Here is a 230,686-nt window from a genome sequence, read left to right as displayed (position 1 = left end):
GGAAGGAATTGTGTTGGAGCGGCTTTTCTGTGTTCCAATAGTAACAAGGGGGGATTAGATAATGTCGAGATTTGAGCAGCAGTATTCGGAGTGGCTGGCAAACAACCTGGAGCGGGAGAACAACCACAGGCGACAAGAGTTACTTAGCAAGGGTCTGGGTCACGGTACGGTGGAGTTTCTGCGGTCAGTATGGTTTCCGGCTGTAGGTAATCTGGAGCATTTGTACCCGGAATGGGAGGTCCGCGATTTCAATAACGGATATCGTTACCTTGACCTGGCCTACCGGCCCGGAGGCGCCAAGGGAGGCATTGAAATTCAGGGGTATGGGCCTCATGCAAGGGATCTAGATGTAAGGCGGTTTAAGGATTTATGCCGGCGGCACTGCCTGCTTGCACTGGACGGTTGGTCTTTCCTGCCGATTGCTTACCCCTCCATTGTAGAGGAACCGCAGCAATGCCAGCAGCTGGTGCTCGCTTTCGTCGGCAAATTCACTGCAACCGATGTTCCTGCCTCCTTAACTTGGCTTGAAGCGGAAGCCTTGCGTTACGCCCGCCGTCTGCTGCGTCCCTTCACTCCGATGGAGCTGAGAGAACATTTGAAAGTAACCATTAAGCATGCCCGCAGAATCCTGCATCAGCTCGTAGATCGGCAGCTTCTGGATATTGTCAGCGGTACACAACGCAGCCGAACATATCAGCTGCGAGTATAAAGGGTTACGGTCTGAATAATATGAAAAGGTGTGCCGCGGCGGGCCGGGATACGGTGCATAGATCAGCCGTGCGGGCAGTGGCACGCAAGTTGCGGACCGAGGAGCCTCTATTTTGCCAAATCACTGCTATTTTTGCTTCTTACGGACTGAGGAGCCTCTATTTGCTCCAAATGCCCTTGCAGATGCATCATTTGGGAGCAATAGAGGCTATACAGTCCGCAAGAACCGCAGCTGCGGCCAAAATAAGCAAATAGAGGCTATACGGTCCGTAAGTCAACCACGATCTGCCGTGGCACGCAAGTTGCGGACTGAGGAGCCCCTATTTGCTCCAAATGCCCTTGCAGATGCATCATTTGGGAGCAATAGAGGCTATACAGTCCGCAAGAACCGCAGCTGTGGCCAAAATAAGCAAATAGAGGCTATACGGTCCGTAAGTCAGCCACGATCTGCCGTGGCACGCAAGTTGCGGACCGAGGAGCCTCTATTTTGCCAAATCACTGCTGTTTTTGCTTCTTACGGACTGAGGAGCCTCTATTTGCTCCAAATGCTCTTGCTGATGCGCCATTTGGGAGCAATAGAGGCTATACAGTCCCCAAGAACCGCAGCTGCGGCCAAAATAAGCAAATAGCGGCTATACGGTCCAATAGCAAATACGAACTGGGCTGGAGCAGACGAATATACTAGCAACCGCCTGGATGGATCAGGGTCCACATTCAGGCGCTGACGTGCTTGCTGGAACATCTGTGTTACATTACATATCGCACTTTAACCCACAGTTCCACCTGTGCTTTCTCATATATCCCCGCCTACAAATCTAAGACAGGCACTTCCCCATCCAGCCAGTTTAACTGGCTGTCCAGCATAAATTGGATCGACCAGTGTTTATCTGAGCTGTTCCACTCGTTAAAGCCCATCACATTATGGTATAGCGCTTCAACCGCAGCGGGAGTTTTTAACTCAATCACCTGATCCAGCAGGTGCATCAATCCATCAGGCTTGTGCTCCACTTGCTCCAGTTCTTTCAGAAACCATTTATACGAGGGGAACAGCCTTTCGTTATAGGCCAAGATCAATCTTCCGGCAAAAAAAACATAATTCGTCAGGCTGTAATCCACCAGCAACCGATTATCCCTTTTCAAGCCTTCATAGTAATACCATTTCCAGGTCTCGAATTGGGCGTAGAATTGGTTCAGGTTGCTTAATTTCTTCTCTACAGGATAGCTGGCCGCCTTCAGGATCAGCTTGTCCAGCCCTTCTACCTTTGAGTAGGACAGGAACGCGTCCTTGAAGGCAAATCTGGCTGGTTCACTGCCATATTCCGCAACCTTATGTATGTAGTCTATACTTATGCTTTTTCCATCTACATAGCCGCCTTCATAGGAACACGACTCAGTCTCAAAAAAACCAAGATCCATCTCCGCATGCGCCCGCTCATAGGCTTCCTCCGACAGCACCAGCATTATGTCAAGATCCGAAGCCTCATTGGCGTAACCATGAGCGATTGAACCCCCGATGATCACACCGAGGACCTCCTCCCTGGCCTTCAGCTTCACGGTAATGGAATCAATGGCGGCTTGATGATGTTTGTACACTTCCGAACACCCCTTATTATTTTAATTTTGCCAATAGTTAATATATTTATTAATTAATAAATAATTATATTAATCTATATTCCTGCAAATCATAACATAATCTGGGAGACCAGAAAACTGTCTCATCAAGTAGAAACGGCATCGCCGTCCTCTGAGAGAGGTATGGCCTATGGTTAGATAGGTAATTTTGCTGCCTTTAGGATTGCTGATACAGCGTGGCCGTGATCCGGTCCTTCGCACAGCTGAACATATAATAAATACCTTCACCGTATTCCTCCAGTTGACCCCAGTCCAGTTGAGCAATGAAGGACATGGTGTGTGAGCAGCAAGGACATACCGGATACTCAGCATCCTGAACCCAGGACGGATGTCCCCCGATTTGTGAAACGATCGGATCAATCCCCCACACCGCCGAATGATAAGTGTTGCGTGGGCTTTCCGCTGTACTGAGCAAAGGACCGGCCGCCAGATAGTCCTGGCCATAGTCGTCCAAATTAATATCCGGCAGATAGTCCGGCCGCTGGTTATGCTTGCTCCAAAAGGGCGTTCCTGCAGGATCAACCTCCATATAAATGACACTGTAGCTTCCGCAGATCACACAGGTATCGACGGCCAGCCGCTCCCCATCCCAAGCTATTTCCTTCAGGGCCGGGTGGCCCTTCTGCAGTTCAACCAGTGTAGTCAGCTGGCCACCGCACCAGGGGCACTGCTGATGGCTTACCGTCACAAAAGCTTCAGATGCTTGATCCCCGGCCTCCAGTGGCGCATCCATCCGCTCCATGGCATAATTCTTCCGGGCAAACAGATCTCTCCGTTCGCCTGCTGCGGTAAGCTCCCACCCGGCTTCCTGTGCATAGCGCTCTGGCGTGACATACAGCTCTTGCGCCCATTCCGGTGCTGCTCGCCGCCATTCCAGGAACTGCTGAACTACGGCCTCGTCACCGATCCAGGCCAAGGCCAGCAGCAGGGGATTACGGTTGCCGCTGTGAATCTCCACCTTCTCCAGCAGCAGATTGCGAATAGAAGGTGGAGCATCCTTGAACAGAATAGCCGGATTGTAGACATTCTGCTCCATAAGCTCCAGCCAGCAGTTGTCCAGCAGTTTGCCGGAGTAGCATACCAGTGAGGCAAGAATTTCGGTGGCAGTATCCTCATCCCCTGCTTCCAGCAGCTCCAGCGCATAAGCCTGCATGCGCTCGGCCTCTTCCAAGGATAACGCTGTATACAGCTGCTCACGGTTCAGAGGATAGGGAACATATTCAATCAGCGGATCGTACCTGCGGGAAGTATGCATAATGCGAAGCACCTCTACAGGGTCGGTAATCTCTTCATATAAATCCACTTCCTTGCGGTTTTGCTCAATAAAAATCCGCTGCTCCTCGCGCTGCTGCTCCTGATGGCAGGGCATACAGTACCCGCCTGTTTTGGCAGCGGTTGCCGGCAGAATCGTCGCGCTGCAGCCCGGTGTTTGACACTCAATCCGTTCTGTCATCTTCATCCTCCTTGGGTTCTCTCTCTGAATATACGATAGATATATATGTAACTACTATTACTATAATTGTTCGGCGAAGCGGATAGCAAACACCTTGACAATAATCTGCCAGCAGCTATAATTTGAGTGTATACTCAATAATTGATAGGGGTTATTTTAAGATGAAGGAGGCATACAATCGTTTGTCAAGACAAGAGACCAAGGACATTAAGAAGCGGCAGATTCTTGCTGGCGCATTGAAGATTTTCTCACAAAAAGGGTTCCATGCAGCTTCCACCAAAGAAATTGCGGCTGAAAGCGGCGTTGCCGAAGGGCTGATCTTCTACTATTTCGGGGATAAACGCAAGCTACTGCTGGAAATCGTCAGACAATTCACCTTCTTGCAGCAATTGCAGGCAGATGCCGGAGCGGCTCAGAGCATGGGGTTGTCACTGGAAGAGACTCTGGTCGAGTATGGACTGAACTACCTGCACTTCCTGCAGGAGAATATCGATTATCTCATGCTGATCTGGTCGCCGGAGCTGGTCCGCGATGAAGCGGTCTCCCAGGAGGTAAGACAGCTGATCGAACGCATAGGGATAACGGGCGCGCAATGGTTCAAGCCTGCCATGGCAGAACGAACGTGGAATGAAGCCGCCTTTCGGGTAGCTCTAACAACTCTGCACTCCTCTCTACTGGTGTATTACATGATGAATGCTCGTTTTGGAGCAGAAACGCTTGGATTTAAGGACGAAAGTTATGTCAGACAACTGGCAAGGCTGCTTCTGCAAGGTCTGGAGAACAGCAGCATAGATGCTTCAGCGCAATAAGACTGTGCTCAGCCATAACTGGTGATTTTATGAGGACAGTTGTTTTTTAACTAAATGTTGAGTGAGTGCTCAATTAATAACATCAGCAACTAGTCTGCTGCTTCCTGAAATGAGAGGAGAACTATATGCATGTTATCTTATATTGATGGGCTTGTACGACTGGAGGCCTTGATTTGGCTGCTGCCGGTTGCCTTTTTCATTCATGACGGTGAAGAGATTGGAACCATGGAGCGTTGGCTGCGCAAGGCCAAAGAGAATCCGCGGATTACCTTTGAGAACCGCTTGCTGAACCCTGACAAGAATATCACCATCCAATTCACAGTGGCGGTCCTGCTGCTGGGACTAGTACTCACGGTTGTGGCTGCCTTGACGGCAGAACGCTTTCAGACAGACGGCCAGTTGAATCTGCTGTTCATCGGCATCGTAGCTGTAATGCTCGGTGATGGGGTGAAGCATCTCGGCATCTCACTGGCGCTTCGCAGTTATTCCGCTGGTGTGGCCACAGCCTTGTTCATTGAGATTCCTTATGGAGCTTATGCCCTCTACCGCTTCTGGGACGCCGGATTGGCGGGTCCAGTCACCATTCTCAAAAGCACTGCCTTGGTGCTCCCGCTCGTGCTCAGCCTCGTGTGGCTTGGACTTACCTTGGGCAGCCGGATCACACCCTACCGCAGACACGCCTAATTAGGGCCAACGCAGATCACAGCCAGCAGCTAGCATCTAGCTTCGAACACCTAGCACCTAGCACTTAGCACTTAGCACTTAGCATCTAGCCTCCAGCACCTAGCACCTAGCACCTAGCACCTAGCACCTGGAAGCCACACCCAGCGGCTCCATCAATAACTCAGCAATAGTAGGACATAATTCCCATCAACAGAAATGTAACTGTATTTGGTACAGCTATATTAGCGATTTAGACAGGTTAGGAAGAGTTAACTGTATCTCGTACATTTATTTCTCCCTATTTAGCCATTCAGCAGCGTTTTGGCCAAATTTAATTGTACCGAATACAGTTAAAATCGTTTTTGGCCCATTTTCGCCTGAAATAAATGTACACAATACAGTTAGCAGGTGGCTGAGGGCTTTTCGTTTCCTCCACGCAAACAGAAACGGCTTCGCCGTCCTCTGCAAGAGGCGGCATCCGTTTCTGCGAGAAATAGAAGGATTGATTGATTGATTGATTGATTGATTGATTGATTGATAGCATGAACCTATAAATATATTCACAAAAAAACGGCATCTCTGCCGTTTCCACATGTCTATTCGTGAATCCCCATGCTTAAGGTTTCGCCACCAGCTCAGAAACCAGCTTCTCCGCCCCATCCAGTATTGAATAGCTGTAGCCCCAGAACTGGTTGAAGTCGATCACATAGATCGCCTTGTTCTTAATGGCATTCAGACTCTGCAGCGAAGAGTCGGCGTAGAAGCTCTTCAGGCTCTGCTCCGGGTCCGTCCCTCCGGTGTAATGGGAGAGCAGCAGCACATCCGGGTTGGTAGCAATCAGCTGCTCCTTGCTGATCTCGCCGGTCACATCACCGAAGCTGTTCTTCAGACCGAGCAGACTCAGCACATCACCTGCAAAGGTATCGATGTTGCCGCTGTAAATGGCGATAGCCCCTTTCCCGCCATCCGAAATATAGGCGAAGGTTCTCTCGCCGCTGGCTGCCGTGCTGTCTTTAAGAGCCTGCGCACGTGCTTTTAATTCCTCTATGTAGGCTGCGGCTTTCTCCTGCACATCGAAGATTTGTCCAAGCTGCTCAATGTCGGTGTACAGGCTCTGAACGGTAGCTCCTTTGACACTTGTATTCTGCACAAACGTCTTAATTCCCAGCTCATTTAAGCCAGTGGTTGTTCCCACACCCCAGTCTGCGTCAGCATACAGGTCACTGCGGCCCATCACAAGATCGGGACCTGCCCCCACCACCAGCTCTTTACTGGCATATTCCTTGGAAATAACGGGAATCTTCTTGAATTCTTCGGCCACAGCCGGATCTCCGCCGCCATAGAGCGCAGCAACGCCTACCATTTTGTCGGTCAATCCCAGCTTAATCAGCAGTTCAGCCGCGCCTTGGGTATTCGCTACGACCTTCTCAGGAGCTTTGTCGAAGGTTTGCGGATGGGCCGTTGGCGTGGCGCCTTCCCCGGTAATGCTGAAGTTCTCAATCGTCAGCGGATATACCGTCTTACTGCTCGTGGCAGCTTTCTCTGTACCGGTGTTATTGCTATTGCCTGCCGGCTCCGGACTTGCAGCCGTATTCGAATTTTGTGTATTTGCAGCACAACCAGCCATAATGACTGCCATCAGCAGAACCGCTAACAATGGCATACTTCTTTTGAGATACTTGATCATTCCTATTTGCCCCTTTTCGTCTATAATCATCGGTTTGTCCTATCCGGCCCAGCTTTTGTCGTTGTCTAAGCAAGATACTATCGTAGAATATAGAATTTTAAATAAATTGTCAATGAGAATTATTATCATTGCAATGATAATAATTTTCATTTATATTTTATACATTACATACATACCTGCCAAGTAGAAACGGCTTCGCTGTCCTTTTAGGGACGACAACCGTTTCTGCGAGAAATAGAAGGATACAGGAGCAGGTGGAACTTATACTTTCTTACTATTTTTAAAAAGGAGATCATTCATACTCATGCAGACGAACAAACTCGAGCTTGCCCCGCCAAAAGAATCCGTGATCCATAGCCGCTTCGGCTTCACTGCTGTTATAGGAGTGCTGCTGATCCTTGTCTTGTTCTCGGTTGGCGCAGCCGTTTCATTCGGACAGGTCGAGATCCCCTTAACTCAGTCCTACCGGATTCTGCTTCATCAGATCACAGGCATAACCATTGGAGATGTCCAGGACCTTACCTCCGGCTCGTTCGTCGATATTATCTGGAAAATCCGTTTCCCGCGCGTGCTGATGGCCATGTTTATCGGCGCTGGGCTTACGCTGTGCGGAACGATTATGCAGGCTGCGGTGCAGAATCCGCTGGCTGATCCCTATATCCTCGGTATTTCATCAGGCGCAACGCTTGGGGCAACCTTCGCTATCCTGATCGGCTTTGGCTCGATGGGCCTGCTGGGCCAGACGGGCGTGGCCTTCTGGGCTTTTGCTGGCGCGCTGGGCGCTTCGCTGCTGGTGCTTGTCCTTGCCGGTGTGGGCGGCAGAATGACCTCCGTCAAGCTGGTGCTCGCAGGGATGGTCATTAATGCGCTCTGTACCGCTTTTGCCAATTTCATTGTGTATTTCGCCAATAATGCGGAAGGCATCAAGACTGTAACCTTCTGGTCGATGGGCAGCCTGGCCGCATCCAGCTGGAATAAGCTGCCGCTGATTGCGGTTGTTGTGCTGCTTGCCTGTTTCTATTTCCTGCTGCAATCCCGGGTATTAAACACCATGCTGCTTGGTGACGAAGCCGCGGTTACCCTGGGGATTCAACTCGGTCTATACCGACGGCTCTATATGCTCGTTACCGCACTGATTACCGGTGTGATGGTGGCCAGTTGCGGCATGATCGGCTTCGTCGGACTGATTATCCCCCATCTGGTAAGAGGACTCGTCGGCTCCGACCATCGCAGGCTGCTGCCCGCATCCGTCTTGTTCGGTGCGCTCTTCCTGATCTGGACCGATGTGATCGCCCGCACCATCGTGCCCAGCGTAGAGCTGCCGATCGGCATCATTACAGCTCTGATTGGCGCACCCATGTTCATGTACATGCTGGTCAAAAAAGGCTACGCGTTTGGAGGCAAATAAAATGGAGCTTAACGTCGAACATCTATCTGTTTCTTTTTCAAATATCGATATTGTGAAGGATGTATCAGTTCAGGTTAAAAAGAAACAATTCGTCGGCCTGATCGGACCTAACGGCTGCGGCAAGTCCACGCTGCTCAAAAGCATCTATAAAGTGATTAAACCACGCCAGGGTGACGTGTTCCTGTCCGAGCTGGACGTAATCAAATCCAGTCCCAAAAAAGTTGCCCAAAAGCTGGGAGTCGTCGGCCAATTTAATGAGCTTAGCTTTGACTTCACGGTACGTGAAATGGTGATGATGGGCAGAACCCCGCATAAGGGACTGCTGGAAACCGACTCACAGGCCGACTACAGCATCGTGGATGCCGCCCTGGGCAAGGTCAATCTGGAAGCCTATGCGGCCCGCAGTTATAATTCATTATCCGGCGGCGAGAAGCAACGTGTAATCCTGGCCCGGGTGCTGGCGCAGCAGCCGGAGTTTATGATTCTGGATGAGCCTACTAACCATTTGGACATCAAATACCAGCTGCAAATTCTGAATATTGTCAAAAAACTGGACATCGGCATTCTTGCCGCCCTCCATGATCTGGCGCTCGCGGCGGAATATTGCGACTATCTGTATATCATGAACAAGGGCCGGGTTGTGGCTAGTGGTAAGCCGGAAGAAATCCTGACCAAACAACTAATCGGGGAAGTCTTCGACGTGGAGTGTGAAACCTATCGCAATCCTGTGACCGGCGGACTGGGCATTGCTTATCTGCAGACGAGGTAGCCGGACCGCTGATTCTGCCACGGGTGGGATTGGCATAGTCATAATTACAAGTGGAGGAGATCCCTATCAAAATTAACGAAACTATGACAGCAAGCCGGGCAACTCCCGTCTTCACCGGTCAGCCGGTGTCCAGAGAGAGTCTGTTATCTATCCTTAATGTGGCCGTGTGGGCACCTAACCATCATCTTCGGGAGCCTTGGCAGTTTGTCTATGTAGACGGAGCTGCTACGGAGGAGTACGTGCAGGGAATGACGAGATGGAGAAGTGGACAGCCAGGCGCAGAATCGCCGGACGGTGCGGGGCTGCCCCCTGCCCCTGCCTACCTCATCGTCACCGTCAAGATCAGCGACAAGCCAAAGGTTATGCAAGAGGATGAGGCTGCGGTCTGGTGTCTGATCCAGAATCTGAAGCTGCTGGCAGAGGAGCAGGACATTGGCATCCGCCCGGAGCCTTCACTCGATTGGAATGCGGAGGGCTTCACTGCCTGGGCGGGAACGGCAGCCGGTGAACGGATTGTAGCAGTGCTTGGAATAGGACAGTGCAGCCGGAGAGCTGCAGCTTCTTCCCAAGCCGCCCGGACCATCCGCGAGCGGAGAACCGTGCGCAGCTTCACGGAGCAGCCCGTCGAGGCCGCTGTAGTGCAGCGTTTGCTGCGTGACAGTCTGCCGGAAGCCAGTCTGCGTCAAGGCTGGCGGTTTATCGAGGCCGGCAGTCATGAGGAACGCAGCCGGATGACCGACCTGATGATGGCATCCATCAAGGATATGCTTACCTATAAGCTGATGCCCGGCAAGGTGAAGAATATTTTCTGGAAAAGAACCTATTCTATTCCCTTCAATCTTGTGGCAGTGCTGGACAGAGAGCGGCCGCCCCTGGAGTGGAGCGCCGAGTTTGGGGCCATGTGCAGCACATTGCAGAATTTCCAGCTGGCCGCCTGGGAAGAAGGCATCGGCATGACCTGGTCATCGTCAGATATTCTGGACAATGTTGATTTCTGTGCCGGGATGGGCCTGAAGCCCAGCGAGAAGATCGTAGCGATTCTGCACATGGGATACACCGCCAAAGTACCCAAAGGCAAACCGCGTACGCCAGCCGAGCATAAGCTTCGTTTCTGGTAACACATGAGGACGCTTGGCAATCCACAGGAAAGGCTGTGAAACCACAGCATGAAGGATGTAGAGTGGTGCACTAGAGCTTTCCGAGAAATTAGATGCGCTTTCGCACTTATTTACTCGAAAACGGAAAAAATCCACAATTTAGATGCTTTATCGCACTTAAATCGGTGGCTGAACTGATGATAGGGCGATCCAGAAGGTAAATCTGTGCGGCTCATATCCTGCGATGGTCTAAGCAGTAAACCTCGCATCCACCTATTCACTCACCCGACACGCCTAGTCTACTCTACAGTCTCACTCACACCCTCTAGCTTCTCACATTTCCTCACTCCCACCACTCCCTCTGCGCACGACCAAGCGTCCGGCTCACAGCCGGACGCTTGGTCTGCGTTATGCTCCCGCATAACGTCACCGTTTTTAGTTGGTTTTTGACAAAAGATAGAGGAAGTAAGGCGTCACCAATATGGTAATCACAATGCCTGTAGGCACATCGGCCCCGAAGCTGATCGACCGGGTGAGCGTATCGGCCACCACAATAATCAATGCCCCTACCAGCGCCGTGGCAGGCAGCAGCAGCTTATGGTTCGATCCGACCAGCCTGCGGGCAATATGCGGACTAATCATCCCTACGAAGAAGAAATTGCCGCCAAGCGCCACACTGCCTGAAGCCAGCGCAACCGCCGCCAGAGCCAGCCCGAGGAACTCACGTTTGATGGCTACGCCAAGCCCGGAAGCCGTCTGGTTCCCCAGATTCAACGTATTGAGCGTACGCGACTTATAGAACACATACAACCCGATAAGCACGACCCAGGGCAGCAGCACCATAATATATTTCCACTCATCCCCCCACAGATTGCCGGCCTGCCAACGCAGTGCGAAGTCATATTTCTTCTCTTCCAGCTTAAGCGTGAGCATCAGGGACAAGGCTCCATACCCGCTGCTCATGGCAACACCCGTCAGGATGAGATTGGTAGGCGAAATTTCCCTTCCCCGTCTGTAAGCTACCAGAAAGATCAGAATGGCCGAAGACAGGCCGCCCACAAAAGCAAGCAGCGGAAGCAGCAGCGGAGATACCCCGCCACTGCCCGCAAAACTCGAAATGTAGAATAGTACAAACAACCCGGCCCCAGAGCTTGTCCCGAGGGAGCCCGGACTGGCCAGTTCGTTTTTGAGCAGACTCTGCATAATACAGCCGGAAATCGACAACCCGAACCCGACCAGGACAGCCAGCACAATACGCGGCAGGCGCAGCTCATAGACAATAAGATTCTGCTTAGCTGTCCCCCCTCCAGTAACCACACGGAAGACCTCTGCCGGTGACAGATTCATTTTGCCCACATTCATGCTGATGACCGCCACCGCAATCAACAGTACAGTCAGCACAGCGATGATGCCAAGCGACTTCACCGTCATGAGACGGTTTACAAAGGTCCGGTTCACATGAACTCCCTCCTTTGCTTGCGGACCAGATAGAGGAAATAAGGAACCCCTATGACCGCAAAAATAATGCCCAGCGGAGTCTCATGCGGCCGGTTGATCAATCGTCCCACAATATCGGCAGCCACCAGAATGACCGCCCCATAGAGCGCCGACGCCGGGATGATATACCGATAATCGACCCCGACCATGTAACGCACAATATGCGGTACGATCAGCCCGACGAACCCGACAGGACCCACAACAATTACTGAGAGTCCGGTCAGCAGCAGCACGATCAGGGTTGAGGAGATTTTGACCAGACGTGTGCGCAGCCCCAGTCCTGCCGCCAGCTCATCGCCGAAGCTCAGTATCGTTATCGAAGGAGAAATGGCTAGACTCCAGACCACACCGAGCACAAACAGCGGCAAAATATACAGAAGCTCATCCCATTTCGCACTTGCAGTACCTCCGGCTGTCCAGTAATCGAGCGCCTGCCCGATTTTGAATTTGATCGCCACAAAGGTGCTGAACGCACCAAACAGCATGGAAATGGAGAACCCCGCCAGTATGAGGCGCTGGGGAGTCATCCCGTTTTTGCCCAGAGAGGCCATATAATATGTAATCCCGGTAGCTAAAGCTGCTCCCAGACAAGAGAAGAGCATCGTATCCGCATATGTCCTTCCTGGCAGATAAGCCATGCACAGGGCAATGGCCAAGGTGGACCCAGAGCTGATTCCGATCAACCCCGAGTCTGCAAGCGGATTGCGGGTTGTCCCTTGCATGACTGAGCCGCAGACGGCGAGGCTGCAGCCGACCAGTATATCGGCAACCGTCCGCGGGAGACGAAAGGTACGGATGATCTGATGCTCGGTAAGTGCCGGATCAAACTGGAACACCGCCCCCCAGGCAAGCTTCAGATTCATCTGCGCAGCCCCGAAGGAGATGGAGGCCGCAACCGCTAGCACCAGTAAGACTAAGCCCGCCATCATGAACACGGCGAAGTTCTGCATTCCTTTTTTAGTAGGTTCCCGTTGAGTAGACATCTGTTACACCGATAATTTCAAGTTCTGCATGGCTCACTTCACCTGTTCCAGCAACCGGCCAATAATGTAATCAAGCTGTGCTGTCATACTGGCAACATCGGAGTAATAGAACAGCCCGGAGTATTCACCAGGGATTTCAACAATATGGCCAGCCTGCACTGCCGGGATGCTGTTCCAAATTTCAGTTTTGGCATATTCAGACTCTTTGTCCTCCTGCAGAAACCAGAGCACATAATCGCCGAAGTATTCCGAAGCCACCTCATAGGACAACGAACCGCGGCCTTCACCCGAACTTGTGACCAGCTGCTCCATCTTCTCGGGTTTCTTCAGCCCCAGATATTCGTAGAGCAATGTACCCCCGCGTGAACCTGTCTCATAGTAGATTCCGTACGAGTCACGGCCCCAGTCCTCGAAGATGCTGAAGGTTTTATCTTTAAATATATCTGCTCCCAGCTGCTCCTTGGCTTCAGCCAGTTTCTGCTCAAAAGTAGCAATGGCCGCCTGGGCCTCGGCTTCATGGCCTGTAGCTTCGCCTAGAATCGCCAACCGTTCCGTCGTATTGACATCGCCTTCTGGGATGACGAGTACCGGTGCGATTTTGGACAGCTTCTCGAAATCCTGCGGATCATAGGTAATAATCAGATCGGGATCATAGGTTAGAATATCTTCAGCTTCCCAATTCTCAATCTTCGGGATACCCGCAAATTGATCGAAGAATGGCATCGTTTCCTGCGACCAGGCATTGAGCGCTACCGGCTTGATCCCCAAGGTGAACACATCACCGATGTACCAGTTGACAACCACCCGCTGCGGATTAACCGGTACTTCCAGATCACCCATAGCCGTTTTGATAATGCGCGTCCCGGTCTCCGCTGGCTCTGGCGTACTGGTTGCTGCAGGCTTGGCAGTAGATTCGGCAGTTGGTTCAGCAGCCTGAGCCTGATTGGCAGTGTTGGAGGAGGTGTTTTGGGTTCCACCGCCACAGCCGGATACAACGATTACCATTACAAACAATATGCTTAACAAGATGTACAGCTTTTGGTTTCTTGCATGCTTCATTTTACTAATCCCCTTTTTGATAATGATTATCAATATCATTTAAAAGTCTAAGGCGATTGTTGTTTTTTGTCAATAGCCTGGCGTTGAATGCTGGCCTCTCCATTGTGCTTTTTTGTAGAAAAGTGAATGTCTATCTAGAGTAAAGGGCTGAATTTAATCAACCTTTTACTCTAGGCGTGCCTCTGGGCACGCGGAAAAGAAAAAACGGCATTTCTGCCGTTTCTGTGGTTACCTATGTACATTCTCCTGTTGCCGGACTGACGCGCCACCCCGCTGCTGATCGCCTGCCAATATGCCTGCACGTTGGTTGGTTGGTTGGTTGGTTGGTTGGTTGGTTCGCTAGCCCGGGTTCATTGGTTCATTCGCCCGTTGATTCATTGGTTCATCCGTTCATTGTGTCATCCGTTCATTGGTTCGTCGGTCGGTGGTTCGTTCATACGTTCCTTTGTTCGTTCGTTGCGTGCCTGGCTAGCCGCCGCTTAACGCGGCGACCTCGGCGGTGATCTCGTCGCCGCCGAGCGCACGCCATTCGGCAACAAAGGTGTCAAAGGCGCTGAGCGGCGCATCCCCCACAATAATGTTGAGGAACGTCTCCCGCTCCAGCTTCTGCAGCTCCGGCCACTTGCTCTGCATCAGCGGGGTTGTGCCATAAAAAACGCTGCGTACCCGCTCAATCGCCGTTGAAGTCAATACAGCTACGCCGTACTTATAGGCATTGACCGCCTTCCAGCCCTCCAGGTTCTTCTTCGGCTGCTCCTCTTCCGCAATCCAATGATCGTAGATCAGGCGGGTGTCGGGGTCCAGTGTGTCTTTGTCGATTTTGTCGTGCAAGGCCTGCTGGATGTCGGCATAATGCTTCTCAATGGCATCAGAATAGTCAATTAGCAGATCGAACGGGTAATAGGCACGCGGCTGAATTCCGGTCTCGGCGGCAAAATCGTCCATTTTGTCCACCTCCGCAAGATTGGGGTCCTGCCTTCTCTCCAGACGGGTGAAGGCATTCAGCAGCTTGACCACTGCTTCCGGATGTTCATAACCCTTGCGCACTACGAGATAACGGTCGGTCACCGGAGCCATATGGGTCACAAATTTACCCGAATCATCCAGCGGGGCCGCATAGGCTCTCCACTCCGCCTTGGTATCCAGCGCCACCGCCTCGGACAAAGGATAATAAGGCATCCACCACGGGCCGAAGAACATCCCGGACTTGCCGGCAATAATCGGCTCCTGAGTCTCTTTGTAGAGCGCAAACTCCGGGTCCAGCAGACCCTGGCGGTACCAGTCGGCCAGCTTGCCTAACGCTTGCTTGGTTTCCGGCGTGATCGAGCCGTACATCACGTTGCCTGAGCTGTCTGTGATCCAGTTCGTAGGGAAGGCATGATATGCACTGAACACTGCATCCAGTCCAGCCACATGCGGCTTGGTGCCATACACAATATTCCGGTAGCCGCTGAGTCCCAGCGTATCCCGTTTGCCATTGCCGTCAGGGTCCAGCTCTATAAAAGCCTTGGCGATGCGCTCAATATCCGCATACGTCTGCGGCGGCGGCAGCTCCAGCTTCTCCAGCCAATCCTGGCGCAGCCAGAGCAGGGCAGGCGAGTCCGCATGAATCGCCACGTTGGGCAATGCATACAATCTGCCGTTGCGGGTTGCATCGCCAAGGGCTTCACCGTTGGTAGAGTCATAGATGTCCTTGACCAACTCGGAGGCATACCCCTCGTAAATATCGGTCAGATCCTCAATCATCCGGTTGTCAATCAGCTTGCCGAGCTGCTCCCGGTTCACCACCAGCGCATCCGGGAGGTCATTGCTGTCAATGGCGAGCTGGGCCTTCTGAAAAAAAACCTCCTCCCCCTTGGCCTCCCAGGAATGGATCACCCTAACCCCGGTGATGCTCTCCAGATAGCGGGTAATGGGGTTGTTATCATTGCTGTCGCCCGTATTAAGCCTGGAATCCGGCACTTTGAAGCCGATGCGCAGCTCGATGGGTTCGGCATACCTGCTGTATGCCGGGCTGGCAGCTTCACCGCCTTCCGGTTCTGCCTTTCCAGAGCCGTCACCCGCAGAACCGCTGTCCCGACAGGCGGCAAGCAGCAGGAGCAGCAGTGCCGCCAGGATGAACCTTGGCCACTTCGTCATGGGCGTCTTCCTTCCATGCGGAATTCACTCGGCAGTCGTCCGACGCGCTCGCGGAACAATCGGCTGAAATAACGGTCATCCTCGAAGCCCGACCTGGACGCGACCTCGCAGACTGGCAGCGCAGTCTCCAACAGCAGCTGCTTCGCCAGCTCGAGGCGCATGCTGCGTAGGCTCTCGCCAAAAGTCTCACCCGCGAAACGAGCGAAGCATTGGCTGAAATATCCCCGGCTCATATTGATCTTCGCCGCAACATCGCGCTGATTGATTTTGTCACCGGCATGTTGTCTCATGTAACGTCTGGCACGGATCAGGCAGAGCATCACCTCTTTGCTCAATCCCAGCTCGATCATCCTCCGTCCCACATGATCGGAGAACTGCCGCAGCCAGCTGTGCCACTGGCACCAGCTCTGATTTCCGCTGATAGCCTCCTCCAGCCTGGCCTGCTCCTCGGCGTTCAGCAGCAAGCCGCTCCAGCTCTTGAGCAGCCCATACCCAAACACCGGAAACCGCTCCCAGCGCGGCTTCAGCTGGACAATGGCGCGGGTCAAGCGTTCCCATTCCCTCTCATCCATCGTCCACTTCAGATTCTGCGCTTCTTCCAGCAGCTCTTCCAGCGCCGAAGCCTCCTGCGCCGGCTCAGCGGCAGGAGCTTGTACAAGCTCTTCATAGCTGAGCTGCGTCAGTCCAGTTTTGCCTGCCTGGTAGAAGATCAGCTGCCGCAGCTTCGCCGTGAACAGCTGCTCCAATTCCTGCAAGCGCTGATTCCGCAGTCCGCTGACCAGTGCGGTCAGCCAGTTGCCAGACAGCCGGGTTCGCAGCTCCCGTTCACCCTCCTCTTCGGAGAAGCGCTGGAGCAGCGGCGACATCCACATGTCCTGGAAGGAGATCAGCGGATTATTCCTGACCATGGTCAGCCGGAGCAGCTCCTCCTCCGTGCCGCCGCCGTCCACTGGAAGATAGAGCAAGGCTTTGTCAGCCGCCATCACTTTACTCTCTTCGCGGTGAAGCGAAGCGCGGGTATGATCCTCCCACTGAATGCGGTCCACCAGCCGCCGGATCGTCTCGTCCGCATTCTCCATCTCCAGCAGCGTCTTGACGATATAATCGACAGCTCCCAGCCGCAGCGCTTCCTGCACATAATCAAATTCATGGTGACAGGTCAGCACAACACAACGTGTACCCTGGAACCGTTGCCTTACCTGGCGGATCAGCTCGAAGCCCGACATCCCGGGCATCGTCAGATCGACAAACAGCAGATCCACCTCCTGCTGCCGGAGCAGCTCCAGCGCAGCCTTGCCGTCTCCGGCTTCGCCGACGATGACCACCCCGAAGGAGGGCCAATCGATCAGGGAGATGAAGCCTTTGCGCACAAGACGTTCATCATCGACCACTACGGCTTTAATCATCGAATTCCTCCTTGCTTTTGAACGGAATGATAATGGAAACGGTGGTCCCTTCTCCCGGCAAGCTGTGGATCTGCAGCGTCATCTGCTCCCCGTAGTAGGTCCGCAGCATCCGGGTTACATAAGCGAAGCCGATGCCAAGCCCCCGCTGCTTCGCATTATCATCCGAGAGCAGCTCCGCAAGGCTGGCCGGGTCCATTCCGGCACCGTTGTCACGCACCACCAGCAGAACACGATTCCCTCCGTCAGCGGTAATCAAGACCTCCACCTTCCCCTGATCGCTGAGCCCATGATAGATGGAATTCTCCACCAGCGGCTGCAGCAGAAAGCGTGGAACAGCCGCAGCCAGCACCTCCTCCTCCGCCTGCACAAGGAATTCAAATTCATAGTCATAGCGGATGCGCTGCAGCTCCATATAGTTGCGGATGGCTTCAATCTCCTCGCTGATCGTGACGATAATACTCTGCTTGCCCAAATTGTAATGAAGCACCTTCACCAACAGCGTCACCAGCTTGTCGATCTCCTTCTGGCCGTTCAGGCGGGCCAGCCACTGCACAGTATTCAGCGTATTGTGCAGGAAATGCGGGTTGATCTGGCTGAGCAGCTTCTCGATCTCGAATTGGCTCTTCTGCTTCTCATTGCGGGCTACCGCCACAATCAGCTCATTGACCTGTTCCTTCATCTGCTGGAAATTGCTGAGTACGAAATCAAACTCCTCGACCCGGGTGAAGGACACGGGGGTCGTTACATTCTCAGCCATACGGATAATCTCAAGATTCAGCTTGCGCAGCGGCCCATAAACTCTGCGCCAGATCAGATACGCCAGCACTCCCGCAAGCAGCAGGGTTAATAAAGACAGCAGCAGCATCGTGTATAACCAGGAGTTGATCTCACTGTTAAAGACCGATTTCTTGACTACAGCGACAAGCTTCCAGCCCTGCGGACTCTCATAACGGAACAGGTGATAGCCATCAAGCTGCTCATGGACAATACCGGAACGCTCCCCCGCCGCACGGGTGATTCCCGCAGGCAGTCTGCCGTCAATCTCGTAGGTCTGATCCCCCTGCTGGTTCACCAGCAGATGGTTCACCTGCATCCCATAGGCCTCTTGATTAAAAATCCGGCTCAGCTGGCTATAATTCGTCTCCAGATAAATATACAGCCGGTGAGTTCCGTCCACCCGGACAATCCGCCGTTCCGAGAACACCAGATTGTCGCCCACGGCATACATCGTGCTATGCGGACCATAATAATCGGCACCGTTATAACGCATAAAGGCAGGCAGCCGCCCGATGTCGAAATCCCTGCGTGTACTCATATTGGTAAACAGCACCGGGTCCTCGCTGCCCGGCATAATATAGGCGGTGAGGCCAATGTAAGGGTTGGTGAAATTGACCAGATTAATCTTCTCATTAATTGAATTCATAATCTGCGATTTGCGGTAGATCTGCTTGGCCTGCAGAAACGCAGACATCTCCTCCACAATCTGCCCATCGAGCGCAAACTGCTTGGAAGCGAAATCCATATTCTCAATCGTGTTCTCCAGACTGGAGCCTTCCTGTCGCAGGCTAGCCAGGATGCCGTTACCGATTTTGCCGGTCAGAATGGAATAAATCGAGGTATACGACAACACCCCCACCAGCAGCAGCGGCAGCAGCGTTCCAATCAGCAGATAGATTACCAGGGTTCTGCGCAAGGAAGTGGTTGCCGAAGCCGAATGGACGAACGGTATTTTGATCATCTGCAGCCGTCCTCCCCACCAGATGAAAGCGCTCTACTCTATGCTAAAAGAATACCAGACATCACCCGGATTGAATATAAGCAGAAAACGCTTCACCTTACATTCAGAGACGGCAATTTCTGCGAGAAATAGAAGGATAAAGGTTCAGGTGAAACTTATACTTGCTTATATTTTGAATAAAGGCAGGACAGCCTACTCGCTGCCCTGCCCTGCCTTATTGAACTCTCTACTCCGATTTACTTCACGCTTTTGCGGGCCTCGAACAGCTCTTCGGCCTTCTTAACGGAGAATTCCATCACCTCGGCATAACCAAGACCATTCACCTTGTCATGCAGCTCTTTGTTCAGCTTGTCATATTCGGCCTGATTCTTGGCGAATACCATTTTCCACGAGATTTGCTGGATCACCGTACCGATTTGTTTGTTCTTCTGCTCCAGCGTCTTATCCATTGTCAGCGGCTCTTTGCCTGTGAAGCCCTGAGGGGCAACAGCCAGCAGATTGTTCTTCTCAAAATATTCCTTCGGTGTCAGCACGCCCATCTTCGCTCTCCAGTCACTATCGAGCTTAGAGGGATTGCGCTGCAGGGTCGTCGTCCACAAGTTGTGGTCATACGGCTCTTTGTTGTCGGGATTCACCATCGCCGGCACAACGAAGGAGAAGTTCATCTGGTTGGAGCCATAGTAGTAGTCCCCGCCGCCATATTCCGCTGGAACCTGGGTATTCTGCTGATCGGTGTAAGCCTTCCAGCCGAAATCGGTTACCACAGGCTTGCCGCTGCTGTCCATCTCCCAGGTCAGACCCTCCGGTCCGTTCGGAACCGCGGTTCCGCTGCCCGCCGAGATCATCGCGCCCTCCGGGGTATACATCCAGTTGATCAGCTCCATAATCCGCGCCGGTTCCTTGGCCTTCGCCCCAATGGCGATAATGCCGTTTCCGCCATAGACGTTGAAGCCGGTGGAATACATCAGCTCATCCTTGAACGGAACCAGAGCGAATCCCTTGCCTTCTGCGGTTTTTTCCGGTGTATTATAGTTGGCTGCGCCCAGCCATGGGAACCAGGAGAACAGGACTCTTCCGTCCTTGTATTTGGCAACCACATCATCGAACTTCTGCGTCAGGGAATCAGGGTCCAGCAGTCCCATCTGGTTCGCTTCATAATACAGTTTCAGGGACTTCATGTACCAGCTGTCCTCCGACAGGAAATCATAATACTTCTCCTCATCTGCCTTCACATAGACGGCAGTATCGGCAATTTCGTCATAGCCAAGCATGTTGGCGAACTGCTTCGCCAGTGTCATTTTGTAGTTGCCATCCCAGTCGGACCAGAGCGAGAAGGCATAGGTTTTTTTGCCGTTCTCATTCTTCGGCTCCAGCTCCTGCATCTGCTTCAGCACTGGCAGGTAATCCTCAATCGTCTTAATTTCAGGTGCACCTGCCTGCTGGTAGAGATCCCAGCGCAGATCCGGGCCCCAGGTCATATCCTTACCTTCGGAGGGGCCGCTTGGATTGGTAGCGACATTGTTTCCGATCCCGTAGACCGACGCTCCGCCGCCAAAAGCCACCTTTGCCTTCTCCACTGCCTTCGGGAAGGTTGCGTTAATATCCTTGCCATATTGCTCAAGCAATCCATCCTGGGTCCAGTCCAGCAGCAGCTTGCCTTTAATGGCATTCGGATAATGGTTCTTGTCGTCACCGAAGATGATGATGTCTCCCATATCCCCTGAAGCCATCAGCGCCGAGATCTTCGTATCGCCGCCCGTCAGGTTGGACGCTACAATCTCCAGCTCCATATTGAATTTATCCTTGATAATCTTGGCGAACCAGCCTGTCTGCGGTCCGGCATAATTGGCTGTTGTGGAGAAGACCGTCAGCTTCAGCGGCTTGGAGTGGTCCAGTGTACCGTCATCCGGTGCCGACGTTTCCGCAACCGGGCTGCTGGCCTCAGCCGAAGGCTTGCTTGTTTGCGCTGTGGACTCCGGTGCCGATGAATTATTTCCTCCACCGCATGCTGCAAGCACGAACACCAGCATTGCGGATAAGAGCAGAAGCAGCGTTGATCTTAGTTTCATTGCTATATCCCTCCCTTTAAATGGCCTTGCCTATAGTTCAACTCCGCCAGATGCAGAGTGTAACCCGGGGGTTGCCCTGTGCCGGTCAGCCCTTGCCTGCTGCCGTTTCATCAGCCTTTTACCGCCCCAATCATAATGCCCTTGACGAAATAACGCTGAAAGAACGGATACACAATCAGAATCGGCAGCACTACAATCATCGTAACGGTCATCCGCACCGAAGTCGGTGTCTGCATATTCTGGATGCTTGCCGCCATATCGGGAGAATTACGGATCAGCGCGGCCAGTGAGCTGGATTCATTCAGATAACGCCATAACAGAAATTGCAGCGTGTAATACCGGGTATCCGTCATCAGAAATGCGGTATCAATGAAGGAATTCCACTGGTTGACCGCCGAAAAAATCGTAATCGTAGCCAGAATCGGCACGGTCAGCGGCACAATGATACTCCAGAACACCCGCAGATACCCTGCGCCATCCATGCTTGCCGACTCCTCCAGTGAGGGCGGAATGGCCTCGACAAAGGTTTTGACGAGAATGATATTGAACGGAGTAATGATGGAAGGCAGAATATAAGCCAGATAATTATTGGTCAGATGCAGATTGTGCATCGTAATGTACCAGGGAATCAGACCGGCGCTGAAATACATCGTCACCACCACGCTGCGGTACCAGATTTTGCGGCCCCACATTTCTTTTTTGGTGAAGAGATAGCCGAGAAAAGCGGATGCGCCAACCGTCAGCAGGGTGCCCGCCACTGTCCGGTATACAGACACTAGAGCAGCATGGCTTAAGCCGCTGATGCTGAGCACCTTGGCATAGTTATCGAAATGGATGCCGCGCGGATAATATTTGATATACCCTCCGGCACTTAGATCATTGGCGCTGATCGTGTTGATGAACAGATAATAGAACGGGTAGATACAGCTCAGGGTAAACAGTCCGAAGAGCAGGTAGATGATACCCTGAAACATGGCTTCACCAGGCTTTAATGCTCGCATTTTCAAGTGGGATCACCTCTGCTTATATGATGGATTCGTCACGCACAACCTTGGACAATGTATTGGCCGCGAACAGCAACAGCACACTTACGACCGATTTCAGCATACTGACAGCTGTAGCAAACGGGAAATTGTTGGCGAACGCGATATTGTACACATACAGGTCCAGCACTTCAATCGAGTCCTTGTTCATCGCATTCTGGAAGGCAAAATACTGCTCCATTCCGTTGTTGACCAGATTGCCGATCGAGAGCAGCAGCAGAACAAAAAAGGTGGGGATAAGACCGGGCACGGTGATGTGCCAGATTTTGCGGAACCGGCTGGCGCCGTCTACTTCCGCTGCTTCGTACAGCTCCTGGTCAATGCCGGCAATCGCCGCCAGATACAGAATTGCCCCCCAGCCCAGTGATTTCCACCAGTACCAGGCTATCATCGTAATCCAGACATTGGAGCTGGACGCGAGGAAATTATGACCTTCTTCCACAAATCCCAGCTGCACCAGAATGCTGGTAATCACTCCGTTATCCACAGAGAACAAGGAGAAGGCGAGCGCGTAGACCAGAATCCAGCTGATGAAGTTCGGGATCGTGGTCAAGGTCTGCACCAGCTTGCGGTACCAGCCGGAGCGGATCTCGGACAACAGGATGGCGAAGATAACCGGAAATACGGAGGTTATCAGCCCCAGCGAGCTCATGGCGAGTGTATTCTTCAGCACACGCAGCACCTCGGCGGTCTGCGTGGGATTGGACACCATCGTCCGGAACCATTTCAGCCCGACATAAGGTGTATCCGCCAGCGGAATGCCGGGAATGAAATCATAGAAGGCATACAGCCAGCCGCTGATCGGCAGATAATAGAACACAAAGGTCACCACAAGAAACGGCAAAGCCATCAGGAACAGCTTGTATTTGTTCTGCAGCTTCTTGCGGGAGGATCGAACCGGTTCGGCGCCGCGAAGCAGTTCGCCAGAAGGTACCCCCATAGCGGAATCTCCTTTACACTGTTATTGTTTACGCTTTCATCCTATCAGAAGCTGAAGCGCCTCCGATAGGGAGGATCGGTCTTCGTACCGGGAGGATCGTCCGCTGCTGGTGAACCGGATTCGCACGCCAGCGGACCAAATTCTACGTTGAACAAGAAGAAACGGCTTCGCCGTCCACTGCAAGAGGCGGCATCCGTTTCTGCGAGAAATAGAAGGATAAATTATAGCGTGCAACATATAAATTCTTATATTTCAAGAAGAACCGGCTTCGCCACCGAACTTCAGATAACCCACGTCCTAGCGGACCGCATAGCTCCTATTTCCTCATTCCTGCGATGGTTTGGAGTCTAGCGGACCTCATAGCCTCTATATTGGAAAAACAGGCCCTAACTAGTGGGTTTTTGCCTGAATAGAGGCTCCTGAGTCCGTTAGTAGTCTGAAAGTTAAGCGTTGGTTACTGGCGACGGCCTTCATTTGTTATTCTTAGCCTCCTTGTCGCGCGGTGTGGTATGACAGGCTCGGACGAGTAGCACTTGGTGAGAACACTCCGCAAACGGAACGTTGTTCCAATCGCTGTGCTCTCCAGATTTTTTTCATTCCCCTTGGCGGTGAAAATCCGGAGACCAAGGCGACCGCTACCGCTTTTCCACAATCATGTGCTAAAGCAAGGCGGAGTGGACCAAAAACGCAAAGCCGCGATTCTCCAATAACGGGAGGATCGCGGCTTTGTTAACTTTTTACGGTTTCTATTAACTTTTTACGGTTTCTAGAATGAAGAAGAACTGTCCCTGTCGTAGAAAATCTACTTATGGGACAGCCCCTTCCGGTGACCCTTCCTTCTCTTGCCTAGCGTTCCCTCGTATCTCCGCTCATGTCTCCGAGCGGTAGGATTTGCCCCATTCCGGGCTTAAGCCGAAGGAATGGCGGAAATTATAGATCAGCGGGTTCCAGAACGCAGGGTTAATATGGTGCTCCCCGAGCACAAGCTCCTGATGGACGTGGACCCTAACGGTCTGCGTCTCGACGATGGCAAAATGCGGTGCATGCTCCGGAATGCGGATATGCTTGACCTGGGCCTCAATCTGGAGGGGACATTCCGTAATCCTTGCAGGCTGCACAAGCTGCGAGGGGGTACTTGTGAACCCGGCGCAGGCAAACTTATCCGGCACGTACAGAAATCCGGCTGGAGCGCTGGGCGCTGCTGTTCTGCACTGCTTGCTAGAGCGGGGCTGGGTTGCCAGACAGCAGCAGACACGCGCGGTGACCGTTACACCCGCAGGACGAGCGGGCCTTGCTGCCGCCTTTCCGTCGTCTTTTCCGTCATTCTGTGAATGAACCGTAATCGGTAATAGTAAGCTTCACTTCAAAGGTCACTGGAATCGTACTGAACATTTCGTCCCAGTGATCTTTTACTTTCTTCCACTTTTGAGGTTCCTCAATGCTGAGCCGCTGACCGAACCCGGCAACGTCTACTTTATAGGTGGTCTTCATCTTCAGCATCGTCCGATTGATCATTTCGGTCAATCGCTGCTTGAAATGCTTCTCAAATTCCTTCAAATAGGCCTCATCCAGCTTGCGGTGCTGATTGTTCCATTTCTCAATGAGGCGGCCGGTCGACTCTATTTTGACGTGAAACGATAACTCATCGTCTGCGCTCTCCTTCACAGTGATCTTACTCTCAGCGGATTTGATCTCATAGGTAATCACCTCATCGGCCTCATCATATGCTTTGATCGTACCACTCTTGATCTCTCCTTTAATCCAGTTAATACTCTCCACGTCCCCCTGGTCCAGGTTGCCGATGAATTGGCCAGTCTCGCCCTTTATAATACCCGCTCCCGAGAACTCCACCTCGCTCTCCGATTCCACAATATTCTGCAGGATAAAGCTTTGTTTAGAATGCATCAGCGCATCCAGCTTCGACAGATTGACTCCTTCCATGAGCTTGTTGGTTCGAAATCTGTTCCCGATCATATCCCTCAGCCGAAACGAAGGAATCTCGTCCGGATGAGTCGTCGTCAAGGTCTTGGCTGCGTTTCCTTCACTGAGGAACACCATGCAGCTGGGACGGATGTCATTGTCACGGAGCACAAAGTCCATCAACTGCCGCATATTCTCCTGCGCTGCCAGTTGCTCGGAAACCACAATCACCTTCAGGTGATGGCCAATAATCGGACGATCCCGGCGGATTGAGAACTGGCGAAAGATTTCCAGCAATGAATCTCCCGTTTCGGAAATATTGAAAAAACGCTGCTGTTGCTGCTGCTTGTCTTTGGTCTTAGTGTTCCCGATGATTTTTTCTGGTACGATCTGCAACGTCGCAGTCAGTGTATTCCGCTTCTTGTAGCTTCCTCCACGCTCCTCAAGCTCCTTCTCCACAAGGCTCGGTTTCCCTTGGTCAAGCGCCATGCCCGTGTACAAGCTGAGATCCTCGATCTCCCTGCTGCTCCAGCAAGCAGGCAGACTGACCAGAAGCGCCGCAGCCAACAGCAGCTTGGCCAAACCACGCTTATACATTCTGCTTCATTCCTTTCTTGCGGATGATCAGCACCACGGACAGCAGCACCGGTAGCAGCAGGAAGATCACAACCCCCATATTCCCAATGAATTCACCCATGCTAAACACATCATTAATCTGCTTGGGAAGCATGGTGGAGATGAAGATTACTGGCATTAAGGCGAACATAACCGGATGGATCTTCAGATGAAATATTTGGGAAATACCTAATGAAGCATTAAAGAAAAAACTGCAGAAGTTGCAGAACATCTGCATCAGCCAAATGACCAGCAGCGGAACTTCGAAACGTTCGAAGAAGAATCCCGATACTTCAAAGCTGCGCACCAAATCAATGGTAGGCCAGGTGCTGGTGATTACCGAATCGATAGACAATCCGCCTACCACCGCCACTACCGTCACCAGGTACAGGATCAGCGGAACGCCAAATCCCAGCAGCATGCCTTTGACAGCCTGCTGCGGATGCTGCATAAAGGCTACCAGGGTCATAATGACTTCAACGCCGGTAAAGAGCAGGATGATGGATTTCGTGCCTCTGATTACCGGCAGTATTCCGTCACTTAGTACGGGACGCAAATTCTGGAGATCGAACAACCTCGCACTGAGAATATAACAAATCACCAGAATGAGGATACTGATCGGAAACACAATCTGAAATACACGCGCAATGGAATTGATTCCTCCATAAACCAGGTAGGCTCCAACCCAGATGAAAGGGATCACAATCGCCCAGATGGGTGTCCCTTCCAGCAGGTAGAACAAAGTCACCTCCGCCAGCACACGAATTTCAAATCCGGCGATAATGATGAAATAGAGAATCAGAAGTGAACTCAGGAACCCGCCCGGAATCGTGCCTACAATCCGCTTCGAATACTGATAGACGGTTTTGCCGGGAAATTGCTGGCTCAGCTTCACCATCAGCAGAATTACAAACACCATAAATGCCCCGCCCAGCACAACGGACATCCAGGCATCAGGAGTCTTCACAGCCTCCACCACAATTCTTGGCAGCGTCAGGATTCCTGCTCCAAGTACGGTATTCGTTAGAAATATCGCCGCTTGTGAGGTAGTAATTTTATCATCCGTGCGTCTGAACACTTACCCACCCCTCTCTTTTTGCCGCAGCTAGGATCTGCGCTTTTTTTTCTGTGTTTTCATCATTTCAGGCCTGCGCTTCATGATTGACAAAGGCGCACGGAGCAACAGATCCTTCCAGTCGCTTAAGCGGAAAGGAGATACAGGTGTCACATAGGGCACGCCGAAGCTTCGCAGCTTGGTTAGATGGCTGCAGATTAACAGGAAGAAGAGAATGGTTCCGAACATTCCCAATACAGCAGCAAATAACATTCCGGCAAACCGCAGGATACGAAGTGTTATTCCCGCACTGTACATTGGAATGGAGAAGGAAGAGATGGCGGTAACCGCGACAACAATAACCAGAAACGGACTGACAATCCCCGCTTGCACCGCGGCATCACCAATAATCAAACCTCCGACAATGCCCATCGCCGGACCAATCGGCTTCGGCAGACGAATCCCGGCTTCACGCAGAATCTCAATCGAGATCTCAAGAATCAGCACCTCAAATAAGGAAGGAAACGGAACCCCCTGGCGGGTCTCGATAATGGAGATGGCCAGTTGGGTGGGAATCAATCCCGGATGGAACGAGATGAATGAGATATACAGCGACGGAGCCAACAGAGCCAGGAAAGCGGCGCAGAAGCGCAGCAGTCGCTGCAGCGTTCCCGGAAGCCAGCGCTCATAATAATCCTCGGGAGACTGCAGCAGCATGCTGAAGGTTACCGGTACAATCAGCGCAAACGGTGTGCCGTCCAGCAGAATCGCGATTCTTCCTTCCAGCAGGGCGCAGATTACACGGTCCGGCCGCTCGGTATTCTGAGCCTGCTGAAACGGACTTAAGTAATTATCTTCGATCAGTTGCTCTACATAACCGGATTCCACGATGAAATCCATATCGATTTTGGAGACCCGTGTGATTACCTCCTGCAGGAGATCGGGATTGACGATATTATTCAAATAGGCGACTACCAGATTCCGCTTGATCTCGTTGCCGACCACAAACTGCTTCATTTCCATATTCTTGTTCAGACCCTGCCGCCGCAGCAGCGATGTATTCTCACTCAGCACTTCTGTAAACCCGATCCGCGGTCCCCGCAGCAGAGCTTCCGAGGTCGGCTCGGCAACGGAGCGGACCGTGCCGTGCGGAAATCCAACCAGAAGCACTTCGGTCATACCTTCCACCAGCAGCGCGGTATAACCAAACAGCACATGCTCCTGCAGCTCATCCAGGTCTTTGGCTTCACTCAGCTGGGCAAGCGCAAGCATATTTTCCTTGATATAGCTATATTGGTCCTTGCCCTCCGGCTCTTTGTTCTCGAACATCAGGATCTGCATCACCTGCTGGTTGATCAGCTCTTCATTCTGCATTCCCTCCACATAAATCAGCGAAGCCCGGGCCTCCAGCCCTTTTACGATAAATTCACGAATATGTACATCACTGTTCTGGCCCACAGTAGAGCGGACTGACTGCAGATCTGCATCATAGTGGCCTGTAAAGGATAATGGAGCCGCAGACTGCTGTTCCGGTTGCTTGTTCTGCCCCTGCTCAATGGGGGAATCCATCCGCGGCGTGCCTGGCTCGGCAGTCCTGCCGCTTCCTACATAGGCATACACAGACCTGTATACATAGTAGAAGCCTATCGGAAACAGCAAGGTAACGGCTGCCAGCATAAAGGTTGTCCAGTCCGGAATAAAAGCGACAATACGTGACCACATCCTAATCATCTCCCAACTAGTTGATTAGCAGCACCGGGCAACCTGACGTTTATCCTCCGCTCTAAATGGAAACACTGACTTCAGCCCCGTGAAAGGAGAAGGATACTTTATGAAAATATTATTTCTCTATATCCTGCTCGCCCTGCTGGTTCTGCTCATGATTGTTTCCGTAGACCTGCTGTCAGGAATGAGCATCGCCGGCTCCCTTCAATCCATTACGTCCGCGTTCGCAACGACAACCCTTCAGGAATCGATTATCATGGTGGCTTTTCTGCTGCTGCCCCTGTGCAGTGTGCTGTTCGCTTCTTATAGGAAGAAGAAGCGGCAGCGCAGCGACAGCAAGCGCAAATCATGAACCTACACCCGGCCGAATCTTCTCCGGATGGAGTGAACCAGGAAGAGCAGGATAGGTACTGCAGCACATAAATAGGGCAATATGTATTTCAGGAACACTTTTCCCTCATCTATATGAATGGGGTAATTCCCCGCACTGATAAATGAACTGAAGAGGACAACCACTCCTACGGGAATTGCTAACTGGCGGCTGTCCGACACTTTGAACAGATCGGCAGTGATGGCCATGGCGGCATAGCAATACACTGCCATTTTGAAGAACACGCCAATAATCAGGGTTAGTATTACCAAGGCATCCAGCCGCTGAATGAAATTGGCTAAATTCACCAAAGTTATTGTTGTGAAGATTGGAAATGTTGTCCGGCTGTATATATTTTCTCCAAGAACTGCTATTTCAATCGCATGTGTGAAACTTAGCAGCAGTCCGCTTAAACCAAGTGCAATCAGCCCTGCCGGGCGGGCCGTCACCGATTTGTTCAAGTGGGGCAGAATCGTCGTGAAGCACACGAGTTCGCCAAACGGAAAGATCCAGATATCAGGATATGCAGACGACAGCGCGGCCACCCAGTCCTTTCCATGCAGGGGAAAAAGATTGTCAAATTTCACAAGGCCTGCGGCGATTACGACGAAACAGCAAATTACCCCACAACAAAGATTACAAGCACATAAATTTCCGCAGTTCGGCCGAATACCTCTATGCCTTGATAAAGGATATACATGACGGCAACAACCATCATCGCATTGATGATGAATACCGGAGTCTGGTCATAGGAGGAGGCGCGCAGCAGATCCCCCGCTTCCCTCAGGTTCCTTGAGCCATTGAACATCAGCACCGGGATAAACAGCAAACTCAGCGGCCAGCCAAGGGTTCTGCCCAGAATCCGCTGGGTGTATCCGCTGATAATCAGTTTGGGATATTGGTGATACAGGTAGGTATACACCCAATACAGCAGCATTCCCCCTGGCAGGGCGATCAAGATGGAGATCCAGATCGCATGTCCGCTCTGCAGCCCGATCGGCACGATCAGGGCTGTCCCCAGTTCGAACAGCACGATCAACGCGAACAGCTGATTGGCACTGATCACCTCTTTTCTCAACAAGTATTCTCCTCCTTTCGCTGCGTGCCTTCGTTAGTTGGGATTGATCATGTAGGGCTTCATTCTCATGCCTGTACTGCGAATATAGGCCTTCACCTGAACATCCAGCTCTCCTTCGGCAAATTGTTGTCCCCAATCCTGCTTCACGGTCTTCCAGGCTGCCGGATTCGTCCGTTCCAGTTCGTTCCCGAAGTTAAAAATATCGCTCTTCAGCTTCTGCGCCGTCCGCAGAGCCCCCATGACTTCGGCTTTGGTCTGCTTGGCCAGCTCCTGCTCCAATTTAAGAATCTCCTCCCTGCTGCTCAGATCAACATAGCTTTTGGTCTCATTCACCGTTCCTTCCTCAGCGATATAGATATGAAAGACAGGCTTGCCTTGATGGATCCCGACCTTAATATTCGTCTTGGAGTGATTGATATTCACCGCTATGGACTTCTGCACTTCCCCTGAATCTATATTGATGTTGGTTTCTTTCATCTTATCCAGAACCCACATCGTCCCCCTGGCCTGTGGACCCTCCAGCCAATCCTGCAACCGTCCGTCTTTGAAGATAGCGAGCCCGCTCATTACAACCAGCGTCTTTACCTCAGACTCTTCAAGATTGCTTTTCTTGCGGCCTTCAACAGGATTCCCTTTAATCCCCACTCCGCTGATTACCAGATCGCCCGCTCCGGTAATGCCCCGGATCAGCTCAAACACATCCACATCGATGTTCTCACCCCATAATCTGGAGGTGTTCTTGGCCTTCTTAAGCAGCCCTACTGCCGGAATGGACATGGTGGGCATCAATATCTTGATCACAGCGGCGGCATCCGTATCTCTGCAGATCAGCACACCGGTGCCGAGCCTCAGCTCATGTGATCTTTCGAAAATATCAAAAATCTCGCCAAGCCCCTCCCTCGCCAGCGACTCGCCAATCACCACCAACTGGGTATGGGCAAAAAACAGCTGTCTGGAAGCTTTTCTGGAGGTTTTGCGCAAGGCTCCGAACAACGTACTGTCCGTGGAAGAATAGCTGATAATTGTGGGCTGTCCCATACCAGCCCCCATGCTGGCTGATGTCGATACGGGGTTCACGATCTGAAAGGTAACCTGGTACTCTTGCGAATCCGGGACCCGATCAATGGCAATTCCGGTGACGATGGACAGATCATTCAGCTCTCTGCTGTTCCAGCAGCCGGTCAACAGTGATGCCGAACACAGACAGATAAGGATAGACTTCATCCACTTCAGCTTCATTGTCGATCTCCCCTAGAGTCCCCCTCGGTTTCAAGGCGTATTTTATTCTTTTGGCTGACCAGGCGCGGCCGTTTCCTCATCCGATTCAAAGGCACACGCAATAGGGTATCCTTCTGATTCTCAGCAATAAACGGTCCGAAGGGAGACATAAATGGAAAACCAAGCGATCTCAAACTGCACATATGGGCAATCAGGATAAACATAAATATGGTGATTCCGTAGAGCCCCATAAAAGCGGCAATAAACATGATGATGAACCGGAGAACGCGTACAGAAAGCGCCATATTAAAGGCAGGAGTGGTAAAGCTGGAAATACCCGTCAGCGAAACAACGATGACCATCGCTGGAGAGACGATCCCCGCTTGGACCGCTGCCTGTCCCAGCACCAAACCGCCGATGATCGATACAGTCTGACCAATCGGGGAAGGCATGCGGATACCGGCCTCGCGGATAATCTCAAAGGTAAGCTCCATAATGACCGCCTCAATAAAGGTTGGAAAAGGAACACCTTCCCGTTGGGAGGCCAGATTGATTAAAAGGGAGGTTGGAATCATTTCCTGATGAAAGGTAAGGGTAGCCACAAACACAGCCGGTCCAAATAAGGAGATCATCAGGCATATCAGCCGTAGGATTCGAATCAGGGTCGAGATATCAAACCGCTGGTAGTAATCCTCAACCGCATGAAAAAACATAAAAAATGTCGTAGGCGCGATTAGCACAAACGGTGTTCCGTCCACAAATATGGCTATTCTGCCCTCCAGCAGATTGCCTGCCACACTATCAGGGCGTTCTGTATTAAATAAGGTGGGCAGCGGAGAATACACATTCTCCTCAATCAGCTGCTCAATGTAGCCTGATTCCAGAATGGCATCTACGTGTATCGCCTGCAGCTTCTTGCGTAATTCTGCGAGAATATCCTCATTTACGATACCATGCATATACATAATCGAAACTTCGGTTTGGGTAACATCGCCAATCTTCATGCTCTCCACCCACAGATTCGGGCTTTTGATCTTGCGGCGCACCAGCGACAGGTTGGTTCCGAGTGATTCTGTGAAGCTCTCCTTCGGTCCACGAATGGAGACCTGTGTAGTAGCTTCTGTTACTGTGCGGACCTCACCCCCGCTTGTATTGCTGCTTAAGGCCTCGCTGATGCCGTCCACCAGAATGACCGTACTTCCGGACAGCAGCGCCTCAAATAAATGGTTCCATTCTTTAAGACAGTTCTTCTCGCCTACACCTCTCGTCTTGTGCTTCATCAAGTCGAACATAGCCTCGACGGAGGAAGGCTGTGTATCCGGGAAGCGCTCAAAGACCATCATATCCTTCAGAAAGTCCTCAACCAGTTCTTGTTCAACCAGCCCTTCCATGAACACCGCGGCGATTTCCGCCTGAATTGACAGCGGCGTGAATTTGCGGACTATGATATCTGGGCTGTGCCCGAGCGAATCGGTAAGCTTAGCCAGATTGTCTGCTAGATTTTTAGATTTGAGGGGGTCTGATTCAGTTCTCGCCGTAGGCATCATCTACACCTCCATGACGATACTATTTGCTGGAAGACCTCTTTTTATACAACTTCTGGAACCGGGCTTAGCTGAAACTCTGATTGGGGGCTACATGGCGGGGACAGGCATCAAGTAGAAACGGCTTCGCCGTCCTTTTAGGGACGGTAACCGTTTCTGCGAGAAATAGAAGGATAAAGGATATTGTGAAACATATAGTTTCTCTAGAGTAAAGGACTGGCCTGACCAGCCCCTCCTCATCAAACCGTACGTGAGGTTTTCCCTCATACGGCTTTCCGATGTTCGTCATTCATGGGCATGCAGCCTATTGACTTTGGCCTCATGACCTAGTTTCCCCTTAGAGTTATTGAGCATTTTCTTGCGTGTCGTTAGCCTTTTGGCATTCACGAACTCGTACCTCTTGGTCAAACATGAACAAAGCAGGGCCCCTTCCCTCCCTAAGGTTATGTTGTCCTTAGGTTCTTCGGTACTATGAGCCCCTCGGACTCCCTTCCTGCAGACGGTTCACTTCGCCTTTTGGGCTTATAGAGCGTCTATTTACGGTTTCTAAAAAAAAAAAATAATCCCGTGCAGGGGAGGGTCTCCCCAGTTCACTGCGCTATCTTTCAACCCATGCCGTTCCCTATACGCCGGAAGGTTCTTCACTGTGGTTCCAAGTTCTATACAGTTTCCTTGGCCTTCGTCTAAATACACGAGACTCGGCTCCTTCTTTTCCCCTTTGCAGGGCCTTTTTGACGACGCGGCAGGATTCACTTGGTGTTGCGGCCTGGGTCGTTGCTCGCCCTATCTCTGACAGGTACTTTTGTCGATGCGCTTTTACACACAGATTTCGCCATGCGCAAGCATCCTAGCTACAAAGGTGGCTTGGCCCCTCCTTGGGTTGGACTTTCACCAACTAGATAACGCGTGCCTCTGGGCACGCTATATTTAGAAAAAGACCCTCGGAGGATTCCGAGGGCCTGCACTGAATAGCTAGAGTCTTAGTTACTACTTAGGACCCCATAGGAAAGGAGCATCAAATTTTGATCGCCACATCAGTCCAATCACGGAATTAGTTGCGAAACTGCATCTAATTCACCAATTTTTCCCGTTTTGAAGCAAATAAGTGCCATAATGCACTTAATTTCCGATTCTGAGCGCTGAACAAGCAATTTACTCGTAATTAGTTGCATATTCGCACTTATTTACCTTCTAACAGCCGTTTGCGTTGAAATTAAGTGCGTTTTCGCATCTAATTTCTTTGAAAGGATCTAGTGCAGCATTCACATCCTCAAAGGGACCTAAGCAGTAACGAGTCTTAACTTTATTCCATTCCGTGTTCCTTGCGGATGTTGTACAAGCCTTGAAGCAGCAGCTCCACCGGATCACGGTTCAGCTGCAAATGCGTATACAACAGGTGCAGCGGGATTGCACAGACATTATTGCCTGCAGTGATTGCCGGGAACCCGGCTTCGAATACCGGTCCGAACTGCTCATTCCAGGCCAGACCTGCATGGATTTGCTCAGGAGCAAATTCTTCGGTAATCTCCGCGATGCATTTGGGAACCAATACATTGTCGATTATGGCTTTGGCTTCATCTTCACTTCCAGCCGGCTGTGGAAGAGCTTTGCCGCCCTCCGTCTTCATCAGATCAACGAAGAATGAAGCCATCCATACCGATGGATTGTTGCCGGACTGGAACCTTGCGATCAGCTCGCGCAGAAAAAACCCGCAGGAATAGACCTCACCGGCATCATTCTTAACATGAAAAACAAACACCGGGCCATAAGCATCCAGCTTCACCAGCTGTCCTTCCACTTCCTTGAAGTGCATCTTCAGAGCTACAAGGCCGTTGTGGTGAACCGCCTTAAGCAGCTCATTCAGATTCTCCTCGGACATCGGCTCCTGGGCATTGTCCGCTTCCCCCGGATGGACTGCTTCTTCCTTATTGTCTACTTCCGGATTGGTTGTCTTATTATTCATATTCATATTCACCCCGTTTCCTATCATACCATCTAGCGCCGGGAACTGAAAATGCAATAGATAACATTGCTGCAGGACACTCTAACTTGATCAGAGGTATTGTGGCAGCCGAAGTCTGACGCAAGCCCCTCCGGCCAGGTTGTCCAGCAGCTCCAGCGAGCCGCCGAGACGTCCGGCCAGTTCTCTGGCAATGTAGAGACCAAGACCGGAATGACCGCCTTTCCCTCCTCTGGCCTCATCTCCCCGGTAGAACTTCTGAAAGGCTTTATCCTTGTCCTTGGGGCTGAAGCCTGTGCCTGTATCACAGATGTCAAACACAACGTCTCCGTTCTCCTCCTGTTTAACAGACAGAGTGACCGTACCTCCTGCCGGGGTATGCTCCAGGCTGTTGGAAACCACATTATCCAGAATACGCTCCAGTTTCTCCACATCGGTATCGAGTGTCAGGCTGTCATCGGCCGTAAGTACAAGTTCCAGTGTGCTGCCCTGCTGCCTTGCCTGAAGCTGGTAGACACCTGCTTTGTGGCTAAGAAATTCATGCAACGGAACCGGCAGCAGCTTAGGGGCAGCACCGGACCGCTCCAGTTCAGAGGTATATAACATTTGATGCACCAGCTTCGTGCTCTGGTCGGCACTGTCCTTGATCACTCCAAGATATCGCTCCCGCTTGGCCTGGTCCACCTCCGAGAATTCCATCAGCGCTTCACAGTAACCCCGGATAATAGCCAGTGGAGCCTTCAGATCATGGGCTAGAGACTCTACCATTTCCATCCGTTCCTGCTCCATCCGCCACTGCGCCGAGAGCGAGCGGCCCAGCTCACCCTTCATTTCGCTAAAAGCGGCGCATAAGCGGCCCAGCTCATTATCGGCCACATAAGGAATGTCGAAGTCCAGATCCTTGGCTTGGATCTTGCGCGAAGCGTCCATCAGCAGCTGTAAGGGCTGGTTGATATTGCGCGTGAATCTGCGGGAGAAGATCCATGTAAACAGGGCGATATATAGAAACGGGGAGATGATCGCCCCCGCGAAGATCAAGGTAAGCCACCAGTTGCCGGAGTCTTTCACGAAGCTGGTCTTCAGCCGGTAGGACAGCTGAACCGCTCCGGCAATCACGCCGTCTTCCGTAATGACCGGAACCGTGCGGATATAACGACCCTGCTGGCCGGTGGTGGTATTCAACAACTTATACAGCTCCGTTCTATCCACGGTCCAGCTGTCATTCATCGTGCCGTATACGGTCCCGCCTTCACGGTCCAGCACCCGGTACAGAATCTCTTGCAGCGGGATATGCTCTTCCAGCCGCTGCTGCCCCTGCGGGTCAAGCAGCGCCGTATTCTCCCTAGTAATCCATGCTTCTATCACCGGGAGCTGCTTCTCGTAATGGTTGGCCGGATACACCAGCTTATTGTCGATCCTGGCGAACAGCTGTGCAGCGATGAAATAAGTAAGCACTGTTGCTGCCGCGCTGGTTGCGATAATTAAAATAAAGGTAAACATGAACTGTGTTTTTAATGATCTTTTGTTCATTAACCGCTCTCCTTGCTTACTGCTCCGTCCATTTGTAGCCGATACCCCAGACCGTGGAGATGTATTCCCCTGCCGGATCGGCGGCGGCCAGCTTGGCGCGGATCTTCTTGATATGCTCCACAACCGTAGAAGCGTCCCCTTCGGCGTCGTAGCCCCAGATCTTCTCATACATATGCTCCCGCGAAAAAACCTGACCGCCGTGCAGCGCCAGCAGCTCTACGATATCGTATTCCCGCCGGGTCAGCGCCAGCGGCTCGCCGTTGATTCTGACCAGCCGTTCCTGCAGGCTCAGACTAAGTCTGCCATAATGCAGCTTGGAACTGTTGCCTTCCCTACTAGCCTGCCGGGTCCGTGCCTCCCGCCGCAGATTGGCCTCTATTCTGGCCATCAGCTCACGTAGTCCGAACGGCTTCAGGACATAATCGTCTCCGCCCAGCGTAAGCCCTCTGATCTTGTCGGCCTCCGATTGTCTGGCGCTCAGGAAGATAATCGGACAGCTCACCCAGTCGCGGATGGTGCGGCAGACCTCGAAGCCGTTCAGACCCGGCATCATAATATCCAGAATCACAAGCTCCGGTTCAGCCGCCGCCAGCAGCACCCCCTCGTTGCCGTCATACGCAGCCAGAACCTCATGCCCATTGGCGGTCAATTCTTCACTGAGCAGCTGCACCAGCGCCTGCTCATCGTCTATAATCAGAATCCGGCTCACCTTCGCCCTCCTGTTCCTGCCTTATTCATAGCTGACACGTCCTTCCCATCTGCTGAACCATAGTATACTACAGACCGTTGCCAGCAGAAATAAACCGGCAGCAGGAATGAGTCCTTGCAGGCTGTACCGCAGCAGCCAGCTCTCAGGCAGTCCATCCGGCAGGGCACCGGCCATCCGCACAGACGGCAGCCAAGCCAGTCTGGCCGGCCAGGCCCAGGGAAGGTAAGGCCATATCTTGTCGCCGATGGAAGTCGTGCCGATAATCGCCGCGACCAGTAATCCGGCACCCCCGGCACCCACCGATGCGCCAAGCCCATAGGCAAACGCCAGATAGATATGAAGCGAAGCTAACAAAAACGAGCCTGCCAGCGCCAGTACGCCGCTGAGGATGAAGGCTCCGGTCCCGATCTGGTCCAGCTGCAGCACAAGCTTCATGCCCAGCAGTAGAACCACCAAAGAACCAAACAGAATAGCAGCCATCAGGCAGAGCAACAGAAGCAGCTTGCTCAGATAAATCTGCGCTCTGGGTGCCGCTTGTCCAAGCCAGCCGTTGAAATGTCCGGCCTGCTCTTCCTGCGCGGCCAGAAGTCCACCCAGCAGGCCAGCAGCGACCGGCAGCAGAATGCATCCGGCCTGGTAGTAAGCCTCATGTATCCGCACAGGCAAATCTGCAGTCCGTGCGGAACCGGAATAATACGCTAACAATGCAAGGGGAAACAACAGCAGAGCAGCGAACGTTACTGATCTAACCGCTGTCCGTTTGGTCTTTAACCAGTCGCTGAACAATAATCGCAGCAGCTGCATCGCTATTTCACCTCTCTTCGGGAGAACCAGATTCCGCCAAGCCAGGCAGTCGCACCGCAGAACAGCAGGGAAAGCAAGATTCCAGTAGGAATGACGGTGTGAGAGAGCAGCGGATCACCGGACTGAAGCGAGACCCCGTTGGGATGGACCCCGATCACGGGGCACATTAGCCGCAACGGCCAGCTCCAGGGCACCAGCATCCAATAGGGGCCCGGCGCTGCCAGCACGCCGGCGAACAATCCGGTCAGTCCTGCGCCAATGGAAGCAGCCATGCCTTTCCAGGCCGCGATGAACAGCTGCAGCGGGATGAAGCCTAAGGAGGCCAGCCAGATCAGCAGACTGGCATAGCTGATCTTCCAGACCGGCAGCTGCCCATCCGTGATCAGCAGCCCTGCCAGAAGTACCGTTATGATCAATCCGAGCGAGGAGAGCAGCAGATAATAAGCCAGCACCGCTATTTTGCCCAGCCATAGCTGCAGAGGATGCACCTCACGGGTGAGCAGTGCACGGTAATTCCCGGCTTTGCGCTCGCGCTGTTCGGACAGTGCGCAGAGCAACGCAGTGCCTAGCGGCACAAAAATAAACGGCCACCAGTTAAACACCATGGTCAGAAGCAGTTGTCCGGGAATACTCTGCCCCTCCGGCAGGTACAACAAGGCAACAAGAGCAAACACAACAAAAAACAGCGGCCCGATAAACACCAGTTTCTGCGCGAAGCTGCGTTTGTATTTCATATGCTCCGCTTGGACAAGGTTAAGCATGGGAATCCCCCTCTGCTCCCCGGTTCTCAGCAACCACCTTCATGAACAGGGCCTCCAGATCTTCATCCGGATGTATCGCACACTCATACCCCAGCCTGCCCCCGCTAATGATGCCGATATGGTCGGCAATCTGCTCCACTTCGGACAGGATGTGGCTGGACAGAATTACCGTGATTCCCTGTGTCGGGAATGAGCGGATCAGTTCCCGCAGCTCCTGAATGCCCAGCGGGTCCAGACCGTTGGTCGGCTCATCCAGAATGAGCAGCTTCGGCTGGTTCAGCAGGGCTATGGCGATGCCCAGCCGCTGCTTCATGCCAAGCGAGAACTGCGAGGCCCGCTTGCGGCCGGTATTCTGCAGATCCACGGTGTCCAGCACCTGCGCGATCCGCTCCTTCGGCAGCCTCAGCAGCTTCGCATGCACCAGCAGATTCTCGCTGGCTGTCAGGTTGCCATAGAGTGCCGGAGACTCGATCAGCGCGCCGATCTCCCCCAGCCGTTTCCGACTCCACGGCTCGCCGGCGAACAGAATCTCGCCGCCGCTGGGGCGCAGCAGCCCGGTTACCATTTTCAGGATCGTGGTTTTGCCTGCGCCATTCGGACCCAGTAGACCGTATACCGAATGGGCCGGAACGTTCAGCGAGACCTCCGCTACCGCCTTCTGGCGCTTGAATTGTTTGCTTAACTTGCTGGTTTGCAGAATATATGGCTGCATATCTAGTCACCCTCTCTTGCAAGAACGGTAACAGGGGGTTATAAAGATTTGATAAAGATTTGATAAAGATTCGAACCCTCCCAAACCCTCCCTTCCAAGGGAGGGCCCCAAAGGGCTCTGCCCTCTGGACACCCGAAAGTTTGGCGAAGGAGTCTGGCGGTACTGTGCTTAGGAGCCTGGGAGGTAGGACCGCTTATCCCTTCGGGACCGCTCGGACGCCGCTGGGGGCGGCACGCTATCCCTGACGGGATACGCGCCTTGGGATAAGGTCAAAGGCGGGCTGTTCCTGCGGAATGCGCAAGACCCTAAGGGCAAGACCTTAAGGACAAGAGCGGCTGTTCCTTCGGAATGCGCAAGTTCTTAAGGGCAAGACCTTAAGGACAAGAGCGGCTGTTCCTTCGGAATGCGCAAGTTCTTAAGGGCAATGGCTGGCTGTTCCTGCGGAATGCGCAAGACCTTATTCACAATAGAAGGAAATTATAATTTCCTAAACAACAAGAAACAGACTGTCTCTTCTGAGAAGAGGCAGCCGGTTACCAAGCTACTTAGAACCCTATGAATAGACGAACGCTTGTTACACTTAGGGCCCCTTCACTCTGTGTTGCTCACCCGGCCTCTGATCCACCCCCGCGCAACAAGGAGGCTATAGCATAACAAATGAAGGCCGTAGCCAGTAACCATCGCTTATGTTTCAGACTCTTGCGGACTCAGGTGCCCTCAAGCGAACGCCATCGGTGTAGAGCCTGTTTTGATGATATAGCCTCATAGTCGAATTCACAGATTTAGTTGCAAATATGGTTACTACTTAGGACCTCATAGGTTAGGAGAATCAAAGTTTGATTACCACCTTAGTCCAGCCACCGATTTAAGTGCGATATCGCATCTATTTCAGTATTTTTTTCCGTTTTGTAGCAAATAAGTGCGATATCGGTTACTACTTACGACCCCCAATGGGAGTAAAAGAAAATGAGCCGGAAGAAGCCAGCATTAAGCTAGCCAGAACAGGGCGTTCTTGCTTAATCAAGGTGGAGATGAAACTGCGGATGGTAGCGAACCATTCAGGAGAATCGGAGGCGCGGAAGCAGCCCGAGATCTTTTGTTTGACGACCACCATGCGTAAATCGCGCTCGGCTTGGTTGTTGTCAAACGGGACGGCGGGGCTATGCAAGAACTTTAGAATGGCTTCCTTGTGTTTACTGAAGCGAGCCGCAAGGTTGCCTGCCTTACTGTTGCTCTTACGTCCCCGTGGACCCGTCTTGGTTGGGATCGGGACGTTCACCAGTTCCGCCTGACTCTGCTCCAGAATCTCGTCGTAGCGCTGTTCCAGCTGCTGGATCGTTTCTTGGCTGAGCCGGCAATCCGTCTGGCGAGCCTGCTGCTCCAGGTCCCAGCTTTCCTTGAGCAAAGCCAGCATCTGGCTTGCCCACGCCTGCTTATCATATAAGGCAATCCCCTTACAATCCCGCATCAGGTGGGCATTGCACAAGGCGTGTTCAAAGACAAAGGTGTCTTGTTTGAAATAAGAGCCGTAGCCGTCATGGACCACCGTTCCCAGGTATGCATCCAGCACCCGGAGGGTTTTCATGCCTTCACTTCCCCGGCTGTCGGCTACGCCGAGCAGCGTCCAGTCGGGCGTACTGTTGACATGGACCCATTTTTCCTTCTTCTGGACCCGGGCGCCCGTTTCATCCGAATGAATGACGGGGCTTCCCAGCACGGCTTCCCGAATCTGCTCGATATAGGGTGACAACGTCCCGGACGTGGCTTCAATCTGTCCCAGCAGGGTCCTCTCACTCGGTTTACATCCGGTCAGGACATACAAAAGTTCGCTTAATCGGGCAAGCGGCAACAATTGGTATCCATGCAGATAGGCCGAAAAAGCCATCAGCCTGGGGCCATATTGCACATACGCCCGCACACCTTCTGGAAAAGCCGCCTGTTGCTTCTTGCGGCAGCAAGGGCAATGTTTTTGCTGGGCCCGGTGCTCCGTGATGTGGATTCTCGGCTCGGGCATCTCAAAGACCTGCCGCGATTGGTAGGTGGCAGCGGGTACGTCAGCTAAGGACATTTGACAGTCTGGACATTGCGTCAAAGGATGAAGAATCGTTTCATCTGGCGTAGCAGAGAACTTCAGCGTATGTCCTGGATGTCCTTTGGGCGCTCCTTTTTTCCCTCCCGGCGTACGGTTGTTCTGAGGTTTGCGCTTCAGATCCCGGGAGGAGGGAAAGTGACTGTTGGTCGAGTCTTGCCCAAGCCGCTGCTTGAGTTCTTTGATTTCGATCTCTTGTTCCTTGATTTTGGCATCCCGCTCTATAAGTTTCGCGGTAAGGGCAGCGTTGTGGATTTCCAGTTCGTTCAGTCTGGCGCGAAGCTCAGCGAGAGTACGATGGAGACATTCTAACTTATCTTGAAGGATTCGGTTATGTCTTCTGGCAATCACTATGCTCCCCCCCCTTATGTATGATTACTATTCATTACCCAGTTTTTAGGTCATGACATACATTGGCGAAAAAAGGGGGTCCTAAGTAGTAACCGATATCGCATCTAATTTCGAGTTTTGAGCACTACAGAGTCAATTTTCCCCAAAATAGTTGCAGATTCGCACTTAATTTCCAGATATCCGGAATTTCAACTGGAATTAAATGCACTTTCGCATCTAATTACTCCAATGGCTCCCCGCTAACTCTCTAAATTTGGCTGGAACCTAAGTAGTAACCAAATATGCATCTATTTATCCGGTTTTTCCGTTTTGGGACAAATAAATGCGAATGCGCATCTAATTTCTCCGAAAGCTCTGGGGGAGCACACTAATCCCTCACTGGTCCTAAGTAGTATCAGACTATCATCCTGTTTACTCCAAGGGTTCCCAGAGTAACCTCCTAAAACCTTGCCGGTACTAAGTAACAACGAGTGCTTGACCTAACTCACCCAGCTCACACCTGGATTCCGGTACCAACGTGAAACTCCCCGACCGTCACCGGAAGTCTGCCGCGCGCCGGGAGCTGTCCGGTCAGCACTTTCGCAACGGACTGCATAGCCAGCGGCTTGTTCTCGTAGCATGCCAAATAGGTGCGGATACCCGGAACCGCCGTATAATCAAAAGGATCACGGGCCGCCACAACAATCAGCCGGGTGCCGGTTCTCCCGACCAATTCTGTGAGTATCCGCCTCTGGCCGCCGGAGAATCCGGCATTGTAGGTCACGGCAACAATCTGGGTATACGCCGCGCTCTCGGTAAGCACAAGCCCGATCTCCTCCTCTGAAGGATCGGCATCAATAATACGTTCATCGACCTGCGGAATCAACTCAGACAGCTCTCCGCCCAGTGTCACTTCCTCACGCAGCGCTTCCACGACCTCATGATGCACACGAACCTCCGGCCAGATCACATAGGTGCGCTCCTTGCCGGACAGCGGCAGCTGTCCCTCATCCTTCACCAGCGTAATGCTATGCTCGCTAAGCTTCTGCGCGAACGCATGCGAAGCCGTGGTGGCGAGTGTATCGCGGATTGCCGCGAACCCTGCCGGTTCCTCTTTTAGAATGCCACGTTTCAATTTCAGCCGCTGCAGCCGGGAGATCGAGTCGTCAATTCTTGCTTCGGAGATCTCTCCCCGTTCAACGGCCCCAATGACCGCTTCGATAGCCTCCACCTGCCAATCGAACCGGTGGCTGACCAGAATCAGGTCCGCCCCCGCCTGTACTGCCTGAACGGCTCCCGTTCCAACGCCAACCGTCTGGGCAATGGCATTCATCTCCAGACAGTCTGTGACGATGACGCCCTCAAAGCCCAGCTTCTGCCGCAGAAGTCCGGTCAGAATGTTCTTGGACAAGGTGGCGGGAATCTCCTGCTCCTCATAGGCCGGAAAGACCACATGCGCCGTCATAATGGCGTCGACTCCAGTCTTAATGATATGCCGGAACGGGGCAAGCTCAATGGTCTCCAGCCGTTCCCGGGGATGCGGGATCGTTGGCAGTGCGAGGTGCGAGTCAGTATCGGTATCCCCATGTCCGGGGAAATGCTTCAGGGTTGCCGCAACACCCGCGTTCTGATAACCCGCTGCAGCAGCAGCTCCAAGACTCGCCACCAGCTGCGGTGTTTCCCCGAAGGAACGCACGCCAATAACCGGATTGGTCGGATTATTGTTGACATCCACACAGGGTGCAAAGTTCATGTTCATGCCCAGCTGGCGCAGCTCCAGACCCGCAATTCTGGCGGCCTCGAAGACCCCCTCCGGATCACGGGTCGCGCCCAAGGCCATATTGCCCGGCATCAGGGTTACTCCCTGCTCGATCCGGGCTACCATTCCGCCTTCCTGATCGATGGCGATCAGCAGCGGTTCGGATGCCGCCTGCTGAAGACCGGCCGAGCATTCATACACCTCTTCAGGCGTACCGATATTACGCCGGAAATAGATAACCCCGCCAATATTGTAGTCCGTGATCAGCTTCAGGATGTTATCGTTCGGCCGGGTATCCATGAACCCGCACATAAACAGCTGTCCAACCTTTTTACGGATTCCCCCGCGATGTTCAGCTATATCCTCCACAGTGAATCAACCCCTTTGAACTATACTGTACATGCCGCATAGCAGACGGGTCAAAGACTTCCTGACCCGCCCGCTATGCTTATTACCGTTTGCTATGTTTTCTTCCGTTCACTATGTTGTCTGCCGTTTGCTATGTTTCCTTCCGTTCACTATGTTGTCTGCCGTTTGCTACGTTTTCTTCCGTTTACTATGTTTCTGCCGTTTACTATGTTGTCTAACGCTTCCTGTGCACTTACTGTACAACATGCTGAAAGAACTGCGGCAGATAGGCCTTGTTCTGCTCCAGCATTTCCGCAAGCATGGCCTCTGCGGCTTGAACGGACTGCACCAGCGGATGATGCGCCAGCGCGGTTAGTGCTAGATCTCTGCTGCCACTGACTGCCGCTTCGATCGCCAGCTGCTCGTAAGTTTTGACAGCATGGATCAACCCCTTAGCCGCCGAAGGAACGACAGTTACCGGGACAGGTACCGGCCCAGATTTAAGCACCTTGCAGTTCACCTCAATGCTCGCGTCATCCGGCAGAAAGTCCAGAATCCCCTGATTCGCCACATTCAGGGTCTGAATATCCCCTGTGTCATTGTAGAGAGAATTCATCAGCCGGACCGCCGCCTCTGAGTAATACGCCCCGCCGCGCTGTTCCAGTTGCTTCGGCTTATCGGCCAGGTTCACGTCCTGGTAGAGCTCGAACAGCTCCTCTTCCAAGCGCTGAACAGTTTCTGCACGGGTCTCGCCTTTGGCTGCCGCAGCCTGCTGCTCGGCCAGGAGCTCCCGCTGCAGGTAGAAGTATTTGAGATAGTAGGACGGAATCGCCCCCAGCGTGCGCAGCAGAGCGGCATTCCATTCATATTGCGGCACATTGCGCGCAGAATAGCCATCCCGGTTCGCCAGCAGCTCCGGCAGTTTGTCTTCTCCGTCAATGGTAATGCTGCTGATGTAATGCAGATGGTTCAGCCCCGCGAATTCACAGTAGATGCGCTCAGCCGGAACCTCGTACAAGGATGACAGCCACTTGTACGCTGCGATGGGTGAATTGCACAGGCCAATCGATTTGATCTTCGAATGCTTGTTGATAGCTTCGGTCACCATACCTGCCGGGTTCGTGAAATTGAGCAGCCAGGCATCCGGGCACAGCTCTTCCATATCCCTGGCCACCTCCAGCAGCACGGGAATGGTGCGCAGCGCCTTCATCATCCCGCCCGGACCGGTCGTCTCCTGGCCGATCATCCCATATTTCAGCGGAATCGTCTCATCCCAGCCGCGGGCTTCCAGCATGCCGACACGCATCTGGGTGGTCACGAAATCTGCGCCCACAAGCGCCGAACGACGGTCCAGCGTCAGCTTGATTTCGATCGGCAGCCCCGATTTGGCAATCATTCGCTGGGCAAGCTGTCCTACAATGGACAGCTTGCGGAATCCCGGCTCAATATCTACCAGCACGATTTCAGTCACCGGAAATGTTGCGTAATTCAGAATAAAGCCCTCGATCAGCTCGGGCGTATAGGAGGAGCCTCCTCCTATTACTGCCACCTTCAATCGTTGATCCATACCACATTCGCCGCCTTTACAGATAGTTGATGGTCTAACGCTTCATATACTGGTTCTTCCACAGAACACCCGCTGCTCTCCATAGCCATATACAGCGCCCCAGCCACAGGCTCAAGTCCAAGAACCGTCAACCGGCAGCCCGGAGCCAGTGAAGCAACCTCCGCTTCAATATAGGGTACAATATAGCGGCTGTCGCCACGGGTCAGAATGCTTCCGGCCATAACCAGATCGAAGCTGTCCTGCTGCATGCCCAGCTTGCGGATTACCGCACTTGCGGCAATACCCAGCTCCCTCCCCTGCCTGCGCAGGATTTCTCTTGCGATTTCATCATGCTCCGCCACCTCGAACAGCAGCTTGGCAAGCCCGTTAGGCACGCGCATGCCGTGATCCAGATAATGATGGAACATCTCTTCCGTCGTGGTGAAGCCAAGCTCCGCAAGTGCAACCTGAGACAATCTGGTGGGACGTTCCCGCCCTTCCCAGGCCCGGATAACGGACCGGAAGACCTCCACAGCAAGAGAACCGCCGCCTCCGAAATCACCGAAGGCATAGCCGAAGCCTCCGACCTGCAGTTCCTCGCCCTGACGGTTTATTCCATAAGCGTTGGTGCCCGTTCCACAGATCACGACCGCTCCATAGGACTGCCGGGTTCCGGCGCGCAGGCCGATCACTGTGTCACACACGATGTGATACCGCTGCAAGCCCAGGCATGCAATCATCGGCCGCAGCACCAGGAAATCGGCCTCCCGGTCCGCTCCTGCCAGCCCGAATACGGAATAGGTGATTCTATCTTTCGCAAGACCTGCCGAGCGCAGCACCTCATCCACGGCCTGACGGATGTTCTGTTCAGCCTCCGCTGCTCCGGCCTGGTGGTTTCCGCATCCGGTTACCGCGCGGCCTATAATCCGCCCCGCTTCGTCAGATATGACTGCCAGTGTCTTACTGCCCCCGCCGTCTATGCCCAAATAGTAGTTCAATCTCTTCCGCTCCCGTATCGCGTGCCGGGCAGCCAGCCACTATCCCTTCTGGCCCCGGCCGCGCAGTGTTGTATTTGTTACTTCAATTTACTCAGATTATCCTGCCATTTCTGCGTCTTGAACGCCAGCAGCTCTGCATATCCGACCTGCGCGGCATCCTGATCCGCTTTATCCAGAATGGCCAGCACTTCGGCTTCGCTGCCGGCATTAAGCACGGCTTGCGCTCTGGCTTTCTCATAAATTTCGGACACGCTCTGCGAGATAATCCCCTCCTGGGAATCGCCGGCAGGCGCCAGGTTTACGAATTCTGTGGTGTCATATTGCGTCTTCCAGGTAATTTCCGACTGCCACTTCGTTTCCCAGCTCTTCAGCTCCTCAGGCAGTGTGGACTCGAACTTCATTTTGGAATTATCTACATAGACCGTATTGCCGTTCCACTGCAGATTGACCGTGGCATTCATCAGTTCGTCGCGGCCTTTCGTATCAGTCGTGAATGCTTCGGTAAAGAGCGGTGCTTCCTCATCATCCGTGCCTTCCCAATAGATGCCCTCCGGTCCCCACATAATAATCCGTTGGCCTTCCGGTCCGGTGAACCAATCCAGGAAAGCGAATACCGCTTCCGGGTCTTTGGCTGCCGTGGTGATGACACTGACGTTCCAGCCTAACTGATTATACGAGCCGGGGAAAATCTTATTCTTGTCCAGCCCTTGCTTATGAACCGGCCAGACCATGATGTAGCCTGCTTCCGGGTCTTCGGCTTCCAGCAGCGAGTGCCCGATGGCCCCAAATTCTGTGGGACTGGATGCCGCATACACAGCCGCATTGCCCGTGATAATCTTCTGCTCGACCTGCTCTCTTGTCTGAGTGAAGGCGTCCTGGCTGATCAGCCGTTCCTGGAACAGCTTGTTGGCATAGACCAGCGACTCCCGGAAGGCCGCATCCTTGAATACCGATGTTAATTCATTTCCGCTTGGGACTGCCATCATGCTGAGGGCGCTGTATTGATAAGGGCGGTTCTCTGCAAAAGCCGAGGACAGCACGTCGATACCCTCCGCTCCCTGACCTACCTCAAGCGGCACAACCTCAGGGTATTTCTGCTTCACCTGTACTAAATAATGATACAGATCCTCTGTTGTTTCCAGACTTGGCGCACCTAGCTCATTATAAATTTTCTTATTGACCAGATAACCGCTGTTGCCGTTGGGCTGGGTCGTATACCAGTTCGGGAACTGATAGAGCTTGCCGTCTTCGGAGCGCAGCATATTCAGCGTTTCTTCGCCCGCCCACTTCTTGAGATTCGGGTATTTGTCCAGATAGTCGTCAAAAGGAACCAGCGCACCGGCCTGCCGCAGCTGCTCCACATCCGATCCGCGCTCTGTCCAGATTACATCTGGCAGTTCGCCTGACACAATCATCGTGCTCAGCTTCTGCTTGGCATTGCCGCCGGAGCTGACAGGCACCACGTTCACCTGCTTGTTCTCCTTGATCCACTTGGTGGAGAGGTCTTCTCCCCAATTCGGCATCGTATACCAGTCATAATGTCCGTAGAAGGAGAATTCCAGCGGCTGCTCTCCAAGTATATAAGTCCCTTTCGACGTTGTATTGGACGCGTTCTTCCCATTCCCGGCGGCATTCGGCCCCGAATTGTTGCCGGAGCAAGCCGCAAGGCCCAGAGTAAGACTGAGTACGGCGGTCAAGGTACAAGCTATTTTGCTAACGGATTTCATGGTATACATCCCCCTCGAATTGGCTAATTCGTGGCTGAAGCCAGCGCTCTGCAGTGCTATTCTTTCAATGATCCGACCATTACGCCTTTGACGAAATATTTCTGTAGAAAAGGATAGACACAGAGGATCGGGAGCGTCGCAACCATCATTGTCGCCATCGACAGCGATTTGGTCGTCACCGCCTTCATTCTGCTCATCCGCCCTTGGGCTGCCGAATCCATCTGGGCCAGCTGCTCACTCATAATGTTCGAGTTCAGAATCTGCTGCAGCTTGGTCTGAATCGGCATCAGCCCGGTATCGCTGATATAGATGCTGGGTGTAAACCAGTCATTCCAGTGATATACCGCGGTGAACAATGACAAGGTGGCGAGAACTGGCCCGGACAAAGGCAGAACGATCCGAAACAGCACTCCCCAGTTGGAGCAGCCGTCAATCCGCGCGGATTCCTCCAGACCTGCCGGTATGCTTTTGAAAAAGGTACGGAAGATAATCATATTCCACACACTGATGAGTCCGGGAATCACCATAACCCAGAACGTATTAAACAGATGCAGCTCGCGGATCAGCAGGAAGGTTGGAATCAGACCACCGCTGAAATACATCGTAATGATGCACAGCACCATATATGGCTTGCGGCCGATCAGCTCCGATTTACTCATGCCATAGGCGAAGATGGCCGTAGCAGCGATTGAAGCCAGCGTGCCGATCACCGTCCGCAGGATGGAAATGACAAAGCCGTTAATCAGACGGCTGTCTTCAAATACAACCCTGTAATTCTCCAGGGAGAACTGTCTGGGCCAGAAGGTGACTCCTCCCTTCACTGTGTCACTACCGTTGTTAAAGGAAATAACAGCTGCATTCCAGAAGGGATAGAAGGCTAGAATCGCCAGGAGCGACAGCAGGCTGTAAATGACCGCCAGCATGATTCTGTCGCCGGTTGTGGATTTCATGAATGACCGCCTCCATTCGTGCTTACCATAGGCTGTTGCCGGACTTGCGTGCAGCGTAATTGGCGCCTACCAGCAGGAACACCCCGATTAATGATTTGAAGAGTCCCGCCGCCGTTGCATAAGAATAGCGGTTGTTCTGGATACCGATCCGGTATACATACGTATCGATGACATCGCCAACGTCGCGCAGCACCGGGTTCGAGCCAAGCAGGAGAATGTCTTCAAATCCTGCACTGAGCAGATTGCCGATCGCGAGAATCAGGAAGACGATAATCACCGGCAGAATCGAGGGCAGCGTAATCGAGAACATCTGCCTAAGCCGGCTTGCGCCATCCATGGACGCCGCTTCATGCATATGGGGATCGACACCGGCAATAGCGGCCAGGTAGACAATAGAGGAGAAGCCAATCTCTTTCCACACACCTGTTGTTACGAGAATGGACCAGAAATACTGCGGAAGGGAGAGGAAATTGACCGGGTCCTCAATTAAATTCAGCTTCTCCAGCAGCATATTTACACTGCCGTTCTCCGTGGAGAGCATGGACATCACGAACCCGGAGACAATCACCCAGGACAAGAAATGCGGCAGGTAGCTGATAGTCTGAACTGTTCGTTTGAACGCCCTCCCCTTGATCTCATTCAGCATCAGGGCTAGTATAATCGGGGCGGGAAAACCTATCAGCAGCTTAAGCAGACTGATAACGACCGTGTTGCGCATAATAGTCCAGAACTCCGGAGCGTTAAAGAACATTTCAAAATGCTTAAGCCCTACCCAGGAACTGCCGGCAAAACCCTTAAACAGATTGTAATCCTGAAAAGCCATCAGCACGCCATACATGGGGATATAACTGAAGACAAGGATAAACAGTAAGGCAGGCACCACCATCAGCTGAAGATCCCATTGCTTGTAGATCCGTTTAAGCAGTATATCCTGCTTAATCTTCCGTTCAAGCTTGAGCTGAACAGCAACTTTACTCATTTTTGACCTCCCTTCGCTCAAAATATGTAAGTTGCAGTGACCTGTGGAGTTATGTTATCTAACCTTAGATTACCGTTATTCTGCGCCTTGCTCTCCGCCTAACTGCTCATAAACTGACACTATCTTACTGCAATCGGTAGGGGTGGTGCCGCGAATATTCCGGGGTTCGGTTCCGATATGGCGTTTGAACAGCCGGTTGAAATTGGATAAGGTACGGAAGCCGCATTCCATGGCAATGTCGACGATTTTGCGGTCTGAGGATTCAAGCAGCGAATATGCATGCTCCAGTCGGAGGTGGATTAGATACATCAGGGGAGACATTCCGACCGTACGCCGGAAAATATCACTGAAACGCGAGGGACTTAAATAGGTCAGGGCAGCCAATTCTTCCAGAGTCCAGGGATAGGCATAACGCTGCTCCATCACCCGGGTCACATGGCGCATTTTATCGAGCTGAAGCGGGCTGACGGTGCTCTTGCCTTTCTTCAGGTTGTCCACACGAAAAAAACGGCTGACGCCCACCAGAAACTGCAGCAAATAGGAATATACGATCGAGGTATAGGACTGCTGTCCGCCTTCATGCTCCTCCTGCATGCGCAGCAGCAGCGACCGTAACTCATCCATCTTCGGATGGCTGCGGTCCAGCAGATTATTGAAATACACTCCCATTTCTTTAAAAGGACATAGAATATCAGGGTCACAGCGCAAACTGCCCAGGAACCAGGAAGCATCAAAGGTAATAACCTGCATCACCAAATTATCAGTCTCATAAGCACAGTGAAGATCATTTGCGTTAATCAGCAGGATATCCCCACCCTGAAAATCTTGGCGTTCCCCGTTGATCATGTAATAGCCGGTACCGGATTTGATCATATTGATTTCGAGCGCATCATGAGCATGCAGCCTTTGATAATGGGTGGTGACTCCAATCGTGTCGCTCAGATGGATCGGATATTCCCTTTGAAACAACACCTTCTCTCTAAAGCGGTCCTCGGTAAGCATAATTTCCATCCTCTATTCACCTCCGGGTAAGATGTATTCACAGAATCACCTACTGAATCCGCCTGCACTTTAAAGGCTATAGATCAGCTTAGATTCATCCTACGGGATTGTGATTTTGGTGTCAATAATCATTACATTCGACCTTATTCACCCCTATTCGCGCAAAAAATTTTGCAGAGTGTCCTCACCAAGTGCTTACGTATATCCTACTTAAAAATAAGGGCCGTCCCAAGCAGCCATTTCATGACTTATGGGACAGCCCCTCACAGTATGTTCAGTCCCGGCTTGTCTCCGAGTCCAGATTGACGTCTTGCAGCGTTTCCTTGGCTACCTGCAGCGCAGATGCAGCCCGTGGCCACCCCGCATAGAATGCGAGATGAGTTATGACCTCAATCAACTCCTCTTGGCCCAGGCCATTCTTCAGAGCAAGCCGGATATGAAAAGGAAGCTGCTCCGTATGCCCACTGGCAACAAGCGCAGCTATGGTGACAAGACTGCGGTCCCGCGGCATCAGTTGCTCTCTTCTCCACACATCGCCGAACAGCATGTCCTCCGAATAACGGGCGAACGCAGGCGCTATCTCCCCCAACGTTTCGCGAACATTCGATTCTATCACAGGATTTCTCATCTGCGGCCAGCTCCTTCCGGACCAATCATTTGCGCGATTCCATTGCCGAACGTCCAGTCTTCAAATTCCGTATCCACCAATACGACAAAAACATCCTCTGTCCTAATCGCCACCCGCTCCGACAACCGTTCAGCCAGACTGCTGTAAAAGTGTTTTTTCTGGGCTGTGCTTCTTCCCGATTTCAATGTAATTTGGATAAACAGCAGCCCGTCTGTGCGCTTAATGTCCATATAACTTGGGCTATAATAAAACTCGCTGGCCTTATGGCCGTGGAATACCTGGAAGAAATCTTCTTCCGGCACGTTAAAATGCTCCACCAGCGCCCTCTGGATCTCACTGCTGATTCCCTCTAATTGTAAGGCATCATATTGACCCTCTTTGTAGCTGACTCTGACAAATGGCATAACGTCCTGCCCCTTTCAAGAACTGATTGATTGATATTGTATATTGTAACCCTGCCTTCTTATTCTGTATAATTGAATTAACTGATATACTAATTCAACTTAACAGATGGAGACAATTACCATGGACCTAAAAGAACTGACCGCCTTTCAGACCATTCTGCAAGAAGGCAATTTCTCAAGAGCAGCTGCCAAACTCAACTACGCACAATCTACAATAACGAATCAGATCCAGCGTCTGGAGAAGGAATTGGGAATTCAGCTGTTTAACCGGGGCTGGGATTCCGAGCTGACAGATGAAGGACGGATTATGGCTGCAGAAATAGATCAGCTTATTCAACACTGGAATTATGTAGCGGAGCAGGCCAAAGCGCTGCACAAAGAGGAGCTTGGCACCCTGAACGTCGGAGCGCTGGAGTCCTTGACAGAACATATTCTGCCACACTCCTTGCGCCGGTTCAGGGAACTCAAGCCCCGGATCTCTTGTCATTTTGTGATTGGAAATACTGACTTGCTGTCACGTGCCCTGCTGCAGAATCAACTCGATTTCGCTGTGTGCGGTGAACCTGTGGAACCTGCCGCTTTTCACTTCGAACCTTTGTACACGGAGCGGATCTCTTTCATCGCTGCACAGAACCATCCACTGGCTGATAGAGAGTCGATCCCTTTCGAAGAACTGCTCCGGTATCCGCTGGTGGTTGGTGGAGCGACTTGTCTGTATTCGTTGGCGTTAGCGAAGCAGTTTGCCCGTTACAGCCAGACGCCTTGGTTGTACACGGTGAGCCAAATCTCGGCCATCCCGCAATTCGTCCGCAGCCTCTCAGCTGTAGGAGCTGTTCTCGATTCCACACCAATACCGCCTGAAACCGTCAGAATCCCTGTGGATCTGCAGGATTCGCTCCTGCCTGTTGGCATCCTGCAGCTGCGAAGCGTGACACATCCCTCTTCGTCAATGAAGCTTCTGATGAACTATGTGACGGAAGAACTGAACGATTCACATCTTCTATCTTAACCGTTAAGTCTGCAATCCAGAATTCGGGCTGCCGCTTCCCGTACACGTGGAGCGACTTCCGTCCCAAACAGCCTGATCGCCTGCATCACATCCGCATGTGGCATCGTGCCATGAGGCATATGCAGCAGGAATCTTGTAATCCCCACATGCTCATGCAGGTGGATGATCTTGGACGCCACCGTCTGCGGATCTCCTACATACAAAGCGCCTTCCGGGCTGCATGCCGCATCATAATCCGAACGGTGATAAGGAGGCAGCCCCTTCTCCAGCGCTCTCACATTGGTCCGTGCGTGGGTTGACGGGAAAAACTTCTCTACAGCCAGCTGCTGAGTCTCAGCGATAAAGCCATGCGAATGCGACGCAATCGGCAGCCGGGCGAGATCATGGCCTGCTCGAGCCGCCGCTTCCTTATACAGCTGCACATGCCTGGCATAGTCCAAGGGACGAACCCCTCCGATAATAGCCAGCGCAAAAGGCAATCCCAATTCTCCGGCGCGGACCGCAGACTCCGGACTCCCCGCACTGCCTATCCATATCGGCAGAGGTGTCTGCACGGGCCGCGGATAAATACCTAAATTATGTATAGCAGGTCTATATTTGCCGCTCCAGGTGACTTTCTCGGACTGCTGAATGCTTAACAGCAAGTCCAGCTTCTCATCAAAAATCTCTTCATAATCCTTGAGATCATAGCCGAATAACGGAAACGACTCTGTAAAGGAGCCACGGCCCACCATCAGCTCCGCGCGCCCGTTCGAAATTCCGTCCAGTGTAGCGAAGTCCTGAAATACACGGACCGGATCGGCCGAGGACAGAATCATTACGGTGCTGGTCAGACGAATTCTGGATGTCCGGACTGCTGCCGCAGCCAACACCACCGCAGGCGATGATGCGGCAAAATCAGCCCGATGATGTTCACCAATACCGTATACATCCAGTCCCACCTGCTCCGCGAGCACAATCTCCTCTACCACTTCACGCAAACGTTCTGCATGGCTCATCGTCTTGCCGGTTTCTACATCCGGCGTTGTCTCCACAAAGGTGCTTATCCCAAGTTCCAATTCACTGTTCCCCCTATTTGTTTCATTCCTATATTCTAAAGGCTCCTAGCTGATTATTCAAAATTTAAATTTCGAACGTAACCCGGGTATATGCGGCGGTCTTCAACCACAAGACGTTCGCGGATCTGCCGGATGCGTACTGGGCGAAGCACGCGGTTGAAGTCCTGGCTTCGAGAGGAGTCATAACCGGCGTGTCCGCAAAGCAATTCATGCCGGATCAGAAGATTACGCACGCAGATTACGCCCTACTGCTGGTTCGCGCATTGGGTCTGTCCGGTGCAGGGGAGAACAGCTTCCTTAATGTGGCGCAGGACGATTACTTCTACGGGGAACTAATGACCGCGAACAAGCTGGGGATCGTGAACGGCCAAGCAGACGGCCGCTTTCAGCCGAAGCAGTCCATCTCCAGACAGGAGATGTTCGTGATAACAGCCAGAGCGCTGCGGGCAGCAGGTCTCTGGAATTCCATGCCTGAAACCTCTGGTGCAGTTTCTGCTGTAGCTTCTGTACCGGCAGCCTCTCGTGCAGTTTCTGCTACTGCTTCTGTACCGGCAGCCTCTCGTGCGTTTTCTGGTGCAGCTTTTGCACCGGCAGCCTCTGGTGCAGTTTCTGCTGCAGCTTCTGTACCGGCAGCCTCTGGTGCAGTTTCTGCTGTAGCTTCTGTACCGGCAGCCTCCTTCAGCGACCAGAACCATATTGCCCTTTATGCCGCCGAGGATATTGCTGCGCCGGCTGCAGCGGGCTACCTGCAGGGAGATACCCGGCAGCAGCTGAACCCGACAGCCTATTCCACCCGCGCCGAAGCAGCTGTGCTGCTCTACAGAATACTGGGGCTGGAATAGCAGATTGAAGTGTGTGGATAAATAACTGAAAATACAAACAGGCCGCCTCCTCTTCAGGAGTGCGGCCTGTTTTGTTTTGCCAAATTGGTCGAATGCGTGCTGTCTTGTGGAGTGGCTGCTAGAGTGAGTAACTCCTGGCTAACTGTATTTCGTACAGCTATTTCGGGCGAATTCTGCCCAGAAATGAGTTTAGATGTATTCTGTGCAGTTATTTTCTGTCAAAACGCTGCTACAGCGCTAACTGGACAATTTTAACTGCACGAAATGCAGCTATTCCTGATTTCATCACCCTATCGGCGGATATAGCTGTACGAAATACAGTTACGACCCAAACCCACTTCTCCTGTGGTTCCAGCCGCCTTCACAGGCCGTAAGAATCGAAAGGGCTTAAACCTCAAGCCAATACCTGCAGCACATCATCAATCTTCCGGCGATGGGACAACACGCCATAATTCATCCAGGCCATAAAATCCACTTCATAAACACAGCCGCTGCGAACAGCGGGCAGACTGCGCCAGAGCTTGCTGTCCAGCAGACTGCGGCCCTCGCCTTCCTGCTTATCGAAGGTGATGAACAGGTGATCCGCCTCCAGACGGGACAACATCTCTCCAGTAAGACTTACCCTCCGCTCGCCCCGGGTCCACTGCTGAACCAGAGGATGAGGCAGCAAGCCCAAGTCCCTGTACAGCACATTACCTATGTACCCCAGCTCTCCGCATCCATACAGCACGGCTCCACAAGCGGAAATCCGCAGCACGGCCACCGTCTGGGAACGCACAGATCGTCGCAGCTTAAGCTGTGCCTGCCGGGCATGCTGCTCGTAGTCCATGATAACCTCGCTTACGCTGTCCAGCCGCCCTGAAACTGCGGCCACCGTGCGAAGTGTGGAACGCCAGTCCTCGCAGCCATACGGCAGCCGAAACAGCGGAGCCACCCGCCGGCATTCCTCCAGACTCCAACGCTCATGCCCCTGGTCCAGCAGAATCAGTTCCGGGCGGTGGCCGGACAGGACTTCCCAATTCCCGGAGGAAATATCGAACTCGGGAATCTCCTGAAGCTGCAGATACTCCTGCCTGCCCCAATGGGCATGACAATACTGCACCACCGGCTTGATGCCCAGCGCCAGCAGGAAATCTTCCAGAAATGGAGCAAAGATCCGCTTCTCCTGATGGGAATGGCGATATTGTCCCGGAGTCATGCCAATGGTCCCCTTGAACCGCCGGTTGAAGTAATACTCATTGCTGTATCCGACAGCCTGTGCGATCGTATTCAGACGGTCTCCCGTCAGCAGCAGCAGCTGTTGGGCCCGGTCAATTCGGATCCAGTTCAAATAGTCCAGCGGCAGCTGTCCGGTAATCTCCTTGAACAGGGTGGTGTAGCGGGAACGACTGGTCCCGGCCAGCTCAGCCAACTGGTCGACAGTCAGTGACTGCTGGTAGTTCTCTTTCATATATTCAATGGAACGCCGCACAGCGCTTTTGGTGTCTTTTGCCGCAGACTGCTCCAGTTGGGCCCGAAGAATCAGCAGCAGCAGCTCCTGAAACCGGATATGACTGACGAACCGTTCGATTTCTTGCTCAGAGTGATGATACTGATCCAGCGCGTTCAGCAGCAGCAGACATTGGGAGAACGGCTCACAACTCACCGGCCCGCAGCGGGTTAATCCGTTCACTGGAGCCTGTGCCACTCCGTTTAGAGTCTCACCGGTGCTGGTCAGAGGTCTGAACTTTAATTGGGTGAAGCTCATTTCACCTTGTGTGCACTCGATCCTTCCGACGCTTCCCGGTTCCAAGATCATGCCTGTTCCTTGCTGCAGAGGGATAGGAGTACCGTTCCATGCCATATGGCCCGATCCTTCTGTAAGGATGATTAAAGTGTGCTCCCGGAACACGGTTTGTCCATATTTACTCTCTGAAGAACGATTAACCTTCTCTATATCCAGCAAGGAATAGAATATCGTTTGACGCTCATTCACCCAAGGTTCAGCTGACATGTAGATATCCCTCCTAACTGAGAATCATTTTCACTATCTCTAGTGTAAAACAAAAAAGAAAGCCGATCAACATAACGTTGACCAGCTCACTTCATTATACATACTCTCGCTTGCTTGCCGGCTTATTTGACCATAGATTTAAGCAGGTCATCCAGCTTCATGGAGTTCGCGGTAATAGCACCGGATTGCCAGTGGGAACGTTCTATCTTGTATACTTTTCCGTTCTGAATCGCCGGGATATTCTTCCACAGCGGTCCCTCCAGCTGCTTCAAGGCTTGTTGATTCTCAGGGTCCTCCCAGGTGCCATTGGCTGGAAAAACAATGATATGCTCTGCTTCCAGATCAGGCACCACTTCCTCGGACAGCAGCACCTGGAACTCGCTCATCTCGGCTGCCATTGGAACAGGCTCAAGCCCAAACTGGCTGTAGATCAACCCGGTAAGCCTGTTTTTGACACCAAACAAGGCGATACTTTTATCCGCTACATTCAGCCGCAGCACGGCTACCTTTTCTTTGCCAACCGCCTGCTCCAGTTTCGCTTTGCCTTCAGCTACTTTTTGCTCATATTCGGCCAGCACAGCTTCTGCTTGCTCCGGCATATTCATGACGTCTGCCACCGCCCGCAGTATTGCCGTAGAATCCTGCAGAATTTCCTCTTTTAACCGGTAGGTAGGGGCAATTTTGCTATACAGTTCATATTGGGCGGCATCCACTGCCCCATCCACAATAATCAGATCGGGATTAATGTCCAGCAATTGCTCCAGACTGCCCGTGATATCGAACTGTGGCGCAGTAAGCTTCAAGTAATCCTGCTTTCCCCAGTTTGGATGATACCATTGCACAACAGGCGTAACCCCCAGCGCAGTAAGATAATCCTCCAAATATATCGCTGCCACGCGCTGTGGATGGGCCGGAACAACAACCTCTCCGAATTCATCTACAACGGTACGGGTGGCATTCTCTCCCTGAGTATTTCCCGCTGTGCTCTCAGGTGCTGCATTAGTCTGGCCTTTTCCCGTGTTGCCAGCTCCTGCCGTTTCCGCAGAACTCCCGCTATTTCCACCACATGCTGCAAGCCCTAATACCATCGTCAGCAGCAAGGCTGCTCCAACCGACCATCGACCCCATCTTGCCATCTGTCTCTCCACCCCTATGTCCGTTATCGTTGATAATCATTATCACTGATATCATGGACAATCATAGCGTATGGACGATAAACAATTCAATGCATATTCTCTTGGAATTTTTTATACAAACAGCCTGTTCAAGCTCGGAATCAGCAGACCCTAAACGACTAAGAAGCAGGATGTTCGATTCTGATTACTACATTCCCCTTCTTATGCCCTTGTTCCACGTAATTTGTCAAAAATCATCCGGTTATGCCCCTTAACGGTACTGACTGCAAGGTGCAGCTGAGCATGTAAATCTGGCCTAAGCTACTGCGAAGCTGAATCACTGAGCTACAGTTCGGGCCAGACGAAAACCAAGGTCATCAATACGAAACGTCGGGTGGCTGCGGCGGCGGCACGTAGCTCCACACCCTCTGGCTTCTTCCGCCCAGCTGCCACCACGGAACACGCGGTAGGAGCCATATACCTTCGGATCGTATAGGTCCCAGCACCATTCCCAAACATTGCCCAACATATCATGCAGCCCCCATGCGTTAGGTTGCTTGTGACCTACCTCATGGGCAGTGCCAGCCGAATTCTCATCATACCAGGCAATCTGATCAAGCTCGCCGTATCGATACCCTGTAGTTCCCGCCTTACATGCGTACTGCCATTCCGCTTCTGAAGGCAGCCGATAGCCGTCGGATTCCACATTACAGAGGACACTCGCTCCATTATCACTTATCGTATAGTATTCGTTCAGGCCTAAGTGCCCAGACAGCCTATTACAGAAAAGCACCGCATCCTGCCAAGAAACACTCACTACCGGCTTACGATCAGCGTTAGATGTACTTGGAGTTCCCCCTGTAACCGCAGCATATAGCTCCTTGGTGACCGGGTAACGGGCAAGCAGAAACGGTTTAAGATTAACCTTCCATTGCGCCTCTGTCCGGTCGTCCCTCAACTCTATGGCTCCGCCAGGAATGGCTGCCATCAGGCCATCCATTTGACTCTGTAGAATTCCTCCCAATCTGCCATCCTCCTTATGTTTGTATTGCTCACTCTCGCTTTCTGTAAAGATCATTCTGCATGATTCGCAGTAATTAATTGTGATGATTATATCTATCTATCAAGGAAGGACTGTCTATAAAATGATGCTCCAAGGCATTGCTTACCGCTTTTTCACTTTGAACCGCATAGCAATAAGTGCAATTATACCTACAGGTATTATACACTCCCATATCTGCCGAGCCTGCACACAGACATTCTGCACGTTGATTCTTATCCTTACCCTGGATTGTCTCCAAGTTAAATAACTCAAATAACAGTCTCGAATCTATACAAGCCCCATGCCCTATATTATATTGCTCAAGGTTTAGCTTCTCGGCACAGGATAATACCTCGAGCTGATTATGGATAGATATATTCCTTATTCCCACTAATAATTGATCTAACTCTGCAGCATATTCAGGATCAGCTATGTCCGTAAACGATAGTTGATGTTCCGATTCCAGCGCTTTCAATCTGTTCCTAACCTTGCCGTAAAAGTCCAAAAAACTAATGATCAAACGCGAGGAATAACCTTTAAGTTCATTCGAGATAGCTTGTATCTTATCAAGATGGTATTCAATCGGAGTAATGGAGCTGACCATAATTGGATCATAACGCCAGATCACCCGTTGCGGACCTAACCGTTCACTAAGCTGCTTGAAGCTGTCTATTCTGGAAGACAATTTCGGAACATTCGGCTCAAATACTGAAGGATAATCATTCAGAGTATATTGAAAATAATAACGATAACCCCGTCGATCCAACTCATCCAGATACTTCACAAAAGGCTTGGGATTCTTAGTCCAGAACACAATCGCATCCACATCCTCAGGCTTCAGACTCACCTCTGTAACCTGGTTGCGATTAAACGGGTTCATTCTATAGAAATAGCCCTCCCGGATTCTGGTCATAAACCATTCACCAAAAAAAGCCGGAATATCCGTTCTTCTGCTTGCGCTAATAATCAGATTCAACACCTCCTCTGTTTATTTTAGCAAACATATGTTCTTATTCCCAGCTTTTTTTTCATCCCCTGTAGGATGGGTGGATTTAGGTTACCTGAATGAACTAAAGAAACGGCATCTCTGCCGTTTCTTTAGTTATTCACTCCGCAATTCAAGCGTCCAGTTAAACTTTGGCAATAAATCCGACCTCATGTGAGGGGAGTCTATAATCGTCTGTTAATGCTGCAATTATCTACCGATACGAGCGAAAGGAACAGTCAGTAAGTCGATATCGCCCCACTCTTTAGGAGAGTTGGAATCGGATACTCCCGGAGTGTTGGAAGTCGCTGGATCATTAGGAAGGGTATCGACCGACGAGAACTCACCTTGGTGGAGCATTACACCGATACCTGCATTCTCAATATCAGGATTTCCGATGGCGCTCAGTGGAATTTTTGCTTCATAGAAAGTATCGCGATTTGGATCGTGACCCAATGTGATAAAATCCACCAGTTTGCCCGGATCGTTCACATCATCGGCATCCTTCACACCCCATAGGGTTGAATAACCTTTACCTTTAGCAAATTTCACAGTAATACCCGCAGCTGCACCTGTCTTATAGTTCACACCGTTGTCGTCAACAGGGAATAAACCGTTAACAGCTCTGGAGATGTACCCGGAGTGGAACATATTCGAGGCGATGTTAAATTGGTAATCAGGAAGATCCAACCCACCCCAAACCGCTTGGTTTCCGTTCTTCTTCCACATATCATGTGTTGCACCAGCGCCGGAAATCGTCTCGATTCCGATCGTTTGCGGCATATCCATGGAGCGGATTGGTGTCCCTCCTGCAGAACCAGCATTAGCAGGGTCTACAATATCTGTTACATCTACATACTGCCAAGCCAGATAGATGTACTCACTGTCCCATGCAGCCCACAGATGGCTAAGATCCATCGGCGACTCATGGAGTGCCCAGTTGCTGCCTAGCGTACGCGGATCATCACCAGCCATATCGATGGCAATCAACATTTCATCTGTCCATTCACCGTTATTAACTCCATCGATCGGTATTGGAGCAGACACCCGCTTGCCCAACGTCGGGTTAGTGGAATAGGGTTTGTTTCCACCTGGTACGATGATCGTTCCCATTAATGTTTCAACTCTTATTTCATCGCTAACTGCCGAGTAATTGTTAACAGCATCGAAAGCTTTAACCGTATAATTATACGATGTTTTTTCAGTCAAACCGGTGTCCGTGAAGCTAGTTGTGGTAGAAGTGCCTACTTTAGCATCATTGCGATAGATATCATAGCCTGCTACACCAATATTATCCGTTGAAGCTGTCCATTGAAGAGCAACAGAGGAAGAAGTTGCCGTCCCTATTACATTCGTTGGCTGGGAAGGTGCGATTGTATCGAGAGTACCCGGCACTTCAACCGTTACTTCATTGCTAAGCCCAGAGAAATTGCCTGCGGCATCACGGGCGCGAACTTGATACTTGTAAGCCGTGCCCTCAATTACCGTGCTGTCGATGAATGTTGTAGCATTCATTGTAAATGTCTCCGTGCTTGTGCCGGCCTTCCGACTAATTTCATAGCTTACGACGCCAATATTGTCAGTAGAAGCGCCCCAAGTCAGGGTAACTGTCTTAGGAGTGCCCGTACTGAGATTGCCAGCAAGGTTAGCTGGGACTGAGGGAGAAACCGTATCGTTCCCTGCCGGCTTTTCCCCGATTTTCACTTGTCCTGCAGAACCATTATTGCCAGGAATGTAAATATTGTCGCCTACATTGAAGAAGTAGTTCTTCTGACCATTACTATCCCAAACATTGCTGCCATTGTTGAAGCAAGCTTCCAGGCGGTTAGCTGTCCCAATATCAATAATCATTTTTTTATAACCTGAGTTTAACGAATCATTTTCCATTCTCACTCCTGGAGTAGATGTCCAGGTGCCGCCCTCAGCACGATAATGAATATTTACGTTGGTCCAGCCCTCTTTGTAGTACACAGTCACCTTGTTTCCTGGTAACGGAACTCCCGGTTTACCGGCAGTTACCGTACCGGCGCTATACGTATTATCGCCTTTGTTGAAGAAGTAATTCTTCTGATTGTTGTTATCCCATTGTCCGCTGCCATTGTTGAATGCGGCTTCGACCCGTGTTGCTGTTCCGGTTCCCAGGTCAATCGTGTATACAGCGTATCCGGGAATGTCAGACTCTGCCATCTTCACACCTGGAACAGCTGACCAAGTGCCGCCCTCAGTACGGTAGTGGATATAAGGAGTCGTGAAGCCTTTTTTGTAGTAAACAGTAACGCTGTTGTCAGTACCCAGTGGTTGCGTCTTTACGCTCAATTCGTTACTTGGATCAGATGTTCCACCCGATTGGCTTCTGGCAATCACTTTGTAGGTATACGTAGTTTCTCCAGTTAAGCCAGTATCCAAGTAAGTTGCTGCTGTAGACGAGCCTACCTTAATATTGTTGCGATATACGTCGTATCCAGCGATTCCAGCACTGTCCGTCGACGCAGTCCAGGTCAAGGATACCGTCCTATCCGTTGTCGCAGATGCTATTAGATTCGATGGAGCCGTTGGTTTAGTTACGACACGCGGATCCGTATCATGCCATGCAGTTCCGTCGTACCAGCCTGTTGTTGCTCTGGTGAAACCAGCCTGGTTCTGTGCTGGCACCTGCTTACCAGTGTTGTCTTTGAAGATAATTGTCGCTTGTTCAGCCTTGTCGAAGCTGTATACGTACCACTCGCCGCCTGCGCTCTCCATTGCTGGAGCTGTAGCCCATGTCGGGTCGTTGTCCTTCGGCGCTGTATCATAGAAATATAAACTCGGAGTTCCCCAGCCGCTAGGCTTCTTCAAGTAAATTTGCAGCTTGGCATTAGGATCACCCTTCGTAAAGGTGTAGGACCCCGTTCCTTCACCGTTCTCATTCGCCGCATACATTTTCAACGTTTTTGAATCATTAATAGCCATATCTGCGCCAATTGTGATCGTTGTTCCATTGGTAAATGCCACTCCGTTAATTGGATCGCTGCCATCCAGTGTGTACTTGCCACTCTCAGCATTGTTGACCGATAGTGTAACGATCGTTGTTTCGGTTTTAAATTTACCACCTGCAGGAGAAGCAGTAAGAATCGGAAATCTCTTGTTAACTCCAACGTTCTCAATCAGAATAACGCCGTTAGTTCCAGCCGTGAATCTTGCCTTGCCGCTGCTTACCACCACTTCGTTCTGCGTATAGGCATCACGCACAGTAGTCCCATCAGGAAATACGCCAGATACGTTGACGTCTACAGTACCCGAAGCTCCAGTAGCAACGACAACTTTATCCAGAATATCGCCTTGATCATAAGTACGGGAGAATGTATACGGGCTGTCTGCCATTTTCTTATGGATTCCTGCACCTATAGCAATATGATTGTTTCTGAACTTCCCAAGCTTCTGCCAATGTGACAGAACGGATGGGTTGATGCCGGACCAGTTCATCTGCGAACGTGCGCCTTGATCTGGATCAGAACCCGTCGCTCCGAACGGCCTTGCAGTCTCATCACCATAAAAGGTCTGCACGGCACCTGGAAGAAGCAGTAGTGCTGTGCCTGCTTGAATTAGGTTAGCACGGTTGTATAATCCCTTATCGTGTGAAGAGATATAGCTGATCATGTTGTAGTTAGGAAGTTCATTGTTAAACTCAGCCGCATAACGTGAGAATGTACTTTCCAGATCATTCATATTCGCCCCTTGGAACGTAAAGTTAATCAAGGAATCGAATCCATTATTGAAATAATTACTGTCTCTGCCAAGACCCTTACCCCATACTTCGCCTGTCATCCAGAAGCTATCCTTCCAACTTGCTCCAGGCTTCGTCGGGTTGTTCTGTCTCCATTTCGCAAGAGCACTGTTTGCACTTGTTTTGAGATCCTTCCATTTGTCCACGGTTACATGCTTCGCAGTGTCGATACGAAAACCGTCAATTCCGAATTCTTCAACCCATGAGGACAGCCACTTATTCATGTAGGCTGCTGGAGCGACGTTCAAGTCTTTGCGGTATTGCTTCGCAGCAGGTACAATCCAGTTATCGTAACCGCTAGTCTCTTTACTAAACTTCGTTTTCAGAATGGGCGGCAAAGTTGTGCCACTTGTGGCTTCTGTCTTGATATCCGGCAAGTAACCTACGCAAAGCGTGGTATCACTGCCGCCACATTGGTCGTAGCCTGCAATGTTATTCGCGCGGATCCAACTGTTCCCCCACCAAGTTGCCCAGGCACTAGTATTAGCAGTGTTCATAATGTTATTGTGTGTATGCCAATTCTGGCCCAGGCTTTTATTCGGAATCCAGCTGCCGGATAGTCCGCCATGGTCACCGTATCCGTACTCTTCCATGTCTACAAGAGTCGGATAAGCCACATGGTTCATAACTACATCAAGTACTACACGGATACCTTTGGAGTGAGCGAGATCAACGAACTCACGCATCTCTTCAATGGTTCCCATGCTTTTGTCCATCTCAGTGAAATCAAGCCCATAATATCCGTGGTAGCCATAGTGAGCGAAATCACCGTCTTTCCCGCCTACCCAGCCGTGCATTTGTTCCCAAGGTGCAGTGATCCAGATTGCGTTCGTACCCAGTTCCGTGAAATAACCCTCTTCAATCTTCTTAGTCAAGCCCTTAATATCCCCGCCGTGGAAAGTACCCACGTCTGAACCCCATGCATCTGTTTTCGGTCTTCCGTATGCCCCGTCATTGCTGGTGTTGCCGTTATTGAAGCGGTCAGTCATTACGAAGTAAACGTTTGCATTATCCCAACTGAAGATGCTGCCTTCCTGCTGTTGCTGTGCGTCATTAGTTTCTGTTGTGGCGGCGGGCGCTACTGCAGCCGATTCTGCTTGGACTGCAGGCGATGCTGCAATACTCCACAGCATAGAGAAGAGCAATACTAAGCTTAAGAACCCTTTGCAACTCTTTTTGACCATTAGCTTATCCTCCTGTAACGAAGTAGTGTACATCTAGTTACATGCTTCCTATACCTTTAATGAGCATAAGAGATGCAATCGTTTGCATTACAAATCAATCTTATCAACTGATTTTAAAGTTTAGTTAAAGTAATCGGTTATTTCGAAAAAAAATAAGTATTGATTATTACAGGTGATAGTCAATTGATTCCTCTGCCAGGGATACCGAACCGTTAAATTTATAGCCGACGCCTCTGACGGTATGGATATAGACGGGTTTACTTGGTTTTTTCTCGATTTTTTGCCGCAAGTTGTAGATATGTACCATAACGGTCCGTAGATCCCCTTCCTTAATGTCCCTCCAAATAAGATCATATAAGGTTTCCGTGTGGAACACGCGATTCGGATTCTTGGCCAGGGTAACCAGGATCTGAAACTCCTTGGAAGATAAGGAAACTCCCTTGCCATAGGCCGTAACAGAGTGGGTGGAAGGATCGATTTGCAGGCCTGGGTAGAGTAACAAATGACGCTGATTGACGGGGAAAGCTCTTTTATATCGGCGAATATGCGCTTTGATCCGGGCAAGCAACACATCATAGCTGAACGGTTTGGATACATACTCATCCCCTCCGCAGTTTAAAGCCTCAATCCTTAGGCCATCCTCCATGTGTTGACTTGTGAAAAGTACAGGTTTATCACTATATTTGCGCAGCTCCGTACATATCCTCAGGCCGGTTACATTGGTTATGGACACATCAAGAATAATAAGATCAGGATCATAGGCATGAATGAAGGCAACGGACGTTTGGCTGCTGTAAGAGTAACTAACGGCTTCTAATCCATGCTTGGACAAGTATTCAACCACCAGGTTGCGAGTATCAACGTCATCATCAATGATAATGATCTTATTCCACATGATTTAGCTCTCCTCTATACACTGTATTGTAAGCGCTTTATAAATTTTCAATCCGCGGTGTCTCTCCCCACCCTGTAGACATAGGAAAAACAACCCGCACCGAATGCACTAATCAATGGAATTCATTTCTTTGAGAAAATAAGGCTTCATCTCGAGTAGATACTAACACTTCAAGAGAATTTTTTAGTGGGCATTTGGTCCTATTTTTTTAAATTAATATCATTGTTTATAAATTTTTCCTTTTAAGTCACATCACCGCGTAGCCATTTGCGCAAGCCAGGAACGCTGGGATTGGCCGATGATGATCTGAGTGCTCTCAAGCCTGTGTGATCTTTCCAGCAGCAGGCTAGTCCAGTAACCAATTTTCACTTTGGCTCCTGTCTTGCGGACTCAGCAGCCCCTATTTACTGTAAAAAGCGTGTTTTGCCCGTTTAACGGACTCAGATGCCCTTATTCAAGTGAATCACCTCCGTTTAGAGCCTGTTTTGACTAAATAACGGCTATGCGGTCCGCAAGACATAAAAATATCGCAGAAATGAGGAAATAGCGGCTATACGATCCGCTAGGGAGTTGGTTACATTAAGTTCGGGTGGGAGAGTTACCTGGTTAAGGTGGAGCGATCCAATTAGGATGAGGACCATCCGGGTGCACAGAAGCACGGGGCAACCTGGGGCGATTCTCAGCAAACAGATCGATCCGGAAGCGCAATGCTCTAGGCTGCAGCTTCAAGGGGATATCAAACAGACTAATTGCAGTCACAACTCCCATAATCAACACAGAGTATATGCCAGTTGGTGTATGATAGCAGATAATACATGTCAATGAAGAGACAGTCGAAGCTATCAACCTTATTCATGAGTGTATTGCACATAATTCTTGACTTTGAATAGGCAAGGAACTAAAATGATAACGTTAACAATAATGTTGAACTCATATGAATCCGTTGCAAATTCAACCATTTTATATCTATATTTTTAATTAAAAATGAATATTATGCTACACATTTGTTATCTGATATTAATTGAATCAGCTGTGTCCAAGCAGGAAATAAACAAAAATTAAGTAATAATAACAGACATAATTGTTAACGTGTGCATTTATAGCGGATTCGCCATTATGTCAAGGAAGGGTACTCAATGAAACCTACACTTTTTATCGCCGGTGATTCTACAGCAGCCATTAAAGGGGCCACCGAGAAACCAATGACGGGCTGGGGAGAATTCCTGCAAGGTTACTTCGGAACTTCTCTTGAAGTGAACAATTGTGCAATCAACGGACGAAGCACCAGATCCTTTGTTGCCGAAGGCCGTATGGCGGCCATTCTCAAAGAATTCAAGCACGGAGATTATCTGTTCCTTCAATTTGGACACAACGACGAGAAGAAGGAAGACCCCTCCCGCTACACCGATCCTGATACAGAATACCGCGACAACTTGCATGAGTTCATAACATCAGCACGCCGGCTTGGTGGAACTCCTGTGCTGCTAACCTCTGTCAGCCGCCGCCGCTATCTGGAAGATGGAACCCTCGACCCCAATGCCGTAGGAGCTTATCCGGCGGCCATGAGGGAGGTTGCTGCAGCTACGCAGACACCGCTGCTGGATATCTTCGCAGCCTCTCAATTGCTGTGTCAGGATCTGGGTGTTGAAGGCTCCAAAGCTATATTCATGCATTTGCCTGAAGGCGCTCATCCCAACTATCCGGCCGGTGTTGAAGATAATACCCATTTCTCCGGCGAGGGTGCCCGAGAAATCGCCAGACTTGTGGCACAGGCTATTGAACAATCTGCCGGATTGTCTGAACTACAGTCCATGTTGCTCACCAACCCCTAGGTTAGACTTCTCAAGCCAAGTTGTCGAATTCAGCTTAAGTTCTGCCTATACCACTAAACTATAGGAGTGAATGCATATGTCGATCATCAAAGAAGTCATTACCGAGTACTACCGTATCCCGCTTCCGGAAATCATGGAGGATGCCAAGCACGGCCTGCATACTCATTTCGAGGTTCCGATTGTAATCATCCGGACAGATGACGGACGTGAAGGCGTAGGCTACACCTATACAGGCGGTTTTGGCGGCAAAGCTATTTGCTCCCTGATTGCCAATGAGCTCACCCGGATTCTGGTCGGCAAAGATGCCAGCTGTGTAGAGAGCATCTGGGAACAGATGAACTGGGGCATTCATTATGTAGCACGCGGCGGTCTGGCAAGCTTCGCTATTGCCGCCTGTGACATTGCCCTCTGGGACCTGCGCGCACGCAAAGCGGATGAACCGCTCTACAAGCTGCTCGGTGGTGCGAGCAATCAGGTTAAATGCTACGGCGGAGCTATTGATTTGAATTTCCCATTGGAGAAGCTGCTGCAGAACAACCAGAAATATTTGGACATGGGGCTTAGAGCCGTCAAAATAAAGCTTGGACAAAAAACACTCGCTGAAGATATTGAAAGAGTTGCCTCAGTACGCGATTTGATCGGTCCGGATGTTGCCTTTATGGTAGATGCCAACATGAGCTGGAGCGTGGAGAAAGCCATTAAAGCCGGCCGGGAATTCCTGAAATACGATATTCTCTTCCTGGAAGAACCCACGATTCCGGAGGATTATGCCGGTTATGCGCGCATTGCAGAGGAATCCGGGATCGCTGTCGCAGGCGGCGAGAACCTGCGGACATTGGTTGAGTTCAAGCATATGCTGCAATATGGACATGTTGACTTCCCGCAGCCGGATGCCTCCAACATTGGCGGAATTACAGGCTGGCTAAAAGTAGCCCATCTGACCCAGGCCTACAATCTTTCAGTGTCCACACACGGGATGCAAGAGCTGCATGTTAGCCTCCTGGCTGCCATGCCGAATGCCGGTTACCTGGAAATGCACAGTTTCCCGATTGACCAGTATACTACTCGCCCACTTGTTATTGAACCAGCGACCGGATTGGCTGTTGCGCCGGAGGAATCCGGTACAGGCGTAACCTTTGACTGGAACAAACTGGAACCTTACAAGCAGCCCTTCTAGAGAGGATCGATTCCCATGACCATCCCGCTTCATTTAGGAATCCGCGCCCATGATTTTGGACAGATTCCACTTACTGAACTGATCGGTAAGCTTCAGCATTATCAATTGCCGCATATCCAGTTTGCGCTGAAGAAGTCGTTTCCGCAAAGCGTTCATTCTCTCGCAGCTATAAGTCCGGGGACCGCCGCCTATTACGGCCAAGCGTTCCGGCAGGCAGGTATCCATATTTCTGTACTTGGATGTTATGTCAACATTGTGAATACGGATCCGCTGGCAAGAGCACAAGCTCTGAGCGAGTTCAGTACCCACCTGCGCTTAGCCCGAGACTTTGGAGCCAGCCTGGTCGGCACAGAGACCGGGTCCGTAGGGCAAGGTTATACGGAGGACAATTTTACAGAAGAGGTCTTCCAGGAAGTGATTGTCTCCGTCAAGTCCATGGTGGCTGAGGCTGAGCGTTTCGGCGTTACGGTGGGTATCGAGGCTGGCCTCAATCATCCCCTCCACACCATTCCCTTGATAAGACGGCTGCTCGATGCCATCCCATCCGGTAATCTGCAGGTTATTCTGGATTGTGCCAACCTGATGTCACCAGCCAATTACTTGCAGCAGGAATCGATCGTTGCCGAAGCTCTGGAACAACTGGGCAACCGGATCGCTGTGATTCATTTGAAGGACTTCGTGGTAGAGGATGGGAAGATCCGTATTGTCCCTATCGGCCAGGGATGGCTCGATTTCAAGCCCATTCTGCACTATATGAAATATCAGCGCCCGCATATTCATGGTCTCATGGAGAGTACCTCAGAAGCATACCTGCAAGGCAGCATAGCTTTTCTGCAGCAGCTTTATGAAGAAGCCTGAACGATATATGATTATTTCTTCTTTATCTTGTCTGTGGCTGTCTCATACATTTTGATATATTCATCAGTCGTGATCTTTCCGCTCAGCTCGCCAATGAGATCATACGGAATGCTGGCTATCTTTTTGAAACGGACACAAGATTTACCCATATCGAGCTTGCTCTGAACATGCTTCGGATATTCTCCCAGAAACCATTCGAGAAGCTTAGGATACATATACAGGCCTAAATGATAAAGTGCGATAAAGTTCTTCTGCGAGGCGATGCTGATAAAAGGAAGCGGCTGCTTCGGATTGACATGATATCCCGGCGGATAAAGCGAATGCGGCACCACATAAGTCAACATTCCATAGGACATGGTTTCCTGAAATCCCGGCGGGAGGTTGTCCTTAATCGTGCGTCTGAGCTTCTCCATGGCTTCCTTACGTTCTTCCGGCAACTGGCTTAGGTACTCTTCCGGGCTGTCTGCTTCGTACTTCATTATTTGTCCTCCATTCGATGACTGCACCATGATCTGAACTCAGTATACCTTCTTATTCCGCTCGTAATCCAACCGTTCTACAATTCAATAGCTTAAGACCATTAGAATTTTGTTTTTTCTCTGCTCCAGCATATATAATATAGTCCATATGGTAGAGAAAGGATGTTGATTATTTCATGAAGTTTACAGAATACCCTTATGAACGCCCCGATGCAAACAAGTTCAGACTGGAGTTCACCGCGCTGCTGAAAGGTCTGAACGCTGATAGTTGGGAGGAGCAGAGGAGCGCAGTCCTTGCGCTGAACAAGCTCCGCAGTGCTTTTGAAACCACCACCAGCCTCGTTTACATCCGGCACTCCATCAACACGGAGGATGAATTTTACAAAGCTGAACAGGAATACGTGGATGAGATTAGCCCCATTGTCCAGGAATACATAACAGAATATTACAGGGCACTCGTAAATTCCAAATTCAGAACCGAGATTGAGAAGGAATGGAGTCCGCAGCTGCTGCAGCTTGCCGAAATCTCACTCCGCACATTCAGCCCGGAAATTATCGAGGATCTGCAGCTGGAGAATAAACTCTCCACCAAATACTCCCAGGTGATTGCCTCGGCCAAAATCCTGTTCGATGGTGAAGAACTTACCTTGTCCCAACTCACACCGCTTGAAACGTCGACAGACCGCGATACACGCAAACGTGCTTTTACAGCCAAAAATGATTTCATGGCCGCGCACGAGTCCGAATTTGACCGTATTTATGACGATCTCGTTAAGGTCCGTGCCCGTATAGCCAAGAAGCTGGGTTACCCCAGCTTTGTGGAACTCGGTTACGACCGGATGATGCGTACCGATTATAACGCTACAATGGTGACCAATTTCCGCAAGCAGGTGCTGGAGCATATCGTTCCTGTCTCCCAAAAGCTGAAGAAGCGCCAGGCTGAGCGTTTAGGTCTGAATGCCCTGAAATATTACGATGAAAGCTTTAATTTCACTACCGGCAACGCTGCACCCAAAGGCAATCCCGAGTGGATTGTGGCGAACGGGGCAAAAATGTACAAAGAGCTTTCTCCGGAAACGGACGAGTTCTTCACTTATATGCAGGACAACGAGCTTATGGATCTGACAAGCAAAAAAGGCAAGCAATTCGGCGGGTACTGCACCTACCTGAGCCAGTATCAGTCGCCCTTTATTTTCTCCAACTTCAACGGAACCGCAGGGGATATCGATGTGCTGACCCATGAGGTCGGCCATGCCTTCCAGGTTTATGAGAGCCGTCACCTGCTTATGCCTGAATATGAATTCCCGACTTCCGAAGCGGCTGAAATCCACTCCATGAGTATGGAGTTCTTCGCCTGGCCGTGGATGGATCTTTTCTTTGAGCAAGACGCTGACAAATACCGGTTCAATCATCTGGCATCCAGTTTGGAGTTCATTCCCTACGGTGTCTCCGTAGATGAATTCCAGCATTTTGTTTATAACAATCCTGAGGCTACTCCACTTGAGCGCAAGCAGGCTTGGCGCGAAATCGAGAAGAAATATTTGCCGCACCGCGATTATGACGGCAACACATATTTGGAACAAGGTGGCTTCTGGCATAAACAAGGACATATCTTCAACTCACCGTTCTACTATATTGATTATACGCTGGCCCAGCTGTGTGCCTTCCAGTTCTGGAAACGTTCGAATGAAGATTTCAAATCGGCCTGGAGCGATTATCTGCGTCTATGCCAAGCTGGGGGAAGCCAATCTTTTGTCCAGTTGGTTGAGCTAGCCGGTCTGATCTCACCTTTCGAGGATGGTTGTGTAAGCTCCGTAATCGGGGAGATTGAAGGCTGGTTAAATTCTATTGACGATAAAGCACTGTAACTCCTAAGTGTACACAACAACAAGCAATTCCTGCCTTGATGGAGGAATTGCTTGTTTTGTTATGATACAATCCGGATGAGGACGATCGGGCCTATTATAGCAGAATTAATAAATATCAGTTAGAATCATGAAAATAGAACCAATAGGAGAATAAGCCATGCATCAGCCCAAAAAGATACTCATCATTGAGGATGAACAGGATATTTCTCGTATCCTCAAGGATTATATTAAACTGCAAGGCTATGAAGTACATATTGCAGAGAATGGCATGGACGGTCTTCGGCTTGTGGATACCGTATTGCCCGATTTCATTATCCTGGATATTATGCTGCCTGATGCCAATGGAATTGAGCTGTGCAGGCAAATTCGAGATAAAACTCAAATTCCGATACTCATATTAAGTGCACGCGGCAGTGATACTGATAAAGTGCTGGGGCTGGGATTCGGTGCGGATGATTATATGACCAAGCCCTTCTCCTTGAGTGAATTAGTCGCAAGAATTCAGGCCCATCTCCGTAGAATTGAAGGTATGGGAAGCCTCTCGGGCCATGATGACTTGATCTGCCTGGGTTCTCTCACTATTGATAAAAAGGCCTATAAGACAACGCTCAACGGACGGGAGGTTTCCTTGTCTGCCAAAGAATTTGAACTGCTGTATTTTTTGGCTGAGCATAAAAACCAGGTATTCTCCAAGAGTCAGCTGCTCGATCAAATCTGGGGCTATACCTCCTATGGAGACGAAAGCACCATCACCGTATATATTCGCCGACTGCGGGAAAAGCTCGAAGCTGATCCTTCCAATCCTGCCTATATCAAGACCGTTTGGGGAGTCGGCTATAAATTTAATTTGGATTAAATGAGAGAATGGAGCAGCAGAACAATGTATTGGAGTAACTGGTTCAAAGCGTGGTTCGCCTCAGCTATCGCTTGTATATTGATTTTTGCCGGATGTGGAACATTCATCCTCTTCAAGCTTTCGCATCAGGAGCAGAATCCCCTTCCCTCCTATGTGGTGAATCAGGCACGCATCGAGGTAAGCGATATGATGTTTTTTCTGGAGCAGCATCATGAAGAGCTAGAGCTGGCTAGTCAGCACAATATCCGGGAAAAACTGCTCATGTTGAGTCAGCAGAAAAAGCTGAACCTGCTATACACCGGACTGGATGGCACGGTTCTATTCGCTTCCTCTACTCCGCTCCTATCAAATAAGGACAAGCTTGATCTCAAAAATGAGCTGCATTACGATTTATATACCGCCAAAACAGACCAGGCTTCCTTTAAACTAGCCTTCCCTGTCATCGATCCTAAGTCCGGGAGACAGACTGGAAATGCGATCTTCACCTTCCCTGAATCAGCCCTTGCCAACGAGCAAACTTCTCCCTTTCCAATCGCGGTTACGGTGCTCATGACTGCCTCACTCCTCCTTCTACTGCTCCTCCTGCTTCAGCTCAGCAAAAAATTAAATCACGATCTGCTCCTGCCTATCGTCGGCCTAAAGGATCATTCAGAGGCCATTCTCAAGGGGGACTATGAAAAGAAGGCGGACTATGGAAAACAGGATGAAATCGGTGAGGTTTATGCTGTGTTTGATCAAATGAGAAGTGAAATTATGGAGCTCAGTTTGCAAAGAGAAGCTCAGGATAAGGCCCAAAAAGAACTGATCTCCAATATTTCACATGATCTGAAAACCCCTTTGACAGCCGTCAAAGCTTATATTGAAGCGATACAGGCCGGGGTCTGCCCCGATCTGCCCGCTGTAATGGAATATATGGATATTATCCAAACACAAGCCAACAAAATGGCAGGATTGGTCGAGGACTTGCTTGTGCATGCTTTAAGGGATTTGGGACAAATCTCTGTTAACCCCGTCGAGTGCTACAGCAAGGAAATTTTCGAGAGCATCCTTAAGCCAATGGGTCCCTATATCCGTATGACAGGAGTGGAATTTATTGTACCGTCAGAGATTCCTAATGTACTGATTTGCATAGACCCCGTCAGAATCGAGCAGCTCCTGTCTAATCTCATCGCTAATGCTTTGAAGCACACAACTGCAGGCGATTCAATCCGTATAGCTATTGCTCAGCAGCACAATCAGCTCAAGGTGACCGTATCCGACACAGGTGAAGGGATTCTGCCGCAGGACATGCCTTTTATTTTTGAGCGTTATTTTCAGGGACATGCTCCTTCACAATATGAGAAGCGGTTCAATGAAGGCTCCGGATTGGGTCTATCCATTTGCAAGCATATTATTGAAGCCCATCAAGGAAGCATTTCCTTTAAGAGCATGAAGCATCAGGGAACTGAATTTTATCTCACCCTGCCATTATGCTAAACCCGGAATTAGCCTGTAATACTTTATTAATATCCTGATAAGCTTATTGCAAGATTAACCCTCTACAATTGAAAAAAAAGAGCAATACAGGAGGGACATACATATACATGACGAAAGCCACCATCATCCAAACCAAAAACCTGTGTAAAACCTATTCAACGGGCAGCGAGCAGTTCCATGCCATCCGTAACATCGATTTGGATATCTACCAAGGAGACTTTACGGTCATCATGGGAGATTCCGGGTCAGGAAAATCAACGCTCCTCTACCTGCTCAGCGGCTTGGATTCCTTAACTGCAGGGGAGGTCTATTTCCATCAGCAGCGCACAGATAACTTCTCCGAGAAGGAGCTGGCCAACTTCAGGGCCAAAAAAATCGGCTATGTCTATCAGAGCAGCAACCTGGTGCCTGATCTGACACTTTTTGAGAATATTGTCTTGCCCGGCTATGTTGCTGGAACTCCCAAGCGCGAGGTAAAGCAAAAGGCGCTGTCGTTGATGCAGGCCATGAGTATTGAAGCGTTGCGCTTCCGCCTGCCTGCCGAAGTATCAGGGGGGCAGCAGCAAAGAGCTGCGATAGCACGGGCGCTCATCAATGCACCGGAGATCCTTTTTGCCGATGAACCGACGGGGAGCCTGAATTATGAGCAGGGAGTTGCCGTACTGGACATCCTGACAAGCATGAATAACCAAGGCCAATCCATCGTCATGGTCACCCATGATATCAAAGCCGCCTGCCGGGCGAATCGGCTGATTTTTATCCGGGATGGAAAAGTAGGCGGGATGCTGGAATTTGATTCCTTTTCCCCGGATCAGCTGCAAGACAGAGAATCACTCATCTTCTCCTATATTTCAGAAAGGGGTAATGCGTGATGGTTGCAATATGGTCAATTTGCCTGGGGAATTTGAGAAGGCGCAAGGTTCAGAACAGTCTGATTGCTTTGCTCCTTCTGCTATCCACCCTGCTGATAAATACCGCGTTAACCGTTATTTCAAACTCGGAGAATCTGTATGAAGACCTGCATCGTGAAACCAAAGGGTCCCATGAGCTTTTAAATCTGACCAAAGGGCAACATGATCCTCAGAGGGTAGAGGAATGGTGGGCAAGCCAAAAGGGAATAACGGCATCCGTCCTTCTGCCTTACAAGCCTTTGGCCGGAGTCATGCACCATGGAGAAGATATACCCAACCTGTATATATATATGATGAATACACCAGATCGACCCTTTGGCACCGATGAGCTGGTATTTGCCCAAGGTAAAGAAGTTGTGCAGCCAGAGCCGGGGACCATTTGGATCCCTACCTCCCTCGCCTACAAAAATGACGTTTCGATCGGGGATGAGCTTCAGTTTAAAGCTGGTGAAGAACCTTTACGTTTGACTGTTTCGGCTGTCGTAATCGACCTTCCGCAGGGCGGACCTTTTTCCACAACGGCACGCATCTGGATGAACAACACTGATTATCAGCATGACCTGAACTCCGTACCAGGTGCTGATTCGTATCTTATGGGCATCCGGTTCGATGATTATAGCCAGCGTGCCGGTTATTGGGAACGATTTGAAAGCTTTTTGGGCACCCCTTTTATGGAAGAGAGAACAACCTATGAGCAAATTTCCGCCTTCTACTTTATCATGAATAAAATCATCGGATTTGTCATGAGCTTCCTCGGCATTGTGATGATGCTGGTCGCCTTGTTTACCATCGGCTTTACGATTTCAGATGCCATTCTGTCCAACTACAAAACCATTGGGATCTTTAAATCCCTGGGCCTGTCTTCAAGTAAAATTATATATACGTATATAGCCCAATACAGTTTTCTTTCGCTCCTTACCATCATACCGGGGTTAATCCTCAGCCGTTTTTTATCCGGAATTATTATTGAACAGTCACTCTCCTTTTTAAAAACAGATCACTCCCCTATTCATATTCAAGGCGGTGGAACAGAATTAATCGTAGGGTTCGGAATACTGCTTCTAATTCTCCTATGTGTGTTGTTGTATGCAAGCAAAGCCCGTTCCATCCAGCCGATGCAAGCCATTCGCTACGGTATGTCTGAAGCGGCCCATAGCCGCATCACCAAACGGTGGACTGAGGGGCATAAACGGGTAAAAGAATTTGAGCGGTGGCCGGTTCCTTTCGTTATCGGACTGAGAAATGTAACTAAAAATCTAAAGGGCTCCATCCTGATGGTCATTCTGACAACCGTAACATCGGCAGTGCTTGTATTTGGTCTGGTCCTATTGAACAGTATCAACCAAATGCAAGAAACGTCACCGTTATGGGGGTATGATTCCTCAGACGTTGCTCTCATGGTCGTAAATAATTCAACTTTCAACCGTGAAAGCATAGAAGCTGATATTCAAGCGGACCCCCGGGTCCTCCACCTGAATTGGGCTGGTCCGGCCATTGGGGTTGTTCCCGCAGACAAGACGCAGAGCTCCGGGTCCACGGGCAACCATTCGCAATCTGTCAGCATTCCGCTTACTGTGGTCGATGGAAGTCTGGATGAAATCGGATTTGCCTCCTTGTCGGGACGAAATCCGCACAACAGGAATGAAATATCAATTGGCATTAATATATCCCGGCAGCTTAAGAAAGAACTTGGGGATATCATCGAGCTTTATATAGAAGGGGAGCGGCATTCTTTTACAGTGACCGGTATATATCAATCGATTGCCAATATGTCCAATCAAGCTAGAGTGACCGCAGATGCTGTAAATAAGCTAAGTACCGATGTCGGTTATATAAATTTGAAGAATAGCGCCGATGCTGGTGAAATAGTGCAGCAGCTTAATGATAAATACGGCTCAAGCATTCAGTCGATCAAGCAGCAAACCCTACTCGATTCGGTGTTTAAGGAGGCTGCAGCGGTGCTGCTCATTCCAATGAGTATTCTAGGCTTGTTATTTCTCATGGTTACATGTCTGATTATCTATAGTACCTGCCGGATTCATATCCGCAAGGAAACCAAAACCTACGGCATCTATAAATCCATTGGGCTAACCTCCAATGCGTTGCGGGGTGCTGTGACTTGGGGAATTGTAGCTCTTTCGGCTATCGGAGCAAGCCTGGGGATTATCTGCGGAGTACATCTTCTGCCTTCCCTATTGAGAGGTCTTCTATCCTCATACGGGATCGTTAAGCTGCCACTCCTTATGCAATGGACAGGCATAACCCTGCTTGCTTTACTCATTATGGCTGTGGCAAGCGTTGGCTGCTGGATTGCATCCAGAGTGATCCGCAGCACCTCACCGCGAATTCTCATAACGGAATAGCCAGTGTACTGGAATAAGCGAATCGTTCAGTACATTCTAATTCTGATATGAAACTAGACTCCGGCGTTCAGATAGGCACGAATCAGTTTCAAGACCCCTTTGTCTGTTACCTTTCGTGCCACTCGTGCCATCAGCATATCGTGATTGACCCGGTGCGCTCTTTCCCGGACGAAAGCCGTAGCTGTACCACGAAAATTGCGCGTCAAAAATCGAACTCATCACTTGCAGAAGCGCATGCTGGAGAAACCGGTAGCAATTCCTGCCTTGATGGAGGAATTGCTTGTTGTTGTTTGTTCAGCATTCATTCGACTACCCCGGCAATGCTGATGCGCATCGATTCTCATGTTTCACCCCAGCAGAATATCCGTATAGTAATAGCAAGAACCAGGTGATGTTGTGTCCTGAAGTGCTACCGGCAAGATGTACACCTCCAGAGGACAGCCATTTCTGATAGCTTCTACTTCTATCTGATGGCTTCCGGCTTCTAACGTTAACTCCACCCATTGTTCTTGAGGCGCACGATGATACGCCGGCATGAATTCTAACGTTTCATTGCACTCAATCACGATCTGTCCGTTCAACTTCAACGTTACAGGACTATTCGCAGCCGCAATAAGTCGAAGCTTCCGTTCGATCGGGTTAGTGAGCGTCGTTTGCGCCCGGTAAACTCCGTCTGCTGGCAACCGAGCAGAGTTTAACCCAAGAGCCTTCTCCCACTCCACACGATTCCCTGAGACATACATCTCTTTTCCCACTCCGCCATCCGGACCCCAAACGATCCATCTGGATGAGCTGACTAATGCGAAAGTCACTTTCTGAACGGCCCATACCGCGTGGTCATGACTTCGCGTCCAGCGAAAAGAAAGCTCATGGCTTGCGGCTGCTACCGTCCCAGCCATGATTCCCGTGTCCCACTGGAAGGATTCGTCCATATAAGCGCAGACAATTTATTAGCCCAGTATTGTTCAAAAAAAGCGAGCCAATCCTGCAGCTCCAACAAAGGCTCCGGCTGAAGCTTGTACCGGGTTTCCCGTCCGACTTTCTGACTGCTGACAAGCTGGGCATCGAACAGAACCTGCAGATGCTTGTTGACAGCCGTCCGGATGATCGGGAAGCAATCCGTAATGGATGCAATGGACATTTCCTTATCAGCAGGCAACTTTAACAGACTGCGGAGCCTTCCATACTTTATCGATTGGAGCGTTGAGGATAATGGTTTGACGGATTTCTTGCAGTGGTTAGATTGATAGCGATCCGCCCTGTGTCAGTGCAAAATGGCGTATAATGAAAAAAATAGAATATTCACTGAAGGGGATATTAAAATCATGAACTTGAGCCTGAATTGGATTACGCTTAGGGTGCGCGATTTGGAGGCATCCCTTAATTTTTATCATAGCATTCTGGGACTTCCGGTTGACCGCAGATTTGAGAGCAGAGGAAGACAGATTGTTATGTTAGGCCCGGAGGGGCAGCCTAAGATCGAGCTTATCCAGGGAACCGACCCGGCTCTGAAGCCGGAATGCGGCGTTTCCGTTGGTTTCGAGGTGGAGTCACTGGATAAGGCAATAGAGAATTTAAATAACCAGGGTATCCCGGTAGCGCGCGGACCGATCACGCCGAATCCCCACCTGCGGTTCTTTTATATTCTGGACCCGGACGGCTTCGAGATACAGATAGCGGAACACAGCTAGACCAGCTTTGTCGCTCAAACTTAACCACACTGCCACAAGCAGGCTAAAGAATAACCTGCGAAGGCCTGTCCAGTAACTAATTTTCACCTCAGTTCCTGTGCTGCGGACTCAGGAGCCCCTATTTGCTGCAAAAAACGTGTTTTGTCCGCCTAACGGACTCAGCTGCCCTTATTCAAACGAATCACCTCTGCTTAGAGCCTGTTTTGACTAAATAACGGCTATACAGTCCGCAAAACTCAAAAACTTCGCAGGAATGGGGAAATAGAGGCTATACGGTCCGCTTGGGTCTTGGTTACATTAATTACGGGTGGGAAGCGTATCTGGTCCTACAGCGCCTCCCTCACAATACGGCGGTAATAAACAACGGTGAGAACAGCAAACAGAAAATAGATGAGTGTGTATACCGACATAGCAATAGCGGCCGGGAAGGTGAGGTTGGACAAGCTCAGCGCGGAAGCTGCTTTTACGGCGAAGATGGAATGCAAAAGCCCGATCGCCAGCGGAATCGCGAATACAAATATCTGCTTGCGGATAATACCGCCCATAATCTCACGTTCTCCGAATCCGAGTTGCCGCAGAATCGTATAGCTTGTCCGCTCCTGCTCCGCCTCTGTCATCTGCTTGAAATACAGGATACTGCCCGTGGAGATCAGGAAGATAAGGCCGAGAAAACCTGCTATAAAAATGATCAGCCCGAATTTTCGGAGCGATCCTTTATAAAATGCATCGAAATCAGGATTGACCCCCTCTTCCTTGACATATTTCGCATAGATGCCAGATGCCGCTGCACGCTCACTCTTATCCGCAATTTGGTAGGTGTCGATGCGAAGGTCTTCATATTCGGGGGAAACCGGCATTTGCTCACGAATAGTCCTTATCGTCGCTACCGGCATAACCAACTGATGGCCCTGTAAGCTGTAATTCATGGCATAGCGATCATATCCTCGGGTTACATTGATTTGGACACGAACCTCGCTTGCGCTCAATTCAACTGCCTGTGGAAAAGTAACCGGGGTAAGCTCCTTGCTTAATGCCTTCTTCAGGCCAGTGTACCACGCAGCCTCACCCTGCCCTGGGACGATAATATCTGCACCACTTGCCTGCAACTGCTCTGCCGCGAGCAGCAATAGGCTGCGATCGTCCTCTTGCCCTTTGCCGATCGTCCCTGCCAGCCGGATAGCATCCACCTTTCGATGAGCAAACCTAATTCCAACCTTCTTCAGCTCAACACGAAATGACTTCGCAGCCTGCTCATTATTTTCAAAGATGAAATCGTAGGGCAACATTTCCCTAGACTCACTCTCCGCCGAATAGTATAGCGAATAAGAGATGGCCACCATCGTCAGTGTCATCGCGGACAGAACGGTAATCAGTGTGAGCGAGTTCGCATTGCCTTTCATGCGATGCATGATCGGGGCTAGCGACAAACTGTTTTTTAGCCCGAGCTGTCCGTCTTTGCCCTTTCGTATCTGGTAGAACAACCAGCCTATCGTCACACGAAACAGCAGATAGGTCCCAAGAATGGTCGAGGCAAGAATAACAAGTAACTGCAGGAACAGATTCTGGCCAAGCGTTTGGCTGGAGAGCAGATAGCCCATAGCGATCAGTACAATACCGAGCAGCCCCATCAAAGCGGACAGAACGGTCTTCGGCTGTTGCGGATGATCACCTTGCTTGTCCGCTTTGAACAGGTCGAGTAACGTTGAGCGGTAAACCTTGAACAACATTTGTACCATGGTAAGGCCGATTAGCACAGTAAATACGATGACGGTCTGCAAGGCGGCTCCACTCGAGAACGACAGGGTCACTGCACTTTCTATACCTATAAGTTTCATCAATATCAGCACAAAAAGCCGCGCCACAAGCGCGCCCCCGCCAATCCCGATCAGGAGCGCCCCCATCCCAAGCAGCGCACTCTCGGTAATCAGCAATCTCGCTACCGCGCTGTGCGTCAGACCCACCAGCTGATACAGTCCGATTTCCTTACTGCGTCTTTTCAGAAAAATGCTGTTCGCGTAGATCATGAATACAACCACAATCGCGAGCATCAAAATCCCGGCCGCATTAAACACCGAAGTGAACTGAATATCGCCGAATGTGACTGCCATTACCGATGAGTCATACTGCAATGTTGCGAACACGAAATAAAGCGTTGTACTGAAAATAAGTGCGAAATAATACAGGTAGTAATGTTTAATATTTATCCGCATACCACGGATGATCAACTCAAACAGTGTCAACATGATCACCCCCGAGCACGGCCTGCACATTCAATATATCTTTGAAGAAAGCTTGCCGCGTCTTGCTGCCACGGTACAATTCGGAATACAGCATTCCGTCCTTCAAAAACACGACGCGGCTGCAATAGCTCGAGGCTACAGCATCATGAGTCACCATCATAATGGTAATGTTGCGCTGCCGGTTAAGCTCCTCCATCATTCCCAATAGAGAGGAAGCCGCCTTCGAATCCAAAGCGCCTGTCGGCTCATCCGCAAATACGATAGAGGGCCGGTGGATTAGTGCGCGTGCAGCAGACGTTCGTTGCCGCTGCCCCCCGGAAATTTCATGCGGGTATTTATGGGCAATCTCCCCGATGCCGAGATCTGCAGCAATAGCCTGAAATTCAGCCTCCGCCGCTGCTTTCTTCATCTTACCGAGGGAAACGGGCAGTAGGATATTCTCTTTCACCGTCAACGTATCGAGTAAATTGTAGTCCTGAAAAATGAAGCCCAGCTTCTTGCGCCGAAAAACAGACAATTCTGCATTTTTCATCTTCGAGATGTCCGTATCTTCGACAAATATTTTCCCTTCCGTCGCTTTATCAATAGTCGCCAACACATTGATCAAAGTCGACTTCCCCGACCCGGACGGCCCCATGATCCCGACAAATTCACCTTCCACTACACGTAGGTTGATGCCCTTCAGCACCTGCTGAACATTTCCCCTGACACCAAATGATTTACGGACTTCCTGCGCATGCAGCACGGTTTGTAGCCTATTGTTTGGATTCATCTCCATAGCCTCCACTCTGATCTATCTTTCATTCTAGAGAAACAGGCCTTGCCCGTCGCCCGTATCAGATGACAAGCAGGAGGTTCTACGTGACAATATTATCATATGGAAGTCCGGACGGATTCAAACGCATTGATAACCGTGAAGGTCATCTGCATAGTCGTTCCTGTATTCGGCTCCGACTGTACTGTTAACGAAATCCCGATTTTGACAGCAACAGTTTGCGCTAAATAGAGCCCCAATCCAGTTGCCGCATTGTGCAATCTTCCGTTCCCCCCAGTAAATCCTTTATCGAAAATACGGGGCAATTCATGTGCGGCGATGCCCGGTCCTTCATCTCTAATCGTCATCCGGACATGTCCGTCAGGTGTGACTGTAGTCGACAGACAGATCATTCCACCTTCCGGGCTATACTTGACCGCATTCGTCAATATTTGCCGGATAATAAAACGGCACCATTTGCGGTCCGTTCTAACTAATGTCTCTTCCCCTTCAAACTCGACAGCTATATTTTTCTCCACACACCAGGAGGTAAGCTCACGTACTTCCTGAGCAGCAAGCCGCTGGATGCCAGTCTGTTCCAACATATAATCAGCTTCAAGCGACGGCAAACGTGAAATGTATAATTGCTGGTCGATGAGCAGATGGATCCGCAGCCATTCCGATTCAATTTTACGCATCGCCGGATTGTCCCTGTTCGCATCGATTGTCAATTTCACTGCAGTCAGTGGCGTCTTTACCTCATGCACCCAGGCAGCAATATAATCCTGCTCCATCGATCGGGCAGCATTGCTATTCGATATTTTATGCCAGTACCAGTGGTCCACTGCCCGTAAGAGCTCGTTCGTGGCTTCCTCCTGATACAAATAAGCAGACGGCAATGTTTCAACCCAATCTTCCTGGATCTCTTCAGCCAGTTCCGTCAGTGCTCGCGGATACTTCGTTTCTTTTCGACAACGCCACCCAAGGAAAGTAACCATAGCTAGAATTAGCAGCATGTTTAAATAGAGCATCGAGTCACCTCGGATGGAAATGCCATTGTCGATCCAGATCAGTAAATCCACAAACAACAATGAAAGCAGGAAGAAAACAATCCAGCTTTTCCTGTCATACAGATAGCGAAATAACAAGCTTTTCTCCCTCATAACGTAGACGCCATATAGCCAAGCCCTTTCTTCGTTACAATGGCTTCATCCAGTTGGAACAGCGCCAGCTTTTGACGCAACCGTGTTATATTCGCTGTCAGCGTATTGTCATTGACGAAAGATTCATCATCCCACAGCTTGCGGATCAGATCCTGGCGTGAAATCACTTTATCCTTCGCCTTGACGAGTACAACTAGAATAAAAAATTCATTCTTGGTTAATAACACATCCTGCCCATCCTTGCGGATCAACCCACGCTTCATATCAATAATGGTGCCGTTCCATTCGATAAGATCATCAGCTTCCTCTCTGTAAGCATAGGTCCGGCGGAGAATCGCCTGTATTTGCGCCAACAGCACGTCCATATGAAACGGCTTTTGAATATAATCGTCCGCCCCCATATTCATCGCCATCACCATATCCAGAGGATGATCACGCGAAGATAGAAATAGAATCGGCACTTTGGACACTGCCCGAATCTCCCGGCACCAGTGAAAACCGTCATACATCGGGAGTTGTATATCTATGATGACCAGTTGGGGCTGTACTTCAATATAGGTGCTCATCACATCATCAAATCGCTCCGGTCCCGTGACGTGAAACGACCACTGCTCCAATCTTTCCTTTAGGGAAGCAAAAATGGCAGCATCATCTTCGATAATAAATATATTAAAATCCATAACGACCAGCTCCCTTCCCGCTATTGCACCTCCATCATACCATTCCGTGCAAAAAGGAAGGGCAAATGAATTGCCCCCCTCCTCTAATGACCTTATTTCGGAAGCAGCATCGTGAACAGCAGAGCCGCCAGTTCCTGCTTGTTGAGCGCCCGCTGAGAGCCGTAGTCGAACATGCCGTTCGATTCTGTCACCTCCGGTCCATGCAGCTTCCAGCTTACTGCAGAACTGACAGCATCGGCAGCCCATTTCGACGTACCCGGTGCGAGTACAGCCGTGGAATCCGGCACCCTAATCCCCGTTACAGTAAGTAAGCGGTAAACGATAGCGGCTGCTTCTTCACGAAGAATCGGACGGTCCGGTTCGAACAAGCCGCTCCCCGTTCCATTCAACATACCAGCCTCGACAGCGGCTTGTATATCCTTTCGATACGGAGAATTTTCAATATCCTTGAATAAGGACGGGTTTGAAGATTCAGGGATGCTCCATATCGCGTTAAAAGCATGGATGAACGCTCCGCGGATGACCGTTTGCGTAGGTTGAAATGGCTCTGACAAATCTTCCGTTAAGTAGCCCAGTGACTTCAGGCTCAGAATGTAGCTGGCATACGGATGATCGGCCGATACATCCGGGAATTCGGCTAGATCCTCCGATATTTTACCCGCATAGCTGAATAAATTAGAGTATTTCATATAGATAATACGGCCCTCGGCATCCGTCTTGAATGCTAGAGGGTTACCCTCATCATCAACGAACAGCAGCTCGTCGATCTGCTTCAGCTGGTGACGGCTAAGCGTATCGCTCACCATTAGCGTACCGTCTCCTGCCACTTCGACTTTGGTCAGTAATTTAATCCGCAAATCGGAGTACAAGCCTTCAAACTTGGCAAGATGCTCTGCGGACTGCACTTTGAAACCCAACGGATCATACGACGATTTGCCACTCGCATAATAATGATTCATAAAAGCGGTAAACAGATCATTTCGCAAATCCTGATTCGCATTGTATGAAACGAAGACTCCCGTTTTGCGGTCGGGTAGAATCCATAAGAGTGAACTATAGCCGAGAATATCCCCACCTTTGGAGATCACATCTTCACCGTTCGTTGTGGACGGAATAACAGGCGATTCAAAGCCATAGGTCGTATCCGGCAAATCCGGATGTATAGCCATCTGGTATGTCGACATCGCCTTCACCGATTCAGGTGACAGGATAACCGAACCGTCCGCCGCCCGGCCCTCATTCAGAAAAGCTTTCATAAACAGTGCCATATCAGAGGCTGTCGATAACATACTCCCCTCCGGCCATTCACTCGGCGAAAAACCATATACCGGAATAGCGTTGCCCTCCGCATCGTAAGAAGGTACGAGCCGACGGGCCAAATCTTTGGTCACGCTAAAGCTGCTTGAAGTCATACCGAGCGGCTTAAACAGATGTTTTTGTACATAGCTCCCGAACGATTCTCCGCTTACCTGCTGAACAATGTATCCTTGCAGCCTAGATGCGAAGTTATCATACATATATGACGTTCCCGGCTTGCGGACAACAGGGGGAATACATCATAGATGCTTTCTTTTAAAGAAATCGGTTGCTGGGAAGGGTCAAATAAATAGCTGGCATCGGTAGGTTCGCGCACTTCAAAACCGGTCGTATGCGTCAACAGATTCTCTATCGTTACTGGTGTATCGAAGGAATTTGTTATTTGGTAACCATCCAGGTACTTTTCAATGTTGTCCTGCAGTGAAATTTTCCCTTGATCGACAAGTTGCATCATGGCAGTGGCTGTGAATACTTTGGAAACGGAGCCGACCCGAAAGGTAGCACGGATTGCGTCTTCCTGTGACTTCGAGGTTGGGTTAGTTATACCGTAGCCTTTGGATACGAGCACTTTCCCGCCCTGAACGACAGATATCGCAGCGGCTCCGGCTTTTTGCTTGATGGCATCCTGGGCAAAAAAAGCGTCAAGAAACGCCTCGACTTCCTTGGCATCACGGGGTCCGCTCTTTAAATCTCCCGGGGCAGCGCTGGTGAGTGCGGCAAGCTGCTTGACGGAGGTAACCGAAGCCGACTCAGGCTGCTGAGCGAACGCGCTTGCTTCACCGACAAGCGTCAACGTCAGCAGAGCGGTCAGGATGCGAACCCTGCGGCGGGTTTTGTTATTCTTATTCTTATTCAACTAGAATCCTCTCCTTGCTTCCCTTAAATTTGGGGTTAACCCAAGTCAGATTGAACAGGCAGTTCCAACACACTTATTGTATGGTTTAGAGCAAGCATTGTCGTTCGATCCAGGTGATAAGCAGGAGGGGGTTTGTTACATTGTTGTCACCAACCGCTCGAAGAAAGAAAACAGAAGCACACAATTAGAAGAAGATTAGCCACAATCATGTGGAGACCTGTAACCAGTAACCCATTTTCACTTCGACTCCTGCCGTGCGGACTCAGGAGCCCCTATTTTTTTGTAAAACGCATGTTTTGCCAGTCTAACGGACTCAGATGCCCTTATTCAAGCAAATCACCTCTGTTTGGGGCCTGTTTTGACTAAATAACTGCTATACAGTCCGCAAAACTCAAAAACATCGCAGAAATGAGGAAATAGCGGCTATACGGTCCGCATGGGAGCTGGTTACTTTAAACACTGAACACACCAAAAAAACGGCATCTCTGCCGTTTCTTTAGGATGGATTGTCAGGGGCTAGAACCCTGGACCTGCGGAGGTCTGCACCGGAAAACGCAAGAACTCGTCGGCCCAGCGAGTGGTGTCGCCTGGAATACATGATTTCCGCTTCGTACGCTTCGGCAGCATCATGCCCGTTGGTCATAATTTAAATGAAGTAAAATTTGATTCATCCTATACGGTTTATCTTGGTTGCTCTCCCTCGCTTAACAGCTTGTCAATGGTCAGGACCGCCTCTACATAGATCCGGAAGGCATCCCATAGGGTCTCCAATTGAATCGCCTCGTCCGGCTGATGCCCCCCTCCTCTCCCGGCTGGAAAGACGGAAGGCTGGTCCCTGCGCAAGGGACCAAAGGCTGCGCCCCGCGGAAGCCATCTGGCATGGGTTATGCCTCCCATAGCATAAGGGGGCTGATCAGTGCCCAACTGGCGGTTGGCCAGCTCGCACAGCGCAACGACGAAGCGGTCATCCTTGGGAATATGATGGGGCGGGCTGTCCTCGGTGCGGACCAGCTGCATGCCGTATCGGGTGGCCGCGCTTGCCAGCTGCTCCAGTATGTCCGTGCAGTCCTGTGTGACTCCGTAGCGGACATCACATAACAAGCTGAGTCTGCCGTCCCGGATCTGCACGGCACCCGCATTGCTGGTGGCTGCTCCCGCCTCATCGCGGAATGCGATGCCCAAGCAATGTCCGTAAGGGCTGCAGAAGCATTCCTTCACAAAGGTCAGGGCCCGGACGGCCGAAGCGCCTTGAATCAGACCGCTCTCCACAAGAGCGGCGGCCAACTTGACGGCGGCATTATCCGTTCCCTCGGGAAAGGCGGCATGTCCCGCCTGGCCCTGAACCGTAATCCGCACGCCCTCCGGCGCGGATTCCACCGTGAAGGCCGGAGGCAGCAGCCGGCGCGCATGATCAGGAACAACTCCCCCTAGCAGCGCCGTAGCTGAGGCGGGAACCACGTTATAATCCGTTCCTCCGCTGAAGGACAACAGATTGCCTTCCTTCACTTCACCTTCAAAATCCGCACGCAGCATCCCCTTCTCCGCATAGCAAATCGGGAAATAGGCATCAGGCACAATTCCGAACAGAGGGGGCTCGTGCTTGGACAGAAAATGCCTGATATCCCGCATCCCGTTCTCTTCGTTGCAGCCGAGAAAGAGGTATAGACCATGCTCCAGCTTCATACTGCTCTCCGCAAAAAATTTCAGTACATACAGCGCCGCCACAGCAGCCATTTTATTGTCCATGGCTCCCCGGCCAAAGAGATAGCCGTCCCGGACAAAGGGCTCATAGGGCGGAAAGCCCCAGCCTTCACCTTCCGGAACAACGTCCAGATGGGCAAAAAAACCGATGCTTCCCTTTCCCTGTTCCCCGGCAGCAGCAAGCTGTCCCTTGACGCCGTAGCCGTCAAAGGCTGTAACGTCCAGTTTCTCCCGCAGCATCAGTCTGACGGCTTCATCCAGAGCGGCTGCGCAGCCCTCTCCAAAGGGATGAGAGCTTCCGGGAGCGTAGGCTTGTCCGACGCTGTTGATTCGGATCAGGCCCTTGGCATCCCCGATCATCCGAAGCCGGTTTGCCTCAAGAAACTGCGTAATCTGTTGGTCCAGTTCCCGGCCGCTCCACTCCTCCATAAAGGGCCCTGTCACCGACCTAGTCCGGCGTCCGCAGCATGAAGCAGTTGAAGACGGCGGTCGATTTCGGCCACTGTATCATCTGTAAGGCTGACAGAGCCGCCCGCCAGATTCTCATGCAGATGCCGTTCTTTCCTGATGCCCAGGATCACATTGACATGCTCATGCTTCGCTCTTAGGTAAGCTACCGCCAGAGAGCTTGTGGAAATGCTATATTCCTTGGCCAACAGAGCCAGCTCCTGGGCAAAATCGACGGCCAACTGGAACGCCTCGCCCTGCCACCAGCGGTCACCGTGGCGCGTGTCGTCCTTGGGCAGCACATGACCCTTGCCAATATGGCCGCTGAGCAGCCCTTGGGCCAAAGGGGAATAAGCGTGGAAGCTGATGTTGTTGTCCTTGCACAGGGGCAGCACCTCAGCCTCCGCCTCCCTGGACAGCATGTTGTATTTCTTCTGTACAATGGCGATTTCTCCATGCTCGATATAGCTGTGAATGTGCTGGGGCTCGCAGTTAGATGCGCCTATGGCCCTGATTTTCCCTTCTTTCTTCAACTGAATCAGGGTATCGATGGTTTCCTCAATCGGTGTCAAAAAAGGCTCCATAGCAGGGTTGTGCGTGTAATAGATATCGATATAATCTGTATCAAGCCGCTTCAGACTTTCTTCCACCTCAATGCGGATGGTGCGCGGGCTAAGGTTGCGCTTGACCCGCCGTCCCTCCCAGGTGAAGCGGTAGCTGCCTTCCTCATCGCCCCACCATAACCCGCATTTGGTAGACAGGACTACCTGGTCCCGTCTTCCCTTGATGGCCTTGCCCACAATTTCCTCGCTGTGCCCAAACCCGTACACCGGCGCCGTATCGATGCAGTTGATGCCGGCGTCGAGTGTTGCATGGATGGCCCGGATGGATTCCGTATCGTCGGTATCGGGGAACTGAAAGCCGCCCCCCATGCCGAAGGCGCCCAGTGTCAACACCGAAGCTTCGATTCCGCTGTTGCCGATTTGCATTCTTTTCATGTCACTGCTCCTTTCACTGCTCCTTGGCTTAAATTTGGTCCAGCCGCAATTGGCCGCCTACGCCCACATTTTCATCGGCATGCTCTTTGATAATAACAATGGTCTTTACATTTACGCCCGTCAAAATCTTTTCTGCCGCAAGCTGAATGTTGCGAACCAGGTCGCGCTTCGTCTCCACAGGCTTGTTGGGCGCAGTATATACAAAGAAGGTGATTTCCTCGAAATCCTTCGGTGTGCCGTTAGCCCGCGGGAGCTCCTGCAGCAATATGGTTTTGAGGTGGGACGGAAGGCGAAGGGACTCTGTTACTGCTGCTCCGATTCCTTCTACAAACCGTTTCTTGTCATCGTCGTTCAGGGATGTGTTTGCCAATACTACTACTGTTGCCATAGGGATCAGGTCTCCTTTTTATATAGGTAATGGAATTATTGGTTGTAAGGTTTTTTTACTCCGTTGTAGGTTTTGAGCAGCCATTCCGCGTATTCCTTGGAGGACAGGATGTCTACGACCTTATCGAGCCATTCCTTGTTTTCGGTTTCTGCGTCTTTACTGATGGCCAGCACAATTCCGCCGTATTGCTTGTATACCTCAGACGTTTCCTGAAACAGGGCATTGTCGATGGTTACCTCGGGATCATTCATTTGGGAAATCGTAATCGAGGGAGCCGTCATAGCATCCAGATCGGCAAATGCGCCTACCCGGCTGCGTGGATCGATCTCAATAAAGCTAAGCTTTTTCTTGTTTTCCGTTATATCCAAGAGCGTCGGCAGCTCCACTCCTTCCCGAAGCTTGATTAGGCCGTTCGTCGCAAGCAATTGCAGCTCTCTGGCGCGGTTTGCAGAATCGTTAGCGATGCCAATTTCGGCCCCTTCTGGCAATTCATCTGCGCTCTTATATTTTTTGGATACAAATACAACGGGGGTTGTGTAAATATTGGGACCATAGGGGATCAGGCTGGTGCCGTTACTTTCGTTGAAGCTGGTCATATACTTTTCATTCTGAAAATAGTTGGCTTCGATGCTCCCGTCTGCCGTAGCATTGTTCAGTGCAATGTTGTCGTTAAATACCTGCACCTCGATGTCGTAGCCCTCCGGCTTCAGCTTCTCGGCGACGTAATCGATATCGGGCTGTTCGCGGGCGATGACGCCGATGACGATTTTTTTCGATTGGCCTTCAGAGGAGTTATTGCCGCAGCCAGCAAGCAGACTCAGGGACAGAACGGAGACGAGCGCAAGAGCAATAATGGAAGTTTTTTTCATACCGGCATACCTCTTTCATTGGGTTATTTCATACACTTATTTTAATTTCCGATAAAGAACATTGCCTCCAAATTGAATGAATTGAACGATGATGATGAGAATAACAACGGTGCTGTACATGACGGTATCGTTGAAGTTCTGGTAGCCGTAGGTCAACGCCACTGCCCCCAAGCCTCCGGCGCCTACCGTGCCGGCCATAGCCGTGAATCCCAGCAGAGAGACGTAGCCCAATGTCAGATGGGACACGATGGACGGGATCGATTCGCTGACGATGACATGAAACGTAATTTGCCAATCCGACGCTCCGAATGATTTGGCCGCTTCAATCAGACTGGGATTGACCTCCTTGAAGCAACCCTCCAGCAGTCTGGCTATAAGCGGGGAACCCACAATGGTGATGGAAAAAATCGCGGCCGTCGTTCCTATGGTCGTCCCTACCATAAACCGTGTTAACGGAATGATCGTAATGATCAGAATAATGAAGGGCACCGAACGGAGCACGTTGATGATAGCGCTACAGACTTCATAGACCAGCCGGTTTGGCCGCAAGCCGTTTACATCCGTCGTAATCAGAATAAGCGCAAGCAGAAAACCAAAGAAGGTACAGGTGACAACCGTGCCGCCCAGCATAATCACGGTATCGCGCAAGCCTGGAAGAATAATGCGGTCCAGCAAGGTCTGGAAATCGTACTTATACATTACACCTTCCTCCATTCCGTGCCGGTTTCGTCGAGATACGCCTCAGCCTTTGCGAAATCCCCCTTGTCCACCGCTAGGGTGAACGTTCCGGCAATGCTGTCGGCGTAACGGTCCAGCCCGCCCCATACGACCTCAAACTGGATTCCCGTCGTCAGAGCGAAGCGGGAGAGCTGATCTGCTTGGCCCGGACGCTGCACCATTTCGAATAGGACCTTGTCTCCCTGCTTAACTATGCCGCTGGCACCCAGCAGCTCGTTCAGCGCTTCGGAGCGGTTCAGGAAAATGTCCTGCACGGAGCCTGATACCTTCAGCTCCCCTTTGCTTAATATGGCTATGTTGTTGCAGACCTCCTTCACGACCTCCATCTGATGGGTCACAATGACGATAGTAATCCCAAGCTCTTTGTTGATCTTCTTCAGCAGGCCCAGAATGGATTTCGTAATATTGGGGTCCAGAGCACTTGTGGCTTCATCGCATAGCAGAATGTTGGGATTCATAGCCAGCGCTCTGGCAATAGCTACCCGCTGCTTCTGCCCGCCCGAAAGCTGGCTGGGCCGGGAATGGATTTTGTCCGTCAGTTCCACCAGCCTCAGAAGCTCATGAATGCGCGCATCGGCTTCCTCCTTCTTGTAGTTGAAGCATTTCATCGGGAACATGATGTTTTCATACACAGTTTTTCGCTCCAGCAGTGAAAATTGCTGAAAAATCATGCCGATGCCACTTCGGAATTTGCGAAGCTCGGCACCGCTAAGGCTGCTGATGTCCGTCCCGTTCACCAGAAGCGTTCCCTGCTCGTAGCTTTCCAGCCCGTTCACGCAGCGCAGCAACGTGGATTTGCCTGCGCCGCTAATGCCTACAAGACCGAAAATGTCTCCGTCTCTGATGGATACATTAATGCCGGAAAGTACGGGCTTATCGCCGAAGGACTTGTACAAATTGTTGATCTCAATCAATGGCAGCACCCCTTTCACTGAAACAACCACAACACCAAGCTGCAGCTTTATGGATAGCAAATCTTGCAGAAAGAACCCTTTTCGCTTAAAATTATATCGATCTAATTTTACGAGAAAAAAATTTTATCTGCCCTAGAGACAAAACAATAAATGCCTATAAGTTTACTCGGGATAATGTTAGCAGGTGACTATTGCTCTGTCAACACTAAATATTATCACTATAGAATTTATGATATACTATTGTGAATATATACGGATAAACGGAGAAAGTTTCGGGCGACAAAAGGAGGAATGTGACTTGGCTTCAAGGGATAAGCGGGTGACGCTGCAGGATGTGGCCAATGATGCCGGAGTTTCCAGGGCCACAGCATCGCTGGTGGTCAGGGGCAGCAAATCCATCAAGGCCAGCACCCACAAGAAAGTTATGGATTCGATGGAGAAGCTTGGTTACGTGTACGACAGGCTGGCAGCCAGCTTCCGCTCGCAAAGCTCTTCTACAGTGGGAATCGTGATTACAGATATCGAGAATCCATTTTATCACCAGATGCTTACGAAGATCAGTGATGTGTTATATGAGCAGCAGTTTACTTTCCTGCTCGGCATGTCCTCTGAATCGCAGGAGAAACAGGAGAAAGTGCTGGAAACGATGCTGGAGAATCGTGTATGCGGCATCATTCTGACTCCTGTGGCTGGCACACCGCCTTTGCTTTTTAACAAATTACGTTCCATGCAAATACCGGCGCTGCTCATCGGGCGGGAAGTCGAGGGCTCGGGTGCGGATTATGTCGGAACAGATTACCGCCTCGGCTCCCAATTGGCCATCCGGCATCTGGTAGAGCAGGGACACCGCAGGATTGCTTACATCGGCGGTATGCCCCCCGGAAATACGGCTTACCGTGAGCGAATAGACGGCTATTGCAGCGCTTTGCGGGAATGTGGCCTTGAGGTGGACCCGCAGCTGATTATACCCACCCCGCTTAACCGCGAAGGAGGCATCCGCGCTATTCAGGAAGCGCTGCTGCTCGATCATCCGCCTACAGCCTGCTTCTGCCATAACGATATTATTGCGCTGGGCGTAACCATCGGTATGCGGTTTCAAGGGCTTGTACCCGGCGAGCACATGGCCATTGTCGGGTTCGACAATGTGCTGGAGACGGAGACGGTGGAGCCGCAGCTGACCACAGTATCGGTATTCCATGACCAATGGGGCGTCGAGTCGGCCAGGCAAATGCTGGGCAGAATCGGGGGCTTGCTGAACGACCCGGTTAAAATCATTATTCCACCCAAGCTTATTGTCAGAAAATCTTCGGTATGCTTCAAGGGCTTGCCGAACCTAAAGGCCTGAGGCCATCATACAAGGATATGGATGCATGGAGGCGCATGGATCAATTTACACAATGGTCAAGGGGTGGGTCCGATTAAGAGTCAACTGCTCTACCAACTGAGCTAAGAGTCTCTGTTTGTTCTAATTATCCTATTAATCTGACCGGTTATTGATAGCGACTTTCTTATTGAGCTCATTAAACAACGCATCGGAGCAAATCTCCTCCAGTGATAAACCGCTCTCTCCTTGCTCGCGCATGTTCTCTGCAAATTTGGCTACCGTATTCAGGACTCTTGTGCTTTGCACCGGATAATGGCCAACCGAGCTTTCAGCTGACAGCATCACGGCATCAGTCCCGTCCAGAACGGCCTGAGAGACATCTGTTACCTCTGCGCGCGTCGGAACCGGATGATCAACCATGGATTGCAGCATTTGAGTAGCCGTAATTACATAGGTCTTCGATCGGCTGCACTCGCGAAGAATCGCTTTCTGAATGAAGGGAATTCGCTCAAAAGGCAGCTCCACGCCAAGATCTCCGCGTGCAATCATGATTCCGTCGGACGCCTCCATGATGGATGGAAAGTTACGCACGGCATGAATGGTTTCGATTTTGGAAATGAGGCCCGGTTGACTATATTTCCCCAGAGCGGATACAAACTCTCGAATTTCCTCCAGATGCGACGCCACACGGATAAAAGAACAAGCAATCCAATCTACATGATGCTCCAGCAGGAACTGAAGATCCTGTTTGTCTTTTTCCGTAATGGCTGGCAAGCGAATTTTCGTTCCTGGAAGATTAACGCCTTTTCGGCTGCCGATCGTGCCACCGACTATAACCCTTGTAGTGATCCTTTGCGGATGCTTATCCGTCACCTCAAGCTTGACTTCCCCGTCATTAATTAAGATAGCGGCTCCTTGTAAAATATCTTCCATCACACCAGGATTATCGAGCGCTGCGCGCTCCCGGCCTCCCGGTTCATCAGACTGGTCAAGGATAAACGTTTGGCCCTCATCTAATCGAACCGCGTCCCCTTTTACGCTCATCAGACGGATTTTCGGTCCCTGCAAGTCACCCATAATCCGTACAGGCTGTCCCGATTCGGCAGCGGCTGCCCGCAAAACTTCGATTACCCGCCCATGCTCTTCATGGCTCCCGTGTGACATATTGAGCCGGGCAATCGTCATACCGCTCAGCAGCAATTCCTTGAGAACTGCAGGAGAAGAACTTGCCGGACCTATCGTGCAGATCAAATCAACACTCATGTGAACCCACCTCCCATACCCGATTTGCTTCCCTGTCTTTCCTCTAGTTTGCATTGTACGTTTATTCTAACTAAACTATACATGATTGAAACAGTTGCCATTCATTTTACGGAAGGGAAGGGACACATCCATGAATACGAACCAATTGGACCGGATTCACACGGGAAAGGGCTTCATTGCGGCTTTGGATCAAAGCGGCGGAAGCACACCTAAAGCACTGCTGCAATATGGTATTCAGGAAGACCGCTATTCCAAAGAAGAAGAAATGTTTGAACTGGTGCATGAAATGAGAACGCGTATTATCAAAAGCCCGGCGTTTGATTCCAAACACATTTTGGGTGCTATTCTTTTTGAGAACACAATGGACCGCTTCATTGACGGCCAATTAACCGCCGATTATCTTTGGGAGCAGAAAGGCATTGTGCCCTTTTTAAAAATCGATCAAGGTCTGGCCGAGCCTGAAAACGGGGTTCAGCTCATGAAGCCCATTCCCGGATTGGATGACCTTCTGAAGCGCGCAGTTCAGAAAAACATCTTCGGGACCAAGATGCGCTCACTGATCAAGGAAGCAAATCCTGCTGGCATCCAAAAAGTTGCCCGCCAGCAGTTCGCCATCGCTAACCAAATTGCAAGTTATGGCTTGGTGCCGATTATCGAACCGGAAGTGGATATTCACATTGCAGATAAAGAACAAGCGGAGCAGCTTCTAAAACAGGAAATCTCCACTCAATTATCCACCCTTGGCAAAGACGTAAAAGTCATGCTTAAACTATCCATACCAACGGAGGACAATTTCTACAGCGAATTCATTGAAGATCCGCATGTGGTACGGGTTGTGGCTTTGTCCGGCGGCTATACTCAATTGGAGGCCAATGACAAGCTGGCACATAACCACGGGCTGATCGCCAGCTTCTCCCGCGCTTTATCGCAGGGGTTAAGCGATCAGCAATCGGATGAGGAATTCAACGCCATGCTCGCACAATCCACTCAAGCCATCTACGAAGCCTCCATTACTTAAGGGAGAAATAGCACGACCCCTGAGCTATAAAAAGCCCAGGGGCCGTTATGGAAAAACAAAAGATCCGTTCCCAAATCTGGGGCGGATCTTTTATTACTATTTGGACATATCAAGACGGCCCCAGCGGTTAATCTCCAAATCATCCAGATTCATTTTGCACCCTCCCAGATTCCAACCTTATTTTGTTAAAAGCACGCGATGAACGCCCTTGCTGCCCCCAGGTGCCGTTCCTATATATAAATATCCGTTATGGCTTACAGCCGTAGTTACGCCATACAGTTTGCCTACCGGATCATGCCAGCTTCCGATAAGCTCTCCCTGCGGACTGAACTCCGCAGCGAGCCCATGCTTCGCCGGTGCGCTTGCGCCGCTAAGCAGCGACTGCGGCACTTTGGCCATGGTACTGGCCAACCAAGGGTTGCTATGCATCTGATCTACAAAAGAAAGGCGAGTCGTGAAGATACCGACCCAGAAATGACCTTGGTCATCACGCGTAATGTTGTCTGGAAAGCCTGCGAGATTGTCTGCGAAAATATCAGATGTACCTTTCTTCGGTCCTTTGAGCCAGTATCTGGTCAACTGATAATGATACGATTCCGCCACAAGCACAAAATCTTCATCCGCGGACAAGGCAACCCCGTTTGCAAAATAGAGGCCTTCTAACAGGACGGTCGTCTTCTTGGTCATTGGATCGTACTTCAGCAAGCGTCCATGCGGCTTGTTCTCGGCAATTTCTTTGAAGGTCACGCTACCATAATTCGAAGTATCGGAGAAATAAATGGAGCCGTCCTTGGCAATATCAAGCTCATTAGCTAAATAGATCGGCTTGCCGTCCACTTGATCGGCCAATACCTCTATGCTCCCGGATGGGTTTATAGACAGCAGTCCCCTCTTGACATCCGTAACGATCAAATCGCCTTTGGCATCGAATATAAGCCCATTAGGCGTTCCTTTGGTGTCTGCAAACAGTTGGGCTTTTTGCGGATTGCCCTCTGTATCGAAAGGAACCTTGTAAATTTTCCCGTCTGCATCTCCTGTAAATAGCTGGCCTTCTTTATCGAATGTAATGAATTCCGGGAATTGAGGGGCATCAGTAACAAGCTGAGCCGAGCTGAGTTTGTTGTTCTGTTTCCACGGACCCTCTTCCTCAAAAGAGGGAGCCGTCGGTGCGGACCATTTTGCCGGTTTGATCGGTGAAGGAAAAAGTAAGAAAACGAGTAATCCTAGAACGAGCACCGTGAGCAGTGATAGACCCCATCTGCATATCCTAGCACGCAGTGAGCGTTTAGGACGATTCACGCCTTCAGTAGATTTAACGGAGCTAACTGGTTTATTGGGCATTAGAGAGCCTCCTATGTCATTTTGAGAGATTTTAGATTTGGACTACGATTTTACCAAAATATTGCTTTCCTTCAGCCAAGAGCGCGAATGCTTCTCCAATTCGATCTAGAGGGAATACACGGTCGATGACGGGATGTAAACGATGATGGGCAATCGCTCGATTCATCTTTTCAAAGTGATCCCGGTTGCCGACTTGACTTCCGCGAACCGTTGCGGCTTTCTGCAAGATGCTGGAGACATCGTATTCTGGAATGGTCAAGCCCGATAAGAACCCGACCATACTCACGGTCCCTCCAGTGCGAAGTGCATTTATGGATTTCCCCATCGTTGCCGCTCCTCCAACATCCAGAACATGGTCGACGCCGCCAGTCAGCTCTAACGCTGCCTTATCCCAATCAGGAACCTCCGAATAGTTGATCGTTTGCCATGCGCCAAGAGCTTTTGCTCGTTCCAGCTTGTCGTTACTGCTCGACGTGATGATGACTCGTGCTCCGGCCATAAGCGAGAATTGAAGCCCGAAGATGGAGACACCGCCTGTTCCTTGCAGCAGCACGGTATCACCTGCTTGCAAACCACCGTATTCGATGAGCATGCTCCATGCGGTTAATGCCGCGATCGGCAGGGTGGAGGCCTCTTCATAAGTAAGGTGATCGGGAATAGGGACGACTCCTTCTTCATGTAGAACGACATACTCGGCCGCCACTCCGTTCAACGGACCTCCCAGACTTTCTTCTAACACCCCTGGTCTTGGGTTGCCGCCAATGAAGCGCTGTTGAAAATTACCTGCTACTCTTTGTCCGACCTGAAACCTAGTTACTCCTTGGCCAATGACTACAATTTCTCCCGCTCCGTCTGATAATGGAATGAAGGGGAATTTGACTTCGATCGGCATTAATCCGCTGAGGACCACTAGATCCCGATAATTGAGAGAAGCTGCCCTCATGCGGATCAGCACCTCCTTAGGGCCTGGCGTTGGTTTGTCGAGTTCCGTCATGGTTAATTCCTCAAAGCCGAAGCCGTTTGTCAGTTGTATAGCTTTCATCGTATTGTCCTCCCTGCAAGATCAGATTGATTACCCGGATTCTTATTATTGCTGCTGTATCCTTCACGCGGACGAAGCATGCTTCCAACAAGCCGAAGACCTTGCTTTCGTGTAATGAAACGCGTTAACTGCGCCCCTAGATAATTCTGTACACCCGGAACGACATACACTTTCCCTTCCTTCAACGCGCGAAGTGCAACCTCTACGACTCTTTCTGGCGTGTCTTTCTTTCCGACGGAGGCTTCTTCCGCTCCTACGACATTAAAGAAACTGGTGTCCGTCGAACCGGGACAAAGTGCAAAGAATTTTATGCCGCGGTTGCGGTTTTCAAACCATAACGCTTGAGTAAACGACAGGACGAAAGCTTTCGTTGCCCCATATACGGCCATATAGGGAAGTGGTTGAAATCCGGCGGTTGAGGCAACATTGATAACTGCACCTGAGCTTCTGCGCAACATGTCCGGTAAGAACAAGTGGGTCATATCAACAACAGCGGCGACATTGAGCATAACCTCTTCATGTTGACGCTCACCTGACACTTGTTCAAACAAACCATGTGTAGCAAAGCCTGCATTGTTGATCAGCAGTTCGATATCCACTTTCAAAAGTCGACATTTCTGATATAACTCGCTGGGCGCGCCCTCTTTCGAAAGATCCATAGAGATAACCTCAGCTTTGATGCCATGCATCTTTCTGAGCTCTGATGCCAGGCTCTCAAGCTTGCTCTCCGATCGGGCGACGAGTACCAAATGGCTGCCTTGTTTGGCCAGTTGTCTCGCGAATTGCTCTCCAATACCGGAAGAAGCTCCCGTGACGAGCGCCCATTTCCCCTTATTTGTCATACTGCTGCTCTCCTTTTCGATACTATGTTATATTATAGAAACACCGTTACCATTGCTCAGAAGTCATTTTCGATTCTCATGAAAGTTAAGAATTTCCGAGCATTATGGTAACAGTGTTTCCAATTGGTATCATTGTATCCACTTAATTTCAGAAAGTCAATATGATCTTTGAGCCTCCATCGTTTTATTGACAAGTGAAGGACAACTGTATACAATTCCTGCTAAGAGAGTCGGAAACTTTGTTTCCTGAAGAAAACACGATAACCAAAGGTGGATGATTATGAGCGACCAAGATGCCTCCTCCAATACGAACACACGAAAGTTGAAAACCTACCAAGAAGCTCGCATGCAAAATACTGAAAATCTCCGCAAGCTCGTTGTTGATGCTGCGGCAACGCTCTTACAGGAAGAGGGCCCGGAAGCCGTTACGGTGCGCAAAGTATCCCAAAAAATGAATTGCTCGACAAAAATCATTTACAACTTGTTTGTCAATAAAGAGGGCTTGGCCCAGCAGTTGTATCTGGACGGTTGCAAGCTCCTCGCTAACGAATTCGAGAGGACGCCGCAAGCTGCTGATCCGGCACAGCATTTGCTGAATTTTGGCGAAACCTTTTGGCAATTCGGGCAGCACTACTGCAGCTATTATAAACTGATGTTCGGGGGCGCTTTCGCAGATTTCAAACCGGACGAGGAAAGCATGCGCGGTACCGTAACGGCCATGAGTCAATTATTGACCGTGATCAGCAACGCGCAAGAGCAAGGACTAATTCCCGGCCAATACGACACCGAATCCGTTATCCGCATATTTTGGGCCTCGCTCCATGGCGTCATTCATCTTTACATGGGAGGACACTTGGGAGATGTACAAGCAGCCTATGCCGTATACAAGCAGACGTTGTCTTTGATTGTCGGCTCGTTGTTTCCAAATCATAGCGGCTAAAGGAATAGTAGAAAAAGGCCATTCTCCGGAAGCAACGGAGAATGGCCTTAGTCATGGAAAGATCATCTGGTCAGCTCTTTTTAAGGAAGTTCGATCCGGAATACACGCACTTTCTCGTCATAATAGGAGACAACCTCTTTGATATAAGAAACCACCGCATTAATCTCTACTATAAACGTCTGCTTGTGAATGTAAGGCTCCCCGTTCAGAAGATTCTCTTCCCCGTTCACTAGAAGGTGCGTGCGCCCTTTTTCCGCTGTAACAGTAGTACCATCGGAAGTCAGGGTAAGGATCCCCTTCTCTGGATCAAACGAATAATCAAATAACTGAGGCCGTTGACTTTTGATCCTTTCCAGAATGAACAGGATCGGACTGTAGATACTGCCATGATCATAGATGCTTAGAATGCCGCGAGTGTCGGGCTCCTGCCCATCTACCAGCACCTTGCAATAGACCTTGTCCTCCGCCACATATTTGGCCGCGTCAGCCTCAGGAATAGCCTTGAAAGGATAACCGCTTGCCACAGGAGCTACATCATAGTTCGGAGCCAGGTATTGCCCGGGTTCAAGGGAGAGCGCCCCGGTATCGGCAGGACAACTTTGAATGACAACCGACTCTTCGGGAAACCCCTGCATCAGCGCAGTCAGCCGGATGTTGCCGGCTTTTCTTGTAGAACGGATGAACACCCGGTTATTGCCGCATTCCGCAAAAACGTGATTTTGGTGAATGACGCTATCTTCTTTTCCAAAGCCGTTGAAGCGTCCGCTGTTATACCCTCCGAGGAAAACCCCTTCCCCTTCGATGCTGAAATCGATCCGGTCATAAGCAAGGGGGACAAGACGGCCCATTTCATCCAAAACCTCAACATCTACATAAACAACATCCGCACCATCAGCCAGCAGTCCTCGGTCCCCGGTAAAGGCTGTCAGCTTCAGCCTGGAAGGCGAAGATACCGTTTCAATAGTGTCCACTGCTACCTGATTTCCTTGATAATCATAAGCCTTTGCCGTAATGACTCCGGATTGGGTGATATCCATATGCTCGAAGGGAAACACAAACGTATCCACAGGTTTATCGCAGACCCCTGCCGGTTTGCCGTTAATGAACAGCTCCACTCTCGCTATGGAGTAGCTGCCCAGCACATACAGGGTCTTATCCTTTGGATTGCGGAAGCTGTACTCCCCGGTCTTCCTCCAGTACGTCCCGTCAAATTCCTTCAACGCATAGCGGTAATTGCTTCCACCTACCTGGGGATAACTCCAGTGACCGATGATCTTGACCATGGGAACGGGTGACTGGATAGTACGGAATACCTCAAAGCTCTGCTTTTTGATGCGCACAGGGTCTACCCGCCCACTCATTCTGGCATTCTCTGAAGCCGCCTGCCTTCCATGTTGGGCAGAATCCGTCCAGCATAAGGCAGCGGCTGCAGCGTAGAAATTCTTGGCGGAGGCTCCCCCGATGCGGTCATTGAAAAACTCGGCATATCCTCTGGCCGCATACAAGGCAAGGTCCTCTGAGGTCAAATCATGGCAGTCGCCCCCCGGCTGCTTCCTCCCGCCCAAGCCAAGCCAGAGATTATCATAGTCATAATCCGGCGGGGAAAAATCATCCCAGACCCGCCTTGGCGCTTCCTCGCGCAGATATTCCGTCTCCGTTACAGGCATTTTCTCGGATTGGAAGCGGCCGGCATGACGGTTTAACATGGTTCCTACATATTCCGCTTCTTGGACGACTTCATCCGTGTTCAGGGTACGGCAGCCCATAAATCTGCCGCCGTCAGGATCAAGCTTTTCCTTTAGCAGGCGCATTTCGCGCATATGTTCCTTGTTGATGGAGTTATTGCCCGCCTCCCAGAACAGGATAGATGGATTGTTTTTAAAGTAAATCATGATATCCCGCATGACTTCCATCCGCTGATCCCATTGTCTGCCCGTATTTTCATGTTCCTTATCGCCTGCCGGTTGTGTGCAAACGACCCCGTAACGGTCGCAGGAGCGGATATCCGCGGGGCTTGCCGCCACATGCATAAACCGGATATGGTTGGCGTTGCTTTCGCGGACCAGCTTGGCATCCATATCTCTGAGCCAATCCGGGGCAATACCGATGGCTGCCCATTCATTGGAGGAACGCTGCGCATACCCAGTAAGCCAGACCTGGTTGTCGTTGATCATCAACCCATGATCCGCATCATAAGAAACCTTTCTGAAGCCCGTCTGCGTAATTGTTGTATCAAGTACTTCCCCATCCAATTTGAGCTCAGTGTGAATCGTATATAGATACGGGTCGTCCGGCGACCAGAACCGAAGCCCAGAAACCAAGGCGGAATGCTTCACAATTGTGACTTCAACGGAGTTTGTTAGGGTTGGCTCTACTTCTTCCTCAAGCTGCGGCAGATACCTCTCCCCTTCTTTTCTGTAAGCATCCACCGGCGTAATCGACAATGGAGGACATGCGGGCAGTTGGGCGGCGGGAATCAAGGTCAGACCGGAGGAGATGCGGCCTATTTCTTTTCCTTGATGGTCATAGATGACGCTATCCAGGATGACAGACTTGCCACAGCCGGTTTCGTTTCTTATTTCTGCCTGGGAATGGATAACTGCTTGTTTGTGTTGAATATCATAATCCGTACCATAGATATAAACCCCTTTTGTCTGCAAATTGCTGTAGATGGGGAGTGTGATATACAGCTTCGGCTTCACATGAAGACTTATATTTCTGGATAAGCCACCGACCGAGGGATTAAAATCATTGCAATTCCAGAAGTATCGGACTCCTCTTATGGATTGCGGAATACTTTCCAGCTCTGTCAAGGAATCCATGAACGCACCGGGTACCGCCTCCGGGTGATTCGGCGTCTCCGCTACAAAATAATCGAGATCCCTGGTTGAAGTATTGTCGGTTGCCACAGCAATGAGATTGTCCCCGTCATATTCAATATAAGGCGTTAAGTCAAAGGCGAAGGGCACAATGCCGGCTTCGTAATACCCTGCCATCTTTCCGTTGATATACAAGTAACACGTCTGCCGGATGCCTTCGAACTCGATCAGCACTTTTTTTCCGTTATGGAACGGGGGGAGCCGGAACCATTTCCGGTAAAAGGAGAAGGTTCTTTTCTGACCACTGCCAGCATCCTTGATCCGGGCCACAAACAGATCCTGATCATTATAGGTATGGGGAACGCCCACCGTTGCCCAATCCTGTTCATTGTATTCCTTCTCATAAAAAAAACTGCCTGCGCCGTCTCTCCAGGCCTCCACTGCATCCGCCAGAGGAAAAGCATCTGCAAGCTTAAACTTCCACTCGTAATTGAAGTTATATATCTGGGACTTGGTCAAATTCTGATTCATGTCTGTACCCTCCTGTCCGATTCACCTTACTTCTCACTTCTGAACGAGAGATCTGGAACCGGAACCTTGGACCAGTTCATATCCGTGCCCAGATAGAAGCTGGTGTAGCAGGGCTGGTTATACACCACGTTCTGCCAGGCTACCCCTGTTCGGTACTGGGGATCGTGCATCAGGGTGTACAGCTTCCGGTCCGTCACCTCCGTGCTCATGTAGATGCGGATGGCCTCGCTGTCCGCCGTACGCACAACCAGTTCCTCCCGCCAATCCCCGAACAGATCCGCCACCAGGCAGGGATTGCCCTTGGTGCCGTTGTTGGAGCGCGTGCCTTCGGCCGTCAGCAGCCGGCCCCGCTTCCAGTCTTCAATGGCAACCGGTTCGTCAAAAGTGCCGCTGATGAACTGGGTGGTCATGTCTGCCGCCCACTTGATGCTCATGTTGGTGCCGGGAGCCCGCTCATCCAGTCTCTCGCCCTTGGCCGAGCGCAACCCCCGGGATGGCTCATGTGCCAGGTGGCTTTCGCTGCACCAGGTTTGCAGCCCCGGCACCTCCGGATCCACTTTGCCGATCATGCCCCGGCCCACATCCTCCTTGGCAAAGGCGCCGTACAGCACCTCTCCAGTAGCTGCATCCCGCAAGGTATATCCATATGGGCCATGAATGCCCTCCTCATGGACCATATAAATCTGGAGACCGTCCCGGTCGGGATCGATGACCGCCACATGCAAGGCATCCCCGTGGCCCAACTTGGCGTACTCCCCTGGAACCACGCTCCCCTCCGGCAGAATACCCCCGGAGCTGTACAGGATGCTGCCGTCATGGTCAATGGTGGCCGACCCGTAGACGATTTCCTGGCAGCCGTCCCCGTCAACGTCGGCGGTGGACAGTGCATGGGCGCCCTGCTTGGCCAGCCCGCCGAAGCCGGGATTCCGGCCGTCCTGCAGGTGCAGCGTATCCCGGAATGGATTGTTCATGGTGACCCAGCCGCTGTCGGTGTACCATATCTCCTTCAGTTCCCGTCCGTCCCAGCTGTAAGCGGCCATGGTGGCCCGGGTGTAATACCCGCGGGCAAACAACGCATAGGGCTTGCAGCCGTCCAGATAGGCCACCCCCGCTAGGAAGCGGTCCACCCGGTTTCCCGGCTCGATGCGATTCCATGAATAGTCCCCCACATGAGCCCGTCGTCATGGCGTCCCGGCTTGTAGCGGACCGTCGCAAGCTCTTCTCCCGTTTCGCCACGGAAGACGCTGAGGTACTCCGGTCCTTTCAGAATAAAGCCCTCGAATTGGCGCAGCTTGTTGTGCTCGCTTCTTCCGGGTGCATACATATCCAGGAAATAATCTGCCAGGCGCACCGCATCCTCCCGGGAGAGCGGATAGGCATATTTAGGGGCAATGCCGAAGCACTCCTCCAGCGTAGCCGGCCAGCGCCCGGCCACCACCTCCTCGTGCTTGTGCCAGCTCTGGAACATATCCACCACATGCTCCGCATAATCGACGCTGCTCATGCGGTAATCATCATTATGGCTGTATCCAGCCTCCGCATCCTCCGGCAGCAGGGTGATGAAGGCTTCGGAGACGGGAGAGCCGTCCCGATACCGGATCACCCGGGTGCCCGGCGCCGTCTTGAACACCAGCTCCGCCTTGCCGTCCCCGTCGAAGTCATAAACCAGGAACTGGGTGTAATGGGCACCCGCCCGGATATTGACCCCCAGATCAATCCGGTACAACAGTGTGCCGTCTAGCTTGTAACAGTCCAGATAGACATTCCCCGTATAGCCAATATGAGAGACATCCTTGGAGTTGGACGGGTCCCATTTGACGATATATTCGTATTCCCCATCGCCGTCCACGTCGCCCACACTCATGTCATTGGCACTGTATGTATAGGACTGACCCACGGGCGTAACCCCGTCCGCCGGCTTCTGCAGCGGAATTTCCAGATAGGGGGTTTCCCACGGACGGATTTCGGTGCTCCGGTCCTGTTCCTCCCCGTTAATCACTGCTGCCACCGAATAGTCCGATTCCCGGGTGCCGGCTTTATCCAGATAATTGGTGCTGTCGCCGATCTCCGCCACAAGCAAACCGTTGCGGTACAAGCGGAAATCCGCACCGGTTAGGCCGCGGTCTGAAGCAGCGGTCACCTCCTGCCCCAAAAGCCGCCAGCTGATAAATATTCCCTCGGAAGTGCAGACTGCCGCCAGCCCCCGGTCCAAATGCTCCATTTGCACGCTCATTCCAGATCCTCCTCCGTTAATAATCCATATTCACAATTGACCCACACCGGTAACCTTTTCCTTCCTTAACCTGGTGGATGCCAAAGCTTCCAAAAATCAACACCAGTAGCATACTTCCCTTGGCCACTTCCAGCAATAGGACATTTTTGCCCGGACGGCTTCAGGGAGTAATACTTTTTTGAACGGATTGCATTATCTTGTACCCGCTGAGTGAGAGAACATAGACGGGGTCAAATAGCTGCTTTATTGGAAAAGACAATGATATAGCGCCACAAAAAAATAGCGACCGCCATCCGTTTTCTGTTCACGGAGGCGGTCGCCACTATTGCATAAATTCATCATTCGTAATCTGCCGGGAATGGTATGGATAACGAAATCATACCTTGCCCGAGTACAGATACAACAATACTACGGACTCAGGAGCCGCTATTTGCGGTAAAATGCATGTTTTGCTCGCCTTACGGACTGAGGAGCTCTTATTCACGCGAATCAACTCTAATTCGAGGTTGTTTTGACTACATAAGGGCTATACGGTCCGTAAAACTCAAAAACATCGCTGAAATGAGGAAATAGCGGCTATACGGTCCGCTAGAGGGGCTGGTTACTTATAAGTTCGGATGGGAGAGTAACGGTTTAAGCTGGAGTGATCCAATCTGGACGGGGAGGATCGGACAGCAATTAGGTTGGCTGAGATCATCCGAACAATATTACCTATCTACAACAAAAAAACGGCATCTCTGCCGTTCCTTTAGGATGGATTGTCAGGGGCTCGAACCCTGGACCTGCCGATTAAGAGTCGGCTGCTCTACCAACTAAGCTAACAATCCATGATGTGAAATTGGTGGAGCCTAGGGGGATCGAACCCCTGACCTCATCGCTGCCAGCGATGCGCTCTCCCAGCTGAGCTAAGGCCCCGAAATGTAATCATTACATGATACATTATGTAATCTAAATGTACTGCTTAGCCTTGTCATCGTCCGTCTTTTTCGACGTTCACGCTGTAGGCGACTTCTATATAATATAAAATATCAGCCCATATGTCAACACTTTTCTCAAAAAAGGATCTGAACGGTTAATTTACTGCGGCATGGGGCGGGATTAACGTTGTTATACAGCAGTGGTCCCGCCCTCCAGACTGGAGTGCCTAGATGCCGTCCAGCTCGCCGCTTTTGGACAGCAGGCCCTTCAGTTCCTTCATAAACATATTGATGTCCTTGAATTGGCGGTACACGGACGCGAAGCGCACGTAGGCTACTTCATCCACCGGGTACAGCTGCTCCATCACCAGCTCGCCGATCTGGCGGCTCTCCAGTTCAGCCAGGGCGATACCGCGCAGCGACTTCTCCACCTCGGAAACGATAACCTCTAGGCGCTCTACAGGGACCGGACGTTTCTCACAGGCACGGATCAGACCACGCAGGATTTTGTCGCGGCTGAACTCTTCGCGGCTGCCATCCTTTTTGATCACAATCAGCGGCGTTTCTTCAATCATCTCGAAGGTAGTGAAGCGCTTGCTGCAGCGTTCGCACTCACGCCTGCGCCGGATGGACTTATTCTCATTGGCAGGACGCGAGTCCAGCACCTTCGTATTTGTATGATCACAGTAAGGGCATTTCATAAGCTTCTCACTTCCTTTTGTGTAATGAATCGGCTATACTCTTTTTTCCATAATACACCGTTTATTATTTGTTATGAATATGCCATGTCCAGCACATAATACAGTTACCAACCGATAGGAGGTGAACAGCAATGAGCCAAAACAACAGCTCCAACAACCTTGTAGCACCTAACTCCCGCGGTGCCTTGGAACAACTGAAATATGAAGTTGCTCAAGAACTCGGTATTACGCTTTCCCCAGATGGATACCAAGGCAATAAAACATCTTACGAAAACGGTTCGATCGGTGGTTACATCACTAAACGTCTTGTAACCCTGGCAGAACAGCAACTGGCAGGACAATACAAATAACCTGTCGCTATAAGCTTGCCTAAGAAGTATTAAACGTCCTTCGGGCCGTTTGATACTTCTTTTACCTTGGCAGCAAGCCGCCTAGAATTCATTGTAAATCTCCGTGTATTGATCATAATAATGCTTGACCCGCTGTACATAATGCCGCGTCTCGCCAATCGGAATGTCTTTGACAGTGCCCTCCATCCCGTCCCACGAGCCTTCCTCCAGCCATTTCTTCACATTGCCGGGTCCGGCATTGTAGGCCGCAATCACGGCGGTACGGTTGCCGTCAAATTGGCGGGAGAGTGAGGACAGATACCACGTGCCCAGCTCTATGTTCGCCGAAGGCTCATGCTTCAGCTCCTCCAGCGACACATCCGGCAGCTTGGCCATTTCCAGCGCCCACTTGGCCGTGTCAGGCATAAGCTGCATCAGGCCGATCGCGCCTTTTTTGGATTCGCGACCGGTCTTGAAATTGGTCTCCACCCGGATAATGGCGGCAACCAGAAACGGGTCAATCTCATAAGTGATGCTGTGGCGGCGGATATCTTCTTTATAATGAATAGGATAGAACCAGGTCATCCAATTGGTGCTCAAGAATAAAATAGCGGTGAAACCGATGAAGAGCAGCAGCAGCACTCTTTTTTTGCGCAGCCAGCTCATGATAATCCCAGCCTGTCCCACAGCAGGGCAACCTGCCGCTCCGTATCCGCAAGCCCGCCGCTGTTGTCGATCACAACATCTGCGCGCCTGCGTTTCAGTTCAATATCCATTTGGGCTTTCAGCCGCCCTTCTGCCTGTTCCAAGGTGAGTGAATTTCGTTCCATCAAACGTGTCAGCTGCATGGATCGCGGCACATAGACGACAATAATCTGCCCAAACATCGTCTCCAGACCGGATTCGTACAGCAGCGGTATATCAACTATAACCAGAGCGGAGCCCGCGCTTTCCAGGCTGTGCATCTGTCTGTTCGTCTCCTGCCGGATGGCAGGATGGGTAATGGCGTTCAACTGCTCACGGGCAACAGGATCACGGAAGACGATTTCGCCAAGCCGCGCTCTGTTAAGTGTGCCATCCACCTGCAGTATCCCGCTGCCAAATTGCTGCACAGCCGCCTCCAGCACACCGGAACCCGGAAGCATGACTTCTCTCGCGATCACATCGGCATCGACAAGTCCGGCTCCCCGGTTCACAAACATGGCGGACACTGTGCTTTTTCCGGATGCAATACCTCCGGTTAAGCCCATTATCATGTATTCACCTCATAACAGCTTCATTATTCCCATTGTAATCAATAATAACGCCGGCAGCAGTCCAGCGTGCTTCATCCAGTAATGGCCAGAGAATTTCAGCCCTGTCTTCATGCCGAGCAGCAGAAATGTTCCGCTGAACAGCGCAATCATCAGCGAAGTCCAGACCGGATTGAATCCAAGCAGCGCAGCTCCCAGACCGGCACCGAACGCATCCAGTGAAAGGGCAATCCCCAGAAGCATCGCTTCTACCGCTGAGATGCTGCCCGAAGCATCCATATCAGCAGAGGACGGCGTACGCAGGATCTGCACAACGATCCCTAAGTGGCGCAGCTCCAGGGAGAACACCGCTGCCTTGGGAGCGGAATCCGCTTCACTGTTCATTCCGTTGGTAGCGTCTTCTTCATTCGAGCCTTCCGCAGCAGAACCCTCAACAGCAGCCCCAAGTATCTTCCCTGCGCCTGCCCCATTACCGCCATCCTTCTCCTTCTGGATCAGCATCTGCACCAGGGACCAGCAGCCCATGAGTACAAGGATGACCGCGCCTACCTCGGACGCGACATGCGGCGAGACCACCTTGGCCAGCAGCACACCCACTTGCATGGACACTAAGATCACAACGCCGGAGCAGAGCGAGATAATCAGAATCGACAGCAGCGGTATTTTCAATCTTCGCAAACCATATGTAACGCCAACACCAAAACCGTCCAAGCTTAAAGCAAAAGCCAATAACAGCAATGAAACCCATGGGCTAAGCACCCGCAATCCCTCCTGTGAAGAACCGGGAAGCCGGAGAAGGATTCTCCAGCTTCCGCTTCGCTCGATTCAGCATTCTTCACACAGTATATGGGCGGGACCAAGGAGGGGTGACAGCCCAGAGGCAAACCGCAAGGTAACAGGAGGAAACTCCACCTCCAAGCAGCCTTGTAGATCAGATTACGGACGGCCGCTGACAGCTTGGACAATAATGGGTGCCCCGTCCAGCGACAACAGTCTTCTCGATCATTGTGCCGCAGGTCGTACACGGCTGGTTCTTGCGGCCATAAATCAACAGCTGCTGCTGAAAGGTTCCGCTCTCGCCCTGACCGTTGACATAGGATTTGACGGAGGAGCCACCGGCCGCAACCGCCTCAGTCAAGGTACTGACAATGGCCTGGTGCAAGTGCTCCAGCTGCTCGTCAGAGAGCGCCTTGGCTCCCGTTTCCGGGTGGATGCCAGCCAGATGCAGCGATTCATCCACATAAATATTGCCAATGCCCACGATATATTCCTGATTGAGCAGCAGTGGTTTGATTTTGGTGCTCTTGGACGACACAATCTCCTTGAACCGCTCCAGTGTAAACGAAGGGTCCAGCGGCTCCTGTCCCAGCTTAGCGAGCGGCTTCAGTTGCAGATCCTCACCCGTCTGGAACAGATGCATGGTGCCAAACTGGCGCACATCGTGATAACGCAGCTCCGTGCCGTCAGTGAAATGAAACACAACATGGGTATGCTTGTCCAGCACATCGCCTTGCAGGTATAATCCATAACGGCCTTCCATCCGCAGATGGGAGACCATCACCAGACCGTCCAGGATGAAACGCAGGAACTTGCCTCTACGCTCTACATCCATTATAGTATGGCCCGCCAACAGATTGGCAAAAGCCTGAATATCGTCCGGGCGCTGGATAATCCGCGGCAGCCGTACGGTTACGTGTTGGATCTGCTTGCCTGTAATCAGTGCCTTCAATGTTCTTCTGACTGTTTCAACTTCCGGTAGTTCCGGCATGATAGCTCACCTCATGTACCATTATAACGGATATGACGCCTATGCGGGGTGCCTATTTCGCCTCATACCAGTTACTCCCAAAACTTACCTCCGCCTTCAGCGGCACCGACAGCTTCAGCGCCCCCTCCATCACTTGCGGCACCAGCGACTTCATCAGCTCCAGCTCATCCTCCGGCACCTCAAACACAAGTTCATCGTGTACCTGCAGCAGCATGCGGCTCTTCAGGCCGCGCTCATAGAGCGCCTTGTCCATCTGCACCATCGCCAGCTTGATAATATCGGCAGCAGTACCCTGAATCGGCGTATTCATCGCTGTGCGTTCAGCGAACGAACGCAGGTTGAAGTTCTTGGCATTGATCTCCGGCAGGTAACGACGGCGCTCCAGCAGCGTGGTTACATATCCGTTGCTCTTCGCTTCCGTAACAATATCGTCCATATATTTACGCACACCCTGGAATACATCGAAATACTGTTCGATGAACCGGGCCGCTTCTTTGCGGGGAATGTTCAGGTTCTGAGAAAGCCCATAATCGCTGATTCCATACACAATCCCGAAGTTGACCGCCTTGGCGGAACGCCTCATATTGCCATCCACCTGCTCGGCAGTTACGCCGAATACATCCATCGCCGTTTTGGTGTGGATATCCATATCATTCAGAAAAGCTTCCTTCAGTCCTTCATCATCGGCGATATGCGCCAGCACCCGCAGCTCGATCTGCGAATAGTCGGCGGCCAGAATCGACCAGCCCGGCTCGGACGGAACAAAAATCTTGCGGATCTTGCGCCCCTCCTCCAGCCGGATCGGAATGTTCTGCAGGTTCGGGAACTGGCTGCTGAGCCGCCCGGTAGCGGCAATCGTCTGGCGGTAGAAGGTGTGCACCTTGCCCGTCTGCGGAGAAATTTCCTTCAGCAGGCCTTCCACATAGGTGGATTGCAGCTTGGCGATTGTGCGGTAATTAAGAATATGACGCACCGCTGCGTGGTAAGGCGCCAGCTTCTCCAGCACTTCAGCGTCGGTGGAATAGCCGGTTTTGGTCTTCTTGACAACGGGCAGACCCAGTTTGTCGAACAGAATCTCACCAAGCTGCTTAGGCGAATTCAGGTTGAACTCCACTCCGCAGATTTGGTAAATCTCCGTGACCAGCTTATGGATCTGCGCCTCAAATTCCTTGCCCAGCTCTTGCAGATCATCCTTGTTGGCCGCGATGCCCTGCTTCTCCATATCGGCCAGAATCCGCGAGAGCGGCATTTCCAGGTCCTTGAAGAGTCCTGTCATGTCGGTTTCCACCAACTCCTGCTGCTGGCGTGCAGCGATGCCAAGCACTGTGGCGCTTTTGCGTGCTACATGGGTGCCCAGCACCTCCAGTTCAGGAATGCGGTATTTCGCCCCTTTGCCGAAAATATCTTCATCCGGCGACAAACGGGGCAGGGCGTATTTGGTGGTCAGATCATTAAGATTCTGGTTCGCTTCTGTCGGGTCGAGCAGATAGGCTGCCAGCTGCACGTCATGCGCCGCTCCGGCAAAAGCAATTCCCTGCCAATGCAGCGCCAGGTCTGCACGGTGCAGATCATAACCGCTCTTAGGCGCCTTCTCGTCGCCCAGCCATTTCCGCAGCTTCTCCGCCGCAGGCTGCAGCAGGAGGGCAAACGGCACGAAATAATGCCGCTCCGGCGAGGACAGCCCAAGTCCAATCACCTCGGAGCGGTGTGGATTATCGCCATTGGTCTCCAGATGCATTGCTGCAATTTCCGGAAGATCAGCCAGCAGCTGCTTCAGGCCTGCCTCATCCACAAGCATGATATCCAGCTCTGCCGCTTCCACCTGGGCCGCTTCAGCTTCGGGAGATTGCGTATACGCGCTCAGCGACAGCCGTTCCAGCAGGGATCTGAATTCCAGCTTCGCTAGCGCCGGACCTGCCGTCTCAGCGCGGATCGCGCTGAAGGTCATATCCTCCCACGAATGCTCCAGCGGCACCTCACGGTAGATAGTCGCCAGACGTTTACTCATCCGGGCATCCTCCGCATGCGTTTCCAGCTTCTCCTTCATCTTGCCTTTAAGCTCATCGGTTCCGGCAAGCACGCCTTCGACTGATCCGAACTGCTGCAGCAGCTTAAGAGCCGTCTTCTCGCCTACTCCGGGAACGCCGGGAATATTGTCACTGGCATCGCCCATCAGCCCCTTCAGATCGATGATCTGCAGCGGGGTAAGATCGTATTTCTCGCGGATCTGCTGCGGGCCGTACAGCTCAATCTCGCTGACTCCCTTGCGGATCAGCGCTACGGTGGTATGCTCCGAGGCCAGCTGCAGCATATCCTTATCCCCCGAGACAATCATCACCTGCCGCCCGGCCTCATCGGCCTGGCGGGAGATCGTGCCGATAATATCGTCGGCCTCATAACTGGCGATCTCGAACTGGGGCACACCTAGCGCCTGCAGCAGCTCTTTAAGCATCGGGAACTGTTCCGACAGCTCCGGCGGGGTCTTCTCGCGTCCACCCTTATATTCCTGGTAGCCTTCGTGCCGGAAGGTAACCTTGCCCGCATCAAAAGCGACGATCATATGTGTAGGTTTATGCTCCTCAATTAGTCGCAGCAGCATGGTCGTGAATCCATAGACTGCATTGGTCTGCTGGCCGGCTGTATTTGTCAGCGGCGGCATCGCAAAAAATGCACGGTAGATAATATTGTTGCCGTCAATCAGAATCAGCTTGTCCACTTTCGCACCTCGCCTTTATCAATACTTGCTGTTTATATCTTAACATATGCCCTGCCCAAGTAGAAAAGCTTTGAGAGCATACGCCCTGAAAGTTCAAAAAAACGCCGGCGGCCGCAGGCGTTTGTGAAAAAAACACTTCTATATAATTGTACCCTCAGGCAGCAGTGCTAATCCGCTGCTATTGATTTAAATCCGGACGTTTGCCAGTTACCAGATATACGACACTCTCGCCGATATTCGTAGCATGGTCAGCGATCCGTTCAATATATCGGCCTACCAGCGTCAGCAGCATCGCTTGCGACAAGGCGTCCGGCTTCTCCACCATATAGGCGTACAGCTCGTTGATCATCAGGCTGTACAGCTGATCCACCTGATCATCGTCCTGGGCCATTTTGTAAGCAAGGTCAGTATTCTCATCCAGATAAGACTGGATCGCTTCCGTAGTCATACCGGTCACAATTTCAGCCATCCGGGGAATATCAACCAACGGCTTAATCAGCTGCTGTCCCTGTATACGCATCGTCACCTTCGCTACGTCAAGCGCAAGGTCGCCCATCCGCTCCAGGTCACTGGATATTTTGAAAGCCACGATAATCCGGCGCAGGTCCTTGGCAACCGGCTGCTGGGTAATAATCAGCCGCGAACCGATCTCCATGATTTTGTCTTCCATGGCATTCAGATGCAAATCCGCCTTAACGATCTCCTGGGCACGTGTAGTGTCCAGCGTCTGAAGTGCGGTAACGGCACCCTCCAGTGCATCGGTTACATGCTCCCCCATCTGCTGCAGCAGGCTGCGCAGCTCCTCGAGGTCTTTATCGAATTCTTTTCTGCGAATCATAGTAAGGGCGATCCTCCTCAGTAGCGTATGGTCTTAGCCGAAACGGCCGGAAATATAGTCTTCTGTACGGGAATCCTTCGGGTTCGAGAAGAGCAGCTCGGTATCTGCAGCCTCTACGATCACACCATTAAGGAAGAACACAGTACGTCCCGATACGCGCGCGGCCTGATGCATATTATGCGTGACCATAACGATCGTATACTTGCTTCTCAGCTCCTGGACCAGCTCTTCGATCTTCAGCGTGGAGATCGGATCAAGGGCAGAGGTCGCCTCATCCATCAGCAGAATGTCAGGCTGCACCGCCAGTGCTCTGGCAATACACAGACGCTGCTGCTGTCCGCCGGACAAGCTGAGGGCAGACTTCTTCAGGAAATCCTTCACTTCCTCCCACAGTGCCGATTGGCGCAGGCTTTGCTCCACCAGTTCATCCAGCTCGCTTTTGGAAGGATTGCCATGCAGTCTCGGGCCATAGGCCACATTGTCATATATCGACTTGGGAAAAGGATTCGGCTGTTGGAATACCATGCCGACCTGCTTGCGCAGACTCTCCACCTCTACCTCGTCGCTGTAGATATTTTTGCCGCTGATATTGACGGTTCCTTCAATTCTTGTGCCCGGGATCATGTCATTCATCCGGTTGAGAGTACGCAGCAGCGTGGACTTTCCGCACCCGGAGGGACCGATAAAAGCAGTAACCTGCTTCTCGGGAATTTGCAAATCCACGTTCTTCAGCGCGTGGAAAGAATCATAGTAGAGATCAAGCTTCTCTATGTCAATGATGGATTTCATTTGTGTATGCGTCTCCTTCTCATCATCTTCGTCCCTCATGATAAGCTTTCAGTGTAAATACAGTTGAAGAGAAATGTTAACGCATTGTAAAATTAACTCCGTCATTCTAAACGACCGGAGTTCTTTTCTTGTTAACCACCAGCTTGTAGCCTACGCCACGAATGGAGTCAATATGAACGGATTCAGGGTCAAGCTCCAGCTTCTTGCGCAGGGAACTGACATGTACATCCACGGTTCGCTGACCGCCGATATAATCAAAGCCCCATACCGCATTCATCAGATCATCTCTGGTCAGGACAACTCCCGGCTTGCGGGCCAGATACAGCAGCACTTCAAATTCCTTCGGCCGCAGGTTGATGCTCTGACCGCTGAGGGATACCTCGTAACGCTCCGGGTAGATCTCCAGCTGTCCCAGAATAATGGTTGAAGCAGACACTGGTGTTTCCGGCTGCACTTCCTCAGCCAGTCCGGATATCCGCCGCAGCACAGCACTGACCCGGGCGAGCAGCTCGGAAACACCAAACGGTTTCGTAATATAATCATCCGCTCCGGACTTCAGTCCACGGACCACGTCCTCTTCCGCATTCTTAGCGGTCAGCACGATGACCGGCGTGCGGATGCCTTGTCCGCGCAATTTATCCAGAATATCAAGGCCGTTCATTCCAGGCAGCATCAGATCCAGCACGATCAGCTCAAAAGGTTCTTTGGCCGCACGCTCATACCCCGCTGTTCCATGATCCTCCACGGTCACCTCGTAGCCTTCCTGCGTTAGATTATAGGACAACAACCGAGCCAATGTCGGTTCGTCCTCAATGACAAGCAATCGTTGTGCCATAGGTTCCCCCGTCTTCATATGTTTATAAATTTACAAAACAACAACAAACCCATCATATCACCGGAATGTTAACTTGGTGTAAAAAATAGCCGACCCTCTGCATTAAACTGTTCAAGCCCATTTTCCTATAGCTTCTCCTCCTGCAGCAGCGGCAATTCCAGAATAAATGAGCTGCCGATGCCCAGTTCACTCTGCACGGAAATGGCGCCGCGGTGCAGCTCCACCAGATGCTTCACAATCGACAGTCCGAGTCCGGTACCGCCGGAGCTGCGCGATCTTGCCTTGTCTACCCGGTAAAAACGCTCGAAGATACGCGGCAGATCCTTGCGCGGGATGCCCATTCCCGTGTCGCTGACCGTGAACACGACCGTTTCGGTCCCGTCCGGCTTCACACGGTTGATGACAGATACTTTTACACTGCCGCCTTCATGGGTGTAGTTGATTGCGTTGGAGAGCAGGTTCATAAAGATCTGGCGCAGCTTGTCTTCATCGCCTTCGATAAATAGTTCTTCCGGCACCTCGGCACTGAGGCTGATGTTCTTCTTCTCTGCAACCTTGCTGATGGTGCCGAGCACGGAATCAAAGAAATCAATCAAGTGAACCGGGGAGCAGTCAAGCTGAACGCGTTTGGATTCGATTTTGGACAGCTCCAGAATATCCCCAATCAGCCGGTTCAACCGCTCATTCTCATCATAGATGATCTGCAGGAACGAGCGGGCAGTCTTCTCATCTGTAACACCCCCGCCAAGCAGAGTCTCGGCGAATCCCTTGACTGCGGCTACCGGCGTCTTCAGCTCATGGGAGACATTGGCGACAAATTCGCTGCGCATCTTCTCCAGCCGGCGAATTTCGGTCACCTCCTGCAGCAGGAACAGCATGCCCCGGTAGGAGTCATCCTGCATCATCGGCACGGCATCCAGGCGAATAATCCGTTCTCCCGGGTTGTAGATGGTGCGCTCCTCATGAATCGGCTGCTTGTTCGACACCCCTTCCTCCACCAGCCGGGTCAGCTCATAATGCCGCTTCAGCTCGCGGTAGGAATGTCCAGCCACTTCACTGTTGCTGATATCTAGCATCTTCTCGGTGGCCCGGTTCACAAGCGCAATCTTCTCCTCCGCGTTAATCATCAGAATGCCGCCGGTCATGTTGTCCAACACGCTCTGCAGCAGATCCTCGTTGTCGCGAATCGTCTTCAACTGATCTTGCAGGCTGTCTGCCATCGCATTGATAGCCGTGGCCAACTGGCCGACCTCATCCTTGCGCCGCATCGGAACACGTGCATCATAATCCAGATCGGTGATCCGCCGGGCCACACGGGTGATCTGCTCCAGCGGCGAGGTCATACTGGAGGCCACCTTGTAGCTGACCAGTGTAGCTGCCATGAACAGCAGCACCAGTACTCCAGCCATATACAGCCAGGCACGGTTCAATCCTTCGCTTACAGCGTCCAATCCCATGGAGAGTCTGATGTAACCATCGAAGCCTTGATCCGAGCTGACCGCCCCGGCAACATAGAGCATCTTACGGTCCAGCGTGTCGCTGTAACGGATCGACCGGCCCACCCCATCCTCGGCAGCCAGAATCTCCTCTTCACGGGTGGAGTGGTTGTCCATCTCCAGCGGATTCTTCTCCGAATCGCCGATCACGCGGCCTGCTTTGGTGATAAAGGTGATTCTTGAATCCGTAAGCTTGGCAATATGCTCTGCTTGCTGTGTGTAATAAGCAACCGCTTCGGGAGCCTCCATATCCACGAAATCCAGCGTGCCTGAGAGCAGATTTATTTCCCGGGACATGTTCTCTTCCAGAGCATTGATGTGGGAGTCCCTGAACAGTTGGGCCATCGTGAAGCCGGCTCCAATCATGGAGATGCCAATCAGGGCTATCAGAATAAATGTCAATCGTACACGAAACGGTTTCATGGATTAGCTCGGCCTCTTTCTTTACCTAGGTTCTTAAACTAATCCTAACTCCATTACTGGCAAAATACCAGTGGGTGAACCTGCAGGTTTGTGTAAAATGCCGTTGATATTGCGATTGGACCTCCGTCAAGATAGTGGACACTCGTTTAGAGAGTTATACGGCTCTTTTCTTCTTTTTAAAGGTGGCTACGAATTGGCAAGGAGAAACATAACCCAGTGCTCCATGGATTCGCTTGCGATTGTAAAAAAACTCAATATACTGGAAGATTCCATCCCGCGCTTGCTGTTTGGTTTTGAACCGGGGGCCATACTCCATAAAATAGGTAAAAATAAGACAATGCTGTTTACATGAAGGAGAACACGGTAAGATAGACGTATTCTAACTCATATAAGGCAGGGACCTTCAATGTCTACTTCATTTCCTTCACTAGCTCAAGAGACCCTTCGTCAGATGAAAGCAAGCGGAGAGTCGGTCTTTCTCTGTGTTCAGGATACCACCGAGATTAACTATTCCGGACGAGAAAAGACAACCGGTCTGGGCGACAGGGAAGCGGACTTTTTTTGAATTTCTTCATACGATGGAAAAAGATGGGTAGTCGTATGTCGTGCGTGCCGTTCAAAATCACATTACCGAAGAAGATGGCGGCCGGATGTGGGACAAAGTCTTCAAGCAGCCGGAGGGGCGTGCTTTTCAAATTCCAATAATGACAGACGCAACGTCTTATCAATGATTAAATGCTCAAAAAAATTAGCCACGCGATAACTCATCCGCCGCCCATTTAATTGCTCTACGAGCAGGAGAATACTTGTAAAAGCGTTTAAGGCAACTTGTCCCAACAGCCAAAAAACGGCATATACATACGGCAGTTCTCCCGCAATCACCCGCTCAGTCGTTCCTACAATTTTAGCAACCAGATAGATTTGGACAAGCGGTAAACACGCCTGAGCAAGCATAATGATATGACTAACTATCAATGCTCTCGGTGACTCCTTCCATCGAATAGACTATCCGCTCAGAATGACTCCTTTTACCAACGAGAATGAATGGTTAGTCACTGCCGTGTGGCAGAATGACTGCCATATCATGATATCCCCCGTCTGTTCCTTCTCCCCTGTCGTGCTCAACAGAATCAGTTAGTCTTCCGTCTTCCATACGGATTACACGATCTGTTGCTGATGCAACTAACGGATCATGCGTGACAATAACCACGGTCACTTGCTTGTCTGTATTTATCTTGCGCAGCAAGGCTACTATCGCCTCCGATGTCACAGTATCCAATGCTCCAGTAGGCTCATCAGCCCAGATGACGCAAGGATTATGGACAATAGCGCGGGCAATTGCAACCCGTTGGGCTTGCCCTCCGGACAGTTCATGAGGCATGGCCTTCAACTTATCCGATAACATGACATCTTCAAGTGCCGCTTTTGCCGCTTTGTGGGCAACTGCCATCTTAACGCCCTGACTGATAAGCGGCAATGCAACGTTATCAATGACATTCAACACAGGAATCAGATTGTATTGCTGATAGACAAAACCCATCGACGTCAGCCTGAGCGCGGAGACATCTTTTTCGCTCATTTGGTGCATCGCTTGCTTGTCGAACCAAATCTCGCCGCTGTCAGCCGATTCAATACCTGACAGCGTATAAAGCAACGTGGATTTGCCACAACCGGATGGCCCCATAATGCTCACCATCTCGCCCCTATGGATGTGCAAATCCACTCCTGATAATGCGACTGTTTGTGGAGTCGCTGCCATGCCGTAGTTCTTACGAACAGCTTTGGCTGCAATCATGATCTAGAAACCTCCTCTACACGGGCATAAGACCTAATTGGGCAATCGTTCCCTTCGTCGTCGTTACCTCTCCCACATGCCCCATGTAGGCAATCGCACCGTATTAACCGAATGCATCTGATAGTAATCGGATAACACAGCAAGTGCATCCTGGCAAGGCGCACACTGAGTAGAGACGACAATCACTAATAGTCCGTTTCCTAAAAAATCATATAGATTTTTCGTCCCTACCGGGAAATTAGGTAGTAACTCCCCAATCTCGGGTACAACACGTTGCTGCACCTTTTTCAAGAATTTCCTGTAACCTATATGTTCCATCAGTCATCCTCCCCCCTTGTTACTCTGTCCGACTGTTCTGTATACGTCTTAATCCGGCTGTGCTGAACCGGTTAAACAACCAGATGAAGATCAGCAATCCGATGATAAGACCTGTCACTTTCAGATAAGGGAACGAAAACTGTACACCCATCCAGGCCAGACGCAGCAGCATCTCCGAACCGAGTCTTCCGACCACAATACCGCTAATTAGCCCAACGATACCAATCAGACAACCTTCAACGATAAAAATCTGTTTCAACGACTTTTGGCTTACCCCCATCTGCCGTAACATAACCATATGGGGAACCCGCTCTTGTACGGATCGAATCTGAATCACATACATGCCGAGTAAAGCCATAAGCATCATGAATGACATAATGATAGAGAACAGCGTCAATTCAGCTTTAACAATCATCGTAATGATGGCCTGGTCCTCACCAGGCGTACTCACCGTAACACCAGCTGTTTTTGTAAAATGGTATTTCAGTGTCTTTATGGAATCTGCCGCCGTCCCATCTGTGTCAGCCAACTGCAACAGCGCATAGCCTTTGGGATCCCCAGGCCACTTATAAGCGCCGTTTGTGCTATATTTGTTGTAGAGTTCGTCAGCCACTATAAATGACCTGAAATGGAATAGATTGTCATCACCAACGGCGAATGTTCCTGCTATCGTGACCATTTCCTCTCCAATCAGGTTCTCCTCGTTGCCCCCGCCCTTTAGTAAGCGAAGCGGAATCTGATCGCCTGCTTGGTACGTACCTTCCAATTTATCATCCACGAGAACGACAGACGCTTGATCGCTCATGGCCTGAAATACTTCTGCATCGCTCTGAAATTGCGGCGCACGGGAGGTGAGCGGTAATTGGTAGCCTTCCCCTAGCCACTTTCCCCACACAACCTGAGAGTATGCCCATTTGCTACCGTTTATAGAGGGTGTTACTTCTGTAAGAGCAAGGGCATTGTCGGGAGATGAAACTCTTATTCTGTACGTATCCACGTAGGCAGCACCTTGGACAATTTCTTGCACTTCATCCATATTGACTGTCAGCTTATCCTTTTCCCGCTCATCGACATATGAGATATAGGCGTCGGCAGCCAAAAAAGAATCTTTCTTGTTTATAGCGGCATAATCTTCAACATTGGAAGCAAAACTTATCATCACGATCAAACAGCAGGATAATACCGTGAACAATAACACGATGCCAAATGAACGGCTAAACCGCATATTCGGGTACTGCGTGCCTAACGTAACAGCCAAACGATCCAACCATCGATGTGGCACAATGGAGGCTGCCCGTTTCATCCAAGGTACAATGAGAAACATAAGATAGGCAGTTGTTATAATCCCAACAAGCCAGCTTATAATCGAACCGAATACTCTCGCATTAAGCCTATCGGCATCTGAAAGCCCCTCTGTGGCGAAATAGTTGAAATAAATGAATGCCACTGTGACAAGGAGACAAACCAGGATTTTGAGCAGACGCTTCCGTGCCGGATGAATACGATTATCCTCCTTGCCCATCAGGTGCAGAATGGATGTGCGCTTAATGAATCGCCCGACAAAACAAGCAAGCAGTAAGAAAACGATAAACATGGCCAACGCAATCCAGCATGTTGCCGTCACATCGACGTGGGGTTGGATTGGATAGGCGTAAGCGGAATACCGTTCCAGTAATTGTTCGATATAAAATACATTCACAGACAGCAATCCGAAACCGAGTACATTCCCGAGAACAACGCCCGAGATGGTAATGACCACACACAGTAACGTGCACTCACTCAAGTAGATGACAAAGCAACTGCGGTTGCTGAGTCCAATTGATCGGAGCACGCCAAGATAATATTTGCGCCTTTCTTTCAGAATATTAAACAGTTGCGCCAACAGCAGAATGCCAGCGAACAAAGAAACAGCGACAAAAAACAAAAATGGAGGCGTGAAAATACTTTGCACCATCGACATATGAGTTAGCGCTTCTTTTTTGATTGGCCTCTCAATGAGATCAGTCAAGAAGGAACTGCCTGGTAATGATGAATACATCTTGTCCGTCGCCAGTAACATACTGTGTGCGCTTGCTTCTGGTACGTCGAATATTTGATGCGCAAGCTTATCCGAGAGAATAACCGTCCCTTGTGCCCGCATGGTTCCGCGAAAACCTGTTAATCCGCTTTCCTCTGCTAAATCACGAATCGTTACAGGCACTTCTTGCCCATCAAACGAGATTATCATTGTTTCACCGACACTAAGTCCCAACTGCCGTGCCAGCGGAACCGATACAATCGCTTCTTCTGCTGTCAGAGGATCAGTAGACCACAACGGTTGCTGCGGTTCTAGTTCCCGGGCATTTTGAAAATCAAATCCTAATGCAATGATGCTATCTTCCCCAGCTTCATCATTATTCCCGCTGTGCACAGAAACCACCTGAGACACGTAGGGAAGACTGGTAATATCTCTGGCTTGAAGTTTCGTCTTTATATTTTCAATCTGAGCCTCGGTTAACTCAAGTCCGAGACGCGGATAAATCTCTGAACCAATTACACCAAAGTGTTTTTCTTCCCATAGTGATTTACTATATGTAATAGAAGAGATGACAAAATAACAAGAAAAAATCAGAATGACACCGATAGATCCTATACATACGGTGAGTAGCGTTTGCCGGATCTGGGCTGTGAAATTTCTGGCTCCCATTTTCCAAAACATGCCCATTGTAGCACCAACTTTCTCTTACGGGCGCTTATAACCTTTGCCCCCTTAATACAGACACAAATAGTAAATCTATGAGTTAGGATTGACTGGTTTATCCCCAACGTGCTCGGTGACGGCACGTGTATTTACACGAACACGTCACCGAGCGGAAGGGGGTCATTCGAATTTGCTGCAATTCCCACACTTTGACGTACCACTGATTGGATAGACGCACAATCACCATGATTACGGGAGCTCTCAAGTCACAGTCGTTCAAGAACGAATGACATCAGGAGCGGTCCTAATCATCGGCCATCCATAATATGGATTAATTACATGTACATTCAATCTCGGAATTAGCGTATACATCTGTGGTAGCGCCATCCGGACGAACACAATGAATGTATATATGCCTAACTCTTTGGCGATCCGAAAACGGATTTAATGGACTACACCATTCTCCATTACAAAACCCTGGGTCAATTCTATTTCCTTGTGCATAATATCCGGCAGGACAACTTGCAAATGGCTGAACTTCCATGCTTTTCAAGAGCAGTTTCTTAGATGCTGAGGGTCCTCGCAAGGCACCAATCGGTTAGGCTAAGCATACCACAAATTCTATTAAATGGAATAGATTCCCGGAAAAAGAGGTGTTTTGGGATATACCTTTTTTATAGGATATGGAGAAGGCTTGAGAAGCCTAAAACCCGTTATTGATCGGGTGATCCACAGGATAGACGGGGTCAGAACGCAACATGACGGTATAGGCCGTAACAAAGACGCACGAACCCCACTATCGACAAAAGCGAGGGTGTGGATTTCTTCGTATTTATTAGGTTAGCCAGAAACTTCTGGTCGGCCTATTTTTGTAGGTGTTTTAAGATGGCGGTAGCCGGGAGAACGAGCTTCTTTTTGGGGGAGTTACCCCGTCACAAAAACTGTTCTCCTACTGCCCCCAAGACCATATTTGAACTGGTAGGGGCATAGACCCCGCATCACAAGCAGTCCGTTAGACTTCAATCGATCGCAGAAATGAGGATATAGGGGATCTACGGTCCGCTAACTAGTCGTTTGCTTATACTTCAGCACTTGGTGGAATATCGCAGGGACCAAAGCAGTAACTAGTTTGCATCTAATTGCTATGGCCGATGTAGAGCAACCCCTAACTCTCCGGACAGGGGGGTTGGGGTTGGTTCACCCCTCCCATCAGCAAAAAAACGGCACCGGGATAAATCTCCTGGTACCCTCTCCTCTCTCCTTACTTAAACACCGGCTCGCGGAATTGCGCCAGCTTGGCGGCGGAGTCCTTCTCCACATCGGCGTGCAGGCTGTTGCCGTGGGCGTCCATCGTTACAATTGCGGCGAAGCCCTCAGCCTGCAGATGCCACATCGCCTCGGGAATGCCGAATTCCATGAAGTCAACTGCGTTGACCTTCTTGAAGCACTCGGCATAATACTGCGCTGCGCCGCCGATGGCGTTCAGATATACTCCGCCATGCTCCTGCAAGGCCTGCAGCGTCTTGGGACCCATCCCGCCCTTGCCGATTACGGCGCGGATCCCGAACTTTTTGATAATATCCCCCTGGTAGGGCTCCTCGCGGATGCTGGTTGTCGGACCGGCCGCCTTGACATGCCAGCCGTCCTCATCCTTCAGCATAACTGGCCCGCAGTGGTAGATAACTGCACCTTCGAGATCAACCGGAGCTTCATGATCCATCAAATACTTATGCAGCGCGTCACGTCCGGTATGCATTTCGCCGGAGATAATCACCACATCACCCACCCGAAGTGCACGAACATCCTCCTCGCTGATCGGTGTCGTAAGACGCACCTCGCGCGAGCCGCCGGAGCCGCTTGCCCCGCCATTAACACCACTGTCATTCCCATCAGAGCCACTAGCGCCCCCGCCACTGTCATTGCCGCGAGACCCGTTGTCCGCATCCGCAGAGCGGAGTACGGCAGCAGACCGATCGATTTCTGCCGGAGCTGCCGCAATATGAGCATCCTCGGTGACAACCCCGCCGCCAGCGGCCTGCACACCCGCAGTCTGAACGGTCACCGGCGCCGGTGTCTTGGCAGCTTCTGCGTCTCCTTCCACCGAAATGCCGCTGCCGCTCTCATAGAGCCATTCCCGGATATTGCCGCTGGAGGGATCAACCAGAATACCCTGTCGGCGGAATGCCCAGCAGTTGTAGGCAACCGATACGAAATAACTGGCCGGAAGCCGGTTCATCACGCCGATTTTGCAGCCCAGCAGCGTAACCTCGCCGCCGAAGCCCATCGTGCCGATTCCCAGCTTGTTGGCATTCTCCATGGTGTATTCCTCCAGCTTCCGGAGGTCTTCGTGCGGATTCACATCCTCCACCTTGCGGAACAGCTGCTTCTTGGCCAGCTCATAGCCGGTTGTGCGGTCGCCGCCGATGCCAACGCCGATGAAGCCGGCGCTGCAGCCCTGACCCTGTGCCTGGTAGACGGCATGCAGAATACATTTGCGGATGCCGTCCAGATCACGGCCCGCCTTGCCCAGTCCTTCCAGCTCAGCCGGCAGACTGTACTGGATATTCTTGTTCTCGCAGCCGCCGCCTTTCAGAATCAGCCGCACGTCCACGTTCTCTTCTTCCCACTGTTCAAAATGAATCACCGGGGTGCCCGGCCCCAGGTTGTCGCCGCTGTTCCCGCCTGTCAGCGAATCCACAGAGTTGGGGCGCAGCTTGCCGTCCCGGGTGGCACGGTTGATCGCCTGGTGGATATCTTTTGTCATCTCAAGCTGATTCATCCCTACCGGGGTATGAATGATAAAAGTCGGCATGCCGGTGTCCTGGCAGATCGGCGATACCTGCTGCTCAGCCATTCCGATGTTCTGCGCAATCGTTGTCAGTGCCAGCCCGGAACGGGTGGCCTTGTCTTCCAGTGCCCGTCCCTTCGCTACCGCCCGGCGCACATCGCCAGGCAGATTCGTCGAGGTCTCTACAATCAGCTCATACATGCTGTCCTCAAAATGCTGCATCTGCAATCAAACTCCTCTCAGCCAGTCCCAATGTAAGTTAATATTAACGCTATAGCTACTATAATAACATACCCGGGTGTTTATGAAAGGGTTTACTTACGATATAGACGGAGCTGCGCAAGCAGTTGCACAGTATAATGAGATCGAGTACGATGGCGTTATGATCAACCGCGAAGCCACGTTGTATATACAAAGGGAGGAAAAAACAATGAGTGAAACCGGAAATTTCGGCTCCTGGGCCAATGGGGCGAAGTACACCATCAGCACTCAACAAGCCACCTATAATAATGATGCAATAGAAGCGGCACTTATCACGGATATTATTGAAGATCTTTATCCCGAATCAAATGACTTCATAGTTATACTACCAGATGCACCTGTTGGAGGCAGCCTGTATATGCAGGCGATACCAGGGGATACGCCGAGCAGTACCATCGTCGAGATACGCCTCAGCTTTGCCGATCAACCCTTCAAGCACTATAATTATCAGACGGCGGACAGAAGTCAAGTGATCCGGATGTTCCTCGATTATTGGGGCCAGCAAAAGCTTCCCGCTTTGGACCAATGGACGGATATTACCGATCAGTTTATTAATCCGGCCTCCGGCCATTGGGGTTGAGCACCCCGAAGTATTGCCGAAATGTTGCCGGACCAATGCAGCTTGCATAGCCACCCTACTGCACCTTGTTGCGCAAATCATTGCCTGAGCCAAACAGGGATGGCCCCTGCTCTCTCCGGTGCCATCCCTGCGATGCGGTACTATTCTGACTCTTGCCGGGCCGCCTCCCGTCAACGTTCCGGGCCGCCCACAAAGCGGCTGCTGCCCGCGCCAAGTCCGGCCACAAGCAGCAGCACACTGGCTGCGGCCAGCAAGGCCAGGGGTACGTTCCAGCTATCGGTCATGTCATGAAGCAGCCCGAACAACGGGGGCCCCGTGGCTGCCAGGAGATAACCTACGGATTGGGCCATCCCGGACAGCTCGCTGGCCTCCCGGGTGCTGCGGGTTCTCAGGCTGAAGAACATCATGGCAAGCCCAAAGGCGAAGCCTCCGGCAATGCCAATGCAAATGGCCCATACCACCATCCAATCGCTGCTGCCCACCCAGATTCCTGAAATGCCTGTTATAAAAAGTAGAAAGGTAATCAGTACCAGGATGCGCTGGTTGTTCATCCGCCCCGCCCACAGCGGGACGAAAAAGGTGAATGGCAGCTGGGCCAGCTGCATAATAGAAAGAATCCAGCCCGCCTGGCTGGAAGACATCCCCCGCTCGCCCAGAATAACGGAGAACCAGGCGATCAGGACATAATACAGCAGCGATTGCAGTCCCATGAAGAGGGTCACCTGCCACGCCAGCGGAGAGCGCCAGACCCGTATGGAGGATTGCCCGAGGCGGGCGGTGCTGCCGCCGGCCATCTTGCGCATCTGGGGGATCCACAGCAGGGTTGCCACCAGGGCCACAAGAAACCACATCGCAAGCGTGCTCCTCCAGCCGAAGCCGTTATGCTCTGCCAGCGGGACACTGATGCCGGAGGCAGCGGCCGCACAGATATTCATGGACACGGTGTAGACACCGGTCATGAGTCCGATGCGTGCCGGGAAGCTTCCTTTGATGAGTCCCGGCAGCAGCACATTGCAGACCGCGATGGACAGCCCGATCAGGGCCGTACCTGTGAACAGCAGGGCTGTGCCTGAACCCGAGCGGATCAGAATCCCTATGGACAGCGTCAGCATGGCCACCATCAGCACATTCGCCGTGCCGAACCGGCGGGCCAGCCGCGGCGCAAAGGGCGACAGCAGGGCAAATGCCAGCAGCGGCAAGGTAGTTATAGCTCCCGCGAGTGTATTGGATAACCCCAGATCATCGCGGATCATGCCGAGCAAAGCCCCAACGGAGGTGAACGGGGCACGGAGGGCCGCAGCAACGCAGATGATTCCCAGAACAAGCAGGATGCGGCTGGGTCCGGTCTCTTGCCGGCTCTGACCCAGCTCCGGCCGGGCTGCGGCTTGTTGGTTTGCTTTCATGATGTTTCCTCCCGGTTACAGCACTATACCCGGGCAAGCACCAGCTTGTCCGGGTATGCGGCAGTCTATGTAATAGTCACATTGTAACATTATAGCCCTATCCTTCCGCCGCTGCCAGGTTTTTAGGGCAGCGGCGGGAGATTCGTGCAGCGATACAAGGATCTTTATGTTAAAGAAACTCTCCAGTGTATAGATGGAGAGCTTCTTTGCAGCACCGTTCGTGATATCAAACTCATCCAGTTAGAATTCCATGCTTTTAAACCCTCTCCAGCCCCAGCATATCCCAGTCCTTAAACACAGGCTGCAATCCTTGGGCATACAGCATCTCTGTAATTTCAGAGACCGTGCGGCTGTCGGAAATCTCAAACTGCGGGGTCCCGCCTCCGCTGGTGTGCCCGCCAACCTCCGTGGATACGCCTGCAGACATTTTGGTAATCCCCAGATGAAGCAGATGATCGCGCAGAGCAGCCGGCTCTCGGGTAGATAAGGTGATACCTGAACGGGGCAGAAACAGACGGTACGCCAATATAATCTGCACCAGCGCACGGTCGGTCACATCACTCTCGGGGCTGAAATCACCCAGATAAGGCCGGAACCGCGGAGGAGACAAGCTGATCTCACAGTCCGGGTATTTATCCTGAAGATAACGCGCATCCATCGCTGTCAGAAAAGCTTCCTGTCTCCAGTCATACATCCCCAGCAGAGCCCCAATGTTCACGGAGCGGAAACCAGCCTGGCAGCCGCGTTCCGGGGCATCGAGCCGGTTGCGGTAGTTCCGCTTGGGGCCTTTGACATGCAGCTCGCGATAAGTTGCCTGATGGTACACCTCCTGATACAGTGTAAGACCATCCACCCCCGCCTCCAGCAGCTCTTTATATTCCGGCGCGGAGAGCGGATTGATCTCAATGCTGACGGAGGAAAAATACTCGCGCAACACCTCCACACATGCCTTGACATAAGCTACCGGATTGTCCCTGCGCGATTCCCCCGTGAGAATCAGAATATGGCGGAGACCTGTTGCGGCAATGGCTGCCGCTTCCCGCCGGACCTCTTCCAGAGTCAGCTTGCTGCGGGGAAAATCGTAGATCGAGCTGAAACTGCAATAGGTACAGTGGTTCACGCAGAAATCAGCCAGATACATCGGGGTGAACAGTTGCATGGCATGCCCGAAGTGTGCGCGGGTCAGCCGCTGCGCCTTCTGCGCCATCGCCTCCAGATAAGGCCCGGCAGCCGGTGAGAGCAGGACCAGCAGATCCATTTCAGTGAGCCAGTCTTTCGCCAGCGCTCGCTGCACATCGGCTGCCGTGGCCTCTTTCCATATCGACTCAAACGGAAGCTGCTCCAGCCGGGTCAGACTTTCATAAAAACTCATGATACTCCCTCATTCCTTGTTAGTTTCCCAGGAATCCGGTCAACGGCGAGGACGCTACCGCCGCTTCTTCGACCGGTCCCAGTCCTGCCAGATAGGCCTTGCGGCCGGCGGATACAGCCTCCCGGAAGGCCTCTGCCATTCCCAGCGGATCACGTGCCGTGGCAATAGCCGTGTTCAGCAGTACAGCTGCCGCCCCCATCTCCATCGCCTCGGCTGCTTCAGACGGCCTGCCGATACCGGCATCCACAATAATCGGCAACTTCACTTCCTCTATGAGGATGCGGAGCAGCTCTTTGGTGCGCAGGCCGCGGTTCGAGCCGATCGGCGAGCCCAGCGGCATGACTGCCGCCGCCCCGGCATCCCGCAGCCGCAAGGCTGCCGACAGATCAGGGCTCATATACGGCAGCACAACGAAACCTTCGGCTGCCAGAATCTCCGTCGCCTTGATCGTCTCCAGATTGTCCGGCAGCAGATATTTCTGGTCATTGATCACTTCGATCTTCACCCAGTTTCCCAGCCCACCTGCTCTGGCCAGTCTGGCGATGCGCACCGCCTCCTCCGCCGTGCGGGCGCCGGAGGTATTGGGAAGCAGCGTCATATGGTCCGGAATATGGCTGACGATGTTCTCTTCGTCCGCCCCGGGGTCCACCCGGCGCAGGGCTACCGTAATGACCTGCGAGCCTGAGCGCGCAACCACCTCGGGAATGAGGGTATTGCGGCTGTATTTGCCGGTTCCGATGAACAGCCGGCTGCTTAAAGAGGTGTTTCCTATCACCAAAGGATCTTGCATAAACTCCGCCTCCTGGATACTTTTTAGATATAATTCCGTTGCTGGTTACTGGTTAAGATATTAACGAGGATGGCTAAGCATTTGTCTGGAACATTGAGCGCAGCATTAGATGTGAGAGTAGTATCTGCCCCAGGCTCTGCCAAGGATTTATAATGTGTCCTCGAACGTTTGGAGTAAATTAGATGCGAAACTGCAACTAAATTCAGCCGAAACATCCATTAGCAGGCGAATAAGTGCAAATCTGCAACTAATTTCGAGTAAATCAATCCTGGAACGCTCAAACCTCCAAAATAGATGCGTATTCGCACTTATTTCCTCCAAAATAAGAAAAAATCGCAAATTAGATGCAGTTTCGCAACTAAATTAAAGATCCCGAGAGATGAGCAGAAAAATTGTTATGTCCTCTGCCTCTTGCGTTGACATGTCCGACAGCCCCATGTCTCAGTCTCAGCCTCAGCTTCAGCCGCCGCCGACAAAATGCACCAGCTCAATCCGGTCCCCTTCGGCAAGCGCGGTGTCTTGATACGCCTCCTTGCTGACAATTTCGCCGTTAAGCTCCACGATCAGCAGCCGCTTGGCCCAGTCGGGCATAGCTACCAGATCCGCTACCGTCCGGCAGCTGTCGGAATATTCAACGGATCGTCCGTTGATGCGCAGCTTCATCCTGTACACCTCCTTCACCTGCTTGCGGAGCCTGAACCGCAGCATAATAAGCTTCGGCCGCAGCCACCGGATCAGCAGCGCTGCAGATGCCGGACATCACTGCGATTCCCGCCGCACCCGCTGCGAGGATCTGCCCGGCATGCTCCGGCCGGATGCCGCCAATGGCAATCAGCGGAATCCGGCAGCAGCCCACGGCTTCTGCCAGCTCTGCCAGCCCGCGCTCACGTTGCCCCGGCTTGCTGCCTGTGGGGAATACATGGCCGAACAGGCAGTAATCGGCCCCTTGCCGGGCAGCTTCAGCCGCCTCCGCCGGAGAGTGCACCGACCGGCCCAGCCGAAGATACGGCGCGAGCGGCCGGGCAGCGGCCGGACCCAGACTATGCCAGGCCAATTGAACCCCTGCCGCGCCTGCGGCCAGGGCCACATCCAGCCGGTCGTTAATGACCAGCTTGGATGCCGGAACCCCCACATGCTGGAGCTGCTCGGCGGCAGCCAGCAGCTCCAGGGCGGACCACTGCTTCTCCCGCAGATGGATATAATCCAGTAAGGGATGGACCGCAGCAGCCATTTCTATAAATGGAGCCACTGCCCGCTTCCCGTCAGAAATCAGATGCAGTTCTTTACGCGCCATGCGCCGCCTCCTTTACTTTCATAACCCGCTGCAGCCCGTGATCTGAAACGCAAAAAAGCCGCCTCCAACAACGGAAGGCAGCAGAAAAGCTGTAGAAGAATAAGGCGCATGATGGCCCGCTTACAGTCATTCGTACTTCACTTCCCTACGCTGGTATAAACCAGATCAGGTTCAAAGGGTCCGAACATTATGTTCATCTCAGCCTTGCGGCCCCCCTAGCGATAGCTATGAACTTGTCAATTTCACTATAAATACTAACACAATATTCCTGAAGAAGCATTGTAAAATAATAAATTGCGCAAATCGCAGGTGCACGCCCTCCTAGACCCTCCGCAGAATGCCAAAAACTGCAGCCCGCGAAACGGACTGCAGCTTAGAAAGATGACGATAGGATCGTAGGCCTTAACCGTTGATAATCTCGCCGCCGTTGACATGGATAACCTGTCCGGTCACATAGCTGGAATCGTCGGAGGCCAAGTAGACATAGGCCGGTGCCAGTTCCTCCGGCTGCCCTGGACGTTTCATCGGCTGGGTACCGCCAAATTCGCTGACCTTCTTGGCATCGAAGGTAGATGGAATCAGCGGCGTCCAGATTGGGCCGGGGGCTACGGCGTTGACACGAATGCCTTGTTCAGCCAGATTCGTGGACAAGGAGCGTGTGAAGCTGAGAATTGCACCCTTGGTCGAAGCGTAATCCAGCAGCTGCGGGTTGCCTCGGTAGGCTGTAATGGAGGTCGTGTTGATGATGTTAGAGCCTTCCCGCAGATGCGGCATAGCCGCCTTCGTCAGATAGAACATCGAGAAAATATTGGTGCGGAACGTCCGCTCCAGCTGCTCGGCTGTAATATCCTCTATCTTGTCCTGCGGATGCTGCTCGGCAGCATTGTTGATCAGGATGTCCAGCTTGCCAAGCTCCTTGATGGTCTGGTTGATCAGATCCTGGCAGAAGGCCTCAACTCCGATATCGCCAGGGATCAGGACGCATTTGCGGCCCTCCTGCTCCACCTGACGTTTCGTTTCCTCGGCATCGGAATGCTCGTTCAGGTAGGAGATCACCACGTCTGCGCCTTCCTTCGCGAACAGCACGGCGACCGAGCGGCCAATGCCGCTGTCCCCGCCGGTGATTAGCGCGGCTTTGCCCAGCAATTTGCCGGCGGCTTTATAATTGGTCGGCTCGTATTTCGGACGCGGCTTCATTTCACTTTCGATTCCCGGCTGGCGGTTCTGCACCTGCGGGGGCATAGTTTGCTGTGTTTGGGTACTGTCTGACATCATCCATTCTCCTTTCGCAATGCAAGTGGGATAGTTAGATTACTTCCTGTGTAATAGGATGGCAGAAGTAACAGGGTTTATGCACGGCTTGCAACTCAAACCGCTTTACGCCTATTACTTACCCGCTCACACAGACGTCAAACAGTCCGCCAACAGTCCGCCAGACTACTGCCACACGCCCGGCCTGCGAACCTAACGCACCGGAGCAAGCAGGAATAATCGCGGGTCAGCCCCTTGCCGGTAATCATGGCTGAAGGCCGGATCTGCCAGATCAAGACCCGATTCAGACGTAGTGCCAGCTGACAAGGCCAGCGGAACTCGGGCGCTCAGCAGCGAGGTGCGGCGGTAGAGGGGCTGAAAGGGGGAATCCAAGGTAAGCACATGGCCGCGAAACTCCCAGTCCACCAGATTGCGCGAACGGTAGCAGGAGACTCTTACCCTTTCACGCCGGTCCTCTCCCAGCCAGTAGTACCAGCCGGATACTTCAAGCATACCTCCCCCATGCGCATGAATCGGCTGTCCGTCCGCATCGGTCCAAGGCCCTTCGTTATCAATCATGGCTTGTTGCTGAAGTTTCATTGTCCTGTCCTCTCCTCTAACTTGAATTAGACTTCCACTGCCAGGAGGAACCTTTAGCTATGGGCATCACGGTATTCCTGCGGTGGCATGCCGTAATATTTCTTGAATACTCTGATAAAATAGGGGACATGCTGGTAACCGACCAGCTCGGCAACCTCGTATACCTTTTTGCGGCTGTGTTTAATCTGAAAGGCAGCCTTCTCCATCCGTTGCCTTAATACATAATCACTGAGGCTCTCGCCCATCACGTTCTTGTAGAGCTGCGACACATAGACCGGATGGAGAAAAACCTCCTGGGCAATGGCCTGCAGTGAAACATCATTATGCAGATGCTGTTCAATGTAGCTGTGTATCCGGCGGATCATCACATGATGGGCATGCCGGGTTTCCCCTTCCAGCTCGGCCTGCACCAGATCCACCAGCTCCAGAATCCGCGCCTGCATCTGTCCGATGGAATGAAAGGAATCGAAGGCCAGCAGATTTCGGTCTCCGGTAACCAGATCAAACAGGCCATACCCGCTCTTGTGGGCGATATACGCGAGCGCCCCGGCAATCGCCCAATAGGCCTCCAGCGCATGCTGCCCCGAGCCGACGAACCGTTCCGCAAGCTCTGCCAGAATCCGGCCAATCTTGCTTCGGAAGTCATCCCAGCGGCCCGCTTCGAGCAGATCGGTCAAGACAGGTGGCTCATACAGATGATACATCGCCTGGATGGGCCGGGCTAAGGCGTCCTCCTGCGGCTGAATGAGCAGGAACCCGCCGCCGATGTGCCGCCGGAAAGCCAGCATCCCTTCCTCGTACATATCCGCCAGATGGGCCGGGAATTCTCCCCAGGCTCCGCCGAAGACCGAGATATTGCCCTTCATCGTTGCCTGTATGAAGTTCTGGATCACTCCGGCAAGCCGCTCCAGTATCTCTGTGGCCTGAGGGCGCTGTAGTGCGCTTGCTGCTGCCGGATCACCGGCTGCCTCCGGGGTCCACTGCTTGTGCAACGGCTTTAGCGCGAACACAAGGTAGCCGTGCGCATCGCGGCATGACCACACCGTATAATGCTCCTGCAGCACCTCTTCGGCAATATTCGTAACAGCGTATTCCATTAAGAGCAGATTGTAATCGTCATATTGGATAAATGGCTCCTCCAGCCGCACCATTAAAGATGCGATGAAATCTCCGTGGGCAAACGGCAGCCCAAGCGTCTGCATTCTGCCCTCCAGCACCTCCGGCGGCAACCGCTTGCGCTGGGTTAGCTCCAGCAGCAGATTGCGCCGCAGAAGCGGAAGGTTCTCCTGAAGTGTTCGTTCCGTCCGCTCCCGTGAGACCACACCTTGCCATTCCTGGCGTTTCGCCTCCAGCGCCTGCTCGACGGCGGTGATCAGCTCCTCGTCATCCACCGGCTTCAGCAGATAGTTGAGAGCACCGCCCGAGATCGCCTGTTTGGCATAGTCGAAATCGGCATAGCCGGTCAGCAGGATACACTTCGTCGTGCGGGAGATCTCCTGCACCCGGGTCATCAGCTCCAGACCCGACATACCAGGCATGCGGATATCGGTAATCAACAGATCCACAGGATGTTTAGCCAGCGTTGCCAATGCCTCCGAAGCAGAGAACGCTTTGTGAATGGCCTCAATACCCAGCCTGGGGCAAGGAAGGGTAGCGGCCACTCCTTCCACTACCGACTCTTCATCATCTACAATCAGCACCTGAAACATCGCACAGTCTCCTCTTGCGTCAGCTTAGTATGATACCTCTGTCACTCTCTTCTTACAGCTCCGACCAGCAGATAGCAACCTTCAGGCCTCCAAGCTCAGACCTTTCCATGCTCAGGCCCGAGCCGCTGCTGAAGCGGAGCACCAGCCGTTGATGCACATTGCGCAAGCCGCAATTGCCTGCCGCTTCCTGGCTGCGCTTCAATGAGGCAAGCAGAGCCTGCAAGGCCTCCTCAGTCATGCCGACACCATTATCCTCCACAGTAATGACATATACAGGTCTGCCGTTAACGTTAAGGGTCTCCCCTCTGACTTGAATCAGCGCCTCTCCTTCCTTCGGTTCAATGCCATGGACAACGGCATTCTCCACCAATGGCTGCAGCAGCAGACGGGGAATGCTCAGCTCCATCAGCTCTTCCGGCACTGAGATCTCGAAGCGCAGCCGCTTCATCCGCATCTGCTGAATGGACAAGTAGTTGTCTACCAAGGTGACCTCCTCGCGCAGCGTCGCCTCCTGCTGGTCCACGTGCGTGGTATAGCGGAAGAAATCCCCCAGCTTCACGGCCATGGCCATAACCGTCTCCTTCTCTCCAAGCCGGGTCATATTCTTGATAAAGAATAAGCAGTTATATAGAAAATGAGGGTTGATCTGCGACTGCAGCTGCTTCAGTGTGGCTTCCCGGGAACGCAGCTTCTCGGCATACACGCGGTCGATCAGGTCACCGATCTGGACGGTCATGTTGTTGAACTGCTCAAACAGATACCCGAACTCATCGTTTCGGTTGCGGGGCAGGCGGTAGGCGTAGCTGCCGCCCTCCAGCTTCTTGGCCGCAACATACAGCTTGCGGATCGGCACCTGGATGTTGCGGTACAGCAGGTAAGCGGAAAGCACAGCCAAGGTGACCAGCAGCCCCATAAACAGCCACATCAGTTTACGGCTGGTGGTAATCGGCTGCAGAATCTGCTCCAGCGGCACATATTCGATCAGTGCCCAGTCCAGTGCAACCGAAGTAGTATAGCTGACCATGTACACCACTCCTTCTACCCTGGCGGTGAAGGTGCCCTCCGCTTCTCCGCCAGACTGCCCGCTAAAGCGCACGGCAATTTCTGAAATTTCCCTCTGGTCAGATCCTGCCGGGGAAATCACAGGCGCACCGGCATGATACAGAAATGGCACCCCTGAACTCTCTCCCTTGAATTCATCCAGCATCCCCGCCAGATCGCGGATATTTACCCGAATCTCGGTAATGGTGTTGGCATCCGCAGCGGCACTCAGCGGGGCAAAGGGCTGGGATACCCACCAGACGAACGCCGGACGTATATGGGGAAGCTGCGGATCGTCATATTTCCATACCAGCTGCTCGTATCGCTGTTCCTGCAGCTTTTGTAGAAAATAATCGTTGTAACGGACTGAAGAATGTGTGCTTACCATCTCGCCTGAGTTCGCAGCATACAGCGTGTACGCATGCTCCCAGCTGCCATAATTGATCGAACTCAGCTCTTTGCCTGACTCCAGCTTATATTTAAGCTTGGTATAGTCGGTGGCGTTCTCCTCCATCTGGGTGAACTTCTGAATGTCGGTATCCTTGTTCAGATTGGCTATAGAGCTAACGAAGTTATTGAACTCGCTGTCCAGCCGCTGCATATAGAAAGACAGCCGGCTGCGGCTGTTGGTTTCAATCTCCTCGCGCACTACGCTGATACTCACCTGGCTCACATACATTAACATCAGTGTAAGCGGCAGGAGCACCATACATAGAATTAACAGCACTTTTTTGAACAGGTTCGCCTTCGGCATTCGTTAAAGCCCCTTTGAATGGAGAAACCCTCCGGCATGCGCAGACTGCAGGGCACCGGAAGGTTCTTCCTTCTATTTTAGTTGCTATCCCTTATGGAGTCTTGACGGACTGGTACCATTCGTTGACTTCCTTGGTGATGGTCTCCCCGCCGGAGCTGTTCCACTGGCTTACGAATTCATCGAAATGCTCCAGCGGAAGATCGCCGTAAATGATCTTGTTGAAGGTTTCCTTCTCCAGCTGGGAGAGGAAATCCCAACGTTTCTTCATCGTTTTGGTGTTGGAGCCGTTGAACATATTGGGCATCGCGCTCTCACGCTGCTCATAGTTAACCGCGCCGGCCTTGATATTGCCTGGCAGGTCCATGGCCGCTTTCTTCTCAAACGTGCTCTGCGGCTCTTTCCCTCCGGCCAGCTCACTCATCGTCTTCATCATCTGCGAAGGAATGCGCGCACCATCAAAGGTCAGCGTGTATTTAGGCGCAGGCATAAACGGAGCATCTGCCGGGAATTGCTCGCTGTCCCATACAGGCTGGCCATCCTTCAGTATATAATCGTACCCCTCCAGGTAGCCATACTCCAAATCGCTGCCCTCGACGCCCTGATTGTCGAACAGGTAGTTGATGTACAGGAACAGCGCTTCAGGATGGGCGAACTCTTTGTTGATCAGAATCACGCCGTTGGAAGTTCCCGATTGCCCGCGGCCCACCTTGCCGTCCGGTCCTGCCGGCAGCGGATAGGCGCTGTATTCGGCCTTCGGATCAACCTCCTTGACACCTGGCAGCACCCAGCCATAGGCCCAATAAGGGGCAGTCACGATTCCGGCTTTGCCTGCTGCAAACAATTCCAGTGCTTTGCCTGCATCCTGCAGTCCGGCTTCTTTATGAATATAGCCTTTGCTCATCCAATCGCGCAGCTTGGCCAGCACCGGCTTCACTTCCGGCTGGACTGACCCGTACTCCAGGTCCTTACTGTCGCTTAGATTCCATTGATTGGGGATGGTGCCATAGGCGCCGAACAGAAAGGCTGTATCCGCCGGTCCCCAGGTTTTGAAGCCGTCCTTGATACCTATGGCCAGTCCGACCGTATCCTTCTTGCCATTGCCGTCCGGGTCCTGGGTAGCAAAGACCTCCATCATCTTCTCCAGCTCCTCCACGGTGGACGGCGCCGTAAGTCCGAACTTCTTCATCCAGTCGTCACGGATCCAGAGCACCGGATCATTGTTGTATGCATAGTCCAGTACCGGAATGCCATACCGCTACCCATCACGGGTGTACGGATTCCAGACTGTAGGATCTTCAGCTAATGCACTCTTCAGGCTGTCTCCGGCATACTGTTCGAACAGGTCATTAATCGCCAGGAACTTGCCGGAATCAATCAGCGCATCCGCCACATCCTGCGAGCCGCGGAACTGGATCACATCGGGCAGTGCTTCATTGGCCGAGAGCATCAGCCGGATCTTGGTATCGATTGAGCTGCTGTCAGCCGTCCACACATAATCCAGGTCAATGTTGAATTTGTCCTTGGCCCACGTCTTATGGGGGTTGTTGTTAATATCCTCGCCACTGCGGAAGGTCACATCCGCTGTCAACTGCCGGGCCACCTTGATCTTGACCGGCTCCTTGTATTTCCCGTCAACAATCTCATTACCGGCAGCCCCTTCAGCCGGTTTGCTGCTGCTATTGTTGTTCGCCTCTCCGCCGCAGCCTGCCAGCAGGGACAAGCCCAGCGTAAGTGAAAGTACCGTGGAGATTAATTTAGCGGATTTTGTGCTCATGTTCATTCCTCCTGTATGTGTTTACTCTTTTACCGATCCGAGCACAATTCCTTTGACGAAAAAGCGCTGCAAAAACGGATAGACTAAAATAATCGGCAAGGTAGCGATAAATATCTGCGCCGTCTTGACTGTCCGGTTGGACAAGGCCTGAATCTCATCCGCGCTGACGCTCATGCTGCTGAGGTCACGCTGAACCACTATAGTCTGCAGCAAGGTGGACATCGGATATTTGGCCGCATCGGTGATATAGATCAGTCCGTCGAACCACGCATTCCAGTGACCTACCATCGTGAACAATGAAATAGTAGCCAGTGAAGGCAACGAGATCGGTAGATAAATGCTGCGCAGCGCGCGGAAGTGCCCGGCCCCGTCGATAAAAGCAGCTTCCTCCAGTGCCTTCGGCACAGCGGTGCGGAAGAAATTCATCAGCAGGATCGTATTGTAGACGCTCATGGCACCGGGAAGCACCAGCGCCCAAATGCTGTTGATCAGCCCCATTTTCTGAACCACGATATACGTCGGGATTAATCCCCCGCTGAACAGCATCGTGAAGACAAAAAACCAGGCGTACATATCGCGTCCTTTAAATTCATTGATTTCCTTGGACAGCGCATACCCTACCAGAATAGACAGGAGCAGGGACAAGCCTGTGCCCAGCACGGTACGCAGCACCGAGATACCGAAGGATGACATGAAACGGTCATTCCCAAGCGTCACTTTATAGGCATCCGTCGTAAATCCTATCGGCCACAGCTTCACCAGGTTCGCATCCGCCGCTGTAGAAGAGCTTAACGATACGGCCAATACGTGAACAAGCGGCAGAATACAGAGCAGAGCCAAGAGAGACAGGAATATTCCGTTTACAATGGAAAAAATGCGGTATGATGTGGAGCGGTAATGCATACGGTGATCCTCCCTTTCTAGAAAATGCGGTAACCTGCCAGCTTGTAAGCCAAACGGTAGGAAATAGTAATCAGTACCAGACTGACAATCGATTTGAACACCCCGACTGCCGTACCAAAGCCGAAGTCGCCTCCAATCAAGCCTACGCGGTATACATAAGTATCGATGATATCGCCTTTTTCATAAACCAGCGGATTATACAGGTTAAAGATCTGGTCGAATCCGGCATTTAGAATATTGCCCAGCGATAAGGTGGCTACGACTACAGCAATCGGAATCATCGTCGGAATGGTAATCGACAGCACCTGCCGCCAGCGGTTGGCTCCATCAATCACTGCCGCTTCATACATCTCCGGATTCACCCCTGCAAGCGCTGCCAAGAAAATGATAGTGGAGAAGCCAAAATCCTTCCAAACATCACTGACAATTACCGTTATTCGGAACCAGGTACCGTCTCCCAGGAAAAACACAGGCTCCAGTCCGAACAGTCCCAGCAGTTGGTTGACCAGCCCGCCATCCGTGGAGAGCATATCCAGCAGAATGCCGCCGAGTATAACCCAGGAGAGAAAATGAGGCAGATACACGAAGGTCTGGATGACCCGTTTCAGCATTATTTTGCGCACTTCATTCAGCAGCAGCGCAAACACAAAAGGCACAATCAAATGAGCAATGATCTTCAATGAAGCAATCAAAAAGGTATTCCATATTACCTGTCTTGCATCCGGGTATTCAAACATCAGCCGGAAGTTCTCCAGCCCGATCCATTCGGAACGGAAGAAGCCCAAATGAGGCTGAAAATCCTGAAACGCCATCACCAGCCCAAACATGGGCAGATAACAAAAGACCAGCACGATCACGATACCCGGCAGCAGCATCAGGTGCAGCGGCCAGGTGGTTGACCATTTCCAGGCCTGCTTTTCTCTTGTCTTCAACCTGCTCCCCCTCATAACTACTAACGTAATGTGACCGGTCATCACTCTTTAAGTGTAGTTTCCGCGGGGGAATGCGATATATCAATGTCTTAAGATTCGTGGAACTATATTAAGGGATATCGATAACTTTCTCGATCCCACCCAAACCCTCCCTTCCAAGGGAGGGCCCCAAAGGGCTCTGCCCTCTGGACACCTGCAAGCTTGGCGAATGAGTCTGGCGGTACTGTGATTAGGGGGCTGGGAGGGAGGAGCGCTTATCCCTGCGGGACCGCTTGGACGCCGCTGATGCTGGCCGGGTATCCCTGACGGGATGCTCGGCCGGGGGTTAAGTTCAAAGGCGGGCTGTTCCTGCGGAATGCGCAAGATCTTAAGAGCAAGTGCGGGCTGTTCCTGCGGAATGCGCAAGACCTTAACGACAAAGGCGGGCTGTTCCTTCGGAATGCGCAAGATCTTAACCGCACAGGCGGGCTGTTCCTGCGGAATGCGCAAGACCTTAACGGCAAAGGCGGGCTGTTCCTTCGGAATACGCAAGATCTTAACCGCACAGGCGGGCTGTTCCTGCGGAATGCGCAAGACCTTAACGGCAAAGGCGGGCTGTTCCTGCGGAATGCGCCAAAAGCTTATCAGCGACAGCCATTTGTACGTAACAAGAGTAAATTATAGTTTCTTACAACGGTACTACTTAAGTTCAACCAGGTATTATAGGTCCTTTTTGCCTCTTATTCCACCATTCCCCGCTCCTCAGCATAATTCAAAGGCCTTTTTGCCTCTCATTCCACCATTCCCCGCTCCTCAGCATAGTTCAAAGGCCTTTTTGCCTCTTATTCCACCCTTCCGCGCTCCTCTAAGCAAGCGTCTCAGGCAGCAGCCTTACAGCACACAAAAAGCTCCCGGGAGACCTGCCCCGGGAGCCTTCAATTCTGCTACAAACAACAGCAAATCTAGATAATATCGTCGTACACCATGAAAAATACCATCACAATCAGCGAAACCATCAGCAGCGTGCTCATCAGCCGGATCTTGGCCGTCTCGGCAGAGACATCGCGGTTCTCGCGCATGCCGGCAGCAGCCACCCGCAGTGGTCTGCTGATAATGCCGCCTAATGCGAACATAGCCAGCAGCAGCACCACTACAACTGCCATCCAGGCAATCGAATATTCACCTTTGCTCATCATATAGCCGCCGGTAAGCAGCTGCACCACCAGCCCGTATTGGGCGAACCGGTTAAAGCCGCCTACGGCATTCATCGTGCCCTCACGGGCAGGTGCGGACAGCTTGGCCGCGCCGCTGAGGATAAACGGCAGAACCAGGTAGAATCCAAGCGCCAGCGTCCCAATCATATGTAGAAAAAACAACACGTGACCCATAACATATCGCCTCCAATGTTTTCAGTGATAAAAGTTACATTTATAGTATAACGGAAAACAAAACACAAGCAAAGAAGAAACGGCTTCTTTGTCCTTCAAAAAAAGAAAAAGGAATATCCCGTGAAGGGACATCCCTGATAATACTTACCTGGCCACTGCTCAAAATACCACACCGTCTGTCACGGCACGGACGGAATCCGCAGACCTATCCAGAGCCGCCTTCTCGTCAGCGGTAAGCTCCAGCTCAAAAATCTTCTCGATCCCTTCGCCACCCAGCAGCGCCGGGACGCCCATAAACAGATTGTCGTAGCCGAATTCACCTTCCAGGAGAGCAATCACCGGAATAATCCGCTTTTTGTCCTTCAGGATGGCTTCAGTCATCTGCACCAGCGACGCGGCAGGCGCATAGTAAGCGCTGCCGTTGCCAAGCAAGCTGACAATCTCCCCACCGCCAACACGTGTGCGCTGCACAATCTCGGCAATGCGCTCTGCCGGAATCAGCGTATCAATCGGAATGCCGCCAACACTGGAATAACGCACCAGCGGAACCATATCATCGCCATGGCCGCCCAGCACAAAGCCGCGCACATCCTCAACCGACACATTTAGCTCCTGGGCAATAAATGTACAGTAACGCGCCGTATCCAGCACACCTGACTGGCCAATCACACGGTTCTTGGGGAAACCAAGCGTTTCATACGCCACATAGGTCATGGCATCCACCGGGTTGCTCAGAATAATCACAATACATTCCGGCGCTACCCGCTTCACATTCTCACAGACCGATTTCACAATACCGGCATTGGTATTGACAAGATCGTCACGGCTCATGCCCGGCTTGCGGGCGATGCCTGCTGTAATAATCACAATGTCGGAGTCTGCAGCATCGTCATAACTGGCGGTTCCGGTAATCTGGCTGTCGAACTTCTGAACTGGACCGGCTTCCAGCATGTCCAATGCCTTGCCTTTGGTCGGATTCTCCAGTACAGGAATATCCAGCAGCACGACATTGCCAAGTTCCTTCTGGGCTAACATAAGCGCCGTAGTGGCTCCGGTGAACCCGGCACCCACGACTGTAATCTTGTAACGTTTGATGGCCACGTATTGACCTCCTAATGGGTAGTAAAGAACAATGCTTCCGCCCGGCGCTTCATATCAGAAACACCGAGGGGAAGCATAGGCTTAAGCAATACAAGCTTAGGTTTGTGTGCGCAGCTCCAATATTACAAAGAGTTGATGATTTCGTCAGCGAACGCCGAGCATTTCAGCTCTGTGGCGCCTTCCATCTGACGGGCGAAATCATAGGTAACGGTTTTGTTGTTAATCGCGGTGCTCATGCCCTTGTAGATCAGGTCGGCAGCTTCCTGCCAGCCCAGATGCTCGAGCAGCATCACGCCCGACAGAATCACGGAACCCGGATTCACCACATCCTTATCGGCATACTTAGGTGCAGTACCATGGGTAGCTTCAAAGATGGCATGGCCGGTAAGATAGTTGATGTTCGCTCCCGGAGCGATTCCAATGCCGCCGATCTGGGCAGCCAGTGCATCGGAGAGGTAGTCTCCGTTAAGGTTTAGCGTTGCAATCACATCGAAGTCGGTTGGGCGTGTCAGCACCTGCTGCAGGGCGATATCAGCAATCGCATCCTTGATAATGATCTTGCCGGCAGCTTCCGCATCCTTCTGGGCCGCATTGGCCGCAGCTTCACCGTCACGCTCCTTGATCACATCATATTGGTTCCAGGTAAACACTTTATCGCCGAATTCCTGCTCGGCCACTTCGTAGCCCCAGTTCTTGAAGGCTCCTTCGGTGTATTTCATAATGTTGCCTTTATGCACCAGAGTCACGCTCTTGCGGCCATGTTTGATTGCATATTCGATGCTTGAGCGAACCAGGCGCTTCGAGCCTTCCTCAGACACCGGCTTGATGCCGATACCGGATGTTTCCGGGAAACGGATCTTATTGACACCCATTTCATTCTGCAGGAACTCAATGACTTTCTTCACTTCAGGCGAACCTTCCTGATATTCAATACCGGCATAAATATCCTCCGTATTCTCGCGGAAAATGACCATATCCACCAGCTCCGGACGTTTGACCGGGGAAGGAACTCCATCGAAGTAGCGCACGGGACGCAGGCATACGTAGAGGTCCAGCTCCTGGCGCAGGGCCACGTTGAGCGAGCGGATGCCGCCTCCAATTGGGGTGGTCAGCGGGCCTTTGATCGCTACAAAATACTCACGGATTGCTTCCAGCGTATCATTCGGCAGCCATTCACCATATGTATTGAAGGCTTTCTCGCCGGCAAATACTTCGTACCAGGCAATTTGCTTCTTGCCGCCATAGGCTTTGGCTACTGCCGCATCCAGCACTCGCTTGGACGCCTTCCAAATGTCGCGGCCGGTGCCGTCGCCTTCGATAAAAGGAATAATCGGCTGATCCGGAACCTGAAGCTTGCCATCCTCGATTGTAATTTTCTGACCTTCCGTAGGCAGTTCGTATTGTTCGAATTTCAACATCAGTGTGTATTCCTCCTAATAGTTATAGTCAGACAAGTAACGCCAGGTACCATTCTACTAGACCAGGGGAGCGGCCTGCAAGGCCGCCTTATCTTTCGTCCACCGGAACGTATTTCTGTTCGATCAAACCGGTGTATTCGGCACGTGGACGAATGATGCGGTTATCTTCGTATTGCTCCAGGATGTGTGCAGTCCACCCGGAAGTACGACTGATGGCAAAAATCGGCGTAAACAGCTCGCGTTCGATGCCCAGCTGTGTATAGACCGAAGCTGAATAGAAGTCCACATTGGGCTTCAGACCCTTCTGGCCGGTAATCAGCTCTTCAATCTTCACGGACATATCATATAGCTTCGTATCATTCTTCATCGTGCCCAGCTCATGCGACATCTTCATCAGATGTTTCGCGCGCGGGTCACCATTCTTATATACCCGGTGGCCGAAGCCCATAATCTTCTCACGGCGTTCCAGCTTCCCGGCGATAAAAGCTTCCACCGCCTCCAGGCTGCCAATCTCCTCCAGCATCTTCATAACGGCCTCATTGGCTCCGCCGTGCAGCGGACCTTTGAGCGCGCCAATAGCCGAGGTTACACCAGAATAGATGTCTGAAAGTGTTGCAACCGTAACCCGGCCGGCAAAAGTGGACGCATTCAGCTCATGATCGGCATGAAGCACAAGCGCCGTGTCCAGCGCCTTCACGGATACCATGTCAGGCTCCTTGCCCCACAACATGTAGAGGAAGTTCTCGGCAATCGTTGCCCCTTCCTTGGGCTCTATCGGCTCAAGGCCCTTGCGAATCCGCGCCAGTGCAGCCACTACTGTAGGAAGCTGGGCCTGCAGCTTCACTGCCTTGATTTCATTTGCTTCCCGGCTCATATCGTCGGCGGCTTCGTCGTACAGGGCCAGACTGGATACGGCGGAGCGCAGCGCAGCCATCGCATTGGCTGTCTTGGGGTAGAGCTTCATCTGGGCAATTACCTGCTCAGGAATCTTGGCAAAAGAGCTGAGATCACGTCTCAAGGCCTGCAGCTCAGTTGCTGTCGGCAGACTGCCGAACCATAACAAATAAGCGATTTCTTCAAATGTTGCCTGCTCCGCGAGTTCATCAATATCATACCCCCGATACGTGAGCACACCGTCTACAATTGAACTGATCGAGGATGTGGCGGCAACGACGCCTTCCAAGCCTTTGGTAGCTGTCATCTTATCTCTCTCCTTTGTGAGCAAGGGTATTCAAAGCCATTTCCGATCCATGAAAACATTTACAATTTGAAATATCCAAACCATGTAAACCACTGCAGATTAGAACCTTTATTCATCATACTGGATTTTGACGGTTATGTGAACAATGTGGAAGCTTCGCCCTAGATCAAATGATTTTATCGCACAGATAGAAAAAAACTTCTAATCCTACTGTTTCATGATTGCGCTTCCAGTTTATATAGGAAGGCCGTTTCCGGCTATATAATAGCCTGTTAGTCTTTAACTCCAACATAGGAATATATATAAGACGAGCTGCTAATATCCTGCATAGCAGGGCTGGGAGGGTACGGAAATGGACCATCTGGGAGTAAAAAGAGTGCTGCGCGGCCTGGGGGTTCTGCTTGCCTCTGCTGGAGTGCTGCTTGCACTATATGTGTTGCTGCCTCTGCTCTACCCCTTGCTGCTGGCCTGGCTGCTGGCCTATGTGATGCATCCGCTGGTGGTCATCCTCAGAGGCTTCAGGCTGCCCGCATGGCTGGCCGTCCTGCTCTCGCTGCTCTTCTACCTGGGTGGAACAGCGCTTGTGCTGACCGCTCTGATCACCCGGCTGGTCAAGGAGCTGATCGTCCTGCTGCAGACTTTCGATCTGCATACCGACCAGTGGCGGGAGCTGCTGCTGTCGTGGAGCAGGAATGCGAGCATCCAGAATATTATTAACCAAATCAATCAGTTCTACCACGATAATCCAGACTATCATGCTACGATTGACAGCAATATCAGCAGAACCACGCAGAGCGTTGGCCATGCGGTAACACAGGTGGTGACTGGATTCTTCAATTTCATCCTCAATCTGATCTCCGCCCTGCCCAGCATGGGCACCGTGCTGATCGTGGTGGTGCTGGCCGCGTTTTTTCTCAGCACCGGCTGGGAGCGGCACAACGCCAGATTGTCCGGACTGCTGCCTGCTCCGCTGCTGAAATCCGTTGCCGGTGTCTGGACAGACCTGCGCCGGGCATCGTTCGGCTATCTGCGGGCACAGCTGATTCTGATCTTCATTACCGCAGTTCTGGTCATCTCGGGATTGCTGCTGCTGGGTGTGAAGTCCGCTTTTGCCATCGGGCTGATGGTTGGCTTCGTGGATCTGCTGCCTTATCTCGGCGTAGGCATCGTCATGCTGCCCTGGGCGCTCTACTCCTATATGACCGGAGACCTTGCGCTTGGGGTCGGCTTGTCCGTGCTGTATGCGGTCATCCTGATCACCCGCCAGGTGCTGGAGCCCAAGGTGCTGGCCAGCAGTATCGGTCTTGACCCGCTCGCCATGCTGATCGGCATGTTCGCCGGCCTGCAGCTGTTCGGCATGCTGGGCCTGATCTTGGGCCCGGTGCTGCTGGTGGTTCTCGCCGCATTCCGGCGCGCCGGCGTCTTCCGGGCGCTGCACGGTTACATCGTCAGCGGCAGGCTGCGCTGAAGCCAAAAACATACCGCTAAGCAAACAGAGCGGCCCCGTCCTCTCATGACAGGTGCCGCTCTATTCAGATCAAACGGTCTTCTACTTCGTTACCGGCGGTAGAAGGTGAAGGTGCCGTTTTTCATTTTTTTCTCAACCCATTTCAGCAGAAAAGCCCGGTACAACGGGCGGGTCAACGGAAACACGAGACTGAAGCCTATAAGGTCGGTCACGAAGCCCGGCAGAATCAGCAGCAGACCCCCAAAGAAAATACATAACCCATCCAGCATCGTCCGGCCGGGCACCCGGCCCTCCTGTATATGCTGCTTGCTGTCCTGCAGCACCTTCTTGCCTTCAAAGCGCATCATCAGCAGACCGATGACCGAGGTAGCCAGCACGAGCAGCAGTGTTTTGGGTGCTCCAAGATAACCTGAAACAAGGATGAATCCGAATAATTCCACAGCTGGGATTACGAAAAGAGCAGCCCACAGCCATTTGTTTCTAATCATGTTGCTCCCCTTTCTTCCCGCAGCGCGCCGGTTATAGCGTGATACAGCTCCGGAAGGGCCCGGTCCAGCCGGGTTGGCTTCCACTCTCGGTTCAGCCAGACATGGCTGGTTGTACCGGTGACCAGCAGCTGACCTTGCGGTTCATAGTCAGCAAGCGCCCTTCCAATCTCCGCAGAGTTCTGAGGACGGTCTATTCCGCTGTCTTCCGGCGCCGGAAGCCGCCTGATTTCATATTCATAAGCGACTCTCAGTGCCGAGAAGACAGTCAGACGCGCATATACGGTGATAAGATCATCATATCGCGCCGGACTTTTAAATTGCAAATCTGCAGCGGTCACGGGGAGCAGCACCCCCTTGCTCTCCAGCCCACGGTAGGTGAAGCCCAATTGACGGAACATTTCCGTACGTCCGCACTCAAACCAGTTCAGGTAGTTGGCGTGATATACCACCCCCATCTGGTCACTCTCCTGATAACGGACCCGAAAGCCGGAAGTATACCATCGGCTGGGCAGGCCTTGTCTGCTTGATTCCATAACCTGATACTCCTCTCTGCTTGAATAGAAACCACTCTGCTCCACCCTTAACTAACCTATGCTTCAAGGGTCTGCTTTACCCTCCGGTATTGCCCGCAGCGTTCGGTGCGATTGGAACAGGCCGCCGCTTCGAGCTGCGGGCCACATAGACCAGCAGAACAGCACCGGCCGCCGCACTGATCATACAGGACATATTCATCACGTCCACTCCCCCGCGGTTTAGCAGGAACCCGTTCAGCAGGTTGCCGAGGATGCCAGCGAAGCCGGTGAAGACCATATTGAACACACTTTGACCTGTCGCCTGCATCTCCGCAGAAGTGATCTGGGATACATATTCGACGGCCGCGATATAAAAGAAACCAAAGGACAAGCCGTGCAGCACCTGCACCCCGATCATAACGGATGGGTAAGGGAAGGCGACCTGGATGCCCCAGCGCAGGACATAGATCAAGGCGCCCAGCAGCAGCGTGCGCTCCCTGCCCAGCTTGCGGATCACCCTGGAGGCATAGAACATCGAAGGCACATTGGTTACCGAAGCCAGAAAAAGCGCAATCCCGGCATACTGGGTTGAACCACCAACCGACTGAAAGGCCAGCACAAAATACGTGCCGAACGCCGTCATCGTCTGATTCACCAGAAAGCTGCCGCCCAGAAAGGCCAGAAACACACGGTTCCCCAGCAGCTTCCGCACCCCTTGGGTGAAGGACTGGCTCATCATATGGTTCTCTTCCGCCTGCTTCGGTAAAGTAAAGGCAACACCTACCGCGATCAGATTGAAAAAGAGAAATGGCATCCAGATCGTGGACACGGTGAACCTCGCTACATACATCCCGCCTGCATAAGCCCCCACAGCGGCCCCAATGCTCATCATCAGCCGGATACTGCCATAGGAGGACCCAACCTTGCTCGCGGCCGCTATGGCGTAAGAATCAGCGATAGGGGCCTGTGTGGACGAGAAGATGGTAGATACGGTGTATACCATCAGCAGCACAATGAAATATTCGGAGCGGTAGAACACAGCCAGCAGAGCAGGCACCGCCACACTAAGGATGAGCACAAGCCGGGTCTGATTATACCTATCGGAGATAATTCCCCACATCGGCTGAATAGTGATGGCAATCAATGTTCCCGTTGCCATCAGGATGCCAATCTGTCCACTGTCGAGTCCGTTATGGACGAGCAGCAGGGTCAGGTAAGAGCCGAAGGAGCCGCCCGCCAGACCCAGAAAGAGATAGAAGCCGCGAAGCTTGAGCAGTTTAGTCATGTATGCAATAAGTCCTCTCCGTTCCTTTTTTACATAATACCTATACCTTAACCTGCCATCATCGCATCTACTATATCATAACTGGATAAGGCGGTGGGCAAGTGAATAGAAATCAGAGATTAGCCAGTCAAGGCCGTTGTTACACGGACAAATCCCAAACCAGCCAGGCACGCGAATGCGGCTTCGGCTGGGCTTCCGCTGCTGCCGGGTCAATGGCCGTCAGTCCCAAGCTGAAGCCGCCCATGGGCGGAATCATGCTGCAGAATACTGCCGCCGTAGCCGTGCCTTCCTGCCCTGGCCGCAGAGGTGACGCCTTCAGTGTGAAGCGGGTATATCCAAAAGCTGCGGCACGCCCTGCAACCACCAGCAGTCCCGCGCTCTTCTTCACTGCCAGATCCTGTTAAACACAAAAAGCAATGGCAAAATCACCATTGCTTTGTGGGGTACTGCGGTAATGAATAAGTCTGTCGTACTATTCGTGCGGGATCGTGCTTACTTTCACCAGGTTGGTGGAACCGGAACGTCCCAGTGGGATACCGGCAGTAATCACGACCAGATCACCGGCCTGAACCAGTCCGGAATCCTTGCCGCCTTTGATTGCTGTTTCCAGCAATTCGTCTGTAGAGTGAGCTTCCAGACCGTAAACCGGAGTTACGCCCCATACCAGAGCCAGCTGACGCATGGTTCTTTCTTGAGTCGTTACGGCAATGATCTGGGCCTTAGGACGGTATTTGGATACTACACGCGCGGTATGTCCGGTTACTGTCGAGGAGATGATTGCTTTCGCATTCAGGTCCAGAGCAGAAATCGCAACAGACTGGCTGATCGCTTCTGTCACTGTTGTTTCCTGGGCGATCTGCTGCTTCATGAAGATTTCACGGTGGTTCAGCGCAGATTCCGCTTTCTCAGCAATGCGGGACATGGTAAGAACGGATTCCACCGGATATTTACCGGCAGCTGTTTCTCCGGACAGCATGATGGCATCGGTACCATCGAAGATAGCGTTGGCTACGTCACTCGCTTCAGCGCGGGTAGGACGCGGGTTGCGCTGCATGGAATCCAGCATCTGCGTAGCAGTGATAACCGGTTTGCCTGCAACATTACATTTCTGGATCATCAGCTTCTGCGCCAAAGGCACATCTTCAGCTGGAATTTCCACACCAAGGTCGCCGCGGGCAACCATCAGGCCGTCGGATGCAGCCAAAATTTCATCAAGGTTGTCAACACCCTGTTGGTTTTCGATTTTGGAAATGATCTGAATGTGGGGAGCGTTGTGCTTCTCCAGCAATTCACGGATTTCCTGAACGTCGCTGGCTTTGCGAACGAAGGAAGCGGCGATAAAATCGATGTCCTGTTCAATCCCGAAGATGATATCGTTGGTGTCTTTTTCCGTAATACCCGGCAGGGAGATAGCCACTCCAGGAACGTTAACACCCTTCTTGCTCTTGATGGTGCCGCCGTTGACGATACGGGTCTTGATTTCTGTGCCTTGAATGTCAACTACCGTCAGTCCGATGAGACCGTCATCAATCAGGATCGTCGATCCAACATGAACGTCGTTAGGCAGGTTGCTGTAAGTGATCGAGATACGGTTGGCATCGCCAAGAATCTCTTCCGTAGTCAGCGTCAGATACTCGTCCTGAACCAGTTCAATAGGTTCTACTTCCAGTTTGCCGGTGCGAATCTCAGGTCCTTTCGTATCGAGCAGGATGGCAACTGTTTTGTTCAGTTCCTTGGATGCTTGACGAATCGTGTTGATCCGTGCACCATGCTCTTCGAAATCGCCGTGGGAGAAATTCAGACGGGCCACATTCATACCAGCCAAAATCAATTTTTTGATATTCTCCAACGATTCACTAGCAGGACCGATTGTACATACAATTTTACTTTTCCGCATTAGGTTTTCCTCCGTTTTTTCGTTCTCTCTGTCTCACTTTTTCCAACTACAAAATCTACTATAAGGCTTGCGTCTTGAATAGGAACAAAATCACACACGCCTTTTTCTGCACCAATAAGAATATTACTGCAACTCGGACACAAAATCAATGTTATAGCGTCTTTTCGCTGTAATTATACGTCGAATTTTCTGAAATACAGCTCAAAATAAAAATAATCCCGGCGCTTGTCCGGGATTATCACATAGGAATATATTGTAAAAACGGTCTTCGCAGGCTTCTTGTCCGTTCAGCAGTCATTTATGTCTTAAAGTGCAAATCAAAACATGCTTTAGTCCACCGTCAGCTCTTGCTCTTCCGGCAGAATTTGCTCCTGCTGCTCGGCATACTCGCCGATTTTGCGGAATTTGCGGTACCTGTCCTCTTTGAGCATTTCTGCATCCAGCTCTGACAGCTCCTGCAAATGGCGCCACAGCGCATCCTTGATGCTTGAGGCTGTAGCCTCATAGTCCCGGTGCGCGCCGCCCTTCGGCTCGGCAACAATCTCCTCGATCACTTCCATACCAAGCAGATCATCGGCCGTAATCTTCATCGCTTCAGCGGCCTGATCGGCCTTGGAGGCATCCTTCCAGAGTATCGAAGCCGCACCGTTCGGAGAGATGGCCGAATAGATCGCATGCTCCAGCATCAGGACCCGGTTGCCGACAGCCAGCGCCAATGCCCCGCCGCTGCCGCCTTCGCCGATCACGACACAAATGACGGGAACGCCCAGCTGGGACATATCCCGCAGATTGCGTGCGATCGCTTCGGACTGGCCTCTCTCCTCGGCGGTATTGCCGGGATAAGCCCCTTTGGTGTCTACGAAGGTAATGACCGGACGGTTGAACTTGTCCGCCTGCTGCATCAGACGCAGCGCCTTGCGGAAGCCTTCAGGGTGCGCGCTGCCAAAGAACCGCAGAATGTTCTCCTTGGTGTCCTTGCCGCGCTGCTGGCCAATGACGGTTACAGGAATCCCGTTCAGCTTGCCGATTCCGCCTACCACGGCCAGATCATCTCCATACATCCGGTCGCCATGCAGCTCGATGAAATCGGTGAAGATCAGCTCCATCAGATCCATCGATGTCGGGCGCCCCTGATGACGGGCCAGATGCATCTTCTGCGAGGGGGAGATATTGGAGTATACCTCTTCCTCCAGCACCCGGTAGCGCTCCTCCAGCCGCGCGACTTCATCGCTGAAATCGATCCCCTTCTCTTCGCCGAACTGCTTCAGTTCGGCAATCTTCTTGCGCATTTCCACCAGAGGCATTTCAAAAGGCAATTCCCCTGCCATCTTACACGCCCCCTTTCTCATTCGGTGCATGCAGCTCCAGCAGCTTCGCAAGCGTTGACCGCATTTCCTTACGGTGCACCACCATATCCAGCTGGCCGTGCTGCATATTAAATTCTGCCGTCTGGAAATCATCCGGCAGCTTCTGCCGGATCGTCTGCTCAATTACGATCCGTCCAGCGAAACCAAAGACCGCTCCGGGCTCTGCGATAATGATATCGCCCAGGCTCGCGAAGCTGGCCGATACGCCGCCGGTTGTCGGGTCAGTAATGATGGACAGGTACAGCCCTCCTGCTTCGCCAAACCGGGCAAGAGCCGCGCTGGTCTTGGCCATCTGCATCAGACTTAGAATACTCTCCTGCATTCTTGCTCCGCCGGAGGTGGAGAAGATGAGCAGCGGCAGCTTTCGCTCCGTTGCTTCTTCGATGGCACGGGTAATCTTCTCTCCGACCACCGAGCCCATACTGCCAGAGAAAAATTCAAAATTCATTACAGCAACAATTACCGGATAACCGCCAATCGTCCCCTGGCCTGTGATTACAGCGTCCGTCTGGCCGGTCTTCAGCTGCTGCTGCTCCAGCTTGGAGGCATAGCCGGGGAACTGCAGCGGATCAACGGAGCTCATGCCGCCGTCAAACTCAATGAAGCTTTCGGGATCAAGGGTGATCGCAATCCGCTCCACTGCATTCAGCCGCATATGATACCCGCAGGAAGGACAGACTTTCAGATGTTTCTCCAGCTCCTTGCTGTACTGGATCGTTCCGCATTTATTGCACTTGCTCATCAAACCTTCAGGAATCTCCCGTTTGGGGCGTTCCCCTTCCACCGGTACGCCGCCGTTCCGCTCCAGACGCTCTGAAGGAATAGTCGCGTATTTCCGTTTCTTCTGAAATAAATCTTTGAACACAACCGCACCTCTTCAGCCGTTTATTTGCGTATATAGCAGCTTGCCGCTGTTATGACTACTCTCTTTCTTAACAGCCCTCAGGGATGCAGAATCAGATTCAGAACTTCCTGCACTTCCTCTAGCTCGCCGGAGGGCACCAGAATTTCAAACTGCTGCTTGGACATATTGATGGGACGGCACTTCACAAGAAAACCTTCTTCTGTCAGCTTGCTCTGAATCATATCCGCCACTCGGGCGGTCGGCGCAATGTAAATTACCGTCCACATGCCGTGCAAGGCCTCCCCTGTCTTAATTCCCAGCCGTATCCCGTATAATGGAATCATGATAACACAGTTTTCTTTTTTCCCGCAACAGGAGATGGGCGAAGAAAGCAAGACCAGGGACAGCCGCCACCATGGAATCGCAAGGCGTTTAATTATTCCGTACCGGTGACATGCGGATAGACGTTTGCCCCTTCATGCCTGTGGGCGATTCTGGCTGAAGCCGCAGCGGCAATACCTGCCACCAGGTCATCTAGAAACACGTGAATCCCGTTTTTGTCATCGTTCAGCTCCCCGATGACGCCGAGCTTTATTTTGTCCAGATAACCGAAGCCGGTCAGCCCGATCATCCCGTAGATGCTCGTAATGCCAAGCGCCAGAGTCTCGTCCACCCCGTAGAGCGACTCATCCGCTTCCATCACCGCCTGCAGCGGCTGCGGCAGAAGCTTCTTCTCAGCCAGCTCATCCAGTGCGATGCCGGTCAGCAGCGTGTACTGCACCTCTCTTTTGCCGAGAACGGACTTGACGCTGGATACACATTCTTCCTCCGTCAGACCCGGATAATATACCGATTGCAGAATATATACAATTTTGGCGATTGATGCAAGTGTTACGCCCCTGCGCTTCAGCATGTCTGCTGCCATTTGATAGGACATGATGATATTTCCCCTTTCCGCACAGGAAGTGCCTGTGGTTTCCTAATGTATGCGGAAGGGGTGGGAATTGTTCTTATTTTATTCTTGCTGTGCCTGCTCCCAGCATAGCTTCAATGTCGGCCAGCAGAGTCTCTGAGGGCTTGATCCGGTAGCTGTCGCTGAGTGCCAGCAGCCGCTGGCCCCGCTCATAGAAGAGCAGGACGGGCACCGGGCCCGGCTCTGCCTGCAGCAGCTCCTGCAGCCGGGAGAGCAGCGCCGGATTCTCGGAGGCCGGCGTGATCTTGATGAATAGCCGCTGGGCAGTGCCGGCGGCGGATCGGTCCGGCCCGGCTCCCGCAGGCGCCGGGCTGCCTGGCCCCGAGGCCGCGGGCGGTGCCGGCGGCTTCGGGGTGCCTGCGGCAGGCGCGTTAGCGCCGCCTGCCGCTCTTGCGGGGCCGCGGGCACCGGCCCCGGCGGCGCGGGCAGCAGGCGCTGCGCCTTGCGGCGCGCCTGCACCCGGCGCCGCCCGGCCCGCGCCCTGCGGCCGGGCGGCAGCCGCGCTGCGGCGCTGCAGCAGGCTGCGCAGCGTGTCCGCAGCCAGCGGCGCCACTTCCTCGGCGAGCAGCTTGAAGCCTTCGTCTTCGTGCTGCACCTTGGCGCGCAGGGCCAGCAGCGCGCCCTTCTCAATCAGGGTGCGGCTCCGCTTCCACACCTCGGGGAACAGCACGACCTCGCAGCGCTCGATCTGGTCCTCCCACTGCACAAAAGCCATCGCCTTGCCGGCTTTGGTCGTGATCTCCTTGACGGACACGACCATGCCCGCTGTCACGGTCTGGCTCTCATCCAGCGCCTCGCCAAGATCCATCAGCCGCTGCATGCCCGGCTCCTCCAGCAGCTCCGCGCTGTCGTCCAGCGGGTGCCCCGACAGGTACAGGCCCAGCAGCTCGCGTTCCAGCTCAAGCTGCTGACCTACCGTGAACCGCGGGATATCCGGGTAGCGGATCTCCCAGTTCGGGGTCTCCACCAGATCATCGAACAGCTGGATCTGCAGCTCATCGCGCTCCTTGCGCCATTTCAGCGCCGCCTCCACCGTCTCGTCCAGCATCGCCAGCAGCTGTGCGCGGTGGCCGGGCAGCCCGTCGAAGGCTCCGGCCTGCAGGAGCGATTCCACCACCCGCTTGTTGCAGACGCGCAGGTCTACCCGCCGACAGAAATCGAGCAAGCTGTCGAATGGGCGCGCCTTGCGCTCGGCTATGATGTTCTCTACGGCAAGCGTACCGACATTCTTGACAGCCGCCAAGCCGAAACGGATATGGCCTGCCGACCCTTCGCCGGGAACCGGCGTGAACAGCACGCCGCTCTCATTGACGTCCGGCGGCAATACGCCGATGCCTGTGCGGCGGCATTCCAGCACATACTCCGCCACCTTGCGGTGGTTGCCCATGACAGCGGTCAGCATCGCCGCCGTGAACTGCACCGGGTAATGCGCCTTCAGGTAGGCGGTCTGGAAGGCCAGCACGCCATAGGCGGCCGCATGGGCGCGCGGAAAGCCGTAATCGGCGAACCGCACGATCATATCATAGACTGCGTTCGCATCCTGCTCACTGTAGCCCTGCTGCAGGCTGCCCTCCACGAAGTGGCTCCGCTCCTTGTCGAGCGTCTCGCGTTTCTTCTTGGACACGGCGCGGCGCAGCAGGTCAGATTCACCGAGCGAGAACCCGGCCATCAGCGAGGCGATCTGCATAATCTGCTCCTGATAGACGATAATCCCGTAGGTGTCGGCCAGAATCGGCTCCAGATCGGGATGCGGATAGACCACCTCGAATTGGCCGTGTTTGCCTCCGATATATTTGGGGATAAACTCCATCGGACCCGGACGGTACAAGGCCACCACAGAGACGATATCCTCGAAGCCGGTTGGCCTGAGGTCCTTCAGCACCCGACGGACACCGGAGGATTCCATCTGGAACACGCCTGCGGTCTCGCCCGCGCTAAGCATCCGATAGGTCAGCTCGTCATTATCGGGAATCAGCCGGAAATCAGGCACCGTGCCGTTCATCTCCCGGATGGACTGCAGACAGCGTTCGATAATCGACAATGTGCGCAGACCGAGGAAATCCATCTTCAGCAGCCCGACACTCTCCAGATGCTCCATCGAATACTGGGTCAGAACCGTGCTCTCATTGCCGGCCTGCAGCGGCACGGCATCGGTCAGCGGCCCTTTGGAGATCACGATTCCGGCAGCATGGGTTGAAGCATGCCGCGGCATGCCCTCCACCTTCATTGCCATGTCCAGCAGTCCCTTGATCTTGGGGCTGGTCTCATAGAGTGACTTCAGCTCAGGCGTCGCTTCCAGCGCTTTGGCGATGCTGATTCCCAGTTGGGCTGGAATCAGCTTGGCCGCCTTGTCCACCTCGTTGTAGGGCAGGTTCAGCGCCCGTCCCACATCGCGCACTGCGGCACGGGCAGCCATGGTGCCGAAGGTAATAATCTGCGCCACATGCTCCTTGCCGTATTTATCCACAACATACTGGATCACCTCTTCACGCCGTTCATCGCTGAAGTCAATATCGATATCGGGCATGGTGATCCGCTCCGGGTTCAGGAACCGCTCGAACAGCAGATTATATCTCAGCGGGTCCACATCGGTAATCCGCAGCGAATACGCCGTGAGACTGCCTGCGGAGGAGCCGCGGCCCGGGCCGACGGCAATATCCATCCGATGGGCATAGGCGATGAAATCCCAGACAATCAGGAAATAATCGCAGAAGCCCATCGTCTCAATCACGCCCAGCTCATATTCAAGCCGCTGCTGTGCTGCCTCGCGCTGCTCCGGCGACTCCCAGCGCGGCGTACCGGCATAACGCTGCTCCAGCCCGGCGTGGCAGAGCTGCCGCAGGTAGGCGGCAGAACTCTGCTGCTCCGGCAGCGGCGAATAGGCCGGCAGAATGTGATTGCCGAATGTCAGCTCCAGATTGCATTTCTCGGCAATCCGCACGGTATTCTCCAGCGCCTCCGGCACATGCGGGAACAGCGCCGCCATTTCTGCACCACTCTTGAAGAACAGCTGCTCCGAGGCCATCTTGAGGCGGTCTTCATCGTCCACCGTCTTGCCGGTTCCAATACAGATCAGCACATCCTGGACCTCGGCATCCTGCCGCTGCAGATAATGCACGTCATTGGTCGCCACCAGCGGAATGTCGAGTTCGGCAGCAAGCGCGATCAGCTGCGGATTGACCCGCTTCTGCTCCGCCATGCCGTGATCCTGCAGCTCCAGATAGAAATCCGGGCCGAAGATTTCCTTATAGCGCAGAGCCGCCTTGCGGGCTTCCGCCTCCCGGCCGTGCAGCAGATGCTGCGGCACCTCGCCGCCCAGACAGGCGCTGAGGCAGACAATACCCTCGGCATATTCGGCAAGCACCTCCATATCAATCCGCGGCTTGTAATGCTGGCCTTCCAGATGGCCGATGGAGACCAGCTTCATCAGGTTCTTGTAGCCGGTTTCATTCTTGACGAGCAGGATCAGATGGTAGATCGGCTGATCCTTACGGCTGCCCCGCTCGCGGCGCGAGCCGGAGGTCATGTAGGCCTCGCAGCCAATAATCGGCTTAATGCCCTGCGCCTGGCAGGCTTTATAAAAAGGGATCGCCCCGTACATCACTCCATGATCCGTAAGCGCCAGCGATTTCATGCCGTATTCGCCGGCCCGGCGCACGAGATCGGTAATGCGCGCCGCCCCGTCCAGTAAACTGTATTCGCTGTGCACATGCAAATGCACGAAAGGGCTCATCCTTCCACTTCCTCTCTACAGACACAATCATTTATAAGATGAAACTATTTTATCATATTAAAGGGGGACTCGCCCATAGAATGGATTAAGCGCATGGAGGACAGGCCGCGCTATGCAGGGCTCCTGTCCGGAAAGGAGTGTTTATTTGTGAGTATTTTTCTGAGCAAGGCTGTACTTGACTTCTTCATTGCTTGCGGCATTGTGCTGGGAGGGGCCATGCTGGGCGGAATCGGTGCCGTCGTCTCCCTCCAGCCGCCCACGCAGACCATGCTGGATGTGGCTGACCGGATCAAAATCTGGGCACTTGCCGCCGCGGTCGGCGGGACCATAGACCCGATGCGAGTGATCGAAAGCAATATGATCGGAGGCAATCTTTCGCCCGCCATCAAACAAATCCTGTATCTCGTCTTCGCCTTCCTTGGCGCCCATATGGGCAGTGAACTGGTCAAGTGGGTCTGCGGCAGGGGGTAACGGACCATGAGGATTCCACCCTTCCGGCGCTTTCGCCGCTTCTCCCAAATTTCTGCTGTATTCGTGCTGGGGATGGTTGCTGGCTGTGTCGTGTACAATGCGATTTTTCACCTGGGCTATAATGTGCTCTGGCTGAACAACCAAGATCTGCGCGTACAAATTGAGCAGTACCAGAAGGATATTGTTACACTCAAAAAATATAAGAATACGTCCACCGTGATCCGTGAGATCAAGATCCGAGCCGAAGAAAGCAAGCCCAAGGAAGGCGCGACTGCCCTGGACCCGGTCACGCTGAAGATGATCCTCTCCGAAATGGGCACTGACCTTGAGCCGATGCGCGGCCGCAGCATGTTCGATATTGATACTGACGGCAAGCTGGCCCGTCTTCTGCTGGACGGCAAACTGTACTTTGTGCGGGAGAAGGAATATGCCGTGAGGATCCGAACGATGCTTGTTATGGAAGGCGTGCTGCAGATCTGGGTAGAAATCACGCCGCACAGCCGCAGTTGAACCTGTTCATGGTACAATAAAAACCATAGACTATACCGGTGCCCTGCCTGATGGGAAAAGGCCCGGCAAAGGAGCTGGTTGTCCATGGTCCTGACGATTAAATATGTGCTCTTCATCCTGCTTGTAGTCTGCATGCTTGGCGCTGCCTGGTTCAGCCTGTCTTCCCGGCGCGCGCAAGATCCGCTGGATCAGGGACTGAAGCGCTCGCTGATGAATATCCTGCTGGGGGCCATGCTGGTGACGCTTGCCCTGATGGCGATGTTCCTGTTCCCTGGCTCTACCGTCAATGTTCTGGTTGAGACCGTTTTCCTTGTGATCGGGGCCTTCAATCTCTTCTCGGGCCTGCGCAGCTACGGCTATTACAGCCGCATGCGCAGCGGCTCTCGTCGCCCTTAGCCGTGGTCAAGCGATTGCAGCATCAGCACCGCCTTGGCTACCAGCGTGTCGAGATGGATAATCTCAATTTCCAGTTTGCAGGTCCGGCGGCTGATCTCGAGCAATTTCGGCATCACCGTTACGGAATGCTCGATCTGAACCGGTCGGATGAAGTAAGTGGACATGTTGTCCACCACGTAGTCATTTCCTGTAATATCTTTCGCAGCCTTGAATGCTGAGAGCGTCATCAGCGTGGATAAGACCCCTTCCGAGATCGTTCCCAGGTCGGTGGCCATCTGCGGAGTAATGAAGCCATGAAAAAACAGCCGGCCCTCCTCATCCCGCTCATCGGCAAAACCGTTCCACATCAGATGGTCGAAGGTCTCCCCCAGCTGCGGCTGGTTGCGCACATCACGCAGGCTCTGCAGCACTTCCCTGCGGGTCAGGGAGCCGACCAGCTTGCGGTTGCGGTCCACAATCGGCAGGAAGTCGATGCCTTCCCACATCATAATCTGCGCGGCGGAAGCCAGAGAGGTCTGCAAGGCGGCCGTGATCGGATTGCGGATCATGGCCTTCTCAATGCTCTGCGCATCACCAAGCTCCTCCACATCACGGCGTCCGATGATCCCGATGACCCGGTTCCATTCGTCGGTCACCGGGAACCGCTGCTCACCGCTGTCTTGCGAGAGCCGGCGCAGCTCGCCGCAAGTGCTGGAGATCTTCAGCGTGTGCAGGCGCGGCTTGCTGTCGACAATATCCTCAACCAGCATAATTTTTTTCTTGATCAGCCGGTCAAAAATAGCGCGGTTAATCATCGAAGCCACCGTGAAGGTGTCATGGCGCGAAGAGATCACAGGCAGATCCAGCTGATCGGCCAGTGCCTTAACCTCCCGACTCGTGCCGAAGCCACCGGTGACCAGCACCCCGGCCCCTTGCTCCAGTGCAAGCGAGTGCACATCATCACGGTTCCCCACAATCAGCAGGCTGTCGGCATCGATATAACGGATCATCGCATCGACCTTCATGGCGCCAATCACGTATTTGTGCAAATGCTTGGTCAGGCCGCTGGCCCCGCCCAGCACATGCCCTTCAACGATATCCACCACGTCCCCGAACGTCAGCTGCTCCGAGATATTGCGCGGCTTCTTCTCCACACGGACTGTCCCGATCCGCTCCTTCGTAATCACAATTCCCAGGTTCTCGGCCTCTTTGACGGCACGGTATGCGGTGCCTTCACTGACCAGCATTTCCTTGGCCAGCTTGCGGACAGATATTTTGGTGCCTACCTTCAGGCTTTCAATGTGCTGCAGCAGCTGCTCATGTTTGGTTATTGCATCGCCTTGACCTTCCAACTGTTACACCCCCATGCTCCGATCTGTACTATACTGTACCTATTATACCGAAGGAAATGGCACAGTTCAACAGCTTGGCGGAGCAGGGGCGCGGCCATCTCGGCGCAAGGCAAACAACCCCGGCGGCAGCCGATGGCGGGCGGCCTCAGGGGTTGTCCAATCTGTTTTTGTGTACCCTTGCCTATTATGAATTCTGCGAGACTCGCGTCTCTTCGCTCCACTTCTTCTGCCACTGCTGAAGCTTGGCCTTGCGAACGGCCTCGAGCCGTTTCGTCTTCTCCTCATCCACACCAATAATGAAGTGAAGATGGGCGGCAATGACCAGAAAGGCAAACAGGCACCAGACCACACCGAATCCGAATACCCAGCCCGGCCCGTTCTCCAGGGACAATCTGGGCAATGCATACAGCAGCATACCCAGCGCCACCAGCAGGTATACTACATGCTTGAGCTTGTTTCTTTTTCTCAACTGGAACAACTCCTTCTTCGCAAGAATGCCTACTTGAATCTATATTTCTACTCTATGAACCACGTGCCCGGAATATGAGACAAGTCCAAAAAAAATACACATTCCCCTCCGCTCAGCCTGCGGCAGAATGCATTTATATGGTAAGTCGGAATTATATATGAGAAGATGGGAAGATGAGTTTACACTAGGAGGCGGTTTCAGATGATTCACGAAATGAAGGATACCCAATATACGATCCGCAAAAAAGTAATTTCCATTGTGGGAGCCAAGCTGCATATCTATGACAGCTCGGAGCAGCTGGTGATGTTCTGCCAGATGAAGGCTTTTAAGCTTAAGGAGGATATTGCGCTATATACCGATGAGAGCATGAGCCATGAGCTGCTGCGCATCAAGGCGCGAAGTATGATTGATTTCAGCGCTACCTATGATGTGCATGACAGCAGTACAGGCGAACATATCGGGGCGCTGCGCCGCAAAGGACTGAAGTCGATTGTGCAGGATGAGTGGCTGCTTCTGGACGGAAACGACATGGAGATCGGCAGCATCAAGGAACCCAGCATGATGATGGCTCTGCTCCGCCGGTTCATTACGCTGATTCCCCAGCAATACAATGTGGAGATTGGCGGCAGTCATGTATCTACCTTCAAGCAGAATTTCAACCCGTTCGTCACCAAGATTATGGCCGACTTCTCCGAGGATTCACGCGGCCAGCTTGACCGGCGGCTGGGTCTGGCTGCAGGCATCCTGCTCTGCTCCGTGGAGGGCAAACAGCAATAGTCTGCATGAGGAGTATCGGATAAGTTGCAGCAATAATATGAATCTATAAATAAGGTGCTGTGACAGCCAGATTGGCTGACAGGGCACCTTGTTTCTGTCTATCGCGCCGTCTACCGGACAAGCCTCAAGAACACGGATGCTCAGGTCTGACCGCCGCTAGCGGACCGTGGAGCCCTTATTTGTGCAATTTCCGCCTCTTTGGAGTTGCTTGCGGACCCAGGTGACCTTATTTACTCCAAACCTCTCTCTTTCGAGCCAAATTTAGCACAATAGAGGCCATACGGTCCGTTACCCACGCGAAATAACCAAAAAACGGAAAATAGCGGCTATACGGTTCCCCAGTAGCTGAAAGTAAACTAGTTTGTTGGGTGGGTGGGGTGCGATCTGTTGGCTGGGTTACGTTAGTTCGGTTACGTTGGTGGAATTACGTTGCCGGGGTTTATTGGCCATCGCCATAGAGCTGGGACAAGCTCTCAGTGATAATCTTGTTCACATCCTCGATCACTACACTCAGTCGACGCTCCGCATCAAACAGACGGCGGATGCCCAGATTCAGGTTAAGCACCTCGAAGAGCTTCTCCATCTTCTCCATTTCTTCCGGCGGAGGCATCTCTCCGCTCATCATCCGCTGCTGCAGCTCCATTTGACCCTGACGGAAGTTGTCGAGCATCCGCTTGCTCTCCGGATCGGCGTCCACAAGCTTCATCGCGCTGTTAATATCTGCAACCTCACTGCTCTCTTTAATCGCTCGTGCCAGTTCATTGGCTTTGTCATATATGTTCATTTCTGATTCCTCCCAAAAGTTTGCTCTGATTATATGCTCCGCAACCGCCCGCTTTACAGGCAAAACCGGGCCGTCAGCATATGCTGAAGCTTAGGCATGTGCTGTGCTGCCGCTAAGCGAATGCGGCGTTGCCTTCTTACTGCCGGTTGACCCACTTCTGCAGGGCCACACCCGGATCTTCCCGAAACGGCAGGTTCCGGCTTTTTAGAGAAATAGGTCAATCACCAAGGGTCAGATGTCTCCATATGATGAATGATATGTAACCCTTAGCTATCAAATTGCCGGCATCATGCTGCCTACCGGAAGGAGATCCACGATGTCTAAGCTTAAGATCCCGGTCCATACGGTTCACTCGGGCATCCTGCAGGAAAACGCTGTAATGCTTGGCGACAGATCGATGAAAAGACTCAAAATCCCGGCACACGGAACTCTCCAGCTTGCTTTCGGTTCATTCCGGCAGGAGGTCACCGTCGTCCCGGTTCCGAAATCCGACAGTCTGCGCGTCAGCGAAGGACTGGCACGGCGGATCGGATGGAACCACCGGCTGACGCTGGGTGTCTCCTACAGCTCCGGGAGCCGTACCTTGCGGCTGGGTCCGCTGATCGGAGTGCTCGTCAGTCGCGCCCGTCCCGACAATCCCGACAGGCTGTTCGGACCCATTACCCTCTTCTGCCGGGAACTAACCAACGTCTGCCAGGCGCAGGGCGCCTATGTATATTTCTTTACCCCGGAAGCGCTGGAAACACACAGCTCCTCCATCAAGGGCTGGGTATACGACGAAGGCTGGAAGAAACAGAGTCTGCCCGTCGCCGATGTGATCAATAATCGGGTTACATCGCGCAAGGTGGAGAATAAACCAAGCGTACAGCATTTTTTGGCGGATGTAAAATCACGGTACGGAACCCATTTCTTCAATGAGAAATTTCTCGACAAAACAGAGGTGTTCGAAGCGCTGCGCCAGGACCCCACCCTCCAGCGGTATTTGCCGGAGTCCCATCTGCTGAACGGCTATGCCGTGATGAAACGGATGTGCGGGCAATATGCCAGCGTCTTCCTCAAGCCTGTCCGGGGCAGTCTCGGCAAAGGGATTCTCCGCATTTCCAAAGAGGAAGGCGGGGGCTACCGCCTGTTATCAACTACACCGCTGGGCACACGCAAGCAGATTTATCCGACTCTCACCAAGCTGTTCCAGTCCATCGCCCCTAAGATGAAAACGACCCGCTACCAGATACAGCAGGGCTTGCCTCTGATGGAGCTTGGACGCCGGCCGGTAGATTTCCGGGCCTTGGTGCAGAAGAACGGCACCGGCAAGTGGGGCGTCACTTCCATTGTGGCCCGCACCGCCGGGGGCAATCATTTCGTCTCCAACCTTGCCAAAGGCGGGACCCTAAGTACCGTACGCGAGGCTGTAAGCAAAAGCAGTCTGCCCGCCGGCGTCAAGGAAAGTGTGCAACTGCAGCTCCCACGGGCTGCCCTCGCAATCGCCAGGGGCGTGGAGACCTTTATCCCGGCCCATTTCGGGGAGCTTGGCATCGACCTTGCGCTCGACCAAACCGGGCGGATCTGGCTGCTGGAGGTCAACTCCAAGCCCTCCAAGAACGATAATACACCGCTTAATGATCAGAAGATAAGGCCCTCCGTCAAACAAATGATTCTGTATTGCCGTTACCTGGCCGGTTTATAACCGGCCATGATGATGAACAAGGCTGCCGCAGGACTGTTCGGTGTCATGACGGGATACCGGGAGGGCAGCCCGCCGATTGCTGAGCCGGCATTCTGTACAGAGCTTTGCCAGGCAGCACCGCTGTACAACCTCAAAGTGATTGTGTTTCACCCGGACGGCGTTGCGGCAGACGGCACTTCCGTCTCCGGTTTCAGCTGGAGCGGCGGTCATTGGCAGAAGCTCTGCTCGCCTCCCCCGGACGTTGTGTTTAACCGCTGTTTCTACGGCAGCGCCCGGGAGAGAACAGCGGCTTCCGCTGCCTGGGCCGCCTTGCCCCGGGCGATCCCCTGGTCACGCGGACTGCCTGATAAATGGGGCGTTCATGAGATCCTGCGACGCAATCGCCGGGCAGCAGCGCTGCTGCCTGAGACCAGCCTGTATAGCGGCAGCAGCCAGCTTGGCACCCTGCTCGCTGAAAGAGAATTCGGCTTGTTCCTAAAGCCCCAGGCCGGCTCCCATGGGAAACGCACCCTGCGCGCCATGCTGCTCGGGCGTGCCGATGGTGGCGGGCTTCAGGTCAAGGGACGCGACGGCAGCAACAAGCCTATAGCGTATGTGTTCGCATCCCTGCAGGACGGTCTTCAGTGGATTGATGATTTCATCGGCCAGCGCCGCTATATTATACAGCCTTATCTGCATTTAACCAGCCGCTCCGGGCAGCCGTTTGATGTGCGTGTGCTGATGCAGAAGAATGGGCGCGGGGCCTGGACGCTCACCGGAATGGCCGTACGCCTGGGCCTCCGGAACTCCCTGACCTCCAACCTGCATGGCGGCGGGACCGCCGTGCCACTGCTGCCCTTCCTGCGCTCAGAATATGGACCGGGCGGTGAGGAACTAATAGAAGAGCTGGCAGCAGAAGCAGCATTTCTGCCGCCACTGCTGGAGACAGCCTGCGGCAGGCTGGGCGAGCTTGGCCTTGATTTCGGGCTGGACCCGGCAGGCCGGATCTATCTGCTGGAAGCCAATTCCAAGCCAGGGCGGACGGTCTTCCGGTTAACTGGCGACCTTCAGGCCGCGAGGCTTGCCGCCGAGAATCCGCTTCTCTATGCACGGCATCTGCTGCTGGCGCAGGGACGAATCCCGGCGGCACTGGCTGACAGCTCCATCACTGACGGGAAAATGATAACAATGGTTCCTAAGGAGGATTCATAAATGGGTCTCACTTTTTGCAATGTGCATTTCACCAAACAGGCCGAGCGAGTGGTATATCTATCCGGTTCACTCATGAAAAGCCTGAAATTATCGGGCAAAAGAAATATCCGCATGCGTCTGGGCAAAGACACGATCCCGGCCGTAATCAAGCCGATCAAACGCAGCGGCAATCATATATTCCTGACCTCAGGCGTCAAAAGCGCGATTAAAGTACCTAATTCAGGCGGCGTTTATTTACGCAATCTGCAGAACGAAGAGGTGCAGATCGGACCCTTGGTCGGAATTCTGTCCGACGGGGCTGGTTCCTCCACCCAGCCTTTCGGCTCACGCACCGGATTCATCAAGCAATTGCTGCGCGAGGGCAGCGGAAAATGTTATATTTTTGCTTTTATGCCACGTGACATCAACTGGCAGCAGGAGCAGGTATACGGGTACTTCCTGACCGGCTCAGGCAAATTCGAACGTAAAATGGTGCCTCTGCCCGACGTAGTCTACAATCGGCTGCCCAGCCGCAAAGCGGAAACCTCACCGTATATCAACCAGCTGCGCGATCGTTTTGCCCGCAAGAAAATTCCTTATTTCAACTGGAGCTTCTTCAATAAATCGGATGTTTACAAGCTGCTGGAGAATGACAGCACAGCGAACCGTTACGTGCCGGAGACACACAGCAATCCTTCCACAGAGCAAATGCGCGACATGCTGGATCGCCATCATTTCGTATATTACAAACCGTCTGCCGGCAGTCTGGGCCACGGCATTTACCGGCTGACCTACTTGCCCAAAAAAGGGTATTTCGCCAGATACCGCCGGGGCGGTAAAAATGTGCTGCTGCGTTTCGGAACCTTTGACAGCCTGATGCGGATGCTGCGTACCCGGCATGGACAGAGTCTGCAGAGTTATGTAGTGCAGCAAGGCATCCGCTTGATTGAAATTGACGGCTGCCCGATCGACTTCCGCTTCCATATGCACAAGAACGGCAGCAATCAATGGGTAGTTGTTGGCATCGGCGCCAAGAAGGCGGGTCGGGGCAGTGTAACCACCCATCTTAAAAACGGCGGCGCTCTGCTCACGCCGCAGCAGGCGCTCGGCCGTGTATTCGGAGCCAGAGCAGACGAAGTGCTGCAGCAGGCCAAAACGACCGCAGTCCGGCTGGCCGAGTCGCTGGAAGTGCAGCATCACCATCTGCTCGGCGAAATCGGCTTTGACCTTGGCATCGATCAGGATGAGGATATCTGGATGTTCGAGGCCAATGCCAAGCCGGGACGCTCCATCTTCCGCCATCCCTCCCTGCGCGCTGAGGGCAAAGCTTCCATTGAGCATATTCTGGAGCACTGCCTGTATCTCAGCAAATTCCGCAGGAGGGATGAGATGTGAACACCCGCAATCCCGAAGAAAGCAAGCCCGTCATCGCCATCCTGACCACCAGCGACAAGCAGCACCAATTCGGCGGCAACCGCAAGAACTTTCGCGATATTATCCGCACCGGTAAAGAAATGGGCTATCTGGTATATGTAGTCACCGTCCGTGATCTGAAGCTGGAGGAGCGGCTGATCAACGGATACGTCCCTTCACCCGGCGGCAGGTTGTGGTACAGCATCCCTGTGCCCTTGCCGCAGGTGATCTATAACCGGATTCCCACCCGTGAACAGGAACAGAGGCTGCCTGTGGCCCGCAAAATAGCCGAATGTCTGGAGCATCCCGAGATTCATCTGTATAATCCGTATTTCTTCAATAAATGGAATCTGTTTGAATGGCTGAAAGGGGCACATTCCACCTCCAAGCATGTGCCGAAGACACGGCGGCTGCGGACTGCAGCCACGCTTACGGCCATGCTGAAGAATCATGACAGCCTCTACCTGAAGCCTGAGAGCGGCAAGGCTGGCAAAGGCATTATGCGCCTGAAATACCGTGAAGATACGGCCCTGCCCTACCGCCTGCAGATTCAAAGCGGCCGCAGAAACGTAACCTACAAGGCCGCCTCCATGGACCGCCTGTGGGCGCGCGTCGAGAAGGAGAAGGGCGCGGCTCACTATATTGTGCAGCAAGCCATCGTGCTGGCGACACACCACAAGCGGCCTTTCGATCTGCGCGTGCTGGTGCAGAAGAACGGCCGGGGCGGCTGGGCCATTACGGGCATCGGCGCAAGGCTGGCCGGCGCCCGCAGCATTACGACACATGTGCCGCGCGGCGGCAGCATCGAAGAGCCCTCCAGCATGCTGGAGAGCACCTTCGGCGCTGAACGCGCGGCAGCCATCCTGAAGAGCTTGCCCACTACCGCGCTGTTGATTGCGCGGCAGATTGAACGGGCTTCCGAGTTGACACTCGGGGAGATGTCGATGGATCTCGGCGTGGATGACAACGGCGGACTCTGGTTCTTCGAGGCCAATGCAAGGCCTATGAAATTTGATGAACCGGCGATCCGCAAGCTGTCGCTGGAACGGATTTTTCATTACAGCCAGCATCTGGCCCGTATGCCCAAGCATAATAAATGATTTCAAGGTTAAGGAAGTGACCCTTATGCAGTTGCAGCTCTCTTCTATTCACGACACCGCTCCAGAGCAGTGGAAATCCAGGCTGGCCGGACTGCTCCAGTTCCTGCGGGAGCACGGCGAACGACGTCTGACCAATCAAGGGTGCAAGGTGTTGTCCAGACTGACCCCGCAGCAGCTGTCCTGGCCGGGATTCTCGCTGGTGGTCGCCACCGTGCGTGGCCAGAGCGGGCATCAGCTCGCAGGCATCAGCTTCGTAGCCGACTATGGCAAAGAAGCCTGCCTGGTCGCCGTACATCCCTTGTATCGCAGCAAACATATTGGCACCAAACTGCTGGCCGCACAGCTCCGCCATCTTGGACAGCTGCAGTGCAGCGTAGCCAGCGACAATTACTCCAGTCTCAAAATGTGCTTCAATGCCGGCCTGGCTGCGGTTTCCTTAAGCACTGGCCCCACGGGCAAGCCTACGCTGCTGCTGCAGTCGCCGCAGCCTGCCAGCTGCTCCGTCATCTCTCCACAAGAAGGTGAACTCCTATGTCTGAACCCGTCTTAGGGATCCTTACCCTGTATCTGAACGATGCCAAGCAGCTTGAAGAAAAGCCGGTTTACAAACGAATGATCATTGAAGGCAGACGGATTGGCCTAGATGTCTTCGTGTTTACATGTTTATTATAGACGTATATTATTTTCGTTTCATTTTGACCTTTCAAACTGACGCTTTGATTTCGGATGTCACGGGGCAAGGATGGATAACTCCGACACCAGCAGCTCCTCAGTCAGGTTCTTCCTCTGGGCATTGAGTACGGGAATATCCAGCACCGACAGCCAGCAGATCTTCAGACTCAATTGCTTCTGGACGCGGCAGGCAGGATGGCTAACGGCAGATAAGTAGAAGGATGCACCCTTTGGTTCTCTACGCGTACATTGGGTTACTTTAGTTTCTAGATACAGATGCATAAACAAGTTCCAAATAGTGACAATCCTCACATACTTTCATGGTGATTTATGGAACATTGTCATTGGATATTACAATATAATTTGGATTAGATAGAATTTAAAGTCATGTTATGTATGCTAAACTCTAAACTTCCCCAGATGAGTCGGCCGCCGGTGATCTAAATTGGCTCATGCGAAATTTTTAAAACTTTTAGTATTTTAAATTTTCAAGGAAAAATTTTCAAATAATATATTGTAATTATTTTTAAAAAATAGTAAACTTTTAGCAAGTAGTCGAATTTTGTCTCAAATAACTAGGTTAGAGGTGACTTATGAAACTGAAAAAAAGAACTGTTTTGATGTTAACCGCTGCCATCTTATTGTGCTCTGGAAGTGTAAGTGCATCGTCTGAACTTGAGTCTTATGATTACACAAAAGACGAACTGTCTTTTAGACAGCAATTCGGATTAGACACTAATATCAGTAAGGTAAAAGAAATGGATTCCAAGGTTGATGATATAATGGTTGACTCTAAGTTCGGAGTTAGGATGACAAAACTGGAGGAAGAACGGCTCATACAACGCATCAATCACCAAACAAACAAACTACCATTAATTAAGGATTACCTAGATAAAAATATTAAAGATGGACTTGTTTTTATTGACCAAAAGTCTGGAGGGATTGTAAATATCGGTATTAAGAGTGATACCAATAAAGATCAATATGAATCTGATTTTAGAAAAATATATGGTGACTCCAGTTTAATAAATATCTTTGTTACAAAATATTCTGAAAAGGATTTAAACGAACTTAATGAAAAATTAATTTCTTTGATGAATACTGATTTTAATGGAGTTACAATTACTGACACGTTAGTAGATTTAGCAGAACAAAAAGTACAGGTGGGCGTTAAGGACTTTGATGAAACAAAGAGAAAGAAATTAGAAGAGACTTTTAATGCCGATATGTTGTCTATAAGAAAATCTGCTGTGGTTTCAGATGATGTTGACAGAAATTCAACATATAACCCTCTTCAAGCAGGGACTAAAATAGTTAACAATTATACTGGTGGTTACTGTAGCATCGGTTTTTTGGCTTCAGATTTCATTGTTACTGCCGCCCATTGCGGGTCTGCCGGCAACCTCTTCAGTCAAGGTACTAATAGTGTTGGTAGTATGGGTGGAAGAACCTATGGGGGAAATGTTGATGCAGCAGTAATAGGGAGAACAAGCTTATCCTATTCCAATGATCTCTATACATCTTCCAGTAGGGCAGGATATTTCGATACTGTTCAGGCTAACGACTTCGCAGGAAATATGGTTTGCATGTCTGGGGCTTCATCTGCCACTAATCCAGTATCATGTGGAACATTATTGAGTAAATCTGTATCATATAGTATCGATGGGGTATCTTTTAGTGGCTTAAGATCAGCTAGTTATACATCTGCACCTGGGGATAGTGGTGCACCAACATATTATAGTACTGTATTAATGGGAATTAATAAAGGTCGTCATAATGGAAACGCTGTTTATTCGTATATCGGTCATGTAATGAATGCTTTATCTGTGCAACCAATTTTAAACTAATGTCGTAACCATTCAAAGGAGAAAGTCCATGTTTCAAAAAACTAGTACTATTACTAAATGGACTCTTATTTTTGTTTTTTTGTTATTGGTCACCGCCTGTAGTAATGATGATAAAGTTTTTAAAGGGATTGTACACACAGTAGATGTAGAGAATAAAAGGATTTTAGTAATTTCTCAGATAAAAGAAGAAGACTTGAGTAAGGATTACAAGGAAGTTCTCGAATCTAATAAGTACTCTCAAGCCATTTGGGTAAATAAAGTTGCACCTTCTAAATATAAAAAGGGTGATGAGATTGAAGTGTTCTTTAAAGCAAGTGATGATTCATTTCCAGCACAAGTTACCGCCAAAAAAATTGTAAAATCAAGAATTGAGCAATGAAGCATACAATATAGTATGAGCAAGCGTCGTTTTCCAGAAAAGGGGCGGCGCTTTTTTTGTGTAGAATTAAAAAAGAAATTAGAGAATCAACAAAAAAATGAATAATTTAATGACCATACACCAAAAAAGATTGTTGAAAAGCTCGATAAAAATTCCTATAAGGTTATATGACTGATTGACTTATGCAGTACTCAACTATGCATTATGTAATTAATCTTAAAAATAGCTTACTCCTAATCCGCAATCACAAGTAAAATGCGGCCAATGGTATAAAAATAAAGCAAATAGAAACCATTTTAATTCCCCTGTTCCCTCTTGTTCTATCCCTGCATTACCTCACCAAAGAATCCCGAGTACTTATGCTAAATCCATCCTAAATTGAAATTCACTTCTCATGTAATAAGCATCAGCAACCTTTACACTCTGTAGACTCCATTTCCGGACTGGACCTCCACATTCAATCGCACACCCAGCCAGATCACCACGGCGTTCAACGATAAACACCTGGGACTGAGCCAAAGCAGCTGTTAGAGATTCTGCATCTGTCTTTAGGACTTTGTATGCATTGCTCAACACGATCACTCCTAAAAAGGGAATTTAGCCACGACTAATACCAATATAGCAAATCCAATAATCACCATTAAAATTCCTGGCTCACTTTTGTCCTTCAAATAGTAATATCCTCCGTTAAATATCAACGGACCGCACATTGTCACCATTAACCACGAATGCATTGTTTGACAACGCCATAACAATGGTTACCACGGCAGACAGGATACGCTTTCCTTGCCGCCAATGCTGAAGCTGAGAATTTCCCGGTGCCCGTCTTCATCGATCCCCATCGCGATGTAGATGGCTTCACTGGCCACGGTTTGGCGCTTCAGTTTGACGTACATGCCATCCAGATAGATGACGGAATAGCGCTTAGAGAGCGGACGGTTTTGCCAGGCGGCCACATCCTCCAGCACCGTGCCGGTGATGTTGCTCATGGTGGTTGGCGAGTACGAGGTTCCGAACATTTTTTCGATAAACGAAGCGATATCCCGGGTGCTCATGCCGCCTTTATACATGTGAATGACCGTGTCTTCAAGCCGGCGCTGGTAGGGCTCAAAGAGCTCCGTTTGGAATTGACCTTGCCGATCCCGCGGGACGTTCAGGTCTGGATCAGGCCGTGGCGTGTTTCCCAGGTGCGAGTGTAATATCCGTTGCGAGTATTGGAGTCTTCCGGATGTTCGACACCTAAATATTTTTTTGATTTCTTCGCGGAGCATGAGTTCAATCTTTTCTTTCAGAAAACTTTGGATGATATTTTCGAGTAGATCCTGGAACGGGTTTTGTTGTATACTGGTCATTGAGTAGGGCTCCTTTTCTTGGTGACTTCGCAATCCCAAGGATACCCTACTTTTTTGTCATTTACTAGACTCCGGTCCTTACACAAACTATTTTACGCCATCTGCGCACTTCATATTAGAGGAATATCACACCAGGGTGATGAGGGATAAGTTCTATTGGAATTAGCCACTCAATCATTCGGCACTGGGTGGGGGTAAAGAAAAACCTTGAAGGAAATTATCCCTCAAGGCTCTACACAAAAAAAGCAAACTTAAACTTCGATTACTATTTCATCAGGTTTTATGCCATCTGCAAGGTTCTCTATCCAAAACTTCCGTTGTTCTGCCCCACCGATGTTTAACCCATAATAAAAAGATGGGTCGATGAACAATTCTTGCCCATTCTCCAAGTTCAACTGAAGGTTGTGACAGATAATTTGTTCTTTATTTTTAAAATCTATGCCGTTAATAACGATGCTTTTAACAGTATTTTTGGCAGACATCGAGTCAATCAATATAATTTGACTTACTGACGTCTTACACGGCAACATATCTTCATCAATTTCAAATTGATAGCGTATCGAATCAACTATCTTAACACTTAGTCTTGAGTACTGATTAATTGATTCAAATTCGATATACTGCTCGCCCACTTCAAAATAATAATATCGCATATCAGGACAAAAGTCCCCTACTCCATCTTCAATATCTACAAAACCAAGCAAGTAAATATCTTGGATAGAGTCACTCTTAAAGAGATCAACAAGTTCTTCGAGCATATAACCTCTCCTTTATTTAAATTGAATATTTAAGTCCATACCCTTACCTGACTCTATTAAAGTAACAAACTCTCCATTTGCTTTAGTGGCTACTGTCATCCCATTGCCTTTATAAATATTTAACACTTCACCATCTTTTTTCAAAGTACCCTTACCGACTAACTTTACAGTTCCATCATCAATTATTTTTCCAATATCATTCAGAAATGCGTCACCGTGTGTCTTATATTTTGCGTACTTTGTTCCAAGAGCATTTTCCAAAATGCCCTTGTGTCGAATAAAATGGTCTTTGAAGTTCTTGCCTGCGGTGATAATGGTACAATTATGCACCCAAATCCCAAGATTAGATATAAAGTAAGAATGATAATCGGCGACCATGAAGTTGTAAACAGTTGCTTGTCTCGGCGCTTTCTCAATCTTGTCTATTGCAAGTTTAGTACCATTACTTGAAACAAGCAATTCTCCAACCTTTAAATATTGTACAAGCGTCCAACCTTTTCCATCTAACCAGAATGGATGCAATCCAGTTGTCTCAATGACTTCATCACCGATATGGACGTAATAAATTTCATCAGCCTGCTTTTGGAACAGCTGTACTACTTCTTTGTATTCCACTTCTCCGGTTACATCAGACTTGGATAGAACCTTATCCCCTACCTCGATTTCCTCGATAGGTTTCTCCCCATCCTCTGTTTGCACCTTCGTTCCTGCTGTAAAACAATTACACCCTAACGCTTTAGCGATCGCCTTTTCATTTTTTACCGTTTTTTCAACTGCTCTCTCAATTACTTTACCTTCCTTGCTAATCAGCTTTACAACTATTTTACCGCCCTTAATAAATTTACCTACGGGGATGAAACCTGCAATAGCGAGCGATTTATCGAACGTTGAGGCATTCGGATCGATAATCGTCCGAATATCGTCAACGACCATAAAATTTGCCACAGCGACAGCCGCTGACTTCACCATCTTCCAACCGTCTCCAACCCATTTCCACACATTCCCACTTGGGTCTACATAGATGAGCGGATTATTACCTACATAAGTATACAGGTTTAACGATAAGGGGTTCGTAATCTGCCCTTCAACCGTATCCTCATTCAAAAACCGTCCCATACTCGGATCATAATACCGTGCCCGTAGATAGTAAAGCCCAGTCTCTTCATCATAGATTTCGCCCGTATACTTAAACGGATTCGAAATCCCTTCGGTTTGGTTGGTAATGTTACCCCATACATCATACGAATACGTATTCACCGGCTTACCGCTCGTATCTACAATCTGTACCACATCTCCGTGACCATTGTACAGATAATAATAATCCTTTCCCGCCGTTTTGTCTTTTTTCACCAGTACCCGGTCGCCTCGTACATAATTGGCTTTCTGCCCGCTATTTTTCTCTTCGGTAATGACTTCTCCGTTCAAGTTGTAGTTGTATTGGGTTTGACTGTTCCCTGTCACTTTTTTGAACCGCAGCCCATCTGCATAATACGTGAAGTGGGTCGTCTTGCCGCCTTGGCTGAGTGTCGTTAATGTATTAAGCAGATCATACCCATACGTGGTTTCTGCAAAAGCTGCCTCTATAGAGGTTTTACTCTCCAGCGTTAATCGATTCCCTCTTAAATCATAGGTATACGCTTCTCGGCTGCCATCCGCTCGGGTGACAATGAGTAGCCGGTTTAACGCATCATACGTATAACTGCTCGTTTCCGTCGCTTGATCCTTTCTCGTCTCGATCGATTTGGTGATATTCCCGTTATTGTCATACTCATATTCCGACTTGGATAACACGGTGCTACCCTTCCAGTTGGTCACACTTTCGACCCAGCCCAGTGCCTTCTTGTATTGGTATTCGGTCTTTAAGAGACTGCTATCTGTCAAAGTCGGATAGGTGAGGCTTGCCACTTGTCCAGAACCGGTATACTGATACTGAACATTTACGGCTGCGCTGTTATTAACTACGCCATTGCCATTGGTTTGAACTTGGTCGAGACGCAGCTTATTGTACTTATACTGTGTATTAAACGCCAGATAGTCATCATTTACTTCGGTAACCTGCCCCAGAATATTATATCCGGTCCGAATGATGGAACTATGACTCCCTACTCTCTCCGTCTTTTGGCGAGCACGTCCGAAACTATCGATATACAAGGTACGACTTGCCGATTGTCCCCCGTTCATGTAGGTCTGCGAAGTCTGATAACGCGGACCGCCATCACCAAAGATAAGGCGCTTCTCTTGCGTTTGCGCGACTCCATTAACAGTTCCCTTATAGCTGGCGCTCTTCAGCTGACTCCGCTCATCATAACGATAGTCCGAAACCGTCCCCATTCGATCCGTCTTTTGTTGCACTAATCCCAGGTTGTTGTAGTGCTGGGTTTCATTTAGAGATGCCGCATCTCTTTTAATGGTCTGTAATCCTAATTCATTATAGGTTTTGGTATTTATTGTTTGCGGACTGCCACCTGCTGCCTGAATAGTCGAACTGATGATTTGACCGTTGCCATCATACCCATAGGCGCTTGTTTGGTTTAACGCATCCTTGAGTGAAATCAGACGGTTTAATCGGTCATACCGGTAACTGATCGTCACCCCTTCATTATTCAGGTTCTGATTCGGATCCGTATAGGCCGTGACATTCCCTAACAGATCGTACCGATACGATTCGCCGATCGGCGCTGAAGTCTGGGGCCAGGTCTTAAAGGTTCGTTTAGAGGTTTGATTTCCCCATTGATCGTTATATTCTTCCACATAATTCAGCTTCTCGTTCGTTCGAACATCGATCAGATAACTAATACTATGGCGTTGTTTCAGACTGCTGTCTGAGACATAGATATTTCCAAAGGGGTCAACCGCCCGATTCTGTCTGCCCCAAGCATCATAACCGACCGTAGTAATATTTCCAGCCGGATCTGCTGCATAGATCGGCCGGCCATAGTTGTCATAATGATATTCACTGTGCGTCCATTTTCCCGAATACTCGTCCCACTGCTCTTCCATTAAAGCTAAACCGAAACCATTATATAGTGTATTGCGATAGGTTTTAATATTTGCCCCTGTAGATACTTGGGTAATAGTCTTTACAGTATCTACTTTGAGAGTTGATGTGCCTGCATTCTCGGCATCGAATTCATGATGTCCAGTATTATTATAATAATTAATTTCGTCGACTTCGCTATAGATGACACCGAGATCATTTGTTGTGTTTGGATACGTAACTTTCTGGGTTCTCCCTAACGCATCGTATTGGTAAGCGGTGACGCGATCATTTCCATCTCTTTCTTCCAACACCCGTCCACTGGCCATGTCATAACGGATAGTCTTTCTTACAGCTTGCTCGTTCGGTTGATTCACATTGAAGTATTGCTGCTGCTCCGTAGGATACGCATATCCTGTTTCAGCACCAAGAACAGTAACCGTTTTAGCAACCAACTGTCCTGCAGACGTTTTGGTTTCGGTGATTCGGTGGAGTTTACCTGAACCATCTGGGGCATTCTCATAAGTGTAGCTGCTGACCTCACCCAGCGGGTTAGTAAAGCTATTAACCCGGCCTTGAGCAGTATACGTATAGCTTTCTGAGCTTGGTGCTGCATCGTTCTCATTCTGATACCAGGATTTACCGGATATAAACCTGAAGTTGGGCTCATAACTATAGCTTGTCGTATATTTCTGTTTGAGTCCCGGGTTGTTTCGCTGACTCTCGGTTAGCGGCTGGGTGGCGCTGGCGATGTTCCCCCACTCATCGTAGGTAAAGTCAGAGTAGAGCTTATTGGCTGTGCTGTCATTATCTCCAGCTCCAAAGTCCAGACTTTCACTTAGGGTTGGCGATTGGGAGTACAGAGGGTGAAACGCCGAATTTCGTATCACTGTCTTTTCGCCATTTCGGGCCGTTTGCTCTGTAGAGAGCAGTTGCCCCTTCCCATTAAAGGTGTACTTGGTATCTATATTTCCACTTGACGTCTTTTGACTGGCAGCCGTGGAATACGTGAATTCAGCCGGATACTTCCCTTGTTCATAATACACAGGGTAAGCATCATAACTTCCATTTCTGCTATACTCCACCTTATTGTATTCACCGGTAAACGCACCGGATTTAATGATTTGGTCATAGCGTGAGCTTACATATTCAGTGACCATGGCCCCGTAATAACCATAATTCCGCTTCCCATATTCATAGTTATATTTGGTCAGAGAGTGAGGGTACTTCACCTCCAATAATTTAATGTAAGCGGTGTCCTCCGTATAGGAATCCCAAGGTTTAAACTCCTTCAGTTGCGTGTTATAAAAGAAATTACCTACACTGTGTGAAAATTGCGTCTTTTCTCCGTTTTGGCGGGTAATCGACGTTAATACCGGGACTGCGATTCCCGGGTACGTGAGGTCAGCATAGCCACCTGGGTAGACTCGTGACAGGGCATAGGTCACTCGTTTTCGGGTATAGGTGACATGCTCACTTTTTTCTCCCGAAGCCTTCAGAACGGTGACCGTAATCCGTTCTTCAGGCGTTTCCTGATTCCGCTCCAGTCTGGCGTTCTTGATGTAATCATACTCAAAAAGCACTTTTCGTCCCAAACTGTCATTGATTTCGGACAACAAGAGCTGAGCTCCATGATCTGAAGGTTTACCTTCGTATTTGAAGGTGATTACGTTACCGAAACGGTCTTTGATACCCAGCAGGACATTGTCATATCCACCAAAATATTCTCTTTTCCCATCTGCATATTCCAGATAATAATCGGACCCGTACTGGCCGCTGTTAAAGGTTTGGGCAGCATCGAAAACGAAACGCATATCTTTGCCTTTGTAGCCTTTAAGATGGGTATAGTTCTCCAATTCATTCTCTGAAAAATCCGTAACATTATAGATTGCACCTTGACCATCATGATACGAGATATTTCCATAATTATCTCTCTCTACCGAGGGGAAGCGGAAACTCCACCCCGTACCCAGATCATATCTTCTATTGTTGAAATTATACGCCCCAACCTGGGGGTCGATGAGCTGGGCCTGATTAGCATTAAACATCACTCCGATGTTGAGATCCAGTCCATCTCTGCCCGGCAGACTGATCTGGGTATCTTTCCAAGTAAGCGATCCTGAAGAGGGATCTACCGTCTCGCTGGATAATGACCGATCTGAGAACTGTGGCTTAGCGGTCTGATTAATCACTTCCATCTGAAAATCGTTAAACACACTGCTGATATTATAGTCTAGTGAAGTGAGGATCGTACCTTTAAATCTTTTTCCCAGAAGTTGATCATAGACCGTTTGAGTTACGGAATACACGCTGTCTGCTACGCTTAGTTCTTGGATAGGCAGAGGGGCCAGATCTGTGCTATAAACGGTTTCCGTTACTCTAGCAAGATCCGAAGTAGGTAAAGATTGTCTAAACAAATCCCATGAACCCTTATATTCTACTTTTTTCTGGTATAGCTCGAAGGGTTCCATCTGTTGTTCGCTGCTTAAATAAGCCAATTCATATATATCTTCGATATTGGCTCCGAGCTCCATTAATTTCTTAATGTCTTCTGTAGATAGCGCAATAGGTTCAAGCTTGGCAGATGTAGACATGAGTCCTCGTGCTCTTGCTTGAGACTTTGCATATTTTTGTTTGATGACTTCAACCTTGGTTTCCCATGTAACTTCCGGCACTTCCAATATCTTTTGATTTAATGCTCTGCTGAGATTATTTCGGTTCAAATCTTCATCAAGCAAATATTCATGAGTAATCTGGGGCTCGTAATTCACATCCGGTGCAGGGTAAGAGGAGGAAGCTGAAGGTTCTTTAGGTTCCTCTAAAAGTGATGTCAATGAATTCGCTGGCTGTCCACTCTCTTGCGCTTGTACAGTTGGAAGTGAGTAATCTGTTGATAGATTGGGTAGGACAATAGCAAGGCACAAGAAAATAATAAATAACTTGAATCTTAATGTATTGGATTTCAAATTCATCTCTCCTATTAATTATTAGCTGGTTGACTGGTTATACACTCCATAAGTAGAAGGACGCACGGGTCCTAATTCCCAACATTCACATTAGCGCCACCGATACCAAGACTGTTCCCATATGCATCATGAGCATAGATATGAGTGGCATAAACCCCAGATTCATTGTTGTGCTTGTTGAACGAAATCCTCGCTTGCCATTTGTTAGAGCTTACACGTTCTCCTCGAATCCACTCTATGTCATCTTGTCCATTATTTAATGTCCACGCCGGGAACTCCACTAACGTTACATTCGAAGGTACTCCTTCAATAGATATGTCATAATATCCGCTGCTGATCTTTGCAGTGGTAGGTGCCTTTACTAGAGTTGAATGGGTCACATCATAATCCCAAGCTCCAAGAAAGGTGGCATTGGAGTAAATATGAGTGATATATCTGCCAGTCTTGGAATGCTTGGAATACACCACCGTTCCTTTCCAGGCATCTTGATCACCATGTGCGTTCATGTAGGAAAATGTACCTGCTATATCCCCTTAGGGACTCCCCTTTTGATCGCACAGTCGTAGATGCCCAGCACCAGAGAAGTCGTGTCTTGGTGCCATGTCTACTCGAGCAAACGTTCGTTCTCTGCGGGAAAGGCGTCTTGATACATACGCTGACTGTGTTAGCAGATGCTGGCCTAATATTCTCAGTAATCTATTCATTAAAAATTTTCTTAACTAAATTCCCATTTAAATCATAGATATAATCTATATATATATTACCTGTTGACTGAAACTCTATGTGATCCAGTCTATTGCGGGCGTCATACCTATACACTAATTTCCCAAATGGTATTTTTATTTGAGCGAATGAATAATTTCCTGATTTATCATTAGCCCTTATGGTTATTGTATGAACATAACCTTCTTTAAGATTATTTACTGTATATTGAAGAGTTGTAGGGGGCAGTGTCTCAATTAGGGCTCCATTTAATAAAACACTGTAACTCACTACACCAATATTGTCCGTGGATGCGCTCCAGGATAAAGAAACAGAACTTTTTGTATTACTTAATATTTTTAAGTTCTCAGGGATCGTTGGCCCTTTCGAATCAATCTCATACTTTATTTGAGCAGAGGAGTAATTCCCTGATCTATCATTAGCCCTTATGGTTATTGTATGGACATAACCTTCTTTAAGATTATTTACTGTATATTGAAGAGTTGTAGGGGGCAGTGTTTCAATTAGGGCTCCATTTAATAAAACACTGTAACTCACTACTCCAATATTGTCCGTGGATGCACTCCAGGATAAAGAAACAGAACTTTTTGTATTACTTAATATTTTTAAATTCTCAGGGATCGTTGGTGCCTTTGAATCAATCTCATACTTTATTTGAGCAGAGGAGTAATTCCCTGATCTATCATTAGCCCTTATGGTTATTGTATGGACATAACCTTCTTTAAGATTATTTACTGTATATTGAAGAGTTGTAGAGGGCAGTGTTTCAATTAGAGCTCCATTTAATAAAACACTGTAACTCGCTACACCAAAATTGTCCGTGGATGCACTCCAAGATAAAGAAATAGAACTTTTTGTATTACTTAATATTTTTAAATTCTCAGGGATCGTTGGTGCTATCGAATCAATACCATACAAAAACTCACTACTTTTAGTATCTATTTCTCCAGTATCGTCCACTACAGTAAGATTCCACTGATAAACACCATCCTTTGGTTTGAACGGCATTAAATAATATTTGTTATTCGAATTTACGTAACCAGTATCTATAATTTTCTTTTCAGAGCTATCATATATAACAACTTTATATTTAGCTTGAGTATTAATTCCATCTCTATCCCAATACTCCCAAGATAACTTTCCATTTTCATATCCTGTTTTGGTAATGATAGGTGGGTTTACTAATGAAGGGTTATATGTTATATATACATAATTATACATTTCATAATCGTTTTTTAATTCAGGCACCCAAAAGGCCACACCAGAGATTCTTTCTCTATCGCTAAACAATTTACTAATATCTTCAGAATTTAATACTAGTTCGTTTGCAGATTGATGACTCCCCATAAAGACAGCTGTTCGTCCTACTTTAGTTGCCGCTACACCGTCAATCCCTGGTTCTGGTGAACAACAACCATAATAACCATATGGAACTGTCTCACCATTCGTCTCTACGTCTTGATGGGCGAAATAAACATTCATTGGATAGTCAATGGGACTCCCATCTGAATCACCCGAAAGATCTAACGTATCATTGGTAAATACTATCTCTTCAATTTCATCAGTATACATATCATAAGTATCTATATAAATTTTATTTGAATTATCAGTTGAAAAAAATGATACAGTTGATGGGTCAATCACTAAAGGATATTGTAACCCCGAATCATCAAGTTTCATTTCTAAATTGTAACCATCTTCTGTTGGATTTAATTCAATAGTAATTTTTTCAAAATGCTTTACTTGGCTACCACTACCTTTCACCCACATAGGCGGAATTTCAAATCTTTTGTTCCCATAAGAGTCAAAAAAAGATATGGATTGATCTTCATTAAGAACTGCTTTTAATCCTTGAGTTTTAATATCGAAGTTGAATTCACTTTGTGCCTTCGAATCATTAATTATGATAAACATTTTAAGTGAATCATTAGTCACTGAATAAATTAAATCAGAATATTCCCATAAGCTAGAATATGTTACTGTATTATCTTTAATTACAACTTTGCTATCTGACTTAATATTGACAGGTTCATACTTGATTGAAAAGGAATCCCTTTTAATTTTGACACCTGGATAATTCTTCATTATTTCTACTTTATAATTGTTTTCATCCATCACACCTATAGAGTCGCTTGTAATTTTTTTCTTGAAATTTGTATTTATTTCTTTCCATTTCCCATTACTAAAATAGTGCTCTGAGTGATTTGAATAACGTACTATTTTATTATTACCAGAGCCCATATAGGCCTTTGAGTTAATAGTCCTTTCACTTACTACTTCAACATCATTTGGTTTTATTTTACTATTGATACGATTATCGCTTGGAATAGGATTATCTAAAGAAATATCACTTTTATACTTAAATTTTTGATTGCTTCCTTCAGCGTATGGTTGAAATAAGAAGAAAATAAATAAAGTAATTCCTAGTATCGTTCCTAAAATTCTTATAAATAATTGCTTGTTCGTCAATTCATAAACCTACCTCTCAAATAAAAATGGTTATCTCCTTAAATCGTCAACAACTGGATCAATAATTCTATAGCTCCTTTATATTCCTGAATTATCCACTTTCAATCTTAGTGAATATTAAGATACAATAATCTAATTGTGTTATACATAACATTGATTAATGTAAATTATTTGTAAAACCACTAATTTAACAAATAAAGATTCAAGAAATCGGATAATCATCTTTATTTTTCTTCTCGCTTTGCAAAATCCCATCTCTATCATCTTATAACTATATAAGTAGTCAGACACAGTGCGTTGAATGGATATTTCTTCTTCCACTTCTTAGAGAATAGCCGGGGTGCGTGCATCGCCTTCCTTGCTGCAACAGCCTACCGGATACACCGTTATGCTCACGTGCCAATCGGATAACCTGTTCGTACACACTTTCATTCATGGACGGCACGTCCTCCTCCCCAGGATCTGTCCACTCCTGGGTTACATCTATACTCTCAGGAACCCATTCCTCAGTTTCCCCTGCTAAGGGTTCCTCCTCCTCTTCCTTGGATAGTTGGAGTGGGACTTTCATCGCTGCGGTCGCCTCCACTTCCGGATCTTCTTTTCGCAGCCTTACTTCATTTTGCCAATAGCGCTTCAGATCCTCTATATAACGAGTCGTCTCATCATCATCCGCACTGATCGCTGCTGACTGGAATCGCTTCTGCCTCCCCCCTTTCAGCATGCAAATGCCGTCCCCGCCACCGAGCAGATGAGGGCCACCAGTGTCCATGATAGTCTTGAAATCGTAGACACTGAGCAAATGAGAGGCCACCCGTGAGGGCAGATTAGATTTAATGACACCGGTTACGACATCCACACTGGGACGCTGGGTCCCCAAGATCAAGTGAAGTCCGGCAGCTCGCCCCATTTGGTTAGTCGCTGTACGGTCTCCTCTACATCAGCGCGGGCAATCACCATTAAGTCAGCATATTCATCAATCACTGTAACAATGTGTGGCATCTGTTCCTGGGGATGATTACGGTTATACTGCAGCAAGTTACGTACGCCTGCTGCAGCAAAACGCTGGTACCGATTTTCCATCTCCACGACAAGCTTTTTGAGCATCAGCGAAGCACGCTTCGGATCAGTAACCGGCGGCGAGATCAGATGCGGCAAGCCGGTGTACATCGTGAACTCCACCATCTTCGGATCGATCAGCAGAAACTGTACCTGCTGAGGAGAACGCGCAGTCGCTAGCGAAGTGAGTAACCCATTGATAAAAACGGACTTCCCCGATCCGGTGGCCCCGGCCACTAGGAGATGCGGCAAATCGGTTAAATCCACCAGCAGCGGCTTGCCTTCCATATCCTTGCCAAACACCATGGGGAGTTGAGCGTTCTCTGCAAAAGCAATCAGATCCCGCGTCATATCTCGCATGTAGACAAACGCCCGTTCCTCATGCGGTAGTACAAAGGCAGCCGCACTGGGATGAGTGGACGAAGTGACTTCGAAACTACGGTCATGTCCAATATGGTTAGCCAGATCATCCCTCTTTTTCACCAGATCACTCAGCTGCAGCCGGGCTGGGAGGCGAAATGATATGGTCTGCAAGGTAGGACCGGCATCGATGGACAAAATTTCAGGGGGTTCATCCATTTTGAGTCCTGCCAATTGCACCGTATTGAAAATGAGCTCAGCTGCCTGACCTGGAGAAAGTAGAGACGAGGAATGTGGCCGGGGATTCGGTGGGAACAGCGCATAAGGGCCGCTTTCCGCTGGGAGAGTCGCTCCCGGTTTCATCGGTTCATTCATCTTTCCATCCGGAACTTCCGAAATTGATCCAATAGTCCCTCCCGCAGCAAGCTTCCCTTCGGATGAACCGGCGCTTGACGGACTCCATCTCCACTCTCGTTCTCGCAATATCTGCTTCGCTATGACGAAGCCTGCAACAACCTTCAATTTGTGCTTCCATATCCACTGTGCGCCATTCGGCAAAGCCACCAATACAACCCACAGTGTAACGGAGTAGCGAAAGATCTGAAGCGATACCGCGTTCAACTCCGCTACGTCAAACAGTAAAGCCCCGCCGCTTAGCAGGGCTGCCGTGAGTGTGATACGGTTTACAAATTGGGAGAATGTCTCCTTTGGCTGTGACTCCGGTACGCTCATGATTCAGCTCCTCCTTCCATCATTTTCCGGAGCAAGCTTCTCAAGTTTTCCGAGAAACGCGCCCCATTTTCCTTAACCAGAGGCCACCAGGCATCCGACTCCACAAATACAAATTGATAGACTTCCCCTAAATTACGAATCAGCATGATGATCAAAAAAACACCGATTGTTTTTACCAGCCAAGACGGGAGTCCATTACTCCCTTTCTTGTAAACAATCCATAACATCAAAGCGATAACGACAACCGTTAAGTTCACCCTTCACCCTCCCCCCGCTACGAGCAATTTGAAATACTTGGACACGCCAATCCACCACCCGTTGTGCTCGGCATAATACCCCCTGGGATTATCCTTCGCAGATAGCCACTGGATTGGATCGCGTCCGGCTGGGCGATCCTGCGATAGCTTTATGATCGTATTGGCGGCTATGGCGGCTGACTCGCCAGTAGTTAATGTCGCCCCCTTTCCTTTACACCAACAGCCGAACACATTCCAGGGATTCTTAATGATCTGAGAGGCCTGATTATGCTTCCTTGGCACAAAGGATTGCTCCTGCCCTGTGATCGCAATGAGCAGATAGGGGGAAATATTTTTCTCTCTGCCTGCCTGGTCAATCAGGTTCAGCAGACCTCGATCTGCGAGGGCTGATTTCCTTTTGTCAAGGAAGCCGAAGACGTAATCTATATTTAAGGGTTGATAGCTCAGTTCTACTGGTGCGGTTCCAACAGATGTTCCCGATCCCGGCACCTGCACAAACCCTAGTGGATCAACTGCCTCTCCGTTCATTTCCACTTGAAAATGCAGATGTGATCCGGTGGATCGCCCGACTTGTCCTCTGCCAATTTGGCCAATCAATTGACCTTTGGTTACCGCCTCACCGGTGCGAACATTCATTAGCGCCTCCAAGTGACCGTATTTACTAACCAGCCCGCCGCCGTGATCAATGTAAATGGCCTGTCCATATCCACTGGCTGCACCGGCGTGGGTTACCGTGCCAGCAGCCATCGCGTAAATCGGCTGCAGCTCCGTCTTCGCCGCTCCATTGGCGATATCGATCCCCTTGTGCATTCTTGTGGAACCGAACAAATCCCGCATCGCAAAAGGAGACGACACCCGGCTAATCGTAGGCACCGGCCAGGTATACCCGGAGCCGTCTACATCCAATTGCACTGGGGCCAGCCAACTATACTCGCCTGCAGGCTGCGTCTTATAACTATCCGCATCGGTAAAAATCATAAAGGGTAAGAACACGAGCAGGATAATCAGCGCTGCCAGTATAAAGAACAGAAGCACCAATCCGATTCCTGGAGAACCCAGTGCCGAAATCAGTGCTATCGTTTTCTTGATATCCTTGGCTTTTTTGACGACATCCACCGGTAACCCCCCTTATCCCGCAGTTTTCAGTCCCCGCGTTTTGTACAGGACATGTTCTTCCGGAGGGACATGCATAATCAGTTCATCGTACCGTTTGTGGTTCTCCAGAATATAGCGCTGCGTCCCTTCGTTCTGGGTGATCAGATCCTGAATTTCGATGGGGAGATCCGCATGGGAGGATAGTAAACGCACAGCAGATTGCTCCATGTAGAAATAGACGCGAACACTGGTGTTTTCCCACATCCCCACGCCTTTGGCGGTATCCAGCATAATGGCCGGGGAATTGCCTGCCAGAATCATCATGCCATTTTGCTTGCGAATAGCTGTGTACCAGCTAAACACGTAACTGCGCAGCTCCGGATTCTGCAGTTGCCGCTGACCTTCATCCACCAGGACCGCTGAAAAATCTGCACCGGCGATTTTAAGCAAATGAATGCTGGCATTGACCTGTTCAAAGGCCATCGACATCTTAATCTGAGCCTGCTTGGCCGATTCATCTTTCTTGGATTCATCTTCTTCCCCTGAACCGACCCGGTACACCACAAGAGGGGCCTGATGCTCAAAGTTGGAAGATTCTTCGATTTGGAAGATATCATCGTAAATTCCGATGAAATAGATTTTGATTTTGTCATACACACTTTTGGCATCGCTATTCGTGTGCGAAGCCTGCTCGATTTCCGCGAATACGGCGTGAATCGTTGGCTTGGGTCCCGTAGGACAGTTCCAGGTTTCCGGCCGTTTCTTATCAATCCCTGCGGATGGCTTCTCCCACCTCGAAGATTTCCGGGCGGGTCAAGTTCTCCCCAAGCAAAGAAAAGGTTCGCAAACCGCCCATTTCGGCCATCTTATAGCGGGAGCGATTATACCGTGCGCACTCCTCATCGATCTCCGTGATCGCAGGCATAATTGTCAATGGTTCAAAGTAACGGCCTTCCTCTGTGGTGTGGTCAATATAGACACCGCCCACATACTTACATAAATCAAGCCATTCGCCATCCAGATCAAAAACAAATACATGTACCCCTTCTTCCAGCAGCGAGACCACCAGCGCCTTCAAAAAGTAACTCTTGCCTTCTCCCGTCTTGCCGAACACGGTGACGTTCTGTGCCCGAGGATCATCCGGATCGCAAATATTGACAAAACAAAAGCCGCCGTCCTCGGTCCGGCGACCAAAATAGGGTCCTTCATTATCGGAGAAGGAGCCTCGTGTCATAGGATACGTGCGTGCCGCGACCGAATCGGTGGTCACACGCCCATAATGGGTTATGTTAAAAAATTCACTGTGAGCCGCATACGGATCAGAGGCAGGACCCGTCTGCCGCATCGCTTCACTCTGCTCACGCTTCAATTCATTCAGCTTGCCGGACATATTATCAAACCACAGCTTCAGCCCCGCCTCAGCCGCCTCAATTTGATGCAACTTCGGCGCGGATAACGTCAAAAAGGTTTGCACTTCCACCAGCTTGTGGTCATTCGACAATGTGGAGTCCCGCAAAGCCAAAATCGTTTCCTTCGCGGCAATCTCTGCATTTCGCGCCGGGTCCGTTTCACTCTGATCCTGGATACTGGCCGTTAAACGGTTTAATTTATATTTCATTCGCGTGTTGAATTTGATGTCACTTTTCGCATACCGGATCGTCTTGCGTAAGGTCGCTCCGGCATCCGAGACAATGCCGTCCAGATGATCCAGATACCCGGCAATAATCTCCGGCGGATACTCCTGGACCATAAGTACACGGACAAAATGTCCTGTTTTCCCGTCTTTTCCATCGAGGGTGTTCACAACCACATGCCGTGGATGCTTCATCCATCGTTTAACCAACCGATTCGTATGTTTGAGCAGGCTCATCGGCTTCCTCCTCTCTTTGTTGTGCGTTCAACATTTCACGCAGCTCCGGATCAAGCGCCAAGGGGCGACCTTGGTAGAGGCCATAGGCCGCAGCCGAAAAATACGGATAAATCGCTGTGAAGGACTGCTGGTATTGCTCTTTAAGCAGGGAAGACATTTTACTGACCATCTCCGGGGTGCTCTGGTTCAGCCAAAAATCACCACCCCAGCTCGGGGCCGCGTTTGTAAACTGCAACCAATGATGATAATCGCAATCCACAACGGCAATGGATCGATAACGCTGCATCAGCGCTTCCCGCTGCGGATAGTTCCAGGGGATCTCGGCTATGACTAGCCCATCCTCCGCTGCGCGGCGTTGGAGCAGATATTCCACTTGCGCCAATGAAGGATATTGCGAAGGCGTAAATAACAGCCAGTTCGCGGCTTTGCCCGTCCATATATCCCATTCCTCCAACTCCAGCGAATGCCTTAACGGATTCAGCACGGTCTTCACGCCCTGATCCGTTGACAAGTCGACAATACTCACGGTTATTCCGGTAAAGCTACGGGACACTCCCAGATTTGCAGCTAGAAACGAGACTCCACTTGGTGCCGGTGAGGTAAGCAGCACAATTCCCCGTAGTCCCTTGGGAAGTTGTCCAGGCATCGCAACCGGAGGCGTAGATTGTAAACCTTCTTCTCCAGCAAACTCTTCTTTCACCTGTTCCACTCGTTCTGCAAGGACTACAGCTTTACGCATTCTGAATGTTTGCCACCTCAAAAGGCCAACCGTTGCCCACTTCCTGATCAAAGGTAGAACATGCTCTTTGCATGCCATCCGGAGACGGGAGAACTCCTCCTTACTGCGCTGCAGCCACTTTGCGATGGGCCATTTTCTTAGCTTGAGCGTAGCAAGGCCCGACTTGTCCGGAATTTCCTCATCCAGCACTAACGGAACAAGTACATCCTGCTCCTTCATCTCAGCACTTGCCTCATTCTCCGCTTCCTCTTGTATCCATTGGGTAAGCGAAGGACTAAACATGGAGCGATCCTCCTCAATTTCCTCCTGATCTTCGGACTGGTGAAGGTTTTCCAAATCTTCAGCCGGTTCTTCCCATGTCCCTTCAGCCATTTTCCAGGCTTCCCAGGTGGTCCGGTCCCACCAGCGTCCTAGAATCTCTGGCAATGAGAATCCGGATAACAGAGACAGGGTGTGCCCTCCATGAGAGGAGAGTGTATTCAGCACACGGTCTTTCTTCTCCTGCAGTTCACTTAACATGCGAAACCGTTTAACCTCCTCGGGACTGAGGTCTGCGGGTTCATCGGCCCGTTCCCGGATCTTGATTTGAGCTTCCGATGTGGTGAGGGTCAGCGTATATTCACTACGCAATGCCTCTCCATTTCGGGCCAGCCGTTCCCACATCTCGATTCGGTTCAGCTTCATTTGCTGGATACCGTCACTTGCAGCGGCGCGGTTCCGCTTCTCGTTCCAGAGCTCCTGCCGCACATCCGGAATCTGCTCTGCCGAAATTTGCGCGGAGAAGCCTTCCTGCACGATCGCACGCAAGAATTGTTCGAATCCACCGATCCGTGTCCGCTTTTGCCCATACACCGCTGTTTTCCAGGGGGCTGCGGATAACGAGGACACCACATGCAGCATCTTTCCGCTGCGGTACAGCCAACCGTCTTCCTCCACACCTAGAAAGGAACCGAGTTCTTCCCCGGTTCCTTCCTTTTGTCGCTGTACATCATGGATATAACGCTTCAAGCGATAGGGCCATTTCAGCATATGCCCGAGCGTGCTCACGATAAAGATAACAAGAATCCAACTCAACTTGAACACGACAGAGACTGGAAGCAGAAAGGGAAGGCCCCCGATCACCAATGTTGTGCCAACAATCCAGCCGATATCCCCTAGGGACAGACCCAAAAACTGTACATCCTCACGGATATCGCCCATAAAGCTTGCCCGGAGGAGTTCGTCTTCCCGTTCCTGATGCTCCTGATCCATTTCAATCACCTACCCTTTGTCTTTCGGTTTCCCAGCCGTTTTGGCATTTGCCAATGCAGCCGCCTTCTTCGCATCCTGACTTTCTTTTAACCGCTGCAACTCATGCCGGTGTAGCATATCCTTTTGCAGTTTTTCAAAGCTTCCCATATCTAATCCATCCAGCGGAGGCTGACCGTAGTTAACGGGTACCCGGTCCTTAATAACATAGACTGCACCGTCTTTGGCACGCCAATAAGGCGTGCGGTCTTTCCGGTAGCTGTCATAGGCTTTCTGAAATTCAGATAGATGTGCCTCGGGAAGATAGACATGGGACTCGTCTTTCGCTATTTCCAGCACCTCTGCCAGTGCCTCTGTTGCAGAGGAACGTTTCCATTCTGCCAGCATACTGGCGGCAAACCGGGAGTGATGAGGGAAGTTACAGCGGATCTTCCGGCTCTTTTGGGCCAGCATCCCCTCCAGCACTTCCGTGGCTTCTTCCAAATCATCGTCCGGCAACCATAAAGCGCCCTGTTCCAGTAACAAATCTTTGACCCATGGGAATTCATCGGCGCGAGCCTGCAACGCATGGTAGGCCGCGGCCGCTTGGCTTTCGGGCAACTTGGCTTGCGTATACAGTGGCAAGGCTTCTTTAATCTGGTCCACCGCGTCCTCGGCTTCGGAAGTGTCCGCCAGTTTCGTAATCTTCGGCGCACTGTTCAGATCGACGAATGCTCCACCCTTGTACATCCCCTCACGCACCGCTGATACATTAAAGCCTTCCTTCTCCAGCTGCGGCAACATATCCAGCGTAGGACCGGCCAAGATTAACTCCCCCGTACTCTCGTCCCACTGCACATCTTCTTTGTATTCTTTCTTTAACGTGGACAGCTTCTGCGTCAGCTTTTTACGTTGGGCCACAGGAGCGTTCAGGAGAGAGACGCTTCGAAAGCCTTCTTCTCCCAAAACCGTGGAAATGTTCAAGGCCGATGATTTAATTTCCGATTCCCCAAATGCCAGTTCATGCTCAACATCCACATGGATCTGACCGCCATCCTCCAGCCACTCTTCCGGCTCTTGGTAGGCGATACCTTGGACCGATTCGGAAAGTCCACCGCTGAGACTAGACAACCTCTTGTCCTTACCCACACTACGCTGGGTACGCATGCGTTCTGCTGCTTTCTGCATCCGTTGACTGGCCTCTTTCATGCTGAGTGCCTTCTTCTGCACCCCCTCCGACCCCATCCGTTTGCCCATCGAATCGAGCGAAGTGGAGGTCCGTTCCCCCCATTTGCCCAAGGAATCGACCACATGGGCACCATTGAGCGACATCGGGTTTTGCGCAGCCTTGAATAGGGGCTTGATCCAGAAGAAGAAAAAGAAGATCAGTAAGGCCACGGCGCTGAGTATGGCAAAAATAATCGGCGGAATACCGAGCCAGGCAGAGAATCCGGTCCCCTCCCCGTAGTCCGTCTGTATTTTGACGAAAATCGCCCAATGCAAGCCACAGATTAGGCCGACCAGTAAGGTCCGCAAATACAAATTGGCAAACCCGAGCATCGTCTCAAACTTGCCCGTATAGGCAGATTGAGTAATCCACAGATTCACCAGGATGGCCATAAATATCAGGACCATTGTTTTTATCACGGCAACTACATACAAAGGTAGCACCACCAGCAATAAATAACTCAGCAGACTAAAGATACCTCCACTTGTGGACACCGTTAGCTCGCCCAGGGTTTGCGCCGCATACGATGCTTCAGTAATTCCATCTGCACCGACAATCATGGCTTTTAAGATCTGCTGACCATCCAGCCCTTCATACGTAATGCCGCTGGTACCGATGATACCCTCAAACATCTTGCTGGCTATCCAATTGATGCCTACGTTAGCGATATTCAGCGCAGTCAAGGAGAAATAGGTGGCGACAAAGCAAAGCAAAAAGACCTTGAGCAAACTGCCCAGGTCTTTCTTGCCTCGAATGATTTTAAACGCCAGCCATGAAATCCCGATGAATAGCGACACCAGGCCGATGATTATAAAGATGGACCAGCCTGACTGCACCAAGTCGATTTCCGCAATTTGCGGTGTAAACAAATAGCTCTTAGCGAACGCATCATAAAGTGGGGTCATTAGTTCATCTACCAGCAGCACAATCAGACCTTCAATGGCGTCTTTGATCAGCTTACCGGACATCAGGTCTTTAAACGACTGGATCATGTCGTCCACTTTTTGAATCATATCTTCGACCCAATCAGGAATTAAAAAACTCGTTTCCCGCTCTACAGGTACTACCGCGCCACTCGGTGCCGCTGTAGGCGTGGCCGTCGGCATCGCAACTGCCAACTGCACCGCGCCTCCTGAACCTTGCAAGGTATGTGAAGCAGGGCTGGACGCTTGAACAGGTACACTCCACATACTGGTCGCCAGACCAAACAGCAGCAGAACGGTCAGCAACCAAACACGTCTCTTCAACCTCCCCACCCCCATATGTCCATATAGTCATAAAACTGTGACAGCAAGGTAAAGACGGAGCCGGTCATAAACAAGAGAATGATCAGCATCGCCACCCCCATGTTTTTCCAAAACTTGGGGTCCTTCAAACTTCGTGCTCCCCGGCTAACCGATAACAGGAAGCCGAAGAACCGGATCAGCCAGTAGGCAAATGCCAACACACACAGGATCGTGCCAGCGGCTCCCGCCAAGACCAGAAACCAGTTCATCTTATCCACCACGCCCGGATCAACGGTATACATTTTTTTCATTTTTGAGATATAGTCATTGTCCATGATTAGTTCAGCCATTAGGACAACTTACGAATATGATCCACCATTTGGATAAACGTTGTTGGCGTGGTCCCCCCGATATCTTGCTTGGAGGTCCAGTTATACACGTTCTCCAAAAAGCTAAAGAAGGCGCCGCTGATGAACAGAAACACAATAAATACAAGTAAACCAGCTTCAATCCAGAACCATTTGTCCTTGATGCTACCCTTACCCGCACTGATCTTGATCAGTTTTATAACAACTTTGACCACTACAAAAATCAACGTTGCAATGGTAATTAAGGAGATGAACAAGCCGATGGGTGTAAATATAAAGTCCAGTCCATCGAGCACCGTCCAGTTAAATTTCATCTTATCCTTGATCTTGGTGATCGGATTATCCTCAGCGTGAGCCAGCATCGGCACGACGAACATACTAAAAAAGACCATCATGAAGAGGGTCCCCACTTTATTTATTTTCATTTGTCTCTTCCCTTCTGTACCTACGAATTAATAGAATGTCATGACCCAAAGTGCGAAACTACCTATCCAACAACCTCTGGCAATCCAGCGCTCTGCAGCGCCGCCATTTCTGAGGATATTTAGCGCTACTTTTAGCCGGGGAAGAAGCACCGAACGAATGCCCTCTACCGTCACCGAATCCCCTACTAAATGAGACCACCACCCGGCCAGCATCCCTAAACCGAGCGCCTGAATGAGAACCGGCTGCGTTGCAGTAACCGATAAAACACCAAAGCTCAAGATCCCGGCAAACTCCGGACTATGGATAATTCCGCGATGCTTAACAAACGGCATTACGAGTAAGGCTACGCCTACCACAAGCGTAAGCCAATGCAGTTCATAGACTTCATATCCCCCAATAAACAGAAGGCCTAGTCCGCTCAAGATGAGCATTCGTAGACGGGATGCCATCGTAAGTACCAAGCCTGCTACCAACCACAACCAGGGCATAGCTTGCTGCATGACAAACCACAAGACCCCCATGCCGAAACACAATATGGACAGGCCTTTCAGCTGCCGCCTTGTCCTTGCCGGGAACTGGATTTTATTACTTACGGTACTGGTCTTATGGTCCAGATCAGGTAGCAGTCCCCCGAGGCCTGCGGCTGAAACCAATGCGGCAGCAGGTATCAGTGGCATCGTTGGCGTGAAATAGAGCAACGCCGAACCTGCTAAGATAGCCAACCCCACATGTCCTTGACGATTCATTTTTAGTTCACCCCCTTTCTGGGAACAGCACAAATAACCACTTCAACGCTTGAAGCAGTTCAGGTCTTTGATGGATTCATAAGTTAGAAGAATCGGCTGAATCCCCGCTTCTTCTGTTTTTGCAAGATCGGGGATAAGAGGCCTTCCAGCAGCTCATCCGTGTTGGTCTGGAGTTGAAACGGATCAGGATGATTCGGGACCGCAAATACCGGTCTACCACTTAAACATCCGGCTACCATTTCCTGATTCTGGTCATTGGCTAGTGGCAAGGCAATGCGCCAATAATCCTGGGGCACACGGCTATATTCTCGGCAAAAGGAGATCAATTCCTTCACCCGCCATTCACTTCCGGAACCGATCAGCACAGGTAAACTGGCTTGCACAAACAGTCCAGCCTGATTGCTACTCGTCAAGCACCCCAAGTCGAGTACCGTATACTTGTATTCGTTCATCAATGATCCGACCCAGTGCTCAGATACCTCTGCTTTATACAGAGCAATATCGCCTAAGTCATAACGGGGATGGTTGGAGTAATTCCCCTCCTTTATATACTCCAGAAAGGAAAAACACGGACGGCTGCCACCTTCCCAAACGGCTACTTTAGTTTTCGCATATCGCGCCAAGTAGTGCGCGATGAGCAGAGCTGTATGCGTGCTGCCGGCCCCTTCGAACACACTGCCTACGGCGATAACAATCCGTTCACCGACTCTTTTAAAATCCAGCTCGGGAACAGCAACCTGCTGAGTGTTCGTCTCTACTAGATGTTGAACCTCCAGTAACTTCTCTTGCCAGCCGTGATTCATCCAAACATCTGACGCTCCCAACGCGGTCCAACTTCTTACCGCCGTCGAGGACAAACTTCACCGGTATTTCTTCAGCTAACGGTAAGATGCTTCGGGCTTGGTCCTCATGGAGCAAGACGTATTCAGGCCTCAAGATGAAGGCACTTTCCTTCACTTCTTCAAACGTCCCGCATTCATGGAATTTAAAAAGTGGATCACTAATTTCAGGTTTGATACCCACAAGTACAATATGCAATGACGCTCTGCCTCCTTTGAACAATATGTTTACTCTATAATCTTATCTCGTTAAAGCCATTCAAACGTTCGAATAACATTCTAAAAAAGTATGGATTATGAAAATTTTCCTGTTCTTCAGCTGAAAATCCCAATGTCACAAAACCTTCTTCTGCTAACCCTACTGCTTGGAGAAGGATCTTCCGCACCGCTTAATTCCGTGAGATAGATGTACGTTATCTGCCCTGCCATCTCCTTCTCTGAAAAGAAAAAAAGCCGCCCAAAGGCCGCTCTATATTGACATGCTATGAGAATATCAGATAAAACATAGGCTCGCGTTCTACAAAAGTACACAGAAAGTATGGTTTATGTATGTTTCGCCTCCACTCAGTCCGTAGAAACTGCAATTCAGCCTGAGGCCACTTCGTAGGCTTCCCAGCGACGATTCAAGGTTTCTGCTACTTCAAGGTAAGCGTACAATAATCCCCACCTAGAACTTGTCTCAATATCATGAGAAAATGATTCCATTCGAAGGAGGATGGTTTTCTTATGACTAAAATTGAATATAGAAACGAATGGAAAGCACGAGTCGATAGCTTTAAATCCAGCGGGATGGGAGTAACGGCTTGGTGTAAAGCCAACGATGTGAATAAAGAGCGTTTTAAATATTGGCTATATAAGCGCAATACAGAACCGGTAGCTAAAAAATCTAAACAATGGATAGCTATTGAAACAGCACCCGTTGAGCTAAACAAACAAGATAATATGTTGATCGTAAATGTAGGTCGAGCTTCCATACAAATTAAATTACCCCCCACATCTTGATTTCAAGGTGGGGAGGCTTTTTGACATTTACTTCTTCAGGCTTTTGTGGCTGATGCCGGTTGGGTTTGGTGCTTTTTGTATGTCTCTCCCCATAACATGACGGAGTCTAGGATGGGTTTGAGCTGCATGCCGATATCGCTCAATGCATATTCAACCTTTGGCGGTATTTGGGAATAGACGGTTCGCTCTACAATGCCGTAGCCCTCCAGTATTCGCAGCTGCTTGGTCAATGTAGCATGTGTAATGTCTGGAAATAAGCGTTGAATTTCATTAAAGCGCATGGTTTTTTCACTCAAAAACAAAATAATCAGCATAGACCACTTGCCCGATAAAATCTTTTGGGCACTGGTGAAACCGCATACTTCCAGAATTTCATTTGTATATGGCATAATCGCCACCTCTTTCGCTCAGTATCCAATGACATACTTACGCTCTAGTTATAGCGTAGAAATGCTGTAACGAAGCTTTTATATACTATTATACGATAATATTTTATCATATAATATTTTTTCGAACAACAAACAAGGGAGAGTGTGAATATGATTACCATGAGAGAAATCAGCAAAGAACAGGTGCTGGCAGCATTACAGAACAGACATGCGACAAAAGTGTTTGACTCGACTCGGTTAATAAGCGACTTGGATGCTCAGTATGTTTTGGAAGCAGGCAGATTGTCGCCAAGTTCCCTCGGCCTTGAGCCGTGGAAATTTGTCGTGGTGCAAAATCGCCAACTTAGGAACAAACTCAAGCAGTTAGCGCTTGGGGCACAAGGACAACTGGACACTGCCAGCCATTTTGTTATTATTTTGGCCAGAACAAATGTTCAGTATAATTCCCCTTATGTGCTGGATCATATGAGACAAGTACAGCAAATGCCGGAGGAGGTTGTACAATATATATCCGGTGCTTTAAAGGATGTTCAACAAGTGCGCGGCTTGCTGGACGATGAGCGGCTGCTGTATGAGTGGTCCGCAAAGCAAGCATATATTGCATTAGGCAATATGATGACGGCTGCAGCGTTAATCGGCATTGATTCATGCCCAATTGAGGGATTTGATAATGCGGAAGTTGACCGCATACTGGCAGATGAAGGCCTGCTGGAGAACGGAAACTTTCAAAGTGCTGTAATGATGGCGTTAGGCTACCAGCAAGAAGAGCCAAAGCGTGCCAAAACGAGAAGTGATATGGAAAAGCTTGTAGCATGGCGCTGACAGGAGAGCCTTGTAAAAAACCATGACTTGGTATAAAATACAGATCGAATTGATAAACAGATATCCCTAAATAAAAGCAGTCCATCCTCCAAGGGTGGGCTGCTCTTGCTCTTTTAATTTCACCATCCGTTTTACATTTACTACGAATGCAGTTAGGTAGGCTTGTAATCGCATACGGGAGAGCCCCCGGTATCTGGCTGTATGCATACCGTGGAATCTCTTCATCTCTGCGTTTTAGTGTTCAATAATCATCCTACGCTTAATCCGTTTTTTTGAATGTATCACTTAATTCGAACTCAATCTGTTCTTTAAAATGTTCCTCGATAATCCGGATTGAAGCAAGCGTCAGATAGCCCTCATCTTAATTTCAAGGTGGGGGCTTTTTGACGCTTACACTTCAAGAGCCACTCCGCTACCTAAAGAATCCACTACATATTCGCCTACCTCACTACTATTCTCACCTAAGGATATCAAGCGAAACTAACAGCCACTTTTTGTTCTTTATACTTTATTAGAATAAAGGGAAACTGTAGTAGGCAATGTCGATTGCTCAGCAATTGGCTTTTGTTATTTTCCCTTATCATCTTTGTTATTATACTGATTGATTAGATCGTCCAGTAGTATGGATTGCTTAATGACTTTCGGATGTGCAAGATCGCCGTATTTTCCCACCAGCAGATACATCTCTTGCCGTTCCTGCTCAATACGAATTTGAATTAACATCGAATCGCCTTTCATTGGTTCGCCCCTTGTGATATTCTAGGTTTTTATGCCAAATAATTGCATCAGACCCAGAAGACACATGTAATCATTAGGTGGTGAACCGCAATTCTTGATCCAGTCCGGGCTTAAACCCGTGCTAAGTTTGCTATCAGGGTATGAAAAAAGGACGATCCCTAGAATCAGGAACGCCCTTTTTAGTTTACTCTTTAATTACGTCCCCCATCCATGTGTCATAGGTGCGATTATCCCCGGTGTAGAAACCACAGTCACAACACTACAGAGAACCCAGAAGAACAACGCTTTTTTTCTCATTGATTAGATGCACTCCCTTCGATAGTTTTTTGAATTCCTTCTTTGTTTCAAGATCAGCACGATCCCTGTACTGTTCAAAAAGTGACATACATGTAATTATATTCTTACTACTATTTATTCTAATCGATAACTCCAAACTTTTTAAAATATATTTTATTGCATAATCTTGATTCTGATTAAGGCGATACACTGCAAGATCGCTCAGAAATTGTGCGTATCCCTCTTGTAGGATAGCCAGTTTATATTCTCCAAAATCTGTCTTGTCCGATTGATAAGGTATGTATGCTGAGAAACGCTCCAGGATGCTATCTATATTACATCCATATCTATTTGCTGCTTGCACCATAAATCGTATAGCAACGAAAATTTCATCTTCCTGAGATGCAATGTAATTCCCATATTCATCTATCACTTCCACATCTCCGGACATTAGGCGGTAAAGATACGTATTGGCAATGGCCCATTCAGAGAATTGTGCAATAATCCGTCTGGATTCTTCGGTTTTCTCTTGCACCCAACTTTCTCCATTAGAATATAGCGCTACAAATTCTAATGCCCGTTTGTAATCTCCACACTCTTCACTGGCCTTTGAACGTGCAAGGCAGGCATAGAGAATATAATAATACAATGGGCGACCTTTTCGTCTACAGTCTTTATCGCTAAGCTCAGAATTTTGCAACTCATACTGAATTGTTGCCACCCTATGCATTTCCATGGCTAATGCATCGACCTTAACCCATTTATGAACCAAACCAAAGACATGCATCAATTGCTTCAGAGCTTCGAGTTGGTTAGCCTCATCCAGACGATTCACATATGGTTCGAATTGGTTGGCCGCCCTTAAATTCTCGTCCAGATCCTCTCCTAACCCAATCACAAATAATCGGTATTGACATACTGCCAGACGTTCCGAATGCTGGTACTTCTCGCCTTCACCCACATTGGCATAGATTAGTGCTGCAGCCTTCCACTGATTCCTGACAAATAAGTCTTCGGCAATATCAAAGAGTGCGGCTGAATAGGAGAGATCGTCCAGTAGTCTGTGTGCAATCCGTTCGATACAATTAAGTCGATCCAACTCCGCGCAGCGATGTATAAATGGACGAATCCGCCGCATAGAAGCTGAAAAGGCGAAACATTCTACTACATATGCTTCAAAAAAGTAGTCCTCTGCTAAGCCCATGCCTTCCGTTATAGCAGCTAATTGTCTGAATGAAATAGGCTTGCTGCCCTTTAAGATGTGACTTAGCGTGCCCGAATTAAGTCCTGATTGTTCCATAAATTGTGAGTGATTCAGTTTATTGTCTCTCATAAATCTTGATAATGACTCACGAATTAGATTCTCTGGTTCCAAAACAAGCACCGCCTCCAGAAAAAACCAAATTTTAGGATTTACTTCTAGATAATAGTAGACTCAAATTGAACAATGGTCAACTACGTGAATGAGCTATATAATCCACTTAAAAAAGTGAAAAACCCTCTGTATGATCAAGAGGGTTTAAATAGGGATGATAATACTGTTTTTCTGTACTTTAAAAGTGGCTCAATCTTAAAATTAGTGGTTGACAATAGCGCTGCAAGTTTTATTTTACAAATTTGATATTATCCAAAGAAACGTTATCGGAGCTTGAGCCAACAAATAACAGCAAATTCCTTACGATACTATCACTAGAATCCGTAGCTATGATTTTGAAATTGGGACTATCGTTAAACGAAATCGTCAAGGTTGCTTTATAGGTGCCACCGGGTTGTGCAACAAATTGATTGGTACTGACACGCACCGCTCTTGTTGGGTTTTCCCATCCATGACTATTGCTCTGAGGAATAGCCGCTATGGATACATTAGTTGGTGTGGGCGATATAACATCCATAGTAAGTTTTGTATGCCCATAGATATTAATTGAATACCCCCAGACATCGGCGGAAAGACGGGCATTTGCCCAGAAGTTACCTTCCGATAAATCAATGCTGCCAGAGGTTTTCAGTCCGCGAAGTTGCAATGCTTTATTCACATTTTCTATCTGAACAGCCGTAATCGGACTGTCTGCATTAATGCCAAAGCCTTGTGTAGTCCCATCATTAAAATCCCAGAAACCAGAAGAGAAGTCTAATGGGGGGGTGGGCTTATTGGGTTGGGGTTCCTCTGGTGTGGCATAATCGAGACCTTTAATACGGGCACGTACATATTGGCCTGATTTAGTTAATTCATTCTCGGACCATACTTTATCACTACCGGGATTGAGATTTGTAGAGCTATTTAACGCTGAGGCTACTTCGTCCTTATTACAGAGTGAAAAATTAATCCAGCTTATGTTGTTCTGATTAAGGAAATTTAACCACGCGTCAGCTTTCGCCAAATAGGGTCCGGTATTACCCGTTGAAAGGCTGGTTCCCCATTCGGTAGCAAATACGCCAACCCCATGGCTCAGTGCATATCTTACATTACTCATTACATTATTCCGATCCGTTTCTACATTGGATACCGGATTGGTACCACTATAAAAATGAACCGAATACATCGTGTTTAGGTCATTAATGGGGTTATCGGCTGCCAGATCAGGCCGTTGACTCCAGAAAGGAGAACCGACAATGATCAGATTGTCATTTCCTTTCTTTCTTAACAGTTCGACGATGGGCGTTGCATAAGATTTTACCTGAGCCCATCCAGCTGCATCATTGGATACGCCGTTATTTTCACCGTTAGGCTCATTGCACAATTCATAAATGATGTTTTTATTATTGGGGTATAAACTAGAGATTTCATTAAAGAAGCTTTGTGCCCCAGAATACACACTGTCGTTGGGGTTTCCTGGATTAATCATATGCCAGTCTACAATGACATACAGATCATTGGCAATTGCATAGTTGATTCCATTGATAACGGACTGTTTAACGGCTGGATTGGTTGCATAGCCGTCTTCACCTACATACATGGCAAGGCGGATGACGTTTGCCCCCCAGTCATTGGAAAGAGCTGCAAAAGCATTCGCATTCACAACTTCAGGAAACCACTGTAACCCGTGGGTGCTCATCCCTCTTAATTGAATCGGGTTTCCATCTTTGTCGCTTAAAGTCTTCACGCCATTTTTATTAAGTACCTGTAACTTACCTCCAACAGAAGGCTTTTTCACATTAGCATTACCAATGAGATGTGGATAATCGGACGAAGCGGCTGTAACGGATGCTTGCGGTAGAATCGGTAGGATTGACAACACCATAGCAATGATTAGAGCGAGTGACATACATGATCTTTTGACTGTTTTAAGCATAGTATCCTCCTTTTAATTCATTGATGAATTGCTGGCTTTCATTCCACATATTGCTAACACTTTTATAATATTACTGCTAGGTTTTTTAAATGTAAAGTAAAATTTTCCTTATAATTCCTTAACATTTTCTTAAAAAGTATCAATAAATTGGATTATCTATATGGGGTGGTTGGATGCACCTTGATAGGATGCTATATAAGATGAACTTAAGTATCTTACCTAAGAGTGGGTCGTAACTATGGGATAGGTATGGACTTCCGGTCACTGTTGCCCGCAGATTTCTATGATTTTATCCGCTGTTCGCGGATGAAATCCGCGGGCAAAGGCGAACGCTTTCGCTCCTACAGCCCACACCTTCCCTTCGTTACTCCCTCTCCTTTTGGTTATTTCCCCCTTTACTAAATGCACATGCAATACTAAGCAGGACTATATAGCCAAAAGAGAAATCTTCCTTAAATACAATTAAGGGAAGATTTCTCTTTTGGCATATAATGAGAATTAATCAAAAAAATTAAAATAAATCAATAAAGTAAAGAACGTAGCCCCACCCACCCATAGGGGTTTAAATCGAATCTTTTTCTTTTTATCAATATAATCAATTAACTGATGCAAAAAAAGTAAAACAAGAAATAAAAGAAACATCTTCATGAATATCCTCACTCCCGTACAATATGAGCTATATGACCGTGTTAGTTTATTGGGGGCAGTCCATACATAATTTCCCTCTGTATATACTAAAGCGAGGCAATAGATATATCACCTCGCCTTAGTACTATTACAAATCCTAATGAACATAATTGTAGTCTTCTACTTCTGCCTTCAGATAAAATGTTGCTGATAATGATGTTTGGCCAACCACAGTCGGCGAACATGCTTTCCGTTATTCTAAGGTTGTTAATCAAGTTTTGTTAGACTTACTCCACATGGAAATTCGTTGTTTCAGAAAATATCCAACCAAAAGCAAGATAAATGTTCCGGCCAAATTTATCAATAAGGAAAAGATATCGATAAAAATGTTCTCAAAAAGTTAGAGAGTATCTATTATGTATACTTGCCCTCCATTCGCTCAGTAGACACCGCATACCACCCTGGGTCCACCTCGAAGGCATCCCAGCGTCGATTTAAGATCTCCGCTGCTTCCGGAACCACTCCGCTACCCGCAAAAAAATCAACTACATATTCCCCTTCCTCACTACTGTTCTCAATGATGCGTTTCATCATGTCTATCGGCTTCTCCGTAGGGTGAATCGTTTGATTCCCCGGAATGCGAGGAATCTACCACACATCCGTTTGACTCCTTGTGCTAATACGTCGGACATTCTTCTTGCCTTTCACCGCCATAATGATAAATTCATGCTGGTAACGGTACTGCCACCCCATGCCCATATTTCTTTTGTCCCAGACAATACAATTCTTAATCGTAAAGCCTGTAATCTTAAGCCAACGGGCCATATCCGGGTAGGTCCGCCAATCTATAAAAATGTACACATGACAACCTGGTTTTAGGATTCGATAAGCTTGTTTCAGCCAGGCAAGGCAAAATCTACGATAATCAGGAAATGGTAAGTCATCATTGGGGAAAATATGAAAACGAGGTTTTTTATTTTTGGTTTGAGTCGTTCCACCGAATTTCAAATTATACGGGGGATCGGCAACAACTAAATCTACTGTTTCATCAGCAATTACTTTCTGTGCTCCTTCGATACACTATCCAAATATAACATTTCAATGTCCTCCCTTGATGTTATGGTGTCATTGGTTGTATACGGAAGAGCGGGAACATAAGTTCCATTTTGACGCCAGTAAAGATAGCTGTTGTTCTCATGGCAAAATATTAACGATTGAAAGTGATTTAAAAAACAGCCACAACGTAAATAGCACCACAAATATGATAAAAGCGCTGACCATCGCTCCCCATACGTACTTACTCGAGAAATCAACAATCCAAAAGGGAATAAGCCTAGCTTTATAGAAATTCTGTATGAGACCACATAAAGAAATTACAATAGTTACACAAAGAACGCCTGCGAGGATAAATCCGATCTGGCTCATTTCCAAGCCGAATAATTTGGCTGCAACTGCAATTACAACACTTATGAAGGTAAACGTAGTAGTTTGCATAGTAATGAGTGTTCAGTGAAAATAAAGTATTAGCTCAGTTTATCAAGACCTAAATTTAGGAAACTCAGATATAATAAAGGGTTCCACATATTAGTCATGTATAATATGTGAAACCCTTTATGTTTAACTATCGTTTCCCGTTACTTGAATAATTCGTTTCTGAATCTGACCATCGTCTGTTTTGGAAAAATCCCCACAGAAAAAGCGCCGGCTCACGATGTTATCATGAAACCGGCGCTTATTCGATCGTTTCCACATATACGTTCACTTGGATTCTTTGTTAGGAAGCCCCGTTAATTGATACCGTTCCAAGAGCACCGCCGCTTCCACCTGGGCCGTATGCGCCAAGGGTGCAAATTGATTAGCGCTGCGCCCCTGAGCCTACTCAGCCCATTGGACACAGCGGGACTCCGGCTGGTTGCTATTCAGGAAGCGCGTGTCAATTGCGACGAGCCGTTCGCTCTATGCCATCAGCGGTTACTTTGTACAGTTGGTGCGGCAGGTCGTGTCCCATGCCGTCAACCAACATTAGCTCGGCGCCCGGGATGGCAGAAGCCGTGTCCTCGCCACACGCTGGGACGAACAGGGGATCGTCCACCCCATGAATGACAAGTGCTGGTACTTTTATGGTCGCCAGCCGCGGACGCCGGTCACCGGAGACAGCGATCGCAGCAATTTGTCGTCCGACACTGCATGGATCGTAGGCTCGCTGGACTTCCTCCAGAATGAGCGCCCGATAAGCGTCCTCTTCAAACGGATAGCCGGTGCCAGCGATGCGTTTGGCAAAAGCGAGACTGTGCGTCAAAAATCCTGCTTCATCCTCAAATGGGTTCGGCGCCGGTGTAGTCATCATCGCCATGACTTCCGGGAAAGATTGCGGAAGGGCGGGATTACCGGAACTGGACATAATGGAAGTGAGTGATAAAACCCGTTCAGGGTACTCACTGGCTGCAATCTGGGCGATCATTCCGCCCATTGACCTGCCAACGAAATGTGCCCGGTCAATTGAAAGGGCGTCGAGCAGTCCGATAGCGTCGTTGGACATGTCATCGAGAGTGTAAGGGATGTCCGGTCGCTGTCCCGACATGAGAGCAGTCGCCAGTTCGTCAAAATCCAGCGTCTGATAATGGCTAAAGTGCGTCGAGCAACCTACGTCGCGATTGTCAAAGCGAATCACGCGAAAGCCCCGCGCTGCTAATATCCGACAAAACGAAACCGTCCATCGGATCATCTGGGTTCCAAGCCCGGCGATTAGGATAATAGCCTCGTCATTTTCGTTACCGAAACTGTCATAGGCCAAATCGATGCCGTTTACTTTCAGGATGTTCATGATCATCTTCTCCTTCAATTAATTCGATATCGGAAATTCTGTCATAGGCAGAAGGCGTGAATCTTCGATCGCTGCAGTCCGATGCCCGATACTGGCCAGGTAGTCTTGATGACTTGAAAAAGCAAGAAAGACTGCGCGCTGCTCTGGCGGATCAGCATAACAAGATCCCATCTTTCGTCTTCGGGCCCGATAAGAAACTCTCCGCCATCGCCAAGAAACAGCACTTCACCTCCGCTTTCACGGAGAAATGGGAGGGTGTGCTCAATGTAGCGGTTGAAAGCTTCGGCACCGCTGATTGGGACCTCCGGTGTTAGTTCAGGATTGGCTATGTAATCGGCAACATCACGAAAACGCAGCAGGTTCAACATGACGATGCTGCCCTCAATGCCTCGTTGCATAAACCTCGATGTAACGAATAGATTCAAACTCTGTCATAGCGGCTCCTTTCGTAGTTCCTTTTTTAAATATTTACGCCTCCACATGCTCTCATTCATAAGTTCCCTTCAGGGAATGCATTAGCGGATAATTTTTTGACATGGTTTCTGATATCAGGTGCCCAGTCATCGATGAAGTGGTAAAAACGATCCAAATCACCAGCATACAGTGCCCGCAGAGCTTCTTCGTATTGATGGAAGTTCCCGGCCATAGCTGTCATGAAGTTATATGTTGCTTCTTGTGACTCTCGGATATTGCTCTGTTTTTCTCCAGCACGGCGAGCCTCATCAATGAGTTTTCGTAATGTTACCGACGCCCCTCCAGGTTGACTCTTGAGCCATTCCCAATGCCGTGGCAATAACGTAACCTCACCGGATACAACCCCCAGCTTGGGTCGACCGACCCGCCGTATAGGCTGGTGATTCACTTCCGTACCGGGTAGGTCACCTAACTGTTCTCCTAATCGTTTGAGCACATCATCTGTCTTCCCACGAAAATCAACATCTATTGGCTTCCCTGTGGAATCGTCAAATATAAGCAGCTGTGTGAGGTCTCTGTCATCCAGAGCATCCTTCACAGTAGTAACAACTTGCTGTAACGAACCACTGGCGACGACTCCCACACCCAAAAATGCCGTGCAGTAAAAGTGCGTTAGGGCATTACTCATGCTGACCTCCTCTCTGATTGCCTCACCAATTATACCGGGGTAAAAATAAAAAATCAATATTACCCGGGTAAAATTCATTTTGTCGTTCGTTATGGAGAAAATAAATGCAAAAGACGCGGCCTAAGAGGACCGTGCTGTTGAGGGCTAGTGTTTGCTTTATGTTGTGCATGCTGTGTTTTGTCGCAAAACTGCCCGTTAGCTGAATAAGGTAATAAACATTCCCTCAAATCTTTTGATAGACCTCTGCATACGAAAACTTAAGTTGTTCTCTCAATTTTTTATTTTCATCTTTGAGCTTCTTCATCTTACGTTTTAGTGAAGCAATGATGGCGTCCTTGTTGTTTTCATCCATCTCTCGCTTGATTTGTTTTGGTGTCGGCACTTGAGCTTGCTGCTGACGAAGCGATTCAATACGCACACGTATCTCAGAATTGTTATAGAGTGTTGCTTTGCTTATGCTAGAATCAGTTGCAACACTATTAAAATTGATGCCCTCTTTGGCTTTTACAAGCCGTCTAATCGACTCATCCACTCTTTGTATGGTCTTTGCTTTGCGAGCCTCATGAACCTGCTTTAAATGCGCTCTGCGATCGTAATCAGACATGTTTTACACCTTTCTTTCCTTTGATACGCTCCATTCGCCCAAAGACGATGTTGCCTTTCCTGATCGTCTCATAGATGCTGGTCAGACGATCAAGGTTCTTTTGGTTTTTCTCCGCAATTTCGTCGCGGCCGTATTGTTTGGCAACTTCTATCATTTTTGAGGTAGATTGAATATGAATTTCGTACTTAGGTACGTCCATCTCAGAGAGACCTACAGCTAAGTCTTTACAAGGGCTGCCGCCGTTACAAGTTAAACAGGGGGGTTCTTCCGCGTATGGACAATTACCATTTACACGGGCCCGACAGGAGCCGTAGGGATTATCGATCGCATTTAAACTTACTTACAGCAGATAGATTGTATTTAATGTATGATTCAGGGTTTGAATTACGTTTTGTAAGCTTTTTTGCACTTTGGTGGAGCGATTCAATATTTTTTAAAATATGGCTTCTTTGAAGACCCTTTAAGTCATTCCATAAAGGCTCTAAGTTGCAAATGAAGTTTAAGAATCCAGGAATAACATTCATATAAACTATTGCAGTAGACCAAGAGAAATTGTTTTTGTTTAAATGACGTTGCTTTAAATATCCTTTAACATTACTCCGAATTGAGGGGTTCTTTATTTTCGAGAAGTCAACAAAATGTTGAGATTGTGACATATTATAATTAATCCCATACGTAGCATACAAAGCTCGGATATCGTAACGATCTTTTCCCATTCTTGGCGAGTATCTATAAGTTGAGATAAAGTAAAATGCATATGTCTTAAGAAGTATGTAATTGAACATTTAATTATTTGCTCTCCGTACACATCATGTTTCCTTATAGTTTGTGTAAGGATATTTTGATTCTCCAACCAAAACAACCACTCCTGGTCCGTCTTATCGATGTTCAAATCTAACAATGATTCTAGTCGAGGGTGTTTTTCATTAAGAAATCTTGTGAGCCGGTTTACGTTTGTGAAATTAGTTCCGAATAAGCTTGAAAAAGACCATTCATCATTAAATAACTTATAGAACACAACATACTTCATTTCAAGATTAACCCACGGGTTATTAAATTCGAACCGAATATTTCTATTTGATCGATTATATTTGTCTCGCTGATCCTGAAAGTTAGCTATTGAACCAATTACATCTACACTCCAAGTATTTTCAGTCATGAAATAGGGGTTCTCTATTTTGTGAAACGACACGGACCCGTCATCATGAACTAATCGCTCTTGATAGCTGGAGATCTCTTGTTCAAGCCGATTATAATTCAACCTATCCGCTTTCATATGTTTTTTATTCTGTAACACCACTGTCAGTTATCTCCTTTGATTGTTTATTGCCAAGCTGAAATGCATGTTGAGCTTCTCCTAATTCTCACGTATATCTTCTTCCGATGGATGGACATACATGTTCATAGTTGTTTGAATATTTGCGTGCCCTAATCGTTCTTGCACTTGCTTGATGTCTTTCGTTTGACGGTAGTATATTGTTGCATGCGTATGCCGCAGCAAGTGAGGGTGAATGTGCATCCCTGTTTTCTTACGCAGTACTTTAAATAAGGCGCGAACATCACGGTCATTCATCGGTTGTCCAACACGGTTTCCCCGCAGTTTAACAAATACGAAATTCGTATCGATTTCAAGATCAACAATCACGTTGTATAGGTAGTCTTCGTATAAATCCATAAGTCCCTGCGAAACATACAATTCCCGTTCACCTGTCTTGAGTTTAGCTCCATTCTCCAATTCACCGCGGTCCGTTAAACGTATTCGATGGCCATTCTTGTGATCGAATACGAAGTCCTCCATGAAGAGTGATAATGCTTCCCCGATACGTAGTCCCGTTTCAAACAACAGCTGAATCAACAATCGATCACGAATGTTCGTTGTGAACTCGTATATCTGTTCGACCTCGTCCTTATGCAAAGCCCTAGGTTTTCTTCTGGGTTCTTTCAGCTTTAAAATGTTCTTATTCGTCGGTTTTCCTTCATTGACATGATGTAGGAATCCCTTATATTTACTATGATCACCTCTAAATACCTGTCTTACCAGTTTACCTACCATATCGTTTTGGATCTCTTGAATACGGAAAAAGTAATCATATAGGCTTGTTACCACTGTGATTATTAGATTCACTGATTTTTCCGTTCTTTTCGCTTCAATCTGTTGTAATGGAGTAACTTTTCCGCTTTCAAACGGATTACGCAACCACCCTACAAAGTCAGCAAGATCCTTAACTCCTACTTCTTTGTAATCTATCTTCCGCTCTTCAAGATAAGTGAAATACTGTTTTAATGCATAGCAATAAGTCTTCAGTGTATTGTTGCTTTTACCTGTCTGATCCAGGTGCTTTAAATACTTCATAACAGGAACAACCGGAACACCTACCTCATCCAACAGCAAATATCTCTTTTTATTATCATTAAGAATTACTTCTTGTACTCTCACAGCGTCACTCCCAACGAAAGCATTTATCCTCAATATATTAAATAATTTATACTAGGTTTTAAAGCCATAGTTAATATTTCTTTTAAACAAAAAATAGAGGAGATTAGCTCATATAATGAACTAACCATCCTCTATTTACGTTACTACAATTAAACTGAGAAAATAAAGTTGTAGACTGGCTGTAGGCGTTAAGCTAAACCAGCTAATATGCTCACATATATTTCATGACTCATAAGATGGCTGTGGAAAGGCGCCTTTCGAAATGGATTCCGTTCCGCTGCAGCCAGTAAAGCTTCTGCTTTTGACCTTGCCCAGCTCTCGGATCGTCGCATACATAAGCACGCAATCTTCTCCGCAACCTTCGTTTTCCCTGCTTTCAGAACGGCATCAGAGGTCGGAAATGCCAACAACGTATTTAGCGATACTGAGGAATGCAAATCCCCGAACATACCCTTATACTCCGGAAAAACCTGATCTAAAACAGCTTGAAATTGAAGTTTGATTTTAATGTAGAGACCCGTTATTGCGTCGTGCTGCCTTGTTAAGTAGCCCAAATTAAGCAGCTGAACACCTCTTGTTTTGTACTGTTCAAAGTCCTCTTTGTAGAACTGTTCACAAAGGGAATAGGGGGCGACGGCATCGGTCTTGACCTTGCGCTAGCTTGATGCTTTCTTGGCTTGATAAGATAGCATCGGATTAACTACGACGAACAGGTAATTATGATCTTCTAAGAAACGAGTAACCGGCAGATGGTAATGACCCGTTGATTCCAAGATGATCATGGGTTGTTGATCTGTTTCCTCCTCAAGGAACTTTAAGAACGCATGAAAGGCCTCAAGGCCTTCACGAGTATAATGACGGTAAAACTCTTACCGTAAGGTTGGCCTTGTCTAGGAACGCTTGGCCCTGACTTTCCCCTTTGGCAATGTCCAGCTCAACTACTGGATTCATCGTTAGGATCACCTTCGCTTCATAAGATTTGCCGGCAGCCCTAATCCCACCTTGCAGTGTCATAGCTTCGCTTGTTATTCGAGATCGATGTCTCAACCAGCCTCAAACATGTTTCAACAAGTAGGGGGTGAACAGTTTAGCGCACGGCGGCAAAGCCCCACGGGCAGAGACGTTCTACCCCGACTACCCCTACTAAACCTCTTAAAGATAAAAGAGGTCAACCAGTAAAAACTGGCTGACCTCATAATACGAACGGGCAGATTTCATCAATGAACCATCCTTAAAAACTTTTGCCCTTCTTTTGTACATTGCAGTTAATTCTTTTGTAAAGATGCACAAAACAAACAGTTACTTCCCAGCAAAATAAATTTACGACATATAGGTAAAACAAGAAATATTTATTCACAATCCACTCTTGTCTGTTTCTATTTTTTCATAGACTCATAGTATATATCGTAGGGTATAAATTTATGAAAGCGAGTGGTTATTATGAATAAAAAGGAAAAATTGGTTACTAGGAACAGTGTAAACAAAATAACTTCTAAAAAAACTAAAATGGTTTCAGCCTTATTTACTGGGTCAGCCTTTAGTGCTTTAGCTAGTAGGAATAGCGTAAACAAAATAACTTCTATAAAAACTTCTAAAAAAACGGTTTCGGCCTTAGTTACTGGGTCAGCCTTTAGAGCTTTAGCTAGTAACAATCAATCAATATTTCCGTTCTCTAGAACTAAAGTTCAATTTCCGAACAAACAATTTGATTTAAATAATGAATATAGTCCAAGTTTAAGTACGTTTGTTCCAAAACAAACTGGTATTTATGCTATTGATTCCAGTGTGGTATTTGGCCCAGCTGTTACTAACCAACTAACTTCTATTTCTATGAATGTGCTAGTAAACAATGCCGTGGTAGCTACGACTTTAAAGAATTTTGTTCCAACTGCTGCTTTCTCTGTAAAAATAAGCGCAATTCTCAGGCTACGTGCTGGAGATAGAGTTGAAATCATATTTAACGCAAATAGGGAAGGACAAATATTCCAATCGGAGTTGGGCAATCAAGTATTCACAGCCTTCCAAGCGGCAAGATTTTAATGTGCAGTTAAGTCAATATTTTACGATCTGATTATACGCATATTGCTAACCCCACTAAATACGAGGTTCTAGCATGTTTAAAATACAGGAATGAAACTTAGGGTTTATGCAAGAACTATTTCAAATAAAAATAATAAATGAGTAGTGCCGTTCAACTATCTGGGAATGTTAGTTCAATAGAACAGCGGTAGTCTAGGACTTAATTATTCAGTCCTAAGCTACCGCTGTTTCTTTATTTCAAGCCAGTCTAACACTTATTCTTATGAAGCTGACGTTCTCTAACAAGGATAATCGGCGCCAGATCAAGACATCCAGTCTAATACTTTATTATCCTGGGACAATGAGATCGAAATTTTTATCATTCATAAAAAGAAACATATGATCCACCCCTTTACAAGACATGAGAACTGGCACTATGCCTACTTTCTAAAGATCTGGAAGTTCTGAATTTTCGATCAAGAATACAGTGTAAGCACCAGACGAATAACTGCGGAGCAATGCTAAGGAACAATGGGGCTTTCGTTAAGAATGTTAAAGCCTGGGATTCGTCTTTAGGATTATTATAACCTGATGTACGCCACAACGACGACAATCACTACCCCACCAATTTCCCGAAAACTCCCAAACAATCACTTTTAAACCAAAGAACAATATTACCAGCATATGTAGCGCGGCCATACCACCTCTGAACAAATTTTCATTCGGTCTGTCCCTCCTGTGACAGTGCTTCATACTCCTTCACTCTCCGGTAGAAGGTTGGTTTGGACATCTTAATCTGCCGCATGGCTGCCGTAGCTGTTATACCGCCGTCTTTCCATTCTTTATATATATGTAGAAATTTTTCGTCTATTTCCTGCCTTGGACGACCGAACGTCACACCTTCCGATCTGGCAACCACAATTCCTTCAGCCTGACGTTGCCGATTTTTCTTCCGCTCTTGCTCGGCTACATAGGCCAGCATGCTTAAGAACTGATCTTCAAGAAGTTTCCCCAAGTCCCCCATGGTCTTGAATTTCCTGCTGTCGAACAAAGTTTCATTATCTAGGCAGACAATATCCGCTCCAATCTCCCGCGTGATATGCTTCCATTCAGAAATGATACCGTCATAATCGCGCCCCAGCCGATCCAGTGCATCCAGGTACACCAAGTCCCCATCCCGAATCATCAGACGCATAGCCTGATAGCGTGGCCGCTCGAAGTCTTTGCCGCTTTGCTTGTCCACGAAAATGAAACGGTCCTCAATCCCCAGCTCCCTAAACTTCACGAGCTGCCGTTCCGGATTCTGATCCTTGGCTGACACTCGCCCATATGCGATGTTCACGCGACCTACCTCCTTATTTGTATCAAAAACCCCTTTGTCAATGTGAAACGTCTCCAAAATCATTTTTAGTAATTTTGATACGAAAAATGTGGAATGATTATCTTAGTATCAAAAAGCATGCTTTTAGAGACGCCAAATAATGGGGTATATATCCCACCCATTATTTGGCGTCAATGAAAAACAGTTATTTCTGATAGAAACGTTCTTCTAAATTTGTTCAACACCATACTCCTTCGCAATCCTCAGTGACCTGTCTTCCTGATCGGGCGAGTGATATTCAACAACCACTTGGTTACCGTAAATCCTTCCAGCCACTTTCTGACTAAACTCCAATAGGATCTGACTTTCCTTATGAGTAAACCTACCTGACGCAAACCCTTCCAATTTAAATCCCTCTTTAATTAAGATTCAAAATTACAGAATCAGGTTTATCACCCTGTACATTTAAGGTTATCACATTTTAAATTAGTTAAAGTTCGAAAAAAGTATGTATCTGTAACTAAACAAAAAATGGATACCCCTATGTAATCAGGCATCCATTTGACACATCTCATTTTTTCAAATCGACTCTTATCGCGGATTCATATTTGCCAATATGAACAATGTACGCCTTTTACTAGGGTGTATAAAAACGCTATTGATGGAACACATAAAACTATAAATTATCCTTCATCAGCTGCTTTAATTTAGCCTCAGTTTTCGAATCTTCAATAGGTGTGTAAATGCTACAGCGCAAATCAACACTGCCATGGACCTGTAATGAAGTGAGGTTGAATAACATTTTCCCTACTTTGGCATGCCGGAATTCGATGAGGACTTCGGGTGCAGAACTAACATCGCTTTGATTCCATTGCTCGAGAAATTCAGGGTGAACCTGACTCATATCTTCTATAAATTTCGAATACCATTTATCAGCCACATAATGACCATAATACGCTCGGAAAATAGAGAGAAAGCCTTTGACAAAATGCTCCCAGTTTACAGCTAAGCTACGCAATTCTTTTTTAGTAAACAGTAATTGAATCATATTTCGTTCCTCAATGGGAATTTGCTCAAAATTCAAAAATACATGGGATGCTGCTTGATTCCATCCAACAATATTACAACGTCTATCTGAAATTATAGTTGGACAGTAGCGAAGCTCATGCAATATTTTGGTTAGGGAGGGGCTGATTGCGTTTTTTTCATCGTCTGCTAACGTAGGAGAAGAGCCTGTTTCTAAAGCTAAATCAAATAAATATTTACGCTCGTCCGTTTTTAGCTGTAGTACATTTGCAATAGAATCCAAAACAGAAGAGGATACTTTAATGTCTCTACCCTGTTCAAGCCATGTATACCAAGTGACGCTGAGTCCCGCTAATTGTGCCAATTCCTCTCGGCGCAGGCCGGGGGTTCTTCTTCGCGAACCCAAAGGCAATCCAACCATGTGTGGGTGGATTTTGGAGCGTTGTATTTTAAGAAAATCGGAAAGTGCCTCAAGTCTAGTTTCTGGTTTCATCTAAGGTATCTCCTAGTATCTTATTATAGTACTTATTATACCAGTATAATGAAGCACTTGTTATAGTATAAACTTAAGGTATATTAGGCATATTGAAGCTGCAAGGAGGAGTAATTACAATGGAACGGGTTGTTATAACAGGAATGGGTGTCATCTCACCACTTGGAAATAATGTAGAGACGCTTTGGCGTCACTTAATTGAGGGAAAGTCAGGTATTACGGCAATTGATACGTTTGATGTCTCCAATTCCAAAACAAAAATAGCAGGATTGGTTCGTGATTTTGATGCTGATGCATTGTGGGGACGCAAGGAAGCTAGAAAAATGGATAAGTTTTGTCAGTTTGCAGTTGCTGCTGCAGAAGAAGCTCTTGAAAATTCGGGATTAGAGCTGGACAAGATCGATTTAGAGCGCTTGGGCGTTTATGTAGGTTCAGGAATTGGTGGGATACAAACCTTAGTCGATAATGTTAATTTGTTAAATGACCGTGGACCTGGACGAGTAAGTCCCAGCTTAGTGCCCATGTTGATTTCCAATATAGCAGCAGCTCAAATCAGCATCCGATTGGGTGCAAAAGGAGCTTCCTTATCCCCTGTAACAGCATGTTCTATTGGAAATACAGCCATTGGTGAAGCATTCCGAGTAATTAGGAGCGGCGAAGCCGATGTGATATTTGCAGGTGGAACAGAGGCGGCTGTTACGAATATATCCTTAGCTAGCTTTGGAAATGCAACTGCTTTATCTACCCGGAATGATAAGCCTGCATTAGCAAGTCGTCCGTTTGATGTGAATCGAGATGGTTTTATTATGAGTGAGGGCTCCGGTATTCTGGTATTGGAATCACTAAATCATGCTTTAAACCGAGGCGCACATATTTATGGGGAAGTGATCGGATATGGAGCGAGCTCGGATGCTTACCATATGGTGGCACCTCATCCTGAAGGAGCGGGCGCTTACCTTGCAATGAAAAATGCAATGTATAATGCAGGCATATCTGCTGATGAAGTCGATGTTATTAGTGCACATGCTACCAGTACGCTAGCAGGTGACAAAGCAGAAACTTTAGCTATCAAAAAGATGTTTGACGAGCGAGCTTATCAAATTCCAGTCACAGCTAATAAGTCGATGCTAGGTCATATGTTTGGCGCAGCGGGCGGAGTTGAAGCCATTGCATTAATGAAAACTCTAAATGAAGGCATTATTCCAGCGACGATCAATTTAGAGCAAGTGGATCCTGAATGTGATCTGGATTATGTGCCAAATGTAGCGCGCAAAGCAAAATTAACCATCGGCTTATCGAATTCCTTTGGCTTCGGCGGTCATAACGCCGTAATCGTTTTGAAACGTTTTGAGAAATAGATGCAAAAAGGCATCTAATTTGACCTTCTGAGCGAAATAAGCTGGATTTACTCAAAATTAGTTGCACAATCGCACTTATTCATCCGTTGGTGGTGATCCGGCTGAATTTAGTTGCAGTTTTGCATCTATTTGCTCCGAACATTCCAGGCAACATTCTAAATTCACGCTGGACCTAAGTAGTAACCTTAATTTCAATAATTCATAAAATATTTCGATGAATAAAGGGTCTTTTTTCTTGATTTTTTAAATTTGCTGGAAATATCAATCCATCATTCCACGTTATAATTATAACGTGGAATGATGGCAATCCTAACAGGAAAAACCGCTGGAAAGCCGCGGTCTTATAAGGTTTTTACATCACCCTTGTTATAATTTCTCGGGAATGGAGGGTGCTACCTACACGCCAGTTGTCCAGGAAACGGCTACATGATTCCTGCAGGAAGCGTGGCCAGCAGGTGAGCTCTCGATCAATATGCCGGCACCGGGCGATCCGGTTCCTCCATACACTTCAACAACTAGACGCCATCGGCAGCCACTCTCAAGCTTGCATAGAATCATTCTTCTCTCATTTTTAATCTGAAATGTTCTACCCTACTCCTTATCAAGCCGAGAAAGAACTCATTCAAGTAATTGAAACTGCACCTGGGCCAAGGACTTACTGGCTATTTCGTCGTCTGTTATTTATCCAAAAGTGTAGTTTCTAGAGGGTAGTAACTAGATTGTGTAGTATTGTGATCTGTCACTGTCCATGGTTTACTTACAAGTGTACCGTCTGAACGCTGTACACTATATTCTGAAACCAATATATATTTAGACCATGCGACATTATAGTTTTCATCATTGATGATTGAATGTTCTTGCGTTGTTTCAGTCATTTGTATGGTTGTATGACTTACAGTTGTTTCTAGTTGCTCTGTGTATTGATAAGATAAACTAGCAGCTACATTAAAACGCCCCTCCTTACCAAATTGAAACCCTGCGTCTACCCCAATCGTATGACTAACGGTTTTGGACACTGTATTTTGATCTTCTTGTGTCATACCGGATGTCATTGTATATTTGTATGATTCTTTTGGAGCAAGCACATGTGATTCGACTTTCTTCCAGTATTGTTTTTTTACATATAAATAGTATGGATTGGTTTTTATTTTTTGTTGATCATTATAATGAGGATCGTCCACCGCAATACATGTTGCTAATGTATAGTGCGTCGTAACTATCTGCGTTTGATTTGGTAACACTTCATTGATATTCGTATATTGAGGAACAGCTGGTACAGGATACGTTTGAACAGAAGGAAGTGTGAAACTTTCTACAGCTTCAGGAAGCCATCGTTGATTATCCCCCCCATGCCACGGCCACAAAGTCATTGGCTTTCCGGTTTCCGGATATCCATAATCCGCTACAAGGCCGTTTTTTTTGTTGCTAATTTTTTGGTAACCACCTTCCAAATCATGTAGGAACCATTGTTGATTATCCCCCCCATGCCACGGCCACAAAGTCACTGGCTTTCCGGTTTCCGGATATCCATAATCCGCTACAAGGCCGTTTTTTTTGTTGACAATCGCATAATAATTATCATTAAGCGGAACGAACATCCATCGTTGATTATCCTCCCCATGCCACGGCCACAAAGTCACTGGCTTTCCGGTTTCCGGATATCCATAATCCGCTACAAGGTCGTTTTTTTTGTTGACAATCTTATAAAATTGATTTTGATTAGGTATCATAAAAAATCATCCTTTCTTAATGAATTTGATTCTTGGTTCGAATGAACAGGAAAATACTCCTCATGCTCCATAGATACCCCTCCTTATTTTTGAGAATAAACCATTCTGATTCAGCATCTCATTTCAATTGAATCTTTTGGTGTTACTCTCTATAAATATAAAAAATACTCTGCAATATTCCTTGTCACCTCGTTCTCTACATAAAATTACCTGTACAGGTATGCAATTCCTTTTCTATTTGTACGACAATGAGAGCGTCAGCTGCAGCTTCGGCGGATCCGGCGCTGCACCGATTAGCCAGGACAAGGCAGCTGCCGGCAGGCTCCCGATCGAGGCGCCGGCGCCGGGCGATCCGGATCCCTGGCCAACATCCGGATTCAAAATAAGGTCACAGAAGGTATCTTCTGTGACCTTATTTTGAATCGCCCTTTCCGGCCTCATTCTCGAAATGAATCGTCACCCGCAGACTATGCGCGGAACCAGTTGCCGGCGGCTGCCACTCCGGAACATGAAATTTTACCAGGCTACGTTACTTTACCAGTGAGAGAACCGGCATCCCCCCATTCAAAGCGCCTGAAGCACTACGAAATAGCGTGGGGAACTATGCGTAAATATCATTTGGTCAAATGAAAGGTGGTATTACCCCCATTAAGATTCAGGAACTATTTTATAAATAACTGCTTCAATACTCCCCTTAATTGGACGTACACAGGCTCCAGTTCTATTAAGGTCAGAAATAATTATTCTCGCCTTATCTTTGTCTTGAAATTCTTCTAATATTTTTTCAGAAGTTGTATATTCTCCAAAATGTTTTCCGTAGTAAACTGCAATTTTCATTTCATTCATTCCTTCTATTGTTAAGTATGCTAATTTCCCTAAGAACAAAATTCTTCGTACTGTTCAACAAATTCAATTCATAAAACGCCGCTTAAACGTTTGAATCATATCTTCTTCATCAGTAGTAGCATAATTGGAGCAATATATATATTGTTCACCCTGTTTCTGCTCTACCAGAATATTTTCTTTATACTTTTCACGATCTGTCCAAATTTCATAAGATACCAACTTATATTTTTTGTCCCCTAACATTACAGATGAATTAACTCGCACAAGCAAATTATCTTCATGCTCCATAATTGTCGTTTTAGTTTCCTCCATTTCCATACACTCTCCTTTTATTTAGTTGCTCCCCTTTGTAGGGAAAATATTCAAAATGGTGTGGTCAATCAATACCCATATTGAGCTATTACTGAAAGGGGAGTCTTCCATTTCTTGCAATCATAAATGAATTCAGATTTGGTCCAATCTATGGTGTTTTTATCAAAGGCATAACCAAATTTTCCAGTATAGTCCATACACCAGTACCATATTGAGTCATTTACATTTTTGACATCGTACGCCTTTGCGCCACGCGACTCTAAACCATCTACAATTTTGACTTTTTTCCCAACTTGAAATACACCATCCTCTCCATATGTAACCCTTGCATCAGAAATGAATTTGTATAATGCAATGCATTCAGGAAATGCTTTATTGTAGTTTTCATTATTCGCCCAGGGAACACCAAACTGCTTTTCCATCTCAGTCATGATTGCCGCGAGTTGCAGATCATTTTCTTCATCAGTAAGATTGTAAGATTGAAGGACCTTTTCAGATTCCACTATATACGGTAACAAACGGGTATCCTTTTTATTCAATCAATTCACGCCCCTTCTTTTTTTAAACATCATCATTGCAATGTTTTTCTAAAAATTATGATACTTCGCTATGTGTCTAATTAAATCTTACTGTAAGGTGTGAAAGGTCCCTGTCGTCGATTTGGTTCAACAAATCATCCCTGCCTTTATCGGTTCTTACCAACTCGCGCTCGTTGCCATCATCATCTACAAGCATAGCTATCAGTTTGCTTTTGCTACCATTTTCAAAGACTTCAATTCTCATTTCACACACGCTCCTTCACAGTTTGTATCTACTACGGTCATAACCTGTGGGAGAGGAGGGATACTCCTACTCCCTTAATGAGACCGTATCTTCGTACTACGTAATATCAATATGAGTCTGATAGTATAAAAATTTAAGAATCGGAATCTCTGGTTCGTTTTACATATAATGCATATATGTGTTATATGTATTATATGTAAATGTATGGAGGGTAAAAATAAAATGAGTAAAAAAAGAATATCAAATCTACCATTACTATTTTGTTCTGTTATAATTGGTGTTTTTGTAGTCTTAATTGCTCTTATTGATCACTATGCTATAAAAGCTGGTCAGCTTGGAGATGGTATCGGCTTTTTTTCTCTCTTTTATATTAGTCCTATAGGATTAATTTTCGGATTAATGGGTCTTAAGAATAAAAAAAATAGACATGTCGCGCTTTTGGGGATAGGAATCAATTTATCGGCAGTTTTGTTTTGTGTACTCATTCTGACGGTTTTTTATACTCCATAACATACAATTATAATTCTGCAGCATCTTGCAACAGATCATATGTACGTTCAATGAAGAAATAGTTATCAATTACATAACCCAGCTGATCCCCTGTGGCCGGAACAGCAACCTTTTGTGTTTGAATATTGAAGCCTTTATGGGTAAATACCGTAAGATATTCTTTTTTTAGCATTTCCCAATATACACCCCCTTCTATTACACCGTTTGCGTCTATTGTTCAGTATCTTCGTACTGTGCATCAAATCTCGGTCGAATGAATAGCACTCAGCAACCTTGTATCTTGAAAATATTAACATTTAATTATAAAATCAAACAAAGGCGGTGTTAACAATGAACTTGGTACAATTCATGTTGGTTGGAGGATTCGGAATTTTAAATCTCTTATTAGGAATCATCATTGTCAAGATATTACTTACAAGAAAATTACCAAGTAATAATTACACTCCATTTGACTACATCACGGCCCATTCTCTTGTTGAGTTTCACGATGAGAAAAAAGAGATAGAAGATAATGCGGACCATGGTGATGATAAGGACAAAAACATCATTTCGTTATCAAAACGACCTTTTCTTCCCTAATGCGCAGTATGCGTCTACTATCCATCACTCACACTTCACTATGATTCATGCAGATTGAGTGACAGCACTATTTCATCAAGGCAATCTATTGAAACATCTGTTTATAATCCTTGGAATCGAATTTCCCCGTTTCCCGATCAACAGCGACCAGACCGATATCCGTATGAAATACATGGCATCTATCATTCGAATGTGCATATTGGACTTCTTTGTATTCTGCTTCCGTTAATACACGACACAAAATCATTTGTTCAAACAGACCAAGCTGCATAATTCACCTCCTAACCAATTGGACTTTTCGCAATCTAACGCGAAGCCTCAAACCGCCAATCTACCGCCTTATCATCAAATTGCCTGATTACCGCTTCAGTAACTGCACGAATCTTGCTGTCTTCCGGAGGTTTACCATCCCAGCCCCGATCATAATTAGCCAGATGTTTACCGAACTCTTTTTGTTGATTCGGATACACCGTCAACCGACTGATTCGACCTTCTGATATCCCATACGAGGATGGATCTGAAAATACATGCGCTTGTACAAAGAGGCCTTGAATCTCTCCTTCAAAGATGTCCCCTGCGTACAGGGGACGTTTAAATACCAGTGGCATTATTTTCTCTCTCCTTCTTTAGCATATAATTCATACTCACGAGTCATGACCGAATCTTCCAACACATTTCCGTTAAACAGTATCTCTAAAGCTTTTTCTGAGGCATGACCTCTTTTCAAGAAATCCCTATACACTAAGGTTAAATAGGAGTCCTGATTTACAAATCTAAGCATTTGTGCTGCAATAAATACCGGATACTCAGAGTCCAAACCACTCATCCTTTCTATACTTTTACGAAATTGGTTACAAACTACTAATTTCTGCTAAAATAGAATTTTATTTCATTTTTTTCCTTGAAAGGAGGTAATAGTTTTGGCTGAATTAAACGAATGCATTAATCTCGTTGCTAAAGATCTTACAATTGCTGCTCTCGATAAAGTTAATCCAAACAAATTCGAAAAGTTAAATATTGATGAAATTATCAGCACATACGTGGGAGTCTACAGTTCTTTTCTAGAAGCATTAGCTACTGTTAAACCCGAAGAACTAAAAAGTTATGCAAGAGAATCACGTAAATTTCTAAGTCAAGATTGATGTTGGTTTAACTCGCCTAAGAGGGAATAACATGCCCTCTAGGCGAGTTAATCAGCTAAGCTAAGGGTCGTTCCAAAACTCTTTTCTTTACTAAGTCCATAATCTGGTTGACACGTGACACACAAAGACCTTCATTAATTAACAAATCAATCAACTTATCAGAAATAGCCAAATTCTCGTTATTAAAACGCTCCCTTAGTTCCCATGTTGATACCTCTCTTAATTCAGCAGCAAAAGTTTTACCGTCCATTTTCCCCCTCCTTCCTAATCCTTGTAACACCGAGAACACAAGCTTCTCAAATGGCAGATTCCGCAGCCCTCCCGTGCTGACCGGTTGGGTTTCGACTGGTATCCCTCCAGCCATCATTAGGCGGGTTGCCTATTAAAGGATACGTGTGAATTCCAGGCGGCCGAGTTCATCCATAAGCTGCCGGTAGGATGCCAGTCGATTCCGCAGGACATTGGCTGCATCGACCAAATTGTGCTTTTCCAACAACGAGATACCCGCTTCTAATTCGTGCATAATCTCTTCTCCTGTATCCATCACTGATCATTCCTTTCAAGAATTCAGATGATCTCATTCGTATATGTTGACTGGCCTTGACTTTAGCCCTCTCGCCTCACAGGGATCGCATCAGCCCATTCCCAGGGTTCCGGTTGTTCTGGATTTGGAGTTCGTTCGTAAATGTTGTGGTAATCAGCTTCTGCTACAGCCTCAACCCGATATTCCATCCGTCTTCCGATCTGATCCTTGCCTCTAAAATAGAGATGCTTCCTGTCATCCGACACTACCTTCACAATCGCTGAAATGTGCAACCAGTCCTGCAGATATTCAGCAGCAGCTCTGCCAGTGATCACCGGCAGGGAATTCGCAGTCCCCATATCATTCACTCCTTCCGTTGTTAGCAGATACTCGTTATTTCTTTTACTAGAATTCAGCACCGTCCTTTACCACCATAAGCCGATTAATCAAATGATCTTTCATACAGATCGGCAGCTTCCTTAATGCTCTTGAAGTCAAATTCAAAATATACGGCATGAGTGACTTCCTTAATCTGTGCTTTGGACCAGCCTTTACGCTTCAGAGCAGCCAGGATATATCCCAGGCAAGCATTATTACTCCATTGCTTCATGTTGCCATCCTCCTTAGATTTGTGGGACGTTAAAATCCTCATGATTCCTACAGACTTCTCTTCCTTTCGCTATCTGTAAGTTCTAAAAGAGGATATAAATCTTACCTCCATGTCGTCAATGAAAGACAAAACAAGTGTCTGCCCCCGCCATTTGCGGCGAAACATCGAAATGATTTGAGATAGAAAAGTGTCGTCTGTTCCAACGTCAAAGCATCTTTGCAAAGTACAATGTATAATGTTCATTTCTTTCTTCATTACTAGCCTCCTCACTGCAAAAAGATATATGGATACTCAATGCCCACTATGGAATATCCTGAATAACCGCGCTCAAAATACGTAATGAGTTCCCGTTGAAAGGCTGCTTCATCTGTACTTTGCAACGCCCATATGCGCTCTCCGACCATACTTTTAGTTAAAGGTTTATCGTTTACTAAGGACTTCACATCTCCATCCCCGTTCTCAGGATTGGGCTTAACGCAATTTTGCGTTGAGTTTTACAAGATCAGATATTTATTATTGGGCGCAACATAAAGAGGGAAAAGAATATAAATTATGGATAGAAAGAGTAGAGCGATACTATTAATCAAAGTTTGCTTTCGTTAGCTCTCCTTCCTTTCCCCACGATCTAATGTTGAGCGAACCTTGGGCTTCGTCCAGAACAATTCGTGCATCGTAGATGCTCAACCCGGCGTCCAACATCAGATTTACGACTTTGTCTGTAATGCTGCCCCGATATCTCTGCCAATTTCGAGCTGCTTGAAGTATCTGTGTTTGCTTTGCTTCGGTATCCATTTTATTCACCTCCTTAGTAGCTCAGCGCAATTTTGCGTTCAGCGCTTCTGGATGCGTTAGCCGCATCTCCATGCTTGTCCGTAAGTAAAGAACAAGCATGGAGACAAGGCCAAGGCCTGTCCTCATTGTTGGTGTAATCGAATGCTTTCGTTCACTAGTTCTTGAATATCTTCAGGAAGATCCGACAGAATCTTAGATAGACGTTCCAGTTCTTCAGCAGACTGTGCTGTCGTTTGATCAACCCAATAGCGTGCATGGTTAGCAGAATTAGCTAGAAGCGTTAACTGGACATATCTGAATGCCAACGCTTCAGCAAACTCTGCTTTATCTTTTTCGTTCATACGATGATCAGGAAGTCGCTCATTATTCTGAAACTTACTCAAGTTAGATCACCTTCGTCTGTTCTGTAGGCTCTGCCTCTTCATATCCTGTTATGAGTCCACGCTGCTTCAGTTCCAGGCCATAGCCTTCCTCGAATAACTGTTTAACCTGAATGGTGATGCACTTTTCATTTAACAACTGGAGTCGGCTTAGCTGCTGCAAATAGATCGTTCTGTCGTGTACATCAGTCGAGTTCCTCAAGAGGGTGATCTGCTCCCGTTTGACATGCAACAATTCAAGCTTTTTAAATTCAATTTCATAATGAAGGCTAATTATTTCTTTCTCATTTGCATCAACATCATTGAAAAGAACACGCCGTCTGTGTTTAATCAATTCAATTTCCTCCCTCTTTCCCGTTAAGCGCACTTCTATATTCAGCAAATTCTCAAAGTTCCCCATGTCGTGGCTCCCTCCATAATGTATTAAGACACTTCTTTAAATTCGGATATGGATTTCTGTCACCGGATAATCCATAACGTAAAAATCTACGTATAATTTTTTCTAATAATAGCTATACTTATAGAGTAGACTCAGAGACATCCTTCATGGAGTCTGCTGCATCCTGTAAACAGGCCCATGCAGCATCTGCAATTGCTGTATCGACTTTCTCACGCTCTTCTGGGCTCTTGGCAATATGGTCATCGCAGATATGAACCTTCGTCTCCCCGAATGTGTAGCTTGCAACAATCATGCCAGCATCCCCCCTGGCTTTATGTGTATGCTGGATGGTGTGTGGGACTACCATGTTTTTATCAACTCCTTTTCAAAAGATATTGATTACCGAAAGTAAAGAAGCCACTTGTACTTTCAGGTACAGGGACATACTCAAAAATTAAAACAATTTCGTCAGAAATATTTTTGTAACACGTTTGAGACAAGAACTCCAAAAAAAATATGTCTTCAAACGACTTTTCAGGAAAACTTCCTTAGTATTTTTGCCATTACATCTTGCCCTAAAGAAAAACGTTTATCATCTGACGATAGCTTTGCTCTCCACAGCGAAGACCTTGAAGTCCCTACGAAATCTGCAAATTCTTGCTCAGACATACACTTTTCTTCTTGTAGTTGATTAATGATTCCTGGTTTAGGAATTACTTTCATCTCTGTACAGCACCTCCTGTCTCACACTTGTTACAAAAAAATATTCCACCTTTGTATCACGAATGAAACATTATATTTCACGAATGAAACAAACGATTGTTTCATACTTGAAACACTTTCTGTTAAACTAGGATTGGGTGATACATATGAACTTAAAAGAGTTTGGGATATATTTTGCGAAATTAAGAGAAGAGAGTGGATTTAGGAGTCAAAGAGAACTTGCTGTTAAATCCGGAGTAAGCCATTCCACTATAAACCGCATCGAGTCTGGAACTCACAAGGTTACGCCTGAGAATTTAATTGCATTGGCTCCATTTCTAAAGAATGCTGATAGCGATGACTTAATGAGGGCTATGGGTTACTTAGAAGGACAAGAAAACATTTCAAATTCTGATTCCAAATATTACGAAATATCTGATAAAGACAAGAAAGACATCGGCAAAGACCTGGATCGTATACTGGCAGATTTAGAATCAAACGAGGCATTAGCTTTTAACGGAGAACCTATGGATGAGGAAACTAAAAGGTTGTTTGCTATTTCTCTTGAGAATTCTCTTCGGTTGGCCAGAGAAGTATCTAAGCAGAAGTTCACTCCAAAAAAATACAGGGATTAGCTATGAAAGGGATACAGCGTGATTAAATCTACTGTAACCCAACTCATCAAGAAACACCGGACCAATAACCCATTCGAAATTGCATCGCAGAGAAAAGTCCTGGTGTTATATGAATTGTTGGGCGATATGTTAGGCTACTACAATTCCAGTCGTCGATTAAAAATGATCCATATTAATAATGAATCCTCACAACAAGATCAGCGCTTCACATGCGCTCATGAACTGGGACATGTGATTCTGCATCCTGATGTTAATACACCCTTTTTGAGAAGACATACCCTCTATTCTGTAGATCGTATCGAACGACAGGCCAATCAATTCGCTGTGGAACTGCTGATGCCGGACGAATTATTGTACGAATCTAAACACACGGATTTCACTTTGCAAGAAGCAGCCGTATTATATGGTATCCCACCGGGTCTGGAGCATCTAAAGCAACTGTCAGACAATGAATTTGATTGATATAATTCTTCAATTAACGCAATACATATCTCTGCCAACCATATCCGCAGCAAAAAGATCCATCATTAGATGGATCTTTTTGCTGCGATTTTTCCTATCCGAACCGTCTGGAACTGGCTTCCCGAAATCATGAACCGGCTCCTTTGCAAAATCTCCAAAGCGAAAACGGAAGGGAAAAACAACCAGCTTCGTGCGATGAACAAGCAAGGTTTTGGGTACTCCATCACGTCCCTCCAAGCCCGAATGGAGATGAAGGAACAGCTGACTGCGTTAAACCGCTGGCGGAACTACCAGGATCGCCAGGAGAGAAAGTCAGGCTGACACAATAATCGACAACGACCCGTGACCCTTCTTTCTCCGCGTCTTCCATTTGTAGAATTTCGTCGATTCTCCCGTAACTTGTTACTGAACCTAAATTACTTATACAGATTGACCGGTTTGAGGTGAACGGGAGGACTGTGGAGCTTTTATGTCGAGGCTGCGCAGATGATGATTGGTCAGCCCGATGATCAGACAAACGGCAAACAGGATAGCGGCAAGACCGAAACATACTTCCACACCGATTCTGTCGGCCAGAATACCTACTCCGCCATAGGTTAACGGGATGGAGATGTTAAAGGCCATGGAGCTGATGCTGTTGACACGTCCCCGAAGCGGAGACGGAACAAGCAACTGGAACAAGGTGCTCATCGGGATCACAGTGACTGTCACTCCAAAGCCCAAAATCAAGTTGCCGAAGCAAGCCGTCCAGAGTACGGGAGATAATGCGATCACACACATGCCAAGGCCTTGAACACCCAGTCCACAGGAGAACCAGAGACCGATTCTCCGGGGGGACTTGCTGCCGACGAACAGCCCGCCCAGAAGCAACCCGACAGCTATAGCTGCATTAAAAATACCGAGCTCGCTGGAACCGCCTTGCAGCAACTCCTCGATCAGCATGGGGGGAAGCACATTGCTTGGTCCTAAGGCAATATTGCTGAGCGTACCGAGAAGGATGAGCAGGAGCAAGGCAGTTTGTCCCCGCAGCCATTTCCAGCCCTCACGGATTTCCGCGAAGATGGACAAGTCGGTGGCGGCGCCGGAATTCTTCTCGGCCTTGCTGCGTTGCTTAATCCGCTGAATCAGGGCGAGCGAGACGATAAAGGTTACCGCATCCACAATCACGGCCCCTGAATTCCCAATGGAGGCCACCAATATTCCACCTGCAACCGTACCGAGAATACGGGTGATTTGCAGGGAAACGGACAGCAGTGAATTGGCTGAGATGAGATAGGTTTTATCCGCGATGAGCTCCGGCATCCAAGAGCTCTGCGAAGTTGCAAACAGATTGCCCATAATCGATAAACCGACTGTAATCAGATAGATATGCAGCAGCTGAAGCTGCCCGGTTATCATCAATACAGCAAGGGTTCCGGTGAGCAGGGCCTGAGCGGCATCGGAGATCTGCATCAAAATCTTTTTGTTCAAGCGGTCTACCCAGGCGCCAATGAATAAACCGAGTACCATTTCCGGCAGGAACTTGGCGACAATCACCAGCCCCACCTGGAGCGAGGAGCCGGTCATCGAGTACACGAGCCAGCTGATCGCCAGATTGTATAAGGAATCCCCAAAGAAGGAGCATGCACGGGCTAGCCATAAATAGCGAAAGTCGGCATTATGCTTTAGCAGGAGTCTGTAATTAGGTTTGCTGATTGCGGAGTTCAACTGAGAACACACCTCCTTTGTCCAACGATCTTCAAGCTTCCGCTGCCGGTGACCGTTTCAGCCGCAGAAACCGGTTGGTGATACAGTGTTGCCATAGTTGGGTATGGAACTCATGCTGTGTAGATTGCTGCAGCAGTTCCGTCAAACTTAAGCCATGTTCGAAATTCCGCAAAAACTCGATCATGGGTACAGGAAACGGAAAAAGAGTGCCATCCCGCCGGACGAACAGCTGCTGTTCTTTTGGCTGCGGGTAACTGGAATAATCCGGTTCCCATTGTTGAAGAAGTTCAGTTATATTTTGCGCGGTGACTGCCTTTCCTTCGCGTTCGGATGTGTCAAGTATGTTATCCAAGTTCTTTTTGTTAAACAGCTTGTGGACAGGAAGGTAATAGTGTTCCTCAATAAGATGCCCATTTAATTCCAAGATTGTGCTCTCGTTAGCTGCCGTATGATTTGCGCCGCTGATGACTTTGAGGATGTTGTTCCCGAACCGGTCGTGGTAGAACATCGAATGCGCCGTATCCACTCCCCCCACCCAAGGACGGTCAAACTGATTGGCCCTCAAGGATGCTTTGGCTTGTGTCAGCTCCTTCGACCCGCAACGTGAAGAATTTGCAAGCAAGTGCTTTTGCTCACTGTAATACAGCCTCCAGGCGATATCTTCGCCCTCAAAAGGCCGGATATCGAGAATACCGAAACGCTCCGGTTCTTTGGCTATAATGGCGCCTTTGGTTAAGACGAACTGGCCAAGCCCGCCAAAAGTCCAGTGCCTGCTGTTATGCTGCAGAAAATCAACGGAACTCAAGGCATCGTCAACCGTTTCCGTAGGGAATCCGGTAAATCCCATAATTTGTACGCCGATGCCGGCTTCGCTGAACATTTGAATGGTTTCCTGCAGCCGGTCGACCTTGGTTCCTTTATTGATCAGATTCAATATCCGTTGGTTGCCGGATTCAAATCCGACCGAGATGGCGGTACATCCGCTTTTATGCAGCAAATCACAGCGTTCAGGCGTCCAGTATTCCTCCAACCGGATCTCCGCTCCATGTCGAGGCCTTCTTCCAGGATCGCCGCCGCCAGCTTCAACAGCAAGGCCGGAGAAAGCACGTCCACTGAGAAATAAATATATTTGTAGGTGACGGCGAGCGTCCTCAAATCTTCCATAATTTTATCCAGCGGGTATTGCCGCCAGGGACTGGTAGGCGAATCGGTATTCAAGCCGTAATCACAAAAGGTGCACCGGTTCCAATAACATCCCCGCGAAGGAGAATAGTAAATGAACGGAAATGGGGATAGGTATTTCTCCCAGGGCAGCTTGCTGTACTCCGGCGCCGGAAAGGAGCAGATATCTTCGTATTTGATTTCCAGCGCGGATGTGTCAGGCACGGCTTGATATCGGGGATGCAGTGCAATATTCGGAGACGCAGGCAACGGCTTATTGTGCTTCAATGCCTGGAGGATAGAGACCAAGGCACTTTCACCTTCACCGATGATGCAGGCGTCTGCAGAGTCAAATACCGCATAAAAATCGGTTTTGTTCAAAATATATTTCCAGTAATCAGAGACGGGGGTACCGCCAAATATAATCCGGATTTCCGGGCAGCTTCTCCGAATGTGCTGTGCCATGCTGAGTGCGAAAGGAATTTGGGCGACATAGGTGATACTGATACCAACGAGGGAATAGTCGCCTATGATGATGCCAGGAATCAATTCGTTCCTGAAATAGTCGGTGAAAGGTTGAGAGATCACTTCGGTGATTCGAGTATCGCGCATATCCAAGGAGCTAAATATATTGAAAAATCCGGTGGTGGCTAAGCTGAACCCCTTGAATTGCCCCGGGAAGCCCTTTAAAGATAAGGCATCCATCCAGAGCATTACCGTCTCAACGGCGCTGGTATACATCCTGTAGTCAAAAAATTCTGTTTCATGACGGAAAGTATGCAACGCGGCTGGCAGCGCCTCGACAAAATTCATGTCTTGTACTTTGAGCGCGTAAAAAAGCTCCATTTGTTCAATGGGCGTGGGTTGTTCCAGTGCTTGAAGCTGCGCAGTTCGTTCATTGATATATTGCATGGTTCTCCCGATTTGCTCAGGTGCTACGGTATACAGCCATGAGTCAATGTTGCTGTCAATAATATCAATATCTTCAAAGCCGAATTGCCGCGCATAGCCCGCCAAACAACAAAGGCTGTGATAACCCGAAGTAGGATCGCTGATAGGAGGGTATATAAGCGCAGTTTTTACCATTCCAAGACCTCCATAATGAAGAGAATACCTCCTCATTTGGAGATTCAATGAGGAGGCTGGGCTGCGGAGAGTTGCTAGTGAATGTTATTGACGTTGTTCTCACGTGTAATGACGCTATCAAATTCTTCGGTGACTTCCAAAATGGCTGCAAGCAATTCTTGTTCTTCCGTTTTCATATAAAATTCACCTCCTTTAGGTATTAAAGAGATTATATGTTAAAAATACTATCAAACATATGAGTTAGAAGATTGACGTTGAAATTAATTGCAGATAAAATATACTCTTTCTTAATCTAATGTAATTACCCTTTTGTTAAGAAAAGTGATTAGCTCTTTCACCGTTAACCGCATAACTCGCCTTGCTCACAACCGCAGACACGAGAAGCAGCATAACAAAGAGAACAGCCCGTAGGCTGTTCTCTTTCGCTGTCTGCTTAGAAGCATGTGAACGAGCTAATCCGATTCAAATCAATGCCGAAGTATGCCCAGGAGAAACCGAACCATCTGAACCCTGCAATAGAATTACGTCCGACGAATACCGGGAAGAACCAGAATTGCTCGCCGTTGTTCAGCCAAATGTATGTGTTACGGAACAAACAGCGTCTGATCCCGCCCGGGTCGATGGCAAATGTGGTGACCGGCATTTGCGGTAGGAATTGCGGTGGAGGAGCCGTCGGCGCTTGAACGCCTCCCGGTGCACCTCCTGGAGGTCCCGGAGTCCCCGGAAATCCACCGGGACTTCCACCTGGAAAACCCGATCCTCCCGGCACGCCAGGTCCGCCCGGGAACCCCGGGAATCCTCCGCCGGTTCCCGGCGTTGGAAAAAATCCCATATGTGATCGCTCCTTTCAATGAGTAGGCATAATCATCATATGCATTCGCGGAAAGGTTGCTTGGGCGGATGCCCATGAAATATTCCCGCCCAGCCGAACTCAAACTTGCCAAGCAACTAAAATTAAATATCATTCGCATCCGCGAAGAGATTGTCAGCGGTGAAACCTTAGTCCACCCTCCAGAAATGCTGCAGTTATTAAAAGAGGTCGAATCTAGCGAATATGATGCTATCCTCACATAAAAAACAAAGCATCTGAGGTCGCGTCTCAGATGCCTTGTATTTAGTATTGTTATATAACTGGTTCAATTTTATAAATCTTCTACACCGGTAGGGAGGTTTTTACTCGCTACATTTGGCTTCGTGTACATTTTATTGAGTATGATCGTTTGCACGATAATGAATATACCGCCAACCGCCCAATATAATGGTAACGCGGCGGGCATCTCAAAAGAAAATACACCCATCATGATCGGTGACAACAATCCGATGAAAGCCATTTGGTTATTTTGATTTTGCTGATACTGCGCTGAAACGGATTGAGACACGCGGAACTGAACGTAATACACCGCAGCGGCAATAAGCGGCAAAATCATATCTGTTTTCCCCAAGCTAAACCACAGAAAATCGTGAGCTGCAATCTCTGGGGTACGACGAATGGCGTAGTAAAATGCGAGAGTGATCGGCCATTGGAGAAGCATCGGTAAACACCCCATGTTTAAGGGATTAAATTGATGCTTCTGGTAGAGCTGCATCATCTCGACTTGCTGTTGTTTTTTGGCATCCGCACTGACGTCGTTCTTATACTTCTCCTTAAGTGCAGTTAACTCCGGCTGGAGGACGGCCATCTTTTCTTTCATGTCCATTTGTTTCTTGGTTTGATTCATCATGAGCGGCATGATCGCAAGTCTGATGATGAAAGTCATCAGCACGATCGATAATCCGTAGTTTCCGTGAAATGCATTCGCGAAGAATTTGATCAAGATCGAAAATGGATAAATAAAAAAGTGGTTAAATATCCCTGATGAATCGGCATTAATCGAGTTTGATTGGGATGCTGTCGAACACCCGCTGAGCACAATGATCGGAATAACTCCAATCAACATGACGAGAATGGGCTTGGCCCATTTTT

At 49.7% G+C, this 230,686-nt stretch carries 208 protein-coding genes, 2 tRNA genes, 7 pseudogenes and 1 riboswitch (1 of these 218 only partly in view); of the genes and pseudogenes, 48 read left to right on the top strand and 169 right to left on the bottom strand.

The genetic code is table 11. The features are described from left to right. Positions 1-61 precede the first annotated feature (61 nt). Positions 62-709 carry a transcriptional regulator gene (locus B9T62_RS06025; protein WP_087914439.1) on the top strand — a complete coding sequence of 216 codons (648 nt, stop codon included), beginning with the start codon at positions 62-64 and terminating at the stop codon, positions 707-709. Positions 710-1,515: 806 nt separating this feature from the next. On the opposite strand, the gene B9T62_RS06015 is transcribed toward B9T62_RS06025, so the two are convergent. Next, complete coding sequence (locus B9T62_RS06015; RefSeq protein WP_087914437.1) at positions 1,516-2,301, bottom strand: nucleotidyltransferase domain-containing protein; 786 nt, start codon at positions 2,299-2,301, stop codon at positions 1,516-1,518. A 196-nt stretch (positions 2,302-2,497) separates the two neighbouring features. After that, entirely contained in the window at positions 2,498-3,793 is a 1,296-nt protein-coding gene (locus tag B9T62_RS06010) for a DUF1963 domain-containing protein (protein WP_087914436.1), read from the bottom strand. Positions 3,794-3,975: 182 nt separating this feature from the next. On the opposite strand from B9T62_RS06010, the gene B9T62_RS06005 reads away from it, so the two are divergent. Then, complete coding sequence (locus B9T62_RS06005) at positions 3,976-4,602, top strand: TetR/AcrR family transcriptional regulator (RefSeq protein ID WP_245864360.1); 627 nt, start codon at positions 3,976-3,978, stop codon at positions 4,600-4,602. A 129-nt stretch (positions 4,603-4,731) separates the two neighbouring features. Then, positions 4,732-5,286 (top strand): HXXEE domain-containing protein, encoded by a 555-nt coding sequence (locus tag B9T62_RS06000; protein ID WP_087914434.1) that lies wholly within the window; start codon positions 4,732-4,734, stop codon positions 5,284-5,286. Positions 5,287-5,881: 595 nt separating this feature from the next. Here B9T62_RS06000 and B9T62_RS05995 read toward each other — a convergent pair. Beyond that, entirely contained in the window at positions 5,882-6,952 is a 1,071-nt protein-coding gene (locus B9T62_RS05995) for an ABC transporter substrate-binding protein (RefSeq protein ID WP_087914433.1), read from the bottom strand. Positions 6,953-7,256: 304 nt separating this feature from the next. Between B9T62_RS05995 and B9T62_RS05990 the strand changes: the two genes are divergently transcribed. From B9T62_RS05990 to B9T62_RS05980, 3 genes are all read left to right on the top strand, one after another. After that, a complete protein-coding gene (locus B9T62_RS05990; RefSeq protein ID WP_087914432.1) occupies positions 7,257-8,360 on the top strand; it encodes a FecCD family ABC transporter permease in 1,104 nt (367 codons plus the stop codon). Position 8,361: 1 nt separating this feature from the next. Beyond that, entirely contained in the window at positions 8,362-9,129 is a 768-nt protein-coding gene (locus B9T62_RS05985; RefSeq protein ID WP_087914431.1) for an ABC transporter ATP-binding protein, read from the top strand. A gap of 83 nt (positions 9,130-9,212) precedes the next feature. Further along, the gene (locus B9T62_RS05980) at positions 9,213-10,247 is read left to right on the top strand and encodes a nitroreductase family protein (protein WP_087914430.1); all 1,035 of its coding nucleotides are present in this window, start codon (positions 9,213-9,215) and stop codon (positions 10,245-10,247) included. 414 nt (positions 10,248-10,661) lie between these two features. Here B9T62_RS05980 and B9T62_RS05975 read toward each other — a convergent pair whose 3' ends face one another. The 13 genes from B9T62_RS05975 to B9T62_RS05915 all read right to left on the bottom strand — a co-directional run bounded on the left by B9T62_RS05975 (position 10,662) and on the right by B9T62_RS05915 (position 28,411). Then, positions 10,662-11,657 (bottom strand): FecCD family ABC transporter permease, encoded by a 996-nt coding sequence (locus B9T62_RS05975; RefSeq protein ID WP_087920146.1) that lies wholly within the window; start codon positions 11,655-11,657, stop codon positions 10,662-10,664. Positions 11,658-11,680: 23 nt separating this feature from the next. Further along, positions 11,681-12,706, bottom strand: coding sequence for a FecCD family ABC transporter permease (locus B9T62_RS05970; RefSeq protein WP_087914429.1), 1,026 nt, complete (start codon positions 12,704-12,706; stop codon positions 11,681-11,683). 33 nt (positions 12,707-12,739) lie between these two features. Then, complete coding sequence (locus B9T62_RS05965; protein ID WP_087914428.1) at positions 12,740-13,765, bottom strand: ABC transporter substrate-binding protein; 1,026 nt, start codon at positions 13,763-13,765, stop codon at positions 12,740-12,742. 468 nt (positions 13,766-14,233) lie between these two features. Further along, positions 14,234-15,904: an extracellular solute-binding protein gene (locus B9T62_RS05960; RefSeq protein ID WP_087914427.1), complete on the bottom strand. Its 1,671-nt coding sequence runs from the start codon at positions 15,902-15,904 to the stop codon at positions 14,234-14,236. After that, positions 15,901-17,310 (bottom strand): response regulator transcription factor, encoded by a 1,410-nt coding sequence (locus tag B9T62_RS05955; RefSeq protein WP_087914426.1) that lies wholly within the window; start codon positions 17,308-17,310, stop codon positions 15,901-15,903. Before B9T62_RS05955 ends, B9T62_RS05960 begins: the two co-directional genes overlap by 4 nt. Further along, positions 17,303-19,048: a sensor histidine kinase gene (locus B9T62_RS05950; RefSeq protein ID WP_087914425.1), complete on the bottom strand. Its 1,746-nt coding sequence runs from the start codon at positions 19,046-19,048 to the stop codon at positions 17,303-17,305. Before B9T62_RS05950 ends, B9T62_RS05955 begins: the two co-directional genes overlap by 8 nt. 236 nt (positions 19,049-19,284) lie before the next feature. Then, complete coding sequence (locus tag B9T62_RS05945) at positions 19,285-21,117, bottom strand: type 2 periplasmic-binding domain-containing protein (protein WP_087914424.1); 1,833 nt, start codon at positions 21,115-21,117, stop codon at positions 19,285-19,287. Between the two features lie 110 nt (positions 21,118-21,227). Beyond that, positions 21,228-22,118 (bottom strand): carbohydrate ABC transporter permease, encoded by an 891-nt coding sequence (locus tag B9T62_RS05940; RefSeq protein ID WP_087914423.1) that lies wholly within the window; start codon positions 22,116-22,118, stop codon positions 21,228-21,230. A 22-nt stretch (positions 22,119-22,140) separates the two neighbouring features. Continuing rightward, entirely contained in the window at positions 22,141-23,100 is a 960-nt protein-coding gene (locus B9T62_RS05935; protein WP_087914422.1) for an ABC transporter permease, read from the bottom strand. 869 nt (positions 23,101-23,969) lie between these two features. Further along, entirely contained in the window at positions 23,970-24,269 is a 300-nt protein-coding gene (locus B9T62_RS05930; RefSeq protein ID WP_087914421.1) for a hypothetical protein, read from the bottom strand. A 151-nt stretch (positions 24,270-24,420) separates the two neighbouring features. Beyond that, positions 24,421-25,617 carry a Ger(x)C family spore germination protein gene (locus B9T62_RS05925; RefSeq protein WP_087914420.1) on the bottom strand — a complete coding sequence of 399 codons (1,197 nt, stop codon included), beginning with the start codon at positions 25,615-25,617 and terminating at the stop codon, positions 24,421-24,423. After that, positions 25,610-26,713, bottom strand: a complete 1,104-nt coding sequence (locus B9T62_RS05920; protein WP_087914419.1) for a GerAB/ArcD/ProY family transporter — start codon at positions 26,711-26,713, stop codon at positions 25,610-25,612. The genes B9T62_RS05925 and B9T62_RS05920 overlap by 8 nt, the downstream gene beginning before the upstream one ends. A 27-nt stretch (positions 26,714-26,740) precedes the next feature. Beyond that, the gene (locus B9T62_RS05915) at positions 26,741-28,411 is read right to left on the bottom strand and encodes a spore germination protein (RefSeq protein WP_087914418.1); all 1,671 of its coding nucleotides are present in this window, start codon (positions 28,409-28,411) and stop codon (positions 26,741-26,743) included. A gap of 109 nt (positions 28,412-28,520) precedes the next feature. Here B9T62_RS05915 and B9T62_RS05910 point away from each other — a divergent pair, with 109 nt between their 5' ends. Further along, on the top strand, positions 28,521-28,766 hold the full coding sequence (locus B9T62_RS05910) for a YczF family membrane protein (RefSeq protein WP_087914417.1): 246 nt from the start codon (positions 28,521-28,523) through the stop codon (positions 28,764-28,766). A gap of 2 nt (positions 28,767-28,768) precedes the next feature. Here the strand turns inward: B9T62_RS05910 and B9T62_RS41210 are convergent, their stop codons facing one another. The 20 genes from B9T62_RS41210 to B9T62_RS05815 form a co-directional block, all read right to left on the bottom strand. Then, a complete protein-coding gene (locus tag B9T62_RS41210) occupies positions 28,769-29,404 on the bottom strand; it encodes a GerAB/ArcD/ProY family transporter (RefSeq protein ID WP_281257758.1) in 636 nt (211 codons plus the stop codon). After that, positions 29,404-29,865, bottom strand: coding sequence for a GerAB/ArcD/ProY family transporter (locus B9T62_RS41205; RefSeq protein WP_281257692.1), 462 nt, complete (start codon positions 29,863-29,865; stop codon positions 29,404-29,406). Before B9T62_RS41205 ends, B9T62_RS41210 begins: the two co-directional genes overlap by 1 nt. A gap of 30 nt (positions 29,866-29,895) precedes the next feature. Beyond that, complete coding sequence (locus B9T62_RS05900; RefSeq protein ID WP_087914416.1) at positions 29,896-31,101, bottom strand: Ger(x)C family spore germination protein; 1,206 nt, start codon at positions 31,099-31,101, stop codon at positions 29,896-29,898. Then, positions 31,098-32,627 carry a spore germination protein gene (locus tag B9T62_RS05895; RefSeq protein WP_245864359.1) on the bottom strand — a complete coding sequence of 510 codons (1,530 nt, stop codon included), beginning with the start codon at positions 32,625-32,627 and terminating at the stop codon, positions 31,098-31,100. Before B9T62_RS05895 ends, B9T62_RS05900 begins: the two co-directional genes overlap by 4 nt. A 1,300-nt stretch (positions 32,628-33,927) precedes the next feature. Then, positions 33,928-34,587, bottom strand: a complete 660-nt coding sequence (locus B9T62_RS05890; protein ID WP_245864358.1) for a hypothetical protein — start codon at positions 34,585-34,587, stop codon at positions 33,928-33,930. Positions 34,588-34,677: 90 nt separating this feature from the next. Further along, positions 34,678-36,114, bottom strand: a complete 1,437-nt coding sequence (locus tag B9T62_RS05885) for a HAMP domain-containing sensor histidine kinase (protein WP_087914413.1) — start codon at positions 36,112-36,114, stop codon at positions 34,678-34,680. Between the two features lie 16 nt (positions 36,115-36,130). Beyond that, on the bottom strand, positions 36,131-36,823 hold the full coding sequence (locus tag B9T62_RS05880) for a response regulator transcription factor (protein ID WP_087914412.1): 693 nt from the start codon (positions 36,821-36,823) through the stop codon (positions 36,131-36,133). 21 nt (positions 36,824-36,844) lie between these two features. Continuing rightward, positions 36,845-37,627, bottom strand: coding sequence for a lantibiotic immunity ABC transporter MutG family permease subunit (locus B9T62_RS05875; RefSeq protein WP_087914411.1), 783 nt, complete (start codon positions 37,625-37,627; stop codon positions 36,845-36,847). A 2-nt stretch (positions 37,628-37,629) separates the two neighbouring features. Next, positions 37,630-38,388, bottom strand: coding sequence for a lantibiotic immunity ABC transporter MutE/EpiE family permease subunit (locus tag B9T62_RS05870; protein WP_087914410.1), 759 nt, complete (start codon positions 38,386-38,388; stop codon positions 37,630-37,632). Continuing rightward, a complete protein-coding gene (locus tag B9T62_RS05865; RefSeq protein WP_087914409.1) occupies positions 38,381-39,100 on the bottom strand; it encodes a lantibiotic protection ABC transporter ATP-binding protein in 720 nt (239 codons plus the stop codon). The genes B9T62_RS05870 and B9T62_RS05865 overlap by 8 nt, the downstream gene beginning before the upstream one ends. A gap of 934 nt (positions 39,101-40,034) precedes the next feature. Further along, entirely contained in the window at positions 40,035-41,540 is a 1,506-nt protein-coding gene (gene tnpC / locus B9T62_RS05860; RefSeq protein WP_087914065.1) for an IS66 family transposase, read from the bottom strand. A gap of 493 nt (positions 41,541-42,033) precedes the next feature. After that, complete coding sequence (gene nagZ / locus B9T62_RS05855; RefSeq protein WP_281257690.1) at positions 42,034-43,647, bottom strand: beta-N-acetylhexosaminidase; 1,614 nt, start codon at positions 43,645-43,647, stop codon at positions 42,034-42,036. Between the two features lie 232 nt (positions 43,648-43,879). Continuing rightward, positions 43,880-45,193, bottom strand: a complete 1,314-nt coding sequence (locus tag B9T62_RS05850) for a 6-phospho-beta-glucosidase (protein WP_087914408.1) — start codon at positions 45,191-45,193, stop codon at positions 43,880-43,882. Beyond that, positions 45,178-46,170, bottom strand: a complete 993-nt coding sequence (locus B9T62_RS05845) for an N-acetylglucosamine kinase (RefSeq protein WP_087914407.1) — start codon at positions 46,168-46,170, stop codon at positions 45,178-45,180. Before B9T62_RS05845 ends, B9T62_RS05850 begins: the two co-directional genes overlap by 16 nt. A 77-nt stretch (positions 46,171-46,247) precedes the next feature. Further along, positions 46,248-47,897, bottom strand: a complete 1,650-nt coding sequence (locus tag B9T62_RS05840; RefSeq protein ID WP_087914406.1) for an extracellular solute-binding protein — start codon at positions 47,895-47,897, stop codon at positions 46,248-46,250. A gap of 56 nt (positions 47,898-47,953) precedes the next feature. Further along, positions 47,954-48,847: a carbohydrate ABC transporter permease gene (locus tag B9T62_RS05835; RefSeq protein ID WP_087914405.1), complete on the bottom strand. Its 894-nt coding sequence runs from the start codon at positions 48,845-48,847 to the stop codon at positions 47,954-47,956. Positions 48,848-48,869: 22 nt separating this feature from the next. After that, entirely contained in the window at positions 48,870-49,733 is an 864-nt protein-coding gene (locus B9T62_RS05830) for an ABC transporter permease (protein ID WP_425436679.1), read from the bottom strand. A gap of 168 nt (positions 49,734-49,901) precedes the next feature. Next, complete coding sequence (locus tag B9T62_RS05825) at positions 49,902-50,837, bottom strand: AraC family transcriptional regulator (RefSeq protein ID WP_245864357.1); 936 nt, start codon at positions 50,835-50,837, stop codon at positions 49,902-49,904. Between the two features lie 265 nt (positions 50,838-51,102). Beyond that, entirely contained in the window at positions 51,103-51,456 is a 354-nt protein-coding gene (locus B9T62_RS05820; RefSeq protein WP_087914403.1) for a carboxymuconolactone decarboxylase family protein, read from the bottom strand. Further along, entirely contained in the window at positions 51,453-51,860 is a 408-nt protein-coding gene (locus B9T62_RS05815) for a tautomerase family protein (protein ID WP_087914402.1), read from the bottom strand. The genes B9T62_RS05820 and B9T62_RS05815 overlap by 4 nt, the downstream gene beginning before the upstream one ends. A 121-nt stretch (positions 51,861-51,981) precedes the next feature. On the opposite strand from B9T62_RS05815, the gene B9T62_RS05810 reads away from it, so the two are divergent. Then, complete coding sequence (locus B9T62_RS05810) at positions 51,982-52,869, top strand: LysR family transcriptional regulator (protein ID WP_087914401.1); 888 nt, start codon at positions 51,982-51,984, stop codon at positions 52,867-52,869. On the opposite strand, the gene B9T62_RS05805 is transcribed toward B9T62_RS05810, so the two are convergent. After that, positions 52,866-53,927: an LLM class flavin-dependent oxidoreductase gene (locus B9T62_RS05805; protein WP_087914400.1), complete on the bottom strand. Its 1,062-nt coding sequence runs from the start codon at positions 53,925-53,927 to the stop codon at positions 52,866-52,868. The genes B9T62_RS05810 and B9T62_RS05805 overlap by 4 nt on opposite strands. A gap of 68 nt (positions 53,928-53,995) precedes the next feature. On the opposite strand from B9T62_RS05805, the gene B9T62_RS05800 reads away from it, so the two are divergent. After that, on the top strand, positions 53,996-54,769 hold the full coding sequence (locus B9T62_RS05800; protein WP_342746186.1) for an S-layer homology domain-containing protein: 774 nt from the start codon (positions 53,996-53,998) through the stop codon (positions 54,767-54,769). Between the two features lie 394 nt (positions 54,770-55,163). On the opposite strand, the gene B9T62_RS05795 is transcribed toward B9T62_RS05800, so the two are convergent. The 6 genes from B9T62_RS05795 to B9T62_RS05770 all read right to left on the bottom strand — a co-directional run bounded on the left by B9T62_RS05795 (position 55,164) and on the right by B9T62_RS05770 (position 65,746). Continuing rightward, positions 55,164-56,762, bottom strand: a complete 1,599-nt coding sequence (locus tag B9T62_RS05795; RefSeq protein ID WP_087914398.1) for an AraC family transcriptional regulator — start codon at positions 56,760-56,762, stop codon at positions 55,164-55,166. Positions 56,763-56,884: 122 nt separating this feature from the next. Beyond that, positions 56,885-57,898, bottom strand: a complete 1,014-nt coding sequence (locus B9T62_RS05790; protein ID WP_087914397.1) for an ABC transporter substrate-binding protein — start codon at positions 57,896-57,898, stop codon at positions 56,885-56,887. A 316-nt stretch (positions 57,899-58,214) separates the two neighbouring features. Then, positions 58,215-58,877 carry a formylglycine-generating enzyme family protein gene (locus B9T62_RS05785; protein ID WP_425436678.1) on the bottom strand — a complete coding sequence of 221 codons (663 nt, stop codon included), beginning with the start codon at positions 58,875-58,877 and terminating at the stop codon, positions 58,215-58,217. 97 nt (positions 58,878-58,974) lie between these two features. Then, the gene (locus B9T62_RS05780; protein WP_245864356.1) at positions 58,975-59,895 is read right to left on the bottom strand and encodes a DUF1848 domain-containing protein; all 921 of its coding nucleotides are present in this window, start codon (positions 59,893-59,895) and stop codon (positions 58,975-58,977) included. 219 nt (positions 59,896-60,114) lie between these two features. Then, complete coding sequence (locus B9T62_RS40175; protein WP_211296416.1) at positions 60,115-64,812, bottom strand: carbohydrate binding domain-containing protein; 4,698 nt, start codon at positions 64,810-64,812, stop codon at positions 60,115-60,117. Between the two features lie 205 nt (positions 64,813-65,017). Beyond that, complete coding sequence (locus tag B9T62_RS05770; protein WP_087914394.1) at positions 65,018-65,746, bottom strand: response regulator transcription factor; 729 nt, start codon at positions 65,744-65,746, stop codon at positions 65,018-65,020. A 1,136-nt stretch (positions 65,747-66,882) separates the two neighbouring features. Between B9T62_RS05770 and B9T62_RS05765 the strand changes: the two genes are divergently transcribed. The 3 genes from B9T62_RS05765 to B9T62_RS05755 all read left to right on the top strand — a co-directional run bounded on the left by B9T62_RS05765 (position 66,883) and on the right by B9T62_RS05755 (position 69,613). Continuing rightward, the gene (locus B9T62_RS05765; protein WP_087914393.1) at positions 66,883-67,578 is read left to right on the top strand and encodes a rhamnogalacturonan acetylesterase; all 696 of its coding nucleotides are present in this window, start codon (positions 66,883-66,885) and stop codon (positions 67,576-67,578) included. Positions 67,579-67,654: 76 nt separating this feature from the next. Next, positions 67,655-68,755: a mandelate racemase/muconate lactonizing enzyme family protein gene (locus B9T62_RS05760; protein ID WP_087914392.1), complete on the top strand. Its 1,101-nt coding sequence runs from the start codon at positions 67,655-67,657 to the stop codon at positions 68,753-68,755. Positions 68,756-68,770: 15 nt separating this feature from the next. After that, positions 68,771-69,613: a sugar phosphate isomerase/epimerase family protein gene (locus B9T62_RS05755; protein WP_087914391.1), complete on the top strand. Its 843-nt coding sequence runs from the start codon at positions 68,771-68,773 to the stop codon at positions 69,611-69,613. Positions 69,614-69,624: 11 nt separating this feature from the next. On the opposite strand, the gene B9T62_RS05750 is transcribed toward B9T62_RS05755, so the two are convergent. Further along, entirely contained in the window at positions 69,625-70,092 is a 468-nt protein-coding gene (locus tag B9T62_RS05750; protein ID WP_087914390.1) for a DUF1801 domain-containing protein, read from the bottom strand. A gap of 176 nt (positions 70,093-70,268) precedes the next feature. Here B9T62_RS05750 and B9T62_RS05745 point away from each other — a divergent pair, with 176 nt between their 5' ends. From B9T62_RS05745 to B9T62_RS05725, 5 genes are all read left to right on the top strand, one after another. Continuing rightward, positions 70,269-71,960 (top strand): M3 family oligoendopeptidase, encoded by a 1,692-nt coding sequence (locus B9T62_RS05745; RefSeq protein WP_087914389.1) that lies wholly within the window; start codon positions 70,269-70,271, stop codon positions 71,958-71,960. Between the two features lie 157 nt (positions 71,961-72,117). After that, on the top strand, positions 72,118-72,816 hold the full coding sequence (locus B9T62_RS05740) for a response regulator transcription factor (protein WP_087914388.1): 699 nt from the start codon (positions 72,118-72,120) through the stop codon (positions 72,814-72,816). Between the two features lie 24 nt (positions 72,817-72,840). Further along, the gene (locus B9T62_RS05735; protein WP_169834336.1) at positions 72,841-74,292 is read left to right on the top strand and encodes a HAMP domain-containing sensor histidine kinase; all 1,452 of its coding nucleotides are present in this window, start codon (positions 72,841-72,843) and stop codon (positions 74,290-74,292) included. 107 nt (positions 74,293-74,399) lie between these two features. Then, on the top strand, positions 74,400-75,164 hold the full coding sequence (locus B9T62_RS05730) for an ABC transporter ATP-binding protein (protein WP_087914386.1): 765 nt from the start codon (positions 74,400-74,402) through the stop codon (positions 75,162-75,164). Further along, complete coding sequence (locus tag B9T62_RS05725) at positions 75,164-77,566, top strand: ABC transporter permease (protein WP_087914385.1); 2,403 nt, start codon at positions 75,164-75,166, stop codon at positions 77,564-77,566. The genes B9T62_RS05730 and B9T62_RS05725 overlap by 1 nt, the downstream gene beginning before the upstream one ends. Before the next feature lie 56 nt (positions 77,567-77,622). Here B9T62_RS05725 and B9T62_RS38735 read toward each other — a convergent pair. The 3 genes and pseudogenes from B9T62_RS38735 to B9T62_RS05715 all read right to left on the bottom strand — a co-directional run. Beyond that, positions 77,623-77,815: pseudogene (locus B9T62_RS38735) on the bottom strand (group II intron reverse transcriptase/maturase); the annotation flags it as partial. Between the two features lie 98 nt (positions 77,816-77,913). Beyond that, positions 77,914-78,321, bottom strand: a complete 408-nt coding sequence (locus B9T62_RS05720) for a hypothetical protein (RefSeq protein WP_157685467.1) — start codon at positions 78,319-78,321, stop codon at positions 77,914-77,916. Positions 78,322-78,449: 128 nt separating this feature from the next. Then, entirely contained in the window at positions 78,450-78,758 is a 309-nt protein-coding gene (locus B9T62_RS05715) for an ArsR/SmtB family transcription factor (RefSeq protein ID WP_087914383.1), read from the bottom strand. A 133-nt stretch (positions 78,759-78,891) separates the two neighbouring features. On the opposite strand from B9T62_RS05715, the gene B9T62_RS05710 reads away from it, so the two are divergent. Further along, positions 78,892-79,257, top strand: coding sequence for a VOC family protein (locus B9T62_RS05710; protein ID WP_087914382.1), 366 nt, complete (start codon positions 78,892-78,894; stop codon positions 79,255-79,257). A gap of 326 nt (positions 79,258-79,583) precedes the next feature. Here B9T62_RS05710 and B9T62_RS05705 read toward each other — a convergent pair whose 3' ends face one another. From B9T62_RS05705 to B9T62_RS05650, 12 genes are all read right to left on the bottom strand, one after another. Further along, on the bottom strand, positions 79,584-81,500 hold the full coding sequence (locus tag B9T62_RS05705) for an ABC transporter permease (protein ID WP_245864355.1): 1,917 nt from the start codon (positions 81,498-81,500) through the stop codon (positions 79,584-79,586). Then, positions 81,484-82,269, bottom strand: a complete 786-nt coding sequence (locus B9T62_RS05700; RefSeq protein WP_087914381.1) for an ABC transporter ATP-binding protein — start codon at positions 82,267-82,269, stop codon at positions 81,484-81,486. The genes B9T62_RS05705 and B9T62_RS05700 overlap by 17 nt, the downstream gene beginning before the upstream one ends. Before the next feature lie 101 nt (positions 82,270-82,370). Beyond that, positions 82,371-83,399: a sensor histidine kinase gene (locus B9T62_RS05695; protein WP_245864354.1), complete on the bottom strand. Its 1,029-nt coding sequence runs from the start codon at positions 83,397-83,399 to the stop codon at positions 82,371-82,373. Positions 83,400-83,410: 11 nt separating this feature from the next. Further along, positions 83,411-84,094, bottom strand: a complete 684-nt coding sequence (locus B9T62_RS05690) for a response regulator transcription factor (RefSeq protein WP_087914379.1) — start codon at positions 84,092-84,094, stop codon at positions 83,411-83,413. Positions 84,095-84,186: 92 nt separating this feature from the next. Beyond that, complete coding sequence (locus B9T62_RS41200; RefSeq protein WP_087914378.1) at positions 84,187-85,611, bottom strand: serine hydrolase domain-containing protein; 1,425 nt, start codon at positions 85,609-85,611, stop codon at positions 84,187-84,189. Continuing rightward, positions 85,560-86,267 (bottom strand): serine hydrolase domain-containing protein, encoded by a 708-nt coding sequence (locus B9T62_RS41195; protein ID WP_087914377.1) that lies wholly within the window; start codon positions 86,265-86,267, stop codon positions 85,560-85,562. Before B9T62_RS41195 ends, B9T62_RS41200 begins: the two co-directional genes overlap by 52 nt. 681 nt (positions 86,268-86,948) lie before the next feature. Further along, a complete protein-coding gene (locus B9T62_RS05675; protein WP_087914376.1) occupies positions 86,949-88,397 on the bottom strand; it encodes a Sapep family Mn(2+)-dependent dipeptidase in 1,449 nt (482 codons plus the stop codon). Between the two features lie 11 nt (positions 88,398-88,408). Then, positions 88,409-89,413, bottom strand: a complete 1,005-nt coding sequence (locus B9T62_RS05670) for an aldo/keto reductase (RefSeq protein ID WP_087914375.1) — start codon at positions 89,411-89,413, stop codon at positions 88,409-88,411. Between the two features lie 28 nt (positions 89,414-89,441). Next, positions 89,442-89,801, bottom strand: coding sequence for a tautomerase family protein (locus B9T62_RS05665; RefSeq protein ID WP_087914374.1), 360 nt, complete (start codon positions 89,799-89,801; stop codon positions 89,442-89,444). A 35-nt stretch (positions 89,802-89,836) separates the two neighbouring features. Beyond that, positions 89,837-90,670 (bottom strand): MetQ/NlpA family ABC transporter substrate-binding protein, encoded by an 834-nt coding sequence (locus tag B9T62_RS05660; protein WP_087914373.1) that lies wholly within the window; start codon positions 90,668-90,670, stop codon positions 89,837-89,839. 36 nt (positions 90,671-90,706) lie between these two features. After that, a complete protein-coding gene (locus B9T62_RS05655; protein WP_087914372.1) occupies positions 90,707-91,369 on the bottom strand; it encodes a methionine ABC transporter permease in 663 nt (220 codons plus the stop codon). After that, positions 91,369-92,322 carry a methionine ABC transporter ATP-binding protein gene (locus B9T62_RS05650; protein ID WP_087914371.1) on the bottom strand — a complete coding sequence of 318 codons (954 nt, stop codon included), beginning with the start codon at positions 92,320-92,322 and terminating at the stop codon, positions 91,369-91,371. The genes B9T62_RS05655 and B9T62_RS05650 overlap by 1 nt, the downstream gene beginning before the upstream one ends. 298 nt (positions 92,323-92,620) lie before the next feature. On the opposite strand from B9T62_RS05650, the gene B9T62_RS05645 reads away from it, so the two are divergent. Beyond that, positions 92,621-93,667, top strand: coding sequence for a LacI family DNA-binding transcriptional regulator (locus tag B9T62_RS05645; protein WP_169834335.1), 1,047 nt, complete (start codon positions 92,621-92,623; stop codon positions 93,665-93,667). Between the two features lie 132 nt (positions 93,668-93,799). Here the strand turns inward: B9T62_RS05645 and pyk (B9T62_RS05640) are convergent, their stop codons facing one another. Continuing rightward, positions 93,800-94,909 carry a pyruvate kinase gene (pyk, locus tag B9T62_RS05640; protein WP_087914369.1) on the bottom strand — a complete coding sequence of 370 codons (1,110 nt, stop codon included), beginning with the start codon at positions 94,907-94,909 and terminating at the stop codon, positions 93,800-93,802. 130 nt (positions 94,910-95,039) lie between these two features. Here pyk (B9T62_RS05640) and B9T62_RS05635 point away from each other — a divergent pair, with 130 nt between their 5' ends. Then, positions 95,040-95,927, top strand: a complete 888-nt coding sequence (locus B9T62_RS05635; protein WP_087914368.1) for a fructose bisphosphate aldolase — start codon at positions 95,040-95,042, stop codon at positions 95,925-95,927. A gap of 177 nt (positions 95,928-96,104) precedes the next feature. Here B9T62_RS05635 and B9T62_RS05630 read toward each other — a convergent pair whose 3' ends face one another. From B9T62_RS05630 to B9T62_RS05620, 3 genes are read right to left on the bottom strand one after another with little or no spacing between them, the layout of a single operon-like run. Further along, on the bottom strand, positions 96,105-97,268 hold the full coding sequence (locus B9T62_RS05630; RefSeq protein WP_087914367.1) for an SMP-30/gluconolactonase/LRE family protein: 1,164 nt from the start codon (positions 97,266-97,268) through the stop codon (positions 96,105-96,107). 31 nt (positions 97,269-97,299) lie between these two features. Next, positions 97,300-98,310, bottom strand: a complete 1,011-nt coding sequence (locus B9T62_RS05625; RefSeq protein ID WP_087914366.1) for a zinc-dependent alcohol dehydrogenase family protein — start codon at positions 98,308-98,310, stop codon at positions 97,300-97,302. Next, a complete protein-coding gene (locus B9T62_RS05620) occupies positions 98,307-99,152 on the bottom strand; it encodes an SDR family NAD(P)-dependent oxidoreductase (protein ID WP_087914365.1) in 846 nt (281 codons plus the stop codon). The genes B9T62_RS05625 and B9T62_RS05620 overlap by 4 nt, the downstream gene beginning before the upstream one ends. A 280-nt stretch (positions 99,153-99,432) precedes the next feature. Here B9T62_RS05620 and B9T62_RS05615 point away from each other — a divergent pair, with 280 nt between their 5' ends. Then, a complete protein-coding gene (locus B9T62_RS05615; RefSeq protein ID WP_087914364.1) occupies positions 99,433-100,092 on the top strand; it encodes a TetR/AcrR family transcriptional regulator in 660 nt (219 codons plus the stop codon). Positions 100,093-100,172: 80 nt separating this feature from the next. On the opposite strand, the gene B9T62_RS05610 is transcribed toward B9T62_RS05615, so the two are convergent. The 5 genes and pseudogenes from B9T62_RS05610 to nrdR all read right to left on the bottom strand — a co-directional run bounded on the left by B9T62_RS05610 (position 100,173) and on the right by nrdR (position 107,293). Continuing rightward, the gene (locus B9T62_RS05610; RefSeq protein WP_087914363.1) at positions 100,173-103,442 is read right to left on the bottom strand and encodes a glycoside hydrolase family 2 protein; all 3,270 of its coding nucleotides are present in this window, start codon (positions 103,440-103,442) and stop codon (positions 100,173-100,175) included. Positions 103,443-103,468: 26 nt separating this feature from the next. Beyond that, positions 103,469-105,675 (bottom strand): annotated as a pseudogene (locus B9T62_RS41190) (rhamnogalacturonan lyase). Between the two features lie 754 nt (positions 105,676-106,429). Next, positions 106,430-106,502 (bottom strand) — tRNA-Lys (locus tag B9T62_RS05600). Positions 106,503-106,514: 12 nt separating this feature from the next. Next, positions 106,515-106,590: transfer RNA gene (locus B9T62_RS05595), tRNA-Ala, on the bottom strand. Positions 106,591-106,819: 229 nt separating this feature from the next. After that, positions 106,820-107,293: a transcriptional regulator NrdR gene (gene nrdR / locus B9T62_RS05590; RefSeq protein WP_087914362.1), complete on the bottom strand. Its 474-nt coding sequence runs from the start codon at positions 107,291-107,293 to the stop codon at positions 106,820-106,822. A 131-nt stretch (positions 107,294-107,424) separates the two neighbouring features. Here nrdR and B9T62_RS05585 point away from each other — a divergent pair, with 131 nt between their 5' ends. Further along, the gene (locus B9T62_RS05585) at positions 107,425-107,643 is read left to right on the top strand and encodes an alpha/beta-type small acid-soluble spore protein (protein ID WP_042126012.1); all 219 of its coding nucleotides are present in this window, start codon (positions 107,425-107,427) and stop codon (positions 107,641-107,643) included. An 81-nt stretch (positions 107,644-107,724) separates the two neighbouring features. On the opposite strand, the gene B9T62_RS05580 is transcribed toward B9T62_RS05585, so the two are convergent. The 10 genes from B9T62_RS05580 to B9T62_RS05535 all read right to left on the bottom strand — a co-directional run bounded on the left by B9T62_RS05580 (position 107,725) and on the right by B9T62_RS05535 (position 118,071). Further along, positions 107,725-108,288, bottom strand: coding sequence for a lytic transglycosylase domain-containing protein (locus B9T62_RS05580; protein WP_087914361.1), 564 nt, complete (start codon positions 108,286-108,288; stop codon positions 107,725-107,727). After that, positions 108,285-108,878 (bottom strand): dephospho-CoA kinase, encoded by a 594-nt coding sequence (gene coaE, locus B9T62_RS05575; protein ID WP_087914360.1) that lies wholly within the window; start codon positions 108,876-108,878, stop codon positions 108,285-108,287. The genes B9T62_RS05580 and coaE overlap by 4 nt, the downstream gene beginning before the upstream one ends. A 9-nt stretch (positions 108,879-108,887) precedes the next feature. Continuing rightward, entirely contained in the window at positions 108,888-109,634 is a 747-nt protein-coding gene (locus B9T62_RS05570; protein ID WP_087914359.1) for a manganese efflux pump, read from the bottom strand. A 172-nt stretch (positions 109,635-109,806) separates the two neighbouring features. After that, positions 109,807-110,643, bottom strand: coding sequence for a DNA-formamidopyrimidine glycosylase (gene mutM, locus B9T62_RS05565; RefSeq protein ID WP_087914358.1), 837 nt, complete (start codon positions 110,641-110,643; stop codon positions 109,807-109,809). Between the two features lie 52 nt (positions 110,644-110,695). Beyond that, positions 110,696-113,359, bottom strand: coding sequence for a DNA polymerase I (polA, locus tag B9T62_RS05560; protein ID WP_087914357.1), 2,664 nt, complete (start codon positions 113,357-113,359; stop codon positions 110,696-110,698). A gap of 178 nt (positions 113,360-113,537) precedes the next feature. Beyond that, on the bottom strand, positions 113,538-114,197 hold the full coding sequence (phoU, locus tag B9T62_RS05555; RefSeq protein ID WP_087914356.1) for a phosphate signaling complex protein PhoU: 660 nt from the start codon (positions 114,195-114,197) through the stop codon (positions 113,538-113,540). Between the two features lie 33 nt (positions 114,198-114,230). After that, a complete protein-coding gene (gene pstB, locus B9T62_RS05550; RefSeq protein WP_245864353.1) occupies positions 114,231-114,986 on the bottom strand; it encodes a phosphate ABC transporter ATP-binding protein PstB in 756 nt (251 codons plus the stop codon). 106 nt (positions 114,987-115,092) lie between these two features. Further along, entirely contained in the window at positions 115,093-115,821 is a 729-nt protein-coding gene (locus tag B9T62_RS05545; RefSeq protein ID WP_087914354.1) for a response regulator transcription factor, read from the bottom strand. Positions 115,822-115,946: 125 nt separating this feature from the next. Beyond that, positions 115,947-117,740, bottom strand: a complete 1,794-nt coding sequence (gene pnpS / locus B9T62_RS05540; protein ID WP_087914353.1) for a two-component system histidine kinase PnpS — start codon at positions 117,738-117,740, stop codon at positions 115,947-115,949. Between the two features lie 154 nt (positions 117,741-117,894). Next, a complete protein-coding gene (locus B9T62_RS05535; protein WP_281257756.1) occupies positions 117,895-118,071 on the bottom strand; it encodes an IS3 family transposase in 177 nt (58 codons plus the stop codon). A gap of 75 nt (positions 118,072-118,146) precedes the next feature. On the opposite strand from B9T62_RS05535, the gene B9T62_RS38730 reads away from it, so the two are divergent. Beyond that, positions 118,147-118,305 carry a hypothetical protein gene (locus tag B9T62_RS38730; RefSeq protein ID WP_157685464.1) on the top strand — a complete coding sequence of 53 codons (159 nt, stop codon included), beginning with the start codon at positions 118,147-118,149 and terminating at the stop codon, positions 118,303-118,305. Between the two features lie 101 nt (positions 118,306-118,406). On the opposite strand, the gene B9T62_RS05530 is transcribed toward B9T62_RS38730, so the two are convergent. From B9T62_RS05530 to B9T62_RS05510, 4 genes are all read right to left on the bottom strand, one after another. Next, the gene (locus B9T62_RS05530) at positions 118,407-118,715 is read right to left on the bottom strand and encodes a hypothetical protein (protein ID WP_087914351.1); all 309 of its coding nucleotides are present in this window, start codon (positions 118,713-118,715) and stop codon (positions 118,407-118,409) included. A gap of 73 nt (positions 118,716-118,788) precedes the next feature. Continuing rightward, the gene (locus B9T62_RS05525; RefSeq protein ID WP_087914350.1) at positions 118,789-119,535 is read right to left on the bottom strand and encodes an ABC transporter ATP-binding protein; all 747 of its coding nucleotides are present in this window, start codon (positions 119,533-119,535) and stop codon (positions 118,789-118,791) included. Between the two features lie 337 nt (positions 119,536-119,872). Continuing rightward, complete coding sequence (locus tag B9T62_RS05515) at positions 119,873-122,551, bottom strand: ABC transporter permease (RefSeq protein ID WP_169834334.1); 2,679 nt, start codon at positions 122,549-122,551, stop codon at positions 119,873-119,875. Positions 122,552-123,794: 1,243 nt separating this feature from the next. Further along, positions 123,795-125,543 (bottom strand): fumarate hydratase, encoded by a 1,749-nt coding sequence (locus tag B9T62_RS05510; protein WP_087914347.1) that lies wholly within the window; start codon positions 125,541-125,543, stop codon positions 123,795-123,797. A 208-nt stretch (positions 125,544-125,751) separates the two neighbouring features. Here B9T62_RS05510 and B9T62_RS05505 point away from each other — a divergent pair, with 208 nt between their 5' ends. Beyond that, a complete protein-coding gene (locus tag B9T62_RS05505; RefSeq protein WP_157685463.1) occupies positions 125,752-126,162 on the top strand; it encodes a hypothetical protein in 411 nt (136 codons plus the stop codon). A gap of 170 nt (positions 126,163-126,332) precedes the next feature. Here the strand turns inward: B9T62_RS05505 and B9T62_RS05500 are convergent, their stop codons facing one another. The 17 genes from B9T62_RS05500 to B9T62_RS05420 form a co-directional block, all read right to left on the bottom strand. Then, entirely contained in the window at positions 126,333-127,565 is a 1,233-nt protein-coding gene (locus B9T62_RS05500; protein ID WP_087914345.1) for a CynX/NimT family MFS transporter, read from the bottom strand. A gap of 256 nt (positions 127,566-127,821) precedes the next feature. Next, positions 127,822-128,937: a 2-iminoacetate synthase ThiH gene (gene thiH / locus B9T62_RS05495; RefSeq protein ID WP_087914344.1), complete on the bottom strand. Its 1,116-nt coding sequence runs from the start codon at positions 128,935-128,937 to the stop codon at positions 127,822-127,824. A 19-nt stretch (positions 128,938-128,956) separates the two neighbouring features. Then, a complete protein-coding gene (locus tag B9T62_RS05490) occupies positions 128,957-129,727 on the bottom strand; it encodes a thiazole synthase (RefSeq protein ID WP_087914343.1) in 771 nt (256 codons plus the stop codon). 459 nt (positions 129,728-130,186) lie between these two features. Then, positions 130,187-130,390: a sulfur carrier protein ThiS gene (gene thiS, locus B9T62_RS05485; RefSeq protein WP_087914342.1), complete on the bottom strand. Its 204-nt coding sequence runs from the start codon at positions 130,388-130,390 to the stop codon at positions 130,187-130,189. Beyond that, complete coding sequence (locus B9T62_RS05480; RefSeq protein WP_087914341.1) at positions 130,359-131,021, bottom strand: thiamine phosphate synthase; 663 nt, start codon at positions 131,019-131,021, stop codon at positions 130,359-130,361. Before B9T62_RS05480 ends, thiS begins: the two co-directional genes overlap by 32 nt. 125 nt (positions 131,022-131,146) lie before the next feature. Next, positions 131,147-131,248, bottom strand: a riboswitch (TPP riboswitch). Positions 131,249-131,423: 175 nt separating this feature from the next. Beyond that, complete coding sequence (locus B9T62_RS05475) at positions 131,424-132,293, bottom strand: SDR family oxidoreductase (RefSeq protein WP_087914340.1); 870 nt, start codon at positions 132,291-132,293, stop codon at positions 131,424-131,426. A gap of 192 nt (positions 132,294-132,485) precedes the next feature. Next, positions 132,486-132,872 (bottom strand): hypothetical protein, encoded by a 387-nt coding sequence (locus B9T62_RS05470; protein ID WP_087914339.1) that lies wholly within the window; start codon positions 132,870-132,872, stop codon positions 132,486-132,488. A 53-nt stretch (positions 132,873-132,925) separates the two neighbouring features. Next, the gene (locus B9T62_RS05465; protein ID WP_087914338.1) at positions 132,926-134,581 is read right to left on the bottom strand and encodes a response regulator; all 1,656 of its coding nucleotides are present in this window, start codon (positions 134,579-134,581) and stop codon (positions 132,926-132,928) included. A 52-nt stretch (positions 134,582-134,633) separates the two neighbouring features. Further along, the gene (locus tag B9T62_RS05460; protein WP_087914337.1) at positions 134,634-136,376 is read right to left on the bottom strand and encodes a sensor histidine kinase; all 1,743 of its coding nucleotides are present in this window, start codon (positions 136,374-136,376) and stop codon (positions 134,634-134,636) included. Between the two features lie 91 nt (positions 136,377-136,467). Further along, the gene (locus tag B9T62_RS05455; RefSeq protein ID WP_245864352.1) at positions 136,468-137,562 is read right to left on the bottom strand and encodes a type 2 periplasmic-binding domain-containing protein; all 1,095 of its coding nucleotides are present in this window, start codon (positions 137,560-137,562) and stop codon (positions 136,468-136,470) included. Between the two features lie 69 nt (positions 137,563-137,631). Then, complete coding sequence (locus B9T62_RS40515; protein WP_245864351.1) at positions 137,632-138,150, bottom strand: type 2 periplasmic-binding domain-containing protein; 519 nt, start codon at positions 138,148-138,150, stop codon at positions 137,632-137,634. A 21-nt stretch (positions 138,151-138,171) separates the two neighbouring features. Continuing rightward, positions 138,172-139,053: a carbohydrate ABC transporter permease gene (locus B9T62_RS05450; protein WP_087914336.1), complete on the bottom strand. Its 882-nt coding sequence runs from the start codon at positions 139,051-139,053 to the stop codon at positions 138,172-138,174. 17 nt (positions 139,054-139,070) lie between these two features. After that, positions 139,071-140,000 (bottom strand): ABC transporter permease, encoded by a 930-nt coding sequence (locus tag B9T62_RS05445; protein WP_087914335.1) that lies wholly within the window; start codon positions 139,998-140,000, stop codon positions 139,071-139,073. 926 nt (positions 140,001-140,926) lie between these two features. Continuing rightward, positions 140,927-141,352 (bottom strand): hypothetical protein, encoded by a 426-nt coding sequence (locus B9T62_RS05435; RefSeq protein WP_087914333.1) that lies wholly within the window; start codon positions 141,350-141,352, stop codon positions 140,927-140,929. A 159-nt stretch (positions 141,353-141,511) separates the two neighbouring features. Beyond that, a complete protein-coding gene (gene mdh / locus B9T62_RS05430) occupies positions 141,512-142,453 on the bottom strand; it encodes a malate dehydrogenase (protein WP_087914332.1) in 942 nt (313 codons plus the stop codon). A gap of 122 nt (positions 142,454-142,575) precedes the next feature. Next, on the bottom strand, positions 142,576-143,871 hold the full coding sequence (gene icd, locus B9T62_RS05425) for an NADP-dependent isocitrate dehydrogenase (protein WP_087914331.1): 1,296 nt from the start codon (positions 143,869-143,871) through the stop codon (positions 142,576-142,578). A gap of 88 nt (positions 143,872-143,959) precedes the next feature. Further along, positions 143,960-145,072 carry a citrate/2-methylcitrate synthase gene (locus tag B9T62_RS05420; protein ID WP_087914330.1) on the bottom strand — a complete coding sequence of 371 codons (1,113 nt, stop codon included), beginning with the start codon at positions 145,070-145,072 and terminating at the stop codon, positions 143,960-143,962. A 352-nt stretch (positions 145,073-145,424) separates the two neighbouring features. Between B9T62_RS05420 and ytvI the strand changes: the two genes are divergently transcribed. After that, positions 145,425-146,540, top strand: coding sequence for a sporulation integral membrane protein YtvI (gene ytvI, locus B9T62_RS05415; protein WP_087914329.1), 1,116 nt, complete (start codon positions 145,425-145,427; stop codon positions 146,538-146,540). Positions 146,541-146,629: 89 nt separating this feature from the next. Here ytvI and B9T62_RS05410 read toward each other — a convergent pair whose 3' ends face one another. The 10 genes from B9T62_RS05410 to B9T62_RS05365 form a co-directional block, all read right to left on the bottom strand. Further along, on the bottom strand, positions 146,630-147,028 hold the full coding sequence (locus tag B9T62_RS05410; RefSeq protein WP_087914328.1) for an FxsA family protein: 399 nt from the start codon (positions 147,026-147,028) through the stop codon (positions 146,630-146,632). Further along, entirely contained in the window at positions 147,025-147,561 is a 537-nt protein-coding gene (locus B9T62_RS05405) for an acyl-CoA thioesterase (protein ID WP_087914327.1), read from the bottom strand. The genes B9T62_RS05410 and B9T62_RS05405 overlap by 4 nt, the downstream gene beginning before the upstream one ends. 76 nt (positions 147,562-147,637) lie before the next feature. Continuing rightward, positions 147,638-148,825, bottom strand: a complete 1,188-nt coding sequence (locus B9T62_RS05400; protein ID WP_087914326.1) for an MFS transporter — start codon at positions 148,823-148,825, stop codon at positions 147,638-147,640. Between the two features lie 139 nt (positions 148,826-148,964). Then, positions 148,965-149,213 carry a hypothetical protein gene (locus tag B9T62_RS05395; RefSeq protein WP_087914325.1) on the bottom strand — a complete coding sequence of 83 codons (249 nt, stop codon included), beginning with the start codon at positions 149,211-149,213 and terminating at the stop codon, positions 148,965-148,967. Between the two features lie 84 nt (positions 149,214-149,297). After that, positions 149,298-150,722, bottom strand: a complete 1,425-nt coding sequence (pyk, locus tag B9T62_RS05390; protein ID WP_087914324.1) for a pyruvate kinase — start codon at positions 150,720-150,722, stop codon at positions 149,298-149,300. A 329-nt stretch (positions 150,723-151,051) separates the two neighbouring features. After that, the gene (locus tag B9T62_RS05385) at positions 151,052-152,050 is read right to left on the bottom strand and encodes an acetyl-CoA carboxylase carboxyltransferase subunit alpha (RefSeq protein WP_087914323.1); all 999 of its coding nucleotides are present in this window, start codon (positions 152,048-152,050) and stop codon (positions 151,052-151,054) included. A 1-nt stretch (position 152,051) separates the two neighbouring features. Beyond that, a complete protein-coding gene (gene accD, locus B9T62_RS05380; protein WP_087914322.1) occupies positions 152,052-152,954 on the bottom strand; it encodes an acetyl-CoA carboxylase, carboxyltransferase subunit beta in 903 nt (300 codons plus the stop codon). Positions 152,955-153,031: 77 nt separating this feature from the next. Next, positions 153,032-153,220, bottom strand: a complete 189-nt coding sequence (locus B9T62_RS05375) for a glutamate decarboxylase (protein ID WP_087914321.1) — start codon at positions 153,218-153,220, stop codon at positions 153,032-153,034. 149 nt (positions 153,221-153,369) lie between these two features. Next, complete coding sequence (locus B9T62_RS05370) at positions 153,370-153,870, bottom strand: phosphatidylglycerophosphatase A family protein (protein ID WP_087914320.1); 501 nt, start codon at positions 153,868-153,870, stop codon at positions 153,370-153,372. Between the two features lie 73 nt (positions 153,871-153,943). Further along, on the bottom strand, positions 153,944-157,639 hold the full coding sequence (locus tag B9T62_RS05365) for a DNA polymerase III subunit alpha (protein WP_087914319.1): 3,696 nt from the start codon (positions 157,637-157,639) through the stop codon (positions 153,944-153,946). Between the two features lie 147 nt (positions 157,640-157,786). On the opposite strand from B9T62_RS05365, the gene B9T62_RS05360 reads away from it, so the two are divergent. The 3 genes from B9T62_RS05360 to B9T62_RS05350 all read left to right on the top strand — a co-directional run bounded on the left by B9T62_RS05360 (position 157,787) and on the right by B9T62_RS05350 (position 159,016). Next, on the top strand, positions 157,787-158,110 hold the full coding sequence (locus tag B9T62_RS05360; protein WP_087920141.1) for a YtrH family sporulation protein: 324 nt from the start codon (positions 157,787-157,789) through the stop codon (positions 158,108-158,110). Between the two features lie 6 nt (positions 158,111-158,116). Next, positions 158,117-158,620 (top strand): sporulation membrane protein YtrI, encoded by a 504-nt coding sequence (locus B9T62_RS05355; RefSeq protein WP_087914318.1) that lies wholly within the window; start codon positions 158,117-158,119, stop codon positions 158,618-158,620. Between the two features lie 84 nt (positions 158,621-158,704). After that, the gene (locus B9T62_RS05350) at positions 158,705-159,016 is read left to right on the top strand and encodes a YtpI family protein (protein WP_087914317.1); all 312 of its coding nucleotides are present in this window, start codon (positions 158,705-158,707) and stop codon (positions 159,014-159,016) included. On the opposite strand, the gene B9T62_RS05345 is transcribed toward B9T62_RS05350, so the two are convergent. Both B9T62_RS05345 and B9T62_RS05340 read right to left on the bottom strand, forming a co-directional pair. Then, positions 159,013-160,347: a DRTGG domain-containing protein gene (locus B9T62_RS05345; protein WP_087914316.1), complete on the bottom strand. Its 1,335-nt coding sequence runs from the start codon at positions 160,345-160,347 to the stop codon at positions 159,013-159,015. The genes B9T62_RS05350 and B9T62_RS05345 overlap by 4 nt on opposite strands. 184 nt (positions 160,348-160,531) lie before the next feature. After that, positions 160,532-160,762 (bottom strand): hypothetical protein, encoded by a 231-nt coding sequence (locus tag B9T62_RS05340; RefSeq protein ID WP_087920140.1) that lies wholly within the window; start codon positions 160,760-160,762, stop codon positions 160,532-160,534. Between the two features lie 255 nt (positions 160,763-161,017). Here B9T62_RS05340 and B9T62_RS05335 point away from each other — a divergent pair, with 255 nt between their 5' ends. Next, entirely contained in the window at positions 161,018-161,593 is a 576-nt protein-coding gene (locus B9T62_RS05335) for an LURP-one-related family protein (protein ID WP_087914315.1), read from the top strand. Positions 161,594-162,032: 439 nt separating this feature from the next. Here the strand turns inward: B9T62_RS05335 and B9T62_RS05330 are convergent, their stop codons facing one another. Next, complete coding sequence (locus B9T62_RS05330) at positions 162,033-162,377, bottom strand: YlbF/YmcA family competence regulator (RefSeq protein ID WP_087914314.1); 345 nt, start codon at positions 162,375-162,377, stop codon at positions 162,033-162,035. Between the two features lie 316 nt (positions 162,378-162,693). Here B9T62_RS05330 and B9T62_RS05325 point away from each other — a divergent pair, with 316 nt between their 5' ends. The 6 genes and pseudogenes from B9T62_RS05325 to B9T62_RS38725 form a co-directional block, all read left to right on the top strand. Further along, complete coding sequence (locus tag B9T62_RS05325; protein ID WP_087914313.1) at positions 162,694-164,061, top strand: YheC/YheD family endospore coat-associated protein; 1,368 nt, start codon at positions 162,694-162,696, stop codon at positions 164,059-164,061. Positions 164,062-164,067: 6 nt separating this feature from the next. Continuing rightward, positions 164,068-165,252 (top strand): YheC/YheD family endospore coat-associated protein, encoded by a 1,185-nt coding sequence (locus tag B9T62_RS05320; protein ID WP_087914312.1) that lies wholly within the window; start codon positions 164,068-164,070, stop codon positions 165,250-165,252. Next, on the top strand, positions 165,253-166,626 hold the full coding sequence (locus B9T62_RS05315; protein ID WP_087914311.1) for a YheC/YheD family endospore coat-associated protein: 1,374 nt from the start codon (positions 165,253-165,255) through the stop codon (positions 166,624-166,626). Next, complete coding sequence (locus tag B9T62_RS05310; protein WP_087914310.1) at positions 166,623-167,744, top strand: YheC/YheD family endospore coat-associated protein; 1,122 nt, start codon at positions 166,623-166,625, stop codon at positions 167,742-167,744. Before B9T62_RS05315 ends, B9T62_RS05310 begins: the two co-directional genes overlap by 4 nt. Positions 167,745-167,769: 25 nt before the next feature. Then, on the top strand, positions 167,770-168,294 hold the full coding sequence (locus B9T62_RS05305; RefSeq protein ID WP_087914309.1) for a GNAT family protein: 525 nt from the start codon (positions 167,770-167,772) through the stop codon (positions 168,292-168,294). Beyond that, positions 168,276-168,404: pseudogene (locus B9T62_RS38725) on the top strand (YheC/YheD family protein); the annotation flags it as partial. The gene B9T62_RS05305 and the pseudogene B9T62_RS38725, both read left to right, overlap by 19 nt. 69 nt (positions 168,405-168,473) lie before the next feature. On the opposite strand, the gene B9T62_RS39875 reads toward B9T62_RS38725, so the two are convergent. Continuing rightward, positions 168,474-168,698, bottom strand: coding sequence for a hypothetical protein (locus B9T62_RS39875; RefSeq protein WP_169834333.1), 225 nt, complete (start codon positions 168,696-168,698; stop codon positions 168,474-168,476). Between the two features lie 311 nt (positions 168,699-169,009). Here B9T62_RS39875 and B9T62_RS05300 point away from each other — a divergent pair, with 311 nt between their 5' ends. Together B9T62_RS05300 and B9T62_RS05295 are read left to right on the top strand one after the other, a co-directional pair. Beyond that, positions 169,010-170,263, top strand: a complete 1,254-nt coding sequence (locus tag B9T62_RS05300; protein ID WP_087914308.1) for a S1 family peptidase — start codon at positions 169,010-169,012, stop codon at positions 170,261-170,263. 28 nt (positions 170,264-170,291) lie between these two features. Beyond that, positions 170,292-170,642 (top strand): DUF3221 domain-containing protein, encoded by a 351-nt coding sequence (locus B9T62_RS05295; RefSeq protein WP_087914307.1) that lies wholly within the window; start codon positions 170,292-170,294, stop codon positions 170,640-170,642. Between the two features lie 758 nt (positions 170,643-171,400). Here B9T62_RS05295 and B9T62_RS05285 read toward each other — a convergent pair. The 17 genes from B9T62_RS05285 to B9T62_RS05205 form a co-directional block, all read right to left on the bottom strand. Continuing rightward, positions 171,401-171,994, bottom strand: coding sequence for an IS256 family transposase (locus B9T62_RS05285; protein ID WP_087914305.1), 594 nt, complete (start codon positions 171,992-171,994; stop codon positions 171,401-171,403). Positions 171,995-172,245: 251 nt separating this feature from the next. Then, entirely contained in the window at positions 172,246-172,752 is a 507-nt protein-coding gene (locus B9T62_RS05280) for a hypothetical protein (RefSeq protein WP_087914304.1), read from the bottom strand. Between the two features lie 12 nt (positions 172,753-172,764). Further along, positions 172,765-178,695 carry a polymorphic toxin-type HINT domain-containing protein gene (locus tag B9T62_RS05275; protein ID WP_169834332.1) on the bottom strand — a complete coding sequence of 1,977 codons (5,931 nt, stop codon included), beginning with the start codon at positions 178,693-178,695 and terminating at the stop codon, positions 172,765-172,767. Positions 178,696-178,766: 71 nt separating this feature from the next. Then, positions 178,767-179,201 (bottom strand): GBS Bsp-like repeat-containing protein, encoded by a 435-nt coding sequence (locus B9T62_RS05270; RefSeq protein WP_087914302.1) that lies wholly within the window; start codon positions 179,199-179,201, stop codon positions 178,767-178,769. Positions 179,202-179,391: 190 nt separating this feature from the next. Beyond that, a complete protein-coding gene (locus tag B9T62_RS05265; protein ID WP_087914301.1) occupies positions 179,392-181,887 on the bottom strand; it encodes a fibronectin type III domain-containing protein in 2,496 nt (831 codons plus the stop codon). Positions 181,888-182,170: 283 nt separating this feature from the next. Then, positions 182,171-182,770 (bottom strand): FtsK/SpoIIIE domain-containing protein, encoded by a 600-nt coding sequence (locus B9T62_RS05260; RefSeq protein WP_157685462.1) that lies wholly within the window; start codon positions 182,768-182,770, stop codon positions 182,171-182,173. Next, positions 182,767-184,035, bottom strand: coding sequence for an FtsK/SpoIIIE domain-containing protein (locus B9T62_RS05255; protein ID WP_087914299.1), 1,269 nt, complete (start codon positions 184,033-184,035; stop codon positions 182,767-182,769). The genes B9T62_RS05260 and B9T62_RS05255 overlap by 4 nt, the downstream gene beginning before the upstream one ends. After that, positions 184,032-184,292: a hypothetical protein gene (locus B9T62_RS05250; RefSeq protein WP_087914298.1), complete on the bottom strand. Its 261-nt coding sequence runs from the start codon at positions 184,290-184,292 to the stop codon at positions 184,032-184,034. The genes B9T62_RS05255 and B9T62_RS05250 overlap by 4 nt, the downstream gene beginning before the upstream one ends. 3 nt (positions 184,293-184,295) lie before the next feature. Then, complete coding sequence (locus B9T62_RS05245; protein WP_087914297.1) at positions 184,296-185,408, bottom strand: M23 family metallopeptidase; 1,113 nt, start codon at positions 185,406-185,408, stop codon at positions 184,296-184,298. Between the two features lie 12 nt (positions 185,409-185,420). Continuing rightward, positions 185,421-186,044 (bottom strand): hypothetical protein, encoded by a 624-nt coding sequence (locus tag B9T62_RS05240; RefSeq protein ID WP_087914296.1) that lies wholly within the window; start codon positions 186,042-186,044, stop codon positions 185,421-185,423. A 109-nt stretch (positions 186,045-186,153) separates the two neighbouring features. Beyond that, positions 186,154-187,257, bottom strand: coding sequence for a helicase HerA domain-containing protein (locus tag B9T62_RS05235; protein ID WP_087914295.1), 1,104 nt, complete (start codon positions 187,255-187,257; stop codon positions 186,154-186,156). Continuing rightward, the gene (locus B9T62_RS05230; protein WP_087914294.1) at positions 187,223-189,247 is read right to left on the bottom strand and encodes a hypothetical protein; all 2,025 of its coding nucleotides are present in this window, start codon (positions 189,245-189,247) and stop codon (positions 187,223-187,225) included. The genes B9T62_RS05235 and B9T62_RS05230 overlap by 35 nt, the downstream gene beginning before the upstream one ends. Before the next feature lie 9 nt (positions 189,248-189,256). Continuing rightward, complete coding sequence (locus tag B9T62_RS05225; protein ID WP_087914293.1) at positions 189,257-191,698, bottom strand: hypothetical protein; 2,442 nt, start codon at positions 191,696-191,698, stop codon at positions 189,257-189,259. Continuing rightward, on the bottom strand, positions 191,695-192,012 hold the full coding sequence (locus B9T62_RS05220) for a hypothetical protein (RefSeq protein ID WP_169834331.1): 318 nt from the start codon (positions 192,010-192,012) through the stop codon (positions 191,695-191,697). The genes B9T62_RS05225 and B9T62_RS05220 overlap by 4 nt, the downstream gene beginning before the upstream one ends. Positions 192,013-192,026: 14 nt before the next feature. Next, a complete protein-coding gene (locus B9T62_RS05215) occupies positions 192,027-192,470 on the bottom strand; it encodes a hypothetical protein (RefSeq protein WP_087914291.1) in 444 nt (147 codons plus the stop codon). A gap of 27 nt (positions 192,471-192,497) precedes the next feature. Further along, entirely contained in the window at positions 192,498-193,217 is a 720-nt protein-coding gene (locus tag B9T62_RS05210) for a metal-dependent hydrolase (protein ID WP_087914290.1), read from the bottom strand. A gap of 83 nt (positions 193,218-193,300) precedes the next feature. After that, on the bottom strand, positions 193,301-194,020 hold the full coding sequence (locus B9T62_RS05205) for a hypothetical protein (protein WP_087914289.1): 720 nt from the start codon (positions 194,018-194,020) through the stop codon (positions 193,301-193,303). A gap of 762 nt (positions 194,021-194,782) precedes the next feature. Between B9T62_RS05205 and tnpA the strand changes: the two genes are divergently transcribed. After that, positions 194,783-195,058, top strand: a complete 276-nt coding sequence (tnpA, locus tag B9T62_RS05200) for an IS66 family insertion sequence element accessory protein TnpA (protein ID WP_087914288.1) — start codon at positions 194,783-194,785, stop codon at positions 195,056-195,058. Between the two features lie 35 nt (positions 195,059-195,093). Here the strand turns inward: tnpA and B9T62_RS05195 are convergent, their stop codons facing one another. Next, positions 195,094-195,447 (bottom strand): winged helix-turn-helix transcriptional regulator, encoded by a 354-nt coding sequence (locus B9T62_RS05195; protein WP_087914287.1) that lies wholly within the window; start codon positions 195,445-195,447, stop codon positions 195,094-195,096. Between the two features lie 150 nt (positions 195,448-195,597). Between B9T62_RS05195 and B9T62_RS05190 the strand changes: the two genes are divergently transcribed. Beyond that, positions 195,598-196,269: an NAD(P)H-dependent oxidoreductase gene (locus tag B9T62_RS05190; protein WP_087914286.1), complete on the top strand. Its 672-nt coding sequence runs from the start codon at positions 195,598-195,600 to the stop codon at positions 196,267-196,269. 66 nt (positions 196,270-196,335) lie between these two features. Here B9T62_RS05190 and B9T62_RS40510 read toward each other — a convergent pair. The 12 genes and pseudogenes from B9T62_RS40510 to B9T62_RS41665 all read right to left on the bottom strand — a co-directional run. Further along, a pseudogene (locus B9T62_RS40510) lies at positions 196,336-196,606 on the bottom strand (transposase); the annotation flags it as partial. A 230-nt stretch (positions 196,607-196,836) separates the two neighbouring features. Beyond that, the gene (locus B9T62_RS05180; RefSeq protein ID WP_245864350.1) at positions 196,837-197,007 is read right to left on the bottom strand and encodes an aspartyl-phosphate phosphatase Spo0E family protein; all 171 of its coding nucleotides are present in this window, start codon (positions 197,005-197,007) and stop codon (positions 196,837-196,839) included. Between the two features lie 259 nt (positions 197,008-197,266). Next, the gene (locus B9T62_RS05175; RefSeq protein ID WP_245864349.1) at positions 197,267-198,658 is read right to left on the bottom strand and encodes a helix-turn-helix domain-containing protein; all 1,392 of its coding nucleotides are present in this window, start codon (positions 198,656-198,658) and stop codon (positions 197,267-197,269) included. Positions 198,659-198,887: 229 nt separating this feature from the next. Beyond that, positions 198,888-200,573: a cellulase family glycosylhydrolase gene (locus B9T62_RS05170; protein ID WP_087914285.1), complete on the bottom strand. Its 1,686-nt coding sequence runs from the start codon at positions 200,571-200,573 to the stop codon at positions 198,888-198,890. Between the two features lie 1,041 nt (positions 200,574-201,614). Further along, positions 201,615-202,256, bottom strand: a pseudogene (locus B9T62_RS41430) (DNA-methyltransferase). 877 nt (positions 202,257-203,133) lie between these two features. After that, positions 203,134-204,024 (bottom strand): alpha/beta fold hydrolase, encoded by an 891-nt coding sequence (locus tag B9T62_RS05160; RefSeq protein ID WP_087914284.1) that lies wholly within the window; start codon positions 204,022-204,024, stop codon positions 203,134-203,136. Between the two features lie 41 nt (positions 204,025-204,065). Beyond that, on the bottom strand, positions 204,066-204,422 hold the full coding sequence (locus B9T62_RS05155; protein WP_245864346.1) for a DUF1330 domain-containing protein: 357 nt from the start codon (positions 204,420-204,422) through the stop codon (positions 204,066-204,068). A 92-nt stretch (positions 204,423-204,514) separates the two neighbouring features. Next, complete coding sequence (locus tag B9T62_RS05150) at positions 204,515-205,126, bottom strand: DUF2239 family protein (protein WP_087914283.1); 612 nt, start codon at positions 205,124-205,126, stop codon at positions 204,515-204,517. Positions 205,127-205,349: 223 nt separating this feature from the next. Further along, the gene (locus tag B9T62_RS05145) at positions 205,350-205,730 is read right to left on the bottom strand and encodes a DUF6262 family protein (RefSeq protein ID WP_087914282.1); all 381 of its coding nucleotides are present in this window, start codon (positions 205,728-205,730) and stop codon (positions 205,350-205,352) included. Beyond that, a pseudogene (locus B9T62_RS41670) lies at positions 205,723-206,064 on the bottom strand (tyrosine-type recombinase/integrase); the annotation flags it as partial. The gene B9T62_RS05145 and the pseudogene B9T62_RS41670, both read right to left, overlap by 8 nt. 1,023 nt (positions 206,065-207,087) lie before the next feature. After that, positions 207,088-208,167, bottom strand: a complete 1,080-nt coding sequence (locus B9T62_RS05135; RefSeq protein WP_087914281.1) for a tyrosine-type recombinase/integrase — start codon at positions 208,165-208,167, stop codon at positions 207,088-207,090. Between the two features lie 656 nt (positions 208,168-208,823). Further along, positions 208,824-208,991 (bottom strand): annotated as a pseudogene (locus B9T62_RS41665) (IS110 family transposase); the annotation flags it as partial. A 616-nt stretch (positions 208,992-209,607) separates the two neighbouring features. On the opposite strand from B9T62_RS41665, the gene B9T62_RS38715 reads away from it, so the two are divergent. Then, entirely contained in the window at positions 209,608-210,207 is a 600-nt protein-coding gene (locus B9T62_RS38715) for a C1q-like domain-containing protein (protein WP_157685458.1), read from the top strand. A gap of 697 nt (positions 210,208-210,904) precedes the next feature. Here the strand turns inward: B9T62_RS38715 and B9T62_RS05115 are convergent. Both B9T62_RS05115 and B9T62_RS05110 read right to left on the bottom strand, forming a co-directional pair. Then, positions 210,905-211,528 (bottom strand): recombinase family protein, encoded by a 624-nt coding sequence (locus B9T62_RS05115; RefSeq protein ID WP_087914277.1) that lies wholly within the window; start codon positions 211,526-211,528, stop codon positions 210,905-210,907. 655 nt (positions 211,529-212,183) lie between these two features. Next, positions 212,184-213,026, bottom strand: a complete 843-nt coding sequence (locus tag B9T62_RS05110; protein ID WP_087914276.1) for a helix-turn-helix transcriptional regulator — start codon at positions 213,024-213,026, stop codon at positions 212,184-212,186. Positions 213,027-213,145: 119 nt separating this feature from the next. On the opposite strand from B9T62_RS05110, the gene fabF reads away from it, so the two are divergent. Continuing rightward, on the top strand, positions 213,146-214,384 hold the full coding sequence (gene fabF / locus B9T62_RS05105) for a beta-ketoacyl-ACP synthase II (RefSeq protein ID WP_087914275.1): 1,239 nt from the start codon (positions 213,146-213,148) through the stop codon (positions 214,382-214,384). A 677-nt stretch (positions 214,385-215,061) separates the two neighbouring features. Here fabF and B9T62_RS05100 read toward each other — a convergent pair. The 6 genes from B9T62_RS05100 to B9T62_RS38710 all read right to left on the bottom strand — a co-directional run bounded on the left by B9T62_RS05100 (position 215,062) and on the right by B9T62_RS38710 (position 218,055). Next, positions 215,062-216,114 carry an RICIN domain-containing protein gene (locus tag B9T62_RS05100; protein WP_087914274.1) on the bottom strand — a complete coding sequence of 351 codons (1,053 nt, stop codon included), beginning with the start codon at positions 216,112-216,114 and terminating at the stop codon, positions 215,062-215,064. Positions 216,115-216,348: 234 nt separating this feature from the next. Next, positions 216,349-216,555: a hypothetical protein gene (locus tag B9T62_RS05095; protein ID WP_087914273.1), complete on the bottom strand. Its 207-nt coding sequence runs from the start codon at positions 216,553-216,555 to the stop codon at positions 216,349-216,351. A gap of 207 nt (positions 216,556-216,762) precedes the next feature. Further along, complete coding sequence (locus B9T62_RS05090) at positions 216,763-216,951, bottom strand: hypothetical protein (protein ID WP_087914272.1); 189 nt, start codon at positions 216,949-216,951, stop codon at positions 216,763-216,765. A 72-nt stretch (positions 216,952-217,023) separates the two neighbouring features. Next, the gene (locus B9T62_RS05085) at positions 217,024-217,272 is read right to left on the bottom strand and encodes a hypothetical protein (protein ID WP_087914271.1); all 249 of its coding nucleotides are present in this window, start codon (positions 217,270-217,272) and stop codon (positions 217,024-217,026) included. 68 nt (positions 217,273-217,340) lie between these two features. Further along, positions 217,341-217,811 (bottom strand): hypothetical protein, encoded by a 471-nt coding sequence (locus tag B9T62_RS05080; protein ID WP_087914270.1) that lies wholly within the window; start codon positions 217,809-217,811, stop codon positions 217,341-217,343. Positions 217,812-217,887: 76 nt separating this feature from the next. Next, complete coding sequence (locus tag B9T62_RS38710) at positions 217,888-218,055, bottom strand: hypothetical protein (protein ID WP_157685457.1); 168 nt, start codon at positions 218,053-218,055, stop codon at positions 217,888-217,890. 222 nt (positions 218,056-218,277) lie between these two features. Here B9T62_RS38710 and B9T62_RS05075 point away from each other — a divergent pair, with 222 nt between their 5' ends. After that, a complete protein-coding gene (locus B9T62_RS05075; RefSeq protein ID WP_087914269.1) occupies positions 218,278-218,565 on the top strand; it encodes a hypothetical protein in 288 nt (95 codons plus the stop codon). Between the two features lie 7 nt (positions 218,566-218,572). Here B9T62_RS05075 and B9T62_RS38705 read toward each other — a convergent pair whose 3' ends face one another. Continuing rightward, positions 218,573-218,737, bottom strand: coding sequence for a hypothetical protein (locus B9T62_RS38705; protein WP_157685456.1), 165 nt, complete (start codon positions 218,735-218,737; stop codon positions 218,573-218,575). 158 nt (positions 218,738-218,895) lie between these two features. On the opposite strand from B9T62_RS38705, the gene B9T62_RS05070 reads away from it, so the two are divergent. Beyond that, positions 218,896-219,144 (top strand): DUF3951 domain-containing protein, encoded by a 249-nt coding sequence (locus tag B9T62_RS05070; RefSeq protein ID WP_245864344.1) that lies wholly within the window; start codon positions 218,896-218,898, stop codon positions 219,142-219,144. 85 nt (positions 219,145-219,229) lie between these two features. Here B9T62_RS05070 and B9T62_RS05065 read toward each other — a convergent pair whose 3' ends face one another. From B9T62_RS05065 to B9T62_RS05055, 3 genes are read right to left on the bottom strand one after another with little or no spacing between them, the layout of a single operon-like run. Further along, a complete protein-coding gene (locus B9T62_RS05065; protein ID WP_087914268.1) occupies positions 219,230-219,415 on the bottom strand; it encodes a hypothetical protein in 186 nt (61 codons plus the stop codon). A gap of 34 nt (positions 219,416-219,449) precedes the next feature. Further along, a complete protein-coding gene (locus tag B9T62_RS05060) occupies positions 219,450-219,752 on the bottom strand; it encodes a DUF7678 domain-containing protein (protein WP_087914267.1) in 303 nt (100 codons plus the stop codon). After that, the gene (locus B9T62_RS05055; RefSeq protein ID WP_087914266.1) at positions 219,752-219,961 is read right to left on the bottom strand and encodes a hypothetical protein; all 210 of its coding nucleotides are present in this window, start codon (positions 219,959-219,961) and stop codon (positions 219,752-219,754) included. Before B9T62_RS05055 ends, B9T62_RS05060 begins: the two co-directional genes overlap by 1 nt. A gap of 103 nt (positions 219,962-220,064) precedes the next feature. On the opposite strand from B9T62_RS05055, the gene B9T62_RS05050 reads away from it, so the two are divergent. Next, positions 220,065-220,286, top strand: coding sequence for a hypothetical protein (locus B9T62_RS05050; RefSeq protein WP_087914265.1), 222 nt, complete (start codon positions 220,065-220,067; stop codon positions 220,284-220,286). Between the two features lie 55 nt (positions 220,287-220,341). Here the strand turns inward: B9T62_RS05050 and B9T62_RS05045 are convergent, their stop codons facing one another. The 9 genes from B9T62_RS05045 to B9T62_RS05010 form a co-directional block, all read right to left on the bottom strand. After that, positions 220,342-220,536, bottom strand: a complete 195-nt coding sequence (locus B9T62_RS05045; protein WP_087914264.1) for a hypothetical protein — start codon at positions 220,534-220,536, stop codon at positions 220,342-220,344. 132 nt (positions 220,537-220,668) lie between these two features. After that, the gene (locus B9T62_RS38700) at positions 220,669-220,809 is read right to left on the bottom strand and encodes a hypothetical protein (RefSeq protein ID WP_157685454.1); all 141 of its coding nucleotides are present in this window, start codon (positions 220,807-220,809) and stop codon (positions 220,669-220,671) included. 83 nt (positions 220,810-220,892) lie between these two features. Then, the gene (locus B9T62_RS05040; protein ID WP_087914263.1) at positions 220,893-221,168 is read right to left on the bottom strand and encodes a hypothetical protein; all 276 of its coding nucleotides are present in this window, start codon (positions 221,166-221,168) and stop codon (positions 220,893-220,895) included. 83 nt (positions 221,169-221,251) lie between these two features. After that, on the bottom strand, positions 221,252-221,419 hold the full coding sequence (locus tag B9T62_RS38695; RefSeq protein ID WP_157685453.1) for a hypothetical protein: 168 nt from the start codon (positions 221,417-221,419) through the stop codon (positions 221,252-221,254). A 579-nt stretch (positions 221,420-221,998) separates the two neighbouring features. After that, on the bottom strand, positions 221,999-222,211 hold the full coding sequence (locus B9T62_RS05030; RefSeq protein ID WP_087914261.1) for a hypothetical protein: 213 nt from the start codon (positions 222,209-222,211) through the stop codon (positions 221,999-222,001). A gap of 122 nt (positions 222,212-222,333) precedes the next feature. Then, positions 222,334-222,594 carry a hypothetical protein gene (locus B9T62_RS05025; protein WP_087914260.1) on the bottom strand — a complete coding sequence of 87 codons (261 nt, stop codon included), beginning with the start codon at positions 222,592-222,594 and terminating at the stop codon, positions 222,334-222,336. A gap of 1 nt (position 222,595) precedes the next feature. Then, positions 222,596-222,991 carry a hypothetical protein gene (locus tag B9T62_RS05020; RefSeq protein ID WP_087914259.1) on the bottom strand — a complete coding sequence of 132 codons (396 nt, stop codon included), beginning with the start codon at positions 222,989-222,991 and terminating at the stop codon, positions 222,596-222,598. Between the two features lie 118 nt (positions 222,992-223,109). Next, positions 223,110-223,337 (bottom strand): hypothetical protein, encoded by a 228-nt coding sequence (locus tag B9T62_RS05015; protein ID WP_087914258.1) that lies wholly within the window; start codon positions 223,335-223,337, stop codon positions 223,110-223,112. Positions 223,338-223,504: 167 nt separating this feature from the next. Then, a complete protein-coding gene (locus B9T62_RS05010) occupies positions 223,505-223,693 on the bottom strand; it encodes a hypothetical protein (RefSeq protein WP_087914257.1) in 189 nt (62 codons plus the stop codon). 146 nt (positions 223,694-223,839) lie between these two features. Here B9T62_RS05010 and B9T62_RS05005 point away from each other — a divergent pair, with 146 nt between their 5' ends. From B9T62_RS05005 to B9T62_RS04995, 3 genes are all read left to right on the top strand, one after another. Then, on the top strand, positions 223,840-224,307 hold the full coding sequence (locus B9T62_RS05005; RefSeq protein ID WP_087914256.1) for a helix-turn-helix domain-containing protein: 468 nt from the start codon (positions 223,840-223,842) through the stop codon (positions 224,305-224,307). An 18-nt stretch (positions 224,308-224,325) separates the two neighbouring features. Further along, positions 224,326-224,769: an ImmA/IrrE family metallo-endopeptidase gene (locus B9T62_RS05000; RefSeq protein WP_087914255.1), complete on the top strand. Its 444-nt coding sequence runs from the start codon at positions 224,326-224,328 to the stop codon at positions 224,767-224,769. Positions 224,770-224,838: 69 nt separating this feature from the next. Continuing rightward, positions 224,839-225,090: a transposase gene (locus tag B9T62_RS04995; RefSeq protein ID WP_087914254.1), complete on the top strand. Its 252-nt coding sequence runs from the start codon at positions 224,839-224,841 to the stop codon at positions 225,088-225,090. Positions 225,091-225,189: 99 nt separating this feature from the next. Here B9T62_RS04995 and B9T62_RS04990 read toward each other — a convergent pair whose 3' ends face one another. From B9T62_RS04990 to B9T62_RS04975, 4 genes are all read right to left on the bottom strand, one after another. Continuing rightward, a complete protein-coding gene (locus tag B9T62_RS04990; protein WP_157685451.1) occupies positions 225,190-226,476 on the bottom strand; it encodes an MFS transporter in 1,287 nt (428 codons plus the stop codon). 31 nt (positions 226,477-226,507) lie between these two features. After that, positions 226,508-227,506 (bottom strand): radical SAM protein, encoded by a 999-nt coding sequence (locus tag B9T62_RS04985; protein ID WP_169834329.1) that lies wholly within the window; start codon positions 227,504-227,506, stop codon positions 226,508-226,510. Then, positions 227,407-228,723 (bottom strand): B12-binding domain-containing radical SAM protein, encoded by a 1,317-nt coding sequence (locus tag B9T62_RS04980; protein WP_157685449.1) that lies wholly within the window; start codon positions 228,721-228,723, stop codon positions 227,407-227,409. Before B9T62_RS04980 ends, B9T62_RS04985 begins: the two co-directional genes overlap by 100 nt. A 433-nt stretch (positions 228,724-229,156) precedes the next feature. Beyond that, positions 229,157-229,555: a transporter gene (locus B9T62_RS04975; RefSeq protein ID WP_087914250.1), complete on the bottom strand. Its 399-nt coding sequence runs from the start codon at positions 229,553-229,555 to the stop codon at positions 229,157-229,159. A 74-nt stretch (positions 229,556-229,629) separates the two neighbouring features. Between B9T62_RS04975 and B9T62_RS38690 the strand changes: the two genes are divergently transcribed. After that, the gene (locus B9T62_RS38690; RefSeq protein ID WP_157685448.1) at positions 229,630-229,797 is read left to right on the top strand and encodes a hypothetical protein; all 168 of its coding nucleotides are present in this window, start codon (positions 229,630-229,632) and stop codon (positions 229,795-229,797) included. 68 nt (positions 229,798-229,865) lie between these two features. Here the strand turns inward: B9T62_RS38690 and yidC are convergent, their stop codons facing one another. Beyond that, positions 229,866-230,686: the 3' portion of a membrane protein insertase YidC gene (gene yidC / locus B9T62_RS04970; RefSeq protein WP_087920136.1), read on the bottom strand. The gene runs 22 nt beyond the window's last position; 821 of the gene's 843 nt are visible here — the last part of the coding sequence; the start codon falls outside the window, past its right edge; it ends in the stop codon at positions 229,866-229,868.

Origin of the sequence: Paenibacillus donghaensis (genome assembly GCF_002192415.1) — a bacterium.
Classification (GTDB): Bacteria; Bacillota; Bacilli; order Paenibacillales; family Paenibacillaceae; genus Paenibacillus_AQ; species Paenibacillus_AQ donghaensis.
This window is presented reverse-complemented; position numbering and strand designations above follow the sequence as displayed.

Bases quoted from the DNA above. Each gene is read 5' to 3' on its own strand.
- B9T62_RS05095 (WP_087914273.1), bottom strand. From the start codon at position 216,555: ATGAGGCCGGAAAGGGCGATTCAAAATAAGGTCACAGAAGATACCTTC.
- B9T62_RS05515 (WP_169834334.1), bottom strand. From the start codon at position 122,551: ATGTTTTGGAAAATGGGAGCCAGAAATTTCACAGCCCAGATCCGGCAA.
- B9T62_RS05045 (WP_087914264.1), bottom strand. From the start codon at position 220,536: ATGGACGGTAAAACTTTTGCTGCTGAATTAAGAGAGGTATCAACATGG.
- B9T62_RS40515 (WP_245864351.1), bottom strand. From the start codon at position 138,150: ATGAGCACAAAATCCGCTAAATTAATCTCCACGGTACTTTCACTTACG.
- B9T62_RS05040 (WP_087914263.1), bottom strand. From the start codon at position 221,168: ATGGGGACTGCGAATTCCCTGCCGGTGATCACTGGCAGAGCTGCTGCT.
- B9T62_RS05985 (WP_087914431.1), top strand. From the start codon at position 8,362: ATGGAGCTTAACGTCGAACATCTATCTGTTTCTTTTTCAAATATCGAT.
- B9T62_RS05910 (WP_087914417.1), top strand. From the start codon at position 28,521: ATGAAAATATTATTTCTCTATATCCTGCTCGCCCTGCTGGTTCTGCTC.
- B9T62_RS05960 (WP_087914427.1), bottom strand. From the start codon at position 15,904: ATGACGAAGTGGCCAAGGTTCATCCTGGCGGCACTGCTGCTCCTGCTG.
- B9T62_RS04995 (WP_087914254.1), top strand. From the start codon at position 224,839: ATGGATCTTTTTGCTGCGATTTTTCCTATCCGAACCGTCTGGAACTGG.
- pyk (WP_087914369.1), bottom strand. From the start codon at position 94,909: ATGAGTGTTGATTTGATCTGCACGATAGGTCCGGCAAGTTCTTCTCCT.
- B9T62_RS05285 (WP_087914305.1), bottom strand. From the start codon at position 171,994: ATGACCAGTATACAACAAAACCCGTTCCAGGATCTACTCGAAAATATC.
- B9T62_RS05870 (WP_087914410.1), bottom strand. From the start codon at position 38,388: ATGCTTAACCTTGTCCAAGCGGAGCATATGAAATACAAACGCAGCTTC.
- B9T62_RS05730 (WP_087914386.1), top strand. From the start codon at position 74,400: ATGACGAAAGCCACCATCATCCAAACCAAAAACCTGTGTAAAACCTAT.
- B9T62_RS05975 (WP_087920146.1), bottom strand. From the start codon at position 11,657: ATGACGGTGAAGTCGCTTGGCATCATCGCTGTGCTGACTGTACTGTTG.
- B9T62_RS05475 (WP_087914340.1), bottom strand. From the start codon at position 132,293: ATGTCAGACAGTACCCAAACACAGCAAACTATGCCCCCGCAGGTGCAG.
- B9T62_RS05300 (WP_087914308.1), top strand. From the start codon at position 169,010: ATGAAACTGAAAAAAAGAACTGTTTTGATGTTAACCGCTGCCATCTTA.
- pyk (WP_087914324.1), bottom strand. From the start codon at position 150,722: ATGCGGAAAAGTAAAATTGTATGTACAATCGGTCCTGCTAGTGAATCG.
- B9T62_RS05410 (WP_087914328.1), bottom strand. From the start codon at position 147,028: ATGATTAGAAACAAATGGCTGTGGGCTGCTCTTTTCGTAATCCCAGCT.
- B9T62_RS05820 (WP_087914403.1), bottom strand. From the start codon at position 51,456: ATGAGAAATCCTGTGATAGAATCGAATGTTCGCGAAACGTTGGGGGAG.
- B9T62_RS05665 (WP_087914374.1), bottom strand. From the start codon at position 89,801: ATGGCAACAGTAGTAGTATTGGCAAACACATCCCTGAACGACGATGAC.
- B9T62_RS05965 (WP_087914428.1), bottom strand. From the start codon at position 13,765: ATGAAGCATGCAAGAAACCAAAAGCTGTACATCTTGTTAAGCATATTG.
- B9T62_RS05840 (WP_087914406.1), bottom strand. From the start codon at position 47,897: ATGAAATCCGTTAGCAAAATAGCTTGTACCTTGACCGCCGTACTCAGT.
- B9T62_RS05305 (WP_087914309.1), top strand. From the start codon at position 167,770: ATGCAGTTGCAGCTCTCTTCTATTCACGACACCGCTCCAGAGCAGTGG.
- B9T62_RS05090 (WP_087914272.1), bottom strand. From the start codon at position 216,951: ATGAAAATTGCAGTTTACTACGGAAAACATTTTGGAGAATATACAACT.
- B9T62_RS06010 (WP_087914436.1), bottom strand. From the start codon at position 3,793: ATGACAGAACGGATTGAGTGTCAAACACCGGGCTGCAGCGCGACGATT.
- B9T62_RS05155 (WP_245864346.1), bottom strand. From the start codon at position 204,422: ATGCAACGAGGCATTGAGGGCAGCATCGTCATGTTGAACCTGCTGCGT.
- B9T62_RS05170 (WP_087914285.1), bottom strand. From the start codon at position 200,573: ATGCTTAAAACAGTCAAAAGATCATGTATGTCACTCGCTCTAATCATT.
- B9T62_RS05280 (WP_087914304.1), bottom strand. From the start codon at position 172,752: ATGCTCGAAGAACTTGTTGATCTCTTTAAGAGTGACTCTATCCAAGAT.
- icd (WP_087914331.1), bottom strand. From the start codon at position 143,871: ATGTTGAAATTCGAACAATACGAACTGCCTACGGAAGGTCAGAAAATT.
- B9T62_RS05220 (WP_169834331.1), bottom strand. From the start codon at position 192,012: ATGGACAATGACTATATCTCAAAAATGAAAAAAATGTATACCGTTGAT.
- B9T62_RS05740 (WP_087914388.1), top strand. From the start codon at position 72,118: ATGCATCAGCCCAAAAAGATACTCATCATTGAGGATGAACAGGATATT.
- B9T62_RS05455 (WP_245864352.1), bottom strand. From the start codon at position 137,562: ATGAAGAAGTTCGGACTTACGGCGCCGTCCACCGTGGAGGAGCTGGAG.
- B9T62_RS05545 (WP_087914354.1), bottom strand. From the start codon at position 115,821: ATGGCACAACGATTGCTTGTCATTGAGGACGAACCGACATTGGCTCGG.
- B9T62_RS05150 (WP_087914283.1), bottom strand. From the start codon at position 205,126: ATGAGTAATGCCCTAACGCACTTTTACTGCACGGCATTTTTGGGTGTG.
- B9T62_RS05970 (WP_087914429.1), bottom strand. From the start codon at position 12,706: ATGTCTACTCAACGGGAACCTACTAAAAAAGGAATGCAGAACTTCGCC.
- B9T62_RS05755 (WP_087914391.1), top strand. From the start codon at position 68,771: ATGACCATCCCGCTTCATTTAGGAATCCGCGCCCATGATTTTGGACAG.
- B9T62_RS05950 (WP_087914425.1), bottom strand. From the start codon at position 19,048: ATGATCAAAATACCGTTCGTCCATTCGGCTTCGGCAACCACTTCCTTG.
- nrdR (WP_087914362.1), bottom strand. From the start codon at position 107,293: ATGAAATGCCCTTACTGTGATCATACAAATACGAAGGTGCTGGACTCG.
- B9T62_RS05510 (WP_087914347.1), bottom strand. From the start codon at position 125,543: ATGCAGCATTTTGAGGACAGCATGTATGAGCTGATTGTAGAGACCTCG.
- B9T62_RS05365 (WP_087914319.1), bottom strand. From the start codon at position 157,639: ATGAGCCCTTTCGTGCATTTGCATGTGCACAGCGAATACAGTTTACTG.
- B9T62_RS05110 (WP_087914276.1), bottom strand. From the start codon at position 213,026: ATGAAACCAGAAACTAGACTTGAGGCACTTTCCGATTTTCTTAAAATA.
- B9T62_RS38710 (WP_157685457.1), bottom strand. From the start codon at position 218,055: ATGAGAATTGAAGTCTTTGAAAATGGTAGCAAAAGCAAACTGATAGCT.
- B9T62_RS05460 (WP_087914337.1), bottom strand. From the start codon at position 136,376: ATGCCGAAGGCGAACCTGTTCAAAAAAGTGCTGTTAATTCTATGTATG.
- B9T62_RS05085 (WP_087914271.1), bottom strand. From the start codon at position 217,272: ATGGAGGAAACTAAAACGACAATTATGGAGCATGAAGATAATTTGCTT.
- B9T62_RS05470 (WP_087914339.1), bottom strand. From the start codon at position 132,872: ATGAAACTTCAGCAACAAGCCATGATTGATAACGAAGGGCCTTGGACC.
- B9T62_RS05405 (WP_087914327.1), bottom strand. From the start codon at position 147,561: ATGGAATCAAGCAGACAAGGCCTGCCCAGCCGATGGTATACTTCCGGC.
- B9T62_RS05375 (WP_087914321.1), bottom strand. From the start codon at position 153,220: ATGTGGACGGTAATTTACATTGCGCCGACCGCCCGAGTGGCGGATATG.
- B9T62_RS38715 (WP_157685458.1), top strand. From the start codon at position 209,608: ATGAATAAAAAGGAAAAATTGGTTACTAGGAACAGTGTAAACAAAATA.
- B9T62_RS05335 (WP_087914315.1), top strand. From the start codon at position 161,018: ATGATTCACGAAATGAAGGATACCCAATATACGATCCGCAAAAAAGTA.
- B9T62_RS05675 (WP_087914376.1), bottom strand. From the start codon at position 88,397: ATGGAGGAGTGGAGCGGCCGGGAACTGGACCAACAGATTACGCAGTTT.
- tnpA (WP_087914288.1), top strand. From the start codon at position 194,783: ATGACTAAAATTGAATATAGAAACGAATGGAAAGCACGAGTCGATAGC.
- B9T62_RS05500 (WP_087914345.1), bottom strand. From the start codon at position 127,565: ATGAAAGCAAACCAACAAGCCGCAGCCCGGCCGGAGCTGGGTCAGAGC.
- B9T62_RS05145 (WP_087914282.1), bottom strand. From the start codon at position 205,730: ATGTCTGATTACGATCGCAGAGCGCATTTAAAGCAGGTTCATGAGGCT.
- B9T62_RS05385 (WP_087914323.1), bottom strand. From the start codon at position 152,050: ATGGCAGGGGAATTGCCTTTTGAAATGCCTCTGGTGGAAATGCGCAAG.
- thiH (WP_087914344.1), bottom strand. From the start codon at position 128,937: ATGAGTTTTTATGAAAGTCTGACCCGGCTGGAGCAGCTTCCGTTTGAG.
- B9T62_RS05195 (WP_087914287.1), bottom strand. From the start codon at position 195,447: ATGCCATATACAAATGAAATTCTGGAAGTATGCGGTTTCACCAGTGCC.
- B9T62_RS05435 (WP_087914333.1), bottom strand. From the start codon at position 141,352: ATGGGTCACGTGTTGTTTTTTCTACATATGATTGGGACGCTGGCGCTT.
- B9T62_RS05885 (WP_087914413.1), bottom strand. From the start codon at position 36,114: ATGAACAAAAGATCATTAAAAACACAGTTCATGTTTACCTTTATTTTA.
- B9T62_RS05935 (WP_087914422.1), bottom strand. From the start codon at position 23,100: ATGGGGGTACCTTCTGGCGAACTGCTTCGCGGCGCCGAACCGGTTCGA.
- B9T62_RS05065 (WP_087914268.1), bottom strand. From the start codon at position 219,415: ATGCAGCTTGGTCTGTTTGAACAAATGATTTTGTGTCGTGTATTAACG.
- B9T62_RS05505 (WP_157685463.1), top strand. From the start codon at position 125,752: ATGAGTGAAACCGGAAATTTCGGCTCCTGGGCCAATGGGGCGAAGTAC.
- B9T62_RS05670 (WP_087914375.1), bottom strand. From the start codon at position 89,413: ATGAAAAGAATGCAAATCGGCAACAGCGGAATCGAAGCTTCGGTGTTG.
- fabF (WP_087914275.1), top strand. From the start codon at position 213,146: ATGGAACGGGTTGTTATAACAGGAATGGGTGTCATCTCACCACTTGGA.
- phoU (WP_087914356.1), bottom strand. From the start codon at position 114,197: ATGATTCGCAGAAAAGAATTCGATAAAGACCTCGAGGAGCTGCGCAGC.
- B9T62_RS05205 (WP_087914289.1), bottom strand. From the start codon at position 194,020: ATGAATCACGGCTGGCAAGAGAAGTTACTGGAGGTTCAACATCTAGTA.
- B9T62_RS05190 (WP_087914286.1), top strand. From the start codon at position 195,598: ATGATTACCATGAGAGAAATCAGCAAAGAACAGGTGCTGGCAGCATTA.
- B9T62_RS05835 (WP_087914405.1), bottom strand. From the start codon at position 48,847: ATGAAATCCACAACCGGCGACAGAATCATGCTGGCGGTCATTTACAGC.
- B9T62_RS05585 (WP_042126012.1), top strand. From the start codon at position 107,425: ATGAGCCAAAACAACAGCTCCAACAACCTTGTAGCACCTAACTCCCGC.
- B9T62_RS05915 (WP_087914418.1), bottom strand. From the start codon at position 28,411: ATGTGGTCACGTATTGTCGCTTTTATTCCGGACTGGACAACCTTTATG.
- B9T62_RS05015 (WP_087914258.1), bottom strand. From the start codon at position 223,337: ATGGTAGTCCCACACACCATCCAGCATACACATAAAGCCAGGGGGGAT.
- mutM (WP_087914358.1), bottom strand. From the start codon at position 110,643: ATGCCGGAACTACCGGAAGTTGAAACAGTCAGAAGAACATTGAAGGCA.
- B9T62_RS05330 (WP_087914314.1), bottom strand. From the start codon at position 162,377: ATGAACATATATGACAAAGCCAATGAACTGGCACGAGCGATTAAAGAG.
- B9T62_RS04975 (WP_087914250.1), bottom strand. From the start codon at position 229,555: ATGGGATTTTTTCCAACGCCGGGAACCGGCGGAGGATTCCCGGGGTTC.
- B9T62_RS05400 (WP_087914326.1), bottom strand. From the start codon at position 148,825: ATGACTAAACTGCTCAAGCTTCGCGGCTTCTATCTCTTTCTGGGTCTG.
- B9T62_RS05355 (WP_087914318.1), top strand. From the start codon at position 158,117: ATGAGGATTCCACCCTTCCGGCGCTTTCGCCGCTTCTCCCAAATTTCT.
- B9T62_RS05100 (WP_087914274.1), bottom strand. From the start codon at position 216,114: ATGATACCTAATCAAAATCAATTTTATAAGATTGTCAACAAAAAAAAC.
- B9T62_RS05255 (WP_087914299.1), bottom strand. From the start codon at position 184,035: ATGAGCGTACCGGAGTCACAGCCAAAGGAGACATTCTCCCAATTTGTA.
- B9T62_RS05865 (WP_087914409.1), bottom strand. From the start codon at position 39,100: ATGCAGCCATATATTCTGCAAACCAGCAAGTTAAGCAAACAATTCAAG.
- B9T62_RS05725 (WP_087914385.1), top strand. From the start codon at position 75,164: ATGGTTGCAATATGGTCAATTTGCCTGGGGAATTTGAGAAGGCGCAAG.
- B9T62_RS05180 (WP_245864350.1), bottom strand. From the start codon at position 197,007: ATGAAAGGCGATTCGATGTTAATTCAAATTCGTATTGAGCAGGAACGG.
- B9T62_RS05450 (WP_087914336.1), bottom strand. From the start codon at position 139,053: ATGCATTACCGCTCCACATCATACCGCATTTTTTCCATTGTAAACGGA.
- B9T62_RS38690 (WP_157685448.1), top strand. From the start codon at position 229,630: ATGAAATATTCCCGCCCAGCCGAACTCAAACTTGCCAAGCAACTAAAA.
- B9T62_RS05420 (WP_087914330.1), bottom strand. From the start codon at position 145,072: ATGACAGCTACCAAAGGCTTGGAAGGCGTCGTTGCCGCCACATCCTCG.
- B9T62_RS05795 (WP_087914398.1), bottom strand. From the start codon at position 56,762: ATGTCAGCTGAACCTTGGGTGAATGAGCGTCAAACGATATTCTATTCC.
- B9T62_RS05350 (WP_087914317.1), top strand. From the start codon at position 158,705: ATGGTCCTGACGATTAAATATGTGCTCTTCATCCTGCTTGTAGTCTGC.
- B9T62_RS05705 (WP_245864355.1), bottom strand. From the start codon at position 81,500: ATGTTGACACTGTTTGAGTTGATCATCCGTGGTATGCGGATAAATATT.
- B9T62_RS05070 (WP_245864344.1), top strand. From the start codon at position 218,896: ATGAACTTGGTACAATTCATGTTGGTTGGAGGATTCGGAATTTTAAAT.
- B9T62_RS05710 (WP_087914382.1), top strand. From the start codon at position 78,892: ATGAACTTGAGCCTGAATTGGATTACGCTTAGGGTGCGCGATTTGGAG.
- ytvI (WP_087914329.1), top strand. From the start codon at position 145,425: ATGGACCATCTGGGAGTAAAAAGAGTGCTGCGCGGCCTGGGGGTTCTG.
- B9T62_RS05230 (WP_087914294.1), bottom strand. From the start codon at position 189,247: ATGGATCAGGAGCATCAGGAACGGGAAGACGAACTCCTCCGGGCAAGC.
- B9T62_RS05825 (WP_245864357.1), bottom strand. From the start codon at position 50,837: ATGGAAATTATGCTTACCGAGGACCGCTTTAGAGAGAAGGTGTTGTTT.
- B9T62_RS05940 (WP_087914423.1), bottom strand. From the start codon at position 22,118: ATGCGAGCATTAAAGCCTGGTGAAGCCATGTTTCAGGGTATCATCTAC.
- B9T62_RS05925 (WP_087914420.1), bottom strand. From the start codon at position 25,617: ATGTATAAGCGTGGTTTGGCCAAGCTGCTGTTGGCTGCGGCGCTTCTG.
- B9T62_RS05160 (WP_087914284.1), bottom strand. From the start codon at position 204,024: ATGAACATCCTGAAAGTAAACGGCATCGATTTGGCCTATGACAGTTTC.
- B9T62_RS05490 (WP_087914343.1), bottom strand. From the start codon at position 129,727: ATGCAAGATCCTTTGGTGATAGGAAACACCTCTTTAAGCAGCCGGCTG.
- B9T62_RS05760 (WP_087914392.1), top strand. From the start codon at position 67,655: ATGTCGATCATCAAAGAAGTCATTACCGAGTACTACCGTATCCCGCTT.
- coaE (WP_087914360.1), bottom strand. From the start codon at position 108,878: ATGATAATGGGCTTAACCGGAGGTATTGCATCCGGAAAAAGCACAGTG.
- B9T62_RS05980 (WP_087914430.1), top strand. From the start codon at position 9,213: ATGACAGCAAGCCGGGCAACTCCCGTCTTCACCGGTCAGCCGGTGTCC.
- B9T62_RS05465 (WP_087914338.1), bottom strand. From the start codon at position 134,581: ATGTTTCAGGTGCTGATTGTAGATGATGAAGAGTCGGTAGTGGAAGGA.
- B9T62_RS05690 (WP_087914379.1), bottom strand. From the start codon at position 84,094: ATGGATTTTAATATATTTATTATCGAAGATGATGCTGCCATTTTTGCT.
- B9T62_RS05315 (WP_087914311.1), top strand. From the start codon at position 165,253: ATGGGTCTCACTTTTTGCAATGTGCATTTCACCAAACAGGCCGAGCGA.
- B9T62_RS05270 (WP_087914302.1), bottom strand. From the start codon at position 179,201: ATGAACGCACATGGTGATCAAGATGCCTGGAAAGGAACGGTGGTGTAT.
- B9T62_RS06000 (WP_087914434.1), top strand. From the start codon at position 4,732: ATGTTATCTTATATTGATGGGCTTGTACGACTGGAGGCCTTGATTTGG.
- B9T62_RS05525 (WP_087914350.1), bottom strand. From the start codon at position 119,535: ATGATTGCAGCCAAAGCTGTTCGTAAGAACTACGGCATGGCAGCGACT.
- B9T62_RS05875 (WP_087914411.1), bottom strand. From the start codon at position 37,627: ATGCAGCTGCTGCGATTATTGTTCAGCGACTGGTTAAAGACCAAACGG.
- B9T62_RS05945 (WP_087914424.1), bottom strand. From the start codon at position 21,117: ATGAAACTAAGATCAACGCTGCTTCTGCTCTTATCCGCAATGCTGGTG.
- B9T62_RS05010 (WP_087914257.1), bottom strand. From the start codon at position 223,693: ATGAAAGTAATTCCTAAACCAGGAATCATTAATCAACTACAAGAAGAA.
- B9T62_RS05610 (WP_087914363.1), bottom strand. From the start codon at position 103,442: ATGAATCAGAATTTGACCAAGTCCCAGATATATAACTTCAATTACGAG.
- B9T62_RS05210 (WP_087914290.1), bottom strand. From the start codon at position 193,217: ATGAATCGTCAAGGACATGTGGGGTTGGCTATCTTAGCAGGTTCGGCG.
- B9T62_RS05370 (WP_087914320.1), bottom strand. From the start codon at position 153,870: ATGTCCTATCAAATGGCAGCAGACATGCTGAAGCGCAGGGGCGTAACA.
- B9T62_RS05625 (WP_087914366.1), bottom strand. From the start codon at position 98,310: ATGAAAGCTATACAACTGACAAACGGCTTCGGCTTTGAGGAATTAACC.
- B9T62_RS05630 (WP_087914367.1), bottom strand. From the start codon at position 97,268: ATGCCCAATAAACCAGTTAGCTCCGTTAAATCTACTGAAGGCGTGAAT.
- B9T62_RS05235 (WP_087914295.1), bottom strand. From the start codon at position 187,257: ATGAGCCTGCTCAAACATACGAATCGGTTGGTTAAACGATGGATGAAG.
- B9T62_RS39875 (WP_169834333.1), bottom strand. From the start codon at position 168,698: ATGCATCTGTATCTAGAAACTAAAGTAACCCAATGTACGCGTAGAGAA.
- B9T62_RS04980 (WP_157685449.1), bottom strand. From the start codon at position 228,723: ATGGTAAAAACTGCGCTTATATACCCTCCTATCAGCGATCCTACTTCG.
- B9T62_RS05615 (WP_087914364.1), top strand. From the start codon at position 99,433: ATGAGCGACCAAGATGCCTCCTCCAATACGAACACACGAAAGTTGAAA.
- B9T62_RS05815 (WP_087914402.1), bottom strand. From the start codon at position 51,860: ATGCCATTTGTCAGAGTCAGCTACAAAGAGGGTCAATATGATGCCTTA.
- B9T62_RS05990 (WP_087914432.1), top strand. From the start codon at position 7,257: ATGCAGACGAACAAACTCGAGCTTGCCCCGCCAAAAGAATCCGTGATC.
- B9T62_RS05895 (WP_245864359.1), bottom strand. From the start codon at position 32,627: ATGATGCCTACGGCGAGAACTGAATCAGACCCCCTCAAATCTAAAAAT.
- B9T62_RS05745 (WP_087914389.1), top strand. From the start codon at position 70,269: ATGAAGTTTACAGAATACCCTTATGAACGCCCCGATGCAAACAAGTTC.
- B9T62_RS06025 (WP_087914439.1), top strand. From the start codon at position 62: ATGTCGAGATTTGAGCAGCAGTATTCGGAGTGGCTGGCAAACAACCTG.
- B9T62_RS05765 (WP_087914393.1), top strand. From the start codon at position 66,883: ATGAAACCTACACTTTTTATCGCCGGTGATTCTACAGCAGCCATTAAA.
- B9T62_RS05655 (WP_087914372.1), bottom strand. From the start codon at position 91,369: ATGTATAAGTACGATTTCCAGACCTTGCTGGACCGCATTATTCTTCCA.
- B9T62_RS05830 (WP_425436679.1), bottom strand. From the start codon at position 49,733: ATGGTGGTGCCTGCCTTACTGTTTATCCTTGTCTTCAGTTATATCCCC.
- B9T62_RS05215 (WP_087914291.1), bottom strand. From the start codon at position 192,470: ATGAAAATAAATAAAGTGGGGACCCTCTTCATGATGGTCTTTTTTAGT.
- B9T62_RS05770 (WP_087914394.1), bottom strand. From the start codon at position 65,746: ATGTGGAATAAGATCATTATCATTGATGATGACGTTGATACTCGCAAC.
- B9T62_RS05995 (WP_087914433.1), bottom strand. From the start codon at position 6,952: ATGATCAAGTATCTCAAAAGAAGTATGCCATTGTTAGCGGTTCTGCTG.
- B9T62_RS05790 (WP_087914397.1), bottom strand. From the start codon at position 57,898: ATGGCAAGATGGGGTCGATGGTCGGTTGGAGCAGCCTTGCTGCTGACG.
- B9T62_RS38730 (WP_157685464.1), top strand. From the start codon at position 118,147: ATGTCTACTTCATTTCCTTCACTAGCTCAAGAGACCCTTCGTCAGATG.
- B9T62_RS05750 (WP_087914390.1), bottom strand. From the start codon at position 70,092: ATGAAGTACGAAGCAGACAGCCCGGAAGAGTACCTAAGCCAGTTGCCG.
- B9T62_RS38705 (WP_157685456.1), bottom strand. From the start codon at position 218,737: ATGCTAAAAAAAGAATATCTTACGGTATTTACCCATAAAGGCTTCAAT.
- B9T62_RS05480 (WP_087914341.1), bottom strand. From the start codon at position 131,021: ATGGCGCGTAAAGAACTGCATCTGATTTCTGACGGGAAGCGGGCAGTG.
- B9T62_RS05580 (WP_087914361.1), bottom strand. From the start codon at position 108,288: ATGAGCTGGCTGCGCAAAAAAAGAGTGCTGCTGCTGCTCTTCATCGGT.
- B9T62_RS05810 (WP_087914401.1), top strand. From the start codon at position 51,982: ATGGACCTAAAAGAACTGACCGCCTTTCAGACCATTCTGCAAGAAGGC.
- B9T62_RS05075 (WP_087914269.1), top strand. From the start codon at position 218,278: ATGAGTAAAAAAAGAATATCAAATCTACCATTACTATTTTGTTCTGTT.
- pnpS (WP_087914353.1), bottom strand. From the start codon at position 117,740: ATGAAACCGTTTCGTGTACGATTGACATTTATTCTGATAGCCCTGATT.
- B9T62_RS05660 (WP_087914373.1), bottom strand. From the start codon at position 90,670: ATGAAAAAAACTTCCATTATTGCTCTTGCGCTCGTCTCCGTTCTGTCC.
- pstB (WP_245864353.1), bottom strand. From the start codon at position 114,986: ATGAAATCCATCATTGACATAGAGAAGCTTGATCTCTACTATGATTCT.
- B9T62_RS38695 (WP_157685453.1), bottom strand. From the start codon at position 221,419: ATGAAGCAATGGAGTAATAATGCTTGCCTGGGATATATCCTGGCTGCT.
- B9T62_RS05850 (WP_087914408.1), bottom strand. From the start codon at position 45,193: ATGGATCAACGATTGAAGGTGGCAGTAATAGGAGGAGGCTCCTCCTAT.
- B9T62_RS38700 (WP_157685454.1), bottom strand. From the start codon at position 220,809: ATGCACGAATTAGAAGCGGGTATCTCGTTGTTGGAAAAGCACAATTTG.
- B9T62_RS05005 (WP_087914256.1), top strand. From the start codon at position 223,840: ATGAACTTAAAAGAGTTTGGGATATATTTTGCGAAATTAAGAGAAGAG.
- B9T62_RS05340 (WP_087920140.1), bottom strand. From the start codon at position 160,762: ATGCTGCTGTATGCATTGCCCAGATTGTCCCTGGAGAACGGGCCGGGC.
- B9T62_RS05325 (WP_087914313.1), top strand. From the start codon at position 162,694: ATGTCTAAGCTTAAGATCCCGGTCCATACGGTTCACTCGGGCATCCTG.
- B9T62_RS05735 (WP_169834336.1), top strand. From the start codon at position 72,841: ATGTATTGGAGTAACTGGTTCAAAGCGTGGTTCGCCTCAGCTATCGCT.
- B9T62_RS05030 (WP_087914261.1), bottom strand. From the start codon at position 222,211: ATGGATACCGAAGCAAAGCAAACACAGATACTTCAAGCAGCTCGAAAT.
- B9T62_RS05700 (WP_087914381.1), bottom strand. From the start codon at position 82,269: ATGAATCCAAACAATAGGCTACAAACCGTGCTGCATGCGCAGGAAGTC.
- B9T62_RS05955 (WP_087914426.1), bottom strand. From the start codon at position 17,310: ATGATTAAAGCCGTAGTGGTCGATGATGAACGTCTTGTGCGCAAAGGC.
- B9T62_RS41200 (WP_087914378.1), bottom strand. From the start codon at position 85,611: ATGTATGATAACTTCGCATCTAGGCTGCAAGGATACATTGTTCAGCAG.
- B9T62_RS05320 (WP_087914312.1), top strand. From the start codon at position 164,068: ATGATGATGAACAAGGCTGCCGCAGGACTGTTCGGTGTCATGACGGGA.
- B9T62_RS05635 (WP_087914368.1), top strand. From the start codon at position 95,040: ATGAATACGAACCAATTGGACCGGATTCACACGGGAAAGGGCTTCATT.
- B9T62_RS05445 (WP_087914335.1), bottom strand. From the start codon at position 140,000: ATGAGGGGGAGCAGGTTGAAGACAAGAGAAAAGCAGGCCTGGAAATGG.
- B9T62_RS05295 (WP_087914307.1), top strand. From the start codon at position 170,292: ATGTTTCAAAAAACTAGTACTATTACTAAATGGACTCTTATTTTTGTT.
- B9T62_RS05785 (WP_425436678.1), bottom strand. From the start codon at position 58,877: ATGGATGGCCTGATGGCAGCCATTCCTGGCGGAGCCATAGAGTTGAGG.
- B9T62_RS05020 (WP_087914259.1), bottom strand. From the start codon at position 222,991: ATGGGGAACTTTGAGAATTTGCTGAATATAGAAGTGCGCTTAACGGGA.
- B9T62_RS05060 (WP_087914267.1), bottom strand. From the start codon at position 219,752: ATGCCACTGGTATTTAAACGTCCCCTGTACGCAGGGGACATCTTTGAA.
- B9T62_RS05900 (WP_087914416.1), bottom strand. From the start codon at position 31,101: ATGAAGCTGAAGTGGATGAAGTCTATCCTTATCTGTCTGTGTTCGGCA.
- B9T62_RS05620 (WP_087914365.1), bottom strand. From the start codon at position 99,152: ATGACAAATAAGGGGAAATGGGCGCTCGTCACGGGAGCTTCTTCCGGT.
- B9T62_RS05890 (WP_245864358.1), bottom strand. From the start codon at position 34,587: ATGAATAATAAGACAACCAATCCGGAAGTAGACAATAAGGAAGAAGCA.
- thiS (WP_087914342.1), bottom strand. From the start codon at position 130,390: ATGAAGCTGCGCATCAACGGACGATCCGTTGAATATTCCGACAGCTGC.